The 230,686-nt window shown below is 48.5% G+C and carries 206 protein-coding genes, 2 tRNA genes, 1 pseudogene and 1 riboswitch (2 of these 210 only partly in view); of the genes and pseudogenes, 112 read left to right on the top strand and 97 right to left on the bottom strand.

Annotation, left to right across the window (positions count from 1 at the left end; translation table 11 throughout):
• The 15 genes from B067_RS19365 to B067_RS21115 form a co-directional block, all read left to right on the top strand.
• Positions 1-212, top strand: the final stretch of a protein-coding gene (locus B067_RS19365; protein WP_156820721.1) for a MaoC/PaaZ C-terminal domain-containing protein. The gene continues 274 nt to the left of window position 1, outside the view; 212 of the gene's 486 nt are visible here — the last part of the coding sequence; its start codon lies off the left edge, out of view; the stop codon is at positions 210-212.
• A gap of 224 nt (positions 213-436) precedes the next feature.
• A complete protein-coding gene (locus tag B067_RS0101535) occupies positions 437-1,579 on the top strand; it encodes an acyl-CoA dehydrogenase family protein (RefSeq protein ID WP_019528283.1) in 1,143 nt (380 codons plus the stop codon).
• A gap of 75 nt (positions 1,580-1,654) precedes the next feature.
• A complete protein-coding gene (locus tag B067_RS0101525) occupies positions 1,655-2,464 on the top strand; it encodes an enoyl-CoA hydratase/isomerase family protein (RefSeq protein WP_019528282.1) in 810 nt (269 codons plus the stop codon).
• Positions 2,451-3,209 (top strand): enoyl-CoA hydratase/isomerase family protein, encoded by a 759-nt coding sequence (locus tag B067_RS19360; protein ID WP_019528281.1) that lies wholly within the window; start codon positions 2,451-2,453, stop codon positions 3,207-3,209. Before B067_RS0101525 ends, B067_RS19360 begins: the two co-directional genes overlap by 14 nt.
• Positions 3,210-3,278: 69 nt before the next feature.
• Positions 3,279-3,746 (top strand): MaoC family dehydratase, encoded by a 468-nt coding sequence (locus B067_RS0101515; protein WP_019528280.1) that lies wholly within the window; start codon positions 3,279-3,281, stop codon positions 3,744-3,746.
• A 60-nt stretch (positions 3,747-3,806) separates the two neighbouring features.
• The gene (locus B067_RS0101510; RefSeq protein WP_019528279.1) at positions 3,807-4,280 is read left to right on the top strand and encodes a Zn-ribbon domain-containing OB-fold protein; all 474 of its coding nucleotides are present in this window, start codon (positions 3,807-3,809) and stop codon (positions 4,278-4,280) included.
• Positions 4,270-5,229: a VOC family protein gene (locus tag B067_RS0101505; RefSeq protein WP_019528278.1), complete on the top strand. Its 960-nt coding sequence runs from the start codon at positions 4,270-4,272 to the stop codon at positions 5,227-5,229. The genes B067_RS0101510 and B067_RS0101505 overlap by 11 nt, the downstream gene beginning before the upstream one ends.
• 74 nt (positions 5,230-5,303) lie before the next feature.
• Positions 5,304-8,858 (top strand): indolepyruvate ferredoxin oxidoreductase family protein, encoded by a 3,555-nt coding sequence (locus B067_RS19355; RefSeq protein ID WP_019528277.1) that lies wholly within the window; start codon positions 5,304-5,306, stop codon positions 8,856-8,858.
• Between the two features lie 284 nt (positions 8,859-9,142).
• Positions 9,143-10,039 carry an SDR family NAD(P)-dependent oxidoreductase gene (locus tag B067_RS0101495; RefSeq protein ID WP_019528276.1) on the top strand — a complete coding sequence of 299 codons (897 nt, stop codon included), beginning with the start codon at positions 9,143-9,145 and terminating at the stop codon, positions 10,037-10,039.
• Positions 10,039-11,205: a thiolase C-terminal domain-containing protein gene (locus tag B067_RS0101490; RefSeq protein ID WP_019528275.1), complete on the top strand. Its 1,167-nt coding sequence runs from the start codon at positions 10,039-10,041 to the stop codon at positions 11,203-11,205. Before B067_RS0101495 ends, B067_RS0101490 begins: the two co-directional genes overlap by 1 nt.
• 33 nt (positions 11,206-11,238) lie before the next feature.
• Positions 11,239-11,643, top strand: coding sequence for a VOC family protein (locus B067_RS0101485; protein WP_019528274.1), 405 nt, complete (start codon positions 11,239-11,241; stop codon positions 11,641-11,643).
• A gap of 45 nt (positions 11,644-11,688) precedes the next feature.
• Entirely contained in the window at positions 11,689-12,399 is a 711-nt protein-coding gene (locus B067_RS0101480; protein WP_019528273.1) for an SDR family NAD(P)-dependent oxidoreductase, read from the top strand.
• Between the two features lie 297 nt (positions 12,400-12,696).
• Positions 12,697-13,320 carry a TetR/AcrR family transcriptional regulator gene (locus tag B067_RS21120; RefSeq protein ID WP_019528272.1) on the top strand — a complete coding sequence of 208 codons (624 nt, stop codon included), beginning with the start codon at positions 12,697-12,699 and terminating at the stop codon, positions 13,318-13,320.
• A 75-nt stretch (positions 13,321-13,395) separates the two neighbouring features.
• Complete coding sequence (locus B067_RS0101470; RefSeq protein WP_019528271.1) at positions 13,396-14,586, top strand: acyl-CoA dehydrogenase family protein; 1,191 nt, start codon at positions 13,396-13,398, stop codon at positions 14,584-14,586.
• 60 nt (positions 14,587-14,646) lie between these two features.
• Positions 14,647-14,979 (top strand): carboxymuconolactone decarboxylase family protein, encoded by a 333-nt coding sequence (locus tag B067_RS21115; protein WP_019528270.1) that lies wholly within the window; start codon positions 14,647-14,649, stop codon positions 14,977-14,979.
• A 352-nt stretch (positions 14,980-15,331) separates the two neighbouring features.
• Here the strand turns inward: B067_RS21115 and B067_RS0101460 are convergent, their stop codons facing one another.
• From B067_RS0101460 to B067_RS0101420, 9 genes are all read right to left on the bottom strand, one after another.
• Complete coding sequence (locus B067_RS0101460; protein ID WP_019528269.1) at positions 15,332-16,531, bottom strand: cytochrome P450; 1,200 nt, start codon at positions 16,529-16,531, stop codon at positions 15,332-15,334.
• A gap of 30 nt (positions 16,532-16,561) precedes the next feature.
• The gene (locus B067_RS0101455) at positions 16,562-17,374 is read right to left on the bottom strand and encodes an enoyl-CoA hydratase-related protein (protein WP_019528268.1); all 813 of its coding nucleotides are present in this window, start codon (positions 17,372-17,374) and stop codon (positions 16,562-16,564) included.
• 25 nt (positions 17,375-17,399) lie between these two features.
• The gene (locus tag B067_RS19340) at positions 17,400-18,458 is read right to left on the bottom strand and encodes an acyl-CoA dehydrogenase family protein (protein WP_019528267.1); all 1,059 of its coding nucleotides are present in this window, start codon (positions 18,456-18,458) and stop codon (positions 17,400-17,402) included.
• Positions 18,459-18,498: 40 nt separating this feature from the next.
• A complete protein-coding gene (locus B067_RS0101445) occupies positions 18,499-19,641 on the bottom strand; it encodes an acyl-CoA dehydrogenase family protein (RefSeq protein WP_019528266.1) in 1,143 nt (380 codons plus the stop codon).
• A 141-nt stretch (positions 19,642-19,782) separates the two neighbouring features.
• The gene (locus B067_RS0101440; protein WP_019528265.1) at positions 19,783-21,048 is read right to left on the bottom strand and encodes an acetyl-CoA hydrolase/transferase family protein; all 1,266 of its coding nucleotides are present in this window, start codon (positions 21,046-21,048) and stop codon (positions 19,783-19,785) included.
• A 33-nt stretch (positions 21,049-21,081) separates the two neighbouring features.
• Positions 21,082-21,816, bottom strand: coding sequence for an enoyl-CoA hydratase-related protein (locus B067_RS19335; RefSeq protein WP_019528264.1), 735 nt, complete (start codon positions 21,814-21,816; stop codon positions 21,082-21,084).
• Between the two features lie 32 nt (positions 21,817-21,848).
• Entirely contained in the window at positions 21,849-22,637 is a 789-nt protein-coding gene (locus B067_RS0101430) for an SDR family NAD(P)-dependent oxidoreductase (protein ID WP_019528263.1), read from the bottom strand.
• A 29-nt stretch (positions 22,638-22,666) separates the two neighbouring features.
• The gene (locus B067_RS0101425) at positions 22,667-23,872 is read right to left on the bottom strand and encodes an acetyl-CoA acetyltransferase (protein WP_019528262.1); all 1,206 of its coding nucleotides are present in this window, start codon (positions 23,870-23,872) and stop codon (positions 22,667-22,669) included.
• A 71-nt stretch (positions 23,873-23,943) separates the two neighbouring features.
• Positions 23,944-25,428, bottom strand: a complete 1,485-nt coding sequence (locus B067_RS0101420) for a 3-oxoacyl-[acyl-carrier-protein] synthase III C-terminal domain-containing protein (RefSeq protein WP_051083800.1) — start codon at positions 25,426-25,428, stop codon at positions 23,944-23,946.
• Between the two features lie 336 nt (positions 25,429-25,764).
• On the opposite strand from B067_RS0101420, the gene B067_RS0101415 reads away from it, so the two are divergent.
• From B067_RS0101415 to B067_RS0101400, 4 genes are all read left to right on the top strand, one after another.
• On the top strand, positions 25,765-26,931 hold the full coding sequence (locus B067_RS0101415) for an acyl-CoA dehydrogenase family protein (protein WP_019528260.1): 1,167 nt from the start codon (positions 25,765-25,767) through the stop codon (positions 26,929-26,931).
• Positions 26,932-26,937: 6 nt separating this feature from the next.
• Positions 26,938-27,324 carry a PaaI family thioesterase gene (locus B067_RS0101410; protein ID WP_019528259.1) on the top strand — a complete coding sequence of 129 codons (387 nt, stop codon included), beginning with the start codon at positions 26,938-26,940 and terminating at the stop codon, positions 27,322-27,324.
• A 473-nt stretch (positions 27,325-27,797) separates the two neighbouring features.
• Positions 27,798-30,029 carry a TonB-dependent receptor gene (locus B067_RS0101405; protein ID WP_019528258.1) on the top strand — a complete coding sequence of 744 codons (2,232 nt, stop codon included), beginning with the start codon at positions 27,798-27,800 and terminating at the stop codon, positions 30,027-30,029.
• Between the two features lie 131 nt (positions 30,030-30,160).
• Positions 30,161-31,804: an arylsulfatase gene (locus B067_RS0101400; protein WP_019528257.1), complete on the top strand. Its 1,644-nt coding sequence runs from the start codon at positions 30,161-30,163 to the stop codon at positions 31,802-31,804.
• Between the two features lie 106 nt (positions 31,805-31,910).
• Here B067_RS0101400 and B067_RS0101395 read toward each other — a convergent pair whose 3' ends face one another.
• From B067_RS0101395 to B067_RS0101385, 3 genes are all read right to left on the bottom strand, one after another.
• On the bottom strand, positions 31,911-32,693 hold the full coding sequence (locus B067_RS0101395; RefSeq protein ID WP_156820720.1) for a hypothetical protein: 783 nt from the start codon (positions 32,691-32,693) through the stop codon (positions 31,911-31,913).
• Between the two features lie 94 nt (positions 32,694-32,787).
• Positions 32,788-34,029 (bottom strand): cytochrome P450, encoded by a 1,242-nt coding sequence (locus tag B067_RS0101390; RefSeq protein WP_019528255.1) that lies wholly within the window; start codon positions 34,027-34,029, stop codon positions 32,788-32,790.
• 49 nt (positions 34,030-34,078) lie between these two features.
• Complete coding sequence (locus B067_RS0101385; protein ID WP_019528254.1) at positions 34,079-34,399, bottom strand: 2Fe-2S iron-sulfur cluster-binding protein; 321 nt, start codon at positions 34,397-34,399, stop codon at positions 34,079-34,081.
• Between the two features lie 390 nt (positions 34,400-34,789).
• Between B067_RS0101385 and B067_RS0101380 the strand changes: the two genes are divergently transcribed.
• Complete coding sequence (locus B067_RS0101380) at positions 34,790-35,851, top strand: aromatic ring-hydroxylating oxygenase subunit alpha (protein WP_019528253.1); 1,062 nt, start codon at positions 34,790-34,792, stop codon at positions 35,849-35,851.
• Here the strand turns inward: B067_RS0101380 and B067_RS0101375 are convergent.
• Both B067_RS0101375 and B067_RS0101370 read right to left on the bottom strand, forming a co-directional pair.
• On the bottom strand, positions 35,840-37,123 hold the full coding sequence (locus B067_RS0101375; RefSeq protein WP_083921335.1) for a DUF1254 domain-containing protein: 1,284 nt from the start codon (positions 37,121-37,123) through the stop codon (positions 35,840-35,842). The genes B067_RS0101380 and B067_RS0101375 overlap by 12 nt on opposite strands.
• Before the next feature lie 38 nt (positions 37,124-37,161).
• A complete protein-coding gene (locus tag B067_RS0101370; RefSeq protein ID WP_019528251.1) occupies positions 37,162-38,412 on the bottom strand; it encodes a sulfotransferase family protein in 1,251 nt (416 codons plus the stop codon).
• Positions 38,413-38,937: 525 nt separating this feature from the next.
• On the opposite strand from B067_RS0101370, the gene B067_RS0101365 reads away from it, so the two are divergent.
• Together B067_RS0101365 and B067_RS19330 are read left to right on the top strand one after the other, a co-directional pair.
• On the top strand, positions 38,938-41,958 hold the full coding sequence (locus tag B067_RS0101365) for a YncE family protein (protein ID WP_019528250.1): 3,021 nt from the start codon (positions 38,938-38,940) through the stop codon (positions 41,956-41,958).
• Between the two features lie 9 nt (positions 41,959-41,967).
• On the top strand, positions 41,968-42,774 hold the full coding sequence (locus B067_RS19330; RefSeq protein ID WP_019528249.1) for a hypothetical protein: 807 nt from the start codon (positions 41,968-41,970) through the stop codon (positions 42,772-42,774).
• Between the two features lie 292 nt (positions 42,775-43,066).
• Here B067_RS19330 and B067_RS21555 read toward each other — a convergent pair.
• The 8 genes and pseudogenes from B067_RS21555 to rpsU form a co-directional block, all read right to left on the bottom strand.
• Positions 43,067-44,302, bottom strand: a pseudogene (locus tag B067_RS21555) (IS256 family transposase).
• 304 nt (positions 44,303-44,606) lie between these two features.
• The gene (locus B067_RS0101345) at positions 44,607-44,948 is read right to left on the bottom strand and encodes a PBPRA1643 family SWIM/SEC-C metal-binding motif protein (RefSeq protein WP_019528247.1); all 342 of its coding nucleotides are present in this window, start codon (positions 44,946-44,948) and stop codon (positions 44,607-44,609) included.
• A gap of 255 nt (positions 44,949-45,203) precedes the next feature.
• Positions 45,204-45,280: transfer RNA gene (locus B067_RS0101340), tRNA-Ile, on the bottom strand.
• Between the two features lie 178 nt (positions 45,281-45,458).
• Entirely contained in the window at positions 45,459-46,424 is a 966-nt protein-coding gene (gene cysK, locus B067_RS0101335; RefSeq protein ID WP_019528246.1) for a cysteine synthase A, read from the bottom strand.
• Positions 46,425-46,973: 549 nt separating this feature from the next.
• Positions 46,974-48,779, bottom strand: a complete 1,806-nt coding sequence (rpoD, locus tag B067_RS0101325) for an RNA polymerase sigma factor RpoD (RefSeq protein ID WP_019528244.1) — start codon at positions 48,777-48,779, stop codon at positions 46,974-46,976.
• A 141-nt stretch (positions 48,780-48,920) separates the two neighbouring features.
• On the bottom strand, positions 48,921-50,765 hold the full coding sequence (dnaG, locus tag B067_RS0101320; protein WP_019528243.1) for a DNA primase: 1,845 nt from the start codon (positions 50,763-50,765) through the stop codon (positions 48,921-48,923).
• 162 nt (positions 50,766-50,927) lie between these two features.
• Complete coding sequence (locus B067_RS0101315) at positions 50,928-51,377, bottom strand: GatB/YqeY domain-containing protein (protein ID WP_019528242.1); 450 nt, start codon at positions 51,375-51,377, stop codon at positions 50,928-50,930.
• A gap of 108 nt (positions 51,378-51,485) precedes the next feature.
• Positions 51,486-51,701, bottom strand: a complete 216-nt coding sequence (gene rpsU, locus B067_RS0101310) for a 30S ribosomal protein S21 (protein ID WP_019528241.1) — start codon at positions 51,699-51,701, stop codon at positions 51,486-51,488.
• Positions 51,702-52,017: 316 nt separating this feature from the next.
• Here rpsU and tsaD point away from each other — a divergent pair, with 316 nt between their 5' ends.
• The 3 genes from tsaD (at position 52,018) to folK (ending at position 53,967) form a co-directional block, all read left to right on the top strand.
• The gene (gene tsaD, locus B067_RS0101300; protein WP_019528239.1) at positions 52,018-53,046 is read left to right on the top strand and encodes a tRNA (adenosine(37)-N6)-threonylcarbamoyltransferase complex transferase subunit TsaD; all 1,029 of its coding nucleotides are present in this window, start codon (positions 52,018-52,020) and stop codon (positions 53,044-53,046) included.
• Positions 53,047-53,108: 62 nt separating this feature from the next.
• On the top strand, positions 53,109-53,462 hold the full coding sequence (gene folB, locus B067_RS0101295; RefSeq protein ID WP_019528238.1) for a dihydroneopterin aldolase: 354 nt from the start codon (positions 53,109-53,111) through the stop codon (positions 53,460-53,462).
• A 1-nt stretch (position 53,463) separates the two neighbouring features.
• Positions 53,464-53,967 (top strand): 2-amino-4-hydroxy-6-hydroxymethyldihydropteridine diphosphokinase, encoded by a 504-nt coding sequence (folK, locus tag B067_RS0101290; protein WP_019528237.1) that lies wholly within the window; start codon positions 53,464-53,466, stop codon positions 53,965-53,967.
• A 92-nt stretch (positions 53,968-54,059) separates the two neighbouring features.
• Here folK and B067_RS0101285 read toward each other — a convergent pair whose 3' ends face one another.
• From B067_RS0101285 to B067_RS0101275, 3 genes are all read right to left on the bottom strand, one after another.
• Positions 54,060-54,806 carry a pteridine reductase gene (locus B067_RS0101285; protein WP_019528236.1) on the bottom strand — a complete coding sequence of 249 codons (747 nt, stop codon included), beginning with the start codon at positions 54,804-54,806 and terminating at the stop codon, positions 54,060-54,062.
• Positions 54,803-55,897, bottom strand: coding sequence for a tRNA nucleotidyltransferase/poly(A) polymerase-related protein (locus B067_RS0101280; RefSeq protein ID WP_019528235.1), 1,095 nt, complete (start codon positions 55,895-55,897; stop codon positions 54,803-54,805). The genes B067_RS0101285 and B067_RS0101280 overlap by 4 nt, the downstream gene beginning before the upstream one ends.
• A 120-nt stretch (positions 55,898-56,017) precedes the next feature.
• Positions 56,018-58,405 (bottom strand): TonB-dependent receptor, encoded by a 2,388-nt coding sequence (locus B067_RS0101275; protein WP_019528234.1) that lies wholly within the window; start codon positions 58,403-58,405, stop codon positions 56,018-56,020.
• A 150-nt stretch (positions 58,406-58,555) separates the two neighbouring features.
• Here B067_RS0101275 and B067_RS0101270 point away from each other — a divergent pair, with 150 nt between their 5' ends.
• Positions 58,556-59,170 carry a LysE family translocator gene (locus B067_RS0101270; RefSeq protein ID WP_019528233.1) on the top strand — a complete coding sequence of 205 codons (615 nt, stop codon included), beginning with the start codon at positions 58,556-58,558 and terminating at the stop codon, positions 59,168-59,170.
• 119 nt (positions 59,171-59,289) lie between these two features.
• Here the strand turns inward: B067_RS0101270 and B067_RS0101265 are convergent, their stop codons facing one another.
• From B067_RS0101265 to B067_RS21930, 7 genes are all read right to left on the bottom strand, one after another.
• Positions 59,290-60,120 (bottom strand): symmetrical bis(5'-nucleosyl)-tetraphosphatase, encoded by an 831-nt coding sequence (locus tag B067_RS0101265; RefSeq protein WP_019528232.1) that lies wholly within the window; start codon positions 60,118-60,120, stop codon positions 59,290-59,292.
• Positions 60,121-60,153: 33 nt separating this feature from the next.
• Positions 60,154-60,540, bottom strand: a complete 387-nt coding sequence (gene apaG, locus B067_RS0101260) for a Co2+/Mg2+ efflux protein ApaG (RefSeq protein ID WP_019528231.1) — start codon at positions 60,538-60,540, stop codon at positions 60,154-60,156.
• 4 nt (positions 60,541-60,544) lie between these two features.
• A complete protein-coding gene (gene rsmA, locus B067_RS0101255; protein ID WP_019528230.1) occupies positions 60,545-61,324 on the bottom strand; it encodes a 16S rRNA (adenine(1518)-N(6)/adenine(1519)-N(6))-dimethyltransferase RsmA in 780 nt (259 codons plus the stop codon).
• A gap of 63 nt (positions 61,325-61,387) precedes the next feature.
• Positions 61,388-62,374, bottom strand: coding sequence for a 4-hydroxythreonine-4-phosphate dehydrogenase PdxA (gene pdxA / locus B067_RS0101250; protein ID WP_019528229.1), 987 nt, complete (start codon positions 62,372-62,374; stop codon positions 61,388-61,390).
• Between the two features lie 37 nt (positions 62,375-62,411).
• A complete protein-coding gene (locus B067_RS0101245; protein ID WP_035801142.1) occupies positions 62,412-63,734 on the bottom strand; it encodes a peptidylprolyl isomerase in 1,323 nt (440 codons plus the stop codon).
• On the bottom strand, positions 63,718-65,970 hold the full coding sequence (locus B067_RS0101240) for an LPS-assembly protein LptD (RefSeq protein ID WP_019528227.1): 2,253 nt from the start codon (positions 65,968-65,970) through the stop codon (positions 63,718-63,720). Before B067_RS0101240 ends, B067_RS0101245 begins: the two co-directional genes overlap by 17 nt.
• A complete protein-coding gene (locus B067_RS21930; protein ID WP_019528226.1) occupies positions 65,963-66,151 on the bottom strand; it encodes a hypothetical protein in 189 nt (62 codons plus the stop codon). Before B067_RS21930 ends, B067_RS0101240 begins: the two co-directional genes overlap by 8 nt.
• Positions 66,152-66,289: 138 nt before the next feature.
• Here B067_RS21930 and B067_RS0101230 point away from each other — a divergent pair, with 138 nt between their 5' ends.
• Entirely contained in the window at positions 66,290-67,321 is a 1,032-nt protein-coding gene (locus B067_RS0101230) for an aminoglycoside phosphotransferase family protein (protein WP_019528225.1), read from the top strand.
• Positions 67,318-68,028 (top strand): N-acetylmuramate alpha-1-phosphate uridylyltransferase MurU, encoded by a 711-nt coding sequence (gene murU / locus B067_RS0101225; protein WP_019528224.1) that lies wholly within the window; start codon positions 67,318-67,320, stop codon positions 68,026-68,028. The genes B067_RS0101230 and murU overlap by 4 nt, the downstream gene beginning before the upstream one ends.
• Positions 68,029-68,063: 35 nt before the next feature.
• Here the strand turns inward: murU and B067_RS0101220 are convergent, their stop codons facing one another.
• Positions 68,064-68,936 carry a DUF3530 family protein gene (locus tag B067_RS0101220; RefSeq protein WP_019528223.1) on the bottom strand — a complete coding sequence of 291 codons (873 nt, stop codon included), beginning with the start codon at positions 68,934-68,936 and terminating at the stop codon, positions 68,064-68,066.
• Between the two features lie 106 nt (positions 68,937-69,042).
• On the opposite strand from B067_RS0101220, the gene rpe reads away from it, so the two are divergent.
• Together rpe and B067_RS0101210 are read left to right on the top strand one after the other, a co-directional pair.
• A complete protein-coding gene (gene rpe / locus B067_RS0101215; RefSeq protein WP_019528222.1) occupies positions 69,043-69,711 on the top strand; it encodes a ribulose-phosphate 3-epimerase in 669 nt (222 codons plus the stop codon).
• 6 nt (positions 69,712-69,717) lie between these two features.
• On the top strand, positions 69,718-70,404 hold the full coding sequence (locus tag B067_RS0101210) for a phosphoglycolate phosphatase (RefSeq protein WP_019528221.1): 687 nt from the start codon (positions 69,718-69,720) through the stop codon (positions 70,402-70,404).
• A gap of 56 nt (positions 70,405-70,460) precedes the next feature.
• On the opposite strand, the gene B067_RS0101205 is transcribed toward B067_RS0101210, so the two are convergent.
• From B067_RS0101205 to B067_RS0101195, 3 genes are read right to left on the bottom strand one after another with little or no spacing between them, the layout of a single operon-like run.
• Positions 70,461-71,123 (bottom strand): anthranilate synthase component II, encoded by a 663-nt coding sequence (locus B067_RS0101205; RefSeq protein WP_019528220.1) that lies wholly within the window; start codon positions 71,121-71,123, stop codon positions 70,461-70,463.
• The gene (locus B067_RS0101200; protein ID WP_019528219.1) at positions 71,123-72,535 is read right to left on the bottom strand and encodes an anthranilate synthase component I family protein; all 1,413 of its coding nucleotides are present in this window, start codon (positions 72,533-72,535) and stop codon (positions 71,123-71,125) included. The genes B067_RS0101205 and B067_RS0101200 overlap by 1 nt, the downstream gene beginning before the upstream one ends.
• Before the next feature lie 49 nt (positions 72,536-72,584).
• Positions 72,585-72,827, bottom strand: coding sequence for a Trp family transcriptional regulator (locus B067_RS0101195; RefSeq protein ID WP_019528218.1), 243 nt, complete (start codon positions 72,825-72,827; stop codon positions 72,585-72,587).
• A 121-nt stretch (positions 72,828-72,948) separates the two neighbouring features.
• Between B067_RS0101195 and B067_RS0101190 the strand changes: the two genes are divergently transcribed.
• The 3 genes from B067_RS0101190 to trpC are packed head-to-tail and all read left to right on the top strand — an operon-like array spanning position 72,949 to position 75,449.
• Positions 72,949-73,527, top strand: a complete 579-nt coding sequence (locus B067_RS0101190) for an anthranilate synthase component II (protein WP_019528217.1) — start codon at positions 72,949-72,951, stop codon at positions 73,525-73,527.
• A gap of 58 nt (positions 73,528-73,585) precedes the next feature.
• Positions 73,586-74,614 (top strand): anthranilate phosphoribosyltransferase, encoded by a 1,029-nt coding sequence (gene trpD, locus B067_RS0101185; RefSeq protein WP_019528216.1) that lies wholly within the window; start codon positions 73,586-73,588, stop codon positions 74,612-74,614.
• Between the two features lie 7 nt (positions 74,615-74,621).
• On the top strand, positions 74,622-75,449 hold the full coding sequence (gene trpC / locus B067_RS0101180; RefSeq protein WP_019528215.1) for an indole-3-glycerol phosphate synthase TrpC: 828 nt from the start codon (positions 74,622-74,624) through the stop codon (positions 75,447-75,449).
• 128 nt (positions 75,450-75,577) lie between these two features.
• Here the strand turns inward: trpC and crp are convergent, their stop codons facing one another.
• On the bottom strand, positions 75,578-76,213 hold the full coding sequence (gene crp / locus B067_RS0101175; RefSeq protein WP_019528214.1) for a cAMP-activated global transcriptional regulator CRP: 636 nt from the start codon (positions 76,211-76,213) through the stop codon (positions 75,578-75,580).
• Positions 76,214-76,398: 185 nt separating this feature from the next.
• On the opposite strand from crp, the gene B067_RS0101170 reads away from it, so the two are divergent.
• Positions 76,399-76,821 (top strand): OsmC family protein, encoded by a 423-nt coding sequence (locus B067_RS0101170; protein WP_026244332.1) that lies wholly within the window; start codon positions 76,399-76,401, stop codon positions 76,819-76,821.
• A 97-nt stretch (positions 76,822-76,918) separates the two neighbouring features.
• On the opposite strand, the gene B067_RS21110 is transcribed toward B067_RS0101170, so the two are convergent.
• From B067_RS21110 to B067_RS0101105, 12 genes are all read right to left on the bottom strand, one after another.
• Positions 76,919-77,272: a hypothetical protein gene (locus tag B067_RS21110; protein ID WP_019528212.1), complete on the bottom strand. Its 354-nt coding sequence runs from the start codon at positions 77,270-77,272 to the stop codon at positions 76,919-76,921.
• Positions 77,273-77,363: 91 nt separating this feature from the next.
• Positions 77,364-78,005, bottom strand: a complete 642-nt coding sequence (gene coq7 / locus B067_RS0101160; protein ID WP_019528211.1) for a 2-polyprenyl-3-methyl-6-methoxy-1,4-benzoquinone monooxygenase — start codon at positions 78,003-78,005, stop codon at positions 77,364-77,366.
• A gap of 39 nt (positions 78,006-78,044) precedes the next feature.
• Positions 78,045-79,325, bottom strand: a complete 1,281-nt coding sequence (purD, locus tag B067_RS0101155; RefSeq protein WP_019528210.1) for a phosphoribosylamine--glycine ligase — start codon at positions 79,323-79,325, stop codon at positions 78,045-78,047.
• Positions 79,326-80,052: 727 nt separating this feature from the next.
• Positions 80,053-81,630 carry a bifunctional phosphoribosylaminoimidazolecarboxamide formyltransferase/IMP cyclohydrolase gene (gene purH / locus B067_RS0101145; RefSeq protein WP_019528208.1) on the bottom strand — a complete coding sequence of 526 codons (1,578 nt, stop codon included), beginning with the start codon at positions 81,628-81,630 and terminating at the stop codon, positions 80,053-80,055.
• Between the two features lie 112 nt (positions 81,631-81,742).
• Positions 81,743-82,081 (bottom strand): DNA-binding transcriptional regulator Fis, encoded by a 339-nt coding sequence (gene fis, locus B067_RS0101140; RefSeq protein WP_019528207.1) that lies wholly within the window; start codon positions 82,079-82,081, stop codon positions 81,743-81,745.
• Entirely contained in the window at positions 82,078-83,079 is a 1,002-nt protein-coding gene (gene dusB, locus B067_RS0101135; protein ID WP_019528206.1) for a tRNA dihydrouridine synthase DusB, read from the bottom strand. Before dusB ends, fis begins: the two co-directional genes overlap by 4 nt.
• 218 nt (positions 83,080-83,297) lie before the next feature.
• Complete coding sequence (locus B067_RS0101130; protein ID WP_083921333.1) at positions 83,298-84,656, bottom strand: DUF3426 domain-containing protein; 1,359 nt, start codon at positions 84,654-84,656, stop codon at positions 83,298-83,300.
• Between the two features lie 175 nt (positions 84,657-84,831).
• Positions 84,832-85,716, bottom strand: a complete 885-nt coding sequence (gene prmA, locus B067_RS0101125; RefSeq protein WP_019528204.1) for a 50S ribosomal protein L11 methyltransferase — start codon at positions 85,714-85,716, stop codon at positions 84,832-84,834.
• 153 nt (positions 85,717-85,869) lie between these two features.
• Positions 85,870-87,213: an acetyl-CoA carboxylase biotin carboxylase subunit gene (gene accC, locus B067_RS0101120; RefSeq protein WP_019528203.1), complete on the bottom strand. Its 1,344-nt coding sequence runs from the start codon at positions 87,211-87,213 to the stop codon at positions 85,870-85,872.
• A gap of 38 nt (positions 87,214-87,251) precedes the next feature.
• Positions 87,252-87,704, bottom strand: a complete 453-nt coding sequence (gene accB, locus B067_RS0101115; protein ID WP_019528202.1) for an acetyl-CoA carboxylase biotin carboxyl carrier protein — start codon at positions 87,702-87,704, stop codon at positions 87,252-87,254.
• Positions 87,705-87,760: 56 nt separating this feature from the next.
• Positions 87,761-88,195 carry a type II 3-dehydroquinate dehydratase gene (gene aroQ / locus B067_RS0101110; protein ID WP_019528201.1) on the bottom strand — a complete coding sequence of 145 codons (435 nt, stop codon included), beginning with the start codon at positions 88,193-88,195 and terminating at the stop codon, positions 87,761-87,763.
• Between the two features lie 354 nt (positions 88,196-88,549).
• Entirely contained in the window at positions 88,550-90,295 is a 1,746-nt protein-coding gene (locus B067_RS0101105; RefSeq protein ID WP_019528200.1) for a protein-disulfide reductase DsbD family protein, read from the bottom strand.
• A gap of 105 nt (positions 90,296-90,400) precedes the next feature.
• On the opposite strand from B067_RS0101105, the gene B067_RS0101100 reads away from it, so the two are divergent.
• From B067_RS0101100 to B067_RS21105, 4 genes are all read left to right on the top strand, one after another.
• Positions 90,401-91,111 (top strand): hypothetical protein, encoded by a 711-nt coding sequence (locus B067_RS0101100; RefSeq protein ID WP_020700262.1) that lies wholly within the window; start codon positions 90,401-90,403, stop codon positions 91,109-91,111.
• Positions 91,112-91,126: 15 nt separating this feature from the next.
• Positions 91,127-91,576 (top strand): copper chaperone PCu(A)C, encoded by a 450-nt coding sequence (locus B067_RS0101095; RefSeq protein ID WP_026244330.1) that lies wholly within the window; start codon positions 91,127-91,129, stop codon positions 91,574-91,576.
• A 73-nt stretch (positions 91,577-91,649) separates the two neighbouring features.
• Positions 91,650-92,612, top strand: coding sequence for a DUF2333 family protein (locus tag B067_RS0101090; protein ID WP_240472824.1), 963 nt, complete (start codon positions 91,650-91,652; stop codon positions 92,610-92,612).
• Positions 92,613-92,623: 11 nt separating this feature from the next.
• Positions 92,624-93,202 carry a YajG family lipoprotein gene (locus B067_RS21105; protein ID WP_019528196.1) on the top strand — a complete coding sequence of 193 codons (579 nt, stop codon included), beginning with the start codon at positions 92,624-92,626 and terminating at the stop codon, positions 93,200-93,202.
• A 1,055-nt stretch (positions 93,203-94,257) separates the two neighbouring features.
• Here B067_RS21105 and B067_RS0101080 read toward each other — a convergent pair.
• The gene (locus tag B067_RS0101080; RefSeq protein WP_019528195.1) at positions 94,258-96,603 is read right to left on the bottom strand and encodes a Tex family protein; all 2,346 of its coding nucleotides are present in this window, start codon (positions 96,601-96,603) and stop codon (positions 94,258-94,260) included.
• A gap of 202 nt (positions 96,604-96,805) precedes the next feature.
• Positions 96,806-98,008: a cyclic di-GMP phosphodiesterase gene (locus tag B067_RS0101075; RefSeq protein ID WP_240472817.1), complete on the bottom strand. Its 1,203-nt coding sequence runs from the start codon at positions 98,006-98,008 to the stop codon at positions 96,806-96,808.
• 125 nt (positions 98,009-98,133) lie between these two features.
• Positions 98,134-98,250, top strand: a riboswitch (TPP riboswitch).
• Positions 98,251-98,326: 76 nt separating this feature from the next.
• Between B067_RS0101075 and B067_RS0101065 the strand changes: the two genes are divergently transcribed.
• From B067_RS0101065 to B067_RS0100990, 16 genes are all read left to right on the top strand, one after another.
• A complete protein-coding gene (locus B067_RS0101065; RefSeq protein ID WP_019528192.1) occupies positions 98,327-100,390 on the top strand; it encodes a TonB-dependent receptor in 2,064 nt (687 codons plus the stop codon).
• Between the two features lie 72 nt (positions 100,391-100,462).
• Positions 100,463-100,711, top strand: coding sequence for a YkoF family thiamine/hydroxymethylpyrimidine-binding protein (locus B067_RS0101060; protein WP_019528191.1), 249 nt, complete (start codon positions 100,463-100,465; stop codon positions 100,709-100,711).
• Positions 100,711-101,337, top strand: coding sequence for a nicotinamide riboside transporter PnuC (pnuC, locus tag B067_RS0101055; RefSeq protein WP_019528190.1), 627 nt, complete (start codon positions 100,711-100,713; stop codon positions 101,335-101,337). Before B067_RS0101060 ends, pnuC begins: the two co-directional genes overlap by 1 nt.
• The gene (locus tag B067_RS0101050) at positions 101,319-102,176 is read left to right on the top strand and encodes a choline/ethanolamine kinase family protein (protein WP_019528189.1); all 858 of its coding nucleotides are present in this window, start codon (positions 101,319-101,321) and stop codon (positions 102,174-102,176) included. The genes pnuC and B067_RS0101050 overlap by 19 nt, the downstream gene beginning before the upstream one ends.
• Before the next feature lie 105 nt (positions 102,177-102,281).
• On the top strand, positions 102,282-102,896 hold the full coding sequence (locus B067_RS0101045; protein WP_019528188.1) for a cation efflux transmembrane domain-containing protein: 615 nt from the start codon (positions 102,282-102,284) through the stop codon (positions 102,894-102,896).
• A 148-nt stretch (positions 102,897-103,044) separates the two neighbouring features.
• Entirely contained in the window at positions 103,045-104,949 is a 1,905-nt protein-coding gene (locus B067_RS19305; protein ID WP_019528187.1) for a sulfatase-like hydrolase/transferase, read from the top strand.
• A gap of 126 nt (positions 104,950-105,075) precedes the next feature.
• On the top strand, positions 105,076-105,846 hold the full coding sequence (locus B067_RS21100; RefSeq protein ID WP_019528186.1) for a thermostable hemolysin: 771 nt from the start codon (positions 105,076-105,078) through the stop codon (positions 105,844-105,846).
• Positions 105,821-107,317 carry an AMP-binding protein gene (locus B067_RS0101030; protein WP_019528185.1) on the top strand — a complete coding sequence of 499 codons (1,497 nt, stop codon included), beginning with the start codon at positions 105,821-105,823 and terminating at the stop codon, positions 107,315-107,317. Before B067_RS21100 ends, B067_RS0101030 begins: the two co-directional genes overlap by 26 nt.
• A complete protein-coding gene (locus B067_RS0101025) occupies positions 107,314-107,985 on the top strand; it encodes an iron-containing redox enzyme family protein (protein WP_019528184.1) in 672 nt (223 codons plus the stop codon). The genes B067_RS0101030 and B067_RS0101025 overlap by 4 nt, the downstream gene beginning before the upstream one ends.
• Before the next feature lie 24 nt (positions 107,986-108,009).
• Positions 108,010-108,801: an SDR family oxidoreductase gene (locus B067_RS0101020; RefSeq protein ID WP_019528183.1), complete on the top strand. Its 792-nt coding sequence runs from the start codon at positions 108,010-108,012 to the stop codon at positions 108,799-108,801.
• Positions 108,802-108,867: 66 nt separating this feature from the next.
• The gene (locus B067_RS0101015; protein ID WP_019528182.1) at positions 108,868-109,527 is read left to right on the top strand and encodes a response regulator; all 660 of its coding nucleotides are present in this window, start codon (positions 108,868-108,870) and stop codon (positions 109,525-109,527) included.
• Positions 109,524-110,846, top strand: a complete 1,323-nt coding sequence (locus B067_RS0101010) for a sensor histidine kinase (RefSeq protein ID WP_019528181.1) — start codon at positions 109,524-109,526, stop codon at positions 110,844-110,846. Before B067_RS0101015 ends, B067_RS0101010 begins: the two co-directional genes overlap by 4 nt.
• On the top strand, positions 110,847-111,176 hold the full coding sequence (locus B067_RS21750; protein ID WP_019528180.1) for a cupredoxin domain-containing protein: 330 nt from the start codon (positions 110,847-110,849) through the stop codon (positions 111,174-111,176). It begins immediately after the preceding gene.
• Positions 111,177-111,202: 26 nt separating this feature from the next.
• Positions 111,203-111,988: an FTR1 family protein gene (locus tag B067_RS0101000; protein WP_019528179.1), complete on the top strand. Its 786-nt coding sequence runs from the start codon at positions 111,203-111,205 to the stop codon at positions 111,986-111,988.
• Positions 111,985-112,704, top strand: a complete 720-nt coding sequence (locus B067_RS0100995; RefSeq protein WP_019528178.1) for a hypothetical protein — start codon at positions 111,985-111,987, stop codon at positions 112,702-112,704. The genes B067_RS0101000 and B067_RS0100995 overlap by 4 nt, the downstream gene beginning before the upstream one ends.
• A 194-nt stretch (positions 112,705-112,898) precedes the next feature.
• Positions 112,899-113,570 carry a type 2 periplasmic-binding domain-containing protein gene (locus tag B067_RS0100990; RefSeq protein ID WP_169335532.1) on the top strand — a complete coding sequence of 224 codons (672 nt, stop codon included), beginning with the start codon at positions 112,899-112,901 and terminating at the stop codon, positions 113,568-113,570.
• A gap of 91 nt (positions 113,571-113,661) precedes the next feature.
• On the opposite strand, the gene B067_RS0100985 is transcribed toward B067_RS0100990, so the two are convergent.
• The 4 genes from B067_RS0100985 to yrfG form a co-directional block, all read right to left on the bottom strand.
• The gene (locus tag B067_RS0100985) at positions 113,662-115,209 is read right to left on the bottom strand and encodes a phosphoenolpyruvate carboxykinase (protein WP_019528176.1); all 1,548 of its coding nucleotides are present in this window, start codon (positions 115,207-115,209) and stop codon (positions 113,662-113,664) included.
• Between the two features lie 292 nt (positions 115,210-115,501).
• Positions 115,502-116,356, bottom strand: coding sequence for an Hsp33 family molecular chaperone HslO (gene hslO / locus B067_RS0100980; protein ID WP_019528175.1), 855 nt, complete (start codon positions 116,354-116,356; stop codon positions 115,502-115,504).
• 84 nt (positions 116,357-116,440) lie between these two features.
• Complete coding sequence (hslR, locus tag B067_RS0100975) at positions 116,441-116,875, bottom strand: ribosome-associated heat shock protein Hsp15 (protein ID WP_019528174.1); 435 nt, start codon at positions 116,873-116,875, stop codon at positions 116,441-116,443.
• A complete protein-coding gene (gene yrfG, locus B067_RS0100970; RefSeq protein WP_019528173.1) occupies positions 116,868-117,563 on the bottom strand; it encodes a GMP/IMP nucleotidase in 696 nt (231 codons plus the stop codon). Before yrfG ends, hslR begins: the two co-directional genes overlap by 8 nt.
• Before the next feature lie 144 nt (positions 117,564-117,707).
• On the opposite strand from yrfG, the gene ggt reads away from it, so the two are divergent.
• Together ggt and B067_RS19295 are read left to right on the top strand one after the other, a co-directional pair.
• Complete coding sequence (ggt, locus tag B067_RS0100965; RefSeq protein ID WP_019528172.1) at positions 117,708-119,405, top strand: gamma-glutamyltransferase; 1,698 nt, start codon at positions 117,708-117,710, stop codon at positions 119,403-119,405.
• Positions 119,406-119,573: 168 nt separating this feature from the next.
• Positions 119,574-119,816, top strand: a complete 243-nt coding sequence (locus tag B067_RS19295) for a hypothetical protein (protein WP_019528171.1) — start codon at positions 119,574-119,576, stop codon at positions 119,814-119,816.
• A gap of 91 nt (positions 119,817-119,907) precedes the next feature.
• Here B067_RS19295 and B067_RS0100955 read toward each other — a convergent pair whose 3' ends face one another.
• Positions 119,908-120,174 carry a hypothetical protein gene (locus B067_RS0100955; protein WP_156820719.1) on the bottom strand — a complete coding sequence of 89 codons (267 nt, stop codon included), beginning with the start codon at positions 120,172-120,174 and terminating at the stop codon, positions 119,908-119,910.
• Between the two features lie 224 nt (positions 120,175-120,398).
• Complete coding sequence (locus B067_RS0100950) at positions 120,399-120,626, bottom strand: hypothetical protein (RefSeq protein ID WP_019528169.1); 228 nt, start codon at positions 120,624-120,626, stop codon at positions 120,399-120,401.
• A 643-nt stretch (positions 120,627-121,269) separates the two neighbouring features.
• Here B067_RS0100950 and B067_RS0100945 point away from each other — a divergent pair.
• From B067_RS0100945 to B067_RS21995, 3 genes are all read left to right on the top strand, one after another.
• The gene (locus tag B067_RS0100945) at positions 121,270-124,152 is read left to right on the top strand and encodes a pyridoxal phosphate-dependent class III aminotransferase (protein WP_019528168.1); all 2,883 of its coding nucleotides are present in this window, start codon (positions 121,270-121,272) and stop codon (positions 124,150-124,152) included.
• A gap of 613 nt (positions 124,153-124,765) precedes the next feature.
• Entirely contained in the window at positions 124,766-125,503 is a 738-nt protein-coding gene (locus tag B067_RS0100940; RefSeq protein WP_019528167.1) for a class II aldolase/adducin family protein, read from the top strand.
• A 170-nt stretch (positions 125,504-125,673) separates the two neighbouring features.
• Positions 125,674-125,811: a hypothetical protein gene (locus B067_RS21995; RefSeq protein WP_205619930.1), complete on the top strand. Its 138-nt coding sequence runs from the start codon at positions 125,674-125,676 to the stop codon at positions 125,809-125,811.
• A gap of 117 nt (positions 125,812-125,928) precedes the next feature.
• On the opposite strand, the gene B067_RS0100930 is transcribed toward B067_RS21995, so the two are convergent.
• The 8 genes from B067_RS0100930 to mutY form a co-directional block, all read right to left on the bottom strand.
• Positions 125,929-126,864 carry an HPP family protein gene (locus tag B067_RS0100930; RefSeq protein ID WP_019528165.1) on the bottom strand — a complete coding sequence of 312 codons (936 nt, stop codon included), beginning with the start codon at positions 126,862-126,864 and terminating at the stop codon, positions 125,929-125,931.
• A 398-nt stretch (positions 126,865-127,262) separates the two neighbouring features.
• On the bottom strand, positions 127,263-127,913 hold the full coding sequence (locus B067_RS0100925) for a DUF799 domain-containing protein (RefSeq protein ID WP_019528164.1): 651 nt from the start codon (positions 127,911-127,913) through the stop codon (positions 127,263-127,265).
• A 1-nt stretch (position 127,914) separates the two neighbouring features.
• Positions 127,915-128,295 (bottom strand): DUF4810 domain-containing protein, encoded by a 381-nt coding sequence (locus B067_RS19290; protein WP_019528163.1) that lies wholly within the window; start codon positions 128,293-128,295, stop codon positions 127,915-127,917.
• A 1-nt stretch (position 128,296) separates the two neighbouring features.
• Complete coding sequence (locus B067_RS0100915) at positions 128,297-128,641, bottom strand: hypothetical protein (protein WP_019528162.1); 345 nt, start codon at positions 128,639-128,641, stop codon at positions 128,297-128,299.
• Complete coding sequence (locus B067_RS0100910; RefSeq protein ID WP_019528161.1) at positions 128,634-129,629, bottom strand: CsgG/HfaB family protein; 996 nt, start codon at positions 129,627-129,629, stop codon at positions 128,634-128,636. The genes B067_RS0100915 and B067_RS0100910 overlap by 8 nt, the downstream gene beginning before the upstream one ends.
• Positions 129,630-130,416: 787 nt before the next feature.
• Positions 130,417-130,492 (bottom strand) — tRNA-Phe (locus tag B067_RS0100905).
• Positions 130,493-130,578: 86 nt separating this feature from the next.
• Entirely contained in the window at positions 130,579-130,851 is a 273-nt protein-coding gene (locus tag B067_RS0100900; protein ID WP_019528160.1) for an oxidative damage protection protein, read from the bottom strand.
• Positions 130,852-130,867: 16 nt separating this feature from the next.
• Complete coding sequence (mutY, locus tag B067_RS0100895; protein ID WP_019528159.1) at positions 130,868-131,914, bottom strand: A/G-specific adenine glycosylase; 1,047 nt, start codon at positions 131,912-131,914, stop codon at positions 130,868-130,870.
• A 143-nt stretch (positions 131,915-132,057) separates the two neighbouring features.
• Here mutY and hisB point away from each other — a divergent pair, with 143 nt between their 5' ends.
• From hisB to hisF, 3 genes are all read left to right on the top strand, one after another.
• Positions 132,058-132,651, top strand: coding sequence for an imidazoleglycerol-phosphate dehydratase HisB (gene hisB / locus B067_RS0100890; RefSeq protein ID WP_019528158.1), 594 nt, complete (start codon positions 132,058-132,060; stop codon positions 132,649-132,651).
• 151 nt (positions 132,652-132,802) lie between these two features.
• Positions 132,803-133,453 (top strand): imidazole glycerol phosphate synthase subunit HisH, encoded by a 651-nt coding sequence (gene hisH, locus B067_RS0100885; RefSeq protein ID WP_019528157.1) that lies wholly within the window; start codon positions 132,803-132,805, stop codon positions 133,451-133,453.
• A 38-nt stretch (positions 133,454-133,491) separates the two neighbouring features.
• Positions 133,492-134,265: an imidazole glycerol phosphate synthase subunit HisF gene (gene hisF, locus B067_RS0100880; RefSeq protein ID WP_019528156.1), complete on the top strand. Its 774-nt coding sequence runs from the start codon at positions 133,492-133,494 to the stop codon at positions 134,263-134,265.
• A 64-nt stretch (positions 134,266-134,329) separates the two neighbouring features.
• On the opposite strand, the gene B067_RS0100875 is transcribed toward hisF, so the two are convergent.
• From B067_RS0100875 to gpmI, 5 genes are all read right to left on the bottom strand, one after another.
• Complete coding sequence (locus B067_RS0100875; RefSeq protein ID WP_240472816.1) at positions 134,330-134,554, bottom strand: DUF6316 family protein; 225 nt, start codon at positions 134,552-134,554, stop codon at positions 134,330-134,332.
• A gap of 166 nt (positions 134,555-134,720) precedes the next feature.
• Positions 134,721-135,545: a divergent polysaccharide deacetylase family protein gene (locus B067_RS19285; protein ID WP_019528154.1), complete on the bottom strand. Its 825-nt coding sequence runs from the start codon at positions 135,543-135,545 to the stop codon at positions 134,721-134,723.
• A gap of 9 nt (positions 135,546-135,554) precedes the next feature.
• Positions 135,555-136,925: a S41 family peptidase gene (locus B067_RS0100865; protein WP_019528153.1), complete on the bottom strand. Its 1,371-nt coding sequence runs from the start codon at positions 136,923-136,925 to the stop codon at positions 135,555-135,557.
• Between the two features lie 84 nt (positions 136,926-137,009).
• Positions 137,010-138,167, bottom strand: a complete 1,158-nt coding sequence (locus B067_RS0100860; RefSeq protein ID WP_240472815.1) for a murein hydrolase activator EnvC family protein — start codon at positions 138,165-138,167, stop codon at positions 137,010-137,012.
• Between the two features lie 118 nt (positions 138,168-138,285).
• On the bottom strand, positions 138,286-139,845 hold the full coding sequence (gene gpmI, locus B067_RS0100855) for a 2,3-bisphosphoglycerate-independent phosphoglycerate mutase (RefSeq protein ID WP_019528151.1): 1,560 nt from the start codon (positions 139,843-139,845) through the stop codon (positions 138,286-138,288).
• Between the two features lie 285 nt (positions 139,846-140,130).
• Between gpmI and B067_RS0100850 the strand changes: the two genes are divergently transcribed.
• The 4 genes from B067_RS0100850 to B067_RS0100835 all read left to right on the top strand — a co-directional run bounded on the left by B067_RS0100850 (position 140,131) and on the right by B067_RS0100835 (position 141,869).
• Entirely contained in the window at positions 140,131-140,544 is a 414-nt protein-coding gene (locus B067_RS0100850; protein WP_019528150.1) for a rhodanese-like domain-containing protein, read from the top strand.
• The gene (gene grxC / locus B067_RS0100845; protein ID WP_019528149.1) at positions 140,544-140,807 is read left to right on the top strand and encodes a glutaredoxin 3; all 264 of its coding nucleotides are present in this window, start codon (positions 140,544-140,546) and stop codon (positions 140,805-140,807) included. The genes B067_RS0100850 and grxC overlap by 1 nt, the downstream gene beginning before the upstream one ends.
• Before the next feature lie 30 nt (positions 140,808-140,837).
• Positions 140,838-141,314, top strand: a complete 477-nt coding sequence (gene secB, locus B067_RS0100840; protein ID WP_019528148.1) for a protein-export chaperone SecB — start codon at positions 140,838-140,840, stop codon at positions 141,312-141,314.
• A 90-nt stretch (positions 141,315-141,404) separates the two neighbouring features.
• The gene (locus B067_RS0100835; protein WP_019528147.1) at positions 141,405-141,869 is read left to right on the top strand and encodes a tRNA (cytidine(34)-2'-O)-methyltransferase; all 465 of its coding nucleotides are present in this window, start codon (positions 141,405-141,407) and stop codon (positions 141,867-141,869) included.
• A 995-nt stretch (positions 141,870-142,864) separates the two neighbouring features.
• On the opposite strand, the gene B067_RS19280 is transcribed toward B067_RS0100835, so the two are convergent.
• The 3 genes from B067_RS19280 to B067_RS0100820 form a co-directional block, all read right to left on the bottom strand.
• Positions 142,865-144,868 carry a tetratricopeptide repeat-containing sulfotransferase family protein gene (locus B067_RS19280; protein ID WP_019528146.1) on the bottom strand — a complete coding sequence of 668 codons (2,004 nt, stop codon included), beginning with the start codon at positions 144,866-144,868 and terminating at the stop codon, positions 142,865-142,867.
• Between the two features lie 122 nt (positions 144,869-144,990).
• Complete coding sequence (locus B067_RS0100825; protein WP_019528145.1) at positions 144,991-147,360, bottom strand: TonB-dependent receptor; 2,370 nt, start codon at positions 147,358-147,360, stop codon at positions 144,991-144,993.
• A 273-nt stretch (positions 147,361-147,633) separates the two neighbouring features.
• The gene (locus B067_RS0100820) at positions 147,634-148,248 is read right to left on the bottom strand and encodes a TetR/AcrR family transcriptional regulator (RefSeq protein WP_019528144.1); all 615 of its coding nucleotides are present in this window, start codon (positions 148,246-148,248) and stop codon (positions 147,634-147,636) included.
• 302 nt (positions 148,249-148,550) lie between these two features.
• Here B067_RS0100820 and B067_RS19275 point away from each other — a divergent pair, with 302 nt between their 5' ends.
• The 17 genes from B067_RS19275 (at position 148,551) to B067_RS21075 (ending at position 165,170) form a co-directional block, all read left to right on the top strand.
• Positions 148,551-149,540: a type IV pilus biogenesis protein PilM gene (locus B067_RS19275; protein ID WP_019528143.1), complete on the top strand. Its 990-nt coding sequence runs from the start codon at positions 148,551-148,553 to the stop codon at positions 149,538-149,540.
• Positions 149,527-150,132, top strand: coding sequence for a PilN domain-containing protein (locus B067_RS21095; protein ID WP_019528142.1), 606 nt, complete (start codon positions 149,527-149,529; stop codon positions 150,130-150,132). The genes B067_RS19275 and B067_RS21095 overlap by 14 nt, the downstream gene beginning before the upstream one ends.
• Positions 150,129-150,830, top strand: coding sequence for a hypothetical protein (locus B067_RS0100805; RefSeq protein WP_019528141.1), 702 nt, complete (start codon positions 150,129-150,131; stop codon positions 150,828-150,830). Before B067_RS21095 ends, B067_RS0100805 begins: the two co-directional genes overlap by 4 nt.
• 1 nt (position 150,831) lies before the next feature.
• Entirely contained in the window at positions 150,832-151,143 is a 312-nt protein-coding gene (locus tag B067_RS19265; protein WP_019528140.1) for a hypothetical protein, read from the top strand.
• 66 nt (positions 151,144-151,209) lie between these two features.
• Entirely contained in the window at positions 151,210-152,799 is a 1,590-nt protein-coding gene (gene mshL, locus B067_RS0100795; RefSeq protein ID WP_019528139.1) for a pilus (MSHA type) biogenesis protein MshL, read from the top strand.
• 28 nt (positions 152,800-152,827) lie between these two features.
• Positions 152,828-153,682 carry an ExeA family protein gene (locus B067_RS0100790; protein ID WP_019528138.1) on the top strand — a complete coding sequence of 285 codons (855 nt, stop codon included), beginning with the start codon at positions 152,828-152,830 and terminating at the stop codon, positions 153,680-153,682.
• Entirely contained in the window at positions 153,679-155,019 is a 1,341-nt protein-coding gene (locus B067_RS0100785; protein WP_019528137.1) for a tetratricopeptide repeat protein, read from the top strand. Before B067_RS0100790 ends, B067_RS0100785 begins: the two co-directional genes overlap by 4 nt.
• A complete protein-coding gene (locus B067_RS0100780; protein WP_019528136.1) occupies positions 155,009-156,769 on the top strand; it encodes a GspE/PulE family protein in 1,761 nt (586 codons plus the stop codon). The genes B067_RS0100785 and B067_RS0100780 overlap by 11 nt, the downstream gene beginning before the upstream one ends.
• A 3-nt stretch (positions 156,770-156,772) precedes the next feature.
• Positions 156,773-157,990 carry a type II secretion system F family protein gene (locus tag B067_RS0100775; protein WP_019528135.1) on the top strand — a complete coding sequence of 406 codons (1,218 nt, stop codon included), beginning with the start codon at positions 156,773-156,775 and terminating at the stop codon, positions 157,988-157,990.
• Between the two features lie 330 nt (positions 157,991-158,320).
• Positions 158,321-158,929, top strand: coding sequence for a type II secretion system protein (locus tag B067_RS22220; RefSeq protein WP_019528134.1), 609 nt, complete (start codon positions 158,321-158,323; stop codon positions 158,927-158,929).
• Between the two features lie 33 nt (positions 158,930-158,962).
• The gene (locus B067_RS22215; protein ID WP_019528133.1) at positions 158,963-159,466 is read left to right on the top strand and encodes a type II secretion system protein; all 504 of its coding nucleotides are present in this window, start codon (positions 158,963-158,965) and stop codon (positions 159,464-159,466) included.
• A gap of 37 nt (positions 159,467-159,503) precedes the next feature.
• Positions 159,504-159,989, top strand: a complete 486-nt coding sequence (locus B067_RS22210) for a type IV pilin protein (RefSeq protein ID WP_019528132.1) — start codon at positions 159,504-159,506, stop codon at positions 159,987-159,989.
• Entirely contained in the window at positions 159,979-160,554 is a 576-nt protein-coding gene (locus B067_RS21080; protein WP_019528131.1) for a type IV pilus modification PilV family protein, read from the top strand. The genes B067_RS22210 and B067_RS21080 overlap by 11 nt, the downstream gene beginning before the upstream one ends.
• Positions 160,555-161,370 (top strand): PilW family protein, encoded by an 816-nt coding sequence (locus B067_RS0100750; RefSeq protein WP_019528130.1) that lies wholly within the window; start codon positions 160,555-160,557, stop codon positions 161,368-161,370.
• Entirely contained in the window at positions 161,367-164,324 is a 2,958-nt protein-coding gene (locus B067_RS0100745; protein ID WP_019528129.1) for a DUF6701 domain-containing protein, read from the top strand. The genes B067_RS0100750 and B067_RS0100745 overlap by 4 nt, the downstream gene beginning before the upstream one ends.
• Positions 164,324-164,716: a pilus assembly PilX family protein gene (locus B067_RS0100740; protein WP_019528128.1), complete on the top strand. Its 393-nt coding sequence runs from the start codon at positions 164,324-164,326 to the stop codon at positions 164,714-164,716. Before B067_RS0100745 ends, B067_RS0100740 begins: the two co-directional genes overlap by 1 nt.
• 31 nt (positions 164,717-164,747) lie before the next feature.
• The gene (locus B067_RS21075; RefSeq protein WP_019528127.1) at positions 164,748-165,170 is read left to right on the top strand and encodes a hypothetical protein; all 423 of its coding nucleotides are present in this window, start codon (positions 164,748-164,750) and stop codon (positions 165,168-165,170) included.
• A gap of 9 nt (positions 165,171-165,179) precedes the next feature.
• Here the strand turns inward: B067_RS21075 and B067_RS0100730 are convergent, their stop codons facing one another.
• The 5 genes from B067_RS0100730 to glnA all read right to left on the bottom strand — a co-directional run bounded on the left by B067_RS0100730 (position 165,180) and on the right by glnA (position 170,895).
• Positions 165,180-165,824 carry an outer membrane beta-barrel protein gene (locus B067_RS0100730; RefSeq protein ID WP_019528126.1) on the bottom strand — a complete coding sequence of 215 codons (645 nt, stop codon included), beginning with the start codon at positions 165,822-165,824 and terminating at the stop codon, positions 165,180-165,182.
• Positions 165,825-165,891: 67 nt separating this feature from the next.
• Positions 165,892-167,304 carry a nitrogen regulation protein NR(I) gene (glnG, locus tag B067_RS0100725; protein WP_019528125.1) on the bottom strand — a complete coding sequence of 471 codons (1,413 nt, stop codon included), beginning with the start codon at positions 167,302-167,304 and terminating at the stop codon, positions 165,892-165,894.
• Entirely contained in the window at positions 167,301-168,452 is a 1,152-nt protein-coding gene (locus B067_RS0100720; protein ID WP_019528124.1) for a two-component system sensor histidine kinase NtrB, read from the bottom strand. Before B067_RS0100720 ends, glnG begins: the two co-directional genes overlap by 4 nt.
• Positions 168,453-168,683: 231 nt before the next feature.
• Entirely contained in the window at positions 168,684-169,241 is a 558-nt protein-coding gene (locus B067_RS0100715) for a DUF4124 domain-containing protein (protein ID WP_169335531.1), read from the bottom strand.
• A gap of 247 nt (positions 169,242-169,488) precedes the next feature.
• Complete coding sequence (glnA, locus tag B067_RS0100710) at positions 169,489-170,895, bottom strand: glutamate--ammonia ligase (RefSeq protein ID WP_019528122.1); 1,407 nt, start codon at positions 170,893-170,895, stop codon at positions 169,489-169,491.
• A gap of 399 nt (positions 170,896-171,294) precedes the next feature.
• On the opposite strand from glnA, the gene thiI reads away from it, so the two are divergent.
• Positions 171,295-172,749: a tRNA uracil 4-sulfurtransferase ThiI gene (gene thiI, locus B067_RS0100705; RefSeq protein WP_019528121.1), complete on the top strand. Its 1,455-nt coding sequence runs from the start codon at positions 171,295-171,297 to the stop codon at positions 172,747-172,749.
• 123 nt (positions 172,750-172,872) lie between these two features.
• On the opposite strand, the gene B067_RS0100700 is transcribed toward thiI, so the two are convergent.
• On the bottom strand, positions 172,873-173,334 hold the full coding sequence (locus B067_RS0100700; RefSeq protein WP_019528120.1) for a hypothetical protein: 462 nt from the start codon (positions 173,332-173,334) through the stop codon (positions 172,873-172,875).
• 201 nt (positions 173,335-173,535) lie between these two features.
• Here B067_RS0100700 and typA point away from each other — a divergent pair, with 201 nt between their 5' ends.
• The 7 genes from typA (at position 173,536) to B067_RS0100660 (ending at position 181,710) form a co-directional block, all read left to right on the top strand.
• The gene (gene typA, locus B067_RS0100695; RefSeq protein WP_019528119.1) at positions 173,536-175,341 is read left to right on the top strand and encodes a translational GTPase TypA; all 1,806 of its coding nucleotides are present in this window, start codon (positions 173,536-173,538) and stop codon (positions 175,339-175,341) included.
• A 227-nt stretch (positions 175,342-175,568) separates the two neighbouring features.
• The gene (locus B067_RS21070; protein ID WP_019528118.1) at positions 175,569-176,750 is read left to right on the top strand and encodes a GGDEF domain-containing protein; all 1,182 of its coding nucleotides are present in this window, start codon (positions 175,569-175,571) and stop codon (positions 176,748-176,750) included.
• Between the two features lie 77 nt (positions 176,751-176,827).
• The gene (pip, locus tag B067_RS0100685) at positions 176,828-177,793 is read left to right on the top strand and encodes a prolyl aminopeptidase (protein ID WP_019528117.1); all 966 of its coding nucleotides are present in this window, start codon (positions 176,828-176,830) and stop codon (positions 177,791-177,793) included.
• A gap of 20 nt (positions 177,794-177,813) precedes the next feature.
• Positions 177,814-178,251 (top strand): D-aminoacyl-tRNA deacylase, encoded by a 438-nt coding sequence (dtd, locus tag B067_RS0100680; protein ID WP_019528116.1) that lies wholly within the window; start codon positions 177,814-177,816, stop codon positions 178,249-178,251.
• A 134-nt stretch (positions 178,252-178,385) separates the two neighbouring features.
• Positions 178,386-178,868: a DUF3015 domain-containing protein gene (locus B067_RS0100670; protein ID WP_019528114.1), complete on the top strand. Its 483-nt coding sequence runs from the start codon at positions 178,386-178,388 to the stop codon at positions 178,866-178,868.
• A 69-nt stretch (positions 178,869-178,937) separates the two neighbouring features.
• A complete protein-coding gene (locus B067_RS19230) occupies positions 178,938-180,863 on the top strand; it encodes an Lnb N-terminal periplasmic domain-containing protein (protein ID WP_019528113.1) in 1,926 nt (641 codons plus the stop codon).
• Positions 180,838-181,710, top strand: coding sequence for an alpha/beta hydrolase (locus B067_RS0100660; protein WP_019528112.1), 873 nt, complete (start codon positions 180,838-180,840; stop codon positions 181,708-181,710). The genes B067_RS19230 and B067_RS0100660 overlap by 26 nt, the downstream gene beginning before the upstream one ends.
• A gap of 30 nt (positions 181,711-181,740) precedes the next feature.
• Here the strand turns inward: B067_RS0100660 and B067_RS0100655 are convergent, their stop codons facing one another.
• The gene (locus B067_RS0100655; RefSeq protein ID WP_019528111.1) at positions 181,741-182,223 is read right to left on the bottom strand and encodes an FKBP-type peptidyl-prolyl cis-trans isomerase; all 483 of its coding nucleotides are present in this window, start codon (positions 182,221-182,223) and stop codon (positions 181,741-181,743) included.
• Between the two features lie 113 nt (positions 182,224-182,336).
• On the opposite strand from B067_RS0100655, the gene B067_RS0100650 reads away from it, so the two are divergent.
• Both B067_RS0100650 and B067_RS19225 read left to right on the top strand, forming a co-directional pair.
• The gene (locus tag B067_RS0100650; RefSeq protein WP_026244324.1) at positions 182,337-182,522 is read left to right on the top strand and encodes a hypothetical protein; all 186 of its coding nucleotides are present in this window, start codon (positions 182,337-182,339) and stop codon (positions 182,520-182,522) included.
• A 51-nt stretch (positions 182,523-182,573) separates the two neighbouring features.
• Complete coding sequence (locus B067_RS19225; RefSeq protein WP_035801133.1) at positions 182,574-182,831, top strand: Kazal-type serine protease inhibitor family protein; 258 nt, start codon at positions 182,574-182,576, stop codon at positions 182,829-182,831.
• A 24-nt stretch (positions 182,832-182,855) separates the two neighbouring features.
• Here B067_RS19225 and B067_RS0100640 read toward each other — a convergent pair whose 3' ends face one another.
• Positions 182,856-183,113: a hypothetical protein gene (locus B067_RS0100640; RefSeq protein WP_019528108.1), complete on the bottom strand. Its 258-nt coding sequence runs from the start codon at positions 183,111-183,113 to the stop codon at positions 182,856-182,858.
• Between the two features lie 228 nt (positions 183,114-183,341).
• Between B067_RS0100640 and parC the strand changes: the two genes are divergently transcribed.
• The 5 genes from parC (at position 183,342) to B067_RS0100615 (ending at position 189,420) form a co-directional block, all read left to right on the top strand.
• The gene (gene parC / locus B067_RS0100635) at positions 183,342-185,591 is read left to right on the top strand and encodes a DNA topoisomerase IV subunit A (protein WP_019528107.1); all 2,250 of its coding nucleotides are present in this window, start codon (positions 183,342-183,344) and stop codon (positions 185,589-185,591) included.
• Positions 185,592-185,840: 249 nt separating this feature from the next.
• Complete coding sequence (locus tag B067_RS0100630) at positions 185,841-187,148, top strand: NAD(P)/FAD-dependent oxidoreductase (RefSeq protein ID WP_019528106.1); 1,308 nt, start codon at positions 185,841-185,843, stop codon at positions 187,146-187,148.
• A gap of 45 nt (positions 187,149-187,193) precedes the next feature.
• On the top strand, positions 187,194-187,985 hold the full coding sequence (locus B067_RS0100625) for an SIMPL domain-containing protein (RefSeq protein WP_026244322.1): 792 nt from the start codon (positions 187,194-187,196) through the stop codon (positions 187,983-187,985).
• 203 nt (positions 187,986-188,188) lie between these two features.
• On the top strand, positions 188,189-189,142 hold the full coding sequence (locus tag B067_RS0100620) for a DMT family transporter (protein WP_019528104.1): 954 nt from the start codon (positions 188,189-188,191) through the stop codon (positions 189,140-189,142).
• Between the two features lie 53 nt (positions 189,143-189,195).
• Positions 189,196-189,420, top strand: coding sequence for a DUF2798 domain-containing protein (locus tag B067_RS0100615; protein ID WP_026244321.1), 225 nt, complete (start codon positions 189,196-189,198; stop codon positions 189,418-189,420).
• A gap of 122 nt (positions 189,421-189,542) precedes the next feature.
• Here B067_RS0100615 and B067_RS0100610 read toward each other — a convergent pair whose 3' ends face one another.
• The 6 genes from B067_RS0100610 to B067_RS0100585 form a co-directional block, all read right to left on the bottom strand.
• Positions 189,543-190,970 (bottom strand): amidase, encoded by a 1,428-nt coding sequence (locus B067_RS0100610; RefSeq protein WP_019528102.1) that lies wholly within the window; start codon positions 190,968-190,970, stop codon positions 189,543-189,545.
• A 36-nt stretch (positions 190,971-191,006) separates the two neighbouring features.
• Positions 191,007-192,434 (bottom strand): amidase, encoded by a 1,428-nt coding sequence (locus tag B067_RS0100605; RefSeq protein ID WP_019528101.1) that lies wholly within the window; start codon positions 192,432-192,434, stop codon positions 191,007-191,009.
• Between the two features lie 53 nt (positions 192,435-192,487).
• Positions 192,488-193,690 carry an MFS transporter gene (locus B067_RS0100600; RefSeq protein WP_083921330.1) on the bottom strand — a complete coding sequence of 401 codons (1,203 nt, stop codon included), beginning with the start codon at positions 193,688-193,690 and terminating at the stop codon, positions 192,488-192,490.
• Positions 193,691-193,809: 119 nt separating this feature from the next.
• On the bottom strand, positions 193,810-196,098 hold the full coding sequence (locus B067_RS0100595; RefSeq protein WP_019528099.1) for a TonB-dependent receptor: 2,289 nt from the start codon (positions 196,096-196,098) through the stop codon (positions 193,810-193,812).
• 58 nt (positions 196,099-196,156) lie between these two features.
• Complete coding sequence (locus B067_RS0100590; RefSeq protein ID WP_205619929.1) at positions 196,157-197,620, bottom strand: aldehyde dehydrogenase family protein; 1,464 nt, start codon at positions 197,618-197,620, stop codon at positions 196,157-196,159.
• A gap of 172 nt (positions 197,621-197,792) precedes the next feature.
• On the bottom strand, positions 197,793-199,472 hold the full coding sequence (locus B067_RS0100585) for a flavin monoamine oxidase family protein (RefSeq protein ID WP_019528097.1): 1,680 nt from the start codon (positions 199,470-199,472) through the stop codon (positions 197,793-197,795).
• 371 nt (positions 199,473-199,843) lie between these two features.
• On the opposite strand from B067_RS0100585, the gene B067_RS0100580 reads away from it, so the two are divergent.
• Positions 199,844-200,509 (top strand): TetR/AcrR family transcriptional regulator, encoded by a 666-nt coding sequence (locus B067_RS0100580; RefSeq protein ID WP_020700261.1) that lies wholly within the window; start codon positions 199,844-199,846, stop codon positions 200,507-200,509.
• A 32-nt stretch (positions 200,510-200,541) separates the two neighbouring features.
• Here B067_RS0100580 and B067_RS0100575 read toward each other — a convergent pair whose 3' ends face one another.
• Entirely contained in the window at positions 200,542-201,723 is a 1,182-nt protein-coding gene (locus B067_RS0100575) for a hypothetical protein (protein ID WP_019528095.1), read from the bottom strand.
• A 168-nt stretch (positions 201,724-201,891) separates the two neighbouring features.
• Between B067_RS0100575 and serB the strand changes: the two genes are divergently transcribed.
• Positions 201,892-203,139: a phosphoserine phosphatase SerB gene (serB, locus tag B067_RS0100570; RefSeq protein ID WP_019528094.1), complete on the top strand. Its 1,248-nt coding sequence runs from the start codon at positions 201,892-201,894 to the stop codon at positions 203,137-203,139.
• Positions 203,140-203,212: 73 nt separating this feature from the next.
• Here serB and B067_RS0100565 read toward each other — a convergent pair whose 3' ends face one another.
• The 4 genes from B067_RS0100565 to qhpR form a co-directional block, all read right to left on the bottom strand.
• Positions 203,213-205,294 carry an EAL domain-containing protein gene (locus tag B067_RS0100565; protein WP_019528093.1) on the bottom strand — a complete coding sequence of 694 codons (2,082 nt, stop codon included), beginning with the start codon at positions 205,292-205,294 and terminating at the stop codon, positions 203,213-203,215.
• Positions 205,295-205,399: 105 nt separating this feature from the next.
• A complete protein-coding gene (locus B067_RS0100560) occupies positions 205,400-207,187 on the bottom strand; it encodes a hypothetical protein (RefSeq protein WP_019528092.1) in 1,788 nt (595 codons plus the stop codon).
• A 115-nt stretch (positions 207,188-207,302) separates the two neighbouring features.
• Positions 207,303-208,331: an EF-P beta-lysylation protein EpmB gene (epmB, locus tag B067_RS0100555; protein WP_019528091.1), complete on the bottom strand. Its 1,029-nt coding sequence runs from the start codon at positions 208,329-208,331 to the stop codon at positions 207,303-207,305.
• Between the two features lie 108 nt (positions 208,332-208,439).
• Positions 208,440-209,489: an AraC-like transcriptional regulator QhpR gene (gene qhpR, locus B067_RS0100550; RefSeq protein WP_019528090.1), complete on the bottom strand. Its 1,050-nt coding sequence runs from the start codon at positions 209,487-209,489 to the stop codon at positions 208,440-208,442.
• Between the two features lie 190 nt (positions 209,490-209,679).
• Here qhpR and B067_RS0100545 point away from each other — a divergent pair, with 190 nt between their 5' ends.
• From B067_RS0100545 to epmA, 5 genes are all read left to right on the top strand, one after another.
• Positions 209,680-210,816: a DmpA family aminopeptidase gene (locus B067_RS0100545; protein WP_035801207.1), complete on the top strand. Its 1,137-nt coding sequence runs from the start codon at positions 209,680-209,682 to the stop codon at positions 210,814-210,816.
• 222 nt (positions 210,817-211,038) lie between these two features.
• Entirely contained in the window at positions 211,039-213,210 is a 2,172-nt protein-coding gene (locus B067_RS0100540; protein WP_019528088.1) for a TonB-dependent receptor, read from the top strand.
• 56 nt (positions 213,211-213,266) lie between these two features.
• Positions 213,267-214,421 carry an MFS transporter gene (locus tag B067_RS0100535; protein ID WP_019528087.1) on the top strand — a complete coding sequence of 385 codons (1,155 nt, stop codon included), beginning with the start codon at positions 213,267-213,269 and terminating at the stop codon, positions 214,419-214,421.
• A gap of 592 nt (positions 214,422-215,013) precedes the next feature.
• Positions 215,014-215,583: an elongation factor P gene (gene efp / locus B067_RS0100530; RefSeq protein WP_020700260.1), complete on the top strand. Its 570-nt coding sequence runs from the start codon at positions 215,014-215,016 to the stop codon at positions 215,581-215,583.
• A 63-nt stretch (positions 215,584-215,646) separates the two neighbouring features.
• Entirely contained in the window at positions 215,647-216,606 is a 960-nt protein-coding gene (gene epmA / locus B067_RS0100525) for an EF-P lysine aminoacylase EpmA (protein WP_019528085.1), read from the top strand.
• Between the two features lie 37 nt (positions 216,607-216,643).
• Here epmA and B067_RS0100520 read toward each other — a convergent pair whose 3' ends face one another.
• Positions 216,644-217,420: a TSUP family transporter gene (locus B067_RS0100520; protein ID WP_019528084.1), complete on the bottom strand. Its 777-nt coding sequence runs from the start codon at positions 217,418-217,420 to the stop codon at positions 216,644-216,646.
• A 25-nt stretch (positions 217,421-217,445) separates the two neighbouring features.
• On the bottom strand, positions 217,446-218,309 hold the full coding sequence (gene asd, locus B067_RS0100515; protein ID WP_019528083.1) for an archaetidylserine decarboxylase: 864 nt from the start codon (positions 218,307-218,309) through the stop codon (positions 217,446-217,448).
• Positions 218,310-218,477: 168 nt separating this feature from the next.
• Between asd and B067_RS19220 the strand changes: the two genes are divergently transcribed.
• On the top strand, positions 218,478-218,972 hold the full coding sequence (locus B067_RS19220) for a GAF domain-containing protein (RefSeq protein ID WP_019528081.1): 495 nt from the start codon (positions 218,478-218,480) through the stop codon (positions 218,970-218,972).
• A gap of 93 nt (positions 218,973-219,065) precedes the next feature.
• Here the strand turns inward: B067_RS19220 and rsgA are convergent, their stop codons facing one another.
• On the bottom strand, positions 219,066-220,082 hold the full coding sequence (gene rsgA / locus B067_RS0100500; RefSeq protein ID WP_019528080.1) for a small ribosomal subunit biogenesis GTPase RsgA: 1,017 nt from the start codon (positions 220,080-220,082) through the stop codon (positions 219,066-219,068).
• 109 nt (positions 220,083-220,191) lie between these two features.
• Here rsgA and orn point away from each other — a divergent pair, with 109 nt between their 5' ends.
• Positions 220,192-220,734, top strand: a complete 543-nt coding sequence (gene orn, locus B067_RS0100495) for an oligoribonuclease (RefSeq protein WP_019528079.1) — start codon at positions 220,192-220,194, stop codon at positions 220,732-220,734.
• 94 nt (positions 220,735-220,828) lie between these two features.
• Here orn and B067_RS0100490 read toward each other — a convergent pair whose 3' ends face one another.
• Positions 220,829-222,028 (bottom strand): amino acid aminotransferase, encoded by a 1,200-nt coding sequence (locus tag B067_RS0100490; RefSeq protein WP_019528078.1) that lies wholly within the window; start codon positions 222,026-222,028, stop codon positions 220,829-220,831.
• 221 nt (positions 222,029-222,249) lie between these two features.
• Between B067_RS0100490 and B067_RS21065 the strand changes: the two genes are divergently transcribed.
• Positions 222,250-226,377: an EAL domain-containing protein gene (locus tag B067_RS21065; protein WP_019528077.1), complete on the top strand. Its 4,128-nt coding sequence runs from the start codon at positions 222,250-222,252 to the stop codon at positions 226,375-226,377.
• Between the two features lie 160 nt (positions 226,378-226,537).
• Entirely contained in the window at positions 226,538-226,963 is a 426-nt protein-coding gene (locus B067_RS0100480) for a GlcG/HbpS family heme-binding protein (RefSeq protein ID WP_019528076.1), read from the top strand.
• A gap of 196 nt (positions 226,964-227,159) precedes the next feature.
• Here the strand turns inward: B067_RS0100480 and queG are convergent, their stop codons facing one another.
• Entirely contained in the window at positions 227,160-228,206 is a 1,047-nt protein-coding gene (gene queG, locus B067_RS0100470) for a tRNA epoxyqueuosine(34) reductase QueG (RefSeq protein ID WP_026244318.1), read from the bottom strand.
• A 247-nt stretch (positions 228,207-228,453) separates the two neighbouring features.
• Here queG and B067_RS0100465 point away from each other — a divergent pair, with 247 nt between their 5' ends.
• The 3 genes from B067_RS0100465 to B067_RS0100455 all read left to right on the top strand — a co-directional run.
• Positions 228,454-230,001 carry an NAD(P)H-hydrate dehydratase gene (locus tag B067_RS0100465; RefSeq protein WP_019528073.1) on the top strand — a complete coding sequence of 516 codons (1,548 nt, stop codon included), beginning with the start codon at positions 228,454-228,456 and terminating at the stop codon, positions 229,999-230,001.
• A 3-nt stretch (positions 230,002-230,004) separates the two neighbouring features.
• A complete protein-coding gene (gene tsaE, locus B067_RS0100460) occupies positions 230,005-230,484 on the top strand; it encodes a tRNA (adenosine(37)-N6)-threonylcarbamoyltransferase complex ATPase subunit type 1 TsaE (protein ID WP_019528072.1) in 480 nt (159 codons plus the stop codon).
• 83 nt (positions 230,485-230,567) lie between these two features.
• Positions 230,568-230,686, top strand: the start of a protein-coding gene (locus tag B067_RS0100455; RefSeq protein ID WP_019528071.1) for an N-acetylmuramoyl-L-alanine amidase. 1,201 nt of this gene lie beyond the right edge of the window; the window shows 119 of its 1,320 coding nt (coding positions 1-119); it begins with the start codon at positions 230,568-230,570; its stop codon lies off the right edge, out of view.

Genomic DNA, 230,686 nt, shown 5'->3' with positions numbered 1-230,686 from the left:
TGCGCAGCCCGTTGTGCCCTGGCGACGAAGCGGTGTTCAGTGGTGTAGTCGAAAACCGCGAACAGCGCGCTGGTTTTGTTTGGCTGGATATCGCCGTGACGATTTATGTTGGTGAGCGTTTGGCAACCAAGGCGGCAATACGATTAGCTTTGCCTGCAGCGGAGGGTGGGGCTTCGCCTTGGCTGTGCTCCGGCGCGACTTGGTGCCCCTGATTGCAGTCAGTCAGCGCTAGCGCCTTTTTCCATGGCTGTGCACAGCTTGTCTCGCGCGACAGTACCGGCGCTTAAGCCACAATAGCGGTGTATGTTTTGAAAAATACAACTGAAAAAATATTGCTTATGCACAACTATATTAAAGCGAGTTTCAGGTGAGCATCTGCTCATATTAATATTTTTATATCGCCTGTTAACAGCAATCTGAAAAATAGAGAAGGTTTATGGATCTGAGCTTATCGGAAGAACAAACGATGTTGAGCGACATGGTGCAGAAACTCTGTGAGGAGTACGCGCCACTGACTGTACTACGGGAACTGGAAGGTACTGAGCCCGGCTTTAGTCTTCCATTTTGGCAGCAGATTGGCGAGCTGGGCTTGACCGGGATTAACGTTGACGAAGCCTATAGTGGCCTGGGCATGGGGGCGCTGGATGGCGCGCTGGTCGCTGAGCAATTTGGTCGTGCTTTGGCAGTTTCGCCACACCATATTTCATCGGTGTTGGCAGCAGATTTATTGGCGAACGCGGCTACGCCAGCACAAAAAGATCAGTGGTTGACGGCCATCGCCACGGGTTCTCAATTTGTCACCGTGGCCAGTTCTGAGCCGCAATCCAGCAGTCAGCGCGAGGGCATACGCTTACGGGCTGAGCGTAAAGGTGATGCGTTGCTGTTGACCGGGGAGAAAGTATTTGTACCTCATGCCGCTACCGCGGCTGCGGTTGTCGTGTTAGCGAGAGATGAGCAGGATCGCATCATCGCAGTGCTAATACCCAAACAATTAATGAACTCAAGCGATGAAACATTAAAGCTGAGATATCAGCTTAATCACGCTAGGGATCCGCTTTATAAAATGCAGTTTAACGGTTATTCAGTGCCAGCAGCGCAGCTGTTAAATGCGGGCGAGTGTATTTGGTCGCAGTGGCAGCAGAGTATGACCAGTGCGCTGATTCCGCTGGCTGCTTATGCCGTAGGTGCGGCAACCCGCGTGCAGGAAATTAGTTTGGACTATGCCAAGTATCGTAAAGCTTTTGGTCGGCCCATAGGTGGGTTTCAGGCAATAGCGCACTATTTGGCCGAAATTACCGTGGCTATAGATGGTGCTGGCACGCTGATGCATCAAGCTGCTTGGGCTCGCGATCAGGGGCGTGATTGGCAGCAGCTAGCGATGATGGCCAAGTTGCAGGCCTGTGAAACATTTCGTCGCGCCGCCGCGCTTTGCATACAAATCCATGGTGGTATTGGCTATACCACCGAAGCCGATCCGCAATTATTTTTTCGCCGGGCCAAGCAACTGCAAACCTTGCACTGGGATTCAGCAACACTAGAGCGGCGTATTGCCGATAACCTGTTTGCCGAGAGTGCTTAAGTCGATGCTTATCAAGATGAATAACAGGATGTTTATGGATCAAGTGCTGATTGCCGATGACGGAAGTGCTGAGCTATGAATACTACCCAGTCCGGTCAGTTTCAGACACTTAGCTATTGTGTTAGGAAAGGGGTGGCGTTAATCACACTCAATCGTGAGTCGCGCAATAATGCTATTAATGCCCAGATGAGTCGCGAATTACCCAAGCTTTGGCAGCACTTTAAACAGGATAGTGAGGCGGTGGTGGCGATTGTTACCGGTGCCGGTGACAAGGCTTTTTGCAGTGGTGCGGATATTGCGGATCTTCCCGAACTGGATATGTCTAGCCCCGAGGCAGCAACCAGTAGCATGGGGTGGACGCCGCTACAGAACGAGATTTTGAAGCCGGTTATCTGCGCTGTAAACGGTATGGTTATTGGCGGTGGCCTGCACTTTATTGCTGACAGCGACATAGTCTTAGCGGCAGATCATGCCACATTTTTTGATACCCACGTCAATGTTGGTCTGGTGTCCGGTCTCGAGCCGGTATCACTGTCTAGGCGCATGCCACTGGAGGCCGTTTTACGCATGGCCTTGGTTGGTGGCAAAGATCGGATGACGGCTGAGCGCGCCCTGCAATGTGGTTTGGTGGGGGAAGTACTGCCAAAAGAACAGCTGCTAAATCGTGCCTTTGAGTTGGCGAGTCTGATAACGGCGAATTGCCCCTCAGCGATGGCGCGCACAAAACAGGCTATCTGGGCTGCTAAGCAGCATTCACTTGATGACGCATTACTGAAAGCATGGCAGCAGATTATTGAACATAACAACACGGACGATTTTGCAGAGGGCGGTCGTGCATTTTTAGAAAAGCGCGCACCGAAATGGAAATCCTATGAACCGGGATAAGGGCATGGATTATTTAAACATTGAATACACGGAAGATCGCGGGGTGGCATTGATCACCTTGAGCCGGCCCAAAAGTCTTAATGCCTATACGCCGGATATGGGGGAAGAGTTAGTGCATGCCTTTCGGCGAGCTTTTGCCGAAGAGTCTGTTACCGCCATTGTGTTAACCGGCTCCGGTCGTGGTTTTTGTGCCGGTGCTGACCGCGATTATTTTCGGGGCAAGGTCGCCGACTGTGGTTACAAACTGGGAGAGGAGCCTTTTCTTACCAAATTCGTCTCAGAGTTAGCGTCGTCAACCAAATTATTAATTGCCGCTGTCAACGGTGTCGCTTCGGGTATTGGTAGCACCATGACCCTGCCTTTTGATATTAGGCTGGCATCTGAGCAAGCAAGTTTTGACTTTCCTTTTGTAAGGTTGGGTTTGGCGCCAGGTTTTGGTTGTAGTTATTTCCTACCGCAGCTGATTGGTGTGGGTAGTGCCGCTGATGTGCTGTTTAACAGCCGAAAATTAAGTGCGGAAACTGCCCATAGTTTTGGTTTGGTACAGCAGATTATTCCAGTAGCGCAGCTGCTACCTACGGCCGTTGCAATGGCAAGAACCATTAGTGCCGCACCAGATGGGATAGTGAGCCAATGCAAACAACTACTTGCTAATAGCGGTAGCCGAACACTGATTGAATGTATCCAGCGCGAGCAGCTGGCAAGCCGTGAAATGGCGGTGCGTATATCAACATTAACTCATTGATAGGTGGCGCTAGGTTTTTTACCCAGCTGCTTGGCCATCTAACAGAGATTTTCTAAGAAGGGTAACACTATGCAAGACGTACGTTTTGATGATCTCAACACCTTACATTCGATGATTACGGATGAATATGGTCCCTGGAGCGAGCCGGTCACCATCAACCAAAAGATGATAGATATATTTGCTGAAATGACCGGTGATCATCAATGGATACATACCGATGTAGAGCGAGCCAAACAAGAGAGTGAATTTGGCAATACCATTGCCCATGGTTTTCTGGTGTTGGGTATGTCCACCATTATTAAAAATTCAACCAGTTACCGAATTGTGGACCACGGCAATGTGCTGAACTACGGCCTAGACGGCGTGCGTTTTGTTAGCCCGGTTCCCGCGGGTTCATCGCTATACGGTCGTACTCGATTACGTCAGGTTGAGGAGGCCAAAGGCGGTGTTATGTTGACCGTTGGTGTTGCCATTCATGTGGTTGGTGCAGAGCGCCCGGCCGTTGTTTTTGATTGGAAATTACTTTATCGGGGCTGAAATAGTTAACTCTAATGTTAATTATTGTTAGTGCCTAACACTTTAAATAAGGTGGAAAACATGATTGAAAATATTCCCCTGCCGGCAACCGATGATCCTGTAGATTCTCCGTTTTGGGAGGGTACGCGCTGTTCAAAATTATTAATTCAAAGCTGCAGTCAATGCGGTGAGATGCGTTTTCCACCTAGGCCTATGTGTCCCTGCTGTCAAAGCCGTGAGTGCAACTGGCAAGCGGTTTCTGGTCGCGGTCGTATTTGGTCTTTTGCCGTGCCTGAGTCGCCTCTGTTGCCCGCCTTTGAGGCGCTGAAGCCCTATGTTACCGCGCTGGTGGAATTGGAAGAAAATCCGAAGTTACGGATTGTAGGGCCTTTGTTAACCAGCGTAGATGGCGACATTAAAGGGGTTAATGCCGCACAGGTTGCTATCGGCCAACAGGTGGCCGTTACGTTTAAATATTTTGCTGAAGATGTTGCGATGCCCTGTTGGGTAGCGCAACCCGAAAATTCCTTAGGAGAGTCTGATAATGAATATTAAATCCATAGGTTATATGGGTATTGGCGCCCCGGAACCGGAAGTGTGGTTAGAATATGCGGTGGATGTTATTGGCATGATGCCGGCACGGGCGATTCCCGGGCAAGGCTGGGGAGTGCCCCAAACAGGCGAGGCTAGAAATGACACCGGTATTGCCGAAGATGGCAGTGTCTACTTAAAAATGGACGATCACCAGTGGCGTATCGCCGTGCACCCTCATGCGACTAATCGCGGCATGCTTTATCTTGGCCTAGAAGTGGAGGATAAGTTGGCATTGGAGTCGGCGGTGATAGAGCTGGATAGCCTGGGCATACAAGTGCGAGTAGGCACAGAGGCGGAGGCTTATAACCGCGCGGTTTCCGGGATTGTTTTTTTACAAGATCCGGCCGGGAATGCGCTGGAATTGTTTTACGGCCCTACCAAGGATTACAACTTTTGTTCGCCTCATCATGGCCAGGAGTTTGTTGCCGGCCATTTGGGTATAGGTCATTTAAATATTTTCGTTGAAGAGATGGAACCTGTTTACGATTTTTATACCCGCAAGCTCGGATTTAAATTATCGGATTATATACGCATGGGCCCTGGTGCCGCGCTGAAATTTATGCGCTGTAACGAGCGGCATCACAGCCTTGCCATTATAGGTATGGGTGATTACAACGGTTTACAGCATGCGATGTTTGAAATGAAAACCATCGATGATGTTGGCAAGGCACTGGACCGCGCCATCGCCAAGGGGGTGAAAATTACCAGCACTCTGGGTCGCCATCGCAACGATGGCATGCTGTCTTTTTATATGAGCAGCCCCTTCGGTTTTGATGTGGAAATTGGCTGTGATTGCCTGTTGATCGATGACAGCTGGACGGTTAACGAGTTCTGCGAAGGCGATGTTTGGGGGCACCACGGTTTAGTCGAGGCAGTGATGGCCTCCAGTGAAGCTTCGCGTATTAAGTAGAGCATGGCGTTTTAAAAAAACACAATAGTTGAGGCGGTGTGCGTGCCGCGGTGATGTTACCACAAGGTGTATAGATGAATTCTGAGCAAAGAGACAATGGCGTAGCGGCAACTGATCTTCACCAATATGAACTGCAGGATCGTTATCGCCGACAGCAAGGCAGAGTGTATCTCAATGGTTCCCAAGCGTTGGTGCGCTTACCGTTGATGCAGCGTCAACTCGATGAGGCTCACGGTATTAATAGCGCCGGTTTTATTTCGGGTTACACCGGCTCGCCCTTAGGTGGCTACGACATCGCCTTAAAACAGGCCGGGGAAGAATTAAAGAATCACCAGATTCATTTTCAGCCGGGTATTAACGAAGATCTTGCTGCCACCTCGGTGTGGGGTTCCCAGCAAATCGATACCGTTGGCGACAATAAATACGACGGCGTTTTTTCACTGTGGTACGGCAAAGGGCCGGGGGTAGATCGCTCCGGCGATGCCCTCAAGCACGGTAGTTATGGTGGCGCTAGTGAGCACGGAGGGGTGATTGTGTTAGCGGGGGATGATCACGGAGCCAAATCCTCCACCACCGCGCATCAGAGCGACCACGCTTTTATACATTTTGCTATGCCTTATCTCAATCCGGCCAGCGTACAGGATTATTTGGATTTTGGTTTGTACGGCTTTGCCCTGTCGCGTTACTCCGGCTGCTGGGTAGGGATGAAGTGTGTCACCGATACTATAGAAAGCTCAGCTTCCGTGTCGGTGGATCTGGATGATTTTGACGTCGTGATACCCGACGATGTCGAGTTACCTGAAGGCGGTTTGAATGCCCGTGGTGGACTCACCGCGGTGATGGCGGAGCAGCGCCAGTACCAGCATCGGCTGCCTGCTGCCCAAGCCTTTGTTCGCGCTAACAAATTAGACAAAGTGGTGGTGGCGCCAAGCTCAGGCAAGGGCAAATTGGGCATAGTCACCAGCGGCAAATCCTATTTAGATGTGATGCAGGCCTTGGATGAGTTGGGTCTGGATCTGGCTCACTGCGCCCAGTTAGGTATTGGTATTTACAAAGTGGCGATGCCTTGGCCATTGGAGCCAGTAAATAGTTGTGAGTTTGTCAGCCACTATGACGAAGTGTTAGTGATTGAGGAAAAACGTCCGGTAATGGAAGAGCAACTGGCCAGCCTGTTGGTTAACCTTGCCCAGCGTCCGTTACTGACCGGTAAACGCGATGAAAGTGGCCAGCCGCTGTTAAGCAGTACCGGCGAACTGTCTCCCGCAGTTTTGGTGAACATTATTGCCCAGCGCCTACAGCGTCTTGATCCCGATTTCAAAACTCATCTGCAGTTACCCTCTGCCCAGGTTCAGGCTTTGCCCGTCAAGGGGCAGAGTTTGAACCGCGTGCCAAGTTTTTGTGCCGGTTGCCCGCACAACACCTCGACTAAAGTGCCGGAAGGCAGCATGGCTTTTGGCGGTATCGGTTGCCACGGTATGGCAACCTTCTTGCCAGAACGGCGTACGCCAACGTTGTTTCAGATGGGCGGCGAAGGAGCTTCGTGGATAGGCATTGCCCCGTTTACCGAGCGTAAACATATTTTTCAGAATCTGGGTGATGGCACTTACTACCATTCAGGTTTGTTGGCGATTCGAGCCGCTGTGGCGGCGGGGGTCAATATTACCTACAAAATTCTGGTCAACGATGCTATCGCCATGACTGGTGGCCAGAAAATCGAAGGGCAAATGCGTGTCGATATACTCAGCCGGCAATTGGAAGCTGAGGGCGTGCAACGGATTGCCGTGGTGGGCCGTGATCCAAAACAGTATCAACAGCACCGCAGCGGCTTTGCCGATAATGTCACGCTGCATCAACGCGATGATTTGGAAATCGTGCAAAAAGATCTGCGTGTAGTGCCGGGTGTTACTGCCATCATTTATGATCAGCACTGCGCTACCGAGCTGCGTCGTAGGCGTAAGCGTGGTACTGCGGAGGATCCTGATCAACGTATTTTTATCAACCCAAGGGTGTGTGAGGGTTGCGGAGATTGCAGTGTGCAATCCAACTGTATAGCCATAGAACCGGTCAATACCGAGTACGGTCGCAAACGCCGTATCAACCAATCGGCCTGTAACAAAGACTTCTCCTGCGTCAAAGGCTACTGCCCCAGTTTTATTTCAGTGTTGGGTGGCACGCCCAAGCAGCGGGGTGTTGCCAGCTCGGGTCAGGGCTTTGATATTGTTGAGCGCGTTGCCCAGTTGCCTGCGCCGGTATGCAGTGATACCGCCCGACCCTATAACGTCTTAATCACCGGCATCGGTGGCTCTGGTGTGGTGACCTTGGGGGCGTTGATTGGTATGGCGGCTTTTCTGGAAGGCAAGGGTTGTTCCGTGCTGGATGTGGCAGGGCTAGCCCAGCGCAATGGGCCAGTGACCAGCCATATTCGAGTTGCCAACGACCCAGCGGCCATTTATGCAACCCGTGTCAGTGATGCAGACCTAGTGTTGGGTTGCGATATTGTGGTTGCCGCCGGCGCTGAGGTGCTTAAAAAAATGCACAGCGGCCAGACTAAAGTGGTGATTAACAGCTGCGTTGCTCCTACCTCCGATTTTGCCAGCAACCCCGACCTCGACCTGTCAGCAGAAAACATGATGACGATAATTCGCCAGTTACTTGATGAGGGCGATGCTGACTTTATTGCGGCTGGCGAGCTGGCGACGGCTTTAATGGGCAATGAAGTGGCGGCCAATATGTTCATTATTGGCTACGCCCTGCAGAAGGGTTGGATGCCGGTGTCGCTAGCAGCCCTTGAACGCGCGATTGAACTCAATGGGGTTGCCGTTGCCATGAATCAGCGCAGCCTGGCTTGGGGAAGGCTGGCAGCGGTAGATCTCGATGCCGTGCAAAAAGTGGCGCGGCCCGCGGAAGGCGTGGTGAGCTATATGCCTGCTAGAGAAGAGCCTAAAACCCTGTCGGCGTTAGTCGATGCGCGCGTGGTCGATCTCACGGAATATCAGAATAGCGCCTATGCCGATAGTTATAGCCAGTTGGTAGCTGAGGTGAAAGCTGCCGAGCAAAAACTGGGGGCAGGCGAGCTGACCTTAACCTGGGCTGTTGCTCAATATTATTTCAAGCTTATGGCCTACAAGGATGAATATGAAGTGGCGCGGCTACACAGTGGCAAAGCCCTGCGGGAAGCGCTGGCGGAAACTTTCGATGGCAACTTTAAGCTTGCTTTCCATCTTGCCCCCCCGGTGTTGGGTGGCCGTGATCCTAACACGGGTCGTTATCCCAAGCGGGTCTTCGGAGGCTGGATGATGCATGCCTTTACCCTGCTGGCGAAGTTCAAATTTTTACGCGGCAGCGTTTTCGATCCCTTTGGCTATGCGAGCCATCGTCAACAGGAGCGTCAGCTGATTAAAGATTACGCGCAGACTATTCGCAAATTGCTGCCCGACTTGAAAGCCGACAACTACGCGACGGCGGTAGCGATTGCCGAGTTACCCGAAAAAATTCGCGGCTATGACACGGTTAAAGAAGCCAACATTGCGCAAGTTCAGTTGCAGCAAGAGCAGCTGCTGGACGAGTTTTATCAACCGCCCTCGGCGAATAACAGCGCAGTAAAAATAATGGCTGTGAATGTGAGTTAAGGGTGGGTCTAGGCTCAATAATGATTGTTGAAGCATAAGCTCGGTATTGATTGCTGTGACACGCCGTTAATACATCCATGTGCCCAAAGCACTCGTGATGCTCGCGGGGCAGGCTCTAGGCTCTGCGCCAGCATGACCTATAAGGATGTAGGAAATGCAGGCATTGCAGGAGCAAAAGCCTGTCCATGCTGGCGAAGGTCACAGCAATCAATACCGAGCTCATGTTTTGATAGTTTGTGTGACAGCACTGGGGTTTACCCGCTGCGCATTGAAAGGAGAATATTGTGAAAGTACTTGAGAACAAAGCCGCTGTGGTAACCGGTGCCGGTCGTGGCATAGGCAAGGGGCACTGCCTACACTTGGCGCGGGCAGGGGCTGCAGTAGTGGTCAATGACATTGATGCGGCTCAGGCCCAGCTTGTGGTTCAGCAAATTGAAGCAGAAGGTGGCCGCGCCATTACTTGTGATGCCAATATCGGCTCCCGGGAAGGTGCCCAGCGCTTGGTAGACGAATGCTGTGCAGCCTTTGGGGGCATCGATATTTTAGTCAACAATGCCGGCAATCTGCGTGACCGTAGTTTTTTGAAAATGAGCGATGACGAGTTTGATGCGGTCTGGTTGGTGCACGTAAAAGGAACGTTCTGGTGTACCCAGGCCGCGGCCACTGCCATGCGAGATCAGGGCAAGGGCGGCGCCATAGTCAACACCACCTCGGGTGCGCACTTTGGCAGCTTTGGCCAAACCAATTACGCCGCTGCTAAAGGGGCCATTGCGTCTATGACCTATACTTGGGCGTTGGAACTGGCGCGCTATGGTATACGCGTCAATGCCATAGGGCCTACCGGTACAACTCGCATGTCGGATACTTACAAGGATGCTGCGGGTAACGAAGTGAAGCTACCTTTTATAGACCCCGAACTGAATGGGCCGCTAGTGGCCTGGCTTTGCAGCGATAATGCAGCGGTGGTCAGTGGCCAGATTTTTGGCAGTGGCGGCGAGCGGATCGCCCATATGATACAGCCCCATTACGGTAAAACCCTGATTAAAGAGGGGGGCTGGGATATCGCAGCGATTGAACGTCAGTTAATCCCTCAGTTGCGCGGCGAGTTTGGCGCATTGGGTATGTTGGCTAATCCCTATCCCTTCCACGATGGTGTTGTTGCCAGCGGTGGGAAATCCTGATGGCTAAGCAGGGCCGCCAGATGTTGAAAGATCAAACCGCGATTGTGGGCATAGGTGAAACCGAGTTTGGTAAGCGCTTAGAGGATACTGAATGGGGCCTGGCGTGTACGGCTATCAAGGCGGCACTGGATGATGCCGGTATCCACCCTTCAGAAGTCGACGCCATGGGTTGCTTTAATCAGGAGGTGACGCCGGAGTTTGAAATAGCCCGCAGCTTGGGTTTTGAAAACGTCCATTTTTTTAATCAGGTTGCCCACGGCGGTGGTGCGGCCTGCGGGGTGCTGGGGCAAGTGGCCCTAGCCATTGCCAGCGGTGTGGCTAATGTCGGTGTGATCTGGCGTTCTCGCAAACGCGGTGACCCTAGCAAGCGGCAGTGGGCTGGGGTACAGCCCCGCGTAACAGACCACTGGAAATGGTCGCGCCCGCAAGGCCTGCTACGGCCCGTGGATGAAGTGGCGATGACGATGCGACGCTATATGCATGAATACAATATTAGCCGTGAGCAACTGGCAACGGTGGCGCTGTCGCAGCGCGGCTACGCTAACAGTAACCCTCGCGCAATCATGCGAGACAAGCCTATGAGCCTAGATGATTATATGGGCGCACGCATGATTTCAGACCCTTTGTGCCTGTTCGATAATTGCCTAGAGAGTGACGGTGCCATCGCCCTGGTCATTACCCGGGCCGCAGATGTAAACCCACAGAAACAGCAGCCGGTGTATATACACGCTTTTTCCCAGGGCATGTCGCCGCAGCATCAATTGATGACTGATTATCACGGCGTTGACCCCCTGCGTAGCTCTTCCTGGACCACGGCGGCGAACCTGTGGCGGCAGTCTGATATCCAGCCATCTGATATCAAGCTGGCGCAGTTTTACGATGCCTTCTCGCCAATGGTACTTTATTGCCTAGAAGCTTACGGTTTTTGCGGTAGGGGAGAAGCGGCTGATTTTATTGCTAATGGCGGTATGGCGCAAAATGGTAACTTGCCGATTAATACTTCGGGTGGCAGTTTGTCGGAGGTCTACCTGCACGGTATGAATTTGCTGACCGAAGCTGTACGTCAATTGCGGGGCCAGGCAGCCAATCAGGTTGAGCATGCTGACACTTGCTTAGTTGCTACCTGCGATAGTACGCCCAATGGCGCGTTGGTGTTGCGCCGTTGAACTAAAAGATAACAACGGATAGAGAGGCATAACATGACCCTGAAATTAAGTGATCCGGCCTTGCATGTTGGCATTGTTACGGAAAATGGTGAGCGAATGCTGGATTTTTATAACCGTGTGTTTGGGCTTGAGTCGGTTGGCGAAATACCGTTTCCGGGACTTGGTGTAGTTCATAAGCTACAGTGTGGTAACAGCCAGATTAAGTTGTTAGTGCTTGAGAGTCCGGCTCAGTCACACAACCCGGGAGGCGGTTTCAGTAGCGCCACCGGCTATCGCTATCTGAGTTTTAATATCGCTAACATCGATGCGGTAGTGGAAGCATGTGACAAAGACTGCTGCCAAATCGTGGTGGCTGTGAAGGAGCTGCGTCCTGGTGTGAAGGCTGCGATGGTACAGGACCCGGATGGCAATACTATCGAATTTATGCAAATGGATTAACTTTGTTCGAGTTAATTAATAATAAACCACAATAAGGCCGCCACTATGACAACTCAAGATCCAACGCCCTGCCTAGTGATTACCGGTGCCAGCCGCGGTATTGGTTTTGCAACCGCCGAACGTTTTCTTACTGCTGGCTATCGGGTAATTAATATTTCTCGCACAGCTGCACCCAACCCCGATATTGTGCAGCTTGAAGCCGATTTGTTTGATCCGGCTTGGGGTGAGGCGGTAGCAGCGGATCTCAATAGCTTGGTAGATGGTGCCTCGAAAATAGTGCTGGTGCACAACGCGGCCCTGCAAGCTCATGGCGGTGTCGATCAATTAGATGCGCAGACCTTACGTAAGGTGATGGAGTTAAATGTGATTGCGCCGACTATACTCAATCAACTTTTGTTGCCGGCGATGAAAGCCGGTTCAAGTATTATTTATATCGGCTCTACCCTCAGCCTTAAAGCCACCGCTAATGTCGCGGCCTATGTAACCAGTAAACACGCGCTGTTGGGTTTAATGCGCAGTACTTGTCAGGATTTAGGTGGCCGAGGGATACACACCGCCTGCGTATGCCCGGGCTTTACTGATACAGAAATGCTGCGCAGTTATGGAGGGGAGGTACTTGAACAGCTGGCTCAGGCTTCGACTATAGGGCGGCTAGTGCAACCACAAGAGATAGCAGAAAGTATCTGGTTTTGCGCCAGTAACCCTGCGGTTAATGGCACGTATCTGAGAGCCGATTTGGGGTTGATTGAGCATTAACGACTGACTAAATTAATAGCCAAATAAACAGAGTGCTCACATTTTTTTTATAAAGTAAAGAATGCGAGTAGTATGTGAGTAGTTAACCACATTTAATGGATAGTGAGTTCATGTTACATCTTGTTATTAATCGATAAAACAATTAATTATCAAGCTGTTACATAAAAAATAGAAATAGCTGTGCAAACTAATACTGGAACCGATATTTAAAAAAATAAGTGAGTTACAACTCGTTTTAATAGAACAGACCCCGCCTTATAAAGGTCGGATTAAGGTCGTGACAGAGAGGTCAAGTCTATGATTTCAGCGCAACAAAGAAACTATAAACCCCGCAAAATCCCGAAGCAGGGTAGGGCGTTGCACACTGTAGATAGTATTATTGAGGCTACTCAGAAAATACTGTCAAACCAAGGCTATGAGAGTGCTTCCACTAATTATATTGCCGAAGTGGCTGGGGTTAGTATTGGCTCCTTGTATCAGTATTTTCCCAGCAAAGAAGCCATTATGGCGTCCCTAGTAGAAAAAACCGTTGTTGAAGCCGCTGAACGAATTCGTGAAGAGCTACTTTCTTGTATGGGCCTGCCTTTGGAAGAGAGCACGCCGCGACTGGTTCGAGTGATCTTGGAAACACGTAAGGCAAATGCTTTTGTGTTTCTGAGCCTACCTAGGGAAATGCCATGTCACCGAGCAGTGTCTGGACAACTCACTACTGAAAAATATCTACATACCACTATCTACTCTTACTACATGCAGCATAGGGATAGGGTAGGTATCGAGGATTTAGACACAGCCATCTTTGTTACTGAGCATCTGGTAATAGGTTGCATTGATGCCTACATCGACAATAATTCACCAAAAATTGATGACGAAACTCTGGTAGATCATCTGTCCTTGGCCGTATTAAGTTATCTGGCAGTTTAGGTATTGCGAGGCGGACAAGAGGCATCACTGATGTCTATAGGCGGATAGTGTTGTCAATTAATAGGTATACAGATTATGAATTTTGATTTTGGGGTAGAAGAGCAGCAATTTATTGTTGACGTGCGACAGTTTATTGCTGAGCAGGCTTGTCATGATGACGCTGATGATGTGATGAATCCCAATCGGGAATCGGATTCCATTTTGTCCGATACACCAGCACGAAAACGTTTTAATAAAGCAATGGCCCAACGTGGCTATATGGGCATGTCCTGGCCCGAAGCTTATGGAGGCAAAGCCATGCCTGGAATTTATGAGTATCTGCTCAATGAGGAACTATCCCGTGTGGGAGCCCCACTTATTGGTAAGGGCGTTGGTTGTGTGGGTCAGACTCTTATTCGCCATGGATCGGAAAAACTTAAAGCCGAGTTTCTCCCCCAGATTCTCAAGGCTGAAGTAGAATTTGCATTAGGTTATACCGAGCCAAGTGCCGGCTCGGACCTCGCTTCTCTTAAGCTTAAGGCCGAACGTTCTGGTAATGGTTGGCTGCTTAATGGTCAGAAAATGTTTACCACTTCGGCCCATTTTGCCGATTGGTACTGGCTTGCCGCCCGAACCGATCCTCAAGCGAAAAAACATAAGGGCATCAGTTTATTTTTGCTGCCTATGAACCATCCTGGCATCACCATTACGCCAATTGAAACCTTGGGTGAGCATGTGACTAACCAGGTTTTTATCGATGATGTGTGGGTTTCTGACGATTATTTGGTGGGTGAGTGTAACAACGGTTGGCGGTATATTTGTGAAGCCTTAGATTATGAACGTTTTACTTTTTATACCTTTAGCCCGCTGGAAGAAAAATTTAATAAGCTGATGCAATTGATTAAAAACACTGACCGCGATGGCGTAAAGCTAGCCGAAGACCCTTGCATCCGTCGCGACATGGCGCGCCTGGCGACTGAACTAGAAACCGCTAAAATGCTACAGCGCCGAGTGATTTATGTGGCGTCTAAGGGCGAAGTGCCTTCTATAGAAGCTGCCGAGTGCAAGCTTTACAGTACTGAATTGCATCAACGCTTGTCGCAAGCGGCGATGAACTTTCTCGGTGAACAAGGCTTGCTGCACAAAGATGATGCCGATGCCCCCATGGGTGGCAAGTGGGAGTGGTCCTACCGCGCCACACCCTTGGATACCATTGGTGCCGGTACCACCGAAATTCAGAAAAATATTATTGCCCGTAAAAAACTGGAATTACCGCTGGAATATTAATCGTTCGTCTTTTGTTGGAGTCAATTTACTGCGGATTTATATCTATTAGAGAATCTGATTATGGCTCATATGCAGCCCCTGCCGCCCGAACAACTAGCACCCTTTCAAGAAGCCTTTGCGGCGATGTCTGAACGTATGGGGTTTGTGCCTAACAGTCTTAAAACTTTAGCTAGAAAACCAAAATTGCTGCAGCTATTTATGGCCTTTGCGTTGGAAACCAGTAAAGATGATACGCTGAGTATGCAGTTAAAATATCTCGCCGGTCTGATCGCCAGTGCCGCTTCTGGTTGCAGCTATTGCCAGGCCCATCTCAGTGTGACTGCTGCTAGAGAAGATATTACCGACGAAAAGATTGCCGCGGTGTGGGAGTTTGAAACCAGTGCGCATCTTTGATGCCCCTTAACGAGCCGCTTTAAGTTTTGCGCGCGATGCCGCGCAACAACCCAACCAGGTTAGATCAGAGCATAATCAAAACCTTTATCGTTGTTTTAGTGAAGAGCACGTGGTGGAGTTGTTAGCTATTGTATGTCTGTTTCGCTGGTTGAACTGTTGGAGCGATACTATGGCTACGGGATTAGAAGCAGAGCTATTGCAGAAGGCTACAGAAGTGTTTGCTGTTAATCGATAGCAAGTCGGCAAACATAAAGGATAAAAACGGCTGTCTATAACGTCGTGATTAATGGTTAACGTCACTTCGTTATAGACAGCAAGAGACACATAGGTGCCTCTTCACAATCTTATTTTGTTATTGTTCTGAACAAACCTGTGGCGCAAAGTAAATCGGTAAGTGATTAAAACCCTGTAAAAATTCGCCGAACGCTCTAGTACTTTTGGCACGGTCTACTTCAAAATCACCCAGTGAGGCGAAAATTTCTTCTAAAATAATTTGCCCTTCAAAACGTGCTAGGTGTTGTCCTAGACAAAAGTGTAAGCCTGCCCCAAATGATAAATTACGTTTTGATAATCTATGCAATTGATACTCATCTGGATTCTCAAATTCCCGGTCATCGCGGTTGGCTGAAGCGTATAGGAACAAAACAGGTTGGCCTTTTTTAAGCTGCTTGCCGTGCAGCTCGAAGTCTTCAGTAACGACTCGCCCCAGAATATTGGTAGGCTGATCAATTCTTGCTGCTTCCGCGAAAGCTTGGGGTATCAGCTCGGGGCTGGCTCGTACCTCGTTCATCACTGCGGGCTGTTGTGATAAGTAATAGAGTGTGGCGGCAACGGTCATTGGCAATGTATCGGAGCCGGTGATAACCAGTGCAAAGATGCTAAAAAATATCTCATCATCGCTCATGACTGTATCGTTGACATCAGCGTTTAGCCAGTTATAAATGTGAGTGTTTTCGGCGGGAGGAGTTTTCCGAAATGTTTTAATCAGTTCATGGATATAAAGATGAGCTTCAGCAAAGGCTTGCTGACCTTTTTCAGTGGTGCCCATTCTTCCCGGCTCTCTATGATAGAAAGCATCAATCAGTTTGCGAATGTGGAAGATTTGTTCGAAACTCAGGCCAATAAATTTGGCGATAGTATGTAGCGCCACATGACTGGATAAACGATAGACATCCAGCTCGCCTTTTTCTAGGCTGGGGGCCATCACTGCACGGGTGGTTTCGCGTATCTGTTGTTCCAGTGTGGCAATATTCATCGGTGTATAGGGGGCGGCAATAAGGTTGCGATGCTGGCGGTGCTCAGGTGGGTCCATAAACAGAAAAACTTTGGGCGGCAAATTTTTATCGAGTAATAAGACCTCCGGTGAGGTGCCATGGCTTGCCGTATAGTGGGTTTTGTCTAAGCTGGCTTGCCAAATATCGTCAAATCGTGTCAGCGCCCAAGCATCGAACTCTTCAATATAATAAACGGGGTCTTGATCACGCATGGCATGATAAGTAGGCCAGGGATCTTGCAACAGCTTTTCGTCGAAGGGGTTGTATTTTATGTTCATAGTGTCACCAGATGTATGGGTTGTTTGGTTTTAGAGTTGTTCCAGCATGGCTGCCAGTGCCTGCTGATGTTGGTCACTGTCGTGACAGAGACTTTGCTGACTGGCGCAGTAATCCAAAAAGTCGCGTAAAGGTAGACGATGCCCGGCCTGTAACAGGCGCTTACTAATACGCAAAGCCTGGCGTGGTTTATCGGCAAAACTGCGGGCTAGTTGTTGCGCTCGTTGCAATAGCTCGTCGGCGGGTACTATGTCCATCAGTAAACCGTAATCAAGGGCTTGCTCTGCCTTGATGATTCGACCGGAAAAGGTCAGTTCAGCAGCGCGTTGTGCCCCCACTAACCGGGGCAAAAACCAGGCGCCACCATCACCGGGAATAATCCCCAAGTTGACAAAGGTTTCGCCTAACTTGGTATATTCACAGCCCAGCCGAATATCACACATGCAGCATAGATCCATGCCAGCACCAATCGCGGCGCCATTGATGGCGGCAATGACCGGCACTTCCAGCTGGTAAATATTCATCGTCATGGTTTGGATGCCGTGGCGATAAGCGTCTTGCACGGAGAAGCCATCGCCGCCGAACATGCCCTGTTTTGACTGCATGTCTTTGATATTACCGCCCGCAGAAAAGGCTTTGCCGTTGGCGCTAATTACTAGGCAGGCAATCTCAGGGTTGTGGTTGATCCAGTGACAGACGCGGTTAATGTCATCGATTAAATGGGTGCCGGTCAGCACATTGCGTACATCGTCGCGATTAAAAATCAGCGTGGCGACCCCGTCATTGACTTCAAACAGGGCATCCGTTGTGTTTGGAGGTGAGCGTTGTTGCTTAGGGGCTGTCATAGTGTTGTTCCCAGTGAGTCATGCATCAGGATGGTTGCGATTCAGGGGTTTTCATCTGCCGGTCACTGCGTGCCGTCAGGCTGCTCCAGAAACCATCGGTGCGGGCGTCCAGGCACCATTGGCCGAGGATGTTGGCCCAGAACCGGTCGCTGCCATATTCACTGCGCCAAGCTAACAGGCGACGGGTAAAAAGATGCAGGCGATGTTCCTCAGTAAAACCAATCGCACCGTGTAGCTGGTGGGCAATGCTGGTTGCTTGGGGAATCGCCATATTGGCGCGCAGCTTGCTCGCCGCTATTTCAAATAAGGCGCCGTCGCTGCTGCCTTCGCAGTCCAGCGCTCTTGCCGCTGATTCGCTGGCACAAAGCACCGCAGCGGCTTGCTCAGCCAGTTGCGAGATATTGTGTTGGATGACTTGAAACTTGCTAAGCGGGCGGCCAAATTGTTCGCGTTCGCTGCTGTACTGCACCGACATATTAACCAGTTGATCTAGCGCGCCAGCTATTTGCGCGCTGCGCATCAGGGCCGCCAAATGATAGAGATTGATAGGCTGATCTAGCCAGTAGAACGCTTGCATAGCTGTATTCTCTAATAGCAATTCAGCCTGCGGCTCAGCTGCCAAGTTAGTAGAGCCTATCTGCTGGCTAGACGCTTCAGCCGGTAGCAAAGCCACAAACCCCCGTTGCTGATACTGGCCGCTGATAACAATGGGAGTGCTCTCTCCCCAAGGGATGTGGCGAAGTCTTGCGGTTAGTAAATGCTGTGAATTCTGTAGTTGGAGTTTTGCCGTGTCACAGTGGGCAATACTGAGTGGCCCCTCAAATTCACTGTGCCCGGCTTGCTGCAGGGCAAACCTAGCCAGTATGGTTTCGATCAGTGGTTGTGGTATAGCAAAGTAACCTAGCTGCCTGGCTACTAGCACTGCATCTTGCCACTGCCCATTGAAACCGCCGCTGTCTTCATCCAGCATCAGTGAGGGCAGCCCTAGGGCTTCCAATTGCTCCCAGTTACTCGACCCTGATTCACTGATATCACTGAATAGCCGCGTAACCGTGTCTGCCAATATGGTTCTTAATTCACTCATAGCCTAAATCCTTGTTCACTTTGCTGTTAGCACAGCCTTGTTAACGTAGCCCTAGGCCACGGGCGATGATGCCGCGCAGAATTTCTCGGGTGCCGCCGCGCAGAGAAAAGGACGGTGAGGCTAAGAGCAAATAATCCAGTACCTCGCGTAGTGCCGATGGTGTTGTTTGTGCTTCATCGTCGAGTAGGGCTTCGACTTGATGTGGCAACGACTGTTCGAATGTTGCCCCTAGGTCTTTAACCATGGCGGCCTCCAGGCTAGGCTCTTTGCCTTCTGAAATTTGCCCTGCCATCGACAGTGACATTTGCCGCAGGGTCCACAGTTCCGCTGCCCACTGGCCCAGGGCGCAGCGGTTGAGTTCATTCGAGGTTTCATCTTGGGCGCTGAGAAACTCTTCTATTAAACGGTAGCTGCTGAGATATCGTTCCGGCCCGCTACGTTCCAGCGCGAGTTCGGCGTTAACCTGTTGCCAACCTTCGCCCTCGACACCGATCAGGCAGTCCTCGGGTACTAACACATCATCAAAAAAGACTTCGCCAAAGTGTTCTTCGCCGGTTTGGTCGCTAATGCCTTTAATGGTGATGCCGGGTAATGAAAGGTCGATGAGAAATTGGCTCATGCCGCCGTGGCGCTGTTGGCTGCGGTCGGTGCGAACTAGGGCTATCATCATTTGGCTGCGCACTACGTGGGTGGTCCACAATTTTGCGCCATTGATTTTCCAACCGCCGTCGACGTGGCTGGCATGGGTGGCTATGGCTGCGAGATCGGAGCCGGCATTGGGTTCGCTCATGCCTATGCAGAAGTACAATTCCCCCGCCGCTATTTTGGGTAGATACTCTCGTTTGACCCGTTCACTGCCATAACGCAGCAAGTGGGTGCCGCTTTGGCGGTCGGCAATCCAGTGAGCGCCAACGGGGGCACCGGCGGCTAGCAGTTCTTCTATGACGACATAGCGTTCCAGTGGTGAGGCATCGCGGCCGCCATATTGTTCGGGCCACTGCATCCCAATCCAGCCCGCCTTGCCCATAGCCTCACTGATGTTGGCATTGAACCCCGTCCAGCTATAGGCGCGTTCGCGTGCCGAGACTTTTTGCAGGGCGGTAGCGAGAAAATCGCGGATCTTATTGCGTAGACCGGCGGCATCAATGCTGCTCTGGCTGGGCGTAAAATTAAAAGTAGACAAATATTGCTCCTTGATAAGTCTGGCTACTGTGGTTTGCTAGATACGCTGTTACTGACGTCATTCCCTGTAGCGAACACAGTATTTGCTATGTGGGAATCATAAACTGAGCATCTGCTCAGCTTAAACTCGCTTTGGGTTGGGTTAGGATATTGATGCTTCCCAGTCATGCCATAAGCGGTCACGATGTTCGGGGTCGGCGATGTCTACCAGTGCTTTGGCGCGTTGCTCTGTGCCGAGAGTAAACAGTGAGGCGTGACCGTATTGCGTGACCACGTAGTCAATGTCGGTGCGACAAAGAGTGGTGATGGCGTTCGTGTCTAGTTGGGTGACTATTCGGGATTGGCTGCCAGCTTTTGCCGTGGCGGGCATGGCGAGTATGGATTTGCCGCCACGGGAGGCGCGAGCACCGCGCACAAAATCAACCAGCCCACCGCTAGCGCTAACGGCGCGGCCGTTGATACGCTCGGCATTGGCCTGGCCCTGCAAATCAATTTCTAACACCGAATTAATAGACACAAATTGATTAATCGCCGCCAGGGTTTGCTGGTCGTGGGTGTAGTCTACGGGGCGAAACATGACTTGTGTTTGTTCAGCCATCCAGTGGTAAAACGCTGCGCTACCCAAGGCCATGCCAGTGACATGTTGGTGGCGGTCTATGGATTTTTTTTCGCCGGTGATAATGCCAGCTTCAATCAGTGCTTGGGCATCTTCGCTAATCAAGCCGCTGTGTAAGCCTAGCTGTTGATGATTTGTTAACGCGCGCAGAATGCTACCAGGCAATTTTCCTATGCCGATTTGAATGCAGCTGCCGTCATCGATTAACGCTGCCACCTGTTGGGCAATGGCGGTTTCTGTGTCGCCGCACATTGATAACGGACTGCTCGGTAATGCGTGATCGCTATCAATGACGATATCAATATCGTTGATGGCTATGGTGGGTGCGTTTTGTACTGCGGGTAACTGCCGGTTACATTCTGCGATGATGCAGCGGCTGTTATCCAATATGGCGGGGACAAAATCGACTGAGGGGCCCAGGCTGCAACGGCCTTTTGAATCCGGCGGACTTACTTGGATTATTGCGACATCAAAAGGTTTTTGTTGTTGTAAAAAGCGATAGATATCGCGGTAGTGCAGCGGGTGAAAAAATACTGAATCGTCGCTTGCTGAGGCAATATTTTGATGAAGAAAAAAACTATGGAAATTTGCGCCAGGATGAAAAGTGTGTGGCGAAAAGTGATTGATACCTGGAATCGATACGCCGTAATAATCAACGGCTTTGGCTGCTTGGTTTGCCGCTGCCAAAGCTTGCAGTATCGTGCTGGGTTCACCTATGCCACCTTGAATAAATACCCGGCTGTTATCGGGAATACACTGGGCAACGTCACTGGCTGTTATTTCCCTGGGCATGGGCTGTCCCTGATTGCGGTTAATAGTCAATGCTTATTGCTTAGTAGGTAGTTTGATATTGGCCAGCAGTTGATTAATGGCTAGGGTTTCCTGTTCAATCTTATCGATGATGGCTGGCAACTCAGGCTGTTTCATTAAGCGTTTGGTCTGTTGCAAGGCCGCGTTGGGTTGTTGGCTGAGTGCGTTACAGCTCTGCATGGCGACGTCAAATAATTGCTCGGCCGGTAACACTTTGTTAACCAAGCCTAATGCCAGCGCTTCAGTGGCATCTAAGTGTTGACGCAACATCAATAACTCGGCGGCGCGTTGATAGCCCAAGCGCTGGGTCAGTAGCGTGGTTGAAGCAAACTCTGGTACCAGCCCGATGCTGACAAAGGGCAGCTTCAGTTGACTGTTTTCGGTGAGGTAGACCAGGTCGCAATGCAACAGCATAGTGGCACCGATGCCGACGGCGTCCCCGGGCACAGCGGCGACCACGGGTTTGCCAAACCGGGCCAGGGTTTTCATAAAGTTGAAACCGGGGCGCTGTTGATAGGGGATATCGGCAATAGCTTTGAAACCGTGCACATCATTACCGGCGCAGAAAAAATTACCGGCCGCGGTGATTAACAGCACATGAATACTGTCGTCACTAGCTGCGGTTTCTAAGGCGCTAGTCATAGCTCTATACATGTCGCCGGTGATGGCGTTTTTTTTATCGGCTCGGTTGAGGCTAATAATCAGCACCTCATCTTCACGTCGGCAGTCTATATGTTCGCAGCTAATCATGACGTTATTAATCTCTTGATGCGTGGCAATCGTTAAGAGCTAATATAAAAGCCGCCGTCAATGCTCAGATGTTGGCCGGTGATATAAGCAGCGGCATCGGTGAGTAAAAAACAGGTGGCAGGCGCGACTTCTTCGGTACTGGAAAAACGCCCCAGTGGAATTTGTGATAAATATTTATCGCGAAATTTATCCTGCCGTATGGTTTCTGTCATGCTGGTTTCCACCATGCCATAGCACACCGAGTTGACGTTAATATTGAATTTGCCCCACTCGCGAGCGGAACACATGGTCATGCCCAGTACGCCCGACTTGGCTGCACCGTAGTTAATTTGGCCTATGGTGCCGCGTCTACCGGCATCGGATGAAATGTTCACAATGCTGCCGGGTTTGGTATCGCCATTTTTGGATTTTTCGATTAGGTATTTTCCTACGGCTTGTAAACAGACAAAGCTGCCGGTGAGGTTGACGTTGATGACCTGGTTCCACTGGTCGATGCTCATTTCGCTGGCCATGGCCGCGCGAATAATACCGGCATTATTGATCAGACCGTAGAGGTCGCCGAAATCACTAACAATTTGAGCGACGGTGTCAGTGACAAACTCAACATTGCTGACATCGCCACAGTAGGTGCGTATACGGTTTGCATGGATACCGGTTTGCACAATTTCTTGGCGAGTTTGTGCCAGTGTGTCGTGGTTAATATCCACCAGTGCCACTCGTGCATCTTGGGCCAGTAATTGTTCGCCCAGTGCGCGGCCGATACCTTGGCCGCCACCAGTAATCATGATCACCCGATCATGCATTGCCAACGGATTTTGCATAGTTTTGATTCCTTGTTAACAAAGTGGGGCTAAGCCGAGTAGTGGCCAAACAGCGACACGCTACAAACATTTTTATTAGGGAAGCCGCCCAGGTTATGAGTCAGGCCCAAACGCGGGTTGTTGAGCTGGCGCTCTCCCGCTCGGCCATGTAATTGTTGGTAGATTTCATAGGTCATACGCAGGCCGGTGGCACCGATAGGGTGGCCAAAACATTTCAAACCACCGTCGACATTGCAGGGTACTTCACCATCGCGGTCGAATTTACCGGCGAGTATATCTTCAGAGGCGTGGCCTACTTCTGACAGCCCGAGGTCTTCCATGGTGACCAGCTCGGTGATCGAGAAGCAGTCGTGAACTTCTATCAAATCGAGTTCACGCTGTGGATTGCTAACACCGGCTTCGGCATAGGCTTTTTGCGAGGCGACACGGGTGGTCAGGGCATAGCTGCCATCCCAGGAGTCGTGCGACATTTCCGAACCATTGCTGAGTGCCAGCTGCATGGATTTTACACTGACCAGGGTGCCGGTTTTGCCCATTTCTGCAGCCTTCTCAGGAGTGGTAACAATGGCGCAGGCTGAGCCATCGCTGACCCCGCAGCAGTCGTAAAGCCCCAGTGGATAAGAGATCATCGGTGCGTTGAGAATTTTTTCAATCGATACCCGTGATCGCAGATGGGCTTTTTCATTGAGTATGCCGTTTTCATGGCTTTTCCAAGAGACATGCGCCATCGCTTGTTTTAATTTATCCATGTTCATGCCATGGCGTGCCACATAGGCGCTGGCAAACTGGGCAAAGGAACCCGGTGCGGTGGCGCTGGGGAACCAAAGGTCATCGAAGGTGCCCTTGTTGCGTTCGGGTAGCCCACCGTAGCCAGTATCTTTGAGTTTTTCGACGCCAAGGGCTAAGGCGACATCATAGGCGCCTGCGGCCACGGCATAGACTGCACCGCGCAGCGCTTCGGTGCCGGTGGCACACATATTCTCCACTCTAGTGGCGGCGATGTTAGGCAGGCGCAGGGTTTCAGATAATGACAGTGCTGATTTCCCTAGGTTTTGTTCGTCGACCGAGAGGCCGAACCAGGCGGCCTCAATTTGATCGCGAGCTATGCCCGCGTCGGCCAAGCATTCGCTAAAGGACTCCACCATCAAGTCTTCGGCACTACAGTCCCAGCGCTCACCAAAATGAGTGCAACCCATGCCGATGATGACAACTTTATCTTTAATTCCAGTGGCCATGATTATTTCCTGTGTTGTTGAATGTTGCTATGTCATTAAGCTGCTATGCCATTAAAAAGTACTATGCCGCGTTAGCGTGGCAGCAGCGGCGTTGCTTTCCAGAAGTAGCGTTTGAAGTCGCGCTTGTTGTCTTGATCTTTGATGCGGAACTGCATACTAACTGGGGTTCCGACTTCCAATTCGCCAGGCTTGAAATCAGCAAACTCCATCATCACGATACCGCCGCCTTCAAAGCGCACGTTGCCATACTTAAAAGGTGGGTTGTAGGACAGAGCCAGCCAGTCTTCGGTAAAGGATTTAACCGCCGCTTTCTTGTCTTTAAAGGGTTCATCTATCTGGCCTTTATCACTGCGGCATTGCGGGTTGGCACAGAAGGGTTTACGAGGAAATTGTGGCGTGTCGCAAGCTATGCAGCGCCCGCCGATAAAACCCGTTACGGTTTTTCGGTGACGGTAGAACGCGGAGTGAGCGGTGCGATTATCGCGTTCAGCGCGCATACCCCAGTCCAGTTCCACTAGCCCGGCAAACGAAAGGTAACGTTGGTAGTTGTCGTCTTCGACACCATTGTCGATTAGTGTCTGCAGCGGTGCTTGTTTGTTTAATTCCAGGACTTTTTCGGTGGCTTCCAGTAACAGTACATCACAGCCCTGCCCGAAGCCTGCAACTAATAAACGGTCGCCTGGCTTGGCTTGCTCAAGGGCGTGGGCGAGCATCAGTAGAGGATGGGCAGCGCCGGTATTACCGCATTGCAAGCTCAAGTTGTCGCGCACGGCCTGCTCAGCTATGCCACATTGTTTGGCAATGGTGTCAATCGTACGTTGGTCGGGGCCAGTGACAATTAAGTGCTGAATACTGGCAGCATCTATGTCGGGCTGTTGCTTGAGTAGCTGCTGGATGGCTTGGGGAATGATTTTTAGATAGCCCTCATCTCTAATCCAGCGCTCCTCCAGTTGATAGTCAAAATCTGACTGCAGTGCCCGGTAGTGGTCGGTCAGATCAATTGAGAGAGAACAGGCGCCAATAAATTTGGCTAACAGATTTTCTGTGCCGGTAATGATGGCTGCTGCGCCGTCGCCTACGGTCATTTCCTGCAAGCTAGCGGGGCGGGTCTGGCGCTGGTCGGCGGCGACGACCAGGCTGCTGCGTGGCTGCTGCAGAGCTGTTATCAACGCCGAGCTGCCACAGCGCAGTGAGCCACTAAAGTCGCTGCTGTGCAGCTGTTCTGGTAGCGCAAGTGCCTCGCCAATGACGGTGGCATTTTGTCTGTCGGCAAAAGGCAGGGTGGTGGAGGCAAACAGTAACTGCTCAATAGCCGTAGCTGGTTGCTGTTTTGTTTGCGCTTGTCGTGCAGCAGCGACGGCCATGGTGAGGCTGTCCTCATCGTGTGCGCATATGGCGCGTACACCCTTGCCTCGCGATTTAAGGTTGGGGTTGGCCCAAAGATTGGCCGTAGCAATAGCACTACGAGAAAGTCGTGTGCGGGGAATATAGGCGCCTATAGAAACGATACCCGTAGTCTGGGCGGCAAGCGTTGAAGTACTTTCTGCTGCTGACACGATGGCTCTCCACTGTGATGATAGGTTGTTGGTTGGCTGTATAAGAATTGATAAGATTCTAATATGAACAAAAGCTCATATTGAACTCGTATGAAGCTAGCGTGATAGCGGCTCAGCTAGGCTAAAGGCTAGTGGGAAACTTATTTAACAACTAGCCACGAAGATTTTCAGATAAGTATTTCAACTTTGTTGTTAAAAAATACAAAGTGTATTGAGTGGATTTTGATGGTTTTAATTTAAAGCGAGTTTAATGTAAGCAATTGCCCAGAATATTATCCTTGTAGATATGAAGTCCCTATAAGGGGCGGAAATGACGTTAGCCTTAGGAGTGCGCGCATGAATCATCTACAGGATTCTGAACAGGTCACTATGATTCGCGATAGTGTGAAAAGCTTTGTGGCAAAGGAGATGCCTAGGGACAAGGTTAAGCAGTGGGATAAAAATAATGAGTTCCCCCGCGACGTTTTCGATAAGTTGGTCGAGATGGGTTGCATGGGCCTGACGGTACCAGAAGAGTATGGTGGCAGTGGTCGCGATATTACTTCCACCGTTGTGGTGATTGAGGAGTTATCTGCACGCAGTATGGCGGTGGCCTGTGCTTATATTCAGTCCAGCTGTTACGCGGGCCTTAATTTGGTTGAGGTTGCCAGCCCCGAGCAGAAAGATAGGCTGTTGCCTAGGGTGGCCAAGGAAGGGCTGATGTTTGCTTACGGTCTTTCTGAGCCAGATGTGGGTTCGGATGTTGCCAGTGTCCGCACATCGGCAGTGCGTCAGGGGGATACAGTTATTATTAACGGCGCCAAGCGATTTTGTTCTGGCGCCGCCATTTCTGAATACATTTATACCTTGGTTCGGACTGGTCCGGTGGAGGATCGTTACAAAAATCTATCACTGATTTTAATTCCACCTGATGCCCCTGGTGTATTGCTTGAGCCGCAAGAGACCTTGGGGCTAAAAGGCGGCGGCACCTACGATGTCAGTTTTAGTGATGTTGCAGTGCCTGTAGAAAATATTGTTGGCGGTGAGCAAGGGTGGAATGATGGCTGGAGTAAGTTGGTGGGCCCTGGTTTAGATATTGAGAAAGTTGAGGTGGCAGCAATGGCCTTGGGTATTGCTACCGCAGCGGTGGCAGATGCCTGGAACTATGCTCAGGAGCGCATCCAATTTGGCAAGGCTATCTGCACCATACAGTCCATACGCCATATGTTAGCCGATGCCAAAACCAAGCTGGAGGCTTGTCGGTTAATGACCTACAACGCCGCTTGGATGATAGATCAAAATCAGTCGGTGGCAGTAGAAGCGGCCATGGCTAAACTGTTTGTTTGTGATACCTGTCGCGACATTGTTTTGAGCTGCCAGCAGGTGATGGGCGCCTATGGCTATGTGCGTGATTTTGATATGGAGCGTTATGTACGCGATATTTTAGTGATGCCGATTCTTGGCGGTTCGTCAGCTATTCAGAAAAATAATATTTGTAATCGTTTAAAACTGCCGCGGAAATAACAGCTGATGGAGGCATCTATTGAGGGCTTTAATGAGTTGTTAGGTGTTCGTTTTAACGGCGGTGAAAAGGGCCTGTATCAGCTGGAATTAACCGTAGGCCCGCAACACCATCACGATGCCGGTTTGGTTCATGGTGGGGTTTATTTGAGTTTGCTAGACACGGTTATGTCCAGAGCTATTCGCACATTGACTGAAGAGGCCCACTACGCCCCAACCGTGGCGTTAAGTTGTAATTTTTTTCGGCCAATAAGCACGGGGCTGATTTATGCCGAAGCCAAGGTTGTTAACCAGTCGCGTCACCTGGCATTTGTTGAAGGCAGTTTGCGTGATGAGTTGGGGAGGTTACTGGCTGGCGGATCTGCAACTTTTTTCCTGGTTGAAAAGCCTGAATAATATTTTTTTTATTAGAAAAGGAAATTAGAACTGGTTACTTAACGTTTGGAGGTAGATAGAGCGAGATATGTGTTTTTTAATGTCAGATATTGTAAGTGTTTTTGTTTAATGAATGCGTTGCTACTACAAATGCAAACGGTTTGTAAGCGATTTGTAAATGTTTGAAAGTTAAAAAGGAAAATGCTAATAAAATGCGAGTACATTATAAGTTGTGACTCACGTTATAGTGTGAGAAGTGAATGCTCTAGGGGCGGTTTATATAGAGTTGTACTGAGTCAACCGTTTCCAACAGAATGTTACTGTTAAATTACAGGCAAATAATAACTAACAGGAAAAGTATTATGAATACAACAGTCTTGGATAGAAAGAGAGTTTGCAAAGAAGCCTTATTTGTAACTTCCTCTACATTGATGCGTGATTATATTCCATTTAGTAGTCGTTTTAAATCTCGAAAACTCGTGAGAGCAATGGCAATGCTAGGCTGTATTGCTACGCCATTGTCTGTGTTTTCTGCGCCGGTGTTAGAAGAAGTGCTTGTAACTGCTGAAAAGCGGCAGCAGTCGTTACAGGATATTCCTATCTCCATCGCGACGATGGGGGCGGACAAATTAGAAAGATTTAATATTGATGAGCTGGAAGATTTTAGCGCTAAGGTGCCTAACGTTGTTATTAATGAGTATTTTGGTATTGCCACTACTTTCCGGTCGTTTATACGAGGTGTCGGTGCGGTAACGGTTGAGGTTACCCAAGATCCAGCAGTTGCGCTTTATGTAGACGGTATTTATGTGGGCTCATCTTTTGGCGGTTCTTTTGAATCGGCCGACCTTGAGCGGGTTGAGATTCTGCGCGGCCCTCAGGGTGCGCTCTATGGCCGCAATGCAACCGGTGGTGCGATTAATTTAATTTCGAAAAAACCTCAGTTAGATAATTTCTCTTTCCATCAGACCTTGAGTGGCGGTAATTACAACCGATTAAAATCTCATACGGCGGTTAACATTCCGCTGGGTGATAAAGCCGCGATTAAACTCGGTTATTTGATGTCAGAGCGTGACGGGGTGGTTGAAAATACTGGCCTAGGTGAGGATTATGGGGTGGAAGATCGCACTGCCGCTAGACTGGCATTGCGGGTTGAGCCTAGCGATGACTTGGTGATCGATTTTTCTGCAGAGCGCAATACCATAGAAGATACTACCCGTTACTCACAGGTGCTGAGTGGCTATGCTGAGCCTCTGGCTGGAACGGGCGTGCCGATTAGCATTCCGTTGGCCCCTTTTGTGACGGCTGATATTCTCTACCCTGATCCAATTACGGGTGACCGGTTGGATAAAGGTTACTCGGCATTTCCAGTTGAAGCAGACGACAATGAAATTTTGGGCAGTTCGTTAACCCTGACTTGGGATATGTCTGAGAATACCACGTTTAAATCGATTACCGGTTACCGGGACGTTGATGCCACCCAATACACCCAAGTGACGGGCACCACCCAAGTGACAATCAATACCCCACTTGGTTCTCTTGGCCCATTAACTCTGGGTACCGGGGGGGTCTATGAACAAGAGTTCACTCAGGTTACCCAAGAGTTCCAGTTGATTGGTGATGTAAACTTTTCGGGTAGTTCTCTGCAGTATGTTTCAGGCCTGTATTACTACAGTGATGAAGGTGATAATAGTGATCTGAGTATGTCGATAGGCGGGCTTAAACTACCAGGAACTGATCGCACAGAAACTGAGAATAAGAGTGTCGCTATCTATGGCCAGGCCACCTATACGCCCTCGGGTAGCAACTTTCATTACACGTTAGGTGCTCGTTATTCCGATGACCAACGTGAGGCTATACGAACTAACCTGAATACTACGCCTGCTTTCCAGGCAACCAAATACGACAAAGATTTCAGTAACTTCAGCCCTTCGCTGACAGTGGCGTACGACTTGAGTGACGATGTCAATATTTACGCGAAAGCGGTTAGCGGTTACCGCTCTGGCGGCACCTCTACGTTGTCTTATCAGGCATCACTGTTTCAGGAAGGGGCCGATGATGAAACCATTGTTTCCTATGAAATTGGTATGAAAGGGGATTTTCTGGATAGCCGCTTGCGTGTCAACGGTGCGATCTTCAATATGAAGTATGACGATTATCAGGGCAGTATTCAGACGGGTCCGCAACCTGCCGAACGTGACAATCTAAATATTGGCGACAATACCATCACTGGTGCCGAATTGGATTTAACCGTGGTGGTCGCAGAAGGTATGACTTTTAATCTTGCGATGGGTTACCTGGATACCGAAATGGGTGAAGACAGTGTTGACCCTGGCACCGGCGCACCGCTAACGCCACTGATAGACACATTGCCATATGCCCCCGAGCTCAGTTATTCGGCGACGCTGGATTATCAGCGCCCAATTATGGGTGACATAGAGCTGGAGTGGCACATCAATTACTCCTATCAAGATGAATCAGAGTCAGGGATTATTGTGGGTACCTCACAGCTAAATGATGATTATGGCCTGTGGGATGCCAGTATTGCCTTAACCCAAATTCCATTTGCCAGTGGCAGGGCGAAAGTCAGCCTTTGGGGGCAGAACCTTACCGATGAGGAGTATGCGGTCAGTAATATTGGTCCTTTTGCACCGTTAGGTGCGAGTGAAATTTCTCCCTTTGGCGATCCAAGAACTTATGGCGTCACGTTTACCTATGAGTACGATTAAGTAGTGTAAGTAGCTTACTTACACGTTTTAATTTCGGTAATTGAAGGTCTCTTTTGGTCAGCTTAGGCTGACCTTTTTTCGTTGCATAAAAAAGTTTTATGGTATTTATCGCATGGAGGTAGGTTGTTAAGATGTTTTTATCTAAATCATTACTTAGCTTGTTTTGCTGTCTGTTTTTTTCTTTGTTTGCTCACGGCGTGACAGCAGAATCATCAGGGCGGCCGAATATTTTGTTGGTTGTCGCTGATGATCTTGCTTTTACTGATATCGGCAGCTTTGGTGGTGAAATAAATACGCCAACGTTGGATGCTTTGTCTGAGCAAGGGCTGCGTTTCAGCCAGTTCTATTCTGCCCCCAGTTGTTCACCTACTCGGGCAACCTTATTAACAGGGGTAGACTATCATTTGGCTGGTTTGGGTGCCATGCAACATACTCAGACGCCAGAGCAATTAGGCCGGCCTGGCTATGAAGGCTATCTCAACCAGCGAGTGGTGACCTTACCTGAACTACTTCGAGATGCCGGATATCACACTTTTATGGCAGGTAAGTGGCATTTGGGAATCAGTGAATCCAATAGCCCCGCTGCGAGAGGGTTTGAACAATCCTTTGCGCTGCTACAAGGGGGTGGTGGTCATTTTGATACGTTGGGGTTAACTGCCGATAGCCCTGCGCTGTATCGAGAGAATGGCCAACTAACATCACTGCCAGAAGATTTTTATTCCAGTCGTTTTTATAGTGACAAGATGATCGAATATATTCGTGGCCGTGAGAGTAAACGGCCGTTTTTTGGTTACCTGTCTTATACGGCGCCACATTGGCCGTTGCAAGCACCGGATGCTTCGATAGAGCGCTATAAAGATCGCTATGCCGCTGGCTATGAGCCGCTGCGACTGCAGCGTGTGGCGCGGGCAAAAGAGCTGGGCATAGTTCCAGAACATCAAAGTTTTGCCCAGCCAAACTATAAGCGTCCCTGGCAGTCACTGTCACCGCAAAGGCGCGATGTCGAAGCGCGAAAAATGGCAGTCTATGCGGCAATGATAGACGATATGGATTTACATTTAGGGCGGGTGTTGGACGCCTTAAAGCAAGATGGTGAGCTAGATAACACGGTAATAATCTTTATGTCTGACAATGGTGCTGAAGGCCATGACTTAGACTATGCCTTACCCCAACTGAAAAAATACATAGCAACATGCTGCGATAATCGGCTAGAAAATCTTGGTCGTGCCAACTCCTACTTTTCCTATGGTCATGATTGGGCGCAGGCAGGTATTGCTTTGTTTAGGGGCTTTAAGGCCCAACCTTTAGAAGGCGGTATCCGGGTGCCTTTAATTGTGAGTTTTCCAGGCTGGCCACTAAAGGGCGGTATTTATCAGGGCTTAAGCAGTGTTGAAGATATAGTACCAACGCTACTGGCGCTAATAAACCTTGAGCACCCAGCGCCTAGTTATCAAAAACGAGATGTCTATCCTATTACTGGCAGCTCATTATTGCCCTTGCTTGATGGGGAGCAGAGTACTTTAGTGACAAATAGACCGCTAGCAAGAGAATTGTTTGGACGTGCCGCAATACGGGTTGAAAACTGGAAGGCGGTAAAAATTCCACCGCCCTATGGGGATGATCAGTGGCAGTTATATGCTATAGATAAAGATCCTGGCGAGAGCCAGGACTTATCAACTGTAGAACCAGAAACATTAAAGCGCCTGATAAGTTTTTGGCAAGATTATGCAGCATCAACGGGGTTAATTCTTTCAAACAGGCCATCACGTTATTAATAATGTGAATAGTAGCGCAGGATAAAATTTGTAAATAATAAGCAGCGCTTTTGATGATTAATAGAATATTTTATTGGCTTAAAATTTGATCTGAAAGTTTTTCTGGTTAATGGCAAGTAGTTTGTTTGGGGTAAGCGACCATATAGGTGACGGGCATTGCACGGTGTTTGTATGCACCAATATGCCATTGATAATGTTCAGAGCCTGGGCACTGGGACATGGCTTGTAATTCATCAGTGGTATAGCAGCGTAGCTCGGAAACCAGCCCGTCCCAGGTAATCATTATTGGCGCAATAGGGATTACATAGGTAAAAAATAGTCGCCGAAAAGAAAAGGGTCGAATAAGAGGCGTTAACAACATCACCGCAAAAGGCGTGGTTAGCGCTAACAGCACTGCATACCATGTTCGCTGTAATAATTCGAACATGATGATTGCTTGATTATTTTTGACAACGTCTGCAATGATTATTTGAGCAATTTCAGGTTCAAAGTGATGTAGGGCATTGAATAAAGAGCGTGCTCCCTTAAGCTCTTCATGCATGGCAAGTACGTCCACCGGATCCGGGTGACAAGCAAGATCTTCAGTTGAAATAACTTTTTTTGATGTCATTTGATCAGGAAATTTGTCCGTTAATAAAACCTCAATAGGCTGGCCTATCTCACTTCGTAATTGTTCGGTTAAATGTAACCAGGGACCTGAACTACCAGAGCATAGATCAATCACGCGGCATCGATCGGTAGCTAAAACGGCCTGTGCCATAATGGTTATTTTCGACAAAAATGGATGATTTAATTCAATCAAAGTGTGAAGAAAGTCGGTCACCAGAGAGCGCAGTGATGGCGGTAGCCAAGGAATATCGGTAAATTCAAAAAGTTGCATACGCTGCACGATCATAATTCCTTATGGTTAAATTAACACTCCAGTAGTCGTGGCAAGCGACAAGGTAAAATAAACTATGAATAATGATACTTATTTTGTGTAGTTAAGGCTTGTCCCACTCCACCTGCAAACTGGTAATTGCCCGTGCTGGTAAACTTGGTGCATATTGAATGCTCTGGTCTGGGACAAGGCGCATGCTGGGAATTCGTTTTGCTAACTCTTCCAGCGCTATTTGTAGCTCAAGGCGTGCCAGCGCAGAGCCTGGGCAGGCGTGTCGCCCCTGAGAGAATGTCATAGGGCGTTTACGGTTAGGGCGAACAGGGCAAAAGGACTCGGAGTCTTCAAATTTATTCTCGTCACGATTCGCCGAGCCAAACGAGATAAAGACAAGGTCTCCTTTTGCAATATCCTTGCCTCCGAATGAAATATCATGCAATGCCACCCGGAACCAGCCAAGAATTGCCGGGTCGAAGCGAATAGACTCTTCAACAATCTCATCTATTTTATCAGGGTTATTTATCACATATTGCCAGCGTTCAGGGTCGTTCAGTAATTGATAGATCATATTAGTGATTTGGGCCAAAGTCGTAGAGTAACCTGCACCAATCAAGCCTAAAATGAATAGAAGAATTAACTCTTCATCGCTAAAGTTTGATTCCCCAGCATCCGCTGCAAGTATCAACTCCGTCATCAGGTCATCGCGTGGTTCGCGCCTGCGTTGATCAATTTTTTTCTGGAAATAGCGTTGGAAATCAACAGCATCTTTGGCGCAAATCGCTTCTTCATCTTCTTGCATCGGATTCAAGAACATCTTGAATGTATTGCCGCTCCAAAGTTGCAGCTGGGCTAGGTCTTCTTCGCTTTCATTAAAACCGATGATTTCAAAAATAGTCAGTATAGGCAACGGGTAGGCGAAAGAAGAGACGAACTCACAGCTGTTTTGTTCAAGCATTCTGTCAATAAGTTGGTTGGTTATTTGCCGTATTATGGGCTCCATTTTACGAACGCGTGAGGGAGGGATAATCGTTTTTAACAGGTCTCGAAGACGTTTGTGATCAGCACCTTCGGTGTTTTGTAGGTGGTGAACTATGCGCCAATCAATGCCTTTTTTGATTATTGCGTTGGCTTTTTCGCCGTAGTTTTTGTTTAAGCTGTCCAAAGAACCCTCTGCGGTAAAATGTTTTTCGTCCATTAAAACATTCACCAGATCATCGTAGCGGGTTACCACCCAGAAGTTATAGATTTCTGAGAAAAAAACAGGTTCGTTGGCTCTGGCTTCTTTAAGATGGCTGTATACATCCTTTGAGTTCATACCTATAGGTTTAAATTCAGAACTAATGCCCATGATGTCGCCTCGAATTTTAATATTTTATAAAACTTAATAGCGGAAGTTATTAAGTTTGAAACTCAGGTAATTTAACCACTAGCCCTTCCATTGCTTCAGTGACAATGACCTGGCAGCTAAGCCGGCTATTGGGTAGAGGGTTGTGTGTCATTTTAATAAGAAATTTTTCGGTGTTGTCAGGGGCAGGAAATTGGCTCAGTGCTTGAGCGTCAATATAACAGTGACAAGTGCCGCAGCTACAGACGCCTCCGCATTGGGCTAAAATTCCAGCAACACTGTTATCAACAGCGCCTTGCATTAGGGTGTTACCAGTTGGGACTTCAACGTTAACGCCTTCGCCATTCGCTTCTATGTAAGTTATTGTAGGCATGATTATCCTTGCTGGCTTATATTTGGAAATGGAGATTGTTGGGTTCTTGTTGTTGCCTTCTTATTTTTTACGTCTGCATTATTAAAAAATTATCGTGTGATTTGTATATGGGTAGTGCTAATGCCTAATTATTCTATTATACAAAATACTAATATGAATTTTGACTCATATTAAACTCGCATTTTGTTAATGAAGTTTTTCAATGTTTTAACGATGATTTATTTTATAATAATTATTAATAGTTGAATATAATCGTTTACTAGATAAAAATTTCAGTTAGTCTTTGTTGTTAGTTAGTTATTATATAAGTGGGCGCGTGTTCTTATAGTTTCATATGGGTTATGTTTTACCGGTCATACAAAGAAAAATAAATTCTGTGGGGAGTATAAAATGAAAAATAGCAGTGAGCAGTTTGTATATGATGCCTGGTATGTTGCTGGATGGGATTATGAATTTGGCAACGAAAAACCTGAGCAGAGACTGATACTAGAGCAGCCCATAGTGTTATACCGGAAAAGCAATGGCAAGTTGGTCGCTCTTACCGATCGTTGTGTGCATCGTCAAGCGCCTTTGTCTATGGGGCGTATAGAGGGCGATAGTATTAGGTGTATGTATCATGGTTTACGCTTTTCGGCTCAAGGGAAGTGTGTAGAAATACCGGGGCAATCACTTATACCCGAGAAAGCCTGCGTTAATAGATATCCTGTCGTAGAGCGTGGCAGTTGGGTGTGGGTGTGGATGGGGGATCCGGAAGAGGCGGACCCTGCCCTGATCCCGCCTGTTCGAGGTTTCGATGATCCGGAATGGGTATTGAGATCGGGGCAGTTAGATTACCACGCACCCTATCATCTGATAAACGATAATTTGCTAGACCTATCGCACCTTGCTTATGTGCATGCTAACTCTTTTGGTGCAACCGCCGGCTGGAGTAGTCGGCCACCAAAAACCAGTTTGGTGGATCGTGGTGTCAGGGTTGATCGCTGGATAGAGGGGGCGCCGCCGGTGCCGCCATTACCATCGCTTTCACAATATGATTCTGTTGATTTATGGGTTAGCTATGAGTTTTATGTGCCGGGTGTGTTTATTATGTATACCGCCATGTATAAGCCGGGCAGTGCCGAATTATTTGATCATGACGAGCCGCAAGGGGAGCGTTTATTTTCAAATTTTACTTGCCAGGCAGTCACCCCGGTTAAGGAAAATTATTCGTGTACCTTTTTCTCCTGGGGACCTGGCTCTGAATTTGGCGGCGAGGAAATTGCGGAGCAAATGATAGCGGTGGCAAAAATGGCATTCAAGGAAGATAAAGTCATTATTGAAGCCCAGGCCAAAAATATATCATTGGAACCTGACCTGCCGATGATGCCTACAGCGGCAGACAAGTCTATTGCACTATTTAATAAAGAAATGGAAAAAATAAAAAATAAGCGCTTAGCTTTTTTAACCCTCTAGTTTAAGTGGCGGCATGGCATAGCTGCCATTGCTTAAGTTTTGTTTTGGTTGATAGGTGCGCAAAAACAAATGGAACCATCCCTCTTTGGGAGTGGGTAGCCAATTAAAGGTGCCCTCTGTCGGTTGCTGGTGCTGGATGAATATTTTTAGTGAACCATCGGGTTCAAATTTTAACCCTTCGGTTCTATCACCAATAGCGTAGCGATCAATGGGATTGCTGGCTAAGGCCCAATCTTGGTTGTATAGCGTGAGCGACCAGAATGCGTCTACCGGCGGTAAGCCGCCGGCTGGAAATTCCAGTGTATAGTTTTTGTCGCCTGTTAATGGTTTGTTATCAGGGCCTTCAAGCATTGAGAAGTATAGGCCTTCTTCTGGCACTAGGCAGCCAGGGCCAAGCTTGGCGACGACGGCTCTATCTAAAGGGTCTTTAATAAAGCTGGTGATGCCGTAGCTGACCATCCAGCCATTGACATTTCTGGTGTCAATCAGCCAGCCGCCGCGACCATGAATGATTGCATGGGCGTCAATAGCGGCTTGTGCAAGTATTTGCTGGATTTTTGAGCTGGCTTCTTGGCTGGGCTTTTTACCTGCAGCAATCCCCAGCTGTTCTAGACTTGAAACGAAATTATGGTCGGATACTGGGGGCGGATTTTCAGCTAGACCTGCACAAAGTTCATCAAAAAAGTGAACGCCGAGTTTTGATGGTTGCAGTATTGGAAAATTATTGAAAGCATCATCAATGGGGCGAGCAGGGTTGGTGAATGTGGGGTAGCTGGATAAATCCGTTAGCGAAAATGCATTTTGCACCGCTTGCGCCAAGGGTAAATCATCAATAGTATTTACCAATACACGGGTAAGAACTAGTACGTGGTTGGTTGGTGCTGTGATAGGAATGACGTGCTCAGGAAGAGATCCGGTCCAGTTCGGCCCTACTATGGCGTATTCACAGGCATGGGTACCTGTTGTGCGGCGGCCAAGATAACAAAAACTGTTAAGGTATGCGTCGTTTAATTGAATTAAATAGTATCTATCATCGGTTTCAGGGACGCTAACAATAATCGGGTTGTTTGATAAATCTAGCCAGCCTAATCCATATAAAGTATCAACGTTAGGTAGTGGTACGTCGCTGTCTGGTGTGGAAAGATCAGAAGAAACAAAAAGTTGGTTAAAAGGAAGCTTAAGTTCCTTTGCTAGCTGAAGGTATAGCCTGGTTTGAACTAAGGGTATTCCCCAGATGTAGGCATCACGAGCCAAAACATTTAGATCATTCATAGTGTTAATTTCCCCTGTTATAGATATTTTTATCTTGTTTATTTCGCAATAAAGCGTTCGATATAGCCTTCAAATGCCTTGCTGATCATGGTTTCGGATAAGCCAAATTGTTGCAATGAATAGCTGTGCTTGCCATGCATATGCTGTTCATTGCTCCGGTCCCAGTCACGAAAAGTTTGAATATTTTCAGGCGATAATACTCTGTTGCTATTGCGGTACACTTCGGTCGCGACGTTTACGGCGTCATTTCTAATGCGATCATAGGGAATGTCTAAAATTCTGTGATCTAAGTGTAATTTGTCTCTGGTTAGTAAATATTTGTCCATGGCAGATTGCCACCAGTTTAGTAAAGTCTGGCCAGTAAAGACGGGATCTACCTCTTTAACAATGGAGCTCCACATTGCGATAGTTAATTTTACTAATGACGGTATGGATGAAACGGGTGTGCGATGGCAATGTACAAGAGTGGCCTTGGGGAAATAGCTTAATAACTCTTCTAAATAAGCAATGTGCTGAACGTTTTTAGTAACCCAGGGCCTGTTTTGTTTGCCGCCGTTTTGCCATTGGAGGTACTGATACATAGTGTGTAAGTGCTTATAATTATTAATATGAGGCCTTTCTATAACCCAGTCATAATAGCTAGTGGAGGGCAGCAGCACAGAGCTCCACACCCAATCATCAAAGGTGCCGTCGCACATCAGCCCATCTTCTTCGGGCTCCATTGCGGTGGCTATATGCGCTGCTTGGTAGTCAGGTCGGCCATCAGAAGTGATTCCGCCCTGACTGGCAGCGGCAATTCTAGGGTCCAAATAGTCTGACTCACTAGCTGCTGACCTGCTGAAAGGGGCCGGATTCATCATTTTCCAAAGGTAGGTTTTTTGTATTTCTGTTTCTGGTAAAGATGACAGGATGCGCTGTATCTTTGTTGTGCCAGTCCTAGGTAGGCCAATTACAACTATAGGGTCTGATACATCTTCATCTCGAATTTCAGGATGTAGCGTGAAGTCTCTGTGCATGCGCAGCCTGTTGATTAAGCAGCGAATAATATTGTGTCTGAAATTGATTAGCCCTGTGTCGCTGAAATCTACATCTATGGCGGCACAGTCCAAAAGTGTGTTTAGTGACTGAAAAAAGTGTTCACTGCCAAATTCATTAAGGCCGGATTGTCTTCTGGCTTCTCTAATAAGTTTTTGTGGGTCTAGTGTTTTTTTTAACTCAGCATAGCGAGGCTGAAATTCTTTACCGCAACTCTCAGAAACGTTAGTGGGTGTTGATAGTATGCTATGCATGGGTAGTCCTTAGGATAGGGTTTTCTTATTTTCTTACCAATATAGCCATTTTGTTGATTGTAAGTTGATTTGATCTTATAGGATAAATGTTGCCTATATCAAGCAATAAGTTGTCGATTTATTGGGAAAAGATTTATTGTTTTAAGTTTGTTTTATACATTTTAAAGTGAGCAAAATGCGAGTTGCTAGGGAAATATAATTTGTGGTTATGTTAGTGCATTATCGCTGAATATTGTTTGTGTTGTACGGTTTTATTGTATTGTAATAGCTTGTCGAATAAAAAATAAAGTTTTTGTCTTTGTTAATGTGATGTTTATAGTTTTTTATTGAAGTTGAGCAGAATATTTTATGCGAGTCAGTATGTGAGTACTTGGTTCGTTGTTTTGTGGTTATACGTATAAATGGTTTCAAAAAAACATCGGTTTTGTTTTCTGTTTTTGTATTAATGGGTGTTTAAGATGAGAGAAGTGCAGGCAGGATTTGGTTGGTTTTTGGAGTTATTTAAAAACAATTAGGATTATTGGTATGGGATTGCAATCGAAAAAAGCATCAGGTTTTGTTGTTTGGTCTTGTTCTTTGTTAAAGTTTGGTATCTTTATATTGATGTCTAGCTTAACGATTGCTAAGACATCCTATGAGCTGATAGATAAACCAGTTTTTATGTGTGGATCTGGTCTTGAAGACAAATCGGAAACTAAAGATGTTATTTTTGAGAGTGTTCCGTCAAGGCCATTGGCATTATCAGATGATGGTTCTTTGCTTTACGTAATTAATGCACATGATAACTGCTTGGAAATATATGTTCAGGAAGATGATGGGCTAAATTTGGTCAGTTCTGTTGCCGTGGGCATTGGTCCCGTGTCAGTAGCAGAGAGAACCAAAAGTGAAATATGGGTGGTAAATCATATTTCAGATTCGGTTAGTGTCATCAGTATCGATGGGCGGCCGCATATCAAAAACACCTTGCAGGTTGGTGATGAGCCTTGGGACATAGTATTTACCAACGCTAAGAATCATGATCTGCCTATAACAAAAAACACAAAAAGACGCGCTTTTGTTTCTGCCACCTATAGGGGCCAAAGTCACCCTCAGTTTAAAACTGAATTTCTATTACTGAATCGTTTGGATGCCGATAAAGGTGGGCAAAAGGGAGAGTTGATCGGGCGGGCTGACTTGTGGGTTTTCGATATGGAGTCTGATGGTGCTGTCAATCTTGCGGGCATTATTAATACTTTTACCACATCGATTCGCTCGTTGGCTGTTGATCAGCTTGGCACAAAAGTCTTTGCTACTGCATTTAAATCGGGTAACCGTACCGCAATAACACCTGTGCCACTTGACGGTTTACTGGGCGATAAATGGTCTGCCGATGGCGTAGGGCACTTGGAGCCTTTTGCCATTGTACAACAGCAAGGAGGAAAATGGCTGGATGCCAGCGGCGCTAACTGGCCAGATTACATGAACTTTGATGTTGCTGATAATGATGTTTTTGTTATCAATGCATTGGCATCGCTGGAGCTAGGTACACCTGACACTCCAAAATATAATAGACAGGCGATATTAGAAACAGTCGAGTCGGTAGGTAGCGTACTGTTTAATAGTTTTTATGATGAAGCTAGTAATAGCTTATTTGTCAGCACCGTTGATGCGATTAACACAGTGCCTATGGAGCATAATGTAAAGGGTATATTTACCAGTAATCATATTAAAGTTGTTGACTTTAATGAGTCGCCTGCGAAGGTCTCCAGTATAAATTTAGATAGTATTTACCAGGGGGTTGGAGAGAAAGCTGGCTATGCATTACCCAGTGGTTTGATAGTTACTCCTTCTACAGGGGATGTGTATGTTACATCGATGGGGACCAATCAAATTAGCTCGTTTAATGTTGATGCTGTGTTAAAAGGTGGCCCAGTACAAAGCTTAAATCTTAACTCTGTGGTAGTTGAAAAAGGCCCAATTGCGATAGTTGCTGGCAGAGATGCTAAGGAGTTTTATAGCTATAGCTATATTAGTAACAGTGTTACTCAGCTTTTTAAGACCAAGCAAGGGGTGAAGCAGCAAAGTAAAGCGATTCTTTTTAATCCAGAGTTGGAGGATATTCAAAAGGGTCGATTGGCGTTGTATGACGCTACAATCACCTCAAATAATAACCGGGTTGCCTGTGCTTCGTGCCATATTTTTGGTGGTGAGGATCACTTGCAGTGGAATTTAAGCACAACAGGGAAAAATGTTTTAATTAACAAGCTGTCTTTTATTGAGCATGAAGGCAGGCAAACTGCGCCTAGGTCTATACGCTTAAAAATTAAAGGCAGTGATACCAAGGTTGGCGATTTGATTCCAATAGGTGACATGGGTGTAGAGGTTAAGTATATAGGTGATCAAGCAGGCTTTGCTGAAAGCATTGAAAGTGGTGACATTGCAATTGATAAACCGGGTCTTGTCTATCTAGAAGAGAGCCAGCATGACCCTAGATTGACCCGATACAAGGTTTTAACAGGTAAGCCAACATGGGTAATTATTGAGACGCCATTTTTACATCCATTAAAGGGGCCAATGCGTACGACGCCATTGCACGGTATAGCTGACTCAGGGCCTATGCATTTTCTTGGTGACAAGTTTGGTTTAGTAAGTAACTTGGACGGCCCTTGTTCAGATGTAAATGGCACTCAGGCAGAGCGAGCATTTAAAGAGTTTAATTCTCCCTGTGATGGCTCTCCAGGCCCATTTGAAACATTACTGGGCGGGCCTCATCTCGATGATAAGTTGATGAATCAGTTAACCAAGTTCTCGTTGGCGCTTACTTTCCCCCCTAATCCAATACGCCCACTTAATAATCAAGTAAATGAAAAAGGCGAGAAAATTTTTAATTCTAAGATTGGTGTGGATCTAGCTAACTGGGATCATGTGCGACAAAAAAGCCCTTTGGTTTTTAGTTGTAGTGATTGCCATACCACAAACAAATATTCGAAATTATTTGGTACCTCGCAACAGATGTATTCTGCCCCGCCACTGTCACTTCAAGATGCAAAAGTACCACACTTAAGATACTTGTATGATAGGGCTGGCTTCCTGCGAGGGGATTATCGGAGACAAAGTAGCGATTTTCTGAATATGAGAAAAAACGATAAGTACTTCGATACTGTGGTTCATGCGCAGGGGCTTAATCATGGAGGTTGGTTTGATTTTTCGATGTTTTTTGCTGATATGGTTTGGATAGTTGATGAGAGCCAGCCGGTAGCATGGAGTCCATCGTCAAAAGAAAAATATGGAAATTTATTTAGGTTTTTAATGGAGTTCGATACTAATTATCTGCCTATGTATGGTCGCCAGATTACAATTTCTAAAGATTTTTTATCTGATAATAACTTTAAGAAAAAGCTATCCGTCTATATTGATGATGCTTTGCGCCCAGAAAGCAATCAAGGTAATAGTCAGTGTGACGTGGTAGTCGCTGGTGAAAATAATCGCAATAACATAAAGCATGTCAACGATGTTATTGCAATTAGTAAGTCATCAGATTTTCCTTTAACATTAATGTGCATATAGGAGATAAAAGTGAAAAAGATACTTAATTATATTGAAGAAAAAAACAAAGGCTTTGAAACTAGAGATATTTTTAATTGGCTCAATGACTCTAGTATACCTCCCAGGGAGAGATTAGGATTTGCACCCTATATGGCCCATTTCGTTTTTTCGTTTATGGATGTTAATCGATTTTTATTGCGAGATTTGGCTAATGAAGATGAACTCCAGCAATTAGTAAATATCCATACCAATGAAGACAGTCATCATTGGCCATGGTATTTGCAAGATTTGAAGTTGATGAACTTTGATAAAATGCAAAAATTTTCAGACACCTTGCTTTTTTTGTGGGGCGATCATGGCATTAAGTCAAGAATGATTACCTATGAAATGGCAGCAATTATTAAAAGATTGAGCCCAAAAGAAAAGGTGGTTCTTGTTGAAGTTATAGAAAAAACCGGAAATGTCTTTTTGGGGTTGACAGCCAAGGTATGCAGAGAAGGTGGTGATGCTGAAAAGTCGCTATATTACGGTGATAATCATTTGGCATGCGAAACTGGTCACACTATGGGAACTAAAGATATTGAAGATATTTTGTGTGCGATAGAGTTGACCGAAGAGGAAGAGTTATCGTCGATATCTATGATTGATGAGGTTTATGAGTTGTATAATGATTTTGTCGATGAGATGTATACCTTTGTTACCAGCAACGATTATAGGAAATTAACCAGTAATGAAGCTTATGGGTCAAGCATTGATGTGAAAATGAAATCAACCCCATTTTCTATAAATGGTGTCAATGTGGTTAGTAATCTTGAGACTGAGCCTGTTGTCGTTTAACTTAGATTGAAATTAGCTGTTTGTGAATTACAGGTGTAACCTAAATTATAATTTCGGATCATTCTATGCAAGGGGCTGTTGAGTGCGTAATGCCGGCATGGGGGGATGTTGTAAAATTTATAACTAATATAGGTATGGGTAGTGTCAAAATGGTTTAGCCTAAATATATTATTTAGGCTAAACTGTAAACCTTAATTAAGAAAACAGCTAAGAGCATTCGTTAGGAAAATTAACTAAGAAAGATAACTGCCGGTGCCACGAGCCTGTAAATATTTCTGTGTAACTGTCGGGGTTAAATATAATCCGTTAAACGGCCTTCGAATTCAATGATAAATCGGTTCAAGGCCGGCTTCCAATTCCTTATCGGTATTGTACCCAAGGCACTTCGCGGGGCAGGCTCTCCATTTTTTTGAAGCTTCCTGTATCGCCAAGTAAACAACTTTTTTGGCCGAGTCGTCACTGGGGAATAGCTTACGCTTTTTCACAGCCTTACGAATGACGCTATTGAGTGATTCGATAGCGTTGGTCGTATAGATCGCTTTGCGTATGTCCTGAGGATACGCAAACAGGGTGTTGAGGTTATGCCAGTGGGCATGCCATGATTTCTTATCTGCGGAGACTTATCGTCCCAGCGCTCGGCAAATTGCGCTAACGCTTGTAGGGCTTCTTCTTCGGTTGCTGACTTATAAATTAATTTTAAATCTGCCGCTACGGCCTTATAATCTTTCCAAGGCACAAACTTCATGGCATTACGCACCATGTGCACAATGCAGAGCTGTATTTGGGTATCAGGGTAGACAGCATTAATGGCATCGGGAAANCCTTTGAGGCCGTCAACNCAGGCNATTAAAATNTCTTTTACGCCGCGATTTTGCAGTTCAGTCAGCACGTTAAGCCAAAACTTAGCGCCTTCATTCTCTGATATCCACAAGCCTAATAGCTCTTTATGGCCTTCTATATTTACGCCTAACGCCAAGTATATCGCTTTATTGATAACCTGTTTATCCTGCCTAATTTTAAGCACAATGCAGTCGAGATAGACGATGGGATAGATGGCATCCAGCGGCCGCGCTTGCCACTCTACAACTTGATCGATAACAGCGTTAGTCACTTTGGAGATTAATGTGGGCGAAATATCCGCGCCGTACATTTCTTTAAAGGTGGTGACGGTTTCCCGTGTGCTCATGCCCTAGGCGTAGAGGAAGAGGATTTTATCGTCCATGGAGGTAAAGCGGCGCTGATGCTTTTTAACCAGCTGGGGCTCAAAGCTACCCGCTCGATCGCGTGGGGTATCAACTTGAAATTGGCCACCTTCGGTCTGCAAGGTCTTACTGGTAATGCCATTGCGGCTATTACTCGCTTCCGATGACTCGTGCCTTGCGTAGCCTAAATGATCGTCTAATTCAGCGTTAAGGGCCGTTTCAACGGTGATTTTGGTGAGCATATGCCTGAATTCATTAAGATCAGCTTCCGTCTTAATGTTCTTGGCTGCGGCTTGAGCTATTGCTTTTAGTTCGTCGTGGTTCATGGCTGTCTACCCTTACCCTTTTTGGGGTTTAATGATAGATAGTTACACAGATTTAGTTACAGTCTCATGAGGCATGTTCAGCCAAAATCGGTGGTATAAAGAGGTATAGAATTTAAAGCTTGTTTATGCTCGTTGATTGCCGGGGAATGCTTTATTTAAAATCATATCCTTCAGTGCGGTATCTTTCCAATGACCAGGCGACGTAAAAATCCTTTTGTTTCGATCGCTTTGGTTCTAGCCCGGTTATTATTGGAGTTGCCATTGTTAAGCCTTGGCTGAGCCAATTAAAGCTCCTTACTTACCCCTAGCCACAACACTTCTTATATTTCTTACCACTGCCACAGCTGCAAGGGTCATTGCGGGTAGGCGTCTTAGCAACTTTGACTACGCTGGCCTTGTTCAGCTCTAGGGTCAGTTCGGCAATGGACTCAACGGCTTCCTCACTACTATCTACAGTAATGTTTGCGTGCAGCTCGAGCTCGGCTAACTGCGCTTCAATTTCTTGTTTACGCGCCTCGCTGGTAACCACTAATGTCATGGGGTGTTTTTTACTGCCGGGCCTATGCTTGGCCTTGGTTTGATAGCCTGAATTGCCGTTGTCTTGGCGAGCATCTTGGCGGCCTTTGAAGAAAAATTTATCTGACATAGTGTGTTATCTGCTGGTTAAACAATCTGAATATAGAAAGTAAGGTTTCTACTGAAAAGCTCATGGGTTAAGTTCGGGGTAAAGCATGTGCCTGCAGGTGATTTATCTGGATTACGGCCTTCGTAGAGGTAACGAGAGGCTGAGGAAAAGTGCTGCGTCTGCTCTGAGCAGAGGGCCTGCCTAGGTTTATCAAGAGCTGTGTCGGATGACTTAAGCTTCTAGTTAGGCAGTGGGGTAAAGCGTGTTAAGAAAAAATGGTGGGCCCGCCCTGACTTGAACAGGGGACCTGCCGATTATGAGTCGGATGCTCTAACCAACTGAGCTACGGGCCCTTAACTTGTGCTTTTGTGGCTATGCTGCGCGGCCCCAAAATTACGACGTTAAGATAGTACTTAACTTACTCTCTACACGGGCTAACAAACGACCCCGTAAAAAGAGCTGTGCATTATACCTAAAAACGCCGAGCATGAAAGAGCTTGCGGGCTCGGCGTTTTAGTTTTTTCGGTTTATTTACTGGTTGGTTTCGTTTTCGCTAAACATACCGGCAAATAAAGCGGTGCTTAGGTAGCGCTCTGCCGAGTCTGGCAGGATGACCACGATGGTTTTGCCCTTATGCTCAGGCTGTTGTGATACCCGGTGGGCGACGGCCATGGCGGCACCGCTGGAGATGCCCGCTAAGATGCCTTCTTGTTGCATCAGCTTGTGGGCCCATTCCATGGCTTCTTCGTTACTTACTTGCTCCACTTGGTCAACCTGGGTTAAGTCTAGGTTGCCCGGTAGAAATCCCGCGCCTATGCCTTGAACTTTGTGGGGGCCGTGGGTGGCTTCGGTGCCGGCTTTAGCGGCGGCGATGACGGTGGACGAGCTGGGCTCTATGGCCACGGAGGTAATGGCTTTGCCTTGGGTGTTTTTGATATAGCGCGAGATGCCGGTGAGGGTGCCGCCGGTGCCTACGCCGCTGATGACGACGTCTACTTCACCGTTGGTATCTTGCCAAATTTCTGGGCCGGTGGTTTTTTCATGTATTTCGGGGTTGGCGGGGTTGTTGAACTGGCCTGGCATAAAGTATTTGCTGGGGTCGCTGGCCACTATTTCTTCGGCCTTGGCGATGGCGGCAGGCATGCCTTTACTGCCGTCAGTAAGCACCACGTTGGCACCGAAGGCTTTCATCATTTGGCGACGCTCTAGGCTCATGGTGTTGGGCATGGTGAGGGTGATGGGGTAACCCCGCGAGGCGGCGACAAAGCACAGGGCTATGCCAGTGTTGCCGCTGGTGGGCTCAACAATCTCCATGCCGGGCTTGAGGCTGCCGTCTTTTTCGGCGGCCCATATCATATTGGCGCCTATGCGGCATTTCACCGAGCTGGCGGGGTTGCGTGATTCTATCTTCGCTAAAATATTGCCATCAGATATGCGCTGGATTTTTACCAGTGGGGTGTTACCTATGGAAAGACTGTTGTCATTATATACGGCCATGTCTGGTCTCCTTGGTGGGCGGAATACGGGGTATATGCTCTATGCGTGAGCTAGACTATACACGCAGTTAGGCGCGGCCGGAACCGCTACGCAGGCTAGCTACTTGAATTTGCGTGCTGTTTTTAATTGGCTGGGCATGTGGCCAGATAGTGGTTTTCACCCACAAGTTTCCGGTTAATATTGAAAGGCTGTCTTACCGGGCCCCAACCCGGTATCCAGAGGCGTTAAGGTCCAGTAAGCCTCATCTAGCATGTTAACAATACTGAAGCAGCGGTGTTTTTTTGGTTGTACTACGTGAGTCACTTTATGTCGCTTTATAAAGTTGTGGGTACCGGCTCAAGGCTGGCAGAGCCTACCTCGCGAGCATTGCGAGTGCTTTGGTTACGACAGTTTGAGGTGAGTAAAAAAATCATAGGTATTAACTGTTGTGGTCACGGGGTTTCGGATAAGTAAAAAACACTTTCTGGAATGACATTATGTTTTTTGGCTTTGTGGCAGGCATAAAAAAGGCCGGTAAAAACCGGCCTTTTCTGTTGCTGCTATAAAGGATTATTCATCCAAGAAGCTGCGCAGGTGATCCGAACGCGAAGGATGGCGTAGCTTGCGCAAGGCCTTGGCTTCGATTTGGCGTATACGTTCACGGGTTACGTCAAACTGCTTGCCCACTTCTTCTAAGGTGTGGTCGGTGTTCATGCCTATGCCAAAGCGCATGCGTAGCACTTTTGCTTCACGGGCAGTTAGGCCAGACAGCACATCTTTGGTGGCTTCTTTTAAGCCTTCACCGGTAGCCGAGTCTATGGGCTGATCTATGGTGGTGTCTTCGATAAAGTCACCTAAGTGCGAATCTTCATCATCACCAATAGGGGTTTCCATAGAGATAGGTTCTTTGGCTATTTTTAACACCTTGCGAACTTTATCTTCGGGTAAGTCCATGCGCTCGCCTAATTCTTCAGGCGTAGGCTCACGGCCCATCTCTTGTAGCATTTGCCTAGAGATACGGTTCAGCTTGTTGATCGTCTCTATCATGTGCACCGGTATGCGTATGGTGCGCGCTTGGTCGGCAATAGAGCGAGTAATGGCTTGGCGTATCCACCAGGTGGCGTAGGTAGAGAATTTATAACCGCGACGGTATTCAAATTTATCTACCGCTTTCATTAAGCCTATGTTGCCTTCTTGGATTAGATCCAGGAATTGTAAGCCGCGGTTGGTATATTTTTTGGCGATAGAAATTACCAAGCGCAGGTTGGCTTCAACCATTTCTTTTTTGGCGCGACGGGCGCGGGCTTCGCCCATAGACATGCGGCGATTGATTTCGCGTATGTCAGGTATGGTGAGCTCGGTTTGCTCTTCGACTTGGGCAATTTTACGCTGTTGGCGTAAAACTTCATGCCTGACTTCGGCGAGCTTCTCAGCAAGATCTGGCTGCGCAGCCATTTGTGAATCTAACCATTCAAAGTTGGTTTCGTTACCTTGAAAAGATTTGATAAAAGTACGTCTTTCCATTTTGGATTGTTTAACACATAGGCGGGCGATTTCTTTTTCGCTGCTGCGTATAACATTAAATTTAGAGCGTACGCGTATGGTCAGTGGGTCAAAAGTACGCGGCGTCAGTTTTAAAAACTTGAATAGCTCGGCGACTTTTTGCAGCTCTTTGGCTGACTCTTTGCTGTAGCGGCCATGTTTTTCTATGGCTTTTTCTAATTTGTTATGGGCTTTGCGTATAGCCTTAAAACGTCTTTCGGCCTCGACGGGGTCGGGACCCGAGGGCTCGTCGTCGTCATCGCTGGTGGTAGTGCTGGCTGCGGCTGCGGCTTGCGCGTTAGCGGGGGCAACAACGTCGGCGGGCTCTAGGTAACCGGTAAGTATATCGGCTAAGCGGCGCTCTTCGGTGGCAACCCTGTCGTAATCATTGATGATGTCTTGCACCGAACCTGGGTAGTAGGTCAGTGCTGCCATGATGTCGCGTATGCCTTCTTCGATGCGTTTGGCTATAGCAATTTCGCCTTCGCGGGTCAGCAACTCAACGGTGCCCATCTCGCGCATATACATGCGTACGGGGTCGGTGGTGCGGCCAGCTTCGGTTTCTACGGCAGCTAAGGCCGCCGCTGCTTCAGCAGAGGCAATGTCATCAGGCGAGTCACCTTCGGCCAGAATTAAGTCATCGGCATCAGGCGCGTTTTCAAACACTTGTATGCCCATGTCGTTGATCATCTGGATGATGTCTTCGACCTGATCTGGGTCAGAGATGTCTTCAGGAAGGTGGTCGTTAACCTCAGCGTAAGTCAGGTAGCCCTGCTCTTTACCTTTGGCAATAAGGTCCTTCAGGCGAGACTGTTTGTTAGCGGTTCCGCTCATAGTTGATCTTTCACTTGTGATTCGTGGACGAAAGGAAGCCCGGTATTATAGTGGCAAACCCTGCTCTATGCCAGCGAGAATGCAGGCTAGAAGCGGTTTACACAAGTTTTTCTAGTGGATTAAGTGCTGATTGCTTGATTATTAACTGTGCTTTTGCGCGAGTAATTGCTTTAGCTGCTCTTTATCCTCTGTACTCAGATCAGCGTAGTTGGTGGCTAGTAATTTGTCGACCTGTTGGTCTAGGTGAATATGGCTATTGTTTCGCAATATATGCTTAATGGTGTCACTGAGCTCTTGTTCGGGGTTTTCGGCGCTGCCTTGGTTGCCAAAAATTTGTGCTTGGTTTAGCGCCTCTTCAATCAAACCTTTCCAGGGCTGCTGTTGCCAGTTGGCCAAAATCATATAGGTGGTGGAGTCGGGGCGTTTTTGGGTGAGGGTAATAATATCACGCAGCAGTTGCAGCTCTAGCTGCTCGCAGTCGATGGTAAACTCAGGTAATTGCGCGCCCACCTTGGGGTAAAGAATCAGTAAGCCTATGGCATAGAGTACCGGTGCGCGGTGTATGTTGGCCTTGGGTGGTAGCGGTGTGCGTTGTTTGGGGTGGCTGCCTTGCGGCTGTTTTTTATCGCCTTCATGGTTGCGCTCGCCGTTGGGTTGAGGGGAGGCATCTCTAACTTTAGGTTTAGGTTGCTGGGCGATAATTTCTAGCAGTTTGTCTTCGGNCAGGCCTGTGCGCTGGGCGAGGGAGCCCATCATTAGGCTTTTGAATACGCCTTGTGGCAGTTGCGCGATTAGCGGCGCCGCCAGTTTGCTCATGCGGGCGCGGCCCTCTAGTGAGCTGATGTCTATATCCTGCGCTAAGTGGTCGAACAGGTAGTTTTCCAGTGGGTCGGCTTTGTCGATAAGGCGCTTAAATTCATTGCAGCCCACCTTGCGCACCAAGCTGTCGGGGTCTTCGCCCTGTGGCAAAAATAAAAACTTGGCTTGGCGGCCGTCTTCCATCACCGGCAGGGCCGACTCTAGGGCGCGGATGGCGGCCTTGCGGCCAGCCTCGTCACCGTCAAAGCAAAACACCACTTCCGGGCACTGTCTAAAAATGCGCTTGATGTGGTCGGTGCTGGTGGCGGTGCCTAGGGTGGCCACAGCATAGCCTATGCCGTGCTGGGCGAGTGCCACCACATCCATATAGCCTTCAACGACTATCAGTTGCTGTAGTTGGCGGTTGTTTTTACGCGCTTGGTAAAGGCCGTAGAGTTCGCGGCCCTTATGGAATACGGGGGTTTCTGGGGAGTTGAGGTATTTGGGTTTGTCGTCGCCTAATACCCGGCCGCCAAAGGCTATGACGCGGCCGCGGTTGTCGTGTATGGGGAACATAATGCGGTCGCGGAAACGGTCGTAGCATTTGTTCTCTTCGGGTTTTTCTATCAGCATGCCGCCGTCTATGAGCAGCTGTTTGTCGTCGTCTTTGCTGCCTAGGGTGGTGAGCAGGTTGTCCCAGCCGGGGGCGGCGTAGCCTATGCCAAAGTCGCGGGCTATTTCGCCGCTGAGGCCGCGACTTTTTAGGTAGTCCACTACGCGGGAGCGGTTGGGATGCTCTTTGAGCAGGCGCTGGTAATGGCTGGCGGCTTTTTCCAGCAGGGTGTAAATATTGCGTTTGAGTTGTGGTTCTTCTTGAAATACCGAGGCTTCGCGGGGGATTTCTAGCCCGGCCATGTCGGCTAGGGTTTCTATGCAGCGCGGAAATTCCAGGCGCTCATAATCCATCAAAAAACCGATCATGTTGCCGCCGGCGCCACAGCCAAAGCAGTGGTAAAACTGCTTTTCTTGGTTGACGCTAAACGAGGGGGTTTTCTCGTCGTGGAAGGGGCAGCAGGCCATGTAATTGCGGCCGCTTTTTTTCAGTTTTACGCGCCGGTCTATCACCTCAACAATGTCGAGGCGATCCAGTAAATCGTCGATAAAACTTTCGGGTATGCGTCCGGCCATGGTGGGGAAGTCTACAGAGGATAGTCGCTAGTTCCTAGATGTCAGTCGCTAGAATTCTAGATTCTATTGCGGGCTTCTAGGGGGCAGGGTGTCGTGATGTGAAATTATTTTGGGGTGGTAGCCTTTTCTAGAGACTAGAGACTACGTACTAGCGACTGCTAGCTAAAAGCTAGCTTTGATTAGCTTACTCACAGCACCCATATCAGCACGGCCTTGTAGCTTGGGCTTTAGCACGCCCATCACTTTGCCCATGTCTTGCATGCCGGCGGCGCCCGTGCTGGCAATAGCGTCGGTGATGAGGATTTTTATCTCGTCTTCACTGAGTTGCGCGGGCAGAAACTCTTGGATGATCAGCATTTCCGCTTGTTCAATCTCTGCGAGATCGATGCGGTCACCATCGGTGAACTGCTGTATAGAGTCACGGCGTTGCTTGCACATTTTATCTAGCACGGCCAATAGGCGTGCGTCGTCGACGTCTATGCGCTCATCAACTTCTATGCGTTTGACCTCGGCCTGTATAGACCGAATAGTTGTCAGGCGCTGTTTAGCCTTGGCCCTCATGGCCGCTTTCATTTCGTCTTTAATACGAGCTTTAAGCGTTTGCTCAGTCATCGTATGGCCAGCCTTTTTAAAAGTGTGGGCGGTACAGTGCTAAAAAACCTACCCCAAACCAAGTGGCCTAGGGGTGTTTACAACTATCAACGATAGTTAAGCAGTTGCTTAATATAAACGCTGGTGCTTTTTGCTTTCGCGAGAAACTTTTTTAGCGTGACGCTTAACAGCAGCGGCAGCTTTACGCTTACGTACTGATGTAGGCTTCTCGTAAAATTCACGACGACGTACTTCGGCTAAAACGCCGGCTTTTTCACAAGAGCGCTTGAAGCGACGTAGAGCGATATCGAATGGCTCGTTTTCTTTTAACTTAACTGAAGGCATTTGGCCTACCTATGTCTGTGTTGATATGAAATTCGTATTGCACGCGGTTAGTGCTTAACCACCCAATGCAAGGGGGCGGCATTATATTCGGAAGGTGAATAAAATGCAAAGCCTAATGATCTACTAACGCTGAGCTAGGCGCCGCGGGCAGTGAAAAGGGCCTTTGGCCTAGGAAATAGGCATTTGGGCCGGGAAAATAGCCTTTTCCCTGAAGGTGCTGGCTTGGGGGCAGTATAGCCAGTATCATTCGCGGCACTAGCGTTTTAGCGTATTAAGGCGCTATTCCGTCATATTAAACACGGTATTGAGGCCTGTAATGCGTGTATTGGGTATAGAAACCTCCTGTGATGAAACCGGCATAGCCTTGTACGACAGCGAGCAGGGCCTGTTGGCAGAAGCCTTGTACAGCCAAATTGAAATACATGCCGAATACGGTGGCGTGGTGCCAGAGCTGGCTTCGCGTGATCATATACGCAAAACCTTACCGTTAATTGAGCAGGTGTTAGTCGAAGCCGGGCTAGGCCGTAGCGACATCGATGCCGTGGCTTATACCTCAGGCCCCGGATTGGTGGGCGCTTTAATGGTAGGGGCCATGATAGGCCGAGGCTTAGCCTATGCCTTGCAGGTGCCTGCCATAGGCGTGCACCACATGGAGGGCCACTTGCTAGCCCCCATGTTGGAAGATCACCCCCCCGAGTTCCCGTTTATTGCCTTATTAGTGTCCGGCGGCCACACCCAATTAGTGCGGGTGGACGGTATCGGCCAATATAAATTATTGGGTGAATCTCTCGATGACGCTGCCGGTGAAGCCTTTGATAAAGCGGCCAAAATGTTGGGCTTAACCTACCCCGGTGGCCCTATGGTGGCTAAGTTGGCAGAGCAGGGTGATAACAGCCGTTTTGAGTTCCCCCGCCCCATGGTGAAGCATCCAGGGTTGGATTTCAGTTTTAGTGGCTTAAAAACATTTACCCTAAACACGGTGAACAAACATAAAAATGAACAGGGCGAGCTGGATGCACAAACTCAGGCAGATATCGCCTGTGCCTTTCAGCAGGCGGTGGTCAGCACCTTGGTCATTAAGTGTAAGCGTGCACTGCAGCAAGAAGACTTAAAGCGATTGGTGATAGCCGGTGGCGTCAGTGCCAATAAAAAACTGCGTGCCGATTTAGCCACTGCGCTGGCAAAAATTAAAGCGCAGGTGTTTTATGCGCGGCCAGAGTTTTGTACCGATAACGGCGCCATGATTGCCTACGCCGGTTGCCAGCGTTTGGTGGCTGGGCAACAAGATGGTTTGGCGGTAAAAACACGACCACGCTGGCCTATGGACCAACTCAGCGCTATTTAATTACCTAGCTATTTACCTATTTATTAAACTACCAACCTACAGTGCAAGTAACAGGATTCAATATGGATATCATTTATATACGCGACTTATGTATAGAAACCACCATCGGTATTTATGATTGGGAACGTGAAATTAAACAAACCGTTAGCTTGAATGTAGAAATGGGCCACGACATACGTCAAGCGGCGGCCACTGACGACATTGCGCACACCTTAAACTACAAGGCAGTGGCCAAGCGCTTAATTGCATTTATTGAGGCCAGCGAATTTTTATTGGTAGAAACCATGGCCGAGCAGTGCGCACAAATTATACGCGAAGAGTTTAAAGTGCCTTGGCTTAAGCTGCAGGTTAGCAAGCCCGGCGCGGTGCGTGGCTCCAGAGATGTGGGTGTCATTATCGAGCGAGGCGAACGCTAACATGTCACAAGTATTTGTGAGCATAGGCAGCAACACTCATCGCTACCACCACATAGCTTCTTCGTTAGATGCGCTGCAGCACTACTTTGGTGAGCTGATCATTTCACCCGTGTATGAAAGCGTAGCGGTAGGTTTTGAGGGTGATAATTTTCTCAACCTAGTGGTCGGTTTTGAAAGTGTTTACTCGGTGGGTGAGTTGCAGGCCTTGCTCAAACAAATAGAAGATGATTATGGCCGCAAGCGCGGCGGCCCTAAATTTAGCTCGCGTACGCTGGATATCGATATACTCACCGTCGATGATATGGTGGGCGACGTTGATGGTGTGCTACTGCCTCGCACTGAAATTTTAGACAATGCCTTTGTGCTATTACCGCTATACAACATAGCCCCGAATCAGCTACACCCCACGACGCATAAAAGCTATCAGCAACTGTGGCAGCAATATGATCAGGCTAGCCAAAAATTATGGCCGGTAGATTTTGAATGGAATGAAACGAAGCTGTAAGCCATAAGCTGCAAGCTATAAGAGTGTTTTTTCTTGATGCTTGCCTCTTGCGGCTTACCTCTTGTAGTTATCAGCGCCAAAGGCGCTGATAACTACATTCCCAAACTACGCCCGCCATCTACGCTAATAATTTGCCCGGTAATATAGGGCGCGTCTTTGATTAAAAACAACACCGTATTAGCGATATCTTCTGGGCAGCCGCTGCGGCCCAAGGGGATTTTTTGGGTGATTTGTTGTTTTTCTTTATCGCTGAGTACGCTTGCGCCCTGTTGCTCTGGCCAGAGTATGGCACCGGGGGCGACGCCGTTGACGCGTACGGGGGGTAGGTCTTTGGCTAGAGTTTGCGTCATCATGGCCAGCGCTGCTTTTGCCATGCAATACAGGCTGTGTTCTTTTAAGGGTTTTTGTGCGTGTATGTCGACGATGTTGACGATACAGCCTTTATTTTTTTGTAGGTACGGTGCCGCGGCCTGACTAAAAAAAAATGCACCTTTCACATTACTGTTGAATAAATCATCCCATTGTTGCTCACTAGCATTGGCTATGGGCGTGGGGTAAAAACTAGAGGCATTGTTAACCAGTGCGTCTAAGCGGCCCCATTGTAAGGCGGCCTGTTCGATTACGTTTTTAATAGCGTTGTGGTTATCTAAAGATGCGGCAAGGCTAATGGCTGAGTTACGGCGGCCTGTATTTAACTCATTACAAAGGTCTGTGGCCTGCTGTTTTGAGCTTTTGTAATGAACAACAATATTAAAACCTTGTGCGTGCAAGGCTTTGCATATTACTGCGCCTATGCGCTGGGCGCCGCCGGTGATAAGGGCTACGGGAGGGTTGTTCATGGCGCTGTCTCGCTAAGCATATTGCTAACTATGGCTAATCGTTGTTGCTGTATAGCTTGGGCTATATCTTTACCGCTGAGGCCCTGCGCCGCTAGCGCTTTGGCATCAACCGATAGGCATAGTGTTAAAGCCTGCTTGAGTTTATAGGCTTGGTTATGGCTGTTTATTTGTTGGCAGCAATGTAAAAAATCAGCAAAGCGTTGTCCGCGTCTATAGCCATCGCAGTGTTGTAGTAACAGTAATATTTGCTCGGCGCTGAGTTGTTCGGCAAGTACTAAGTCGGCGTGTTGTTGTAGTAATTGGCAAAGCTCAGAAACTTCGTTAGGTACTTTTATACTTTTAAGTTGCTTGAGTAAGTTGGTGCTTTCAGCTTGATAAAACAGCAAGGCAAACAGCTGGCTGCTATTGCAGGTTTTACGTGCCTGTTGCAGGCGCTGCACACTTTGCGGCGTTAGCGCGGGCATAGTGGGGTAGAGTTGCTGCAGGGCACCGCAGTGTTGCAGGCATAAAAAATATTGCTCTGGCGACTGCTCGTGCAAGGCTTTCTCGGTTTCTACCCAAATACGTTCGCGGCTAAGCTGGGTTAATTCACCGCTATCACTAAGCTGCTGCATGAGTTGCAGGGTTTCATCGGCAACCGTAAAACCTAGGTGATAGTAGCGCGCTAAAAATCGGGCGGTGCGTAAAACGCGCAAAGGGTCTTCGGCAAAGGCGGTCGACACGTGGCGCAGTTTTTTAGCGGCTATATCTTGCTGGCCATTGTAAGGGTCTATGATGTTGCCTTGCTCATCTTGAGCGATGGCATTTATGCTTAGATCGCGTCGCAGCAGGTCGTCTTCCAAGCTAACATCGGGGGCGCTGTAGCAGGCAAAGCCGGTATAGCCCTGGCCGTTTTTGCGCTCAGTGCGCGCCAGCGCATATTCCTCTTTTGTTTTCGGGTGTAAAAAAACCGGAAAGTCTTTGCCCACCTGTTGGTAGCCTTGGGCTAGTAGTTGTTGTGGGGTGCCACCGACGACCACCCAATCACGTTCGTGAAAGGGATAACCCAATAAAGTATCGCGTACGGCGCCGCCGACTAAGTAAATTTTCATGGGGGATAGTTTACAGTCGCTGGTCTATAGTCGCTAGCTTTATGCTTGGCTTATTCCTTGAGGATAAAAAACTGGCAATAAAAAAGGGCGCCGTAGCGCCCTTTGAATGCTGTTTTAAGTTTAGAAGCTCTTACGTACGGTTACACCAACGGTGCGGGGTTGATTAGTACGGAAGCCTAAACGTGCTTTACCGCCACGTTCTCTATCAAAAGATTGATTTACATTTTCATCGGCGACGTTATTAACGTAAACAACGGTTTCCCATTCACCATTAATTAATCCAGCGCTTACGTTAAGCAGTTCGTAGGATTCAAGCTCTAGATCTACAGACGTTGTTTCATCACCTACTGCGCCGCCGAAAGTATAGCCGTGGGTAAAATTACCTGCACCAGCGACTTGATCGCTAGGTTGGGTGTAGCGTTCACCCACATGCTGAATCGTTGCTGAGACAAAGGCTTCTGCGCCAGAAACTAAGGCATCGGCAGCAAAGTAATAACTTGCTGTTGCGGCAATTTGAAACTCTGGAACAGAGGCTAAGCTGTTACCGTCTTTAACGCCACCAAGAACATTGCCGTCACCATCCTTAACCGTAGAGTCGAATTCTGATTCAATGTAGCTTGTAGCGACCGTGAGCTCTAAGCCTTCCATGGGCTGAGCTTTTAATTCAAGCTCTATACCCACAGTATGTGCATCGGGTACGTTGAATGAAATACGTGAAGAGCAAGATCCTGCATCGAGGGTAACTTGAAGATCTTCAATGTCGGCATAAAATGCAGCGGCATTGAAGGTCATTGAACTACCAACTTTAGATTTAACACCGACTTCATAGTTGGTCAGTGTTTCATCGTCATAGGCTTGGAATCCACCAAAAGTGGCTAAGTCGTTTCCTTCGCAAAGACTTTCATTAAGTGGGTCGTTGACACCGCCAAGGCGGAAGCCTTGAGATATTTGGGTGTTGAAGGTGGTGTCGTCATTAAGGTCGTAGCTGGCCATTATGCGTGAGGTAAAACCATCGGAAGCTGTTTTTTCACTGCTTACAGGGTCGGCGTTAGAAAAGATGCCGCCAGTAGAGTGTTTACGTGACTCTTCGTAGTCATAAAAGCGTGTGCCCAATGTTAGTTGTAGCTGATCGCTAATCTCGTATGAGGCTTCACCAAAAATTGCGGTTTGTTCCAGCGTGTAAGATAGATCGGCACTATAGGGGGAGTTGGCAGGGAAGCCGTTTGCTACTGCCAAGTAAGTACCCGTGGGTAATGGTAGATTTGCCTCGATGAGGCTGCCGTAAGCATCATAGCCTGGAGTGGGTAGCCTTTGGGTGTATGAGCGGTCAGTGTCGGCATAAAAGACACCAGCAACCCACTGTAGCGGGCTATCATTGGTAGAGCTCAAGCGCAGCTCTTGGGTTGTTTGCTCTACATCCGTTGTGTCACGAAGGTTGGATGGTAGCAAAATGCCTGCGTCTGGCAGGCCAAAATCGGCCGAAACACTGCCGGTTAAGGCGCTAGCATCACGACTTACTAAAATGTCGCGTTCGGTATAACTGGTTATGGATGTTAGATCGAAGTTTTCAAAGCTGTAATTAACGACTAAATCGGTAACTAGGGTCTCATCAGAAAAACTTTCGTCTAGGAGTAAATACTGCTCTCGCTCATCTAACTGAATAGCTGGTCGAGTTGTGGTGTATGGATTGGCATAGAGGTTATAAACTTCTTGGCGGTTGTTGCCGTCGGCTTCTATTTCTTGGTAAACAACCCGAGGTGTTATCGCTAATTTCTCAGAAGGTTGAAACTTAACGGTGATACGCGTACCGCTACGCGTACCGGAGTTAACGTCTTCTTTTTTGCTGCCACCTTCACCTAGGGCGTCAATGTAACCCGCGTATTCGGTGTGGTAGCCTACAGCGCGAACGGCAACAGTGTCTGATAAGGGAACATTAATGGCGCCTTTTAAATGGCCGCCTTCTTCACCGTCAGTTACCGTATGTAAGTCCGCCTCGAGCAGGCCTTCTACGTCATCGAAGTTTGGCTGGTTAGTAATGTAGCGTAGTGTGCCGCCAACTGAGCCTGAACCAAACAAGGTTCCCTGGGGGCCGCGCAGTGTCTCTACTCGATTCAGGTCGAATAGGTCAAAGTCTGGCGTGAACAGTGAAAGTGATATAACTGACTCGTCAAGATAGACGCCTACCTGTTCTTTAACACCTGGCTGGTCACGAACGATTTGACCTGCTGAAACACCTCGTATCGCCACTTGGCTTTGGCCGGGGCCTAAATTTTGGATGCTTAGGCCTGCAATATTTCTAGATAAGTCTTCTAGGCCTCCAGCGCCAGAGCGTTGTATATCTGCCTGCGATTGCGCGTTAATTGAGAAAGGTATGTCTTGGATGGACACGCTGCGCTTAGTGGCCGTGACCATCACCTCTTCCAGTGCTGGTGCCGCATAGCTTACACTGCTGACGGCGGTGGCAATTAAGGTGGGGAGTAGTGCTTTGTTGATATTGAGTTTTCGCATGATGCTGTCTCCGGGCTATAGAGCTTATTATGATTGTTATGGCTAAAAGCGGTGTTTATTGTTGTTTTGTGGTGCAATCACTCAGCTAAGATTAGTAGTGGCTAACTTAGCCTGCAAGTTTGTGTGCATATATTTATTTAGAGGTGCTAAATGACGTTAACGCAGTGGTCATCTTTGCTGTTGGTGTGTGCTTTAGGGGCGGCTATGCCTGGTCCCAGCTTGGCGGTGGTGGTGCAAAACACGCTGCGCGGTGGTTTTTCTCAGGGGGCGGTGACGGCGCTATTTCATGCCTTGGGGGTGGGGGTTTATGCGCTGCTGACGGTGACCGGGCTGGCGGTATTGATGTTGGCTATGCCTACGGTGTTTTGGCTGATTAAAATAGCCGGGGCCTTATATCTAATCTATCTAGGCTTCAATGTGTTGCGGGCTGCCAATAGCCCTCAATCCGGTGAGCAGCCGCGCCAGCAGGCAACTGTTAGTAGCGCTAGGGAAGGTTTTTTTATCGCCTTTTTAAACCCCAAGCTGCTGATATTTTTTACCGCCTTATTTAGCCAGTTTTTACATGCTGATTTAACTTGGCTGCACAAAGGCATCTTAGTGGCTACGGTTACAGTAGTGGATGGCCTGTGGTATTGCCTAGTGGCGTTATTATCAAGCCAAGGGTTTATGCAGCAGCGTTTTGCTGAGCATACGGTTTGGCTGCAGCGCTTATTTGCTGCGGTGTTAGTGTTGGTGGGGTTGAGGTTGATTTTTTTCAGTCTCTAGTTAGAAAAGTCACTAGTTGATAGTCTCTAGTCGCTAGATGAACGGCAGAAAGCAGTTGACAGCGGCTAGTCGCTAGTAAAGATTTTAGGAACTAGGAACTAGGAACTAGGAACTAGGAACTAGGAACTAGGAACTAGAGACTGGTCTTCCCCACAATCACAGATTTCTATTTGTTGTGTTTCTAAGTTCATTAATGACATATGCCCTTTCCAGGCGCAGCCGGTGTCTAGGGCAAAAATATTATCGCTGTTGGTTTTTCCTTGTAGCGCTGCCCAGTGGCCAAAGATGATTTGTTGTTGCTGAGTGCTGCGCAGTGGGTGGCTAAACCACGGGTGAAAGTTTGCCGGGGCGATATTGCTTTTGTTGTTTAAATCTAACTCGCCTTGAGGGCCGCAGTAGCGCATGCGGGTAAAATAATTGGTGATGGTGCGGTAGCGCGGCCAGCCCTGTAAATCCTGTTGCCAGCCCGCTGGGTTGTTGCCATACATATGCTTAAAAAATTCGATGGCCTTATCGCTTTGTAAAATCTGCTCTACTTCGCGTGCGTAGCCTTCGGCCTCGGCTATAGACCACTGCGGTGCAATGCCGGCGTGGCTCATGCAGTAATCGCCGCAGGGGTCGCGGTGCATTAACGGCTGCTGAATTAACCAAGCCACTAACGCATCCCGGTCGGGGGCCTGTAATAATTCATCCAGAGTATCGTGAGGTCTAGGGGTAGAAGTACCATAGGCGATGGCTAAAAAATGTAAGTCGTGGTTGCCCAAGACTATGCGGGTGCAGTCGCCCAAAGATTTTAAAAAACGTAGCGTCGCTAAAGATTCGGGGCCGCGGTTGATTAAGTCACCCACCAGCCAGAGTTGATCCTGTTGCGGCTTAAAATCCACCCTTTGCAGCAAACACTGCAGAGGTTTTAAACAGCCTTGTAGATCGCCTACAGCGTAGCGGGTCATAGTGTGCTCATCTGTTTTACAGTTTTGGGCTATTTAATGTAGCGCCGAGGGGTGTATCAGTGAAAAGGTGGCGACAGGGGCCTCAAATAATTCTCCGCTGGCGCTAATCATTTGGTAGCTGCCTTCCATCGTGCCGGCTGCGGTTTCTAAAAGAGCACCGCTGGTGTACTGGTAGCTCTCGCCGGGGGCGATGGTGGGCTGTTGCCCGACTACGCCTTCGCCGCGCACTTCCTGCACGCGGTTGTCGCTGTCGGTAATCAACCAGTGGCGGCTTAATAGCTGTACGTTTTCATCGCCATCATTTTTAATGGTGATGGTATAAGAGAAGGCATAGCGTTGGTGTTTAGGGGCTGATTGCTCCGCTAAAAAGGCCGTGGCTACGTCTATAACAATAGGGTGTGAACTGGGGGTGGCGGTCATAGTATTAACTTATTGCGTTGCTGAGCCGAACAAATTCTTCCAGGCTGAGAGTTTCAGGCCTGGCGCTGGGGTCTATACCTAAAGCCTCTATATCGGCCTCGCTAAACAATTGTTTAAGCGAGTTGCGTAAAGTTTTACGTCGCATATTAAACGTGGTGCGTAGTACGCTATCGAGTTTGCTTAGGTCCTTGGCGACATGGGGCAGTTCTTGGTGCGGCGTGAGCCGCACTATCGCCGACTGCACCTTGGGCTTGGGGTCAAAGGATTCAGGCGGTACTTCAAACAGCATTTCTACCTTGCAATAGTATTGGCACATGATGCCTAGGCGGCCGTAGTTTTTAGTACTGGGTTGTGCCGACATACGCTGTACCACTTCCAGCTGCAGCATAAAATGCATGTCTTTAATCAGGTGCTGATGAGTTAGCAGGTGAAAGATTAACGGTGTAGAAATATTATAGGGCAGGTTGCCTACTATGCGCAGTTGCTCATCGTTTTTTTGCAGTGAGGCAAAATCAAAGGCCAGTGCGTCACCTTGGTGCAGAGTGAAGTGCGCCTCGTCGGCAAAGCGCTGCTGCAGTATGGGCACTAAGTCGCGATCTAGCTCTATGGCATCCAGCGGTGCGCCGGCGGCTAATAGCTCGTCGGTTAAGGCGCCTTGGCCGGGGCCTATTTCTACCAGGTGATCATTAGGTCCAGCTTTAATAGAGCGCGCTATACGATGAATAATCCCATGGTCGGTTAAAAAGTTTTGGCCGAAGCGTTTTCTGGCGCGATGCTCTGTCATATAAAGGTATCAGTGTTAGGTGTAGTTGTAAGGTATTAGGCTTTAGCTTTTAATGGCGCAGGCTTAGCGCTTAGCATTGGTGGCCATGCTAATGGCATAGTTAAGCGCAGTTTGTAAGCTGCCGCCATCGGCTTTGCCGGTGCCGGCTAAATCTAAGGCGGTGCCGTGGTCTACCGAGGTACGAATTATCGGCAGCCCTAGGGTGATATTTACCGCTTGGCCAAAGCCCTTGTATTTAAGTACGGGCAGGCCTTGGTCGTGATACATCGCTAGCACGGCGTCGCAGTGCTGCAGGTATTTTTCGTTAAAGGCGGTGTCGGCGGGCAGTGGCCCCTGTAAGTTTATGCCCTCTGCGCGCAGCTGTTGCAGGCAGGGTTCTATGATGTCTATTTCTTCACGGCCCATGTGGCCGCTTTCGCCCGCGTGGGGATTAAGCCCCAGCACGATAATGCGCGGCTGGTCGATGCCAAATTGCTGCTGTAAGTCGCGGTGCAAGATACGGGTAACGCTGCTCACTAGCTCGCCGGTGATGGCAGCAGGTACGGCGCTGAGCGGTAAATGGGTGGTGACTAGGGCGACTCGTAGCCCTTCGGTGGCCAGCATCATCACCACTTGTGGTGTATTGGTCTGCTGGGCTAAAAATTCGGTGTGGCCGCTAAAGGCGATGCCGGCATCGTTAATCACGCCCTTATGCACGGGGGCGGTGACCATAGCGGCAAAGTCTTTGTTTACGCAGCCATCGATAGCGGCTTGTAAAGTGTCTAACACATAGCTGGCATTGGCCGGGTTGAGTTGCTGCGCCTGACAGGGCTGGCGCAGTGCTATGGGCATAACACACAGTTCTCCGGCTACACTGCACTGTACTGGCGCATCGGCATCGAACAGCCGTATGCGCAGCGGCAGTTGTAATTGCTGGGCGCGTTGCTGCAGCAGCTCGGGGTCGGCAATGACCACTAACTCTATATTTAGCGTTTGCTGTGCGAGTTGCACGCAGAGGTCGGGGCCTATGCCGGCAGGTTCGCCGGCGGTTAATGCTATGCGTAGAGTCATGGTGGGCTGCGGTTTATCTGTTTAGATGTTTATTTGCTTACTTGTAGTCAACGTAGGCTTCGTCGCGAATTTGTTGTAGCCAAATTTGTAGTTCGTCTTTAAATTTACGATCGTGCAAGTGGTTACCTGCAATACGGCGACGCATGTCCTCGGTAACGTCTTTGTCGCGACGCCCTAATACTTGCAGTATATGCCAGCCGTATTGGCTGCGAAAAGCGGGGCTGACACCGTCAATTTTGGTGCTGTCCATGGCCTTTTGAAACTCGGGTACTAACTGGCCGGGGTTGGTCCACGACAGGTCACCGCCTTCGCTGGCTGAGCCTATGTCTTCAGAAAATTCACGGGCCAGTTCGGCAAAATCTTCACCGTTGAGTATGCGTTGGCGCAGGGCTTTGACTTCGGCTTCGGTAGCTTTGTCGTCACGTATGGCTGAAGGTTTTAATAAAATGTGTCTGGCCTGGGTTTGCGGAATAATTTCGCCGTCGCCGCGCTTGCTAAGCAGTTGCACGATGTGAAAGCCACTGGCGTTGCGTATGGGGTCGGCAACTTGGCCTTGATCTAAGGTGGTAGCCGACTCGGTTAAAAAATCGGGTAAGTCATCCAGTTTGCGCCAGCCTAAGTCGCTGCTATTAATATTGTAAGGGCCGCCATCACCTACCACTTTGTTAAATTCAGCGCCCTTGCGGACTTTTTGAGTCAGCGTATAGGCATATTCTTGGGCTTTAATTTCTTGTGCTTGGCCGGCGTCGCTGGCCAGTGGAATTAGCGCATGTAAAAAGCGGTACTCGGGGGCGGTGAGTTTTCTGCCTTCTTCTGAGCTTAGGTAGTTTTCGATTTCCTGATCGCTAATTTGGATGCGACGGCTGACGTTGCCGCTTTGCACGCGTTGTATTAATAGATCTTTACGAATTTGTTCTCGCACCGCGATATAAGAGCGGCCTTCTTTTTCTAGCATGGTTTTAAACTGCGCCACAGTTACGCGGTTTTGTTGCGCGATGCGGCCCAGTGTTTCGTTGAGTTGTTCGTCGCTAATACGCACGCCGGCGCGGTAGGCCATTTGCAGTTGTATGCTTTCTAAAACCAACTGATCCAGTATTTGCCGCTGCAGTTCTTTATCGTCGGGCAGGGCTTGCTGGGTGCCGTCAAAGTTAGCCTTGACCGATTCGTAACGCTCGCGGTATTCGCTGGCTAAAATAACATCGTCATCAACGATGGCGATAATGCGGTCCAATGTTATGGGGGTGCTGATAACGGCCTCTGAGCCTTGGCTATAACTCAGGCTTGCTAGGCTGAATAAACCGCCTAGTAACAAAGGGCGCAAGAGGGTACTGGCTAATGTTTTTTTATTCACGTTCTTCATATCCTAAAATGCTTTCCTGTAGTAGACGTATGGCCTTGTTGCCTATGCCACCCAAGCCTTTTAATTGAAACTGTAAAACTATTTTATGATCGCGGTCGGTATCCAGAGTGTTGCTGGCGTTGGATTTTTTGACCGCGCGCTGGTAAACAATGCGGGTTAGCCAGCAGCAGTCTTGATATTCTATGCCGATGAGGTCCTCTAGTGAACGGTCTTCGGCGACATCGTATTGAAATCTAGCCATGGCCTGCCATCTATCGTTAAGGGCTATGACTGTGGATATGTCGGCTTGTTCCAGTGCTTCTATGCTGCTGGTGGCTGGATCTTCGCGGCGAAAACGGTAGCCCACATTTAATAGTGTCTTGTCATTGTTGTATTGGCTGCTAACCGCAAACTCATCCATTTTGTCTTGGCGTGTGTCCCACAGGCTGGTGCTATTTAACCAGAAATTGGTGTGGGGTTGGTAACGTATCTCGGTGGCGAGCTGCGAGTTGTCTTGGCTGAGGGGGCTGTTGCTGAGGTCTTCCTGTATGCGCCTGTCCTGCCAGTAAAAGGTTTGCCCCACGCTTAGGGTGAGAGTTTCCAAGCCACTTTTTTGATCGATATAGCGGCTGGTGACGCCCACTGAGGTTTGGTTGGCGTCGTCTAAACGGTCGTGGCCGATAAAGCGGCTGTCTCTGAATAATTGGTTGTAGCTAAAGCTTAGCGCCTTGCTATCAAAGTCAGGTTGCTGGCTTTGCTCTTCGTAGTCGCTGTATAAATGGTAAAGGCGAGGCTCTAGAGTTTGCTTGTAGCTGCTATCACTGAGGCTGAAGGGGCGTTCAAAAATCAGGCCCATGTCCAGCGAGCCTGAGGCTACGGTGGCTTCGGGGCTATCCTCTTCGCTAGCTTGCAATCCGTCTAGTTGGTAACTGACGTGTCGTATTTTGGTGCTGGGGATAATAAAGCCCGGCGCCCAACGCATAGGGAAGCTAACCCCGGCTTCGGCGTAACGGCGCTGGCCGCTGTCAAAGCTGCCGCCTTTTTCTTTCGATTCTTCATGATCAAATTCGGTGAATTGTAGCGACAGCGAGTAATCGGGGCTGAAGTTTACGCCCTGGCTTTGATTGCTCAGGCTGATTTGCGGCAGGCGCTTATAGGGTGCGTTATAAACAGCGTCTAAGCTTTGATGCTCTTGCACCAGCACTTGCCCGCGCCAGTATTGCGAGTGGAAGTTGACGGTGCCGGTTTGGGCTAAATGGTTTTGCCTTTGGGTGTTAATGCTGTCGAAGCTAAAATCGCGTAAATAGTCGCTGTCGCTGGCCTTGCTGTAGTCTATGCGGTGGCTCCAGTACTCGCCTATGCGGCCGCGTTCCTGAATATTACCCAGCCAGCGCTTGTCGCCGTCTAGTTCATCGTCATTGAGCTGTGCCCCGGCTAAGGTCCAGAAGCTGTATTCATTTAAATAGCGGGTTTCAGCTTCCAGCATATTACCGTGTGAGCCTACCTTACGCGGGGTAAGAGTGGCGTCAACGTTGGGGGCAATATTGAGATAATAGGGCAGGGATAAATCCAAGCTGCCATTGTTGCTGGCGATGGTGGGCCATAAAAAGCCGGTTTTTCTGCGCTTATCTATGGGGAAGCTGAGGTAGGGGCTGTAAAACACCGGTATATCTTTTACTCGCAGTACTACATCTTCGGCGCTGCCCCAGCCGGTGGCCTGATCTAGCTCTAATTGCCCTGCGCTAATCACCCACACTTCATCGTCAGGGGTGCATTGGGTGTAGCGTGCGCCGCTAAAGGTAAAACTGAATTCGCTGGGGTGCTCGGCTTGGTCGGCGCTAATACGCAAGCCGGTATCGTGATTGAGTATATGGGCGTTGCTAAAAGACCCTAGGCCGTTATTGGTATTAATTTGGCCGGCATCACAGCGTAGCAATACCCCGGGCTCGCGCACTTCTACATGGCCTTTGAGGTTGAGTATGTTGCTAAGACGATTAAGGGTAGCGCTGTCGGCGCTAATTCGACGTTGGCCTTTGCTTATTATCACTTCACCATTGAGCTCTACCAAGTCGTCAGTCATCAATGACTGGTTGGCGCCCGCGTGTAAGGAGGCCTCTTCAGGCGGTAGCTGGGCATCGGGCCAATCGGCTATAGGCTCTACGTAAGCGCCTTTACAACCGGTGCCCATCTGGCAGCGTTGTTGGTCGTTGAGCTCTTGTTCGGGTAGCCAGTCCCAGGCTGAATAATCGTTAGCCATGGCGGGGTTGATGCTGGCGCATAGGGTAAGGGCGGTCGCTAAAGTGGTTGGGCGAAAAAGCGACGTAGTTGTGGGATTTACTGCGGCCATAGAGTGTATTTAATTTACCGGCGATAACAGCACGGGCTGGGTTGGCAATAACAAGCTCGGCAATAACAAGCTCTGTGATGGAAGTGGGCATAATAAAGCATTCCGTTATAAATTGCCTGCTTGCTGCCGGCTTCTATTAGCTTGGAGGATTTATCTTGCGGTGGTTTCAGTTATAGTGACGCCATTAGCGTCAGTAAGGTTCTATTAATCAGCAGCGTGTGGTGAGTGAGTGTCAGTAAAAGATCAGCGACAGCAAGCTTTAGAGCAGTGGGCCAGTAGCCAATTAGGGGAGTCAGTAACAGGCCTGCCTGCCTCTGGCGATGCTAGTTTTCGGCGTTATTTTCGTTATCAATTAGCTGATCAGCGCAGCATTATTGGTATGGATGCCCCCCCCGGTACCGAGAACAACCCCGCTTTTATCGATGTGGCTCAGCGTTTAGCACAGGCCGGGCTGACCGTGCCCGACATCATTGCCTATGATGAGGCTCAAGGTTTTTTACTGCTTAGCGATTTAGGCTTACACACCTATTTGCAGGCTATCAATGAGCATAATGCCGAGCCGCTAATGGCTGCGGCGGTTACTGCCTTAGTCCGCATGCAGGCCCATACTCGCAGCGACGGTTTGCCGCTTTATGATGAAGCCTTATTACGCAGAGAGTTGGCGCTATTCCCACAGTGGTATATTGAGCGCCACTTAGGCCAGCAGTTAGATGCGAACCAGCGGGAGGAAATAAGCAGTTTATTGGCGTCTTTAACCGAGCAGCTGCTGACTAACATCACGGCTCAAGGCCAGGTATTTGTACACCGCGATTATATGCCCCGCAATCTGATGTGCAGTAGTGATGACTGTAGTAATGTCGCCAGTCCCGCCATTATAGACTTTCAAGACGCGGTCTATGGCCCGGTAAGTTACGACCCCATCTGCCTGTTTAAGGATGCCTTTATTAGCTGGCCGGAAGCACAGTTAGAGGCTTGGTTACAGCAATACTGGCAACAGGCCGTGGCTGCGCAATTGCCGGTGCCGCCTCTGTTTGCCGATTTCTTGACAGACTGTGACTATATGGCGGTGCAGCGCCATCTTAAGGTGCTAGGGGTTTTTGCCCGCATCCATTACCGCGATGGCAAGCCCCAATATTTACAAGACGCCCCCCGATTCATCCAATATTTACTCACCATCAGTGCGCGCAGGCCAGAGCTGGCAGGCTTAGCTCGTTTGTTAGCACTGTTAGCGCCTGTGCACAGCAAGGAGCACAGTGCATGAAGGCGATGATTTTAGCGGCAGGTTTGGGCAAGCGCATGCGGCCGCTCACCAATCATGTGCCTAAGCCTTTATTGTTAGTTGCCGGCAAGCCGCTGATTGAATATCACATAGAGCGTTTAGTGGCCGCAGGCATACAGGACATAGTCATCAACCACGCCTATTTGGGCGAGCAAATTGAACAATGCTTAGGTGATGGCTCGCGTTGGGGCGCGAATATTAGCTACTCCCGCGAGGGAGAGCCTTTAGAAACCGGCGGCGGTATATTCAAAGCCTTACCGCTTTTGGGTGATCAACCCTTCTTGGTGGTGAATAGCGATGTGTGGACCTATTATCCCTTGCAACAGATATTTCTACGCCAAGCTGCCGGCAGAATGAAGCTGGCGCATTTAGTGCTAAGCCCTAACCCCGTGCACAATCCCGAGGGTGACTTTATATTATTGCCCAGCGAGCATGTGGTGGAGCAGGGCGAGGGCCAGGATAAAGGTCAGGCGCTGACCTTTACGGGCCTAAGTTTATTACACCCCAATCTATTTAATGGTTGCGAGCCGGGTAGCTTCCCCTTGCGTGGTCTGTTGACCGAAGCCATGCAAGCGGGGCAGGTGAGTGGTGAGTGCTATAGCGGCCAGTGGGTGGATGTAGGCACGCCGCAGCGTTTGCTGGAACTGGATCAGCAGCTGCGGGCAGAGGGTGCTTGCTCTAACTTATAATAGCGTGGCTTTAGCGGGTCCTTCCTTTAACTTTTTTATTTAACGCCCACCGAAAATCCCGCTGCGGTTTTATTGAGCCAGCCTCGTATGCGCTTACTGAGTTTGTTTTCATCTTGTTGCCGGTTAAAGGCCATTCTGGGCATGCGTACCTGTTGATACTGGCCACGCGGCAAGGGCTTGCTGGCGCGCATGCGCTGTTGCGCATAGGCTGACGCCTGTCGGCCATCGGTGAAATAAAGATCTAATATAGGGAACGTCAGCTTGGCCAGCAGGCTGTTGATTTGTTGCCCGGCAATATTGTTTTCGGCATTGACCAAGGCCAAGCCGCGTATTTGTTTTAATTGATTTTTATCGCTAATTTGGCTGGCGTAGGCAATCAGCCGATTGGCACTGCTACCCTCACCCAAGAGCACCATATTGTATATGCCCTTGCTGTTTAAAAAGCTAATGGCGGCGGCAATATGCTGCTGCGCCGTCGTGTCCGCCGCTGCACCACTATCATCGGCTGCAGGCAGCGGTGGCATGCTTAACATTAGCGTGTGCCAGCGGTTGTTAGCCAAGGTTTGTTGCAGGTTGTAGAGCCGATTACGGCGGGTGATAGCCTGATCGTGGCGGGGTAATAAAATAACCCCGCCGCGGGCTTCGCCAGAGTAATCTGGGCTGTATAGGCTAAGCACTTTTTGGCCGGCAACCTCCAGCCACAGCACCTGCTCGGGGGGTAAGTCTTTGGCTAGTAAGCTGGGATTATTGTGGCTGCTAAATTGTGCCTTTGGCTGAGTCTGCGTTTGAGACTGTCCTGTTTCGCTATCGTCTTCTGTGGCGGCTGGCTCATCTTGGCTATAGGCCGCGCCGCTGAGCAGCCATAGGCTCAGGGCAAGTACTATCGATGTGGTGCTTCGTTGCGTCATCTATGGGGCATTTATTTTGTTGAATTCAGCCTAGCCTGCTGAATCGCAGCTAGTATTTCAGTAAGATAGCGGCCAAAGTGCCTAAACCTAGAGTTCGGATTGTATTATGAGAGATTATCAAATAGCACCCTCTATTCTTGCCGCAGACTTTGCCCGCCTAGGGGAAGAGGTCGACAACGTTATTGCCGCTGGAGCCGATATCGTACATTTTGACGTGATGGATAACCACTACGTACCCAATCTCACCATAGGCCCCATGGTGTGCGAGGCTCTGCGCAAACACGGCGTTACCGCACCTATAGACGTACATTTAATGGTAAGCCCAGTGGATAGCTTAATCGCCAGCTTTGCCAAGGCCGGTGCCAGCTATATTACCTTTCACCCCGATGCCTCCACCCATGTAGATCGCTCTTTGCAAATGATACGCGAAGCCGGTTGCAAGGCAGGTTTGGTATTAAACCCAGCTATGGGTTTAGAGCCACTTAAATATGTGATGGATAAACTGGATATGATTTTGCTGATGTCGGTGAACCCCGGTTTTGGCGGCCAGAAGTTTATCCCCTCCACTATCGATAAAGTGCGAGAAGTGCGCGCCTTAATTGATGCCAGTGGTTTTGATATACGCTTAGAAGTCGACGGTGGAATTTCTGCCAGCAACATCGCTGAAATCGCCGCCGCCGGTGCCGACACTTTTGTGGCCGGCTCAGCCATTTTTAATCAGCCCGATTATAAAAAAGTCATAGACGAGATGCGCGCCCAGTTAGCCACTGTGTAGCGCGTTATGACTCAAAAACTCAGCGCATTATTAGAGCAGCCGCTGCAAGGTTTGCTGTTTGATTTAGACGGCACGTTGTTAGATAGCGTGCCCGACTTATCGGTGGCGGTAGATGCTATGTTAGCGGCAGCCGCTTTACCGCTAGCTGGTGAGCAGCGAGTACGCACATGGGTGGGCAATGGCGCGAAAGTGTTAGTACAAAAAGCGCTGGCCTATGCCCACAACACGGATGTGTTAGCTGAAGCTGAATTACTGCATTATCAACAACAGTTTTTGCGTTTCTACCGCCAGTGCAGCGGCCAGCACAGCGCTTTATACCCAGATGTATTAGCCGCTTTACAATACTGGCAACGTCAAGGCATAGCCATGGCGGTAGTCACCAATAAGCCGGCTGAATTTATTCCCCATTTACTACAGCAGTTTCAACTACAAGAATTTTTTAGCAGCTGCGTAGGCGGCGATAGTTTAGCGCAACGCAAACCTCATCCCGCTCCCTTACTCCATGCCTGCGAAGCGCTAGGCTTAGCCGCGTCGCGTTGTGTAATGATAGGGGATTCATCTGTTGATGTGGCTGCTGCCAGAGCTGCGGCTATGCCGGTGGCTGGTGTTAGCTATGGCTATAATCAGGGCCAGCCTATAAGTGCTGCTAACCCTGATATAGTGGTGGACTCTTTGTTGGCGTTGTGTGGCTAGCTCGTGCGTCAGCTTTTATGCTCAGCTCTCTACTTTTGATTAACCATAATCTCTTGTTAACGGCAAAACAAAAAGTTTTTAATCAGTTCTTTACCGCCTTCGGTAGCAAAGGACTCGGGGTGAAACTGTATGCCGTAGATGGGGTGTTCGCGATGCTGTATGCCCATGATCTCAAAATCACCACCGGCGTGTATTAATGTCCGGTTTTCAAATTCATTGGCGGCTACGTTGCCGACTACAGCGGTAATTTGTAGGCAGTCGGGGATGCTTTCGGCTTCGGCCATTAGTGAGTGGTAACGCATCACTTCTAACTGGTCAGGTATATTGTAAAACATGCCTTTACCGTTGTGGGTGATGGGGCTAATTTTACCGTGCATAGGCACATGCGCTTTTACCACTTTACCGCCGAATACGTGGGTAATCCCCTGCATGCCTAGGCATACACCTAATAATGGGGTGTGTTGCCCCAGTTCGGTAATAACCTGTGCGCAAATGCCAAAGTAGGCCTCGTCGTCTGGCGAGCCTGGCCCCGGTGAAATAATAATGCGGTCGGGGTTGATTTTGCGTATTTCTTCTAAGCTAATTTGATCGTTACGCTTAACTATAATTTCAAAGTCGTCGATGTGGCCGCGATTTTTTTCGGAGCTGAGTATCTCGCCTATGTATTGATAGAGGTTGTAAGTAAAGGAGTCATAATTGTCGAGTATAAAAACTTTCATTATTTGGCCTCCTTTTGCGGCGTGGCAATAAATTTATCTAATACTTTTTTGGTGCCAGCGAACTTGCGGCGTATTTCTTCGTATTCATCTTCGGGGTTAGAATCGTATACATTGCCGCCGCAGGTTTGCACATAGGCTTGCTCGCCGTTGGCAAACACGGTGCGTATGGGTATGGCAAAGGTGCAGTCGCCGTTAAAGGAGAAGTGACCCACCGCACCACCGTAGGGGCCGCGCCCTTCGTTTTCTAGGTCGTTAATGATTTTCATGGCTTCAATTTTGGGTGCGCCGGTTAAGGTGCCCGCGGGGAAGTTGCTAGCCAGTGCGGAAAACATGTCTTCGCCTTCGGCAATAATGCCAACGATTTCGCTGGAGATATGCTGCACGTGGCTAAAGCGTTTGATGTCCATGAGGCTGCGTACTTTGACCGTACCGAACTGGGCGACCTTGCCTATATCGTTGCGGTGCAAGTCCACTATCATATTGTGCTCGGCGATTTCTTTGGGGTCGTTGAGCATGGCGCGGGCTAAGGCGGTATCTTCTTTTTCGGTGGCGCCGCGGGTGGTGGTGCCAGCCAAAGGGAAGGTTTCCATCTCACCCTGACGTAGGCGGAATAATAGCTCTGGGCTGGCGCCGATTAATTTTTGCTCGCCAAATTTTACATAGTACATTTGCGGTGAGGGGTTTTCTTCGCGCAGTTGCTCGTAAATGTTGATGGTGTCGCCTTCTAGGCGAAAGCGTTTTTTAAAGCCCACTTCGGTTTGAAATATTTTACCGTCGACTATATCTTGCTTAACTTTTAATACCGCGGCCTTGTGCTGCTCCTGGCTCATGGTCTCGTCTAAGGCGGTGATTTTTAATTCACCATTAATAACATCAGGCTCGGCGATTAAGGATTTAACCAGCGCTTCGCGGTTGCCGGTATCACTGCCTTGGTAATAAAAGTAAATCAGCTCGCCGGTCATTTTGTCTAAGATGAGGCCGTCTTTAAATACGCCAAAGCGGAAGGCGTCAAACAGTTCGCTGTCTTGAAGTTGCAGGCTGGGCTCAAAATAATTCATGCAGTGGTAGCTGAGGTAACCAGTAAGGCCGCCGGCATATTTACGGGATAAAATATTTTGCGGCACGATATCGCGCAGCAATTGGTAGGGGTTGTCGCTTTGGTAGTGCTCACTGCTGCCGTCGCGCTGCTCTATGCTTAGGGTGTTGCCGTTGGCATAAATGAGCTGCTCGGGGTCGAAGCCTATAATAGAGTGGCGCGCCATGTGGCTGTCTTCACCCAGTGACTCTAAGTAAAAACAGTGTTGATAGCGGCGCTCTATTTTTTTGAATAGGGCAAAAAAATCACAGTCCGCGGTAATGGTGATATAGCGGGGCTTTCTGGGCAGTGTGATGCTGTTGGGCTTGTTGGCCATAATCCTAACTCTAAATCTATAATGGTGTCGGTGGATACGGTGCTAGTGCTTAATCGCCTTTAAGGGCGCGAGAGCCTCGGGTGACAGTGGCTATGCCCACGCCTAGTTTCTCGGCGATTTGCCGCTGTGGCATACCTTGCTCCAGCAGCTTGAAAATTTGCAAGCGTTTGCTGATTTCACTGAGTTCCGAGGGGGTGAGAAGGCTGCGCAGGATTTGTTCCATGCGCGGGCTGTCGTCCGCGGTTAGCAGGTGAGCGATTAGTTCTTCTGTGTAGTTGCATTCTGTATCCATGTACTAGTACAATACCACAAATGCCTGAAAGATCAATAGCCGTCTACCTTTGATTAACGCTATGGTTGCAGGCCTACCCACTAACGTAAGGCTATAGGTGCCAGCAGATGGTAAATCGTTCATGTTGTTAATGATTGATAACTATGACTCCTTCACTTATAACGTGGTGCAGTACTTGGCCGAGTTAAAGGCTGAAGTGTATGTGGTGCATAACGACCAGATTACGGTGGCCGAGATAGCCGCGCTGCAGCCAGAAAAAATAGTGATATCCCCCGGCCCCTGCACCCCTAACGAGGCAGGTGTATCGCTGGCGGTGATAGAGGCCTTTGCAGGTAAAATCCCGCTGATGGGTATTTGCCTAGGGCATCAGGCTATAGGCCAAGTGTTTGGTGGTAATGTGGTGCCGGCCGCTGAGTTAATGCATGGCAAGACTTCTGCTATTTATCACAATGATAAGGGCGTGTTTGCCGGCTTGAGTAATCCCTTTCAGGCGACGCGCTATCACTCCCTAGTGCTGGATAAAAATAGCCTGCCCGATTGCTTAGAGGTCACCGCTTGGACGCAACATGCCGATGGCAGCCTCGCTGAAATTATGGGGCTTAGGCATAAAACCTTGGCGGTGCAGGGGGTGCAATTTCACCCCGAGTCTATATTGACGGAACACGGCCATCATTTATTAGCTAATTTTTTAGCAGGTTAACTTTTTAGAAAGTCGGCTTTCTAGAAAACCAATACCGATTGATTAACAGGAAATAACAATGGATATCAAGGCTGCTATAGGCGAAGTGATAGAAGGCCGTTCATTAACCACCGAGCAAATGACCACAGTCATGCGCCAAATCATGACTGGCCAGGCCACCGATGCGCAGATAGCCGCTTTACTGGTGAGCTTACGGGTGAAGGGCGAAACCGTTGAAGAAATTTGTGGCGCCGCTCAGGTTATGCGCGAGCTGGCTACGCCGGTGAGTGTTAGCGGTGATTACTTGGTGGATATCGTCGGCACCGGTGGCGACGGTTCCAGCCTATTTAATGTCTCTACCGCCAGCAGCTTTGTGGTGGCGGCAGCCGGTGGTCGAGTGGCCAAACACGGCAGCCGCTCGGTAAGCTCTAAAAGCGGTGCAGCCGATTTGTTAGAGGCGGCTGGCGTGCGACTAGATTTAAATGCTGAGCAAGTAGCTGAATGTGTTGCCCGTGCCAGCATAGGTTTTATGTTTGCGGTTAATCACCATGCAGCGATGAAATACGCGGTAGGCCCACGCAAAGAATTGGCCTTGCGTACGGTATTTAATTTACTGGGGCCGGTGACTAACCCCGCCGGTGTCCCCAATCAATTATTAGGCGTGTATAGCAAGGATTGGGTACGCCCCATGGCTGAGGTATTAAAAAATCTGGGCAGCCAGCATGTGTTGGTCGTCCACTCGGCTGATGGCTTGGATGAAATTAGCATCGCCGATGAAACCTATGTGGCAGAGTTACGCGATGGCGAAATTACCGAATACATCATTACCCCTGAGCAATTTGGCATAACCCGCGCCAGTTTAGATAGCTTAAAAGTAAGCGGCTCGGCAGAAAGCCTAGTGATAGTAAATGCCTTGTTGGCCGGTGAGCAAAGTGCTGCTGCCGACATAGTTGCCTTAAATGCCGGTGCCGCCTTGTATGCGGCCAATGTGGCAGACAACTTGGCGCAGGGAATAAAAGCCGCACAAGATGTTTTAAGTAGCGGTAAAGGTTTAGAGAAATTACATGAACTCGTGGCTCTAACTCGCGCCATGAAAGAAGGCGAGTAATTATATTATGAGTACAGGGATAAATACTCCAACCATCTTAAGAAAAATTGTTGCCCGCAAACGCGAAGAAATTGCTGAGCGTTCGCCTAAGACTACCATGGCGCAGTTGCAGGCCTTAGCTGCCGGGCAAGCACCTTGCCGCGGCTTTGTGAAGGCTATCGCTGCCAAGTTGGATGCAGGTTTATCGGGGGTGATCGCCGAGGCTAAAAAAGCCTCGCCTAGTAAAGGCGTGATACGGCCAAACTTTGACCCTGCGGCGATAGCTAAGAGCTACGAGCATGGCGGCGCGGCTTGTCTGTCGGTATTAACCGATGCCGATTTTTTCCAAGGTAGTGAAGAATACTTAATGCAGGCACGAGCCGCTTGTAGCCTGCCAGTAATACGCAAAGACTTTATTGTCGATCCCTACCAAGTGGTGGAGGCGCGCGCCATAGGTGCCGATTGCATTTTATTAATCGCCGCCTGCTTAGACGATATACAAATTGCCGAGCTTAATGCCGCAGCCCTAGAGCTGGGTATGGATGTATTAATCGAGGTGCATAATCGTGCAGAGCTAGATCGCACACTACCCGTAGGCAATACCTTAGTGGGTATTAACAACCGCGATTTAAATACTTTTGAAACGACTCTAGATACCACCTTCAACATGCTGCCGCATATCCCCGATGATCGCATAGTGATAACCGAAAGCAGCATACACACCGCTGCCGATGTAGCAGCCATGCGCGAGCATAAGGTGAATGCGTTTTTAGTGGGGGAGGCCTTTATGCGGGCGGATGACCCCGGCGCGAAACTAAAAGAGCTATTCTTCGAAGCGGAAAGCGGCAAGCTATAAGCTGCAAGCAAACAAAAAAGGCCAGCGTTTCACTAAACGCTGGCCTTTTTTGTTTTATATATTCAAAATTTCTTACAGCTTACAGCTTACAGCTTACAGCTTACAGCTTACAGCTTACAGCTTGGTTTTTAACGCGTCCCAAACACTACCATAGTCTTGCCCTTCACATTAACCAAACCCTGCTCTTCCAGCGTTTTTAATACTCGGCCAACCATTTCCCGTGAGCAGCCTACGATGCGACCTATCTCTTGGCGGGTGATTTTAATTTGCATGCCGTCGGGGTGGGTCATGGCGTCGGGTTGTTTGCATAGGTCTAGCAGGGTGCGCGCTACGCGGCCGGTAACATCTAAAAAGGCTAGGTCGCCGACCTTACGGGTGGTTTCCCGCAGGCGCTTGGCCATCTGCGTGCCTACCGCCAATAAAAATTCAGGGTTTTGCTCGCTGAGTTCGTGAAACTTGGCGTAGCTGATTTCCCCTACTTCACATTCGGTTTTGGCTCTTACCCAAGCACTGCGTGATTCTTGGTTATCAAACAGGCCCATCTCACCAAAGAAGTCACCCTTGTTGAGGTAGGCGACTATCATCTCTTTGCCTTCGTCATCTTCAATTAAGACGGTAACGGAGCCATCGATAATATAGTAAAGCGAATCGCTAGAATCGCCCGCATAGATAATTGTGCTTTTAGCGGGGTAGCGGCGTTTATGGCAATGGTTGAGAAAAAAATCAACATTTTCAATATGAGGAGTTAGGGCAACGCTGACCACGGGGGCACCTTCTTTCTTGCTGTAGTGACATTATTGTGGGCCTAAGTATGGCCGTAAATGGCTAGAATCGCTACAGTCTAAGGCAAAATGTGGCTGGCTACGGGCTATTTTTTATAAGAATGCAAGAATATGCTGTGCTAAACTCGCCATTTTTCGAATTTGATGAATCAGGTTGTGTAAATACTATGAAAGCAACAGTGAGCTGGGATGAGGGCGTTAGCTTTATCGCCGAGTCTGGGACTGGCCATAAGGTCACTATGGATGGCCCGCCAGATTTAGGCGGCCAAAACAAAGGTCCAAGGCCCATGGAAATGCTGATTATGGGCATGGGCGGCTGCGCCTCTTTTGATGTGCTCAGTATGCTTAAGAAATCGCGGCAAGACGTGCAGAGCTGCGTGGCTGAGTTGGAGGCCGAGAGGGCCGATGCCGTGCCTGCGGTATTCACCAAAATTCATATGAATTTTGTAGTGACGGGCCACAATTTAAAAGAAGCCCAGATCAAACGGGCGGTATCGCTATCGGCAGAAAAATACTGCTCGGCCTCTATTATGATGGAAGCGGCTGGGGTGGAAGTGACCCACAGCTATGAAGTTAAAGAAAGTTCCTAGTTGACAGTCGCTAGTCGCTAGGAAAAACTTTTAGAGACTAGAGACTAGAGACTAGAGACTAGAGACTAGAGACTAGAGACTAGAGACTAGAGACTAGCTACTTCTCTAGCCCTAGATAGCTGGCGATTTCGCCTATATCTGGCGCGCCTTCTTCGCTGCCGAAATAGCATACGTCTTCATGTTGCTCGTTTTCTATTAGGCCTACTACGCATTCAAACTTATGTTCTTGGCTTAGGCTGTAGAGAAAGTCTATGGGCTTTTTTAGGGTGAGCTTGCGATTAGTGTTTATGCGCAAACCTATAAAAGGCTGTTCGCCCTCTATATCTTTATAAACGGTTGCACTGCTGCGACTCTCTGTTAGCCATTCAGTGATAGCCGTTTCTATTGCCGCTAGCTGGGGGGCTATTTCCTCAGCAAAATCATGGCTATCTATTAAACAATATATTTCCATAGTCTTATCTATTCGCTTTTGCTTTTTAACTTTTAGTTATTGATCGCGCTTATAACTTGCAGCTTGCCGCTATCTAAACGGGCAAACCCGTTTAGATATAATAAGTCGTTTTAGTCATCAGTGATGAGGTGGCCGACATAAGGTTTTTTAGGGTATCGCTAAAATCCACACCGCCGGCGGCTAGCGCATTACTGCCGTGCAGCCTTTCGTCGATTAGCATGGCCTCTAAAATAGCGCGGCTGGCTTTGTCGTCGTCAGGCAGTAGCTGTAAATGGCTTTCTAAGTGATGGCATACCCGTTCTTCGGTGGCGGCGACAAACCCTAGGCTCCACTTATCCCCCGCTAAACCGGCTAATGCGCCTAGGCTAAAAGAGATGGCGTAAAATGCAGGGTTTAACAAGCTGGTATGGCTGCCTAGTTGTTGCAAACGCTGCTCGCACCACACCAAGTGGTCTATTTCTTCTTCAGCGGCGTGTTCCATTTCGGCCCGCACGTGTTCTAGCTTGGCGGTTAGTGCTTGGCCTTGGTATAGCGCTTGCGCGCATACTTCGCCGGTATGATTGATGCGCATTAGCCCGGCAATATGTTTGCGGGTGCTGGCATCAAAAGAATTAGGTTCGCATTTGTCTGCGGGATTTTTGCGTGTGGCGGTTGCCGCCGTAGGGATTAGCGTACGCAGCGCCTGATCGGCGTTAACAATCAATTTATCTAGGGGCGATAAAAGGCGCTGCATATTATTTCCTTGTTGTTATGGTTTAGCTATTTTCGCGGGCTATTTTTCACGAGCAATAGCTCGGTAGGCTATATCGTCGCGGTAAAAAACACCATCCCATTGGATTTGTTTAACTTGAGCATAGGCGGCAGCCTGTGCTTCGGTAACCGTATTGCCCAAAGCTGTAGCGCAAAGTACGCGGCCGCCGCTGGTAACGACTTGGCCGTTGTCTAACTTGGTGCCTGCGTGAAAAACTTTTTCGCTGTTGTTGCCTGCAGGTATGCCGCTAATGGCTTTGCCTTTTTGGTAGTCGGCGGGGTAGCCGCCAGCGGCTAGCACCACACCCACCGCAGCGCGGTTATCCCACTCGGCGGTGGTGTTATCCAATTGCTTATCTAGGGCAGCGTTACACAGTGCTACTAAGTCGCTTTGTAGGCGCAGCATAATGGGTTGCGTTTCTGGGTCGCCAAAGCGGCAGTTGTATTCAATCACTTTGGGTGTGCCATCGGCGGCTATCATTAAGCCTGCATATAAAAAGCCCGTGTAGTCGTTACCTTCGGCGGCCATGCCGGCGACGGTAGGTTCTATCACTTCTTTCATGATGCGGTTGTGTATCTCTGGTGTAACCACCGGTGCTGGTGAATAAGCACCCATGCCGCCAGTGTTAGGCCCGGTGTCGCCATTACCTACCCGCTTGTGATCTTGGCTAGTGGCCATGGCTAATACATTTTTACCATCTACTATCACGATAAAGCTAGCCTCTTCGCCTTCGAGAAACTCTTCAATCACCACGCGGTGGCCAGCTTCGCCAAAGGCGTTGCCCGCTAACATATCGCGTACAGCTTCTTCGGCTTCGTCTGTAGTCATGGCGACGATAACGCCTTTACCTGCGGCTAGGCCGTCGGCTTTGATGACTATGGGGGCGCCGTTTTTGTTGATGTAGGCTAGCGCCTCATCGATATCGGTAAAGGTTTGGTAGTAACCGGTGGGGATGTTGTGGCGCGCTAAAAAATCTTTAGTGAAGGCTTTAGAACCTTCTAATTGCGCCGCACCTTTGGAAGGGCCAAAACAGCGTAAGCCGCGATCTTGAAAATAATTCACCACGCCTTCTACTAATGGCGCTTCTGGGCCGACTATGGTTAAGCCGACCTTGTTTTGTTCGGCAAAGGTAGCTAGGCCAGCAAAGTCCATGGTGTCTATAGCGATGTTAGCGCATTTGGCTTCGGTGGCGGTACCGGCATTGCCGGGTGCTACGTATACAGTTTTTACGTCTGCTGATTGGGCTGCTTTCCACGCTAGGGCGTGCTCGCGGCCGCCGGAACCAATGATTAACACATTCATGTTTTGTCTCTACTGTTGTATGTCTTTTGTCATTCCCGCCGGGCGGGAGCCCAGTGTATGGTAACGGGTATGTTCTTGTCATGCCGGTGTAAGCCGGTAGCTATACTTTGCTGTCATTCTCACGCAGGCGGGAATAGCATGCTTAATTTTTTGTGTTCTTTACTATTAATGTGTAAATACTTTAGTAAAGGTTTCGCCCTTTTGGGCGAGTTCATTTTCTTTGATTCAAAAATGCTCTTCGCATTTTTTCACCCTTCGGGCGCCTTTGCAAAGCAGGCGTCCAAATTGCTTTGCAATTTGTGTCTTGCCCAAAGAAAGCAGAACCAAAAGAAAGGGCACCCCTAGTCCGTCGTCGGCTACGCCGATGCCCTGTGCTACTCAATTTTTAACGGTCGTTCCGGAACTCGCATTTTTTGATACTTAATCAAAAAATACTCAGACATCCGTCACTACTTCGTCCCGTTAAAAATCTCCGTTGCTCGGCGACTCCCAAGGGGAGTTTGGGTGCTCCGTCGATAGCTTGGTTGGGTGCCCAGTTAAAGTAAAGCTTTGCCAAAATTGGGGCTTTATTTTAAAAAATTTAAATGTCTGATTGATGCGACAAGCGTAATGAGCGAAGGCGGGGCTAGGCAAAAATTAGCGCAAGACCGGAGTTTGCTTTTGCAAATGAGGATCTTAAGCTGATTTTTAACGACGCCCTGCCGAGCGCAATAGCTTGTCGTATTAATCAGTGGCGGAAATGGCGCATACCGGTAAACACCATGGCCATGCCGGCTTCGTCAGCCGCCGCTATCACTTCGTCATCACGCATAGAGCCGCCGGGCTGTATTACTGCCGCTATTCCTGCTGCAGCGGCGTTGTCTATGCCGTCGCGGAAGGGGAAGAAGGCGTCGCTGGCCATAACTGAACCTTTAACGGTTAAGCCTGCGTGTTCGGCTTTGATGCCGGCAATGCGTGCGGAGTTAATGCGGCTCATTTGGCCTGCGCCTACACCTATGGTGCGGCCGCCGCTGCCGTAGATGATGGCGTTGGATTTAACAAACTTGGCCACTTTCCAGGCGAATAATAGGTCGCGGATTTCTTCTTTGCTAGGCTGGCGCTTGCTCACTACTTTTAAGTCGCCTTCGGTAATAGCACCTAGGTCGCGATCTTGAATTAATAAACCACCATTCACGCGTTTGTAGTCTAGGTCGGCTACCGGTGCTGACCACTCACCGCAGGCTAATAGGCGTACGTTTTTCTTTTCGGCAACAGCGGCTTCAGCTTCGGCGCTAATGCTAGGGGCGATAATCACTTCTACAAATTGACGCTCGCAAATAGCGGTGGCGGTGGCTGCATCTAACTCGCGGTTGAAGGCGATGATGCCGCCAAAAGCCGATTCGGTATCGGTAGCAAAAGCTAAGTCGTAGGCGGATAAAATGTCGTCGGCTACGGCAACACCACAGGGGTTAGCGTGTTTAACAATAACGCAGGCGGGCTGGTCAAATTGTTTAACACACTCAAGTGCGGCATCGGTGTCGGCGATGTTGTTGTAGGACAGCTCTTTACCTTGCAATTGGGTAGCGGTAGCAATGCATCCAGCTTGTGGATTCTTCTCTACATAAAAAGCGGATTTTTGATGCGAGTTTTCACCGTAGCGCAAGTCTTGTACTTTGTTGAACTGGCTGTTGTAAGTGCGCGGGAAGTCTTTGCTGCCACCGGGAACCAAGCGGCCAAAGTAGTTGGCGATAGCGCCGTCGTAAGCAGCGGTGTGCTCGTAGGCTTTAATGGCCAAGTCGAAGCGAGTAGCTTGCGAGGTGCAGCCGTTGTTGGCTTCCATCTCGGTAATAATGCTGGCGTAATCACCGGCGTTAACGACGATGTTTACAAAAGCATTATTTTTAGCTGCCGCACGCACCATGGTGGGGCCGCCTATATCGATGTTTTCTATGGCGTCTTCTAAAGAACAATCAGGATTGGCAACGGTTTGCTCGAAAGGGTAGAGGTTAACGATGACCATATCGATGGCGTTAATACCGTGCTCGGCCATGACGCTGTCGTCTTGGCCTCTACGGCCTAAGATGCCACCGTGGACTTTTGGATGTAGGGTTTTTACGCGGCCATCCATCATTTCGGGGAAGCCGGTGTAATCAGAAACTTCTATTGCCGGGATATTATTGGCGCATAGTAATTTGTAGGTGCCGCCGGTGGATAAAATCTCTACGCCTTGCTGGCTTAAGGATTGGGCAAATTCTACGATGCCTGACTTATCGGAGACGCTAATTAAAGCGCGTTTGATCGGAAGTAATGTTTGCTCGTTGCTCATATCGCTAGTCAAAACTCTTAGAGGTTAAAGGTTAGGGCGTGTAGAACTAAGGGGCTGCAATAAAAAAGGCCAGAGCATATGACCGATAAGCTCTGGCCTTGATTAGCAGGGCTTATAGTAAGCCGTACTGCTTTAACTTTTTGCGTAAAGTGCCGCGGTTTAAACCTAACAATTGTGATGTTTTGGTTTGGTTGTTGCGGGTGTACTTCATTACTTCTTCTAATAATGGGGCTTCAACTTCTGACAGTACCATGTCGTATACGTCGGTAACGTCTTGGCCATCTAGATGTGAAAAATAATTATTTAAAGCAATGGCTACGCTGTCGCGTAACGTTTGAGCCTGCGCAACAGGTGCGTGGGTCAAGTGTTGCTTTTGTTGATCTATGCTTGAGACTGCCTCGGCCGCAGGTGCTGGAGTAATGTTGCCGAAAGTTGAGTCACTTGGGTTCATGCTGCTTTTTCCTTTGTGTTCAACGACACTATCAAATCGCTACTTAGCAAGTCAGTAATAGCCAGACGCTGGTCATGGGCGCTGTCTAACTGATTGAAGAGCTTTTTGAAACTGCCGTTATTGGTGTGTTCTTTTAAGTACCAGCCCACATGTTTGCGGGCTATTTTAACTCCCATAAATTCGCCGTAAAAGGCGTATAGCGCGTCCATATGTTGTAGTAGAGTTAGTCGCACTTGCTGCTGGTTGGGAGCGGCTACTATAACATCGTTGCACAAATATTGATCTATCTGATGACAAATCCACGGCCTTCCTTGGGCTGCGCGGCCTACCATAACGGCATCTGCGCCGGTGTGTGCTATGACTTGCTTGGCCTTGGCGGGCGTATCTATGTCGCCATTAGCAATAATCGGTATATTTACCGCCGCTTTAATAGCCGCGATGGTGTCGTACTCGGCTTCGCCGTTAAAGGCGCAGGCGCGGGTGCGGCCGTGCACGGCTAGGGCCGCAATGCCGTGATCTTCGGCTATGCGGGCGATACTGACGCCATTGCGTTGTTCTGGCGACCAGCCTGTGCGTATTTTTAGGGTCACCGGTATATCTACGGCGGCGACCACGGCCTGTAAAATCTCACTAACCAGGGCCTCGTCTTTCATCAATGCCGAGCCCGCGGCTTTTTTGCAGACTTTTTTAGCGGGGCAGCCCATATTGATGTCTATGATCTGGGCGCCCATGGCGGCATTGAGTTTGGCTGCCTGTGCCATCATGGCGGCATCGCCACCGGCTATTTGTATTGAACGTAACCCTTGCTCGCCTTCGTGGTTGAGCCGATGTTGTGATTTGCGGCTATGCCATAGCGAGCTATCACTGGTAACCATCTCGGACACGGCCAAACCCACGCCATACTGCTTACACATTTGGCGAAAGGGTCTGTCGGTTACGCCAGCCATAGGGGCTAACACAACGCGGCTGTCCAATTGATAGTGGCCGATTTGCAACATGGGTTTAGGGGCTGTTCCGAGCTAGTGTTGCGGCGCTGTATTGTGGCGTTGTTAGGGGCCAGAGTCGCGTCGCGCTAATCATTTGCGGCCGGTTAGGGCCTGCCAAAAAGAGGGCGCTATGATAATGCTAAGCAGCGTGAGGTTAAAGCTTTATAGTGCAACTTTTATACAATTTTTTTGCGGTAATTTGCCCAATAGTATGGTATTGGGCGGAGGGCTTATTGCGGTAAAAAGCGTAATTGGTAGTTCACCGCAGCCGAGCCGGGGTCGATAATCGCCAAAGAGATGTGTATGGGTTGCTTGGCGGGCATGCGGGTGCTGCCGGTAAGCTCGCCGGCGAGGTAGTCGCTGGGGGTAAAGCGGCGGCCGGCAATAATCTGGCCGTCTATGTCGGTAAACTGTAGCTCTAACAGGGGGAAGGGTTGCTGAAAGTTGGCCAAGTTGGTCATCATGGCGTCTACCACTAAGGCGTTTTCAGCGCTGGGATGACTGCGTACCATCAGATTGCTGGAGCGTATTAGTCCTATGTCATACAGCGTGGGTAGTTTGCATCCGCTGAGCTGGCACAGGGATTTAAACAAGGGTCGGTATTGGCTGTCGCGTGACAGGCTGTCAAAGTTGTAGTGTATATATTGTGCGGGTAAGCCCAGTGCGGCCAGCAGTATGGCCGCTCGCCATAGCCAGCGGTAACCACTTTTGCTGGTAGTGCCGCCAGCCATTTCTACTGGCTCGGGCTCTATGTTGGATAGTAAGGGCTTGTTGTAGGCATTGGCTGTGCCTATGCGGTCACCGGCGTTAAAGTCATGCTCGGAGGCTAAAACTTGTTGGCTGATGGCGCTGTGTTCGCCAGTGAGTGACTGCGAGTGTAGGTCGTAGTCGTTTTCTGGCGCCTCATTAAGCAGGGCTACTAGATCGGGATCTAGTTCTGGGCCATCCACTGATGCGATGCTTTCTTCTAGCATATCGGGGTGTAGGTCAAAGGCGGGCTTGGGTTCTGGGGCGGGCTCGTTTTCAGCCTCTTCTAGTAGTTTTTCGGCCCAGTCGTCGCCATCGTCTTCGTCTTCATCGCCATCATTTAGATCTTTAAAAACCGCGGAGGGGCTGGACTCCCAGCTATCCATGTCGAGAAAGCTGTCACTGAGGTTGGTCTCTAGGTCAAAAGTTTGTTCGCTAAAAAGCTCGTCATCGTTGGTTTCCAGCAGGTTTTGTTGGCTGGTGTCGTCAAAGATAAGTTCGTCGCCGTCATCCTCTTCTTTAGCTTCGGCTGCTTCAGCTAGGTTTTCTGCCTCGTCGTCATCGGCGAAGAGTTGGTCTGTGTCTAGGTCGTCGCCAATTAAAAAATCATCATCGTCGTCTAGGTCGTCAAAGCTATCGTCGGGTGAGGGTGGTGGTTCCTGTGGGCTGTGTTGGTAGCTTGCAGCTAGCGGGGCGCTGGTTTCGCCCAGCCAATGATCAGGGGCATTAAAAATATGTAAGCAGGAGCCACAGCGCACGGCGCCGTTGGCAATGTCGAGTTGGGCGTCAGTCACTCGAAACGAGGTCTGACATTTAGGGCATTGTGTAACCCTACTGGACATATGGGCTTCCTTACTATGGCTTGGCTAGGGGGGCTGGTTGGCCAGCACCTTGGGTTTACGGCTGTTATTGTAGCCAATAACAGCCGTAGGATTATGGTTAATAACTGCCAATAAGTGTATCTGTTTTTTCAGAAAAAACGAGGACTTATGCTGTGTTTGTGAAGTGAATCCAAGCTTATGTGGCTTTGCGTTTGCCGCTTAGTCGCATCCAGCCTTCTTGGTTGACGGCCGGTTGCATGACGAACCATTGCTGGTAGTGCTGGCTGAGGTCCTCGGCTTGTACATCCAATAAGCCCGACAGCACGATGTCGCCACCGGCTAGGCAGTGTTGGCTGAGGGTTGCCGCCAGTTCGGTTAAGGGGCCGGCTAAGATATTGGCTAGTACTATGTCGGCTTTGATATTGGGGGTGTCTTCGGGTAAGTAAGTGCTTATGCGCTTGGGTTTGATGTGGTTGTTCTGGGCATTGTCCAGGGTGGCGATCAAGGCCTGCGGATCGTTATCCACAGCGATGACTTTTTTAGCGCCTAGTAATAGGGCAGCTATGCCTAATATGCCAGAGCCGCAGCCGTAATCTATAATCACCTTGTCTTTGACGTCGGCGCTATCTAGCCATTCTAGGCACAGGGCGGTGGTGGGGTGGGTGCCGGTGCCAAAGGCTAGTCCTGGGTCTAGCATAATATTGGTGGCTTCGGGCTCAGGGGGTTCTAGCCAGCTGGGGCATATCCACAGGTTTTCGCCAAAGCGCATGGGGTGGTAGGTATCCATCCAGGCGCGTTCCCAGTCTTTGTCTTCCAGAATTTCCCAGCGGTAAGGCGGTAGCGAGTTACCCAGCGCGGCGGTGGCAATCAGTGTGGCTTGGGTGGTGTCGGTGTCGGCGCTAAATAGCCCGGTGACTTTGATGTTATCCCACAATGGGGTCTCGCCTACGCCGGGCTCTAGTATAGGTTGGTCGGCATCGTCTTCCATAGTGACCGAGGCGGCACCGGCTGCCAGTATAGCGTCTTCTATCTTTTCGGCCTGTGAGCGTTGGCACTGTACGCGAATTTGTAGCCAAGACATGAGCGTTCCTTAATACGGTGGGTTCGCCGCTCTTTGCAAAGCTGGCGCCATGAGTGAAACGAGTGCTTTGGGTCGCCATGCGACCGTGGCATACCGTTCATCCTGAACATAAAAAACGCCTCAATAGAGGCGTTTTTAAACAAGAGCTGGTCGTTAGAGGCCTAGCTTCTTCTCTAAATAGTGGATATTAACACCACCTTTGATAAAGGCCGAGTCCCGCACTAAATCTTGTTGCAAGGCAATGTTGGTACGTATGCCTTCAATCACCATTTCATCCAGCGCGCTGCGCATGCGAGCAAGGGCTGCTTCCCTATCTTCCCCCCAGGTAATCACCTTGGCGATCATAGAGTCATAGGTGGGGGGGACTGTGTAGCCAGAGTACAAGTGTGAGTCTACTCTTACGCCTAGGCCGCCAGGTGGGTGGTACATGGTGACGGTGCCAGGGCAGGGCATAAAGGTTTTCGGGTCTTCAGCGTTGATGCGGCATTCAAAGGAGTGGCCGCGTAGGGGCACATCCGCTTGCTTAATAGCTAAAGGGATGCCTGCGCAAACTTTGATTTGCTCTTTGATTAAGTCTATGCCGGTAATCATTTCTGATACGGGGTGCTCAACCTGTATGCGGGTGTTCATTTCTATAAAGTAGAAGCGGCCATCTTCATATAAAAACTCGAAGGTGCCGGCGCCGCGATATTTAATGTCTATACAGGCTTTGATACAAGCTGCATAAGTGGCTTGTCTGGCCTCTTCATTAATGCCGGGGGCGGGAGCTTCTTCTAGCACTTTTTGATGGCGACGCTGTAAAGAGCAGTCGCGATCATATAAGTGTATGGCGTTGCCTTGGCCGTCAGAGAGTATTTGTACTTCTACGTGGCGAGGGTTTTGTAAAAACTTCTCCATGTAAACCGTGGCGTCGCCAAAGGCCGCGCCAGCTTCTGAGCGGGTTACGTGTATGGAATTCATTAAAGCGGCTTCGGTATGCACTACGCGCATACCGCGGCCACCACCACCGGCGGCAGCTTTAATGATAATGGGGTAGCCGATGTCACGGGCTATGGCCATGCAGCGCTCGCTGTCGTCCTGGGGTAGAGGACCGTTAGAGCCTGGCACGGTGGGTACACCGGCTTTTTGCATGGCTTTGATAGCGGCGACTTTATCGCCCATCTCGCGTATGACATCGGGATCTGGACCGATAAAAGTGAAGCCACTTTTTTGAACTTGTTCGGCAAAATCAGCGTTTTCAGCTAAAAACCCATAGCCGGGGTGTATGGCGTTGGCGTCAGTGACTTCGGCGGCGCTGATGATAGCCGGTATGTTTAAGTAGCTTAATGCCGACGGTGCCGGGCCTATGCAGACAGACTCATCGGCTAGGCGTACGTGTTTTAAATCTTTGTCGGCCTGTGAGTGTACAGCGACGGTTTTAATACCCATCTCTTTACAGGCGCGCAATATGCGTAGCGCAATTTCGCCGCGGTTGGCGATGACTATTTTTTCAAACATGGGATGTACCTAATTTAGTTGAAGCGGTTGCATGGTGGCTAGACGATGGTAACCAGCGGTTGATCAAACTCAACGGGCTGACCGTCTTCAACCAGAACGGCTTCAATAATACCGGCCTTATCGGCTTCGATTTGGTTCATCATCTTCATTGCTTCGATAATGCATATGACATCGCCCACTTTCACTGACTTACCTACTTCCACAAAGTTAGGTGAGCCGGGTGAGGCGGCGGCGTAAAACGTGCCTACCATAGGTGATTTTACCAAGTGGCCTGCGGGTGCTGGCGCGGCGGCGGGTTCAGCGATGGGGGCTGCCGCTACGGGTGCCGGGGCAACTGGGGCTGGCATGGGGGCGTGAGCGTACGCCATAGGTGCAGACGCGGCGCCATTGCGGCTGATACGTACCGACTCTTCGCCTTCTTTTATTTCTATTTCATCGATATTGGATTCTTCTAATAATTCGATCAGTTTCTTAACTTTGCGTATATCCATGGGGGGCTCTCTATTCGCTGTGTTGTTAGTGTGGAGGGCTTAAGGTGACGTGAGCGTTACAGTTTGCTCAGTGCCGCCTGGAAGGCCAGTAAATAGCTATGTGTGCCTAGGCCGCAAATCACGCCCTCGGCTATATCTGAAAAATACGAGTGATGCCTAAAAGCCTCACGCTTATAAATATTGGAGAGATGTACTTCAATAAACGGGATATCCACAGCCAGTAAAGCGTCGCGCAGGGCTACGCTGGTATGGGTGAAGGCGCCGGGGTTAAAAATAATGAAGTTAATCCCTTCTTGCTTGGCGGTATGTATGCGATCAATGAGTTCGTATTCGGCATTGCTCTGCATGGCTAGCAGGTGATGGCCGCTAGCCAGTGCCGCATCCGTGAGTTCGCGGTTGATGTCGTCTAGCGTGGCTGAGCCATAAACCTCGGGCTCGCGGCTGCCTAGCAGATTAAGATTGGGGCCGTGTAAAACTAATAGTGATGCCATACGGTTCTCGATATTTTTCTCTGTGCTTGCTGAGCGGGTCTGGGCCGGCTTTGGGCAAGCGGGGCTTAAATGTTAAGAGTGCTTAAATTTAAGACAGTGGGGATTCTGCCTTAAAAGAATAATGTAGTCCAACATTTGTTAACTTCAATGCATTTAGCGACAATTTTGCAGATTTTAACTGCAAGATCGACTATTTTTGGCCTTTTGGCCTTATTTTTTCTGGACACGTTCGCGGCAAATGTCGTCACAATAACGGGTCATTAATGGGATATCAGGCTATTTCGCGAACTTTGTTGCTATAATCTAGAAAAGTGACGCTAACTTGCAGGAACTTTTGTTTTTTTCGTGTATTGGTTAGTTTTTGTTACTAAATTGGGCGATTTTTTCCAGTAGCATCGACTTGCTCAATATTTGCGGCAGAACAATGGCCGAGCTATCAGCCGTGGCTGGGTACAGCAAATACAGCGGTATCCCCGTGCGGCCGTGCTGTTGTAGCAGTGCGCTGATGGCGGGGTCGTGGTTGGTCCAGTCGCCTTTGAGGTAGCGCACCTTATGGGCGAGAAAGCCTGCTTTTACTTCGTCGGTGTCTAGGGTGATCTTCTCGTTGGCTAGGCAGGTAATGCACCAGTCGGCGGTGAGGTTGACGAAAATCAGCTGCTGTTGTTGGCGCAGTGTGCTCAGCAGCTCGGGGCTGTAAGCTTGCCACGCTTTATCGCTGGTTTGTTCGCTGCTGGGGGTTAGTAGCGGATTGCTAATTAACCATAGGGCGGTGGCCAAGCAGGCTAGGCTCAGTGTTTTGCGTAGCCAGTGCTGTTGCCATAGCCACAAAGCTAGGGCGATAAGTAGGCAGCCGATTAAAATCAGCAGCATGCCATTAACGCCGGTTTGTTTGCCTATTACCCAGCATAGCCACAGGGTAGTCGCATATAGTGGGAAGGCTAAAAACTGCTTTAGCTGTTCCATCCAAGGGCCGGGTTTGGGTAGTTTGTTAAGCAGCCGTGGGCTGTGGGCCATAATGAGTACCGGCAGTGCCATGCCTAGGCCTAGGGCGGCAAACACCAGTAGAGCCGTTGCGGCATCTTGGGTGATGGCGTAACCCAGTGCGGTGCCCATAAAAGGGGCGGTGCAGGGGCTGGCGACCACGGTGGCCAGTACGCCGGTAAAAAAGCTGCCGCTATAACCTTGCTTAGCCGCCAGTTTGTTGCCTAGGCCCATCCAGCTTTGGCCCAGCTCTATGGCGCCCGAAAGGCTTAGGCCCATGACAAAAAATAGATAGGCCAGGGCGGCGACAAACCAGGGACTTTGTAATTGAAAGCCCCAGCCTATGGCCTGGCCGGCGGCTTGCAGGCCAATTAATGTAGCGGCGACAGCGACGAAGCTGACCACCACCCCGACGCTGTAGCTAATGCCGTGCAGAGAGTGATTGTGATCTTTATCTTGGGTAAAGCTCAAAATTTTCAAGCTCAGCACCGGAAAGACGCAGGGCATTAAGTTCAAAATGGCGCCGCCCATTATGGCTAGCAGCAAGGCGTAAAGCAGCGAGCTGGGTGCAGGATTATTACCGTCGGCAACGTTGTTGTTGCTGGTGGCACTGTTAGCGGCGCTGCTGATATCTGCCGCAATTATTTCAGTCAGGCTTTGTTGGTCGGCATTAATGGCAAACAGTTGTTTGCGCGGTGGGTAGCATAGGCCGGCATCGGCGCAACCTTGGCTGGTGACGGTGAGTTGGTACTCGCCCGTTTTGGGTATATCGGTAAGTGTGACCGCGCTGCTATGGTAGTACACCTCTACGTCACCAAAATACTCGTCCTGTTTGGCTAGGCCAGCCTCTATATCGGCTTTAATGGGGAGTGTGTTTTGGCTGCCCTCTTTAGTTAACGGGCTTGCGTTTAAGGTGAATGTAAAGCTGTGCTTATAAAGGTAGTAGTTGGGCGCAATTTGCCAGTGTAGCTCCAAGCTGTGATCTTGATTAAAAAAGCCACTGAGCTGGTAGGCTTCTTCTACCGGTAGGAAGGTGGGAGCTTCATCGAATTGGCTAAAGCACTGGCTGATTAAGCCGAAAAGACTAAGGCTAAAGGCAAAGAAAAGTTTAAAAAGCATGAAACACCCGCTGCGCTGTTTTATGATGGTGGCTTACCCGTTATGGTGACAAGCCTTATCTATTAAGGGTTTATTGTATAGTAATTTTTATTGAGGCAGGCTATCGTGCTCAAAGTTTCACCCCGGCAGGCCAAAAACAGTGCGCTAGTCGTACTTATGCTTGCTCAGCTGTTAGTCGTGGCGGCTGGATTTCCAAACAAGGCAGTCGCGCAATCCTCAGCCACCAGCGCATTACCTGAGTCGGACCAGCGACGCTTGCGCTACTATTTATTGCAGGGCCAGCAGGCCGTAGCTGCCCAGCGTTTATTATGGCCTAAGGATGATAACGCCTATCAGTGGTTTCAGCAGGCGTTGGCTTTAGATAGTCAGCACCCGCAAGCGCATCAAGGTATGCGGCAAATTGGCCAGGCTTATGTGGCCTTGGCGCAAGAGGCTTATATAGAAGGGGATAGGGCGAAGGCGGAGTTAATGCTGGAGCGGGCGCAGCAGGTGTCGGTATCGCCGGCAGAGGCGGCAGCGATTAAGCAGCGTTACCCTGCCCCTAAGGCGGCGAAGAATGAATTTACCCTGTCGCCGCATGATCTATCGCAACAAAATACCCAGGTGAAGGCGCAGCTAACGGAATTGGCCTTACGCGCAAAAAAACTGTCTTCGCGCTTATTGATTGTAGCTAGGTCCGATAGGGAAGGGCGCTGGATTTATAAACACATGCGCGAGTCGGTAGCCGGTTACCGCTTGCGGGGCAATATTCAGTTGGGCAGCGTGCCTAAAATTGTGCTGATTGATATGACGTTATCGGCGGCGGCTGATGGTTAAACTATGGAATGTAATATGCGCATAATAATGAGTGCCTGCCTGTGTTTGTTGACGACTTGGGCGCAGGCGGAATTAATCATAGAGCAAGGCTATGTGCGCGGTTTGCCTCCCGGCCAGCCTAATACCGCAGCGTTTATGACCTTACACAATACCGGTAGGTTGCCGCTAACCATTGTAGCGATTAGCTCAGAAGCCGCCGATAAAGTAGAGCTACATACCAGTCGCCAGCACAACGGCATGGTGCACATGGAGCAACTAGAACGTTTGCCTATAGCCGCGGCAGAGCGTGTACAACTGCAGCCCGGTGGCCATCATCTAATGTTATTAGGTTTGCGCCGGCCGTTGCCTGAGGGCGAGTCTGTGGCCTTGCGCTTTAGTCTCAGTGACGGCACGCAAGCTACCGCCACACTCAGTGTGCGCAGTGTGCTCAATGAGCCGGAACAAACGCATCAGCATCACCATTAAGTTAGGGTAAATTATGAATTGGCAGGGTGTTAAAGAGTATTATCAAGAACAAAAAGAGCGGGCGCTGGAGGGTATGGGCGAAGGCCTGTGGCGTTTTGCGCCGCTACTGTTGGCGCTTTATTTATTGGCTGCGCTAGTGATGGGCTTTTTTTGGTCATCAGAGCCTGAGGGTTTACCTAGCCAGAGAGCGGCCAGTGCCGTAGTGGGTACGGCCACTACCGAAAGTTTAATTCGTGTTGCTGATACCTTGCTGTCTAAGCCCGGTGGCTTTATTTCTAATGACATTCTGCCGCCTGGTGTATGGTTGGATAATATTCCCAACTGGGAATATGGGGTGTTGATACAGGTGCGCGATTTAGCCAAGGCTATGCGTGAAAGTTTCAGTCGTTCGCAAACCCAGTCGACTGAAAATAGGTCTTTGGCTAAGGCTGAGCCCAGTTTGAATTTCTCCAATAATAGTTGGGCGGTGCCCGCTTCGGAATCCGAGTATCGCAACGGCATCAAACAGTTAGAAAAATATTTGGCCAGTTTACAAAGCCAAAGTCAGTCCGCGGCAAAGTTTTATGCCCGCACTGATAACTTGAATTATTGGCTGCAAACCGTAGAGTCACGTTTGGGTAGTTTGTCGCAGCGCTTAAGTGCCAGTGTCGGCAAGCGCCGGTTAAATACCGATTTGGCGGGTTCCACAGATGCTAAGCAATATCTCGTTGGCCCAGAAGAGATGGAAATTAAAACCCCTTGGCTAAAAATTGATGATGTGTTTTACGAGGCGCGTGGTACCAGCTGGGCATTAATTCAATTTTTAAAAGCGGTAGAAATAGATTTTGCTGATGTGTTAGCGAAGAAGAATGCACGAGTGAGCTTGCAGCAAATTATACGCGAGCTAGAGAGTACCCAAGACGCTGTGTATAGCCCCATGATATTAAATGGTGATGGCTTTGGTTTATTAGCCAACCACTCCTTGGTAATGGCCTCGTATATTTCACGGGCCAATGCTTCTATTATTGAATTGCGTGAATTATTAACCAACGGTTAAAAGGTATAACAATGTTAAGTGTAAAAAAATTACTACTAGTCATCGCTGCAGCCGCTATGGCAGCTTGTGCTTATAGCCCACAACAAGTAATGATACAGCCTGAGCTAGAGGTGGCTGATGATATTTATGGCCAGGGTCGCATTGTGGCAGTGTTGGCTGAAGATCAGCGTAGCAATAAAGCTATAGGTAGTCGTGGTGGTGCTTACCCCGGTACTAGTTTAATTACCCCGGCTAATGATGTTGGCGAAGCGATGGTAAAGGCGGCGAAAGCGGGTTTGCGCCAGCAAGGTTTTTCGGTGGATAGTGATCAGCCGCCAGCGGCCACAGTTAAGGTTATCGTTGATACGCTAACGTATGAAAACGATAAAGATACTGTGACTGCAAAAGTGAATTTATTAGCGGTGTTACGTGTTGAAATTAACGTAGCTGAAAAAAACCATAGCGGTGTTTATAAAAGCGCGATTAGCCAACAGTTAGTGATTAAGCCTACCGCGGCGACTAATGAAAAATTAATTAATAAGGTGTTGTCGCAAACGTTGCAACGTGCCTTGAATGACCCTAAAGTGAAGGCGTTTTTGAGTAACAGCTAACAGTCGCTAGTTGGAAGTCGCTAGTCGCTAGTCGCTAGATGGTTTGTTTTTAAGTTAAAAGTTTTTACTCGGTAATGGCGCAAGGCTATTACTTCATGATGGCGGCGCTGTCCTGCAGGGGGGGGAGGGCTGCCTTCACTCTCGCCTAAGCCAGTCTTCCCCTGCGGGGAAAGCAAGGCGGTCTCAGGCGTTCCCTCAGCGCTCATCTTTTATATTCCGCAATAACCTTGCGCCATTACCTGCCTATCGCAGTGGCGTCACAGTGCATATTCTTTGTGTGAAAATAAAACACGCACGATGCTAGAGGGGTGGGTCGGATGCTGTCGCGGAATATAAAAGGGCTGGCCGTGGTAGCGGATGAGACAGCGCAGCGGTTTAAGGCTCAGTAGCGGACGCGGGCGTCTTTTTAGGTAAAGGGGGGGAGGGGCCAGACCATGTAGCGGCAGTATCCGGCTCGGCCCTCGGTGTTAGTAAACCATTGTATTGGCCCAAGTCGTCCCTCGTCGTTAAAAACCGAAAACAAGAGGTTATCTGTTGGTCTGGGTATGGTTTTTTAACCCGGTAATGGCCCAAGGTCATTGCTGCATGATGGCGGCCCTCCGGGCTGCCTTCACTCTCGCCTGAGCCCGGCACCCCTGCGGGGAAAGCTGCCGGTCTCATTCGTTCCTTCAGCGCTCATCTTTTATATTCCGCAATAACCTTGCGTCATTACCTGCCTATCGCAGTGACATCACGGTGCATATTCTTTGTGTGAAAATAAAACACGCACGATGCTAGAGGGGTGGGTCGGATGCTGTCGCGGAATATAAAAGGGCTGGCCGTGGTAGCGGATGAGACAGCGCAGCGCCTTAAGGCTCAGTAGCGGACGCGGGCGTTTTTTAGGTAAAGGGGGGAGGGGCCAGACCATGTAGCGGCGGTATCCGGCTCAGTCATCGATGCAAGTAAACTGTAAAGTTCAAACCAAATTTCTTAGGCAATAAAAAAGCCCTTACCTAAGTAAGAGCTTGATCATCGTTAAGCTATCCAGTTTGTTGCTGCAGTTTTTGACGATTATATTATAAACGCTTGCCCTGTTTCACTTTGGCGTTTTTAAATAGGTCGGCCAAGGTGCTGTTGCTGGGGGCTTGCTGTTGTTTTTGTTGCTGCTGGCGCTGGGCTTTCACGTTGGCGCCGCTGCGATCTTGCTGGCTACCTCTATCGGCGCGGTTATCTTCACCGGCCTTGTCGGTTAGGCGCATGCTCATGGCTATGCGTTTGCGCTGTACGTCCACTTCCATCACTTTTACTTTAACTATGTCGCCGGCTTTCACCACTTCGCGCGGGTCTTTAATAAAGGTGTCAGACAGTGCCGAAATATGCACTAGGCCATCTTGGTGTACGCCTACATCCACAAAGGCGCCAAAGTTGGTGACGTTGGTGATGGTGCCTTCCAAAATCATATCGGGCTTGAGGTCAGAGATTTTTTCTATGCCGGCTTTGAGTTCGGCGGTTTTAAATTCAGGGCGCGGGTCGCGACCGGGCTTAGCTAACTCGCTGATAATATCGGTGACTGTGGGTAGGCCAAATGTTTCGTCGGTAAATTGGCTTGGATCTAGGCTTTTTAAGAATTGGTTGTCACCCATAATGTTTTTAACGGGCATATTATGTTGCGACACAATTTTTTCAACCACGCTGTATGACTCGGGGTGTACCGCTGAGGCATCTAGTGGGTTGTCGCCGTTCATAATACGTAAAAACCCGGCGGCTTGTTCAAAGGCCTTGTCACCAAAGCCTTTAATATTTTTTAAATCTTCCCGCTTGGTAAACGCGCCGTGGGCGTCGCGGTAATCAACTATTTTATTGGCCTGGCTACTGCTTAAGCCGGATACTCTGCTTAGCAGTGGGCTGGAGGCGGTGTTAATATCTACCCCTACCGCGTTTACACAATCTTCTATTACCACGTCCAGTGAGCGGGCCAGTTGGGTTTGTGAAACATCGTGTTGGTATTGGCCTACACCTATGGCTTTAGGCTCGATTTTTACCAATTCGGCTAGAGGGTCTTGTAGGCGTCTAGCAATAGAAATGGCGCCGCGTATGGTCACGTCTAGGTCGGGGAATTCTTTAGAGGCAAATTCAGAGGCGGAATAAATGGAGGCACCCGCTTCATTGACGATGACTTTTTTCAGGCCCAAATCGGGGCGCGCTTTAATAATATCACCGACAAAGGCATCGGTTTCGCGGCTGGCGGTGCCGTTGCCTATGGCGATTAATTCCACGTTGTACTTTTCGGCAAATTTAATCAGCACGGCGGCGGATGCGGCAATTTTATTTTGTGGCGGGGTGGGGTAGATGGCGGTGTGGTCTAGCACTTTGCCGGTGGCGTCGACTACGGCCACCTTAACGCCGGTGCGCAGGCCAGGGTCTAGGCCTATAGTGGCTTTAGCGCCAGCCGGTGCTGCCAGTAATAAGTCTTTTAGGTTGTTGGCAAATACTTTGATGGCCTCTTCTTCGGCACTCTCACGAACCTGCCCCATTAAATCGGTTTCTAAATGGGTGTAGAGCTTAATGCGCCACGTCCAGCGCACCACTTCGCGCAGCCATTTGTCGGCGGCGCGATCGTGATCTTCTATGGTCCAGTGTTTGGCGACCATGACTTCACAGGGGTGGGTGGCGGTTTTTGCATTAGCGGCCTCTTTAGGGTCGCCCACCACGATGTTTAAATTCAGCATGCCTTCATTGCGGCCGCGGAACATAGCTAGGGCGCGATGCGAGGGTACTTGTTTGATGGGCTCGTCGTGCTCAAAGTAATCGCGGAATTTCTCGCCTTCCTGCTCCTTACCTTCGTTCATGCGGCTGCTCATGGTGCCGAATTCCCACAGGTAGCTACGCAATTGGCTGATGAGGTTGGCGTCTTCGCTGAAGCGTTCCATTAATATGTACTTGGCGCCATCTAAAGCGGATTTAATATCGGCTACGCCTTTATCGGCGTCTATATAGTTAGCGGCTTCCACTTCGGGAGCTAGGGTGGGATTGGCTAGCAGTGCCTCGGCTAGCGGCTCTAGGCCCGACTCTATGGCGATTTGGCCTTTGGTGCGGCGCTTCTTTTTATAGGGTAGGTATAAATCTTCTAAGCGGTTTTTGGTGTCGGCAGCATGAATGTCGCTGGCTAACTCAGGGCTGAGCTTGCCCTGTTCCTCTATGCTTTTCAATATGGCTGCGCGCCGGTCTTCCATTTCGCGCAGGTAGCGCAGGCGCTCTTCCAGGTTACGCATTTGGCTATCATCTAGGCCTCCGGTAACTTCTTTACGGTAACGGGAGATAAAAGGCACCGTGGCACCTTCATCTAACAGGCCTACGGCGGCGCTAACTTGCTGGGGCTGTATGGATAGTTCTGCAGAGATACGTTGAAAAATACTGCTCATGAGGATACTGACGCTCTGTTATTAGGCATGGAGAATAAAGGCGCATTATGCAGAATTCATAGGGCGCTGGGCAGCTTGTTGCGGTAAAAAAAAAGTGCTAGGGGGAAGGGGCAGCTATAAGTGGCAAGCTGCAAGCTTCAAGCTTCAAGAGGGTTGGCTTATAGCTTGAGGCTTGCTGCTTGTAGCTGCTGACAAGGTCAGCTTATTCCGTAATCTTGTCGTGATAATGCGCCAAGTCTATGCCAAATGAGCCGTTGGAGAGTAGGTGCCTAATGGTAATGACCTCGCCGTTATCGTCTTTGGGGTTTTGGCTTAGGTCTAGCTGGCGCTTGGGGCAGGGTTGCTTGTCGCTGTCGCGTATCACTAATACGCGTGGTTTGTCATTGTTGGCTTGAGGTGTGGGCATGACCAAGGCGGCTTCGCCAGTGCTGAGTTCAGCTACGCTGCCGGCGGGGTATATGCCCAGAGTGGCGATAAATTTGTTGACTAAGTTGGCATCAAAATGACTGCCCTGTGCGCCTAATAATATGCGCAGGCCCTCTAGGGCGGTTTTGGCGGGGCTGTATATGCGTTTGCTGGTAATGGCATCGTAGGCGTCGGCGATAGCGACGATGCGGCTGAAATAGGAGATTTTATCGCCGTGCAGCTGCCGTGGGTAGCCGCGGCCGTTGAGGCGCTCGTGATGGCTGTGGGCAACCTCGGCGGCAATTTCCGGTATGTCATGTTTGCTCATTAACATGTCATGGCCATGGCTGGTGTGTTTTTTGAGTAGGGCAAATTCGGTGTCGCTAAGTGCGCCCTCTTTATTTAATACATCCAGTGGCACCTTGGCCTTGCCTATATCGTGCAGCATGCCGCACAGCCCCAATATTTCTAAATCGGCAGGTGATAAGCCTTCGGCCCTGCCTAGGGTAATGGCGTATACGGCGACATTGAGGCTGTGCTCGGCGGTGTATTCATCCACCTCTTTTAATAGCCCCAGCCAAATCATGGCCTCTTGGTTGGCAATAACCGCAGCCACACATTGCTGCACCGCTTTTTTGGCGACGGTGGCGTCAAAGCTGCGGCCCGCGCGCATATTTTTAAAAAACCCTTTAATAATACTTTTGGCTTGCCGGTGCGCGCTTTTGGCTTGGGGCAGGGCGTGTTCAAAGGTGAGGGTGTTACGGTATTTATGGCGTACCAGCTGCTTGCCTACCGGATCTATAGGCCTAGGCTTTTTATTGACCACATAAACGTAGCGACACAGCGCTTGCAGTTGGCTGAGCTCGCGTTGGGTTTTGATTTTAAAACCGTGTACGGTAAAGGGCGACTCTAGCCAAGGCCGGTCTAGCTCCACGACGCTCATGCCCATTTGTAAATCGCGTACATTTAAGCGTTGTATTTGGCTGGGTCTAACAGACAATCTGTATCTCCGTAGGTGCAAGGGGGTGAATTATGTATCGGCAAGCAGCGGTAAATCTTTGCTTTTAAAACTATTAGGCTATAATAGCTCGCGCTGCGGCTGGTACCAACTGTTACTTGCTCAGCACTACACCCTGGGGGTGGCCTTTTTTGATCACGAGTTAAAAGTTGGCCTGAGACGTTTACGAACCCCTTGAACCTGATCCGGTTAATACCGGCGTAGGGATGGGAAGTAAGCAGTGGCTATGGCCATTGTTTGCACACGTTACCCTTCTGCACGTCCGTTTCCGGGTCTCTTATGTTTTTTTAGAGACCAATTATGAAAACTCTTTGTAAATCTTTATTGGCGCTGTCTATCAGTGCTACCGCTCACGCTAATACGTCAATAGAAACCGTGGTTGTTAGCTCGGATTTTCGCGACACCACTCTGCAACAAGCGCCTGTAAGCGCCAGTGTTTTTTCGGCAGAGCTTATACAGCAGCGCCATGCTCAGCACTTAGAACAATTGTTGGCTATGGCTCCCAATGTTAATTTTGCTAGCGGTAGCTCGCGTGCGCGTTATTTTCAAATACGTGGTATCGGTGAGCGCTCGCAATTTATCGAGCCTATCAATCCATCGGTGGGCGTTATTATCGACGGTGTCGATTTTACGGGTATAGGTACTGTCGGCACCCTGTTTGATGTTGAGCAGGTAGAAATTTTGCGCGGCCCACAGGGTACACGCTATGGCGCTAATGCCTTGGCTGGCATGATTGCTATTCAGTCGCAAGCTCCCAGTGAAACATTAAACGGCTACATAGAAGCAACCGTGGCGGAGTACGATACTTACTCACTAGGTGCTGCCGTTGGTGGCCCTATCAGCGATGAGCTGTTATATCGTGTGGCGGTGCAACAACATCAATCCGATGGTTACATGGATAATGTGTATTTAAATAAAAAAGACACTAATAATTTTGATGAGTTAACCGCCAGAGCCAAGTTGCGTTGGATAGCCAGTAGTGATCTCAGTATAGATGTGAGCTTGTTCAGGGCCGATATCGATAATGGCTACGATGTATTTACCTTTGATAATTCTCGCAACAGTATTGCCGATCAGCCTGGTCACGATAAGCAGGAAACTAACGCTATCGCTATCAATGCTGACTGGGTTATTTCTAGCGCGTTAAAGTCAGAAATTATCGCTAGTTATTCAAACAGCGATATAGAATATGGCTATGACGAAGACTGGAGCTATGTAGGTTTATGTGATGGCACGCCCTGCGCTGGCTGGGAATACTCCTCATTTGATAATTACCTGCGTGATCGTGACTCGGGTAGCCTAGAGTTTCGTTTATTGTCTGGCGAGACCGGCAAAATTTTTAATAACAGTACCGAGTGGTTGCTAGGGGTTTATGTACGAGATCAAAGTGAAACGCTGGATAGAGCTTACACCTATTTAAGCAGTAACTTTACCAGCGACTTTGATACCACTAGCCAGGCTATTTTTGCAGAAACAGCTACAGCGCTAACACAACAGTTAACGTTAACTGTCGGTTTGCGTGTTGAAGATTGGCAGGCTGAGTATAAAGATGTCTATGCTTTAGATATTGATAGTGATGAAACCTTATATGGCGGTAGGGTGGTTATGGATTATGCCTATAGTGATAACGCCATGGTTTACGCCAGCATAGCCAGAGGTTATAAGGCGGGTGGTGTGAATACTGATGGCACGCTAACCGCCCAAGATAGAGATTTTGATACCGAGTATCAATGGGCTTATGAGCTGGGTGCCAAGCACTCGTTATTGAATAATCGTTTGCAAACTCGGCTGGCCTTATTTTACACCGAGCGTAAAGACCAACAAGTCAAAGCCTCATTTTCAGCGCCTCGCAACGATGGCAGCACAGAGTTTACCGACTTTATAGCGAATGCCGGTGAGGGTAATAACTACGGATTGGAGTTCGAGGCGGTTTACCAGGCTACAGAGCAGTTACAGTTATCAACGGCGCTGGGCTGGTTGGAAACGAATATTGAGGACGATACTTTGTCTGTTTCTGGGCGAGATCAGGCCCATGCGCCTAACTACCAGTATTCAGTGGCGGCTCAGTATGAGATCACTAATGCGTTAAGTATTCGAGTTGAAGCCGAGGGTAAAGATGCCTTTTATTTTTCTGATAGCCATAATGCCCGTTCAGGTAATTACGATTTGATTAATGCCAGGCTTAACTACGCTGTAGATAGTTGGAGTCTTTCGTTGTGGGCGCGTAATTTAACCGATGAAGATTACGCTGTTCGCGGCTTTAGTGGCTTTGGTAACGATCCGCAAAATTTCTATGCTAGCGATACCTATACGCAATTAAGCGAACCCAGAATAATAGGCGTTTCTGGTCGCTATAACTTTTAATCACTGATTACTTTATTTTTTAAATAGATGCCGGCTTTAGGCCGGCATGACTCACTACTAAGGTACATGTCCATGATGCTTACAGCAGAAATTAGTCTTTACCCCAACAACGAAAATTTTATTCCTCCCATCGATAGTTTTATCGCCCGCCTCAATCAACACGGTGACGTGCAGGTGCAAACCTTTCCCACTGCGACCATAGTGATGGGCGAGTACGACAGAGTGATGGATATTTTAAAGGTCGTTATGAAGGCCCACCGTGAGGAGTTTGGCATGGGGGTGTTTGTCGCTAAATTTATTCCTGGCTATGAGGCCTTGTAATGGACTTTAGTGATGCAATATTAGCTGCCTGGCAGGCTATGTCGCTATGGGAGTTGGCGGGGGTGTTGCTGGGCGTGGCCTATTTGTTGTTGGCGATGAAAGAAAAAATCAGTTGTTGGTATGCCGCTCTAGGCAGCACGGCGATTTACACCGTGCTGTTTTGGGATGTTAGCCTGCTGATGGATTCGGCACTGCAAGTCTATTATATGGCCATGGCAGTATATGGTTGGTATCAGTGGCAGCGCAAAACGGGAAGCGGTAAGGCTGAGTTACCTATCAGTTGCTGGAGCTGGCAAACCCATAGTGCGGTGATTGCTAGCACGGTGTGGTTATCTGTTATGTCGGGTTGGTTATTGCAAGAGAATACCGATGCGGCCTGGCCTTTCTTAGACTCTTTTACCACCTGGGGTGCCGTCGTTACCACCTATATGGTGGCAAAAAAAGTATTGGAAAACTGGTTGTATTGGATAGTCATAGACAGTGTCGCTGCCTATTTATATGTGGATAGGGGTCTCTACCTTACCGCTTTATTAATGGCAATCTATGTGGTGATAGTGGTAATAGGTTATGTACAATGGCGGGCCATATACCGCGATGAGCAAGACCTGTGCCCAGCAACTGCATAAATCATCTATTACAACAATACCGCAACTGGGGTTTGGCTACATCGGCTAAGCCGCAGTTGCTGCGTCAGTTAGAGGGCGGTTTAACCAATCAATCCTTTCTGCTGGAGCTAGCTGGCCAGCGCTATGTATTGAGGTTGTTCTCGGCGCAAACTCAACAGCTCAATATTAATCGTGAGGCAGAATATACCATTGCCTGCCTAGCGGCTCAGCACGGGCTATCGCCAGCACCGGTTTATTTATGCCCCGATAAAAATTATTCTATAACGCACTATGTGGAAGCGGATTTATTTTACTATTCGACAAAGTCTCGAGCCGATAAATTACAGCAATTAGCGCAGAACTTACAAACGTTGCACGCTATTTCTGTAACTGGAGATCTGCCCAGCTTGATTGTTGCCGATAAGGCCGAGCGCTATTGGCAGTCGGCAGAGCAGTTAGCGGTATCTAATGACTTGCTAAGCCATCAGCAGTGCTTGCAAGACTACTTTAGACAATTACCCTCAATAACGGTGCCAGTGCTTTGCCATAATGATTTGGTGGCAGAGAATGTACTATTGAGCGACAGCGGCCTGCATTTAATTGATTGGGAGTATTCAGCTTTAGGTGATCCCTATTTTGACTTGGCAACGGTAATACTTAACCAGCAGCTTAGCCAGCAAGATGAGCAGTGGTTTCTCCATAGTTATAGTGGCAACATTAACGAACAGAAGTTACAGCAAGCAAAGCAACAGGTTCGTTATATGGAATGGCTGTGGTGGTTGTTACAAAAACAAGCCAAACAAGAGTTTGTAAATACATTATTACAAAAATTAATGTCGTCCATAGAGTTCGCTGGCTAGCATATACTAGCCGTTTGCAGATTATAAATATGGCCTCTATCGTGTGTTTATAAAGACGCGTTTATAAATTACGTTTTAATTGGCCTTGGCGGCTAGGAGTAGGTAATGGGTTCATGTTGCGAAAATAGCTGCGTAGCCGAAGGCTTACTGGCGCAGCAGCGCGGCACTTTAGTCAAAGTGTTGTGGATAAACGCCTTAATGTTTGTCGCTATAGTCGCTGCTGCATTTTATGGCCAGTCTACGGCTTTGCTGTCCGACAGCTTAGATAGCTTTGGTGATGCTCTCACTTACGGCATTAGTCTTTATGTGATTAGCCGTGGCACCAAGGCCAAGGCGAAAGCGGCTTTGTTTAAAGGGGGGTTAATTTTTCTCGCGGCCTGTTTTGTGCTGGCCCAAGTGGTGTATAAAACCTTTAACCCGGTACTGCCCTCTTATGAGGTGATGGGTTTATTTAGTGTGGCCGGTTTACTGGCTAATGGTTTCTGCCTGTTCTTACTGTGGCGGCACCGTCATGAAGATATCAATATGAGCTCGGTATTTGAATGCTCGCGCAATGACATAGCCTCTAATTTATCAGTGCTGTTTGCAGCAGCGGCGGTGTGGTTTTTTGATTCCGGTTATCCTGATAGCATAATCGCAGTTTTATTGGCGTTGATGTTACTCAAGTCGGCTTACCGGGTGATTAGTGGTGCATTGCTAGCGTTAAAGCTAGAAAAGTAGTGTTTTAAAGCGATATAGCCAATGTCAAACTTAGCGCGTTGTTTATTAGAGTGAGGTAATTAAAGATTATCCACAGCCTTAAGTTTTCCTTAAGGCTGCTAGCCCATACTGGTACTACATTTACTATCAGTGTTGGGTGATATGATTTATGCATGAAACATATGTAGGCCGTTCTATTGCTTTAGTCTGGGTAGTGTCTTTTCTATTTATTGTAAGTTATGCCGTAGGGGCAGTGAGTGGCTTAGGCCCGATGCTGTACATGTTAGTTGCTGCCTGTTGGCAGGCGGTGGTTTTTATACTGCCGTTATTGTTACTGCGGTATGCTTATATGCGCTACCGATCTGTAAGTATAGCCTATATGCTTCATGTGACAGCGCTGTTAATAATCATGCTGTTAATTTCAAATTATAAGTTACATGCCATGTATAATTTTTACATAGGTGGCTTTGTGATTAACTTATTAACCACCCCTGGCGGTATAGATGCGCTAGGGTTGTCGGCATCTTTTTATCGATCAGCATGCTTACTGTTTGTTTTCTTAATGGTTTTTTATATCGTTGCTGTGCGATTTTTACCTGTGGAGAGGCTTAAGTCAATACTTTCTAGGAAGGGCTTGTTAGCCGTTATGGTGACGGCTATTTTTGCCGTTGAAGCGTCAGTTTATGCTTGGGCGGCATTTGCTTCTGGCGCTGAATATTTGGCGGTTGCTTCACGTGTTGCTTGGCATATTCCGGTGACTTCTAGGCATTTGTTAGAGCGTTTAGGCTTTAGCCGACGCAACGATCAGCTAGGGGTAAAAGCCGATTATGCTGGCAGTGTTGATTATCCAGGCTTGGTGGCAGAAGAGTTAGGGCCGGTTAAAAACCCTATGAATATCGTGTGGTTAACTGCTGAGTCTTTACGTTCCGATATGCTGGATAGCCGGGTTATGCCCAATACTTATGCTTTTGCTGCACATAATAGCAATTTCATTTCACATTATAGCGGCGGTAATGGCACGCGTTTAGGCATGTTTAGCCAGTTTTATGGTTTGTATGGCTCTTATTGGTTTGATATTTTGCATGGGCGACAATCACCCTTATTATTGGATGTGTTGATCAATAATAACTATCGCTTAAAAGCATTTACCAGTGCGCGGTTTACTTACCCCGAGTTTGATAAAACGATATTTACGCGCTTTAAGCCCGAGCAATTACAAGAGCATTATAGCCCTGGCTTTGGTTGGCAGCGGGATAAGAAAAATACCACAGATCTGATTCACTATATCAAGCAGTCGAATGCCAAAAATAAGCCATTTTTTGCCTTTATGTTTTTTGAGTCAGCTCATGCCAATTATTATTTCCCCGATCAAGATATTGTCGAAAAAGATTATCTCGATGATTTTGATTATTTATCGGTGAATATCGCCAAGAATATCACGCAAATAAAAAACCGTTATATTAATTCTAGCCATTATTTAGATAGTCGTTTGGGGCTGGTATTCGATGCCTTAAAAGAGCAGGGTTTATATGAGACTACTATAGTGATTGTTACCGGCGATCATGGTGAAGAGTTTATGGAGAAGGGGCGCTGGGGGCATAACTCTACTTTTGTGCAAGAGCAAATACGAGTCCCCATGGTTATACATATGCCTGGGAAAGCAGCGCAAGTAGTTGATTACATGACTAGCCATTTAGATGTGCCTGCAACCTTGTTAACGGCTTTAGGCTATGAGCAGCCAGCGAGTACCTATAGTTTTGGTCAGAATTTGTTTGCTGACGACTATCAGCGTGATTATACCGTGGTGGGCGATTGGCACGGCAATGCGTTAATAACACCCCATGCCAAATTTATTTTATCTTTAAAAAGTTCGCTTAATAGCACTACGCTATCAACCTTAAATGATGGGCCTCTAGAGGGTAGTGGTTTAACGGCCAATGATAAGCGTTTGTTAACCGATTTTGTTGCTGAGCTGCCGAGATTTTATAAGGGCTCAAAAGAGCATGAAAATAGTGCCGATCAATTGTCGCAGTTTAATCGTTCGGTTAACAAAATAGCCCTGTCAACCCAATAGCCCGGCTGATTAATATCCTCGAATTGTTGTGGGATGCGTTAAGGTTAATTATTTTATAGACTTAATACTCCCTTAAGGTTGATACCTTATTCTAAGCCCAAGTCATACTATTATGGGATTTGGGCTATGAATACCAACGTTACCCTGCAGCAACCCTCCTGTCATGACAGCTCCCGCAAGGCGGCCTTGTTACAGCGTTTATTAAGGCTGAGGCCTGAGCTGGCTCTAGTTTGTCAAAGTTCAAACAGTCGCCAGCAAGTAGAGGCGTATATCGCACAGCAATTTACTACGGTTTATGGCGCGACTATCAGCGAGTTTATGCCGCAGCTACTAACCCTATGTTGTGAAGATAATGTGAGCTCTGTAGTGGGTATACGTATAGCCGCTAGCCGCGAATTGTTTTTAGAGCAATATCTAGACCGGCCGATAGAGCAGCAGCTAGCCGAGACAATCAATAAAGGTGTTAGCCGCGGCACAGTGGCCGAAATTGGTAATTTAGCCGCCACACATAGAGGCTCCAGCCAGCTTATTTTTTTATATCTCACTTTGGTGTTAAGTCTAAGCCCTTTGCAGTGGGTGGTTTTTACGGCCACCAAACAAGTACAGACGATAATGGCGCGATGTGGTTTCGACTTACATATTATTGGCGCAGCGCAACCAGAGAAGCTCACTAACGGTGTTGCTGGTTGGGGTAGTTACTATGCCGGGCAGCCTAATATTGCCGCGGTAAATATACGCCAGGCCTTAGCTGCGATAGAGAGCAATGAACTATTAGCCAATTACTTTTATAGCTATCAATCGTCTATACAGGCTTGCGCTAAACAGTTAGTCGCGGATGATTTACCACCCCGTGTAGTCAGGAGTGCTCAGCATGCAAACTATACTGACGCTGCTTAATGCTAATGCGGTACTAAGCAGCACAACACGCTCGCTTAACAGCAAGCAGTTAAGCGACCAGTGTCATGCTTATGCTGCGCAGTTGCAGGCGCAAAATATTCAAGTGCTGGCCTTGTGTTGCGATAACAGCATAGCCTGGGTGCTGATGGATTTAGCCTGCCAACTCGCGGGTATCTGTATTATTCCACTGCCTACGTTTTTTTCGCAGTCTCAACTTAGCCATATAGTGCAGAGCAATAATATTGATGCCATAGCCTGTGAACGCAGTGATTTTTTTATGGCTGTATTATCTGCGTTGGCTATGCCTGCCAGCGTCAAACCACAAACCTATGGTGATTTGGCCTTAATCATATTAACCAATAGCCGTAAGCCGCCGGCGTTAATTCGTTACCCCAATAATACGGGTAAGGTGACGTTTACTTCTGGCTCTACCGGTAACCCTAAAGGGGTGTGTTTAAGCCATGAGCAATTAATGACTCAGGCTAAAGTGCTAAATCAGCGCACCGGACTCAGCCAGCACAAGCATCTTTGTGTCTTGCCGTTAAGCACGCTGTTAGAAAATGTGGCGGGGGTTTATACCACCTTATTGGCGGGTGGCGAACTTATAGTGCCCAGTTTAAAAGAGTTGGGCTTTGAAGGTAGTTCGTCCATCAATATTGAAAAGCTGTGCGGCCTTATTAGTCGCTATCAAGTGCATAGCTTGATTGTTACCCCACAGTTATTACAGTTGTTATTGCTGGCTGCTGAAAAAAATTGGCAACCGCCCAGCTCATTACAATTTGTTGCGGTAGGTGGGGGTAAAGTGGCGCAGCCTTTATTAAACAAAGCGCTAGCTTTGGGTATACCCGTTTTTGAGGGCTATGGCTTGTCGGAGTGTGCTTCGGTAGTTAGCTTAAATACGTCGCAGCAGCATCAGCCTGCCAGCGTCGGCCAGCCTTTGGCGCAGCTGCAGCTGAGTATAGAGCAGGGCGAGGTAGTGGTGGCAGGTAACTGTATGCTGGGCTATGCCAATGAGCCGACTAGTTGGTACCCCCAAAAAATATATACAGGTGATTTAGGCAGTATTGATGCAGAAGGTTTTTTACATATTCATGGTCGCAAAAAAAACCTATTAATATCTAGCTATGGTCGCAATATTAACCCTGAGTGGGTAGAGAGCGAATTGTTAGCTAACACCAGCATCGCCGAGTGTGTGGTGTTTGGCGATGCCCAGCCTTATTGCGTAGCCTTAATTACGCCGCGTATGGCAGCAACATCTGAGGCCGCCATTCAACAGTGTATTGATAAGCTTAATCAGCAGTTACCTGATTATGCGCGCCTGCAGGCATGGCAGTTATTACCGCAACCCTTATCCCATTGCCCGGATTTAATCACGGCAAATGGCCGCCCTAAACGCGACGCTATAGCCAATCATTATGCCGAGCTTATTGAATCCTTATACCAACCCGTTGTAGAGGACTGTGTCTTATGAACTTTTTTGAGAGCTTACAATTGCAAACCCAGGGTGAGCGCGAGCAACTATTACAGGCGCCCATAATCATGAACGCGTTAGCCGGCGGCATGAGTTTAGATGAGTACGTGGCATTTTTAACCCAAGCCTATCACCATGTAAAACATACCGTGCCCTTATTAATGGCAGTAGGTGCGCGCTTGCCGGAAAGCAAAGAGTGGTTGCGTAATGCGGTGGCTGAATATATAGAGGAGGAGCTGGGTCATCAAGAGTGGATACTCAATGATATAGCGGCCTGTGGTTATGACAAGGAAACCGCAAGAAATAGCCGGCCCAATATTGCCACCGAGCTGATGGTGAGTTATGCCTACGACAAAATTCAGCGGGTCAATCCGCTAGGCTTTTTTGGCATGGTACATGTGTTGGAGGGCACCAGTATTAGCACCGCCGATAACGCTGCCGATACGATACGCAACAATTTGTCACTGCCTAAAAAAGCTTTTTCCTATCTTTACTCCCACGGTTCTTTGGATATAGAGCATGTAAAGTTTTTTGAGGACTTAATGAACAAAATTACCTGCCCGCAAGAGCAGGAAGAAATTATTCACTCTGCAAAAGTATTCTACCAATTGTATGGCAATATTTTTCGCACGCTAACAGCGCAGCATGGTTTAGCATTAGCCGCCTAATATTTTAACCCGCTGGAGAGCAAGATGGATGTAAGCAATAAAACAGTTTTGTTGGTAGGTGCCACGGGAGGCATAGGCGCCGCTATTGCTAAGCAATTAGACCAACGTAATGCCTACGTATTATTAGTGGGGCGCAGTGAGCAGGCACTGCATGCGCTAGGCGCCAGTTTGCAGCACCAGCATAGCTTGATACAGGCGGATATCAACAGTGTAGAGGGTAGGCAGCAGATTGTTGAGCAGTGTCAGCGGCAAGCTATAGACATCTATATTAATGCGGCAGGGGTGATGGATTTTCAGCTTTTTTCCCAGCAAGATAGTGACCGGCTGCAGCAGATGATCAATACCAATTTGTTATCACCGATGTTGTTATGCCAATTACTGCTGCCCTTATTAACCCAAAAAAGCAGCGCCGCTATTGTCAATATAGGTTCTACTTTTGGCAGCATAGGCCATCCCGGATTTGCCGTGTATTGTGCCAGTAAATTTGGTTTGCGGGGCTTTACCGAGGCCTTACAGCGTGAGTTGGCCAGTACTGGGGTGCAGGTGTTGTATTTGGCACCTAGGGCAACCCGTACTGATTTAAATTCCAGCGCGGTTAATCAGCTTAATGAAGCTTTGGGCAATAGCAGTGATAGCCCAGAGCACGTTGCACTAGCAGTGATATCGGCCTTAAAGGGCAATAGGCGTCAGCAATTTATGGGCTGGCCAGAAAAACTATTTGTGCGCTTAAATGGCTTATGTCCTAATCTAGTGCATGGGGCGCTAGTAAAAAAACTGCCTATTATTTTTCGCTATGCCAATAAAAATAGCGAATAGCGGTGTATGATAACGCCGTTTATACACTTATTTATGCGGCACGCGTTATAGCGTAAAAGGATTAGCATGCAGCTGTTGTTGGTTGAGGATGATCACTTACTGGCTAAAGGTTTGCAGCAGGCGTTGGCTAAGCAGGGTCATACGGTTAATGCCGTAGCTACCGGTGAGGCGGCCTTGCATGTGGTGAGCACCGAGCCACCTGATATTGTGATTTTGGACTTGGGTCTGCCCGACATGGACGGTATCAGTGTGCTAAAGCGGCTACGTAAAAAACAAGCTGATTTACCGGTATTAATACTCACCGCTAGAAATGAGATGGATGATAAAATCCATGGCCTAGATAGTGGTGCTGATGATTATTTAGCGAAGCCCTTTGATATGAGCGAGCTATTCGCTAGGCTGAGAGTATTAGAGCGCCGTTTGACTACCCATAAAACCTCGGTAATCACCGTCGGCGACGTAAGCCTAGATATACAAAAAAAGACCGTTAACTTTCACGCCGCTGAAATTGAATTGTCTAGGCGCGAATATATGCTGTTAAAAAGCCTAATGGAAAATGCCGGCAGGGTACAGACGCGCGACACCTTAGAGGCCCGCTTATATAGTTGGGGTGAGGAGGTGGCCAGTAATGCCTTGGAAGTACATATACATCACTTGCGTAAAAAGTTTGGTGCAGATTTCATCAAGACGATGCGCGGTGTGGGTTACAAGGTTAATCTTTCGTGAGATCGATACGCGTATTTTTAGTGAGCATTATTTTAGCCTTGGTGATGCTATTCAGTTTTGTGGCGGCACTGCGCGGCTATCAATCTAGTATGGTGGCGGCCGACAAACTATTTGATAAGCAGTTGTTGGATACCGCTAAGCTTATGGGCGGCATACAAAGCCAGCAGGCCTTAGCCGCAGTGACAGTCGATAATGATTTTACCTTTCAGGTGTGGCGCGACCAGCAGTTGCTAGCCGCCGCTACGAATGCGCCCACTACGGCCATACAGGCACGGGAACAGGGCTTTAATTATAGTAATTTTAACGGCTACCGCTGGCGTACAGCAGCTTATTATCAGCCTGAAAAAAACATTTGGGTGATGGCGGCAGAGCGTACCGATGCGCGGTTTATCTTGGCCGAAAATGTTATTTTGCAGTCGATAATGCCTATAGTGATAGGTTTGCCGGTATTGGCCTTGCTGATATGGTTTATTGTTACTAAAGGCTTAAGCCCACTGCGGGAGTTGGCTACAGAGCTGGCGGATAAACAGCCCGATGATTTAAGTAGCTTGCGTTTTCAAAGCTCGCGTACAGAGTTGGTGCAAATTGTGAGCTCTTTAAATGGCCTGCTGGGGCGTTTAGAAACTTCCCTTTTGCGTGAGCGACAGTTTTCCTCTGATGCCGCGCATGAGTTGCGCACGCCTATTAGCACCTTAAAAGTGCAGCTATATAATATTGCTGAGTTGCTGCCTAAGCACCAAGATGAGTTGGCTAATATCAATATTACGGTAGAGCGGCTGGTGCATATAGTTGATCAAATTCTTAATTTACACCGTATATCCCCAGATCAATACAACGCCAAAATGAAAAAAATTAATCTTTATTCACTGGTGCAGCAGGTGCTCGCTGATGAAAGTGATCAGTTTGACAAAAAGCAGCAGAAATTATCTTTCTCAGGTGAGGTGGCCTACATACGGGGCGATGAGTTTGCAGTCAAAACGCTGCTGCAAAATGTGTTAAGTAATGCCCACAAATACACCCCTGTGCAGGGGGTTATTCATGTCAGTGTTAAGCGGCAGGCTAAGAATGTCCAGCTATGCGTTGCAGATTCAGGGGTTGGTATCGCTCCGTCTATGCGCAGTAGGGTGTTTGAACGCTTCTACAGAGTCGGCGGCGACCGTCATAGTTCTGGTGAGGCCGGTTGTGGCTTAGGGCTGGCCATTGTTAAAAATATTGCTGAGTCACATAAGTCCTATATAGAACTGGCCGATTCAAGTTTAGGAGCCGGGACGGATTTTTATATTTACTTTCCTAATATTGATAGTTTGAACGAGGTTTAAATGCAGAGTAAAAATATCGTTTTTGCTATTTTATTATTGCTGCCGCTAACAGTTGCGTATGCAGAGACTCCGATTTTTCATTTGGTGATTAAAGATCATTTATTTTTCCCCTCAGATTTCGAGGTGCCAGCTAATACTAAGGTGAAGCTATTACTGCACAACCAAGACACTAGTGCTGAAGAGTTTGAAAGTTATGAGCTAAACCGTGAGAAAGTGATAGAGGGGGGGCGTAAAGCGGTTATTTTTATAGGTCCTTTGCCGCCTGGCGACTATCCGTTTTTTGGTGAGTTTTATCCTAAAACCGCACAGGGAATTATTCGTGTTAAGTAAGATCAGCTTAATCAAAGGCCAAGCAAATGCTTATTAACTCTGTTGCATTAATCCTAGAAGAAACCTTAGAGGCGGCCTTGCTAATTAGTATGCTGTTGGCCATGACCGGGCCATGGCTAAAATCTAAAGCGTGGTTGCTCTATAGTTTTTTATTGGGATTTTTTGTTGCCTATTGCTATGCCCGCGCTATGGCGGATATTTCAGAGTGGTTTAATTATGCTGGCCAAGAAGTGTTGAATGCTTTTTTACAGGCTATGATTGCCCTGTTGTTAATGCTGTTGTCTTGGCAACTGTATTCGGCCGCCACCGCGATAAACCCGGGCGCTTTAATGGTGTGCTGCGCTAGCGCTGTGGTGTTTTCTATTTGTAGAGAGGGCGCGGAAATTATTTTATATCTAAAAGGATTTTCTAGTAATCATGAGGCTTATCCCGCGGTGATGATAGGCAGTGGCTTGGGCTTTGGTATAGGTATTAGTGTAGGGGTGTTGCTGTACTACGGCCTTATTAATGTGTCTGCACATTATAGGTCGCGAGTTTACGGGGTTTTGCTGGCGATTTTCAGTGGCAATATGTTGTCGCAGGCCACGCTACAATTAACACAGGCCGATTGGTTACCCGCGGCCCATCCGATGTGGGATAGCTCATACTGGGTTGCTGAGCATTCTATTACGGGCCATATTTTATATTCATTAATAGGCTATGAAGCTACCCCTAGTGGCTTGCAAATTGTGGCCTATGCCAGCGGTATGCTCAGTGTCTTTTTAATAACTATGCTTGCTAGGCGTCGGGCACAGGGAATGGTGTGTTTATGAATAGATTCTTAGCTTATCAGTTTATTGTATTGTCCGTATGGTTCGGTGGTTTTACGCAAGGGAGTTGGGCAGATGGTTTAGGTGTGGATAAGATTTATCACCCTTATGTGCAGCCCTTAGAAAAAGAAATAGAATTGCGTTTTATTACTGCCGACCCTGAAGGCGAGTCTAAAAGTGTACAGCAGTATTTATTAGCTTATGGCCAGTCGATTAATGATCGCTGGTTTGCAGAAATTTATGTGGTAGCCGAGAAGTTGGGCGGCGGGCAAATAGAATTAGCGGCTTATGAGCTGGAAGCTAAATGGCAGCTTACCGAGCAGGGCGAATACAGTGCCGATTTTGCGCTGCTGTTTGAGCTGGAGCAGCGACAAGATATAGATATATGGGAGTTTGCCACGGCGCTTATTGTTGAGAAAGAATGGGGCAGGTGGAGCGGTACAGCCAATGCGTTTGTGATTTCTGAATGGGGCGACGATATAGATAATGAGCTGGAAACTAAGTTAAACCTGCAAGCCCGTTACCGCTATAGCGCGTCTTTGGAGCCCGCGCTGGAGTTGTACATGAGCCAAGATACCAAGGGCATAGGGCCGGCATTTTTGGGCCAATTGCATTTGGCGGGGCGTCAGCAAATAAAATGGGAAGCTGGGCTTATCATGGGTCTAGATGCTAAAACCCCTGATGCCACACTTAGGTTACTTATGGAGTATGAATTTTAACCTTAGTGTTGCAACACTAAATAAAGGCGGTACGGTGGTTTTGACCTATACTTAGCGCACGTCTATGGCTATAGGTTTTTATTTTTATGTTGCGCTTGCGCTGTTTATTGATAGTTTGTTTGTGGCAGTTCGCTGTGCTCCCTGCGTGGGCATCTACCCCTGCTCAACCAGTAGTGGTGTCGGCGGGCATTTTTATGGGGGTTGTTAGTCCGCGGGGGGATGGGCCTTACCAGCTGATTTTACAAGAGGCAGCCAGCCGTGCTGGCATCACTATAAATGAAAATGTAGCGCCCCTAAAAAATGCTGTGGCTGACCTGGTTAATAAAAAATCACTGGCTATTTACGGCATGACAGACACGCTAATTGCTCAGTTGGGCCAAGACAATATTATTACCAGCTACCCTTTGGGTCTGTATAAGCTGCACCTATTTACTCGTAAAGGGGAACCGGCTATTAGCGGCTATCAGCAGTTGGCGAGTAAGCAGGTAGTCGGGGTGTTAGGTTATGAGGTCTATTATAGTGAGCTAGTAGCACGGGGCGTAGCGCTTAGCTATGTCTCCAATGAGCTTAGCCAAATGAAACAATTTATAGCCCACGATGCAGATGTTATCGTGGGTTTTTTACCGGACTGGTTGCCCCATATTAAACAATTAAATTACGCTGCCAGTTTTCCTGTGCGAGTAGGTTACGACATGATGACGGCAAGGAATACGCCAGAAGGTAGGCGATTTATTAATAAAATTTCGGTAGCGTTACAGGCTATGCACAGAGATGGCACGATAAAGGCCTTAATGGGTCAGCGCTATGACCCTTTTGTATATCGCCCCAATCAGCCTTATCAGTGGCGAGCTGAGCAGCCTTTTTAGTACGCTGTTATTAAGCGTGAAGCATAAAAAAAGCCGTTAACTCTTGCGAATTTACGGCTTTTTTTATTGGGTTTGCCCGGTACTGAAATGTTTAAGAGGCTTTAGGGCCCGCATTAACAACGGCATCAGCAATATCAAACTTCTTGATATTTTCTTGGAACAAGTTGGCCAACTTAGCCGCTTGTTCGTCGTAGGCTGCTTTATCTTCCCAAGCTTCGCGTGGGTTGATGTATTTAGCATCGACACCGGCAATCGCTTTAGGAATGGTTAAGTTTAAGGCTTCTAAGGTTTCGGTTTCGCAATCAACCAGTGAGCCGTTTTGCGCTGCCGCAACAACCGCACGGGTTACTGGGATAGGGAAGCGTGAGCCTTGGCCGTTTTCGCCACCGGAACCGCCAGTCCAGCCGGTGTTGATTAAGTAAACCCGCGAGCCGAAGTCTTCAATGCGCTTCATTAATAGCTCAGCGTACTCGCCCGCAGGGCGAGGCATGAAAGGCGCGCCAAAACAGGCTGAGAAGGCCGGGTGTATACCGGCTTCTGCGCCCATCTCTGTAGAGCCAACGCGTGCTGTGTAGCCACTTAAGAAGTGGAAGGCCGCCGCTTCTTTAGACAGGATAGAGATCGGGGGGATAACGCCCGATACATCACAGGTTAAAAAGATAACAGTTTTAGGTTCGCCAGCGGCATTTTCGATAATGCGTTTTTCTACGTGCTCTAGTGGGTAAGAGCAGCGGCCATTTTCAGACAATGAAACGTCGTCGTAGTCAGCGAGGCCTTTATCGTCTATCACGACGTTCTCAACGATGGCGCCAAAGCGTATCGCATCCCAAATAATGGGCTCGTTCTTTTGGCTTAGGTTGATGGTTTTTGCATAGCAGCCGCCTTCGATGTTGAATACGCCACCTTTGGCCCAGCCGTGCTCGTCATCACCAATAAGGAAGCAAGCAGGGTCAGCTGAAAGAGTGGTTTTACCGGTGCCCGATAAGCCGAAGAATAAGGTGGTTTCGCCGTCTTCGTCTACGTTAGCCGAGCAGTGCATAGGCATAACGTCTTTCTCTGGCAACAAGAAATTTTGCACAGAGAACATGGCTTTTTTCATTTCACCGGCGTAGCGCATGCCGGCCAATAATACTTTGCGTTGGGCAAAGTTAAGAATAACTGTGCCTTCAGAGTTGGTACCGTCGCGTTCGGGGTCACATTCAAAGCTGGCAACGTTTAAAATAGTCCACTCTTCTTTGCCTCTAGGGTTGTACTTGCCTTCGGCAGGGCGAACAAACATGTTATGGCCGAACAAACCTTGCCAGGCTGTTTCGGTATTAACTACAACGGGTAGGTAGTGCTCGTCGTGAGCAGCGACGTGCAACTGAGAAACAAAACGATCTTTTTGAGAGAGGTAATCTTCAACGCGGTTCCAGAGAGCATCAAACTTGTCGGCGTCGAAGGGGCGGTTAACTGAGCCCCAATCTATGGCGTCAGCGGTGGATGGTTCTTTAACGACAAAGCGGTCGGCGGGTGAACGGCCAGTACGCTTGCCGGTAGTAATCGATAAAGCGCCGGTGTCAGTTAGGGTACCTTCACCGCGTTTCAGCGACTCCTCAATGAATTGGGCGTGGGTTAAATTGGTGTATGTCGTGCTCATGCTCTCAGTTCCTGGTTGTATACCATTTACATTAGTCATCGGATTTATCGGCCGTGCTTTTTGAGCGTAGGCTGGTCCGACCTTCAAAGGGGGCGCAATTATGGCAAAAATCACCCATTGAGGCCAGCGTGTTGACTATAGAATACCGGTAATTCTTGGCTTTTTTAATTATGTAAAACTACTACAAAACCCTTGTTTTATTTGGAGTTTTTTTTCAGGTTTATGTCCCGTAACGGCCTGCTTATAAAGGGTTTTACCCTGTTGCGAGCCGGCGCGGGTCGTTGTTATCCCCTTAATGCAAGGGCGTTTTAAAAATACGGCTAAGGTCTTTACTGCCAAATCGATAGTCATGGTGGCAAAACTCACAGCGTATGGCTATCTCGCCGGCCTCTGCTATGAGTGCTTCGGATTCGCTGCGGCCCAAGGCATAAATGGCTTTTTCGGTGCGCTGTTCGGAGCAGCTGCATTGAAATTTTAGTGTGCTGGGGTCGAATACGCGCACCTGCTCTTGGTGATAGAGGCGGTGTAGCAGGGTATTAAAGTCAAGGTTTAGCAGCTCTTGTGGCTTGAGGGTGTTAGCTAGCTGGGTGACATGTTGCCATTGCTGGCTGCGATCTTGGGCGCCGTGCGCCGCGCTCACGGGCAGCTCTTGAAGCAGCATGCCGGCCGACTTGCTGCCGTCAGCGGCAAGGATTATATGGGTGGAGAGCTGCTCACTTTGGGCAAAATAATGCTCTAGGCAGGCCGCTAAATTGCGGCCATCCAAGGGCACTATGCCTTGGTAGCGCTGGCCCTTGGCGGGGTCTATGGTAATACTGAGCTGGCCGTTTTTTAATAGTGTTTGAAAATCCTCGCTGACCGCCGCGTCAGCCTCCTTCGCTATGCCGCGCACATGCCCTTGCGAGGTGGCCTCGGCCATAATTAGAGGGACTTCGCCTTCGCTGCGGGCCTGCAAGATGAGGCAGCCATCAAACTTAATCGTTTGGCTAAGCAGGGCGGCGGCACTTAAAAAATCACCCAGTAACCGCGCCACAGGGGCCGGGTAGTGATGTTTGCTCAGCGTGGTTTGATAGCTCTGTTCTAATTGAACCAGCTCACCGCGTATATCGGCGTCATCAAAAATAAAGCGTTGAATATGGTCGGGCATGGGAGGCTCTGGTAGTAAGGATTGGGGGGATTATAAGGGCAGTCGCTAGTTGGTAGTCAATAGTCGCTAGCTAGAGACTAGGGACTATTCGCTAGCGTCCTCTTTAAACCTATGTATTTGCCTGCGTTGTTTTTTGGTGGGCCGCACGCTGGGTAGGCCCGAGCCGTGAAAGGCTTTGCGTTGGCTGGCGCTGGCTTCGCGTTTAGTGATGCTTTGCTCGGTTTCTTGATACAGGGCTTGTGCTTCGGGTGCGCCGCGGCGTTGGTTGGATAGCGCTAGCACTTCGACTTCTTTTTCATCTAGGCCCTGACGCAGGGTGATCATGGCGGCTACTTCTACCTCTTTGCTAACCTTGGCGCGCTGGCCGTTGTAATGCACTTTGCCGCCCTCTATGGCCTGCTTGGCGATACTGCGGGTTTTGTAAAAACGCGCCGCCCACAGCCATTTGTCTAAGCGAATTTTAGCGCTGTTATCGGCTTTGCTGCTGTTGATATTGTTGCTGCTGGACTTGTTACTCATGCTGGCTCGATGGTGTGTTGTTCTTGTTCTTGCTAGTTAGCGGCATAATTTCATCAAAGTGCAGAATGCTGGGAAAGTCGCTTTTAGTTTGAGCGGCCTTCTTGCTATCCGGCTGTAGCAGGGTAAGTAAGTGCTTAATACCATACTGCTGAGCTGACTCTAATACGCTGATGGAGTCGTCTATAAATAGGGTTTTGGCCGGGTCAAAGGGGTGTTGCTGCTGTAGCTGCTGCCAAAATTGCTGTTGCTCTTTGGGTGCTTGATAATCGTGGCTGGCGACTATCTCATCAAACCAAGGCTCTAGGCCAGTTTGCTCCAGCTTGAGTACTAGGCCATCGCGGTGGGCGTTGGTGACCAAGATAACTTGATGATGGGAGTGCCTGAGCTGACGCAAAAATTCTTCCACATGTGGCCGTATAACTATCATATGTTTGATTTCACGCTTGAGCTCGATGATGTCCATCTCCAGGCGCTGGCTCCAGTAATCTAGGCAATACCAGTTTAGGTGGCCTTTTTGCGACATGATTTGGCTGAATAGTTCGGCTTTTACTTCGTCTATAGGGCGCTGGTGTTTGTCGGCATAGCGGCGTGGCAGGTACTCTAGCCAGAAATGGTTGTCGTAGTGCAAGTCCAGCAGGGTGCCGTCCATATCTAACAAAACAGTGTCTATCGTGTGCCAGTTAATCATGTATAGGCTTAAGCGTAATGAGGGAGGCGTATTATCCCCGTGCAGCCTCGGATTGTTAAGAAAAACAGTAATTTTTGTATGAACTACACAAAACGGGTAGTCTCTCGGGATGATACTCAGCACCCTACCTTAACAGGAGTTCCCATGCGTTTGCTCACTCGTATATTTAAGCCCGCTATCGCTATCACCGCTTTGTCTATGGCTATGCTGGCGCAGGCGGCTTCTTATTCCGCTGTTGCCGAAGATGACAGCGGCGCGGTGGCCACGGTGAATGCGCTGGCCACGCAGGCAGGCATGAATGCCTTGGCCAAGGGCGGGAATGCCATAGATGCCGCGGTGGCGGCGGCTTTAACCTTAGGGGTGGTGGATAGCCATAACTCCGGCATAGGTGGTGGCCTGTTTGCGGTGGTGCATTGGGCCGATGGCCGTATCGAGGCTATCGATGGTCGCGAAATGGCACCCGCTGCCGCCCACCGCGATATGTATTTGCGCAACGGCGAGGCCGATGGTGAGTTAAGCGTGACCGGGCCTTTGGCGATAGGCGTGCCGGGCTCTGTCGCCGTGTTTGAATATATGCTCAAACAGGGTGGCAAGCTCAGCTATGCCGATGCGCTGTTGCCTGCGGCTGATATCGCCGAGCAGGGTTTTGCCATCGATAATATTTATGCACGCCGCTTAACAAGCAAACAAAAAACAATCAGTCAGTTCCCTGCGTCGGCCCAGGTATTGTTAGCTGCCGATGGCGAGCCTTGGCCAGTGGGCCATAAGTTGGTGCAAAAAGACTTGGCACAAACCTATAGGGCGATTGCGAAAGAGGGCTCGGCCCATTTTTATAAAGGGGATTTTGCCAAAAAGCTCGCCGCGTGGATGAAAATCAGTGGTGGTTTAATCACCGAGCAAGATATGGCGAATTATCAGATGAAGCTGCGCCAGCCGGTAGTCAGCCAGTACCGCGATTACACCGTGGTTGGTTTTCCGCCACCCAGTTCTGGCGGTGTCCATGTGGCGCAAATCTTAAATACTTTAGAGCGCTTTGATTTGGCGGCGCTGTCAGATACTGACCGTTACCATGTGATAGCCGAAGCAATGAAACTGGCTTTTGCTGACCGCGCCTATTGGTTGGGTGACCCGGATTTTGTCAACGTGCCCAAGGGCTTAATCGATAAGGCCTATGGCAAAACCCTCTCCAGCAAAATCAGCTTAGACAAAGCACTGGCGGTAACAACGCACGGCACCCCGCCCCGTGCCGAGTATGATTTATTTGGTAAGCACACCACCCACATTGCCACTGCCGATAAGGCTGGTAACTGGGTGGCGATTACCACCACGGTGAATACCACCTTTGGCAGCAAGGTGATTATCCCGGGCACCGGGGTGGTGATGAATAATCAAATGGATGATTTTTCGGCGCAGCCCGGCGTGCCTAATATTTATGGTCTGGTCGGCACCGAAGCCAACAGCATACAGCCCGGTAAGCGGCCGCTGTCCAGCATGAGCCCCACTATCGTGTTAAAAGGCGAGAAGCCGATTATGACCATAGGTGCGGCGGGTGGCCCCACCATTATTACTCAGGTGGTGCTGGGCTTAATTAATCATTTGGATTTGAACAAGCCCTTATACGAAGCGATAGCCATGCCGCGTATTCATCACCAGTGGCAGCCCGAAAACCTGTATGTTGAAAAAACCATGCCGCCGGCTATACGCAGTGGCCTAGAGGCCAAAGGCCATAGCACCAAAACCTTGTGGCCCTATGGCTCTACCCAAACCATAGCAGTGGATAGCAAAGGCCAGTTTACCAGCGTGGCAGAGCCACGTTTAAAAGAGCGCAATAAGGCGCAGTAACAGCCAGCTAGCAGTAGTGCTTTATCGAAATAGGATGTAATAAAAACGCTGCTTAGACTATTTTGAGAAATGGTGGCTTATTTTGGGGCCTGATTGTGTGTTCGGGCTTGGCCTTGTCTACAGTGAGTTGTACCTCTTCAAAAAAACCAACAAGCCGAGGTACAAGGTATGAGCAAAGCAATTGGATCGCTGAAGCTGGGGAAGCCTTCCTTAAAACAAGAAACCCTAGGTGGCGTGGGGCTACAAAATACAGCCTTAGTCAAAGCCAAGTTACTGGAAGAACTGGTCGAGCTGGAGGCGCAAATGGAGCGTCTTAAGGCCGCAGGTAATGCCGTGGATTTCTCTATGATGCAAACCTATAAAGAAATGATACACAGCCGTAAAACCTTTTATAAGGAGTTGGATAACTGACGGCGGTTTTATAGAGAGCTGTTGTTAGCTGAGGTGGGGTTTTTGAGTGCCTGATAAGCAAGGCGCTTATCAGTGTGTTGAGAATAAGCCCCTAATCGTTATGGTTCTTTTTATAGTTGGGGTTATTGCGAACCCGGATATTTTCACGATTGAGTACTTCGCTAGCTTTAAGACTAACCAGCTCTTCGGCATAGTCCACATTGAGCCACCAAGGCTTGTGCTGGAAGGCTTTTTCGCGACGCGAGCCTGCGCGCCGATCTAGACCGGCTGGCATAGGCAATTTTTGGCGACGGCGGTCATTGTCTAGGCGTCTATCGCCAAACATATTTCCTGTGACGTTTCTTGTAACAGTGTTCAAGCTAAGCTCCGTTATTGTTAGCTAGGTTTCGCTTGGCTTTTTAATGGAAGCCGAATGGGCAATTCTAGCAGAAATGTGCAGCTAACGTAGCCCTAAGAGCGGCTAATTTTGGGGGGAGATAGCGCCGAGTTTGGAAAAACCTAAGAAAACTAGGCGTTTAATACCCTTAGTTAAAGTTATATCAATGTAGCGGCGGCCATAGTGTAAATTTGTCACAAAAATAATTAATGCTTATTGTTACTGCTGCTGTCGTTCCTCTCCTCGCTGGCGCCCTCTAATACTCTGACGCTGGCCTGTTGGGTGGCATAAGTGGTTTTTAGCCACCAGGGGCGTGAATCCATGGTGCTATGGCGGCTTCTACGGCAGGGTTGTTGGTGGGCCTGCTGGCTGCTGCGCCTATCAACAAAAATATCACGGGGCTTAGCGGTTTCAGGAGGTATAGTGGGTGACATAGTGGGGTTGTTTGCTCGACTTTTTTGCCGTGTATCATAAAGCATCGCTAGGAGTGTAAGTGAGAGCGGGGTCACATTTGCTATGGCTGGTAGCGGGTTAATTTAACGCTCAAAAACGCTCCATCTGTGGTTAATTGTGGCGATATGCAGGCTTCAGTTAGGAATGACGAGAATGTTGCCGAGCCCACCCCGCAGAGGCTAGCCAAAAAGGCTAAAAATAGTTTGAAAAATGCTTGCAAAAAAACAGTAAGTTGAGTATTTTGCCCGCCGATTTCAGTGTGTGTTCGTTCCTTGAGCGACGCTGAAAGGTATTGCGCCAGACAACCAAAAGTTGTGCTGTTGCGCGTTGTAGGTATTAGTTAAGCCTTTAGCTAATAGACGGGATACTTAAGCCGTAAAGTCGGCATACATATGGGACCCAACATTGAACACACTTATTCTACGCATCCGCTTTGCTCTTCCTAACTGCAGTATTATCACTGAGCCTTGAGCCCAGTCGATCTTCCTGATCACAGATTTTTCTTTAGCTGTTAAATTTTTGTATGCCGTATTAGCTCATCGCTAAGCGGGTTTGTTGATCTGTATCTGCTGACCATCTGGTGATGTGCGGCGGCTACGCTATACCTAACTTTAGGGTAATTAAATGACCACTACGCTTGAGTTTGGCGAATCTAATATCGCTACTGCTTTCTCTGTACAAATTCCATATGTTGATGGCGTTTATGATTTGACGCCTGATCAAATACTATTGGACCAGGCTGAGCACGAGTCAGAAGTACGCTCTTATCCGCGCCGTTTGCCTATAGCCATTAAGCGTGCTTATGGTGCTTTGGTAGAAGATACCCGTGGCCAAATCTTTTTGGATTGCTTGGCTGGTGCCGGTACCTTGGCTTTGGGTTATAACCATCCCGAAATTAACCAAGCTTTAAAAGACCAATTAGATTCAGGTTTGCCCTACCAAACCCTAGATATCACCACGCAGGTTAAAAGTAACTTTATCCAGCAAGTTAAAAACTTTTTACCCCAAGAGTTTGCCGCTACCGCTGCTATACAATTTTGTGGGCCATCGGGTGCCGATGCGGTAGAGGCTGCGATTAAGCTAGCCAAACAAACCACTGGCCGCAACACCATGTTTGCCTTCCGCGGTGCTTACCACGGCATGACCAATGGCACCATGGGTATGATGGGTAACCTCAACACCAAAGCTAGACGCACCGGCCTAATGTCGGACGTGCATTTTATGCCTTTCCCTTACAGCTTACGCTGCCCCTTTGGTGCTGGCGGTGATGAAGGTGCCAGGCAGGGTATACGTTATATAGAGCGTCTGTTAAATGATGATGAAGCGGGCATTATGAAACCGGCTGCCATTATTGTTGAGCCAGTACAAGGCGAAGGCGGTGTTATACCCGCGCCCGATTTTTGGTTGCGCGAGTTGCGTAGAATTACCAGCGAGCACGGTATCTTATTAATTTTTGATGAGATCCAATGCGGCATAGGTAAATCCGGATCGCGTTTTGCTTTTGAAGATTCAGGCGTTATGCCCGATATTTTGTGCATGTCAAAAGCCATAGGTGGCGGCTTGCCCATGTCTATATTGGCCTTTAATAAAGCTATAGATACTTGGCGGCCTGGCGAGCATAGCGGTACCTTCCGCGGCAACCAATTGGCTATGGTTTCTGGTGCTAAGGCGCTAGAAATTATTGTGCGCGATAAGTTAGTCGAGCACGCCCGTGATGCCGGTCAGTATTTACGTGTAGGCTTAGAAAAAATTCAAAGCCGGGTCAACTGCGTGGCGGAAGTGCGTGGTAAAGGTTTAATGCTGGGTATGGAAATAGTTAAGCCCTCAGGTGAGATCAATAAATTTGGCGAACCTGTATCTGATCCAAAACTTACCTTAGGCATACAGCGCGCAGCACTAGAGCGGGGCCTGATTGTAGAAAAAGGCGGCCGTGACGGTTCGGTGATTCGTTTTCTATCGCCCCTAATTATTAGCTACGAGCAAATCGATTTTGCCTTGAAGGTAATGGAAGCCGCTATCTTGGCTGCCGGTGGCGGTTTACGCCCCGAACCTAGCGAGCAGCAAGCGTGGCGCAAACACTTTATACATACTGGCCCCGAAGGCAGCAATGAATTTGCCAAGGTGATGAATCACACCACCCAGGTTATGAAAAAAGTCTTTGAGCAAGTTGCCGGCCCTTACTCCGGTATGTCTCCCGCTTTATTAGAGCAGGCGATACAACAGGTAAATCTAAATCAAAGCAATGCTAGCTTGTCACAAGTCATCGATGACACCGCTGAATTAGTGGTGAAAAACTCTATCTTTGTGCAGCACCCTGATTGCATAGCGCATTTGCATACCTTGCCGTTAATGCCTGCCATTGCCGCGGAAGCTATCATTGCAGCCTTAAACCAGTCTATGGATTCCTGGGATCAATCCTCGTCGGCTACCTATGTAGAGCAAAAGGTGATTGACTGGGCTTGTGAAACCTATGAGTTAGGCGCAGACGCGGATGGTGTTTTTACCAGCGGCGGCACCCAGAGTAATTTAATGGGCATTATGCTGGCGCGTGATTGGATGGCCGATAAAACCAGCCAGCACAGCATTCAAAAATTAGGTTTGCCTGAGTACGCATCCAAGTTACGCATTGTGTGTTCGAAAAAATCACACTTCACCGTGCAGAAATCAGCCTCGCTTTTAGGCTTGGGTGAAAGTGCGGTATGTGGCGTGGATACTAATCCCGACGGCAGCATGAAAACAGAATTGCTAGCCAGCACCGTTGCCGAATTAAGAGCGCAGGGCTTATTGCCTTTTGCTTTGATAGGCACGGCGGGCACTACCGATCACGGTGCCATAGATGATTTGGCGGCGATGGCAGACTTTGCTCAACAAGAGTCGTTGTGGTTGCATGTAGATGGCGCCTATGGCGGTGCTTTAATTTTAAGTAGCCACAAACATCGTTTGGCGGGTATAGAGCGCGCTGACTCGGTGAGTGTAGATTTTCACAAGTTGTTTTATCAAACCATTAGCTGCGGCGCGCTGTTGCTAAAAGATAAGCACAACTTCAAATACCTGCTACATCACGCTGATTACTTAAATCGCGAGCACGACAACTTACCCAACTTGGTGGATAAGTCTACTGCAACCACTAAACGCTTTGATGCCTTAAAAGTATTTATGACCATGCAAAATGTTGGCCCACAAGCGTTGGGTGGGATGTACGATCACCTATTAGCGCAAACCTTAGAGGTGGCCGCGTTAATAAAAAGTCAGGATAACTTTGAGTTGTTAGCAGAGCCTTCTTTATCAACGGTACTGTTCCGTTGCGTGCATGGCGGTGGTGATGTCGATGAGCTTAACCGTAAGCTGAGGTTAGAGGCATTAGTGCAAGGTGTGGCGGTATTAGGTGAAACTCGTGTTGATGATAAGTCGGCGTTGAAACTCACTATACTCAACCCTTGCTTAACCATGGCTGACTTTGAGGCTTTGCTCATTAAGCTTAATACTCTGGTATTAAGCTTGGTGTAAGTGTCTTATTGCTAGTCAATATACAACGGCCATAGTTATATTAACTGTGGCCGTTGTTGTTTTTGTTGTTCTTACGTATGAAGCTCTGATTCTGATTCTGATTCTGATTCTGAATTCATGAGTGCATACTTGATGTAAGGCAGCCTTAGCATAAGCAATGGCATCATCCCTATCGATCCGCCAGGCCGGGTCATCAGTAAAAATAATCACGTGGCCCCGCGGTCAAATAACTCTGCAGGCCTATCATAGGTGGGTATGAAATTTCGTAAAGCCTTACCTCTGGTCTGTATGGCTATTAAGTAGCGTGTGCGGGCTAGCACTGTGTTGCTGGCTGTTTCCTTGTTGTTGTTATTGTTGTTGTCCAGAAAAAATAGTCCAGAAAAAAACAACCCAGAAAAAACATCGACGGACGTTTTGAGGGATTATTACCTGTTTTTATTTAGGTGAAGTAACCTCAGTTCAGCTGTGTGCAATCGTTTGTTGTGATTTTTATGCATGATGTCATGAGTATAAATAGCTTTATGTAGTTGCTAATGGGGTTTAGTCTTTATAATGAAGGTGTTATGACAATAACCCTAATTTACAAGTAAACCAGACTACCTGGAGATAGAGTATGAGTAACCCCATTAACTGCAGCGCAGCCGAATGGCAACAGCGTGTTAACTTGGCAGCGGCTTTTCAGTTATGTCACTTTTATGGTTTCAGTGACCTTATTTGGACGCACCTATCGGCGCGAGTTCCTGATGAAGAGGGGCTATTTTTATTGAATCCATCGGCCTATATGTTCGATGAGATCACGGCATCTAATTTAGTAAAAGTTGATATCGACGGCAATGCGGTAAATGGTGGGCATGTTAATCCAGCCGCCTTTACTATTCATAGTGCAGTTTACAGGGCGGATAATGCCCACAATTGTGCAATTCATTTACACGCTAGAGCAGGGTGTGCAGTAGCGACTTTAAAAGAAGGGTTGTTGCCGGTTAATCAGTTTTATTTTGATATAGGTAAAGTTGCTTATCATGATTACGAAGGCTTTGCTCTGGACCATAGTGAGCGAGAGCGGCTTGTTCGCGACCTTGGCGATTGCAAGGCGATGATTTTACGCAACCATGGCACTTTCTCTGTAGGCAATACCGTTGCCGATGCATTTACATCAATCTATTACTTAGAAAAAACCTGTGAAGTGCAAATCGATGCTATGGCTATGGGACGCGAGTTAGTGTTGCCCTCTCAAGAAATTTGCGAAAAAGCTGAAAGCCAAATTAGTAGGTTTGGTGACAGCGAGAAAACAACGTGGCCGGCACTGTTAAGATTGCTAGAACGCAATGGTATTGGTAAGCATTTAGAGTGATTAAACTTCTTACAATCTCAAAAATAAAGTCCGCGCAGGTTGCCAAATATGAACTTGTTTAAAGTGGTGATGTGGGCGGCGGATTAAAGGCAGTGCTGTTCCGTTGTGTGCATGGTGACGGCGATATTAATGAACTCAACCACAAGCTCTAAGATGCCTTAGTGCAAGGTGTGGCGGTATTAGGTGAAGCTCGTGATGATAAGTCGGCGCTAAAACTAACCATACTCAACCCTTGCTTAACTATGGCTGACTTTGAGGCTTTATTTAATTATGGCCAGTGCTTATTGTTGGCGAGCCAGTTGTTTTAGTTTATAGGCTGCCGGTGTTAGCAGTATAAAGCTAGCTATGCAGCCTATAGCCCCTATCGCGCAAACTACGGCATAACCATTACCATTGAGTAACCATGCCGCAATGGCTGGGCGAGCTTATTTAGGGATGGCCTTAGACCAGCGCCCTAACTCTAAAACCACTTCAAAACTGGCCCATTGGGCAAACTCTTCGGCGGTGCAGATGCCCGAATTATGGACATCGGCTCCCGCAAGATTTTTATAAAGTAAACGGGCGTTTTTGTCATTGCTGTTGCTGGGCATTTCTAGCACCTGCCTTATGCACCATTCATTGCCTATGCCAGCATTGCTGTAGCAGCCCAACACGCCTATATCTATAGGCTTGCTGCGGCTGAGCCGCGAATGAGCCCAGGCTTTTTCAAATAACAGCGCCAGCTCTTCTGAACTGACGTCTATATACGTGTCCATAGCATGCATGGCGGCCGATAAATCTTCATGGTTTAAATGCAGGGGTTGGCTAGTGGTGCTAGCTTTGGCTGGGGTGGCCATTAGGGCGTGAGGGTAGCGCCGCCAATAAAAACAATTATTAAAGATAAGGGCGATGGCCATAATCGCCAGCACATTTAAGGCGATAGGGTTGAGTAAATAGCCGTAACCCAGATCCGCGATTTCTGGCCCGCCTATTACTGCGGTGAGTGCGGTGGCACCACCGGGTGGATGTATGCAGCGTAAATAACTCATCGCACCTACGGCCAAGCCTACCGCCAAGGCCGGTGCAATGGCGTATTGCCCTAAATATTTTTGGCAGCTAATGCCGATTAGGGCTGATACCGCATGCCCCATCACCACCGCCCAGGGTTGCGATAAGGTACCGTGGGGTACCGCAAACAAGAGCACAGCTGTAGCGCCCATAGAGGCTACGATTAAGGTAGCGGCCCAGCCCGAAAAGAATAGGCTCGAGAGGCCATAAATAGCAGCGATACCTAGCAGTGCGCCTAAGGCGGAGATAAATTTTTCTTTATGGCTGGTAGTGCTATGTTCCAAGCCTATAAATTGGGTGAGTGTTTTAAACACGGGCTTACCTTAATGCATCAAGTCTAACCACAGGGGTAGTGGTTTTTGGCTGGTGGCTAAGTGAAAACGAATGAGGCGGCATGGTAAAGGGCACGGAGGCGCTGTGCAAATGTTATTCATGAGCCCGCATGCGTTGCCAAATATAAGGGTGTTTAAAGTGGTGATGTAGGTGGTGGATTAAACAGCAGGAAAGTCGTTTAACACAGCCGCTAGGCTGCCTATGCCGCTTCAATGGGGATGTTGTTCGTCAAGGTTATAGGGGGAGGTTAAAAGATAGGTGGCAAGGTGCAGGCTTTTGATGATAGATCAATGCAAATTTTGATTAGTCCGAGGTGGGCAGAATAAATATGCAGTTAACCATAACTAGAGTAGTGTCTAGTTATGGTTTTCAAAGTTGCTTACTTCTTATCAACTCTAGCATATGGTCCTGGTGGTAATGCGCTATGGCCTGTTATAAATGCTCGATTGTTGGCTTGAATCATTAGCGGTATATAATTCGGGTCCGCACGAGTTATAGCTGCCGATATGGCGGATGCAATTAGGTTTGCTAAAGGATCACCTCCCGAATTGTTGTTTTGCGGTGAGTAGGCCGTGGTAACGCTTTCAGACCAAATTTTATTCCCTTGACTATCCTCAAGAAGGTAGTCTACTGAGACTGTAACCGTTGTGCTGAGAATTGCGTAGTTAGCTTCCCATTTTTGAATTTCAACATAAAGAACGGCGTCAGCACCAAACATATTTACGAGAGTTGGAGTGCCTAGTTGTTTTATTGCCTCACCTTCATATAGCCCTTCTTGTTCTAGCGTAGTTTTAACTGTATTAACCGGAAATACATAATAGCCTTTCTCCCCTAAAGGAATGGAAAGTGTGCTCAATGCATACAAAGGAGCATCTACATCGATAGTTTTATTGAGTACAGGGACTATCAATATAGAGCTAGGGCTTGCGGTTTGGAATGCAGACCAATCATAAGGCGTTGGTTTTTGTGTTGCACACCCGCTAATAGCTGCCGCAAGTAATATGATAAGTGAAGTAATTAACTTTTTCATATTATGAGTTTTCCTTATTATTATTTTGCATTTGGCTTGAGAGTGCATTTATAAGAGCATTCATATAGTGGGTGCTATCTGGCCAAGAGTTTTTTTCTTTAGTGTAGTAGTTAATGGCTCCCGGATAATCACCTCGTTCATATAGAAATGTCCCATATTCTGCATAGAGGCCAGGAGGAGGAGAGGCTCCATTTTTCTCTGCGGTTTTAAATATTTTCACTAATTCTGCTAATAATTCATTCTTTTCTTCGTCGGTAGGACTTTTGTAATATGTATAGAGCTCATTAGAATAGTTCCCCCATCTTCCCTGGTTGTTTGCACAGCCAAATAAAAGTAGCGTAATGCTGATTATTATTAGTTTTTTATAGCTGCTAGTAATCATTTTATCCTCCTTGGTTTAGATTTATATTTATAGTCCTGGTCGAGCCTTGGCCAACATAGATTTTATCTTCCAAGATTATTCTGCCTTTGTACTCGAGCTTAATAATATGAGTGCCACTAATAATTTTTAGACCTTGTTTGCCATTTTGAAAGTCAATCGCGTCTCCCATTGCTAAGTTATCGATTAGAATTGTAACTGGACTGGATGGTTTTCCTGATTCAAAGTTAAAAACTAGAACGGGTCTGTCATCAATGATAGCGGATGTGTGTGTGGCTGTTGTTCCGGAGCAGCCATAAGTCAAGGCTAGTAAAATAGAGGTAAAGACTATAGTGAATAACTTAATCATTGTTGATGCTCTCCATTACTTTTAAGTCATTAATGTTTTTGTTGCCTATAGATCCCGAAACGATTTTCGTAATAGAACCTTGGCTGGATTCAGAATCACCAAAAGAGGACAGAACTCTAATCTTGGCTATTTTTTCTCCAGGAAGAGTAATGAAAAAACCTGTTTGAGGTGACTTGATTTTTTTCCCTTTTGTTACGAGGTCAAAAATCATGTCTTTTTTGATGCCTTGAAGTTCACCGCCGCTTATATAGATGTTGCCGTTATTATTACTTAATATGTAGGTGCTCCAAGGTCTGTTGTTCAAATTGCGTATAATATCATCCACAACATCAGATATGGCATTAGAGATGGCTTTGTCATTTAATGCGCCGTCATAAGAGGCCGTGGAACCAGAAAAAGCACTTTCCCCTGATTCCGTTGATGCTTCTCCAGCGCCAGTGGCGCTAAAGTAAGCTAAGCCATTACTTGTATCAACCAGCCGCATTGCAACTTTTGCTGTTGCGGTTTGTTTCTTGGACTTAGACCAAAAACCTGTGGAGCCTGTGGTTGTTCTACCAAATTCTGTCAGAGAGCCCATGATTAAGCTGTCAACGCCCACAATATTTAGCTCTGAGCCAGAAAGTTCTGATTCAGATTTGAGGCGTGAGATGTCAGGGCGCTCAATAATTAAGAATTGGCCGCTTTCTATCAGCCGCTGGCTTAGCATGTCAGAGACTTGCTTGCCTAGTGGGTCGTTATGAGAGTCTCTTAGCATGCTTTTCCCATGCATGGTCTCATTAGTTATTCTGCCTAAAGCTACCTTTCTTTTGAGCGTTAGCTTTTTAATAGTGGAAGATTGTATTGCTTGTTGTTGAGCGGCTTTTTGCTCTTCTATACTGACTGGAGCTGCTGTTTTAATGGGTGGTTTAGGTTGAATTGCGCAAGCTTGAAGAAGAATGCATGCGGTAATTATCAAGCTGACGTTACTGCTGGGAAGCAATGCTTTCATATCCGTTCCTTTGTTGGGTATGTTTGAGTGCGGTTAAGATTGTTATTACTTTCACTAATCCATGAAAAGTTTAATTTATTATTCGTATTTTAATGGTCGTAGGTTGCCTGATGGTACTTGTGCTGGTCAAGGGTGAGTGTTGTTATAAATAATATTTATGTGCTTTTTTGTTAGATGGGTGGATGGGTAGGCTTGTGTTCGGGGGATTAATGGCCAATTAATGTGTGATATGTGACAAATATATCAAGGTGTCCTTGATGATAATTAAAATAGCATGCTTAGGTCTTTAGATGGGTCGGCTAGGTTAGCTTATGAATCACCATGCCTTATGAGGGTATTAGCTAGTCTTTCTAAAGGCGTGGTTCTCTGATTGCGTCACCCTATTATGTTGATTAATGAGTATATTGATGTGTGATTGGGTCGAGTAAAAGGGTTGGTTCTCTGGGCTGGGGTGGCGAATTAAACAGCAGGAAAGTCGTTTAACACAGCCGCTAGGCTGCCCGTAGGGTGAATGCCGAGGATGGCATTCATGCATTGAACCACTGTGGTTTGCTCCCTAATATCTAAAAAAAGAAAGCCCGTACTCGTTGCTAAATATGAGTTTGTTTCAAGTGATGATGTGGGTGGCGGATTAAACGGCAGGAAAGCCGTTTAACACAGCCGCTAGGCTGCCCGTAGGGTGAATGCCAAGGATGGCATTCATGCATCGAACCACGTGGTTCGATTCCTACGATCTAAAAAAAGAAAACCCACATTCGTTGCCAAATGTGGGTCTACTTATAAATAATGGTGCCCGGTGGCGGAATCGAACCACCGACACGGGGATTTTCAATCCCCTGCTCTACCGACTGAGCTAACCGGGCCTGCTGTACAACCAGTGATCAAGTCAGCTGGGCTACAGGAGGCGCGTATTAAACAGGCTCTTTGGCTATGAGTCAAGTCCTTGTGATTATTTGTTTTCGGGCACGTAACCCTCGGCTAGTTCGTAGTCTTGGCCGCTGAGAAACTTGTCCATTTGCTCCTGTAAAAATGTGCGGTCTTTGGCGTCCATCATGCTGAGGTGGCGCTCGTTAATTAGCATGGTTTGGTGCTTTTGCCATTCCTGCCAAGCTTTTTGTGAAACCTGCTCGAAAATGTCTTGGCCTTTGGGGCCGGGGTATGGCGGGGCGTTGAGGCCGGGTAATTGTTGCTGATATTTTTTGCAAAAGACGGTGCGTGCCATGAAGGGCTCCAAAAGATTAGTTTAGCTTGGCGAGTAATTTTTTAATGGGCGCGGCTAGCCCGATATTGGCCGGTTGCGCCCTGTTATACCAGAGCTGCTGGCGTTCGGCTACTTGCTGGCCGGGATCGCGCACCTTGATATGCACGGGGGTGATGTCTAGGTGGTAGTGGCTAAAGCTGTGGCGGTAGCTGGGCCACTGTTGTTGAGTTCCCAAGCTGTGTAGTTGCTGCTGCTCTAGATGCTGGTCTATGTCTAGAGGGCTTTCCAACTGCGGGAATATCCACAGCCCGCCCCAAATACCGCTGCTGGGCCGCTTTTCTAGTAATAGTTCGCCTTGTTCGTTTTCCAGTATGAGTAAACAGGTGGCTTTTACCGGCAAGTTTTTTTTCGGCTTTTTACCGGGGTAGTCGGTTTGGCTGTCGTTGGCATAGGCCTGACAGTGTTGTTGCAAGGGGCAGCGCTGGCACTGAGGTTTGCTGCGGCTGCAGAGGGTGGCCCCTAAATCCATCATCGCTTGGGTGTAGTCGGCTATGCGCTTATTGGGTTTCAGCTGCTCGGCCTGTGCCCACAGAGCTTTTAATACATCACCTTTACCGGGCCAGCCGGCTATGGCATAGCAGCGGGCCAGCACGCGTTTGACGTTGCCATCTAAAATGGCGGCCACTTGCTGAAAGGCTATGGCGCTAATGGCGCCGGCGGTGGAGCGGCCTATGCCGGGCAGCTCGCAAAGGGCCTCGACCTCGCTGGGAAACTTCCCCGCTAAGTCGTGGCAGACGACTTGTGCGGTTTTGTGCAGGTTGCGGGCGCGACTGTAGTAACCCAGCCCTGTCCATAAGTGCAGCACCTCGTCTTCGCTAGCTTTAGCTAGGTCTTGCACGGTGGGCAGCTGCGCCATAAAGCGTTCAAAATAGGGGATAACCGTTGCTACTTGGGTTTGCTGTAGCATGATTTCCGACACCCAAACTCGGTAGGGGGTGATGTTATGTTGCCAGGGTAGGTCTTTGCGGCCGTGTTGATCAAACCATTTGAGTACGGCGGCACTGAAGTTAAACGCTTTGGACATAAGGTATTTAGGATATAGTCAGGTACAGGTGAAAAGAGATGGTGTAATCATGCTGGGGTTTTTTTATAATAACCAGCTTTACAGCTAAATACTTGGATGCTGATGTTTTATCACTCCGAGGCTACAGTCGATTGGAGACTATTATGGCGGACCGCAAGGCCACTGTTTCACGGGATACCCTAGAAACCCAAATTACGGTATCGGTTAATCTCGATGGCAAAGGCGAAGGCAAGTTTGAAACAGGCGTGCCTTTTCTAGATCATATGATGGATCAAATTGCCCGCCACGGTATGATAGATATAGATGTTTGCGCTAAAGGCGATTTACATATAGATGATCACCACACCGTTGAAGACATAGGTATTACCCTAGGTCAGGCTTTTGCAAAGGCTATGGGTGATAAAAAAGGCATGACCCGTTACGGCCATGCCTATGTGCCTTTAGACGAGGCATTGTCGCGCGTGGTTATCGATTTCTCTGGTCGCCCCAGCATGGAGTATCACGTGCCTTATACGCGCGGCAGTGTAGGAGGCTTTGATGTAGATTTATTTGCCGAGTTTTTTCACGGTTTTGTCAATCACGCGCAAGTCACCTTGCACATAGATAACCTGCGTGGCAAAAACACTCACCACCAGGCCGAAACTGTGTTTAAAGCTTTTGGCCGCGCCCTGCGTATGGCTTTAACGCCTGATGCACGTATGGCTGGCATTATGCCTTCTACCAAAGGCACGTTGTAGAAAGGCACGTTGTAGAAAGTTACGCTGTAGAAAGGCGTCTTGTAGTAGGGGGTGTTGTAGCAGGGTATGTTGTAAGCTCTAGTAACGTCAGGCCTTAATAGCTTGGCGTTATTCTTTTACCTCTTTTATTTTTATTTAGGTTGGCTAATTCATGGCAAAATCTACTATTGCAGTCATAGACTATGGCATGGGTAACTTGCACTCGGTGGCCAGTGCGCTTGAGCATGTGGGCGATAATGTTGAAGTGTTGGTGAGTGGCGACCCCGAAACAATTCTAGCGGCTGACCGCGTATTATTTCCCGGTGTGGGCGCGATACGCGATTGTATGGCGGAAATTTTACGGCTGGGTATAGATCAGGTGGTAGCCGAGGCGATGAAGACTAAGCCTTTGCTCGCTATCTGTGTGGGCATGCAGGCCTTGATGCAGCGCAGCGAAGAAAATGGTGGCGTAGACTGTTTAGGTTTTTACCCCGGCGAGGTCAAATTTTTTGGCGAGCATTTGCAAGGCGCCCGCGGTGAAAAATTAAAAGTGCCGCACATGGGCTGGAATAATGTACATCAGCAAAAACCGCATCCGCTGTGGGCTAAAATTCCGCAAGACGAACGCTTTTATTTTGTGCACAGCTTTTATGTGCAGGCGCAAGATGCGAGCTTAGTGGCAGGTAGCACCGATTACGGTGTAAGCATAAATGCCGCTATCAGCCGCGACAATGTGTTTGCCGCGCAGTTTCACCCTGAAAAAAGCAGCACCGCAGGCTTGCAGTTGCTGCAAAACTTTTTAGCCTGGGATGGCCAGAGTTAATTTTTTATAGGCGCGTATGGCGCAGTTGAGTAACGACTATGGCTTTAGCAAAACGCATAATCCCCTGTTTAGATGTAGAGAACGGCCGTGTGGTTAAGGGCGTTAACTTTGTTGATATACGCGATGCCGGCGATCCGGTAGAAGTGGCCAAACGTTACAACGAGCAGGGCGCTGATGAAATCACCTTTTTAGATATCACCGCCACTCACGAAGGCCGCGCCACTACCATACACACGGTAGAAAAAATTGCCGAGCAGGTTTTTATTCCGTTAACCGTAGGTGGCGGCATACGCACGGTGGAAGATATACGCGCCATGTTAAATGCCGGTGCCGATAAAGTGGGGATTAACTCGGCGGCTATTTATAACCCTGATTTTGTCAAACAAGCCTCCGATAGATTTGGTGCACAATGCATAGTGGTAGCCATAGATGCTAAAAGGGTTAGTGCTCAAGGCCAACCGCTGCGCTGGGAGATTTTTACCCACGGTGGCCGCAAAGCTACCGGTATAGATGCGGTAGAGTGGGCAAAAAAAATGACAGCCTACGGTGCCGGTGAGATTTTATTAACCAGCATGGATGGCGACGGCACTAAGCAAGGTTTTGATTTGGCGTTAACCCGGGCGATTAGTGATGCGGTGTGCGTGCCTGTTATAGCCTCAGGTGGCGTCGGTAATTTGCAGCACTTGGTAGATGGTGTAAAAGAAGGCGGTGCTGATGCGGTATTGGCCGCGAGTATTTTTCACTTTGGTGAATACACCGTGCCTGAGGCTAAACGTTATATGGCTGAGCAAGGCGTGGAAGTGCGTTTGTAAGCTAAAGTGCAAAACGTAAAAAGCCCAGCATAGACTGGGCTTTTTTGTATAAAATTTTTGAGCGTTAGCTGGCGAGTGCGTTGTGCAGCTTGTCTAATGTCCTGGGCTCGGCCAAGGTCATAAACTCGATAAAATCATTAAGGCCGCGTCTGGCCTCATTTTTATCGTCAAAGGGACCTATAGAAGAGCCCTCTCTAGTGGAAAAATACCAAGCTCCCTGCGCTGCGAAAAAACGATCAGTTCTGACCGGGACTGGTGCGCCGTACACATCTTCGGATCTATGCATCATATCGCTCATGGCTAGATTCAATCTCAGCTCTTGTTAAGTTGCTAATAGTTTAGCGCGATTTCCATTTTATGGAACCGTTTTTTTGGCCGTTTATCCCTGTTTTTCTGTATTTGTCGAATTAAAAGTAGGTCGGGTGTTTTTTTTGGCGCAAGGCTGTGTTTTGGTGCTATTTAATTGTCGCCACGGCGGCGGTGTTAGGGGTGGGGCCTTCGTCGCGGCAAGGTTTATTGAGTAGATAATCTAGGCTGTTATGCGCTGGGCAGGGGGTGCTGGGCGGTGTTAAAAAGCGAGAGACCAGTTGCTGTTTGTAACCGCGTAGGGCTAGGCTGGGCAGCGCCTGTTTTAACACCGCAATTGTTTCTGGGTAGGGGTGGCCTATGGCTACGGCATAGCCTTGCTTGTTAGCTAGGCGTAATAGTTTTTCAAACTGCTTAGTAATGGCGGCGTGGCTGCGCTGGTTATCCAAAAAGACATCGCGTTTTAAATGAGGGATGTGATAGCGCTGGGCAGTTTGTTCGGCCACGGTTAACGGGCTGGTTCGGCTATCCAAAAAATATATCTGTTGGCGTTTAAGTTCGGCCATCAGCCAAGCCATAGGCTTGGGCATTTGCGTGAGCTGGCTGCCCATGTGGTTGTTGAGGCCGACCACATAGGGGATGTTGTTGAGGTTTTGTTGCAGGCGATAAATAAATTGTTGCTGGTTAAGTTGCGGGCCTAACTCGCCTGGCCCTGCAGGGGTGCCGTCTACGGTGCTCATGGGGGCGTGTAGTAATACTTCTTTGCCCTGCTGGTGGGCCAGCTCTGCCAGCCTTTGGCCATTGGGGCTGTGAGGCAACACGGCGTAGTTGATCGGGCCGGGCAGCTGTATAGCCTGCTGCCCTAATTCATAGCTGTGGCCTATATCGTCGATGACGATAATAATGCTGGGCAGCTCGGCGTGGCTGGCCAAGCTTAGCCAGCTCAATAGTAGTAGCGGTAACAGCTTTTTCATCACGGCCGGTTATAGCGCTGCGCTAGCAGGCTTAGTGTCAGCCTGGGCTTTGCCGGCACTAAGAATGTTTAAGCCTTTAAGTAAGTTGAGAGCTTCATACAATTGATTGTCGCGGTTGAATAGCGCGGTGTTAGTTTTTTTGCGACGCTCTTTGCTGTCACTCTCGCTGCCGTCCCCGCTTTTTAAATGACCTTTGAGGTCTGCCTCAGTAATGCCGCCACGGGTTTTAATGGTTTCAATTTTGGCGTGCTCAACTTCTATATCGGGGGCTATGCCCTGGGCCTGTATAGAGCGGCCGCTGGGGGTGTAGTAACGGGCGGTGGTGAGTTTGATGGCGCGGTCTTCGGAGATGGGCACTACGCTTTGCACCGAGCCTTTACCAAAGCTGTTGGTGCCCATGATGACGGCGCGGTGATGATCTTGCAGGGCGCCAGCCACTATTTCTGAAGCCGAGGCTGAGCCGCCATTAATCAGTACTACCACGGGGGCACCGTCTATGAGGTCGCTACCGGTGGCGGAGTGGCGAAAGTCGGCATGTTCTATGCGGCCCAAGGTGTAAACGATTAGGCCTTCTTTGACTAGCGCGTCTACCACTTCTACCGAGCTTTGCAGTACGCCGCCGGGGTTGTTGCGTAAATCTAGGATCAGGCCTTTAAGGGGCTCTTGGCTGCTGTGAATTTTTTTCAGTATGGCCGCAAATTCGGTGCCGGTATTGGCTTGAAACTGCGCTATGCGCACATAGTGGTAGCCGGGGTCCAGCTCTTTGCTTTTGACGCTGGCTACTTTAATGGTGTCGCGTTTAAGAGTGAGTTCAAAGGGTTGCGCAGCACCTTCGCGAACCACGGTAATAACAATTTTGCTGCCCTTGGGGCCGCGCATGAGTTTTACTGCTTCGTTGAGGTTTAGGCCTTTTACCGGTTGGTCGCCCAGCTTAATAATGAGGTCGCCGGATTCTATGCCGGCTTTATCGGCGGGGGTGTCGTCTATGGGAGAGATGACTTTAACAAAGCCGTTTTCCATACCTACTTCCATACCTAGGCCGCCAAACTCACCGGAGGTGTTGACTTGTAGGTCGTCGTAGGACTCTTCATTTAAATAGCTGGAGTGTGGGTCTAGGCCTTCTAGCATGCCTTGGATGGCGTATTCCAATAAGGTTTCGTCGTCTACTTCTTCGACATAGCTCAGGCGTATGTGGTTAAACACATCAGCAAAGGTGCGTAGTTCATCTAGCGGCAAAACGGCTTTTGGCTCGTCGTCGGCACTGGCTGCGTTGCTGTGGGCTGTGCTCTCGCTGTCTTGGGCGTGGCTGTTGAGTGAAAGTAGCGCTGCGCATAGCGCTAAGCTGGGCAGGGTGGCCCGTGAAAAAGGCGATAGCGTCATGGAAAGTCCTTATTGATTGGGCTGAGGCTAACCGTGTTTTAGCCCGGCGGGTTGATTGTAACCGGCTTCTCGCCCAGTGTCAGTTTAGCTGCGTTTACACCATAGCGCCGGGTTGCTGGGCTTGCCGCTGTGGCGAATCTCAAAGTACACGCCGTTTTGTTGTTGGCCGCCACTGTTGCCTATGGTAGCTATGGTTTCACCGGCACTAACCCAGTCGCCGGTTTCGCGCAGTAGGCTTTGGCTGTGGCCGTATAGGCTCATATAGTCATCGCCGTGATCAATAATTATTAGCAGGCCGTAGCCGCGCAGCCAATCGGAAAACACCACTCGGCCATGGTGTATGGCTTTAATGCTGCTGCCGGCCTGGGCGGGGATATTAATGCCCTGCCAGCGCAGCTCGCTGCCGCCGCGGGCGCTGCCAAAGCTATTGCTGGGCTTGCCTGCCAGTGGCCAAGGTAGTTTGCCCTTGAGCTGTGCAAAGGGGCGATAGTCGCTGGGTATGCTGATGTTGGCAATGGTTTGCTCTACCGCTTCGATTAAGCGCTCTAGTTCGCTTCTATCTTGATTGAGTTTAGTTAGGTGCTGGTGCTTGTTTTTAATGCTGCTGTTAATTTTGGCTAGGCTTTGTTCTCGATTGGTTTTGTTGCTGAGCAGGGCTTGGTGCTCTTGTTGCAGCTGCGCTTTAGCGCGCTGCAAATTATCGGTTTTTTGTTGTATGGCGGGCTCTAGTTTATTGATGTTGGTGATGGTGTCGGCATAGGCGGCCACTTGCTCAGCGCGGGCGCGATTAAAATAATCGTAATAGGCCAGCGCTCGGCTGAGCTTTTCTGGGTCTTCCTGATTGAGTAACACTTTTAGTTTTTTCTGCTGGCCGATTTGAAAGGCCGAGCGTATCTGCTGTTCGATTTGCTGCTGCTGCTGCCGCTTTTGGCCTTGTAGCGCCTGGCGTTGGCTTTGCAATTGTTGCAGTGCCTTTTGTTCGCTATCGAGTTGTTGTTGGGTTTTGCGGATTTGCGTTTGCAGCTGACCTATATTGACCTCAGATTGCCGCAGGGTGTTTTCCAGTTCAGAGCGCTGTGACTGAAAGCCCGAGAGTAATTTTTTTAATTGTGCCACTTCACTGTTGAGCTGTTGCAGTTGCGCTTTATTGGCGCGGCTGTCGTCGGCCTGTGCATAAGCGCTCAGGCATAGGCTTATGCTAAGGGTGAAGCGTAAAATCCAGCTTGCGGATTTGCTAAGCATACGGGCCATTAGGCAGCCTTATTATTATCGATGGGGTGTTGGGTTGTCTTGGCTTATGTTGGCTAGTCGAGATGGTTTGCATAACAGGCGTCGATAAACGACGCCTGTTATGGCTTGCTTAGTCATCAATGCTAAGCAGCGATACGCCAGTCATCTCCACCGGTTGCGCCAGCCCCATCAGGGCCAACATGGTGGGGGCGACATCTGCTAGGCGACCGTCTTGCTTGGCAACGCTGACTTTGCGTTTACCCACATACACAAAGGGCACGTGCTCGGTAGTGTGTTGGGTGTGCGCTTGGCCCGACACATGGTCGTGCATTTGCTCGCAATTGCCGTGGTCGGCGGTGATTAGGCAATCAAAGCCGTTAGCTAGGGCGGACTCAGTTACAGCCTTAACGCTGACGTCTATCGCTTCGGCGGCTTTAACCGCAGCGCTGAACACACCTGTATGGCCTACCATATCGCCGTTGGCGTAATTGCAGATGATAGCATCGTACTTGCCGCTGGCCATGGCGGCGCAGAGTTTTTCGGTTACCTCAGGCGCGCTCATTTCTGGCTGTAAGTCGTAGGTGGCAACATCGGGTGAAGGTATCAGTTCGCGATCCTCACCGTCATATAAGGCTTCGCGGCCACCGCTAAAGAAGAAGGTGACGTGAGCGTATTTTTCAGTTTCCGCTATGCGCAGTTGTTTTTTGCCCATCTTCGCCATCAGTTCGCCAAAGCTATTGCTGAGCTTTTCGGGGGGAAAGGCGCAATCGGCTTTAATGTCGGCGGCGTATTGGGTGGTCATGACAAAGTTGGCCAGGGCCGGGGTTTTGGCGCGTTCAAAGCCGGCAAAATCGCTATCGACAAAAGCGCGGGTAATTTCGCGGGCGCGGTCGGCTCTAAAGTTCATAAAGATCACGCTGTCGCCATCGTTGATGGCGGCGCTGTCTTCACCGTCGGCTTGGATGACGCTGGGGGCAACAAACTCATCGTTTTCATCGCGGGCGTAGGCCGCGGCCAAGGCATCGCTGGCGTTGTCAAAGCTATAGGCGGCTTTGGCTTGGGTTAGCAGTTCATAGGCGGGGCGTACGCGCTCCCAGCGGTTGTCTCTGTCCATTACATGGTAGCGGCCCACCACGCTGGCGATACGGCCGCAGCCTAGCTGGTCAAATTGCTGAGTCAGTGCCTGTAGTGAAGGTAGGGCGCTGCGTGGTGGTGTGTCACGGCCATCTAAAAAGGCGTGTACATAGACTTTTTCGGCACCGCGCTGGGCGGCCATAGTAACCATGGCGGCGATATGTTTTTCGTGGCTGTGTACACCGCCGGCAGAGAGTAGGCCAAAAATGTGTACAGCCTTACCGTTGGCTTGTGCTTGATCAATGGCCTTGCTGTAAACCGGGTTTTGAAAAAAGTCGCCATCGGTAATGGCCTTATCAATGCGGCTAATGCTTTGGTACACCACTCTACCGGCGCCCAAACTCATATGGCCCACTTCAGAGTTACCCATTTGCCCCTCGGGCAGGCCGACATCAGGGCCTGAGCCTGAAAGCAAGGTATTGGGGTATTGCTTAAGCAAGTTGTCCCAGTTGGGGGTGTTGGCGTGGAAGATGGCGTTGTCTTCAGGGTCCTCACGGTGACCCCAGCCATCAAGAATGACTAAAACTACAGGCTTTTTTGGGCTTTCAGTATTCATAACATCTCTATAGTGGCGATAAACAGTGGCGATAATTCGCAAACGTGGCGTTATGGCGAGCTAGGGCTTGAAGACTGACTTTTTGCCCTTATCTCTAAGGGGGCGAATTTTACCGGTATTGCTAGAGTTTGGCTAATGGCAGCGCAGTTAATTCGCCGCTAGTGATTTAGCCGTGAGAAAACTGCCTAGGCTGTGTATAATCGCCAGCTTTGCTAGGCAGCCTGCAGCAGTATCAGGCTGTAGAAAGTGCTAGCGACTTATTACTGAATTGGGTAAATATTAGACATGGCATTGTTTATAGAGTTTTTAGGGCAGCAGTGGATGCTCGCTAGCGCGGTATTGGTGTGCTTTATTGTGTTGATGAAGTACGAGTCGCAGAAGGGTGGCGCTAGCTTGTCACCACAGCAAATGATTAACAAGGTTAATAAAGAAGAGGCGGTAGTCATTGATGTGCGTGATAAGGCTGAATTTAAAGCTGGGCATATAGTAGACGCCATTAACATGCCGTCTAGCAGCTTTGCTACCCGCCTAGGTGAGTTAGAGCCTTACCGCGATCGTCCTATAGTGATGGTGTGCAAAATGGGCCAGCATTCTGGCGCTGCCGGTAAGCAGTTAACTGCGGCGGGTTTTGAGCAGGTGTTTCGCCTCAGTGGCGGCATGATGGAATGGAAAAGTATGCAGTTGCCTGAGGTATCGTAATGTCTATAGACGTATTAATGTATAGCTCCAATTACTGCCCTTTTTGCACGCGCGCCAAGCAGTTATTGCAAAGCAAAGGTGTAGTAGTAAAAGAATTAATTGTGGATGGTAACCCTGAGCTGCGACAAGAAATGATGCAGAAAGGTGGCCGCCACACGGTGCCACAGATTTGGGTAGGTGATACTCATGTCGGTGGTTGTGATGATTTGTTTGCGTTGGAACGCGCAGGGAAATTCGATGCATTAGTGCAATGTGCTGGCTAGTGTGACAATACAATAAAGAGAGGTGTCAGCATGGCTGAGAATGAACAACAATTTGCAGTACAGCGTTTATACATTAAAGACGTATCGTTTGAAGCGCCTTTAGGGGCGGAAGTCTTTACCAAACAATGGGCGCCTGAAATTCAGGTAGACCTAGGTAGCAAAAACAACAAGCTGTCTGACGATCAATACGAAGTGACCTTGTCTGTGACTATTACGGGTAAGTTAGAGGATAACGTGGCCTTTTTAATTGAAGTGCACCAAGCGGGTATCTTCTTAATTAAAGGATTGGAAGATGAGCAGCTGCGTCGTGCGGTTAGCATCATGTGCCCTAACCTATTATTCCCTTATGTGCGTGAAGCGGTAGATAGCTTGGCGATTAAAGGTGGTTTCCCGGCCATAGGTTTACAGCCAGTTAACTTTGAAGCGCTATACGTGCAGGCCATGCAAAAAGCCGCCGCTGAACAGCAGCAACAAGCTGAAGCAGCGCCAGCGCCAGAAGCACACTAAGCTTTAGAGCGTGATTAAAAAAACCGCAGTGCGATTAGCGCCTGCGGTTTTTTAGTTTAGGCTGAGCAAAAAGTACATTGAGAGTGCGTCATGTTTCATATTGCCTTATTCGAACCCCGTATAGCCCCTAATACGGGGAATATTATTCGGCTGATAGCCAACAATGGTTGTGAGCTACATATTATTGAGCCTATGGGTTTTGATTTTGAAGAAAAAAAGCTGCGCCGCGCCGGCTTGGATTACCACGATTTAAACCGAGTAACGCGCTACCCTAATTACGCCGCTTTTAAAGAGGCGATGGGGGATAGGCGTATATTGGCTTGCACCACTAAAGGCAGTAGGCCCCACGATCAGCTGCAATACCAAGCTGATGATGTGTTGTTATTTGGCTCAGAAACCAGCGGCTTACCTGATGAGGTGATGAATAGCATCGCCTTGGAAAACCGGCTGCGCATCCCCATGCAACCCACTAGTCGCAGTTTAAACTTATCAAATTCGGTGGCGATTATTAGCTATGAAGCTTGGCGGCAACAGGGCTTTATCGGTGGCGAATGAGTGTCGCCGTGAACGGCGAGCTTTAAGCGGCAAGCTGTAAGTTGTAAGAAAAAACAAACCTTATGAAAAGTTTGCTGATTGTTACAGTTGAAAAGTTTTAGCTCGGCAATGGCCCAGGGTCATTGCTACATGATGGCGGCCCTCCGGGCTGCCTTCACTCCCGCCTGAGCCCGTCACCCCTGCGGGGAAAGCAGCCGGTCTCATTCGCTCGTTCAGCGGTCATCTTTGATATTCCGCAATAACCTCGGGCCATTGCCTGCCTATCGCAGTAATATCACAGTGCATATTTATTACCGACAATATTAAAAGTTAGCCCTCGGTTTTAGAAAACCAGTTGTACTGGCCTAAGTATTTACAGTAATGAAAAAAATGCTGTGAAATTTTCTGATAGAGTAAATGTTTTAATCTGACAATGGCCCAAGGTTATTGCTGCATGATGGCGGCCCTCCGGGCTGCCTTCACTCCCGCCTGAGCCCGTCACCCCTGCGGGGAAAGCAGCCGGTCTCATTCGCTCGTTCAGCGCTCATCTTTGATATTCCGCAATAACCTTGGGCTATTGCCTACACAAATCGTAGTGGCATTACGGTACATATTCCTTGTCGACAATACTGAAATACGCTTGATGGTAGAGGGGTGAGCTGGGTGCTGTCGCGAAATATAAAGGGGCTGGCCGCGGTAGCGGATGAGACAGCGCAGCGCCTTAAGGCTCAGTAGCGGACGCGGGCGTCTTTTAGATAAAGGGGGGAGGGGCCTGCCCATGTAGCGACAGTATCCGGCTCAGCCATCGGTGGCGAATGAGTCTCGCCGCGAGCGGCGAGCTTTAAGCTGCAAGTATTTATCAGCCTTTCAGGCTGAGATGTAAGCTACAAGAGGTAAGCTTTAAGAAAAAGATAAAAAAGACTTGATTTAGTAATGCGCAGGTCCAAAGTTTCTTGCCTCTTGCCTCTTGCCTCTTGCCTCTTGCCTCTTGCCTCTTGCCTCTTGCCTCTTGCCTCTTATTTTTTTAACACGTCCCCTAGTGCTGTTTGTAGTGGATCTAATAAGTCGCCAAAATTTTGCCAGTAGGCCAGCGCTGAGCGGTAGATGGGTTTGCGCACTTGTTCCGAGCTGGAGGTTTTTACCGCGCGCTCGGTTTGGTGGAAGTTGATGCAGTTTTCCTCAAAGGGTAATTCGCAGTAATCTAACAGGCGCGTTACGTGGCTGGGCAGGTCATCCACCACTTCTTCATATTGCACATCTAAAATTTTACCCGGTAATACCTTATGCCAGTGTTGCATAAGCCTGTCGTAATCGTGGTAGTACAAACCTAAATCAGTGAGGTCGTAAGTAAAGTGCTGGCCCATTGCCCATAGTTGTTTGTAGCAGCCTAGGCAGCTGTCCATAGGGTGGCGACGGGCGTTTATGATCTTAGCGTTGGGGAAGCAGGATAAAATCAAACCTATATGAGCAAAGTTATTGGGGAGCTTGTCGATAAAAAACGGTGCTTTTTGTTGGCGGTGAAATTCTGCTTGTTTTAAATAATGGGCTGCTGCTTTTTGAATGTTACTGGTTGTTAAGTGGCTGGCGGGGTTGCTGGTAGGGCTGTTAGGAGAGCTGCTTTTGGGATAAAGAGTGGCCATGCGGGCAGCGATACGCGGCATATAGGGTAATTCTTGGGTGCCTTCTATCTGTGAGTGGCTAGCGAGTATTTGCTCTTGCAGGGTAGAGCCAGAACGAGGTAGGCCGACAATAAAAATAGGTGTTACTTCTTGGTTTGCTTTATCAAGGCTAGGGTTGTTTTCTAGCTGGGCAAAAAAAGCAGCGTTATAGGTGGCGATAATAGTATCTATTTGCTGGCTATTGCTTGCAGCACTGTAATCCACCAGGGTTTTTTGTACGCGGTTGGCTTGTTGGTAGTGGCCGAAAGCGTTGCGGTAATCTTTTTTGTGCTCTAGGGCTTTACCCAGCGCGTAGCCGAAATAGACTTGGTCTTTTTCTGGTAGCTCTTTATTATTGAGTGCTTGTTGCATGGTGGCGATTTGCGGGTCGCTGAAGGAAAAAGTTTTCATGTCAGAAAGCGCCCAGTAGGCTTCGCCATAATTTTCATTGTTACCGATACAGGTTTGCAATTCTATGATGGCTTGTTCTTGTTCGCCTATGGTTTTTAAGGCTAGGCCTAGTTGTGACCGGGCACCGTTTAAGTCTGGGGATTTTTCTAAAATGTTGTTAAGTAGGCTGATACCTTGGTGGTAATCGTAGTTTTTGATATAGGCGTCAGCTTTGATGATTAAGGTTTCGTCGGCATTAGGGTTAATTTCTAAGCTGCGTTTTAGGCTGGTATCCGCTTCATTCACCTTGTCTTGCATGAGCTGGGCACGACTTAGGCCGTTCCATATACGCCAATTTTCGGGGGCTTTGCTGAGTACTTTTTGGTATAGCTGTTCGGCCCGTTGTGGGTTGAGCTTAGAGCTGGCGTAGTCGCCCAGTATTAGCAAAATAGCCATATTGCTTGGGTCCACATCTAGCACCGCTTGGCCGGTTTTTTCTAAGGCCTCATGTTGATTGTCGCGTAATTGCTGCTGCGCCACGGCTATCAGTTCGGTAATTTTTTCGCGTTGTTGAAAATGCCCGCTCATGGCTTGGGCTTGTTCTGTTTTGCCCTGTTCCAGCAGTACTTCATGTAGCAACTTGCTGGCTTGGTGTAGTTTGCTGTCTATGTGCAGTGCTTGTTGCAGGCGCTGTTCAGCGCTGGCGTAATCCTGTTGCTCTTTTTTGACTAGGGCTAAATCTATATAGGCATGGGCGTAGTCGCCGGCTAAGCTAATAACAGCGTTAAAGGCTTTTTCGGCTTCGCCTAGCCTACCTTTTTTGTGTTGGGTTTGGCCGTATAGCCTTAGGGTGTTTACTTCTTTGGCGTTGATTTGTAGTAATTTTTTGCACAATGCTTCGGCCTCATCAATGTTGCCGGTTTTGTAGGCATTTAAGGCTTGGAAAAAAGTTTCTCTAGGATTGTTTGTCATAGTTACTTTACTTGGCAGAAGGTTTTTCTAGGGACTATAGCCACTGTACTTGTTATTAGTGTTAAAGCAAAAAAAAGGGCCGGCCAATGGCCAGCCCTTTTAATGGTGCTAGTAAGCGTTAATTAAAAGCGGTAGCTTACGTTGGCGCCTACAGTACGAGGCTTAGCTGGTGAGATCTGGTGTGAACCTATGCTGAAACTATCATAGGCAGCGCCTTTATAGTATTCCTCATCGGTTAAGTTCTCAATATAGCCTTCTACTGTCCAGCCATTGTCGTGGGCATAGATAACGCGGAAGTTAAACTTGCTATAGTCATCGCCACGAATTTCTTTGCGGTCGTCAAAGTCTACCGAGGCTTCGTCTTGGTAGAAGTTTTCTAGCGCGAAGCGCATTTCGGATTCAGGAAACGGCATGATGTAAGTTGCAACTAAAGCGTAGCTAGTTTTTATGGTGCCGGGCAAAGTATTACCTTTACAGTCGGTACAAATAGCTGCCGTTTTAACTTTGGTCAGCTCAGTGTCCAGGAAAGCTACACCTAAGTAGATGTCGATATTTTGTGTAGGCAGTATACGCAAGTCGGCTTCTAAGCCGCGGCCTTGTGCATCACCAGCGTTTACAACGCGGGTAGCAACTATGTCTGCGTCAAAGTAGTTAACTTGGTAGTCGTCAAAGTCGTATTGAAAAATACTGGCTTTGGCTTCTATGCGGTTATCCCACCATTTCGATTTAACACCTATTTCATAGTTGGTGACTTCTTCTTGATCGAAAGATTCAATCAAGGCGTTGTCAGTGGCGTCACCTGAACGACCATTAAGAATTTCATTGGCGTAGTAGGCACCGTTTTTAGCAGGGTCTTTATAGCCTAGGCTGTTGGTGTTGTAGCCGCCAGCTTTATAGCCTTGTGAAATGGTAGCGTAAACAGAAACATCGTAGTTGATGTAGTAGTTCACCGCCAGGCGAGGGGAGAAGTTGCTCCAGTCATCGTCTTGGTAAACATAACCATCGGTATATGCGGCACCGTTAAAGATAGAGGGGTTAGCTAGCTCAGTGTCTTCTAGCATCCATAGCCCTAGGTCGCGTTTGTCTTGGGTATAACGTGCACCCAAGGTGAACTCTAAGTCTTCGGTAGCGGCCCAGGTGATATCACCGTAAACGCCCCAACCTTCATATTCAGCATCGACGGCGCGACGTTCGGTGACCATGCCGTTGCCGGCTACGCCAGTTTGGAATCCATAGGTGTCGGCGTTGTAAAAGTAGTAGGCGCTACAGTCGGGAGTATAAGCGCTTTCGTCGACTAGGCCTAAGCCATATGTTGCGGCGGCATAAGCTGTAGCTGAGAATGAGCACTGTGTGTCTTCGTCATAGCTGTCGCTGACTTGCGCCGATAAGCGTTCTTTGTAGACCGATACGCCAGCAAACCACGTAATGTCGCCTTCACCTTCGTAGTTAATGCGTAGCTCTTGGCTAAAGTATTCCTGTTCTTGGTTTTGGGAATAGTGGTCTATAGCTTCAGCTGAGCCGTCAAAGTCTTCTAAGTAGTAGTAGTTGTGGCCGCGGTAGGCGCTAATAGAGGTTAGCGCGTATTCGTCGCTAAGATCGTATTCTAAGGTTAGGGTTGCACCCCAGACTTCACCTTCGTCGCTGCTGTCGTCACCTAGGTCGCTGGCAACTTCGCCGTATTTTTCGCTAGGACGTTCCCAGCCTGTTAGGCGAGGGTCAGTGTCGCGGTTTAATACGTTGTAAGTGCTGCCATTAGCTTCGTGATCTTCGTATTCGAAGCTTAGCGTGGCGGATAGTGCTTCGCCCATATAGGCAAACGATAAACGGCCAGCATCGACATTGTTAAAGCCTAAATCCTTGCCGCCTGCTATGTTTTTGATCCAGCCATCTTGCTCTTCGTGAAAGTAAGCCATACGCATAGCGAAAGTGTCGCTAAGTGGCGTATTAAAAACACCGGTATAGGTGCTATAGCCATCTTCGGCGGCACCTATGGTTAACGAGCCTTCTAATTCTTCATGGGGCTTTTTGGTGGCGATGCTGATGGCACCTGCAGAGGAGTTACGGCCAAACAATGTGCCTTGCGGACCTTTAACCACTTCTATCATTTCTAAGTCGAAGAAGCTGGTAACGGCACCACCGGTGCGGCCTAGATAAACGCCGTCTTGGTATAGGCCTATGGAAGGCTCGGCACCTACGCCAAAGTCGTTAGTGACTACGCCGCGTATGTTTAAGGTGTCTAGAAAACTGTCGTCAGAGTCGCCAGTAACGCCAGGCGTTAAGGTGGTTAATGCTTTGACGTCGGTGATGTGGGCATCGGCGATAAAGTCACCGGTGAAGGCGCTTACCGCAATAGGTATATCTTGCAGCGTTTGCATACGCTTTTGTGAGGTAACGATCACTTCTTCTATGGCCCAAGATTGTGTTTCTTGTGCGGTTAAGAAGGGGGCGGTAAGGGTGGCGCTAATGGCTAATGCCAAGCTGCTTTTTTTCATTAGTAGTGTCTCCAAAATACATCTTGAGGCGGGCTGCTATCGTTGTCGTTATGAGGCTCGCCGGTATCTGACCTGTTCTATAAAGCAAGCCTTTACTAATATTTAGTGAAAGCTTGGCGGGGAGTCTGTCATAAAGTCTGAATCATTACCAATATATTTGGTTGCGGGCCAAAAAAGGCTCTGATGAACCGAAGGTAAAGGGGTTGACGGTTTCTAGAAAGGGGTTGGAGCTGAGGTCAGGCGCCGCCAAACGGCGGCACTGAGGCTGGCGGCTTAGGCTTGTTTGGCTATCATTAGAGCGCTTTGGTGGGTGGCTTCTATAAGCTTCTCTGAGCTGCTGAGCTGCAGATCGGTGTCGACCACCACCCCTAAGCCTTCATATAGCGACACGATAATGGTGGCTTTGGCGCGGCACTCTTCAATACTGATGTAGGGGTTGAGTAAGGTGATAAGGCGGGTGAGGTCATCGATATAGGCTTTATACAACTGTTTGACGTCGTCAGCTATTTTATCGTCGTAAGTGGCCAGCCAGAATAGGTTGCGGAAGAAGTTGCGGTCTGAGGATTTAAATAGGCTGCCCACGCAGTCGCTAACATAGCGCATAAAGGTTTTTTCCGGGTCTATGTCGAGGTCGGCCTCGCCGCGGAACAGGTCTTTATCGGTATAGTTTCTGGCCTCATCAATTAGCGCGTTCATTAATGACTGCTTAGAGGGGAAGTAATACTGTACATTAGACTTCCTGACTTCCAGCTGGCTGGCAATGTGATTAAAACTCAGCTCTTGGTAGCCCTGTTCGTCAATAATTTTTCTGGCGATCACCAGTATTTGCTGGCGTTTACTATTGCCTTTAATGGTTTTACCGACGTTATCCGGCGTGTTTGCCGTCATGATATTCTCCCTAGGCTGGCTGGTAATGGGGTTGGCTTGTGATGCGGGCGGGGTAAATTTTGGCTGATTTTTGGCCGTATGTATAATTTTTTATTGCAGCGGGTAAACTCGCCACCTAAAAGTATTTTTATTAAATGCTGGATAGTGGCCCTAAATACTCGAATTCTGACAAGAATTTGCTATAAAAAGCAGGGGCTTACAAAAAAAACAACAAGTAAACTGTGAAGTTATAAGCAAATCTGCAACAATGCTCAAGCATATAGAGTCGGTATTTTAATGGCTGAGGGAGAAACTCAGGGCGAATGAAAATAACAATACCCTGGTTGAAAAATAAAAAAGCTACGACAGGGCGAGTAGCGGTGGCCATGGGGCCAGACGGCCTACGCGTGGTTAATATTAATGCCGCAGGCGCGGTAGATTTTTGCTGTAGCTACCCTCAGGCTGGCGAGGCCGAGCAGATATTGTGCGGCTTGGTCGATGAGCACGATTGGCAGGATAAACCTTGCAGCTTGGTATTGCACCCCCTGTATTATCAGCTCACCCTCGCCGAGTCGCCCGAAGTGCAAGCCGGTGAAATGGCTGAAGCGGTGCGCTGGCGTTTGAAAGATCTAGTCGATTACCCTCTTAGCGATGCCGCTGTTGATTATTTTAGCCTGCCTAAAGATGCCTATCGTGGTCGTAAGTCTATGCTCTATGTGGCGGTGATGCGTAAAAATAGTTTACAGAGCTTAGTTCAGCCTATAGAAGCGGCAGGCTTGGCCTTGGACTGTATAGAGGTCTCAGAATTAGCCCTACATAATTTATCGGCTGCCCTGCCGGAAGTGCGCGGCGGCACCGCCATACTGCATTTATTAGAAGGCGAAGGTTTTATTAATCTAATAGAGGATGGCCAGATTTATCTGAGCCGTAAAATGGATATAGGGTATTCCTCCTTTGCCGGTGAGGGCGATCATTTACAGCAGTTTGAGGCTCTGTTGCTAGAAATACAGCGCTCCTTAGATTTTTATGAGAGCCAGCTGGGCAAGGGCATTATCTCCAACCTTTATTATTCACCAGCGATTAGCGCTACTGCAGCCTTGGGCGATTTTCTGTCTATGCAGCTAGGGGTTAATGTCGCGCCGTTAAATGTTAGCGCTCTAGTACAAAGTGATTTGCCGGCAGAAGAGCTGGCCTTGGCCGTTACCGCCCTAGGTGCCGCCACTGGTCCGGGCAAGCAGGCTAGCAGTCAGTCTAATAATCAGTCTAGCAATCAATCTAACCATGCTAAGGGGGCCGTTAATGCAACACATTAACCTAGTCTCCCAGCTAGATAGGGTTGTAGAGCCACCGTTTTCGGCGCGCCAACAGGCGTGGCTGTTAGGCGGTGTTATGTTGGTACTGGTGCTGGTTTATGTTATCGCGCTGTGGCAGCAGACTGGCCTTAATCAAGCGTTACAGCAGGGGCGTGCACAACAGGCCGAGCTCGCTAAACAGGTAGAGGGCTTAAGTGCAAAAAAACAAGCACAAGAAAATAACTCCACACTGGTGAATGAGCTAGCAGTATTAGAATCAGCTATACGCTTTAGGCGGCAATTGCTGGCCAGCATAGACCCCAGCGACCAATACCAGCAAAAAGGTTTCTCTGAGCATCTTAGTGGCTTGGCGCGCCAGCAATTGCAGGGCTTATGGTTTACCGAAATTATTTTAGGCAAGCAAGGCGGTCAAATGGCCTTGATGGGCTACACCTTAAAGCCCGAGTATTTACCACAATATATGCAACGCCTATCACAGGAGTCGGTGTTTAGTGGCCAGCAGTTTAATGTATTGCGCATGGCGCAAGCCGAAAAGCAGCGCAATGCCTTACGTTTTGAAATACGTGCCGCGGCGAAGGATAACAAACTATGAGAGAAACCTTTAAAGCGCGCATTATTGGTTGGCGGCAGCAGATAGATGCTCTGCAAACCCGCGAGCGGGTGATGGTGTTTGTAATGGTGGCTGCGGTATTGTTTTTTGCCTTGCAGTGGTTGTTGCTAGAGCCGGTGCTAAAAAGTAATGCGCAAATGACGCGCCAGCAACAGCAGTTGCAGGATCAACAACAGCAAAAAAAATCAGAAAAACAGCAGTTAGAAATGATACTGGCGGTGGGGGTTAATAAAGCCAAGTTGGTTCAACGCGATAAGCTAAATACGGACTTACTACGCTTAGATAAAAGCATACAGGCTTCACTATTAACCTTAATTCCGCCCAAGCTTATGCCGCAGGTATTAGAAAAAGTCTTGGCTGAAAATACCCAGTTAAAACTGCTGTCCTTAGAAAATAAACCGGTAGTGATTCTTATTGACGAACAGCAAGCCTCAAAGCAAGGCCCGCAACGTTCGGCCAATAGCGAATCCGATAACAAGCAGGGCTTGTATAAACACGGTTTTATTTTGCGTTTAGAGGGTAGCTATCCGGCGGCCATAGACTATTTTGAAGCACTGTCACAATTACCTTGGCGTTTTAATTGGGATGCTATGCATTACGAAGTAACGAGCTACCCCAAGGCAAATATCACTCTAGAGGTGCATACCGTGAGCTTGTCACCCGATTGGATAGGTGTTTAGCATGCGCTTAGATAAAGCTATTTTATTGCTAGTTGCGGTGTGGGCGCTAAGCGCACAGGCGTTGGCCTCTGACCCCACTAAGCCGCCGGGTTTTGGCGCGGAGCGAGCGGCTAAAATACAATATTATTTAAACAGTGTATTAATATCAGATACACGTAAGGTCGCTATTATTAATGGCAAAGCTCTCTCGGCGGGCGAAAGCATTAACGGCGCAACAGTACTTTCAATTAGCCATAAGCTAGTGCGCTTAGATAAAAACGGGCGTGTTATAGAATTAAAGCCAAAACGAGTCGCAATAAGGCGGGAACAATAAATGGTCGGTCGGCAAATAATAAGCTCTAGTGTACTTGTGCTATTAGCCTCCTGTGCGTGGACTCCCATGGAAACTCGGGATGCCAGTACGGTTGATAATGCAAGGCAAATTCTCACTGATGCAGCGCAGCCTAAAGCTACCGCTGGCGAGCCGCCAGCGGCGATTAGCGATGCCCTATTGCCCAGCGTGGGCTCGCAGTTGAGCGCCGCGAGTAATGAAGAAGAGCGCTTTGAGATTTATGTCGATGATGTTGATGCGCGCAGCTTTTTTATGGGGCTGGTAAAAGATACGTCTTACAATATGGTGGTGCACCCAGGCGTTACCGGCACTATTAGCTTGGAATTACGCAATGTCAGCGTAGAAGAGGTGATGGACGTGGTGCGTGAAGTTTACGGCTATCCCTATAAAAAGCGTGGCAATCTGTATCAGGTGTTACCCGATGGCCTGCAGTCAGAAATGTTTAAAATTGATTACTTAAGTTTGAAACGTCGCGGCCTTTCCGAAACCAAAGTTAGTGCCGGTCAGGTGACTAGTGCCGGTAGCAGCAATAGTGGCGGCAACAATAATAGCAACAGCTCCAGCAAAAAGAATAATAGCGGGGGCGGCCGCAATGGTGGTGCTACCTCTGTCGGCACTTTAATAGAAACTACTACCGAGTCAGATTTTTGGGGGGAGCTAAGGCGAACTCTAGGCATGTTAATTGGTAGCGGTGATGGCCGCAGTGTGGTGGTGACACCGCAAGCGGGTGTGATTGTAGTCAAAGCCGATGCCGGTGAATTAGAGGTGGTGCGAGAATATTTACGCAGCACCGAATTAATCATGCGCAGGCAGGTGGTGTTAGAGGCAAAAATTTTAGAAGTGCAATTATCCGATGGCTATCAAAGCGGCATTAACTGGACCGCCTTGGCTGACCCCGGCAGCAATAATAGCTTAGCCTTTGGCCTTAGTGGCTCGTCACCTGCCACGGCTGCCGGTGGCGTATTTGGCTTGGCTTTTGATACTGGCGACTTCTTCGGGGTAATTCAATTACTGGAAACCCAGGGCAATGTGCAGGTGTTATCCAGTCCAAGAATATCAACGGTTAATAATCAGCAGGCGGTGATTAAAGTGGGCCGGGATGAGTTTTTTGTCACCCAGGTGTCTAATACTACAACGACCTCTTCCGGCGGGACTACTAGTAGCCCCGAAGTGGAATTGACGCCGTTCTTCTCAGGCATAGCCTTAGATGTTACCCCGCAAATCAGTGGGGATAATGAAATTATTCTGCATATACACCCGTCAATTAGCGAAGTATCTGATCAAGTTAAGATAGTGAGTTTAGGTGACTCAGTGTTGGAGTTACCTTTAGCGCTAAGCACCATACGTGAAACTGATAGCATCGTGTATGCTCGCAGCGGTGATGTGGTGGTGTTGGGCGGCCTGATGCAAGACACTGCGGTAGAAGATAACTCCGGTATGCCGGGTTTATCGGATATCCCTTTACTAGGGCATTTATTTACCCAAGAGCGCAATAAAACCGTTAAAAGCGAATTGGTGATTTTGCTTAAGCCCGTTATCGTCGGTGCCGATGGTATGACGGAGTCGCTGAATGAATCAGCGCGACGCTTCGACCAGTTTCGCGATGCCATGGAGCCCATGTACTTTGGGCGACAATAGATTAGCGTTTTGCTAAGCGGCAACAATTATGTATAACGAATACTTTGGGTTAAAAGAACAGCCATTTGGTTTAACACCCAATACCTCGTACTTTTTTAATGTCAGGGCCTATCGCGAAGCCTTTAATATGTTGCGCGTAGCGCTAAGTAATGGCGAGGGTTTTATTAAGGTAGTTGGTGAGGTTGGTACCGGTAAAACCTTATTATGTCGTAAGTTATTAAACAGTTTAGGCGATGACTATTACAGCGCTTACATCCCCAATCCATTTTTAAACCCCGCGGCTTTATATAAGGCCCTGGCGGAAGAGTTGGGGGTGAAATGTAAAACCCGCGATGGCATCAATGAATTTCAAAAAGCGATTAATGAACGTTTAATTGAGTTAGTGGCTGAAGGTAAGCGGGTAGTGTTGATAATTGATGAAGCGCAAACCATGCCCGAAAAAACCTTAGAGGCGCTGCGTTTAATTTCCAACTTAGAAACCGAAACCAGTAAATTAATCCATATCGTTTTATTTGGCCAGCCTGAGTTAGATAGATTGCTAGCCTTGCACGAATTGCGGCAATTAAAACAGCGCATCACTTTTTCCTGTCAATTGACGCCCATGGATACCGATGGTGTGGGCAGCTATATACAGCATCGATTAAACACCGCTGGCTATCATGGTGAGCAATTGTTTCACAGTAGTGCTGTGGTTTTGGTTGCTAAGGCCAGCAGAGGGGTGCCTAGGCTGATTAATATGTTGTGCCATAAATCTTTAATGTGCGCCTATGGTAAAGGGGTAAAACAAATCGAGAGGCGGCATGTGTTGGCGGCAATTAATGATACCGAGGATGCGGTATTACCTAATGTATTGATGCGTTGGTTTTGGAGTGTGTGCTCGTGAGTTTAGTGAATGACATGCTCAATGATCTAGAAAAACGTCGCGTAGATCAGCCTGCCCAAAGTGAAAATTTAGAATGGTTAACCGCGCAGGCACCTACACGCAAAACCCCCAAACGGCCTTGGTATGCGCTGTTGTTGGTGCTGACTTTAGCCGCAGTGGCAATCGTGTTGTGGCAACAGTACCGAGCGCCATCTAGTCTCGTTGAGGCACAGAAAATACTCGTACAGGCTGAGCAAGCTAAGCCTAGAGATGCCTCCGCGCTTAACAACAAGTCCATGGAAAATACTAGCCCTACGCAAGCGCCGGCACAGCCTACTATAAGCGCGATAAACTTTGAACCAACTGCCGAGGGTTTGCAGGTACATATTGTGGCCACGCAGCCACTGGATTATCAGCTGACTAATAATCAGCGCCAGTTAGCGATAACTTTTAATCAGGTGCTTGCGCAATTACCACCGCACTTGGCGTCGGCGCAAGCACCGGTGAGTGCCGTTTCATTTCGCCCGTATAAAGAAGGCATGGTGCTGCTGTTTGATTTACAGCAGGCGGTATTGGTAAAGCGCGAGCGTCAGAACGGTGAGCAGTTAAGTTTATTGTTAGTGGCTAAGCCCACTCCCGTGGTTAGCGGCCCGAAGCCTGCCGCCGTAGCAGCCAAACCCGTGGCCATACAAAACATCGCGCCTGCCCAGCGTGTAAAAACCAGTACGCCTTTAACTGTGGGCCAACAAGATACGCTAACGGTTAAGGAGGCCAATAGTGCCATACGTAGTGGCGATGAAGCCGCCGCCGAAGTGCTGCTGCGAAGATTTATCCAGCGCTACCCGCAGGCGCTAGCTAGCCAGGTACTATTGGTTGAACTGTTAATAAAACAAAATCGTCACGCCGATGCTCAGGCTGCCTTAGATACGCAGCCCAGCCTTGTTGCCAAGGCTAGTGCATTGCGTCGTTTGCAGGCGCATTTGTTGGTGCTTAACCAGCAGCCTGAAAAAGCGGTGCAGTTATTATTAAGCAAGCAGCCTGATCTTAAATCGGAAACCCCTTACTACGAACTGTTGGCTATGGCGGCGCAGCGCGCTAAGCAATATCCCTTGTCCATACAAGTGTATAAAAGCTTGTTGCGCTTTGATTCCGGGCAGGGTTCATGGTGGGTGGGCTTGGCTATATCACAAGAGTTAGCGGGCTTAAAAGCCGATGCGCGAGCCGATTTTTTACAGGCTATGCGCGCAGGCCGTATTAATCAATCGCTGCGTGACTATGCCCGCAGCCGCTACGAGGCCTTAGCTGGCGCTGTAAACGTTTACCCATCATCGACAGTAGAGGGTGCCAATGGCGAATAATAAAGAAGTGAAAAAAATTCGTTTAGGTGATTTGCTGATTAGCAAAGGTTTAATTAGCGATCAGCAGCTGGGCGATGCCTTAGCGTCGCAAAAAACCAGTGGCAAAAAATTGGGCAGGGCGTTAATCGATTTAGGTTTTATCGAAGAAGACGCCATGCTCAACCTGTTGTCACAGCAATTGGCCGTGCCTTTTATACAGCTGCGTAACTACGATTTTAACTTTGACTTAACCGCACGTCTGCCGGAAACCTATGCTCGCCGCTATAGGGCGGTGGTGTTAAAAGAGCAAGACGGAAACATACTGATTGGTATGGCCGACCCCACCGATATTTTTGGCTTTGATGAGCTGTCGCGCATTGTTCAGCAGCCTTTGGATTTGGCGGTAGTACGTGAGTCTGAGCTATTGGATTCGCTGGACATATTGTATAGACGCACCGATGAAATCTCGTCGCTGGCTGAAGAGCTGGGCGATGAGATGGGCGACGACGAGGGCGATATAGATTATCTAGAAGCCACCGGCGCCGAAGATGCGCCAGTGGTTAAATTACTGCGCTCTATCTTTGAAGATGCGGTGCAGGTTAAAGCCTCCGATATACATATAGAGCCCGATGAAACCGTATTACGTATACGTCAGCGGGTAGATGGTGTGTTACAAGAACATGTCATGAACGAAAAGCGCATCGCCCCGGCGCTAGTGCTGCGTTTAAAGCTGATGTCAGGTTTAAATATTTCCGAAAAACGCCTGCCCCAAGATGGCCGTTTTAATATATCGGTAAAAGGCCGCAGCATCGATGTGCGTATATCCACCTTGCCGGCCCAGTTTGGTGAGTCGGTGGTGATGCGTTTGCTGGATCAGGGCGACGGTGCCATAGATTTAAATCACGTGGGCATGCCCAAAGATTTACTGGCAAGATTCCGCCGCCAAGTGACCAGACCCCATGGTTTGATTTTGGTTACCGGGCCTACCGGTAGCGGTAAAACCACCACGCTCTATGGCGCACTACAAGAGCTAAACAAAGCCGAAAAGAAAATCATTACCGTAGAAGATCCGGTGGAATACACCTTGCCGCGTATTACTCAGGTGCAGGTAAATGAAAAAATTGGCCTAGGCTTTGGCCAAGTGCTGCGCTCCACCTTACGGCAAGATCCCGATATATTGTTAATCGGTGAGATTCGTGACCAAGAGACGGCAGAAATCGCCGTGCGTGCCTCGCTTACTGGTCACTTAGTGTTATCTACTTTACATACCAATGACGCTATTACCTCCGCCATGCGCTTAATTGATGTTGGCTTGGAAGGCTATTTGGTGGCTAGTTCGCTACGGGCGGTAGTGGCTCAGCGTTTGGTGCGCCGCATCTGTGAAAGTTGCCGCCAATCCTATCAGCCCTCAGCGCAAGAGCAGCAATGGTTACGGGCTTTAGTCAGTGATGTTGAAAACATGACCTTTAGTACTGGCCGTGGTTGTTCCCATTGTAATCACACCGGTTACCGCGGTCGTATAGGTATTTTTGAATTACTGGAAATTGACAATGAAATGGCCGATGCCCTGCGGGTATCTGACCCCATCGCTTTTGCCAGTGCCGCGAGAAAGCAGCCTGGCTTTAAGCCGCTAACCCTTTGCGCCTTGGATTTTGCCGTGCAGGGGGTTACCTCTATAGAGGAGGTGCTACGGGTATCTGAGCAAATAGCGGAAGAGGGTGAGGTTAAAGTCGTAGCGCAGGTGCCGCAACAGCCCGAGGCAGAGGCTTAAGCCATGGCGCAGTTTAAATACAGAGGCAGGGACCGCGGCGGCGAGCTAGTCTCCGGTACCTTAGAGGGCTTGTCGGTGGATGCGGTGGCCAGCCAGCTACAGGGGCGCGGGGTAACCCCCATAGCTATAGCCGAAACCGTAGAAAAAACGGCTTTAGAACTGCCTAGGCTGTTTAAGCAAAAAGTCGCCCTGGAAGAACTGATTATGTTCAGCCGCCAAATGTATAGCTTAAATCGGGCAGGGGTGGCGATTAACCAGTCCATACGCGGTATGGCGGCATCGGTTAGCAACGAAACCTTAGCCAAGGTGTTGCTTGATGTGGGTAATACCCTCAACACGGGTGTGGCCTTATCCAGTGCCCTGCGGCGCCACGGAGATGTATTTGACGATCTGTACGTCAATATTGTGCAGGTGGGTGAAAACACCGGTAGATTAGATTTAGCCTTTCAGCAGCTGGCGCAATATTTGGCCTTAGAAAAAGACACTAGGCGGCGTATTAAAACCGCCGTGCGCTACCCCATGTTTGTGCTTATCGCTATTAGCATCGCGATAGTGATATTAAACTTATTCGTGATACCTGTGTTTGCCGATATGTTTGCCAAGTTTGGTGCCGACCTGCCTTGGGCCACTAAGGTGCTAATAGGCACCTCTTGGTTTTTTGTCAATTACTGGCATCTATTGGCAGTGGGCATAGTATTAGTGGTTTTTGGGGTACGTTATTACTTACAAACCGATGACGGTGAGCGTTGGTGGGATAGAAGCAAGCTGCGCGTACCCTTAATCGGCAGCATCTTAGAGCGTTCTATGCTGGCGCGTTTTAGCCGCTGCTTTGCCATGATGTTGGGTTCGGGGGTGCCGCTAATACAGGCGCTGGATTTAACCGCCAAGGCGGTGGGCAATCGCCATATAGGCGAAAAAATTAGTGGCATGCGCGATGGCATACAACGGGGCGAGAGCTTGCTACGCACCTCCACCCAATCACAGATGTTTACCCCGCTAGTGTTGCAAATGCTACAAGTGGGCGAAGAAACTGGCCAGATTGACGAGCTATTGGCTGAAGTAGCGCTGTATTACGAAGAAGAGGTGGATTACGACCTGCAAAACCTCAGCAGCATGATAGAGCCCATATTAATCGTGTGTATAGCCGGTATAGTGATGGTCTTGGCGCTGGGTATCTTCCTGCCTATGTGGGACATGATGAGTGTGATGCAGGGAAAATAAGGTGAGTCGCTAGTTGATAGTCACTAGATGAACGGCAGAAAGTAGTTGACAGGCGCTAGCCACGAGCAAAAATTTTCTAGAGACTAGAGACTAGAGACTAGAGACTAGAGACTAGAGACTAGAGACTAGAGACTAGAGACTAGAGACTAGAGACTAGAGACTAGAGACTAGAGACTAGAGACTAGAGACTAGAGACTAGAGACTAGAGACTAGAGACTAGAGACTAGAGACTAGAGACTAGAGACTGAATTACAAATTAATGTAAAGTATTAGAAGTAAACCCTAAATTATTGTCTATACTTGCAATATTGCGATGAGTACAATGAAAAAATGAATAAAAACAAGATTACAGCAGGCCGAAAGCAAGCGGGTTTTACCCTTATCGAAATGGTAGTGGTGATCGTGCTTATTGGTTTATTGGCGGCTCAGGCGCTACCGCGGTTTTTAGATGTCACCGAACAGGCCGAAATTGCCAGTTTAGAGGGCATGACGGGAGGCTTTGTCACCGGCATCAATATTGCCCGCGCCAAGTGGTTGGTGGATGGTTTTAAAGGCGGCAGCAATACCTCGCCCAGCAATAAAGTAGCTATTAACCTGGATGGCAAAATTATTTATATGAATGAGTCGGGCTGGCCTGCCAATACTGATCCCGCCAGCGACGCCTCGGAAGATAGCCAAACCGCCACCGAGTGTGTAGAGGTGTGGTTAAGCGTGATGCAAACCGCACCAGCTATCACCACCAACCCTAACGACAGGGTGAATGCCAAATATTTTGCTTCGGTAATCGATCAAGCGGGCGGTGATGACACCGGCAATACCGCCGATATATGCCGATACGAATTAATCGTTAATGGTAAGCCCAGTGCCGTGGCCACCCATTACTTTGATTATGATTTAGCAGACGGCGAGGTGATTATCACCAAGCCCAACCTTAACTAGTATTATAATTTTTATAAGAAAGAGAGGAACACCATGAAACAACAACAATCGGGTTTTACCCTAATCGAATTGGTAGCCGTTATTGTGTTACTAGGTATATTGGCTGTGACGGCTTTGCCGCGTTTTATTAACTTGCAGGCGGATGCGAAGGAAGCAACTTTGCAGGGTATTAAAGGCGCTATTCAAGGAGCCGATACGCAAATTTTTGCTAGAGCATTATTGGATTCTAAGACAAGCGGTGTTGCCCAAATTGATAGCGATGCAGATGGTACCCTCGATATTTATGTTACTAATGGCCACATCAATGCTTACTCTTTAGGTTTAGGTACCCCGACGGCTGTTGATATAGATGGAGAAGGCTTTCTACTTGGTGGCGCGTGGACTACAGATACAACAATGGCTGCTGCGCCTCCAACTACAGCTGGTGGTGTAACAGTTTACATGGGATATTCAGCAACTTGCCGTCTAGAGTTTACTGAGGCAACAGCTGCAACAGATATTCCCGATGTAGTAGTGACAAAATCGAATTGTAATTAATTCAGAGCAAATTTTTGCTCTTTTTTGTTGGCCGCCTATGAAAAACCCAAAAGCAGCCAGCCAATCTGGCTTCACCCTCATCGAGCTCGTTTCGGTGATGGTGTTGCTAGGTGTTTTAGCCGTTGCGGCTATTCCCTCCTTTACTGGCACTAACGATTTCTCGGCTTACTCCGCGCAAGATCAAATTATTGCCGCTGCTCGCATGGCGCAACAGCGTGCCATGTACGATAGAAACCCCAGCTCTTGTTACTTTCTCGATATCACCAGCAACGTCATTTCTGTGGTGCGTTTAGCGGGCCCTATTTTTGAAAAAATTGGCCCCACTGAAGAATGGCGCAATGGCATAGTGGTTGATGCCGATGTAGCCATAGTGGATACGCGAATATTTTTTGATGGCTTGGGCAATGCTCTTGATGGCTGCCCTTCGGTCGGTACGCAATTTTCCCTTGAACAAAAAATAAACATAGCAGCTATGGGCTTAGCGGTTTGTGTCAATCCGGTAGGGTATGTACATGCCTGTTAATGCGCGCCGCGCTAAGCGCGAGAGAGGTTTTACCCTTATCGAGGTGATTGCTTCTATGGTCGTTACCGCTTTAGCATTTACTGCCTTGGCTAACTTCTTCTTTAATCAAGCCCCGCGTGCCATAGAGCCTATATTTCAAACCCGCGCTGCCAAATTAGGCGAGGCTTTGGTTGATGAAATTTTGGGCCGTCCCTTTGATGAAAATACCCCCGTGGGTGGTGTACCCGCCTGCGATGCTGTAGGCGCACCACCTTGCACCATCACTATGGGCCCAGAAGGTGAATCCAACCGAGCTGCCTATGACGATGTTGATGATTACAATGATTATTGCAGCGGCCTTTTTGATATTGAAGATGCCTTAGGAAATAAAACTGCCGATGCCGGTAACGCCTTGGAAGATTTTGGTCGCTTTCAAATGAATATCTGTGTTGTATATGATGGCAACTATGACGGCACAGCAGATACTAATCACAGCGCCAAATTAATTATCGTTAAGGTATTCCCCCCCGGCGTATCTGGCGCAGGCACGGCCATCACCTTTAAGGTGTATAAGGGGAATTTTTAAATGATCCCCACTATAAAAAAAGCGCAGGGCTTTACCTTAGTCGAATTAGTCTCAGTGATTGTATTGCTAGGCTTACTCTCGGCCGGGGCGACTATATTTATAGGCGATAGTGTACGTATTTATAACGACAGCACGCGCCGCGCCGAATTAACCCAGCAGGGTCGCTTTGCGGTAGAGCGGGTGAGCCGTGAACTACGCAGCGCCTTGCCCGGTAGCATAAGGGTAAAGGATGAGTGCATAGAGTTTGCCCCTATCGCTGCCGCCTCCTCTTATCTGAATTTTGTGGCCGATGGTCACTATGCCCAGCTACAGGCTGCGGGTTTTAACTATACTGCAGACACTGATCAGCGAGTGGCGGTGCATAGCATAGAAAACAAAGATGTTTATCAATATAACCGCAAAGCGGTAGTGGATTTGGGTTCAGTGGCGGGTGCTTATACCGATCTACAGCGGCAAGTTAACTTTACTAATTTCACTCCGCCCGGCCATAAGTTTCGCAGTGAATCCAGTTCTAAGCGTTTTTATATAATCAACGAACCGGTAAGTTTTTGTGTGCGCAATAAGGAACTGGTTCGTCACGATGGCTATGGCTGGCTACAAAACCAAGCCACTGATGTTGCCACGCTAGGCGTGGGGTTCCCTTTGGCGGTGGATATACAGCTCGTTGATATCAGTGCGGTTACGCCGTTTACTTACACGCCAGGGGTGTTGGCTAGAAGCGCTGTTGTACATGTGGACTTTCGGTTTAGCAATGCCCAAGCCAGTAATGAATGGGTACGCTTTAGCCACGAAGTGTTTGTGAGGAATGTGCCGTGAGAAATGCTCAGCGCTTAAATAAATATACCGCTGTCATTAGTTTGATGTTGTTATTTATTTCGCAGCAATTATTTGCGGCCTGCTCTTCTTATGTAGGCTTAGCTAGCATTAATGAAGTTAGTAAATATAGATCAAATGGCCGTAATCATGCCAATGACTTAGTCGAGCTTAAATTACTAGACACCAATATACCTTACAGCGTGTATTCAAATTGGCGTATACGAATTTGCGAAAATAGTGGCTCAGGCTGTACCAGCCAAATTAGTGTAAGCAGTTTTTCCGATACCACACCTCCTTGGTTAGTGTTGAAAGGTGCAACCTTACCCGGTGACTATATAAGCTTTGATGACGGCTTTGATATTTTATTCACCGATGCCAGTGGTAATACCATTGACTACTTAACCTATGATAGTTATCAGCCGCAAAAAGACAGTAGCTGTTTTGCCACTTTGCCTTACGATACGGCCAGTGGTAAATCCGGTGGCGGTGAAAAGCGTATACGCCGCAAACCCGATGGTACTGGCGATTGGGATTTTGTAACGGCGCAGTCTACCGGTGATACCGAAGACGATACCAATGATGACGTACCTTCAAATGCACCTAGTTTAACTGTCGCCGATATTACCGTGGCCGCTGGTGATACGGCCGTATTTACCTTAACGCTGGATGCTAGCTACGGCAGTAATATTACCGTTGACTATGAAACGGTAGATGGCACGGCAATATCGGGTGTGGACTATACCGGCACTACGACTACTCAAACCGTTACCATACCGGCAGGCAGCACTACGACAACAATTTCTATTCCTACAGCAAGCGCGGGCAGCGGTGTATTTCGCTTATTAATCAGCAATGCCAGCGCGGCGGTGATTACCGATCAAATAGCAGAGGCGACTATAGATGTCCCTTCCGGTCCCGATCACTTTGATATAGATCACAACACTAATGCTATTTATTGCCTCAACACTCCGGTAACGGTTACTGCTGAGAATGCAGATAATACAACTTACGAAGATTATAACGGGACGATCACATTAGATACCAATAGTGGCATAGGTACTTGGACGTTGTTAACAGGTGAGGGCAGCTTTAACGATGCTACAGCTAACGATGGCATAGCGACCTACACTTATAGCAATGTCATAGGCGCTGATGATAATGGCGTCGCGGTGTTTAATTTAGATCACGGCGACACCGATACTACGGTACCTTTAAGTATTAATATTTCAGCGGACGATGGCAGTGCCAGTGATGATGACCTAGAGGGCAACCTTAACTTTTCTGAAAGTGGTTTTACTATTACCGGCAGTGCTTTGGTGAATAACCCACCTAATACCATAGATACAAATCTTTCTGTGGTTGCTCAAACGGCGGGCAGTGATTTTGCTATTCACATTGCCGCCTTTGGCACTACTCCTTCAGATCCAAGCTGTGGTGTGATTGAGTCTTACCAAGGTGTTAAAAGTTTAAACTTTGCCCATAGCTACGCCGACCCTACTACCGGTAGCTTATTGCCGACTATTAATGGCAATGCTATTAGCTCAGCTATAGATGTAACTTTTGTAAGTGGTCAGGCTTCTATTACCGAAAAATATAAAGATGTAGGTCAAATACTATTAACTGTTACTGATGGCAGTACCGCGGGTAGCAGCAATCCGTTTGTTGTTAAACCAGCAAGTTTTGAAATACAAATAGCAGGTAATCCAGCGGCCACCGATGCATCAGGTAACGCGTTTATAACCGCAGGCACTGATTTTCCAGTAACGGTATTAGTGTTGGACGCGGAGGGTGATATTACTCCTAATTACGGTAACGAGAGTGCGCCAGAATCAGTTAGCCTCAGTCACGCCTTGGTGGGACCGGGGCCGATAGCTGCCGAGGCGGGTATTTTAAGCGGCTCTTTAACAAAAACAGCTGACGGTACTTACACCGGTAATTACAGTTGGGATGAGGTCGGTATTATTGCGCTTACTGCGGGTGTGGCCAGTAGTGATTATTTGGGCGCTGGTAATGTTACCACCACCTTAGATTATGTCGGCCGCTTCACCCCTCATCACTTTATCGTGGATACAGACGCCATATTGCCAGGCGGCAGTGGTTACTCCTATTTAGGCCAAGAGTTTATCGCCCAGTATGAAATTCATGCGGTGAATGCCAATGGCGTACGCACCAAAAACTATACCGGCCTTTACAATAAACTCGATATTAATAGCCAGATTAGTTATGGCGCAGTAGATGATGTAGGCGTCTCTTTAAACTCACGGTTAACACCGTCAGCGATTATTGCCACCATGGCTGACGGTAAATCGGGTGTGATTAGTGTGCCCCTAACCATTGCGCGCAATGCCAGTGCCGTTGATGACCCTTTCAATGATGTGGTAGTGGGTTTGCTGATTACCGATAGCGATGGCATTAGCCAGCTGGCTACGGCTTTAGATATAGATACAGTTGCTCCAACCGGGGATGACCACCAGCAATTGGGTAGTACACCCATGGATTTATACTACGGCCGTGTGTATATACCGCCCGCCTACGGCCCCGAAACGCCTGCAGGTAGCTTGGACCTACCTTTTGAGCTGCAGTATTGGGATGGCACGGCCTTTGTGACTAACACTAATGATAGTGACAGCCGGTACGATGCTTGGACTTATACTTGTGATGACCCTGACCCGCCTACTGCGGATACCTTAGAATGTTATGTTGATGCGCCGCTCATTATTCCCGGTGCGCCCGCTACGGTGAGTGGAGGCCTGCCTGACAGCGCCAAGCACATCACTATTACTAGGCCGGGTGCAGGTAATACCGGCAGTTTAGAGTTTACTCTCACAGTCGATAGTTGGTTGCAATACGACTGGGATGCCGACGGTACTTTTTCCGATAACCCTAGCGCCCGCGTTACTTTTGGTTCTTATCGTGGCCATGACAAAATTATTTATTGGCGCGAGACTGAGTGATGAGTAACAAAAAAGCACAACAGGGTATATCTCTTATTATTGTGGTGTTTATTTTAGTGGCACTTAGCATTTTAGCGGCGGCCATGGTGCAGGTGCTTACCGCCAGTAGTGCGTCGGTGGCGCGTGAGGTATTATCGGCACGCGCTTTTATGGCTGCTGAAAGTGGTGCTCAGCGGATGTTAAATGATATTAGCACTACGGGTAAGAATGCCTGTGCAGCTCCTTTTAGTTTTACATTCTTGGCTCTAGAAGGTTGCGGTGTAGTTGAGGGTGAATGCATTTTTAGAGAGATTGCTGGCGATATTTATTATACGATTACCAGCGAGGGCGTTTGCGGCCCGGCGACTGAGCAGGCATTTCGCAGCATAGAAGTACAAGCTAAAAACCTATAAAAACAATAAACAATAAAAATGAGGATGTATTATGTGGTGGTTGTTATGTGCAGTATTGGCCGCAGCAGTATTTTTTACCCTTAATAATAAAAAAAACCTTAAAGCTCCCGTTACAAGAAGTCAAAAATCACCCAAGCGTGCAGCGGGGCGTGTAGGAGTGCGTGCAGGAATTAGCCCCGCCGAAAAAGCACCAGCTAATCCATATCATGCCATTAGTGTCTGTTGCGAGGAGCATGCCTGTGCGGCGGCAATGGCTAATCAGAGTAAGCGTTACTTGGTGGGGGATGTGCCCTCGCTGCCTTTGGCGGGTTGTTCGGTTGCGCGTTGTGCATGCCGTTATCAACATCACGATGACAGGCGCGAGCAGGAGTTGGATAGGCGTTTAAACTTTGGCCTTAGCCAGCAAATGCATGATGATGATCGCCGTGAGCGCTGCGAACGTCGCAAAAAATAACGCTAGCCGTTAAAAGCGATAGCTAACGCCTAAGTAGTACACATCAATTTTTTGTTGTTGGCTATCTCTAAAGATATAGCCATTTTTGGCGGTGATAATATCGGTGTCGTGGTAATAGCGCTCCCAGCCTAAACGAAAGCGCAGTTTTTCAAGTTGTGGCGCGCTATAGCTAAGCCCAGCCCCAGTCAGCCAAGCGCCATCGCTTTCGTCATCATCACCTTCTATTAAGTTGGTGTTAGGGTTGATGTAGTGATACTCCTGATAAACACTCACCAAGCCCAGCCCTAGTTGGCCATAAACCGCTAAGCCAAAATCGCTGGGGTACTGGGCGATCACAGAAAACATTAACGCGCTAAAGGTGGTGTCTATATCGACTTGGGTATTTTTGGCTTCATGTTCACCTAAGCTGGTCAGTGCGGCTTCGGCCATGAAGTAGCGGTTAAATTGATAGCCGCCGTATAAGCGTGTGAGGTTGTGGCTTTTACTCACTCGCAGCTGCTCGAATAACTCGCCATCATCATAGTCGCTAGCGCCAAAAGCCAAACCTGCATAAGCCCCTTTGTGGGTGTTAGTGCGGGAATTTCCTGGCTCGGCAGCTAGGGTGACGTTAGTTAAGGCTGAGCAAAGCAGAAGGGGCAGTAGGGCCTTTTTCATGTAACCACCTATGGGCAATAGGGTGAAGTGATGCCTGTAGTATAGCTATAGTTAGCTTGCTTGCCGGTTAGCTCATGTTTAATTCCTGCATTTTTCGGGTAAGGGTGTTACGCCCCCAGCCTAGTAGTTTTGCTGCTTCTTGTTTTTTGCCCTTGCTGTGGTTTAGCGCTGCAGTAATCATTAAGGTTTCAAATTCGGGCAGTGCCAGTTTGAGTATATCCTGCTGGCCCGAGCTTAGCGCTTGCTGTGCCCATAGACTAAGGCTTTGCTGCCAGCTACTAGTAGTAGCTGCCGTGTGGCTGTTTAGGCGGTTGGGGCTGGTTAGCTCGGGGGGCAGGTCGCTAAGATATATTTCATTACTGGCGGCCATTACCGTAATCCAGCGGCAGGTGTTTTCTAGTTGTCGCACATTGCCCGGCCAATCCAGTGAACATAAAAACTGTTCGGCTTCCGGGCTGAGTGTTTTGGTTTCACTGTTTAGTTCTTTGGCGGCCTGTTGTAAAAAATGTGTGATCAGTTGCGGTAAGTCTTCACGTCTTTCACTGAGGCGCGGCAGGTGTATACGTATCACGTTAAGGCGGTGAAATAAGTCTTCGCGAAATTTTCCTGCGGCGACTAGCTGCTCCAAGTTTTGGTGGGTGGCGGCAATAATACGTACATCCACTTGTATAGGAATGTGGCCACCTACCCGGTAAAAAATCCCATCGGCTAATACCCGCAATAAACGGGTTTGGGTATCGGCGGGCATGTCGCCTATTTCATCTAAAAATAAGGTGCCGTTATTGGCTTGCTCAAAGCGCCCCTGCCGCACGGCATTGGCGCCGGTAAACGCGCCTTTTTCGTGGCCGAATAATTCCGACTCCATTAAGTCTTTGGGTATGGCGGCCATGTTGAGGGCGATAAAGTTTTTTTGCGTGCGCGGGCTGTGGGTGTGCAAGGCGTGGGCCACCAGTTCTTTACCGGTGCCCGACTCGCCGTTAATGAGAACGGTGATATTAGATTGTGACAAGCGCCCTATGGCTCTAAATACTTCTTGCATGGCGGGGGCTGCGCCGATAATTTTACTGCTGCCACTGTTCTTGGCGACTGCCGGTGGCTGGCTGTGTTGCTGGGCGTGAATAAGAGCACGTTGAGTGACGGCCACGGCATCGTCTACATCAAAGGGTTTGGGTAGGTATTCAAAGGCACCGCTTTGGTAAGAGCTAACTGCGCTGTCTAGATCGGAATGGGCGGTAGTGATAATCACCGGTAAGTGAGGGTGGCTACTGCTGAGTTGATCCAGCAGGGCTATGCCGTCTAAGCCGGGCATGCGTATGTCGCTAATAATGGCTTGGGGTTGTTGCTGTTTGAGTTGCTGTAGTAAATCTTCTGCGCAGCTAAAACATTGGGTGCTGATGTCAGCTTGGTTAAGGGCTTTTTCTAATACCCAGCGTATAGAGCGGTCGTCATCCACTACCCAAACGGTGCTGGCGTCATTCATGCGTAGTCCTTGTTGTTGTTATTGCTATTGCGGCTCTGGGTTATGGGGATGTATAAAGAAAAAAGTGTTTCACCGGCTCGGCTATGGCATTCAATTAAGCCTTTGTGTTGGTTGATAATATTTTGCGCCAGCGATAAACCTAAGCCTGTGCCGTTAGCTTGGCCGCTGACCATGGGCAAAAAGATGCGGCTGAGTAGTGGCTCCTCTATGCCGGGGCCGTTATCACTAATTTCTACATGGCAGACCAGGCGATGGCGATGGCTGCCTATCGTAAATTGGCGCAGCACCCGTGTTTTAAAAATAATTTGCGGCTGTGGTTTTTGATCTGCTTGTAGTTCTGGATCTGGTTGCGGCTCTGCTGGTGTTATGGCTTGGCGTTGCAGGGCTTGCATGGCGTTGCGGGCGACATTTAGCACGGCTTGGATGAGCTGTTCTTTGTCGCCGGTAATGTCGGGGGTGCTGGGGTCGTAGTCGCGCAGTAGGGTGATTTGTTGATTGGTTTCAGCATCGATTAACTGCTTTACGTGCTCTAAAATCTCGTGAATATTAATGGCCTGTAAATTGGGCAGGGCGTTGGAGCCCAGCATGCGATCTACCAAATTGCTGAGTCGGTCGGCCTCATCAATAATAATATTGGTGTAATCCTGTAGCTCATTATTGGGTAATTGCTTGGCCAGTAGTTGTGCCGCGCCACGCAGGCCACCTAGAGGATTTTTGATTTCGTGGGCCATGCCTTTCACTAAGGTGTGGGCGTTTTCCTGCGCTGCCAGCAAGGCCTCTTCGCGGTTGATGCGCAGCACTAAATCCAGCGGTTGTAGCTCGACGATAAGTGCGCTGACTTGATCTTGTTTGTAAGTGGGGGTGACTACGCAGTCCACCGTAATCAGGCTGCGGTTATTGAGCTGTAGTTTGGCTTCGCGCTTGGTAAAGGTGTTGTAGCTGCGCATGGCATGCAGCAGGCCATTATCGCTGGGGTCCAGTTCGGTAAATAAGCTATCGATGGCCTCACCTATCACTCGGCGGCCGCTAATCTCCAGCAGCGCTTCGGCGGCGGTATTAATATAATTGACGGACAAATCGGGGCGCACCACCACGATGGCGGTTTTGAGATTATCGAGAATATTAATATTTAGCTGCGATGCCGACATAGTCTTGGATACTTGTAGGGGTGACAGGTGGTTGTGGTAATACCTAACGCTATTTTGAAATAGACAACCTTGCAATATTCAATCCAGCTTGTTGCCAGCGGCGCAGGGCACGGGTTTAGTGCTGCTCTGTGCTATGCGGGGCAGATGCTAATGGGCAGTATAAATCATAACGCACTAAAGTGGTGCGTTATGATTGGGTTGCGCATGGAGCTGGGTGTGTGGAGGGGCGACTCAGGGTGCAGAGCGGCTATTTCTACCGGGGTTGAGTAGGCTGGGGCGCTGGGCGGTAAGGTTTACCGGGGCACTGCTGATCAGCACATTCCCTTTTTGGTCGACTATGGTGGCGCTAAGGCTGTGCTCGCCGCGCTCTATGCTAGCGACTTGGCGGCTTAAGCCGCGGCCAGCGCTATGCAGTTGGCCGTTTATAAATAGCTGAATTTTGTGGCCTTGCAGCAGCTTGGGTTGCACGCTAAGGCTAACGTTAAAGGGGGCCAAGCCGTTACCTATATGGCTGCCATCGCGGGGGCTGGTAATGGCAAAGTTGCGGTAGATCGCATCGGGTTTTTGCGGCTTAGTGCTGGGTCGAACAGGGGATACGGTTACGGGCTTAACAGTGTTAGTTTGTTTTATCTCCACCGGCTGGGCGTCAGGTTGGGGTTGATCGCTAAACTGGGGGTTACCGTGTTCGTCTATGGTTTTATACACCTCGGCATAGCCTTGGCTGCACAGTGCTAGGCTGGTAAGCAACAAGCCGGCGGTCAATAGGTGGTGGCGTAGGTTGCTGTGCATGGCGGCTCTCTTCATAAGTTGGGTAATTAACACTTACTTGTAGCATAGCGTTATAGACTCGCTAGTGCTGTATTTGTTCATAGTGCTTATGGCTCGCTGTGGCGGTTGTTGTGGTGTAGTTGTGGTGTAGCTGCGAGTAAAGCATAAGCCTGTGTCAGGGCGGGCGTCATTAGGGTGAAATACAAGGCAAAAAAAAGCCCGCACCATGAGATGGTGCGGGCTTTAGCTTAGCACTTAACAGCCGTGATTAGCAGCTGTAGTACATGGCGAACTCAACAGGGTGAGTCGTCATGTTTAAGCGCTGTATCTCTTCTTTCTTCAGCTTTATGTAAGCGTCGATCATGTCGTTGTCCATAACGCCGCCAGCGGTTAAGAATTCACGGTCTACATCTAAGGCTTCTAGCGCTTGCTCTAGGCTAGAGGCAACCGTTGGGATTTCAGCGGCTTCTTCTGGCGGTAGGTCGTATAAGTCTTTATCGGCTGCATCGCCAGGGTGTATTTTGTTTTGGATGCCGTCTAGCGCCGCCATTAACAATGCGGTGAAGCATAAGTAAGGGTTGGCCGCGGGGTCGGGGAAGCGCGCTTCTATACGACGGGCCTTAGGATTGGGTACATAAGGAATGCGTATAGAGGCCGAGCGGTTACGTGCCGAATAGGCCAGCATAACAGGGGCTTCAAAACCGGGAACCAAACGCTTGTAAGAGTTGGTTGCTGGGTTGGCAAAGGCGTTAATGGCGCGGGCGTGCTTGATAATGCCGCCTATGCAGAATAAAGCTTCTTCTGACATACCTGCGTAGGCATCACCAGACATTAGGTTTTTACCGTCTTTGGATAAAGACATGTGTACGTGCATGCCAGAGCCGTTATCGCCCACTACTGGCTTAGGCATAAAGGTAGCCGTTTTGCCGTAGGCGTGCGCCACATTGTGTACACAGTATTTTAAAATTTGAACTTCATCGGCTTTAGGTACGATGCTGTTAGGGCCTACGCCTATCTCACATTGGCCAGCGGTGCCGACTTCGTGGTGATGTACTTCTATGGTTAGGCCCATGGCCTCCATAGCGTTACACATGGCGCCACGTAGGTCGTGTAAAGAATCGACCGGAGGCACTGGGAAATAGCCGCCTTTAACACCCGGGCGGTGGCCAGTGTTGCCATCGGTGAAGGTTTTGTTAGAGGACCAAGCCGCTTCTTCAGAGTTGATTTCAAAGCCTACGCCAGACATTTCGGTATGCCATTTAACGTCGTCAAAAACGAAAAACTCAGGCTCTGGGCCAAATAGGGCTGCATCGGCGATGCCGGTGGCACGCATATAGGATTCGGCACGCTCCGCTATAGAGCGAGGGTCGCGGCTATAGCCTTGACCGGTAGTGGGCTCAACAATATTGCAACGCAAGTTTAGGGTGACGTCGTCGGTGAAGGGGTCGATAACGGCGGTAGAGTCGTCAGGCATTAAAATCATGTCTGAGTCGTTAATACCTTTCCAGCCGCCTATAGAGGATCCGTCAAACATTTTGCCTTCTTCGAAAAAGCCTTCGTCTACTTCTGAAGCTGGTATGGTGACGTGATGCTCTTTACCGTTGGTGTCGGTAAAGCGCAGGTCTACCCAGCGTACATCGTTGTCTTTAATTAGGTTCAGAGTGTTCTCTGACATGTTGAGCTTCCTCTCTATAAGGTTGTTAATTAACTATGGTTTACAACTATAGCTGTAGTCGTTTCGATTGCGAGTGAGTATATAGGGTTTTGCCTTGGCTTACCTCAGCTCCCTCGCCATCGAGCTAAGTTCAGGCTATAGCTTGCTATTAGCAATCGCTATGCCAGCTTGTGCGGCCTGCTAACCAACTGATTAATAAGGAGATTATTTTACCTCCACATTTCGTGATAGTTGCATGCGCACCATCATGGTGCGGTTGTGCCTGATATTGGTGCGCTTTGTGTGAAGAGGTTTTGGGATCTTTCTAGCAAGGGTCTAGGCCGCTAAGCGTTTTGTTGTGGGCTAAACTGGGTATAATTGCCGGCCATTTTTTATCCCCCTGACAGGGCTAGTGACATTATGAAGTTTATCGTTAAGTTTTTCCCCGAGATTACGATTAAGAGCAAGCCGGTGCGCAAGCAGTTTGTGAAGAACCTTAGCGATAACCTTAAAAAGTTACTAGGCCCGTTGCATGAGTCGGTGCGTATACAAAAAGACTGGGATAAGCTGGTGGTGCACTGCAGCTCTAATGATGAGCAGCTGCGCGGGCAGATGATAGATACCTTGGCTTGCACCCCCGGCATTGCCTACTTCTTGGATGTGGTGGAATTCCCCTTGGGGGATATGCAGGATGTGTATGAAAAAACGCAGCAGATTTGGGGTGAGCGGCTAACGGGCAAGACTTTTGTGGTGCGCTGTAAGCGGGCGGGCAAGCACGATTTTAACTCCACTGATTTAGAGCGTTATGTGGGCGGCGGCTTGTTGCAGCACACTGCGGCGGCAGGGGTAAGGCTGCGCGACCCCGATGTAACGGTAAACTTAGAGGTGCGCGACGATAAGCTCTATGTGGTCAACGACAAGCACGCCGGTCTGGGAGGCTTTCCACTAGGCAGCATAGACCCGGTACTGAGTTTGATTTCTGGCGGTTTCGACTCTACGGTTTCAACCTACCTCACCATGAAGCGCGGTATGCGTACCCATTTTTGTTTTTTCAATTTAGGTGGTCGCGATCACGAAATAGGAGTGAAAGAAGTCGCCCTGTATTTGTGGCTGAAGTATGGCTCCACTTCGCGGGTGCGTTTTGTAACCGTGCCTTTTGAGGGGGTGGTATCAGAAATTTTACAAAACATAGATGATTCGCAAATGGGCGTGGTGTTAAAGCGCATGATGCTGCGTGCGGGCACCAAAGTGGCTGAGTCTTTAAACGTGCAGGCTCTCGTTACTGGCGACAGTGTTGCGCAGGTGTCCAGCCAAACCCTGACCAACCTAACAGTGGTGGATGCTGCTACCGATATGCTGGTGCTGCGGCCGCTAATTACCATGGATAAGGGCGATATTATCGATCTCTCTAGAAAAATTGGCACTGAGCCTTTTGCTGCTGTGATGCCCGAGTACTGCGGCGTGATTTCGGTAAAGCCTACCACTAGAGCCAAGATGGATAGGATAGTTAATCAGGAAGAAAAGTTTAACTTTGATTTAATTGATGAGGCTGTGGCCAATGCCCAGTTCGTCAATATCGATAAAATTGACTTAGCTGAAATGGCTAGTACTGAGGTAGAGGTACTAAACGTACCTATACAAGACGGCATTATTATTGATGTGCGTCACCCCAGCGAAGAAGAGCGCAAGCCTTTAAAAATTAACAATGTGACAGTAGAAAAAATACCTTTCTATGAATTGCACGGCAAGTTTGCCGAGCTGGATAAAAACAAAGTGTATTTATTGTATTGCGATAAAGGTGTGATGAGCCGCCTGCATGCCTCACACTTAGTGGAGCAAGGCTATAGCAATGTTAAGGTGTATCGCCCGCTGTAGTTTCTAGCTGCCGGTTATAGCAAACAAATAAATCGTTAAACTCTCTCAGCCTGATGGGGCTGAGGGAGTTTTTTTATGGGTAGTTGTTTTACGCTATGGGCGTTGGCTATTGTCGACCAACCCCTAAAGCCCAAGGGCGGGGCTGCTCATATTGATATTGGATATTTTTAGCTTATCGCTGTCAGGGGCGGTTTCATCGTGCACTAGGGTGATGGTTAGCTCGGCGTGGCCGCGGCTGTATTGAACTATGCCGCTATAACTGATGTAGCGGGTGCCTAGCAGGCTTAAAGCGCTGGCTAGGCGTGAAAAATGCAGCTCTTCTATGCGCTCAAATTGGCCTAGCGGGCGGTAAAGGTCTAGCACATTGCTAAGCTGCTGAGGGCTAACCACACTTTTGGCGGCGCTGGAAAGATGTTGGCTAAGGTCGGCCGCCTGCCAGCTGTCTATATCCTGCAGCATGGCGCTGATTTGATCAGGGGCCGTGGCCTGATAGTGGGCCTCTTGTCTATCAGTGTAAACAAATAGCCCAGCCACTATGGCTAAAAAGCTAATAATTACTAGGCGTATAAGTACGGGCTTAGACATGTTGAGCTCTGCTTTATAAAGAGTAATAAAAAGGGGTTGTGCGCTATTCTAACGGCAATTGTAGCGCTGCAGAAGTGCTGCGCGGAGGCTAATCCCTATAAATTAATGCGTTGCCGGCAGCGATTGGTGAATAAATACTATCTGTTAACCGGCTTTCGTGTATAATTTGCGCCCTTTTTGACCAGCTTTAGGTACCCTCTTGTGATTGAGAATCTACGTAATATCGCCATTATTGCCCACGTTGACCACGGTAAGACTACCTTGGTTGATAAGTTATTAAGCCAATCGGGCACAGTGGCTCGCCGTGATGAAGGCACTGAACGCCTCATGGACTCAAACGATCAGGAGAAAGAGCGTGGTATCACCATCCTGGCTAAGAACACCGCCATTGAGTGGAAAGACTACCGCATCAACATCGTCGACACCCCCGGGCACGCCGACTTTGGTGGCGAAGTAGAGCGCGTACTCTCTATGGTCGATTCGGTATTACTATTGGTAGACGCGGTAGATGGCCCCATGCCACAAACCCGCTTTGTTACCTCTAAGGCTTTCGAGCAAGGCCTGCGTCCCATTGTTGTTATCAACAAGATCGATAGGCCCGGTGCTCGCCCTGATTGGGTTATGGATCAAGTATTTGATTTGTTTGACTCTTTAGGCGCCACCGATGAACAGTTAGATTTCCCTGTTATTTACACTTCAGCCATTAATGGTATTGCCGGTACCGACCCGGAAGCTATGGCTGAAGATATGACACCTTTATATGAAATGATTGCCGAGCAAGTGCCTGCGCCACAGGTAGACCCTGACGGTGCATTTCAAATGCAGATATCTGCTCTAGCGTATGACAGCTATTTAGGCGTTATCGGTGTAGGCCGTATTACCCGCGGTAAGTTAAAGCCTAACCAGCAAGTGACTGTTAAGAGCGCCAATGGCGACGAGCGTAGAGGTAAAGTTTTAAACGTAAAAGGTTACTTAGGCCTTGAGCAAGTAGAAACCCAAGAAGCCACCGCTGGCGATATCGTTTGTATTAACGGTATCGATGGCTTGAGTATTTCAGACACCTTGTGTGACCCCGATCTGGTTGAGGCATTACCTGCATTAAGCGTGGATGAGCCTACCGTTAGCATGAACTTTATTGTTAACAACTCACCTTTCGCCGGTAAAGAAGGTAAGTTTGTTACTACCCGTAATATTAAAGACAGACTAGACCAAGAGTTAATTCATAACGTAGCCCTGCGGGTATCGGCTGGCGACACCCCTGATAAGTTTGTGGTATCGGGTCGTGGTGAATTGCACTTGTCGGTATTAATAGAAACCATGCGCCGCGAAGGTTTTGAGTTTGCTGTGTCTCGCCCTGAAGTTGTGCAAAAAGAAGTGGATGGCGAAATCTTAGAGCCTTACGAGCAAGTGGTTATCGATGTTGAAGAACAGCATCAAGGTGCCATCATGGAAGAGCTGGGCTTGCGTAAAGCCGAGATGACTAACATGGAGCCCGACGGCAAAGGTCGCGTACGCTTAGAATTTATTATGCCTTCGCGTGGCTTAATTGGTTTCCGTGGTGCGTTTTTAACCATGACATCGGGTTCAGGCATCATGACCGGTATCTTCGATCATTACGGCCCGGTTAAAATTGGTGATGTAGGTAAGCGTCAAAATGGCGTACTAGTCAGCATGGTTAAAGGTAAAACAGCGGCTTTTGCCTTGTTTAACCTACAGAGCCGTGGGCGTTTATTCTTAGGGCATGCGGTAGAAGTTTATGAAGGCCAAATTGTCGGCATTCATTCTCGCGACAACGATTTAGCGGTTAACCCCATAAAAGGTAAGCAGCTGACTAACGTACGTGCCTCAGGTACTGACGAAGCCTTAACGCTAGTGCCGCCCATTAAGCACACCTTAGAGCAGGCTCTAGAATTCATCGAGGATGATGAGTTGGTAGAAGTTACCCCTAAAAGCATACGCATACGCAAAAAGTTATTGACGGAAAATGAGCGTAAGCGCTCCAAATAACCAAAAGGGCAATTTGCTTATTTGATAGTGCAATTGGTGCTAAGTTAACGCTTGCTTGGCACCAGCGCAGTCTCTATGCTTCCTGCAGTGTGATGCTCGTCACACTTTGTGAAAGTGTTAGAGCACAGAAGTGTTAGAGCAAAGCAGCCATCAGGAGATGGCCAATAAAAATTATAAATGGACGCCTGTTAGCGGTAAAAGGCCCCCCAGAACATAGAGGTTTTGAGGTGACAGTACATAAATTTAGCCCCCTATCGACAGCCGATGAGGACAAGCAGCGCACTGCTACCAGTCCTTATCACTTATCCCGTTATCTGCGGCGCCCTAGTGCTAGCTCTGGCTATGGTTCTGAGCCCGGTTTTAGCAACTGGAGCCTCAAGGTAGATCAGCAGCGCCATCTAGCCGTTATCTTATTGACTGGCATGGCCATTTACTGTGGTTTTTTATCCTTCGAGTTATTAATGGCTGGCCGTACCTTGGCCGGTGTCGGCTTATTAGTATTAATGGCTTTGCATGTCGTGGTAGTCCGTAGGTATGCGGATTCCGTATTGAACTGGCCTTCGCAATTGATAGTGGCTATAGCCATACTCAGTTTATATGTCTATTTGCTGCTGAAGGGCGGCGACTTGCAGGGCGATGTGCTGTGGGCTTTAACCATGGCCCCCACCTTTTTCTTTTTATTAGGGCATTTTTGGGGCGGGCTGTGCTTTGCTGTGGCGTTAGCCGCGAGCATAGTGGTGTTTTTTGCACCCTCCACTGTCTCTATGTTTATTGCTGCGCCTTTGATAGCCGGCGAGTATATTGCCAAGGAGCGTTTCTTAGGTATTTTTATGCTGTTGGGTATGTATAGTTTTTTGCTGGAGTACGATCGCAGCCGAGTTATAGGCTCGCTATTATCCAGTCGCGACCGCCTGCGTATACAGGCCAGCACCGATGAGCTAACGGGCCTAGCCAATCGCCACCATATGCGTGAGTGTCTGTCGCAACAAGAGCGTCGCAGCCAGCAGCGGCAAGAGCGCTACGGTTTAATACTGGCTGATATCGATCGCTTTAAGCAGATTAATGACCAGTTTGGCCACGACTGTGGTGACTGTGTCATTGCCGCAGTGGCCGATGCTCTGCGCAGCGCCCTGCGTGACGAAGACGTAGTTGCACGCTGGGGTGGTGAGGAGTTTTTGGTGGTGCTGCCCGATACCGACAGCGAGAGCGCTAGGTTAGTGGCCCAAAAGCTGCGCGAGGCTGTGGCAGATTTGAGCTTGCAGTATGAGGGTCATCAGGTTCATCCCACTTTGAGTTTTGGCGTGGTGTCTGGAGATCAACACCAAAAAGTTCAAGACTTAATATGTCAGGCAGATCACTGCTTATACCAAGCCAAACACAAAGGGCGCGACTGTATCGTTTACGCCTAGCGCTAAGCGACTTAGTTATGGGCAATGCAGCTAATATGGGTGATACTTAGCCGGTTCGTTCTAATAAGGATATAGCTGTGCTGCCTCTTTACCCTGAAATCAAACCCTATGCTCGCCACCAGCTCGCAGTTGATGAGCCCCATCTACTTTATATCGATGAAAGCGGTAGCCCCGATGGTATACCGGTGTTGTTTGTGCACGGTGGCCCGGGTGGTGGTTGCGATGGCAATAGTCGTCGTTTTTACGACCCCGAAAAATACCGCATTATTACCTTTGATCAGCGCGGCGCAGGGCGCTCTACGCCTCATGCCGAGCTGAGTCTTAATACCACGCCACACTTAATCGCCGATATAGAAGCGATACGCGTGTTTTTAAAAATCGAACAGTGGGTATTGTTTGGCGGATCCTGGGGCTCTACCCTGAGCTTACTGTATGCACAAGCTTACCCTGAGCGTGTGTTGGGTTTAGTGTTGCGCGGTATCTTTTTGTGCCGGCCGCAAGAGTTGCAGTGGTTTTATCAAGGCGGTGCTCATCACGTATTCCCCGATTACTGGAAAGACTATATCAAGCCTATTGCCGAGGATAAGCGCGAGGATTTTATTAGCGCTTACTATGAATTATTAACCGGCAGTAATGAAATTAAACGTATGGAGGCCGCTAAAGCTTGGTCGGTTTGGGAGGGGCGTTGCTCCACCTTGCGGCCCAACCCCGATTTAGCTGAGAGCTTTGGCGAGCCACACAAGGCCTTAGCCATGGCACGTATAGAGGCACATTATTTTATAAATGGCGCTTTTATTGGTGACAATCAAATTCTTGAGAATATCGATAAGTTAAACGGCATCCCCGGTATTATTGTGCACGGCCGCTACGATATGGTGTGTCCGCTAGATAGCGCGGTGGCTTTAAACGCGGCCTGGCAGGATAGCGAGCTGCATATTATTCGTGATGCCGGTCATTCAGCTGGCGAGCCCAGTATTGCCGATGCGCTAGTGCGCGCCACTGAAGATATGGCGATAAGGCTACGCCCTGAAGATAATCCATAACACTATTACGAGCATACGCATTGAAAGCATTACTACAGCGGGTGACGCAGGCGCGCGTTACTGTGGCGGGTGAAACCGTAGGCGAAATTCAACAAGGTTTATTGGTGTTATTGGGGGTGGAGCGCGACGACGACACCGCCAAAGCCGATAAGCTGGTAAATAAATTAATTGCCTATAGAATTTTTTCGGATGAGGCTGGCAAAATGAATTGCAGCCTTAAAGATATTAATGGCGAATTATTATTAGTGTCGCAATTCACCTTGGCGGCGGAAACTAATAAGGGCTTGCGGCCGGGCTTTTCTACTGCCGCACCACCCGACTTAGCTCAAGAATTATACCAGTATATGATTGCGGCCTTAAAAGCTAAATCGATTAAAATACAAACGGGTCAGTTTGGCGCCAACATGCAAGTGAGCTTAACCAATGACGGCCCCGTCACATTTTTATTAGAGGCTTAACATTAACGCTCTTATTGATTGATCTTTGCTAAAGCTGTGATAGTCTTTTTGGGTAGCGGCAATGGGGCATTTTACTTCATGTTTAAAAACCGCAATTAATACACTTATAAACACTATCCCATTAGGGGGCAATTATGAAACGGATTATAGTAAGCGCAATATTATTAGCAGGCTCAACAGTAGCCATGGCCGAGGCACCCGGCGGTCCAAACTGCGGTTGGGGTAATATGTTGTTTGACGGTCAGTCAGGTTTACCTTCGCATATAGTGGCTTCTATTACTAACGGCACTAGCGGTAACGCCACCTTTGGTATGACTTCAGGCACCAATGGTTGTAACACCTCCGGCACGCTGACCTATGGCGGTAAAGAGATGATTAATGTTGGCGCTTTGCTGGATGAATTTAGCGAAGATGTTGCTCGCGGTGACGGCGAAGTTTTAAATGCTGTGGCGGTTTCTTTAGGTGTTAACGCTGAAGATCGCGTGGCCTTTAAATTAGCCATGCACAATAACTTTGATAAAATTTTCCCCGCAGAAGATGTGACCACTGAGCATGTTTTAGCCTCTATGTGGTCAGTGATGCAAAGTGATGCACAATTAGCTAAATACGTATCATAAGCACTTCGTGACGGCCGTTCTGGCCGTCACTACTTTCTAATATTTCACCCCTTTTAGGATCGTTGCTGTATGAGCTTTGCCAAATTGCTCGTCGTTGTCGGCTTATGCTGTGCTTATTCTGCAACCATGGCTGGGCAGCCTTTATTGTCGAATGAACAGCCGAATGAGCAGTCGAATGAATTGCCAGCTGAGTTAACCCATCAGTTATCAGAACAAGAGCTTGCACACGCGGCGCATGACGGCCAGTGGTTAAATTTACTGCATTATAAAAGTAAGCAGCCCACCAACGTTTGGCATAATCAATTTCACAGCTATGTGGATGACAAAACATTTTTTATTAGCGATAGCGGCCATAGTGATCCTAAGTCAGAGTTAGCTGCGACACTGAAGGCTTTTGTTGCAAACCCACAAAGCCAATGTAAATACCCCGCCAGAAAGCTGTGGCTGTTAAAACATTACCCGCAGTTGAAACAACAGTTACCAGCGATAGCGTGTGATGAATACGAACAATGGCGCAGCAATATAGATGCAACGCAGTTGGTGTTAGTGTTTGCCTCTAGTTATATCAACAGCCCTTCATCCATGTACGGCCATACTTTTTTACGGGTAGATCCCGGCAATATAGAACAGGGCACCACCTTGCTGTCTTACGCGCTGAGTTTTGGCGCCAATATTCCCGATAATGAAAACGGCTTGCTCTACGCCTACCGCGGTTTATTTGGCGGCTACCCTGGTACCTTTGATGCCAAGCCCTATTACGAAAAAGTAAAAGAATACTCGCGCATGGATAACCGCGACCTGTGGGAATATCGCCTAGATTTTACCGAGCCAGAGCTGGCTATGTTTATGGCTCACGCTTGGGAATTAAACTTAGTTAATTTTGATTATTATTTTTTTGATGAAAACTGCGCGCTGCGGTTAATGGAGCTACTCGATATTGCCCGCCCCGGTTTAGAGCTCACCGCGCAATTTACTGATGTCGCCATACCCATAGATACCGTGCGGGTGGTTAGCGAAGCGGGTTTAATCAGTGACGTGCATTATCGCCCCTCCAACCAAGTAAAATTGCAACATGCGCTAGCGGCGTTAAGTGATGAGGAGCAAAACTTAGCAGCGACCTTAGCTGAAGATGAAGCCTTATTGCAAGGCTTGGATTATCTTGCATTGCCAGAGGGGCGTCAGCAATTAGTAGCACACACCGCTTACAGTTACCTGCGTTATAAAACCAATAGCTTGCCGCGCGATGAGCATGTAAGCCGTAGAAACTTAGCCTTATTGCGCGCGATAAAACAGGGCGATGCGCCTATAAAATTACCGCCCATTGTTACGCCGGTGGCGCCCGAGCTGGGCCACAAAACAAAAATGTGGGCAGTCGCGGTGGGTGAAGAGGAGAGCAAGACCTATACCGATATAGAATTTCACATGAGTTACCACGACCTGTTGGATAATCAAGATGGCTATCCCGCCAAAGCCTCATTAAATATGGGCCGCATAGTATTACGGGCTAAGGAAGATGAATCTGTGCAGTTGCAGCGTTTGGATATCATAGAAATCGCATCGCTGGCGCCCAGAGATCAATTTTTCAAACCCTTGTCGTGGCGGGTCAACGCCGGTTTAGAGCGGCAGTGGGTGGGGGGGAAAGATGAGTTGGCCAGCCAAGTGAATGGCGGCGCGGGTTTGTCCTATACGATTTATGGCGATCTCTCGGCTTATACCTTGGCCACCTTGCGTTTGGAATATAATAATGGCTTGGAGAGAAAGCTGGATCTTGCCCCCGGCGCAGCACTAGGTTTATTGTGGGGGAATGGTAAGCACCAAGCCTTATTGGCTGCAGAGCATTACCGTTTTCTCGATGGCGTAGAGCGCAATAGCGTGAGCTTGGGCTATAACTGGTCACTCGATGTAAACAATGCCGTGCGCTTTATGTTTAATCGTCGTCTGCAATCCTCGCAACAGGTAAACGAAGCCAGTGTTTCTTTTAGACATTATTTTTAAACCTAGGCGCTTGCTATGTTTGCTAGCTTTAAGCCTGTGCTTGGCAGGCTGCGAGAGCCTGTTTTTTTATCCTATGAAAGAGCATGTGCGCAGCCCGGACGATATCGATTTGGCTTATACGGATGTGCGTATAAACAGCAGCGATGGGGCGAGTTTACACGGCTGGTTTTTACCGGCAGTAGGCCCCGCCAAAGGCACGGTGTATTTCTTACACGGCAATGCCGAAAACATTAGTACCCACATCGCCAGCGTTTATTGGCTGCCCCAGCGTGGCTATCAAGTGTTTATGTTGGACTACCGCGGCTATGGCCTGTCCACGGGTGTGCCTACTTTGCCAGCGGTATTGGTGGATATTAAAAAGGGCTGGCAGTGGTTGCTACAGCAGCCGCAAACGCAGCAGCGGCCAGTTTATATTTTGGGCCAGAGCTTGGGGGCCGCCATGGCGGGTTATGTGGTGGCTACTGAGCCTGAGCTAAAGCAATCCTTAAGTGCGGTAGTGCTGGATGCCGGCTTTGCCAGTTATCCGCAGATGGCGAAAGAGACGGCTGCCAAGCACTGGCTAACCTGGCCTTGGCAGTGGGTGGCGGCGGGTTTGCTGGGGGATGAATACGATTTAGAGAAGGTGGTGGCGCAGATACAGCCCACCCCTTTATTGTTGATTCACGGCAAACAGGATGCGATTGTTGCGGCAGGGCAAATACAGCGGTTGTATGAGTTGGCGGGGCAGCCCAAGCGCTTATTACAATACGAGGGCCCGCATATTGCCACCTTTCAGCAGCCCGCCAACCGCGAGTATGTACTGCGATTTTTTGAGCAAGCTGCGGCGGGTGAAGTTACTGGTCTTTAGCGTTCTGGGTCTTAGTGCCAGTAGCTGAGTTTAGTGATCGTGACCACCTTTGCCGTGGGCATGGCCATGGGTGATTTCGTCTTCGGTGGCGGCGCGCACGTCCATCACTTCTATTTCAAAGCGTACGGCCTGGTCGACCAGTGGGTGGTTTAAGTCTACGTCGACATTAAATTTACCCACCTTTACTACAGTGCCTACCTGCATACCTTGCTCGGTATTAATGCGCACGGTTTGGCCGGGTTTCATTTTGCCTTCGTGTTTGAGGTATTTTGAAGGCACCCGCTGCTGCATGTCTGCTTTGCGTGCGCCAAAGGCATCTTCAGGGGCTAACTCTATCTCTAGCTTGTCGCCTGTCGACTTGCCCTCTATGGCGTTCTCAACACCGGCTAAAACATTGTTATAGCCAAATAAAAATAGATTGGGTTCCGCGTCCAAGCTGCTTTCAATTTTTTCGCCTTGGGCGTCGAATAAGCTGTAGTGAAAGCTAACAACAGTGTCTTTAGTGGCTTGCATGATTAAACTCAACAATTAAGTAGGTGACAGTGGGTAATAGTAGGTGATTTACGTGTAAAGGGGCGCTATGGTACGTGTTTTTAATCAGCCTGAATAGCTATCCGGGGGCTTCTGTGGCCGACATTTTACCCTTTAAAAAAGTGCCGCTAAAACAAAAATTTAAGGGCCATACCCTGTGTAAGCAGGGCCACCACAAGTGGCGCATAGTCACCGAGCGCAAATTCGATGTGCAGCAGGGCAAACTGGTGACGGCCTATGAGTGTGAGCGTTGCCACAAGCATAAAACCAAGCTGCTGTAGTAGGGTTAGCAAGGTGCTGAGGTTTAATAGTAGTAAACAAGGGGTAGGGAAATGATAAAAAGGATAATGTTGCATATAGCCTGCGCTGCGGCGCTATTGGGCTGTGCCTCGGCTGAGCGCAGTGTGCCCGATAGCGCTGGCGGCTGTGCTGAGCCACGGCCACAAATCTGTACCCGCGAATATCGCCCGGTATGCGGGGTGCAGCAGAATAGCTTGGCGAAGAGTTATGGCAATGCCTGCACGGCTTGTGCCGATGCGCAGGTGGTTTATTACTTGGAGGGGGCGTGTAAGGGGCGTGCGCCTCGTTAAGCGGCTGAAAGTGCTGGTGTTAGCTTAGCTGCTAAGTTTGCTCTCTATATCGGCCAGTAGTCGACGTACTTCCTCGCCACCTTCCACCGATTCTATAACCATGGCTAGGCCTAGGATATGCTCGGCTATCACTTGTTTAACCGACAGCCTTTGGGCTTCAGCCCGATCGCGCAGTAATAAAAAGGCACTGGCGCCTATGTCGTCTATTTGCTCTTGCTCGGTCATGGTGGCATCAGAATGACGAAAATGCTCTATTTCAACAACATTGCTAATCGGTGGCATGGGGTTGTTCCTAAAGGTTGGCGGTGATGCTGGTCAATTGCTGTGCAGTATAGGTTTTTGTGACAGCCTTGAAACTAGGTAATTACCCCTCCCCGCTTGCGTAAAACACTTATGATGGCTGGTAACTGGCTGATTTCTCAGAGATAATCGGGGCTAATTTTTTGCTGTGTAATCCATCTTATGCCGCAGCAGCTACATACTTAGAACTACGCAAGTCAGGAACCGCCTATGTCACAGGTTATTATTGGTGAAGATGGGGTAGAGCAATTCTCCCTAAAGAGCTACACCGAAAAAGCATACCTCGATTATTCCATGTACGTTATTCTCGACCGGGCGCTGCCAAACATAGCTGATGGCCTCAAGCCGGTGCAGCGCCGTATTATTTATGCCATGAGCGAGTTGGGCCTAAAAGCCGGCGCTAAATACAAAAAGTCTGCTCGTACTGTGGGTGACGTCATCGGTAAGTTTCACCCGCACGGTGATAGCGCCGCCTATGAAGCCATGGTGTTGATGGCGCAGCCTTTTTCCTATCGCTACCCGTTGATAGACGGCCAGGGTAACTGGGGCTCGCAGGATGATCCTAAGTCTTTCGCCGCTATGCGTTACACCGAGTCTAAGCTACACGGCTTTGCCGATGTGCTGTTGTCCGAGTTGGCCCAGGGCACGGTAGATTGGCAGCCTAACTTTGATGGCACTATGGATGAGCCTAAGGTGCTGCCTTCTCGGGCGCCCTCGGTATTGCTAAACGGCGTAACCGGTATCGCGGTAGGCATGGCCACCGACATCCCCCCGCACAATGTGCGTGAGGTGATAGGCGCCACTATTCATATGTTAGAAAATCCTAAGGCCACCGTGACGGATTTAATGGCATTCGTACAAGGCCCTGATTACCCCACCGAAGCTGAAATTATTACCGCTCCCGCCGACATACAGAAAATGTATGAGACCGGCAAAGGCAGCATGCGGATGCGGGCAATTTGGCAAAAAGAAGGCCCCGATGTGGTGATTACTGCTTTACCGCATCAGGTGTCGGGTTCAAAAATATTAGAACAAATTGCCGGCCAAATGCAGGCGAAAAAACTGCCCATGGTGGCGGATTTACGGGATGAGTCGGATCACGAAAATCCTACGCGCCTAGTGATAGTGCCGCGTTCTAATCGCGTAGACCTAGAGCCCATGATGAACCACCTATTTGCCTCTACTGATTTAGAGCGCAGCTATCGTATTAATATGAATATGATAGGCATAGATGGTCGCCCGCAAGTAAAAGCCCTTAATCGTATCATCTCGGAGTGGCTGGAATTCAGGTTGGAAACCACCACCCGCCGTTTGCAGTATCGCTTAGATAAAGTGTCAGAGCGCTTGCACAAATTAGACGGTTTATTAATCGCCTTCTTAAATATAGATGAAGTTATCCATATTATTCGCACCGAAGACGAGCCTAAAAAAGTGTTAATGGCGCGTTTTGAATTAAGTGAAATTCAAGCAGAATATGTACTTGATACCAAGCTGCGCCAATTAGCGCGCTTAGAAGAAGTCAAAATTCGTGCCGAGCAAGATGAGCTAAACAAAGAGCGTGAAAACCTAGAGGCTACCTTAGGCTCACCGCGCCGTTTAAAAACCTTAATTAAAAAAGAGCTGCAAGCGGTGGTGGATGAATATGGCGATGATAGGCGCTCGCCTATTGTTAGCCGTGTGGAAGCCAAGGCTTATAGCGAAGAAGATTTAATGACTACCGAGCCGGTTACGGTAGTGCTCTCCGAAAAAGGCTGGATACGCTCAGGCAAGGGCCACGAGCTAGACCCGGCCACGCTAAGCTATAAGTCGGGGGATAACCTGCACTTGGCCGCCAGAGGTAAGTCTAATCAAGCGGTGGTGATACTGGACTCCAGTGGTCGCTCCTATACCGTGGCGGCCCACAGCCTACCCTCGGCCCGCGGCCAAGGTGAGCCCTTAACGGGACGCATTAACCCAGCTTCAGGCGTGCGCTTTGAAGGTTTGTTGATGGGTAAGGCCGACGATATATACTTGGTCGCCTCTGACGCCGGTTATGGTTTTGTGGTTAAGTTTGAAGACTTACAAAGCAAAAACAAAGCCGGTAAAGCAGCCTTAAGCCTACCCAAAGGTGGCCGAGTGTTACAGCCCTCAGCCGTAGGTGAGGTAGCAGGGGCTAGCGTGGTAGCAGTGAGCAATGAAGGCCGCATGCTATTATTCCCCATCGCCGATTTGCCGGTGATGGCGCGCGGTAAGGGTAATAAAATTATTGGTATACCCTCGGCGCGTTTGCAGGCCCGCGAAGAATTTATGGTAGGGGTGCAGGTGATACGCGCAGGCCAAAGCTTACGGGTACATGCCGGTAAGCGCTACCTCAATATGAAGTTTAACGAGCTGGATCACTACGCTGGTGAACGCGGTCGTCGCGGTAATAAATTACCTAGAGGCTTCCAAAAAGTGGATCGCATAGAAGTGCTGGATTAATCCAGCACCACTATTTAAACGGTTTTTATGACTAGACCTGCACCTCTACATTATCTAGGTTTTGTTTTCGTCAAAGCCTACCTCAATATGACGGCCGCACTGTAGTTCACTCTGTGGCCTATCATGTTTTCTATTCTTTGGTGGCGGCTGCTTAGCTACAAGATATAATATTTTTAATATCACCACTCTCTTACGCTATGCTCAAACATAGCGTTGAGTGGCTGTGCAGCAAAAAATTGAGGTAAATTCATGAGCGTTTTTGAGCAGGCCCGAGGCCAACACATTAATTCCTATTACGCCGCCAGTGCCAATGGCGCGACAGACTTTCCCACACTTAATGATAATGTCGAAGCCGATGTCTGCGTGGTGGGCGGTGGCTATGCCGGTATGTCAGCGGCGATAGAATTGGCCGAGCAGGGCTACAGCGTGGTGTTGTTAGAGGCGGTTAAAATGGGCTGGGCGGCCTCGGGGCGCAACGGCGGCCAGATTATTGGCGGCTGGAATGCAGGCTACGATGGCCTAGCCAATAGCTTTGGCTACGAGACCGCTAAATTATTTGCCGACTTGAGCGAGGAAGGTAAACGGATAATTTATCAGCGCGCCGAAAAATACGGTATTAACGCGGATATTAAAAAGGGTTACGTTACCGCCGCTATGTACCAGCCGCACTTGGCCGATGTGCAGCATTATGCGGAGGAACTGAGCCAATGGCATTACCCTCATGCAGTAACCGTGCTATCACAGCAGGATATGCAACAGCATGTTGCCAGCGATCGCTACATAGGCGGCTTATATGATGAGGGCAGTGGCCACTTTCATCCTTTAAATTACGCCATAGGCGAGGCTAAAGCGGCGGCCAGCATAGGTGTACGCATTTTTGAAAACTCAGCGGTGCTAAAGATAGAATCTGGCGACGAACCTACTGTTTACACAGCTAAGGGCAGAGTTAAAGCCAAGCAAATTATTTTGGCGGGCAATTGTTATTTGGGTAAAACCGCGGCCAAGCTACAAAAGAAAATTATGCCCTCCAGCACCCTTGTTATCGCCACTGAGCCTTTAGGCGCCGAGCGCGCAAAGCAACTCATGCCCAGTGATGCGGCGGTGTGTGATTTACGCCATATATTGGATTATTTTCGCCTATCGGTGGATGGCCGTTTATTATTTGGTGGCAAAACTATTTATAGAGGCGTAGACCCCAAAGATATCGCCAAGGTGATGCGCAAGGATATGCTGAAAGTGTTTCCGCAGCTGGCGGATGTAAATGTTGATTACGCCTGGGGCGGCCATATCGATTTATCGGTAAACCGCATGCCTTCTGTGGGTGAGTATGAGGCCAATGTTTATTTTGCCCAGGGCTTTTCTGGCCACGGTGTAGTGCCTGCTCATATTGCCGGCAGAGTGCTGGCTGAAAAGGTGATGGGCAACACAGAACGCTACGATGTATGGCAGCAAATCAAACACTACAGCTTTCCCGGCGGAACTTTATTGCGCAAACCGGGTTTTCTATTAGGGTCTAGCTTTTTTTACTTACAAGATTTATGGGCCTCCTTGCGTTAAGCCTAGGCCTGGTTTTTCACCGTTATTCAATCAAAGGAAACAACTATGAAAACAATAGCAATGAGTTTGCTGGCAGTCATGTTTAGCGTGGCGGCCAGCGCCGAGCCCGAAGTAAAAGGTGGGCCAGAAGAACTGCGCCGTTTTTTACACCCTAAAGATAGCGTGGTCAGTATCTATGCTAGCGCCGAGCAAACCGCCTATTCCGATATGGCGATAGTTAATCTGGTGTTCACTACTGAAGAAAAATCACTGTCACAGGCATTGGCCAATAACAGCGCATTGCGGGCGCAGGTCAGCCAACAGTTACTGGCCGCCGGTATAGCGGCCGATAAGATCAATAGCGCCAAGTTTTCCACCTCGCCGCAGTTTGGCTGGTTTGGCAGCAAGCCCAGTAGCTATAAAGTGATTAACCGCATGGCGGTGGAAATCTCTGAGGAGTCACATTTAAAAACCTTAGCGACGGTGGCTGATGAAAACGCGGCTATAGATTTATCGGATACCAGCTTTAAGCACAGCCAAAAAGATGAATTCAATAACAAAGTGAAGCAGCTAGCGCTAAAAAAAGTAATGCAGCAAAAAGCCTTTTATGAAAGCTCCTTAGGGGTGATCTTAACCCCTGTTAATTTCCGAGAAGGGGGTATGGTACGCGCAGCTACTCGGGGGGCGGCGATGATGGAAGGGGTGGTGCTTAGCGCACAAAAAGCCAAGCGCACGGTGCAAGATGCCGCTATGAGCTATATGGGGCAGCCCAAAGAAGAAGCTTCTTTTGATGAGGTGGAATACCGGGCAGACTTAACCGTGGACTTTAAAATAGAGCCCAAAGCGGCTAAAAATTAATGTTAACCTTGTGTTGAGTAAGGCGGGGCTTGCTGGCAAGTCTCGCCTTTTTTATGAATTGAGTTTATGTCTTAGATGACAACGCCATAGTTCGATGCAGGGCTTTATTGCGCTGTCACCCTATTGTTTCTCAAATCGGCGTTGTGTAAATAATAGGCACTGTTAAACTGCGCGCTCTTTTTAATGTATTTAGTGGTAGTTGTATGCAGTCAAAGGCGCATTTTTGGGGTTGGGTTTTACTCTTTATTAGTTTTGTCTGGGGTATAGAGTTTTCGTTAGTGCATATGTCGCTAGATACCTTAGGCCCCCATACCTTTAACACCTTACGTTTTGCGATTGCAGTGCTTAGCTTGTCGCTTTACTTCGTGCTAGCCCGGAAAAAACTGTGGGCCAAGTTGACGAAAAACGTGTTACATCATGGCATTGTTTTAGGGGCTATGTTGTTTATCGGCTTCGCCGGACAAACGATAGGCCTGCAATACACCACGGCCAGTAATGCCGGCTTTATTACCGGGTTAAATGTGCTTTTGGTGCCCATCATTGCCTTGTTGTGGTTAAAGCAGCCGCAGCAGTGGTTTGTTTGGATGGGGGTGGCTTTAGCTATTGTCGGTACCTTGTTGTTAACCGGCGGGGTATCTGGCTTTGGTGTTGGCGAGCTGCTGGTATTACTGTGTGCCCTGATGTTTGCTGTGCATATTGTTTACACCGGTGTTTATGCACGGGAGGTCGATGCTCTGGCGCTAACCCAAGTGCAATTAATCACCGTAACCGTGTTGAGTTTATTAGCTGCCATTTACTACGAGCAAAGCTCCTTGCTTGCTCTGCCCGAACATTTAATTTACCAAGCGGGTACTGAGGTGGGGCAGACTTTGTGGCTGGCGCTGTTGTTAGGCGGCACGGTCGGGACCAGTTTGGCCTATGTGGCACAAACTATAGGCCAGCAATATTTGGATGCTTGGCGGGTAGGGGTGATTTATGCCACCGAACCTTTGTTTGCCGCATTAGGTGGTTTTTGGATATTGTCGGAAACTCTAAGCAACTATGCTTGGTTGGGAGCAGGTTTTATTATCGCGGGCATGTTAGTGGCAGAGCTGATGGAGGGCGATAAGTTGGACGATAACGGCAGTGCTTTAGTGCCGGAGAAAGTGCAAGGATAAAGAATGTGTTACCGTGGGCAGTGATGTTATTGCTTATATTGGGGGAGTGGTGAGTGATAGCTAAAAAATACACGAGCTATGTGTTTTCGTTTTTTATGTCATTATTAATGTCATCGATTATGTCTATGGTGGTGACTTTGATCAATATGGGCTTGGTCGATAATCTTCTTACTATCTGGTTGCGGGCGTGGAGCATTTCTTTTGTGATTGCTTTCCCGACGATTATTGTTGTTGCGCCGCTAGTTAAAAAGCTAGTTGATGTAGTGATTGAACAATAGTGAGCTGTGATTTAAATAAACGTGCTGCTAGCTTTACATTGCTGTCACAGGTTTAGCAATGAAGGGTTTAGCGATGATGATTCAGCGCTAAACCTACTTATATCTTATTGCCCCAACGGTATTTAAAATCTAGGATAATCCCCGCATTCAAAAAACGGCTTTTGCAGCGTTTCATAAGCGCTAGCCGCTTTAAGCACACTGTGCTCGTCGTAGGCCTTGCCCACAATTTGTATGCCGGTAGGCACCTTATTACTATCTTTACCGGAGGGCATGCTCAGCACTGGGCAGCGGCTTAGGCTATTAAAATAATAAGTCATAGAGTCGGAGCCAAAATTGGGACTAATCAACTTGCCGTTGATGCATAGCGAGTTAACACTGTAGTCCCAGTCGGCGGGCACTTTTGCGGTAGCTGCGGTGGGGCATATCAGCACGTCATAAGATGCCATAGCGCGGGTAAAGGCCTGATACATTTCAGCCTCATGCGCTTTGGCGTTGAGTAGGTCATCTATACTAATCACTTTGCTGTCGGCAAACAGTGATTGCACATAAGGCGTTAACTGTTCTAACTGTGCGGGCGAACCAAACTGTTGTTTTAAAACAGTGATAGCATAAAAATAGATGTGGGTGAAAAATGTCTCTATGCATTGTTCAGTCCAGTCTATAGTCACTTCTTCTACGATGGCGCCTAAGTCCTGAAATTTTTTGACGGCGGCCAAGGTGTTCTGTTGTACGTCTACATCCACTTCCCTATGGCCTAAGTTCAAGCTATAAGCTATGCGCATGCCGACGATATTGTCATAGCTGTTGGGCAGAATAAGCTTGGGGCTGAGGCTGGTAATATCGCTGGGGTGAGGGCCGGCGATTTGATTTTGAAATGAAATAATATCAGCTACCGATCTCGCCATAGGTCCTTCGTGGCAGTAAGTATCGAAATTCCATGGCGGTGATTGCGGCACACGACCATAGGGCGGTTTATAACCGACTATGCCATTGTGTGAAGCGGGTATACGAATAGAGCCGCCTATGTCACTGCCGGTAGCTAGGGTGGCTGTGCCAGAAGCTAGGGCAGCGCCTGAGCCGCCCGATGAGCCGCCAGCACTGTAGGCACTATTCCAAGGATTGCGGGTAACGCCCCATAGTTTAGAGAGGGTGTTGGAGTGCATGCAAAATTCAGGGGTGGTGGTGCGTACGTGGGCAATAGCGCCAGCGTTTAGCAAGCGCTGTAACATCGGTGAAGTGTGGTCAGCGATAGCATCTTTTAATAATAGCGAGCCCTGGGTGCAAGGCTTGCCCTGTTGCGCAGTTTCATCTTTTACCCCTAGGGTGATACCTTCTAAGGGTTTGGCGCGGCCTTGCCTATAAGCGAGCTCGGCCGCTTGCGCGGCCTGTAAGGCTTCTTCATAAAACTGAAAAGCTAAAGCGTTAACGGTAGGTTCCACTTTTTCTGCCCGGGCAATTTGTGCTTGCAGAATATCTACGGGCGATAGCTCGCCCGATGAAAAGTGTTTGATTGCCGTTGTTGCCGATAAATAGCAAAGTTGTTCAGACATTATTGAGTAGCCTTACGCTCACTATTATCCCAAGCTTTAAAGCTTGGGATAATCACCGGTAGCAAAAAATGGTTTATTGACGGATTCATAGGCGCTAGCCGCTTTAAACACACTGTGTTCGTCGTAAGCCTTGCCTACAATTTGTATGCCGGTGGGCACATTATTTCTATCTTTACCCGCTGGCATGTTTAATACCGGGCAGCGGCTGAGTATATTGAAGTAATAGGTCAGCATTTCCGTTACAAAATTAACATTTAATGTTTTGCCATTTATTTCTAGTGGGGTAGTACTAAAATCCCAATCGGCGGCAAAGCTAGCGGTTGCCATGGTGGGGCAGATAAATAAATCATAGTCTGCGGTTGCGTGAGTAAACTGTTGGTACATTTCACCTTCATGTTGCTTAGAATCAATAATGTCGGGAATGCTAACACCGTTAGACTGCTCTAATAAAAAGCGTACATAGGTGGTGAGTTGTTCGTGCTCGGCAGGGTCGGTAAGGGATTTTTTTAGTATACCCATGGCATAAAAATATAAGTGGGTTAAATAGGTTTGGCGGCAGCGTGAAGTCCAGCCTATAGAGACTTCTTCAACGATAGCGCCTAGATCGCGAAATTTCTGTAGCGCAACTAAGGTGTTTTCACGTATATCATTATCCACTACACGATGCTCAAAATCTAAGCTGTAGGCTATGCGCATACCGGCGATATTGTCGTAGCTGTTAGGCAGAATAAGTTTGGGGCTTAAGCTGGCAATGTCACTGGGGTGGGGGCCGTTAATTTGGTTTTGAAATAAGATGGTGTCGGCAACAGTTCTAGCCATGGGGCCTTCGTGGCAGTAAGTGTCAAAGCTCCAGGGTGGCGACTGCGGTACGCGGCCAAAAGGCGGTTTGTAACCAACTATGCCATTTTGCGACGCGGGTATGCGTATAGATCCTGCAATATCGCTGCCGGTGGCTAGGGTGGTGGTGCCTGAGGCTAATGCCGCACCAGAACCGCCCGATGAACCGCCGGGGCTATAGGCCAAGTTCCATGGGTTGCGAGTAACGCCCCATAATTTCGACATGGTGCAGGAGTGCATACAAAATTCAGGGGTGGCGGTGCGGGCATGGGGTATGGCGCCAGCATCGAGTAAGCGTTGCATCATTGGAGCATTGTTATCGGCTATATGATCTTTCAATAATAACGAGCCATGGGTGCTAGGTTTACCCTTGTGGGCTAGCTCATCTTTTATGGCCACGGTGATACCTTCTAAGGGCCTAGCCGTGCCATTTCGATAGGCTTTTTCGGCAGCTTTAGCCATGTCCATAGCTTCGTCGTAAAAGGTAAACACTAAGGCATTTACCTCGGGCTCCACTTGCTGGGCGCGGTCGATTTGCGCCTGTAATACTTCTACTGGCGATAGTTCTCCAGAGCTAAATAATTGTATGGCGTCTACCGCCGATAAATAACACAATTCATTAGACATAATACTTTCCTTCAATACATAAATGTTAATACATAGGGTTTTGCTGATTAAAATTAAGCGGTTTGTTTAGCGTTTTTTAAGGCAAAAGCAAACAGGCATAAGCTCAGTACTACGCCGGCTGTGGCTAAATGCCCTACCGCAATAAAATCGCTGTTAGAAATTAATAAGCCTGCGACGGCTGGGCCTAACGCGCCGCCCAGAGTTTGAAAGGCCGGTGTTAGTGCTACTGCTTTACCTGAGGGGTCGCATTGATTAACCGCCGCATATTGGTAAGGCATGGAGAAGTTCCACATGGCGGCGTATAGCAGTGCGGAAACAAAATAAAACTCTGCGGAGATGGTAAAAGACAAGCCATAAACCGCTAACACTATGCCTGCGGTTGCTAAACATAAAGGCTTAAGCCTGCCGTAGCGATCGCCTAAAAAGGATGCTGCCAAAGAGCCTATGATGGCTATCATGGCAGCTATAGCGAGTAAGGTGCTGGCGCTTTCAGTGGTTAAGTCTGAGGCCACGCCCATTCTTTCTATATAGGTCCACACACAACCTATATTGAAGAAAAACAAAAAGCAGCCGGCAACAGAGAGCAAGGCTTTGGGGTTAGTTAATACGCTTAGTGCGTTAGGGCTAAGATTCTCAACGTTTCTACCGGCGCATGGCAACCAGTAAATAACAGCCAGCCCCGATAGCGCCATACCTGCCATTAGGCTGTAAATACTGTCAAAGCCCCACAGGTTAACAGCTTGCGGAATGAGAAAAATAAGTAGACTAGAACCCACAACCTGCATAGATATGGCGTAAGCAAAAGCACGATCAGGGTTGGGAGCGTCAGATAAAATAATTAGGGTCAGCGAATATAAGGCGCCGCTGCCCAAACTAATAAAGCCAAAGGCAATGAATTTAATGAGATATTGCTCGGATGACATGGCAATAAAAAAACCGCTAATAAATAGCGCTAAGCTAATCGCCGCGCTGTACTGCCAGTTATAGCGTCGTACCCAAAATAAAGCAGAGGTAGAGCTTAGGCTATACAGTAATAATAAAGCGGCAGAAAAATAACCCAGCTGTTGATTGTTAAGGCTGAATTGGTTGGCGGTAGCGCCAATAATGACGGGCTGTATTAGCACCATTAGTGAGGCTACAAGATTAAGCCACAGCGCTGCTGCAATCGATTTTGGACGAAAAATACTAGTAGCATTAGGGTTGTGAGTAGGCGCTATAGTTTCTGCAAGCGTTTCTTCAACATAAGATGTGTTCATAACTTTGCCGTAGGAGGCGATGCAGCGACAAGCTGCAGGCCGTTGTTAAAAAGAAGGTGCATTTATATCAGTGGTTATTGCCGATAATAAATGCACCTAGGTTTTTCTATAAAGGCGTACTACCAGTTATACAGCGCTTCTATAGACCAGCTACGGGGTTGCCCAGGTACTAGCGGGTAGGTAACAACATCGTCGGTGGTAACACGGGCGGCATACTCTTCGTTGGCTAAGTTTTTGCCAGCTAGAGCAAGCTCCCAACGTCCCTCTACATCAGCGATAGATAAGCGCGCGTTTAGCAGGCCGTACCCATCTTGGCCTTTTGTTGCGTGATCTAATGGGCTGATAGTTGAGTCTTTAGAGACGATATCATCGCGCCAGTTGTAACCTAGCTCGGCCTCGGCCTCGTAAGCGTCGTTAAGCATCCAGCTGTAATTGGCTTGCAAGGTATAGCTAAAGTCAGGGGCAAAGGTTCTGTCTAAGCCGTCTAGGGTTTGGGTATTACCAGCGGGGTCGAATACCGGAGTTTTATCGGCTTCGGTAAATTTGGCGTTCAACCACGTAAAGCTGCCGGCTAGTTTTAAGCCCTCTACCGCTTGTGGCAACCAAATAATATCTAGCTCATAGCCTAAGTGTTCGGCATCGCCCATATTATCCAGCTTCGACAGCTGGGTGTTGGTGACATCACTTTCGATTATTATAAATCCTTGTACTTCCTGATAATCGTAAAAGAAGATATCACCGTTAACCCGTAGGGTGTTGTCTAGCCAATTGCTTTTAAAGCCTACTTCATAGGAGAGCACGCGCTCTTCTTTATAAGGTTGTACATCGCTTTCATAAAAGGCGAAGCCGCCAAAGAAACCACCGGATTTAAAGCCTTGAGTTATTTTACCGTACACCAGTACATCTTCATTGGGGGTCCAATCTAAGCCTAAGTGGCCAGAATAATTATTATCCAGTTCATAGTCGGTTTTTACATTATTAATAAAATAGCTAGGGCCGCCGAAGTTGTTGAGTGGATCTACGTTGTAATGGAAGACGTTAAAGATCTCTTTTTCTTCGTCAGTGTAGCGCAGCGAGCCATTGGCGGCCAAGTAGTCGTTAAGTTGGTATTTCAACTGCACATAGGTAGACCAGGATTTATTTTCCTGCTCAAAGCCTCTTTCGCTAGAGGTTTGGAAAAAAGGAAAGTCGGTTAAATCGCCTTTACGGTTATCGGATATCTCATCTTCGGCATAGGTGAAGCCCACTAACCATTCCAACTTGTTACTGCTGTTAGAGGTGAGCCTAAATTCTTGTGACCAAGATTTAATTTCGGCATCACCCTCTCTTTCATTTAAAAAGTTGGGCGCTTCGGCATCAAAATCAAACTCTTGTTTATTCTCGTAATCGATATAGCCAGTGATGGCGGTAAAGGTGGCAAAATCCATATCCCAGTTAATACGCATAGAGAGCGCCTGCCATGCGTTATCTAACTCATTAGTCGGTGGCGCTAACACTTTGGTGCCATCTTTGTTTTGCTCTGAGGGTAGCGGTAGGCTGGGATCTAGTACATTACCAAAGGTAAAGCAGCTATCCTCATCGGCCTTGCCATTAATGGCGGCCTGACAAAAATCACCGACCGCGTCGTATACCGGTTGGTTGTATAGCAGGGTGGTTTCGGAACGGTCGTAGCCGCCATCGATTTTAAATAGCACATCCACATTTTCGTTGGCTTGAAATAATAATTGTGCGCGGTAGGCACTAAAATCACTGTCGCCCCATTCGTCATCTTTAGCGGTGGCTAAAGAGTCCTGCCAGCCGCCGCCCTGGTGGGTGGTGGCCGCTAAACGTATGGCTACTTTATCGCTAAGGGCTGTGCCTACAGCGCCTTCCAGTGTGCTGCTATTCCATTTGCCGTAAGAGGCTTTCAGGTAACCGTTATTGCCATCTTGTAGTGAGGGGGCTTGTGAATGTATGAGTATTGCACCGCCGCTGGTGTTTTTACCGTAGAGGCCGCCTTGCGGGCCTTTAAGAATTTCTACCCGCTCTATATCAAATAAGCCTATACCGCCCATTACATTGGAACTTAGGTAAAAATCATCGTAATAAATGGCAGAGGCGGGGGTGTTGTTGGAGTTGAAATCCGCCAGGCCTACGCCACGTATAACCCAAGTGGGTTGGCCGGCACCGCGATCATCAAATAATTCTACGCCGGGTACAAATTCGATTAAATCTTGCACCGCATTGGCGCCGGATTTTTTTAATTCCTCCTGCGAAAAAGCGGCTACCGCAATCGGCACATCCTGTAGGCTTTCATTACGTTTTTGCGCACTGACTATGACTTCTTCTAACACGGCAGCGTGGCTTATGGGGCAGTTGATTGCGACCGCGGCGGTGATGGCGGCGGCTAAGCGTTTTTTATAGTGCATGGCTGTTCTCCATTATTATTGTGGTGTAGGTTTGCGTAAGGTTACTGCTTAGTTGGTTTTATTCGCCATAAAACCAATTTTCTTGCCGTTGCCTAGGGTCAAATTCCCAGTGCACGTGTTTGCTTTCTTGAAAGCTTTCTAAGCCTTCAGGGCCTAGCTCTCTGCTAGCTGTGCCGCTTTTTTTCATGCCGCCAAAAGGGGCCGCGACATTGTCGGGTAGAGTGTCGTTAATCCAAATGGTGCCGGCCTTAACCTCTTGGTAAAACTGACGAATAAGGTGCATGTCGTTACTCATTAGGCAGGCGCCTAGGCCGTAGTCTGTGGCATTGACATAGGCGATGGCCTCAGCAAAATCGTCATAGGGCATCACTGCCACTAGGGGGCCAAAGGATTCTTCGTTCATGCATTTCATGCTGTGGTTGGCGTTGCTAATAATGGTGGGCTGATAAAAAAATCCTTGCTCAAATTGCGGGCATTTTTGACCGCCTATTAGTAATGTCCCGCCCTTGGCGATGGCGTCTGCTACGTGGGCGTTGATTTTATGTATGCTATTTTCATCGCATAGCGGCCCCATTTGGGTGCTGTCATCATTGCCGTGGCCTACTTGTATATTTGTGTATACCGCAAGCAGGGCTTTGATAAATTGTGGGTAGGCTTGCCGCGGCACGTAGATGCGTTCCGTTGAGGTGCAGATTTGTCCGGCATTCCACAGTGATGAGCTGGCGAAGGCTCTGGCGGCCAACTGGATATCGGCATCGGGGGCCACCACGGCGGCGTCTTTACCGCCTAGTTCCAAGTGTAGGTTTTTAACCATGCCCGCGGTTTTTTGCGCGATTCTTGCGCCGGTTGCGGTAGAGCCGGTGAAGGCTATGGTGGGTACGTCGGGGTGGCAGGTGAGGGCGTCCCCCATTTTTTCACCTAGGCCGGTAATAATGTTGATCACCCCTTTGGGGAAATCACTAAACACCATTTTGGCCAGCATTAAGGTGGCCAGTGGTGTTTTTTCTGAAGGTTTAATGATTACGGTATTGCCTGCGGCGAGTGCCGGGGCAATCTTCCAGAACATTAACAGAAAAGGATAATTAAACGGAATAATGCAGGCGGTGACGCCATAGGGTTCTTTAATTACAAAATTAAACGCTGAGTCGTAAATGGGGGGTACCACACGGCCTATGCCGTTTTTTATCAGCTGCGCATAATACTCTATACATTCTATAGACCAGTCGATTTCGCAGCGGGACTCGAATAGGGTTTTACCTTGTTCTAGGGTTATTTGCTGAGCTAATGCTTCTTTATGCTGGGCAAGTTTTTGCGCCATGCCCTGTAAAAATTGACTTCTAACAGGCACAACGGTTTTTTTCCAAAGCTGAAAGGCCTGTGCTGAGGATTGCACCGCGAGTTCCACATCGCTGGGGCCGGCATTGGGTACCGTGTCTATAAGGGATTCGGTGGCAGGGTTGATAACAGGTATTTGTTCGCCGTCCTGAGCGTCTAGCCATTCGCCGTTGAGATACATTTGCATAAAATAATTAACTTGTATTGGTAGTAATGATTTAAAAAAGAGCCGCGCTAAAAGACTATTTGTTAGGCTGTAAAAACTATGCCGAGGAGCTGGGCCGCTTAGCGGCATAGTTTTTTTGCTGTCACTACTATTTTGAAAGAGCAAATAGTCTATTTAGCGAGGCTCAAAGGCCTTAATAGAAGGTGTGTAGTACTTCTATCGCGGCGCGCTCCCCCGAGCGTACGGCACCGTTAAGGTAACCATGGTCTTTGCTGTCGGTATGTTCACCGGCAAAGAATATATTGCCTTCCGGTTTGGCTGGCGCACCACCAAAGCTGGTGTACTGGCCCTGCCAAAAGCTAGAGTAAGAGCCTTTAGACCAAGGGTTAATCGTCCAGTCTGAGGTTAACGCTTTGCCATTAAAGGCGGCAGCAGTACCCGGGAAAACATTGTTTACGCTATTTAAAAAGTTACTGACATCATTGGCGTGTGAAACTTGGAATGGCTGGGTGCTGCTAAGGTTTAAGCCTTTGCTGCCCCCTAAGTAATTAGCCAGTACGCCTTTGCTGCCCGCTTGGTTGGAGGTTGGATCCCAGCTAACGATATGGCTGTCGGGGTCGGTTAGGGTGCTGCCATTACAGCTGATAATTTCACCGCCTACATTGATGGGGTTGTGCCAAGTGCGGCTGTTACATTGCACCTGTACTTTGGCGTTGTGACCCATGCCTAGCTCGTTGATGGCCTGACGTTTTTGCGGGCGGAAGGCATTCCAAATAGCGGGGGCTATATCGACATCGCGCAAGGTGGTGAAGGGCAGTGCCAATACTAGGGCGTCGCACACGGCGGAGCTGCCATCGTTAAAGCTGAGGGTGTAAGGGCCGTTGGAGTCACCTTGTATGGCGGTAAGGGCTTTATCGGTAACCACCGTGCCGCTGGGTAGTTCTTGTTCCATGCCGGTGATGAGTTGATCGGCGCCGCCGCGTATGCGGAAGCGTTCAGCGGCAGGCTGTGGCCTAGTGCCCATAATGCCCAGCATATTGAGAGCTGATTGCTCATTGGGGTCTACGCCTAATTCGCTTACCCCTAGGCCTAGCATTAGCCTGCCTATAGAGCTGTTGCGGCCTAGGCCTATTTCATCCATCCAGTCGGCGGCTAGCATATTGTCTAAGCGCAGGTGCTCTGCATTGTAGTTTTCGTAGGTGACTTGGCCAGGGTTGGGGGCGGCCTGTAGGGCGTTGTTAAGGGTTAGGATTAGCTCTATATCCCAGTCGCTGCCGATTTGGCTTTCGGTGTAGTACTGGCCATCCACATAGCCCATCCATTGCTTGCCGTCTGGGGGGGAGGCATGTTCGTCATCCAGTGTTAGCCCCAGTTTGTGGGCGAGGTTGCGGATTTCGGTTTGTGAGGTGTTGATAAACTCGCCACCCCATTCGGTGATCTGGCCGTCATCAAAATAACCTCTGGCGGTATAACAGCGGCCGCCTAAGCGGGTAGAGGCCTCGTATACGCTGATATTAAAACCGCTGCCTAGCTTATTGAGCCTGTGGGCGCAGCGTAAGCCGGCCAGCCCTGCACCTATTACGGCCACGCGCGGGTCAGATGACGAAGGTGGGCCGCCCTGGGCCTTAGCTGAAAGTGGCGATAATATACCGCCTGCAGCTACCGTTGCCACGGCCGCTGCTACGCCGGTTTTTTGCAAAAAGTTTCTGCGGTCCTGGTTTTCTAACTGCTGTTGTTTTTGTTGTTTTGCCAGAATTAAGGCTTGCTCGTCATGTATTTCTAAGGCTTCTTTGAGGGGAATGCCTTGCTGCTGGCCGCTCTCGCCTACATGGATGATCTTGCTAATAATCTTGCTAATGGGTGAATACGCCATACGTGTCTCCTGCTACTTGCTATCGTTATTGGTGTAAAGCAAAACGCTTATGGCGAGACAGCTATTAACACACCACAAACCCGACCCTTTAGTCGGGCAGTATTTATACTATCTGGATTATTGTGTGTCAATACGCTTTTTAAAGATCATTGTTTAGCCGTTTTTAATGTTTTCTGGGCTATTGTAAGCTCTTATTTTCTTGCTTATGACTTGTAAGTCGGCTTTGTGCGTGTTTATTGCTGCCTAATTTCTGTGTGCTCAGGGTCGGATTATACGGCTGAGTGTATATCTGCTTGGCTTTAGCAGAGCTTATGGGGCAGTATTGGCCTGCATTACAGAGTGGTCAGTTAGCTTGGCGGTGACAGGAGTTTATGAGTGAAGGAGGTAGCAGTTTGACTAAGATGGTGTCTGAGGACTCTTCGAAAGAGATAAAAGTGAGAAAAAAGCCTTCGCAGCCGCGGGGGATTAAAACCGTTGAGCGCATCTTGGCGGCCACTAGGGAGATATTGCAAAGCGAAGGAGTGGATGGCTTTACCATGCAAAAGGTAGCCGAGCGCTTAGGTATGTCTAAGGGCTCGCTCTATGAGTACTTCCCCAATAAAGAGTCGATCATTTATCTGATTGCCGACCAGTGGCTGGATTCTCATAAAGACAATTTTCTGAGTAACTCGCCCCATGAAAAACACTACGATAACTGCATGGCTTGGTTGGAGCAGGTGGGGCGAGGCACGGTTGCGCTCTACGCCAACCAGCCTGGCTTACCTGAAGTGCTGCACGTATTGCGCACTAGCCCGGAGCTGCATCAGCATGACTTGAAGCATGATCAGTTTGTTGTTGAACAGTCGGCGGAGGGGTTTAAATATTTTTACCCGGATGTTGATGAGGTGGAGTTACAGGCTTTGGCGCAAACCTTGTTTACTATGTCGCATTACGTGCTGATAGATGTCTATGTTAGGCATGTGGCTAATAGCGAGCAGGTGATTAAAAATCTCAAGTTTGCAGTTTCTGCCTTGTTGTTGCGGTTGATAGATCGTTAGAGGGGCGTTGCTTTTTTTGTGATACGCGCTAACTAGTTGCGCTGAAACTGTAATTGCAGGGCGCTAAATTGGCGCTCTATCAGCTCATTATAGGGCGGGCTAAATTCTATGCCGCTACCGTCGCGGCCTTCGGCGGTTTCTATGCGGCCATTGACGCTGGCATGTTCTAGTATGCTTTGATCTATGCTTAGGCGCTGCTCGCCTATTTGTTGTTCACAAGCCTGGGCAATTAATTGCTGTTTGCTAAAGTCGTCGCTGTGTTCGGCCATGCTGACGCTGGCATAAAATACAGGCTTGTTGTTGTCGCTGGAAAATAATTGTTCAATAATTTTTCCGCAGCACAGGGCTTTAAAGGGATGATCGTTTTCGTCTTTGTTCTGATAAAAGCTGGCGCTAAAACTATAGGGTCTGGTGATTTCAACGCGGCCGTCGTAGAGCTTGCCTATGGTGTTGAGTTGTTGCTGATAGTGTTTTAGTTGCTGCTGGCTGAGTGTCGTTTCGTGGCTTTCAAATTGTATGTGTAGTAGGGCTAGCTCGTTGCTGCAATTTTGCAGTGGCGCCGGGTTGGGGCCTTTTAAGGTTTGCTGTATCAGTTGCTGTAGTTCGTCTTCGCCGCTGTAGGGTAGGTTTTTTCGGCGGGTATTAGCGGGATAGTTAGCTGCGGCGATAAGTGTCTGTAGTTCATTAAAGAGTTGGCTGAGTTTGCCGCCTAACCACAGGCATAATGCATAGCAGCAGGCGCTGAGTAACAGGCTTAGCAAGAGTAGCTGTAGCAATAAACCATTGGCGCGGGCGTCAAAGGGATGGTTGTTAATTACCACTAAGCTGTGGCCGGCAATGCTGTCTTGGTAGTGTATGGGGGCCATATAGGCTTTGCCGTCTATGCGTTCCCCCGCTTCGGCTATGGGTTTGTTTTCTACATTGTAAATAGCGGCTTGGTGTATGGCTTCGCTGTTGGCTAACTCGACTAATAGTGACTGTAGGCTGAGGGTGTCGCCCTGCACTAACGCTGGCCTGGCGCTGATCGCCAGTTGTTGGCTGAGCTGGTTACCCAGTTGCTCTAGGTTGGCGTTGTTAAGCGCCTGTATAGATTGTTGGCTAATAGCAATCAGCGCTAGGCAGCTGCCTAGGCAAAGCGCTGCACCGCAGGCGGCCAACTTGTTGGCAAAAGGTAGTTTGCGTATAAAGGGTTGTTGAAGTAGTGAGCTAATCAAAATAATGCGACAACCGGTTGCTGCGGGGGTTTATTGTTATATGGCGAGTATAAACTATGCCTTGTGGCAGGGCAGCCATTTTTTGGCGCAGCCGAATATTTAGCGTGGATAGCGTTTGTTTCCTCCGCTACAATGGCGACATTCTCTGTGTTGTGTGGATACCCCTCTGTGAAAGAAATCATTCTGATTAATATTGCCGGCGATGATAAGCCCGGCTTAACCGCCTCTATTACCGGCATACTCTCGACCTATGACGTTAATGTCTTGGATATAGGTCAGTCGGTTATACACGACACGCTGTCCTTGGGGATATTGGTGGAGGTGCCTGCCGCGGCTGAATCCTCGCCTATATTAAAAGATATTTTATTTAAGGTGCACGAACTGGGTTTTTCGGTGCGTTTTTCGCCTATAGATATAGAAGATTACGAGCACTGGGTGCAGGGGCAAGGTAAGGCGCGTCATATTATTACCTTGTTGTCGCGGCAAATTACCGCGCTGCATATCTCGGCCTTAACCGACATTGTCGCTAAGCACGATTTAAACATCGATCGCATAGAGCGCTTGTCGGGCCGGGTATCGCTAACCCATGAAAACAGCGAAAAGAGCAAAGCCTGTGTGGAATTTTCGGTGCGGGGCAGCCTGGCCGATATGGCGAGTTTTCGCGGCGAGCTGATGCAGTTAGCGAATAAGTATGATGTGGATGTGGCGATACAAGAGGACAATATGTTCCGTCGCAACCGTCGTCTAGTAGTGTTTGATATGGACTCCACCTTGATAGAAGCTGAGGTGATAGACGAGCTAGCCAAGGCCGCCGGGGTGGGCGAGCAAGTGGCAGCGATTACCGAGCGGGCCATGCTAGGTGAGCTAGATTTTATCGCCAGTTTTAAAGAGCGGGTGGCGCTATTAAAAGGTTTGGACGAAAGTGTATTAGCAGGCATAGCCCAAAATCTGCCGATTACCGAAGGTGCCGAAAAGCTAGTCAGCACCTTAAAGCAGTTGGGCTATAAAACCGCTATTTTAAGCGGCGGTTTCAACTATTTTGGTCGTCACTTGCAGCAAAAATTAGGCATAGATTATGTCTACGCCAATGACCTAGAAATTGTTGATGGCAAGGTAACCGGTAATGTAACCGGCACGGTAGTGGACGGTGCGCGCAAGGCCGAGCTATTACGCGAGATCGCTCAGCGCGAAGGTATTAGCCTAGATCAATCAATAGCGGTGGGTGACGGTGCTAATGATTTACCTATGTTAAGCATAGCCGGTTTGGGTATCGCTTTTAGAGCCAAGCCCTTAGTAAAAGAATCGGCCAAGCAATCTATCTCAACCTTGGGCTTAGATGGTATTTTATATTTGCTGGGGATAGGGGATCGCTACGCTATAAAAGAGCAGCCGCAAGCGGCAAGTGACAAGCTGTAAGAAAAAACAAAAAAAGCTTGCTGGCTGTGAGGTCGTCTCCAGAATTTTGCAGCTTGCAGCGCCCTGCGGGCGCTTAAGCTATATCCGTAAACTCGTGGTCCATTTCTGAGCTGGGTCCAGCCAAGTAATCCCCTTGGATAAAATCTGCGCCTATTTGCCATAGCACTGCTAGGGCTGAGGCGTTTTGTATATCGGGGATAATGGCTTTGCAGTTATTTTCGTTAATGCTGCTCACCATGGCTTTGAGTGCTTCGGTGTCATTACTGCTTTGCAGCTGTTCGGCGTAAGCGTTGCTGAGGCGCACATAGTTGGCGTTGGTGTGTTTTAGTAATTTGATGGGCTCGTCACTGCTGCCAAAGTCATTAACCGATAAGCGGCAGCCGGATTTTTGTAAGGCTTCAGCAAAACTAATGGCGGCGCTTAAGTTATTGTTTAAATCTTGCTCGTCAAATTGAAAGGCTATAGCTTCGGCGGGTAGGTCGCCGGCTTTTAAGGCCACGCTCAGCCAGGGGATTAAACCGTCATCGTGCAAGGCGTGGGCACTTAAATTAATTAACATGCATATGTTTTGGCCTTTGTCGCGCTCTGCGGAAAGCAACTTGGTGGCCTCTAAAATAATCCAGCGATCCACCCGTGTGTTGGTGGCTTGAAAATTAAGCTGGTTTAAAAATTTATTAGCGGGCAATAGCTGCTCGTTCTCATCTTTGTAGTTGACCAGTACTTCGTAGTGGTCGCCACTGCTGCCCCGCAAGCTGACTATAGGGTGGAATAGTAGTGAGAAGAGGTTGTCTTCCAAGGCCTCTTCTAGCATTTGATCCAGTTCGATATCGCCGCTGGCGTCGCCCACTGACTTACGTTCTCGTTCAGGGATATGGATTTTTGCGCTATTGCCTATGTGTTTGTTATTAGCCTCGCTGCGAATTTGCTCGCAGGTTTCAAAGGCACCATCGATAATACGATAAGGGTCTGAGGCTTTACCGTCTAAAGCGACTACGCCTATGCTTACGGTGCACTGCAGTGATTGCCCGCGCACTTCAATAATATGCGCCTCTATGCTTTTGCATAGCGCTTCGGCTAGTTCTAGAGCTTTTTGTATGCCGGTATCTGATAACAGTATGGTGTAGCCGTCATCGCAATAGTGGGCTAGGCAATTTTCTTGCTGGGTGTGGCTTTGTATATGTTGGGCTATATCGATAATCACCGTCTCTATACTGCTAATGCCTATGCGACGGCGCAGCGAGCCAAATTGGTCAATGCTGATAAACATGGCAGTGCTGATAGTGGTGCCAGCAGCAGCTTGTTTAATATGGGAATCTAGCTGAGCAATAAAATAGTCGTGGCTATAGAGGCCGGTAGCGGGGTCGTGATCCATGCTGACGGCATTTTCACCGCCATTACTTTGTTGCCCTATGGTGAGCTGTACGCATTGTTCGTCGTCGTAAGCTGCACGGCTGAGTTGCACATGGCTGTCAAAGTGTTCGCCATTTTCTTTGCAGCCAGAAAAATTAAACTGGGTGCTGTCATCGCTTTTTAATTGGTTTTTTAATAAGCCCTTAAACTTGTCTTGATCGCCGTCGGCAATCATGTCGACTATAGGCAGGCAATCCAATTCCTCGGGTGAACTGTAACCAAATATTTCTGCAAACAATTGATTGCTGCCGATGATCATGCCATCAGAGATATAGGCAATGGCGTCCTGAGATTGGTCCAGCAGCATTTCGCAGCGCTGTTCGGCTTCGGCCAAGTGTTCGCTTAAGCTGTGATTTTTGCGAACAATATTGTGCCTAGAGACTTCCCTGAAGGTGGCGTGGCACAGCCTGGCATGGTCGCTGGGGTCTATTACATCGCTGGCGCCAGCCTCAAATAACTCGGCGAGGTTGCCGCTGTTCTCGCGCAGAATAATCACCGGCAGGCTGAGCTTGGCTTTTTTACACTGCTCTAGGCATTGCTCGGGTTTTATTTCGGGATGGTAGTCATCGGCGATCAATAAATCCCAGTCATCCTTGTCTTTGAGGGCGGTAAAAAGCTCTTCTGCAGATGCAGCTCTATGAGCTCTGGCTACGCGGCCGGCATTGCGAAAAATGCTAATGAGTTGTTCGCCGGCATTATCTGATTCATTAACCAGTAGCAGCTTGATGGTGCTTTTTCTTGCCATAATTTCTAATAATCACCGTTTTAAAAACTATTATCTTTGAAGCTAAAGTTAATCACAAAGGGCGTTTATTATTTTTGTGAACGACTTAAAGCTTGCTTATTGTGTTTATAAATTATTCCACAAAGAGTCTAGATCTCCGTCATGCGTAGTGCCGGGTGCAGCTTTTTTACTGTTGCTAGCTACCGAGCTAATTTTTCTAAATTCAAAGCGGTTATAGGCGCCGGTTTCATTGAGTTTTTTGGTAAGTTGAATTTGCACTTCTTTACCCTGCTGGTTGAGGGTAACTTTTTGACCTTCTTTAAAAGGTACTCTGGGCGTGATAAGCGTAACGGGTATGTTGAGGCTGGCCATTTCAGGCAGTACTAGCACGCGTAAATATTCATTTTGTGGCCCGGTTTTTTGTACTATGCGCGCGCCATAAGGCGAGGCGGTGGGGCTGATTAATTCTAGCCCTAGCTGGGTGCTCTTATCGTGTTGGTGATCTATCCAACGGATGACCCCTACGCTCCAGTTGTGGCCGTGGGGTTCTTGTATGCCGACGATTTCGCCGGCCTTAATCGATATGGGGTTGTCATCGGGCCATTCTATACAATAGCCTTTAGGGCTGGAGTTGAGTGCGCTAACCTGGTGGTCTTTATACTTGGACGTTTCTTTATCGTCTTGCAGGCTTTTGTTGATATGAAAATCTATAGACTCCATGGCGACATTGGTTTGGCCTACATTAGATTCGTAGGGGCTATCCCATACATCTTTATGCCGGGCTTCTATGGTTGGTGGGCGCATAAAGCGGTTGGTTTTTTCCATCACGATAGAGCCGGAGTTGCTATCTGACAGCAGGGCCTCAAAACTCATTTCACCAGAGGAGAAGTGATGGGTAGAGCTTAAGCCCACGCTGATATTCAGTTCGTCATTGCTCTCTAGGCGCATAAAGGTGCGCTTGCTCATTTCGCTCCAGGCTAATAGCAAATGACCCAGTAAATCGTTGGAAATAATAAAGGCGCCGTCAGTGATCATAAGCCCGCTTTGTTGCTGCCTTAGGTTTTCAATGTGCTGAGTAAGGCGGCGGGTATCTAGGCTTAGCCAGTTGCTATCGATAGCAGACTCGTAGGCTTCCCTATACAGCGGTGAGGAATCCGACAAGGGGTTAATTACAAACAGGCTGTCCTGACTGGCATGCTCTATTTGGCAGAGTTCCCCCCAGCGAGTAAGCGGTGCTAGTAAGTGCTTGAAATCTTCCTGCCGTAGCTGTTTGGGTTTGGCTGCGCCTAGTAATAAAGCGCGTATATAGCCATTAAGCACGCTGCCGTCGTTAACTTCTTTGTCGCTAACAGGGGTGTTAAGCGCATTGTGCTGTTTGGCGAGTAGATAAAATTGATGTAGTTGCTGCCACAGTTGTTTTTCTGCCGACTCATACAGTTGGTAGTGGCGTACTAAGTTGAGCGTGCTTTCAGTAATGGCGCGGTATAGCGATTTGGCGATCAGCTGTTCGGGCTTGCCGCCGACGATGCGCTTGCCCAGTGCTGACGCATGGCTGGCGACTATGGTATAGCCTATGACCATTTGCTGGTGCAAGGTATGGCTGAGGTTGGCGACCTGTTTGGACTGTTTGGGTAGTATAATAGGTTGATTTAAATAGTGCTTGCTTAGCGAGCGGCTAACAAAATGTATTTGCGCGCGCAATTGTTCCAGTATTTTAAAGCGTTCTTCGGGCAGCAATCGCACACGATTAAGTTCGCTAATGGCTTGAAATAATTGCCTAGTTGTTTGCCCTATATTGGCTTTAGGGAGTTGCGCTACCCACTCTATAACGGCGGTTTCTTTGCATGTAAAAAAACTAGAATTTTCCAAGTCTTGTCGAGGAACTCTAATTCTTATTTGATCATCACTGCTCATAAGGCGCTATTACAATTTTAAATGGGTCATTAGGCTAAGCATCAAGTGTAGCAGAGTTCGCTAACTTGTTGATATTTCGATAGAAGAATCCGCTTTTTTGACCTTATAAACAAGCTTAATGTGCAGGGATGGGGGTTTTTGAAGCTTGTTGGGGTAATTCCCTTACCAATTTAGGCACTAAGTAGCCGGGCAGCTTGGCCCGCAGTGACTCAATCAGGTCTATGGCGTGGCTTTCGGCTACATCAAAATGGGCCGCCCCTTGCACCTTATCAAGCACATGTAAGTAATAGGGTAGTACGCCCATAGCGAAGAGTTTTTCGTTTAGTGCCTGCAGCGCTGCGCTGTTGTCATTGACCTGCGCTAGTAATACCGACTGGTTGAGTAAAGTAACGCCTGCCGCCTTGAGCTTGGCCATGGCTTGCTGTACGCGGCTGTCTAATTCGTTGGCGTGGTTGCAGTGAATCACAAACACGGTTTGTAAGCGGCTGCTGGTGAGCAGGGTGACGAATTCATCGCTAATCCGTTCGGGGATGACCAGTGGCAGGCGGCTGTGAACCCGCAGGGTGTGCACATGGGGGATGGCGGCTATATTTTCGACTAGCTCGGCCAATTGCTTGTCACTGGCGACCAGCGGATCGCCGCCGCTAAGTATCACCTCAGTTATGCTGCTGTCGGCGGCGATATAGTCCAGTGCGGTTTGCCACTCCTTGCGGCTGGGGTTGTTATCCTCATAGGGAAAGTGACGTCTAAAGCAGTAGCGGCAGTTGATGGCGCAGCCGCCGCTCACCACCAATAGCACCCGGCCATGGTATTTGTGTATCAAGCCGGGGTGGGGGTTGTTGCTCTGCTCTTGCAGGGGGTCGGCGATAAAGCCCGGTTGCGCTAGCAGTTCGGCCCCTTGTGGCAGCACTTGCAGCAATAAAGGGTCGTTCCAGTCGCCGGGCTGCATTTTATCGACAAAAGCCATGGGCACGCGCAGGGAAAAGTCCTGGCAGGCCGCTAGGTGTGCGGGCATATCCTCGGCTTGTAGGCCCAGCAGGGCAAATAGCTGGGCAGGCTCGCGTATCAGTGTTTTCAGCTGTTGTTGCCAGTTAGCGGTTGCTGGTTTTTTGCTCTGCCAAATTAAGTCGGTAGGGGCTGTCATAGATGTACTGCTCATAGCCAGCTGTGGCCAAGGTTAGGGCTTAAACGCTTAGCATTATACCAAGATAAGCATGGAGGCTAGTAGTCGTTGTGGTGGGCTGGGTGTGGATTAGCCGTTATCTGACGGTTGGGCGCGGTGTAGCAGGCGAAATTCTAAGGGGGGGTGATTGGTCCAGCGGCGAAAGGCGCGGGTAAAGGAGCTGAGTTCGGAGTAACCGAGCATAAATGCGATATCCAGCAATGATAAGTCTGTTGCCTCTAGGAAATTGGTGGCAATTTGTAGGCGTATTTGCTCTAGCATTTCCTTAAAGCTAAGGTCGTATTTTTCCAATCGTCTTTGCAGGGTTCGGCCACTCATATGAAACTTCTCGGCGATTTCATTGATATTAGGTGGGCCATTGCTCAGCGATTCGATAATGGCGTCCTGTACCTCATGTAGCCATTGGTCGTTAGGGGCAGGAATTTTAAAACTGAGCAATTGCTCTAAGGCGTCTTCTAAAGAACTACTAAGTTTTAAGTCGGCACCAGCGATGGCTGTGTCTAATAGCGATGAGTCAAAAACGATTTTATTGGTTGGGCTACTGAAGAAGATTTTATTGCATAGCAATCGTTGATGTTCGCTTATATCTGTGGGCTGGGGGTGTTGCAGGTGTACTTCTATAGGCCGCCAAGGCTTACCTAATAGTGCGGAAATAGTCGCAACAAAAGCCATGATTGTCATTTCAGAGTCTTGTCGACTGGGAATGATTTTTTTAGATAATATTCTATAAGATAAATGAATATTGCCGTTATTTTCGCTGAGCAGCATTTCGTTGTCACTTTGAAAAAGTTTGTAGTAGCGTGTAATTATATTCAAAGCATCACGAATACTTTTGCTATTCATTTGTGCGTAACCTAAAACGCCTAAATCTTGTAGTTCGATATTTTCATAATAATGTAAGCCAATATTTTCGTCGCCGGTAAAGCGTGCAGCTTCTTCCATCATCATTTGAAACGTGGCCATGGGTAAGATGGTGTCGGGCTGTGTTAGTGAGTATTTTTGTAGCGAAAGCTGTGTTAAAAACTGATCCACATCAACGCCTTTCCCGCTTAAAAAATCGATTAATATTTTGGAATAAACGGTACTGATAATAGGCTGGTTTAAGTTGGCTTGGGGCATGGTATGTAAGCGCTTTGCGCAAAATGCGTCATAAGTTGTCGTGGGGCGTCAATGTCACCGTTAGATTATTCTTTCATAATTCAACCTTACTAAATAGTAGTGCTGATAACCAACGATTATTTGGTAACTATAGCAGAGAGCTACAGCATGTGATTAATAAACAGTGCCCCGCTTTTATGAGGATGTTGAAATGAAAAAAGTTGCCCCCCCAAGAGCTAGAGATTTGGGCTTGCCATTAGAGGGGACGCCGGGAAAATGGAATGCCATTACTGACGTGTCTGGCGTAGAGGTGGGGTATTGCACTTTGAATAGCGGGGATGGCCCACTAAAGGTAGGTAGTGGGCCGGTCTATACCGGCGTGACAGCAATATTGCCTAGGGGCCGACAAGAGCTGCCTCGGCCGGTATGGGCAGGGCTTTATGATTTGAACGGCAATGGTGAGCTGACGGGCTCACACTGGATAGAGGACGCAGGCTATTTTATCAGCCCTATTTGCATAACCAATACGCATTCCGTAGGTATGGCTCATCACGCTACCGTCGGCTGGATGTTGGAACAGCATAAGGACTATTTTGAGCAGTATCACTCTTGGGCCATGCCGGTGATTGCCGAGACTTACGATGGCTTATTAAACGATATTTGCGGCCGACATATTAAAGAAGAACATGTTTTGGCAGCGCTAGATTCCGCAACTACTGGCCCTGTGGCTGAGGGGAACGTGGGCGGCGGTGCTGGTATGCAAAGCTATGAGTTTAAAGGTGGCACGGGTACCAGTTCGCGTGTGGTAGAGGTGCAGGGCACACAATATACGGTGGCGGCTTTGGTGCAATCAAACTTTGGTTTGCGGCCGGAATTTTCCGTATGTGGTGTGCCGGTGGGCCAGCATATTACTGAAAACGCCATTATTACTGAAAGCAGTGGCCATGAGCAGGGATCTATAGTGGTTATTATAGCTACCGATGCGCCATTACTGCCCGCTCAGCTTAAGCGTTTAGCTAAACGTGGGGCCTTGGGTATAGGGCGTACTGGCACCTATGGTGGCCATTTTTCTGGCGATATTATGATGGCTTTTTCTACCGCTAACGACATCATTATGCCGCCATTGGGGGCAGAGCAGCCCACCAGCTTTAATCTTGAGTGTTTGAACGATGCTCACTGCGACACGCTTTACTTGGCGACCGTGCAGGCGGTAGAGGAATCAGTGTTAAATGCCATGATAGCGGCAGAGTCAGTGGCAACTATAAAACCTGCTGGTCGTGTTTTAGAGGCTATAGACCACGATGCCTTGTGTCGTGTAATGGCTAGTTATTCTAGATTGCGTGAGTAGTAATACTTTTTTCTGGTCTCCTTGGCAGCTTCGGCTGCCTTTTTTCCATCTGCGTCAACAATTGTCATTCAGTGTCAATGCAAACGCTGTAAGGAAACGTCATTATTGACGGCGCTGCTTAATGAATACTGAAGCTTATTAAGTCAGCCAGTACATTTTTCTGAGTAAAACAAAAATAAATAATGTAAGTATTTTAGTCTCAAAACTAGTGGGGAAAGTATTATGAAAACAATATCGTCTAGGTTTAAAACTACCGCAATCTGTGCCGCTATTGCCGGTGCGGGTATGGGCGCTGTGGCCACGCCGGCTTTAGGCCAGAACGCCACTATTGAAGAGTTAATTGTAACCTCACGAAAGCGTCAGGAAAATGTACAGGATATACCTGTAGCTATTACCGCCTTAGGAGAGACCACAATAGAGAATTTAGGTGCTACATCGGTTAGTGACTTAGTCACTAACGTGCCTAACCTGGCGATGGACCCCAATGGCAACTCGCTTAACTCATGGGGCTTACGCGGCATCGTCAGTGTGTCCAGAAATGCAGGCCAGGAAAGTGGCTTGGGGGTATATATAGACGGTGTTTATGCGGGTCGTCCGGCTTCGTTTAATTTCCCGCTCAGTGATATACAGCAGGTTGAAGTGCTGCGTGGTCCACAGGGGTCTTTATTTGGCCGCAATACTATTGCCGGGGCTATTAATATTACAACGAAAATGCCCTATGACGAATTTCAAGGCCAGATTAAAACCACTTTAGGTAACTACTCGAAAGTTAATGTTGAGGCTGGTGTTTCAGGCGCAATAGTCGAAGGCACGCTTAACGGTAAAATTAGTGGCTTTTCTTTTCAGCGTGATGGTTATGTTAAAAACATTAGCGATGGTAAAGATCAGATGAGTGAAGATCGTGTAGGTGGGCGCATGGGCTTGTATTGGACGCCTAACGACCGCACAGAAATTATTTTTTCTGGCGATTATTTAGAGCAGGATAATAGACAGATTTTTGGTGCTACTAGAGAGCCAGGGCTAAACGATATTGCTGCCGGATGGTATCAAAGTAGCTCGCATAAAATTAACAGCAACGATCCAAATAGCGAAAAGATAAAAAGTGGCGGTAGCAGCCTAACAGTAAATTTTGAAACGGAGTCGGAATTTATCTTAAGCTCTATTACCGCCAAGCGTTTTGCAGACTTTGAGTTGTTGGCCGATGATGATGCTGGGCCATTAACGTTAACCTATTCAGAGTTTCAAGATGACTCCGACACCTTTAGTCAGGAGTTTAAAATAGTTTCGCCATCTTATGACAGCTACGACTATGTGGCAGGGCTTTACTATTTAGACCAATCGATAGAGGCTGCTAGGGTAACATCGGTTTTACCTTACCCTGAAAATACTATTGGTATTCTTAGCGAAAGCGAAGTCGATACCAAAGCTTGGGCTGCGTTTGGTACTTTAAATGTGTACCCCACTGAAGATTTAACCTTAACCCTAGGGCTGCGTTACACCGATGAAGATAAAAGCAGTCAGTTTAGCCAGCTAGAAAATGCGGGTATAGGTTTCCCTACGGTATCTTTCTCACCTGATATCAGTGACCAATCATGGTCTGGTGATGTTAGCGCTAGCTATGCCATTGATGAAAACATCAAGGTTTACAGCTCTATACGTAGGGGGACGAAAAGTGGTGGTTTTCAAACTGATGTGATTGATTTTACCAGTCCCGAGCTATTTGAATTTGGCGCTGAAACCGCTACCTCCTATGAGTTGGGCTTGAAAGGTTCCTTCTTTGAAAGAAGCATGGAGGTTAATGCCTCTATCTTCCGCACCGATTATGAAGATATGCAAGTCGGCCAGCTATTAGGCATAGGGTTTACCACTACTAATGCCGGTGAGTCAGAAATTAACGGTATAGAGTTGGAGCTGCGCTGGGTGGCTACCGATAATTTATCCTTTGGCTTTAGCGCTGGCGTGTTGGATCACGAATACACCTCTTACGATGATTGCAATGGTGTAGGTGTGGACTGCGATGGTAACAAGCTGCAATTAGTGTCTGACTGGACTGCCGCGGCCAATATGGATTACTGGTACCCATTAAATTCTGGTGCGGTGTTGGAACTTCATGTTGATGGTTCTACCAAAGATGACTCCTATACCGATGCGGTTAATGATAAAGACTTGTTAGTGGAAGGCTTAACTTTAGTTAACGCGCGTATAGGTTATGTATCTGCCGATGAAAGTTATAGTGTGTATTTGTGGGGTAAAAACCTAGCAGATAAAAAAAGTGACTCGGTATTGTGGAAGTACCCCATTACTGGCCTGTTCTTTGGTTCTGAGTTCAGTGGCCTGCAGGGAATACCTTCTATGCCACGTACTTATGGCATAGAGGCTACCTACAGGTTTTAAAGTATAGTGGCGGTTTGTGGTGTTTATTTGAAAATTAACAGAGGTCAACCCTAAGCATGACTACCGTCAATGATCGCTCAGCCGTCGCAGCCGCCGTTGCTATAAGTTTTATTTCGATGGCACCGTTTTTAGTTCTTCCCTTGTTTGTTGGTGCCGTCGCTAGTGACAGGGGATTAAACAGCCCGCAGATAGCTTGGCTGGCTTCTACGCTTATGTTGGGGTCAGCGATTAGCTCAGTGCTGGCGATGTTTTGGGTGCGTAAAGTTGATTGGCATAAAGCGGCTTATATAGCGCTGAGTGTGGTTGCGGTGATTTTCTTTGGCGCTATATTTGCTGATGGCTTACTGGTTTTTTTTCTTTTAGTGTTTCTAGGAGGCTTAGGTGGGGGGTCAGCTTATTCATTAGTGCTAACCGCGCTATCGGATAATCGCAATTCAGAGCGTTGCTTTGGGTTCTCGCTAGCGGCCCAAGTTCTTTTTCAGGTTATAGGTTTGTTTTTTTTACCGACACTAACGGCGGTAGCTGGTGCCAAGGCTGGGCTTATTTTGTTTAGTGTGTTGGCTGTTGTGGGCCTATGTTTGGTTTCGGCTTTGCCGCAAGCGGGTATGGCAGTGACTCAGCCGCCGGTTAAAAAAATATTACCAACATCCGCAGCGCTATGGGCTTTGGGCGGATGTTTGCTGTTCTTTTTTAATGTGGGGGTGGTGTGGACCTTTATAGAAAGAATGGCCTATGCCAATGGCTTTTCCGCCAAATTTATTGGTATGGCTCTCTCGGCAGGTGTTTCTTTAGGCGTGCTGGGGGCGCTAGCTGCAGCATGGTGTGGGGATAGATGGGGTTATGTGCGGCCTTTGACTATAGGGGCGGTTATTACCTTGTTATCACTATGTTTATTATTAGCGGGAATGAGCCTGTTGCAGTTTGTGCTTGCGCTTGCGCTATACAATTTTGCGTGGAACTTTTCTTTAGCTTTTCAATACGCGGCAGTTAATGCGGTAGACAAAGGGGGGCGTGCGGTAGCTATTGCTCCGGCATTTCATGCCACTGGCGCGGCTATAGGGCCTAGCCTTGCGGCGTTATTTATTACCGCTAATGACTATATTGCTGTGAATATACTGGCTGCTGTTGCGGTATTACTGAGCCTGTTATTTTTTGTTCTTGCGATCGGCAAGCGTAAACATGGATGCGTTATGGCCCAGCAGGAGGGCTAAGCAGCGCATTAATGTTTAGTTGAATGGTGTTGATTCAGCGCTTATTTATCAATGCGCTAGGTCTGTGAAAAACACTGGCCAGTGTCGCTATTTCGGCGAGATGTTAGTCGCTGCACTCCATGATTTTAGTCAGCACCACTCCTGCCGATTTTAACGGCTACCTTGAGTCTACTCAGCAAGATTACCTTACTTGGCTGAGGTGCTATGTGCCCCCTTAGATATCTACCATCGTAACTTGTTATTGACCGTTGGCTCGTTAAGTTTCAGCTAAAGGCGGGCCTAAAATGGCCCGCCTTTAGCCTGCGCCTCTGCCCTTTCTGCCCCTCCTTCCTGTAAATAAGTATTTGCTAGTGTGGCCTTGGTTAAACTTGAGGCAAGACTACGGTATAATTGCCCGCAATTGGATAACCCCAAAGGTTGTTAACGCTCTGTAATTCCAGCCCTGTATGTCTAGGCCCACAAGTGCAAAGAGGCGTTATCGCCCAGCTTATCGCAATCTTGAGCGCAGGGCTGGCATCAAAAATACCAGTAAGTTGTTGAAAATCAACACCTTACATAAACTATAAATATATATGTAAAGGCAGTGTGCAAAATGGCTACGTACTCAACCAACGAATTCAAAAATGGTCTGAAACTAATGTTAGAGGGCGACCCCTGTACCATTCTTGAGAACGAATTTGTACGCCCGGGCAAGGGTCAAGCCTTTAGCCGCGTTAAGTTTCGCAACTTAAAAACCGGCCGTGTCTGGGAGCGTTCATTAAAGTCTGGCGAGAAGCTGGAAGGCGCCGATGTACTGGATGTCGATGCCGAGTACCTTTATAGCGACGGTGAGTTTTGGCATTTCATGGAGCCCGATACGTTTGAGCAGTATCAGGCCGACGCCAATGCTGTTGCTGATGTTAAAGATTGGTTAAAAGAACAAGATAAGTGTGTGGTGACCTTGTTTAACGGCGCGCCTTTAGTAGTACAGGTGCCTAACTTTGTGGACTTGGAAGTGGCCGACACCGACCCAGGTGAAAAAGGCGACACCGCCCAAGGTGGTAGCAAGCCTGCAACCCTCACCACCGGTGCGGTTGTACGTGTGCCCTTGTTTATCAATATAGGTGAAGTGTTGCGCATAGATACCCGCACCGGCGAATACGTTAGCCGTGCAAAAAGCTAAGCCCTTCCTCTATGGCTCTGCTGATTGCAGCGGAGCCGTTATTCTTTTTTGTTAGTAACGTTTATGTCAGTTTGGCAGCCCTCCGCAAGTATTCAGCAATTAACCCAACGTGCACAATTATTGACGCAGGTGCGGCAGTTTTTTGCTCAGCGCAATGTGCTGGAAGTGGAAACGCCTTTGTTGTGTAGCCACGCGGTTACCGACCCGCATATGCCTATTTTAACGGCGGATAATCCGCTATTAGGCGAGCAGCCTTACTACCTACAAAGCTCTCCCGAATATGCCATGAAGCGTTTGCTGGCAGCGGGCAGCGGTCCTATTTACCAGCTGTGCAAAGCGTTTCGAGGGGGCGAGCAAAGTCGTAGGCACAACCCTGAATTTACTATGCTGGAATGGTATAGGCCCGGCTTTGACCATTTTCAGTTGATGGCTGAAATCTCTGATTTATTGGTAGCGGTAATGGCTGCCCCTGCCGCGCAGCAGATTGCTTATGGTGAGTTATTTCAACAGTATTTGGCGATTAACCCGCACACCGCAACGGCTAAAGAACTGGAGCAAGTTGCGCGCCAGCACATCGATATACAAATGCACAGCGATCAGTGCGACGATTGGTTAAACCTATTAATTGCCGAGGTGATAGAGCCCAAGCTGGGCTTTGCTGCGCCGCTATTTATTTATGATTACCCCGCTAGCCAAGCTGCCTTGGCCAAGGTGGCGATGGATGCTAACGGCCACGCCGTGGCGCAGCGCTTTGAGTTATATGTGCAGGGTATAGAGTTGGCGAATGGCTATTTTGAGCTAACCGACAGTGCCGAGCAGGCTAGGCGTTTTCAGCAAGAGCAGCAACAACGCCAGCAATTAGCTAGGCCCGTCATGGCCAGCGATAGCTATTTATTAGCGGCGCTAGAGTCGGGCTTGCCTGAGTGTGCTGGGGTGGCTTTAGGTTTTGACCGCTTGGTGATGTTGGCTTTGCAGCAAAATAATATCAGTGATGTATTGAGTTTTACTAGTGATAGGGCTTAGGCTTTTTAGCTACAAGCTACAAGCTACAAGCTACAAATTAAGCAAACATCTGCCATAAGCCTATAAGGCTAACCAGCAATAGGGCGCAGCCCACCACCCGAAAAAAAACCTGGGTTTCGGCCTGTAATAATTTTTTGTGCAATAGCAAACCCAGCCAGTGGCCCAAACCTGCGCAAGGCAGTAGCCACAGGTGGTGAATTAATTGCAGGTCCACGTCCGCAACAATAAACGCCGCCAGTTTAATCGCCACTAAAATAAACCACAGCATAAACAGCGTATTGCGCAGCTGCTCTTTGGCGACGTGATTGACAAAGGCGACAATAATTAAGGGCGCGCCTATTAGCGAGGTGCCACTAACGTAAGCGCCCAGGCACAAGAAGAAAATATCCAACCATTTATTATTGCTGCTAAAGGGTTTGTTAATAATATAGGTAATGGCATAGCTGGCGACGATTATAAAAATAATGCCGCTGAGTATATTGCTAGGCAGGGTGATTAAGCCAAACACGCCAATTAACTTGGGCACTATCATTATCGACAGGGATTTTTTTAAATAGGCCCAATCGATAGTGCTGCTGTGGGTGGCAACGACTGATTTATTGAGTTGGCGTTGATCCTGCCAAATACTTAAGGCCGAAAAAAACAATAAATGCACGGAAATTAACGGCAGAAAAATCAGCGGGTCATTGTGTATAAACAACATAAAAGGCAGTGATAGCACTGCCCCACCAAAGCCTAAGCCGGAGCGTACAAAGCCGCTCCAAATAAAGCTAAGGGCAATAAGCCCGTATTGCAGGTCGCTGAGTTCAGCCAAGATAACTACCTAAATTGCGTAGCTTTTACGCTGGGGTGATTTCGCCGAACAGCTCGCCCATCACGGTAGGGTATTCCGCTGAGAATTTATCATCCCACTCCATCACACCTTTCGGGAAGATAACAATCGCGGTAGAGCCTAGCTTAAAGCGGCCCATCTCTTGGCCTTTTTCTAGACGTATGCTCTGTTGCTGGCTGTCTTGTTGATAGTTATGGGTTTGAATTTGGCGCTTAAGCGGTGCAACTTGGCCGGCCCAAGTTGTTTCTATACCAGCCACTATCATGGCGCCCACTAACACAACGGCCATGGGGCCTATTTCGGTGTCGAAGATGCATACAGCACGTTCGTTGCGGGCAAATAGGCGCGGAACGTTATCGGCGGTGGTGCCGTTAACCGAGAATAAATCACCGGGTACGTAAGTCATGGACCTAAGCGTGCCGGCCATGGGCATATGCACGCGGTGGTAATCCTTGGGGGATAGGTAAACCGTAGCGAATTTACCGCCCTCAAAGGGCTGGGCCGTTTCTACATCACCGCCTAATAGCTCTAGCAAGCTATAGCTTTGACCCTTGGCCTGAAAAATACGGCCATTTTCAATATCGCCTAGCTGGCTAATGGAGCCATCGGCTGGGCAGGCGATGCTGTTGTCACCGGCAACGATGGGGCGGGCATCAGGGGCTAGGGCGCGGGTAAAAAAAGCATTAAAGTTTTTGTAATTGAGCGGCTCGGGGTCGGCGGCCTCACTCATATTCACTCCGTAATGGCTGATAAAGCGAGTAATAAAGGTGTTTTTTACCCAAGGCCATTCGCAGTCGGCGATATTACCTACCAAGCGAGACAGTAAATGTTGGGGGGTAAGATATTGAGCGATAATGAAAAGTACGTTCACAAAGCATCCTTAGTGATGGCTGTTGATAACAAGGGCGGTGATTGTACTAAATGTAGCTTTAAAAGCACATGCAAGGCGGTGGCGAATACGGGCTTATAGTTTATAGTTATTGGACGTTGATTGTGTCTCAAGGCCACCAGGGCCATTATTGATAAATAGGGATAGCCCATGAAAACGCCAGATTCTCCTGACAACGAAGCGCAGCGCTTACTGGATTTAGTTGCGCATAATATACTCGACACTAAGGCTGACGAGCGCTTTGATCGTATTGCCCGCTTAGCGCAGCGTACTTTTAACGTGCCTATCGCTTTAGTCAGTATTGTTGATAAGGATAGGCAGTGGTTTAAATCACGCTGTGGCTTAGACGCTGAGCAAACCTCTAGGGATATCTCTTTTTGTGGCCATGCCATTTTGGGCGACGCTGTTTTTGTGGTTGAGAATGCGCTGGAAGATGAGCGTTTTAGCGACAACCCTTTAGTCACGGGTCCGCCCAATATACGTTTTTATGCGGGTTGCCCATTAAGCTCTAGCCAAGGGCATAAGCTGGGTACCCTGTGTATTATTGATGATAAGCCGCGCAGCTTTGACAGTGAAAGCAGAGAGTTGCTAGCCAGCTTTGCCGAAATGGTGGAGTGTGAATTGAAAGAGTTATGCCATGTGTAGTGGTCTGTAGTTTTTGTAAGTGTTCCTGATACCGATTTTCGATGGTTAGAGCGCATGTGGTTCAGGTTTTATTTTTTTCAGTTAGTTCGATGTTTACAGCTGCTCTAAAGAATTGGCAATAGATATATAGCTGTCGATTCTTTTTTTGCTGATCTTGCCCTCATCTATAGCTGCTTGCAACGAGCAGCCTGGCTCCCCTTCATGTTTGCAGTCTCTAAACTTGCAGATGTTTAAGTGGGGGCGAAATTCTATAAAACCGTCGGCCACTTGCTCTCGGCTCATATGCCATAGGCCAAACTCGCGTATACCCGGTGAATCGATTAAGTCGCCGCCTTCGGGGAAGTGAAATAACTTAGCGGTAGTGGTGGTGTGCACGCCTTTGTTGCGAGACGGTGACAGTTCACCCACTTTTATATCCACGCCCGGCAGTAGGGCGTTAATCAACGATGATTTACCGACACCCGATTGCCCAACAAACACGCTGGTGCGATCTTTGAGTGTGGCTTTTAACGCGCTGAGGCCATCCTGATTTTTAGTAGACGCTTCTAAAATTTTGTAACCTATGTGTGGATAAATATGCAGCAGCTCATCCATTTGCTGGCGGCCGGTTTCATCTAACAGATCAACTTTGTTGAGCAAGATTAACGGCTCTATATTGACTGCCTCGGCAGCTACCAAGTAGCGGTTGATTAAGTTGGCGTGGGGCTCGGGGTGTAGGGCCAGCACGATGACAATATAATCGATGTTGGCGGCGATGGGGCGCAGGTTGCCGTGGCTATCGGGGCGTGACAGTTCGCTGTTGCGATCAGTGGTGGCGACGACTACACCGGTGGGTTTGCCCTCGCGCCAGATAATCTTATCGCCGGTCACCAAAGAGCCTAGGTTGGCGCGCAGGTGGCAGCGTTGTACCACTCCGGGTTGACCTATCAATTCTACGTCCACTTGCTGGCCGTAATGGGCGATGATTAGGCCATTTTGCTCTGGCCCCAGCTCGCCTTCATTAATTTGTTCATCTATGCGTAGGCTGCGTTTGTTGGCGCGCTCGCTGCGTTCATTTTGGATTTTCTGTATGCGCCAGTTTTGACGGCGATTGAGTTTGCGCTTGGACATTAAGTGCTCATTGCAAAAATAGATGGGCGTATTATTAATCCTTAGGCTGTGCTTTGCTACACTTAACCCTGATTTAATGGCCTAAGCGCACAAATACTTGGAATTATACATGTCTAACAACCTCAATTTAATTTGGATAGACCTAGAAATGACGGGCCTAGAGCCCGAAACTGATCGTATTATTGAGATCGCCACCATCGTCACCGACAGTGATTTAAACATCCTCGCCGAAGGTCCGGTGATGGCCATACACCAGCCCGATGATGTGTTGGCGGCAATGGATGAGTGGAATACCAGCCATCACGGCGCTTCTGGCTTAGTTGAGCGGGTGCGCAAAAGCACCATTAGCGCTGCCGAAGCCGAGCAACAAACCATAGAGTTCTTAAAGCCCTATGTAGAGTCAGGGGTGTCGCCTATGTGTGGTAATAGCGTGGGCCAAGATAGGCGCTTTATGGTGCGTGAAATGAAAGCGCTGGAGGCCTACTTTCACTATCGCAATTTAGATGTCAGCACCCCTAAAGAACTGATGCGGCGCTGGCGCCCAGATTTGGAGGCGGGTTTCACTAAAAAAGGTGCTCACCTAGCCTTGGACGATATACGTGAGTCTATCGCCGAGTTGCAATACTATCGTGAACATTTCTTTAAGCTTTAAGCCTCAAGCTGTAAGAGGTAAGAGGTAAGCTACAAGATATAAGGCTCACGTGTTGTGGGTTTGCTCTTGTAGCTTGAAACTTGTGGCTTGCAGCTTATTGCATCACTGCCGCCGCAATAGCGTCGGCGGTGTAGCCTATATTGGCCGTTGTTAGGCCTGTAAAACTGATTCTACCCGATACCAACATATAGATACCGTGCTGTTCGCGCAGCGCGGTAATTTGTGGTGTGCTCAAGGGCAAAAATGAAAACATGCCCTGTTGTTTTAGCAAATAGCTAAAGTCTACCCGCTGTTGTTTTTGCTGCAGTTGTGCCGCTAACTGGGTACGCATGGCTAATAGGCGTAAGCGCATCGTCTCTACTTCATCCTGCCAAGCCTGTGTTGAGCTGCTATCCATCAAAATGGTTTTGACGATGGCCGCGCCGTTGGCGGGGGGGATGGAGTAGCAGGATCTGGCTATGGCTTGCAGTTGGCTGACGATCTGTAGCTTTTGGCTGCTATTGCTACTGAGAACGCTAATACAGCCAGTGCGCTCACGGTAAAGGGTAAAGTTTTTCGAGCAGGAGGCGCTGATAATTAATTCGGGCAAGTGTTCCGCCATATAGCGTATGCCGTAGGCGTCTTCTTGTAGGCCCTGACCAAAGCCTTGGTAGGCTTGATCGATTACCGGTACTAAGCCTTTTGCTAGTACTAGTGTGGTTAGCTCGCGCCATTGCTGCGCCGATAAGTCGGAACCCGAAGGGTTATGGCAGCAGCCGTGTAATAACACCACATCGCCCGCCTGGGCTTGGCTGTTTAGTGTTTCTAGCATTTCTGCAAAGTCCACTGCTTGCTGCCCTATACGATAGTATGGGTAGGCTGCGGTGCGTAAACCGGCGGCTGCAAAAATAGCATAGTGATTATCCCAGGTGGGGTTGCTCATCCATACCGTAGTTTTAGGGTTGCTGCGGGCTATCAGTTGCGCGGCCAAATATAAGCCGCCGCTACTGCCAGGCGTTTGCAGGGTGCTGAGGCGCTGCGCTTGCTGGGCGGGGTGTTGATTGCCGAATAACAGATTTTCCATGCAGCGATTAAAATCGGGATCACCGGCTATACCGGTGTAGTTCTTGGTTTTTTGCACGCTTAAATAACGGTTCTCGGCGTCTTTTACGCTGTTTAGTATAGGCGCTGTGCCGGTTTCATCCTTGTAGACACCCGCTCCTAGGTCGATTTTGTGACGGTTATTATCCTGCTGAAAAGCGGTGACTAAGCTTAATATAGGGTCGTCAGGTAAAAGAGAGAGAGTTTCAAACATAGCTAGGCCCGCGCTGGTGAAGATGATAAAACCGTATTATAGGCTAAGGGTTAATCGAAGATAGAACAAAAATAGAGTTATTCTGTGATGCGATATGAGATGAAGCAGAAGAAAACTATTTTTACGTGTTTAAATAAAACCAAAGCTATTCAATAGCAATTACCCCGTCTAAACTGTCAACTTTAGTATTTGTCATTTAGGTGTATTGTGCTTTTTATTTTATGACTATAACAACACCCTCCGCGCTGGAAAATTTATTCGACCCCCGTTATTTGGCGGCTGCGATTAAAACCTGTCGCCAGAATAAAAGTCTAACCGAGGTTGAGCTGGCCAGCTTAGCCAATATTCCTGTGGATTTGGTTTATGGCCTAGAGGCTGGCCAAGCCATGGCAATAGATGCGGCCAATGTTTTGCGCTTGCTGGAGTTGATGTTTCCCGAGCAATTTTATAAGCACAATATAGACGAATACAGCCAGCGTATTACCCGCATAAACCAACAGCAATTAACTATTAATCACTTGGTCGATCAAAGTGTTATATATGATAGTGATTTCACTGTGGCTGCACGAGTTATTGTTACCAACGTGGCCAAAACCTTGGCGACTGAGTATGTGGGTATATGGTTGTTTGCTGAACACGAAGCTTTAAGTTGCTTTACTGTATACGCTAGCGCAGCGAATGAGACTCAATTAGCGCGTTACAGGAAAAAAATTCTACCTGATTATTTCGCCTGTAGCCGTAGTATGCGTACGCGCGTAACCGACTTTACTCGTCCCAGCCCCGATATTGACGCCTTTGCCAAGCAACAAATAGTTGATTGGGGCGTGACCGTCGCACTGAGCACCACTATTTATCTTAACGACGAGCCTCTGGGATTACTTTTTACTGAGCATGTAGGTGATAAACGGTTATGGCATAGCGATGAAGTAGCCTTTCACGGCGAGGTCGCCAGCCTTGTTACCTTGGCCTATATGAATGCTGAAAGTAAAAGTGACCGTGATTTGCTGTTAGAAAAACAGCGTCTATATCACGGCGCTATTTTTGAATTGTCTAGAGTGGATGCCATTATTACAGGGGATATAGCGGTAGCGGTGCCGATAATATTAGAAAAAGTGACCCAAGTGCTAAACGTTGAAGTCGCGGGCATTTGGCTGATGAGTGATGGCCAGGATGTTTTGCTGGGCTTAGATGAATATGAGAGTGGCACTAAACAGCATCAGCGCCCTAATAATTACCCGCGCAAAGATTATCCTCGTTTTTTTCAGGCTATAGAGCAAGAGCGGGTGGTTGTGGTAAATGATGTCTGTAATGATCCCCGTGTAAATGAAGATTTAGCATTATTTATCAGTGAAGGCATCTCTTCCTTATTGTGTGTGGCTGTGCGGGCGCAGGGAAAGATTGTGGCGGTGCTGTCTATAGAGCATATAGGAACCGCTAAATCATGGTTGCCAGACGAAATAGCCTTTTCTGGTGAGGTGTCTGAGCAGGTCGCACAGTTGGTTATTAATTATAAAAATGTGCAGAAAAAGAAAAACACAGATCGTCGTTACCGAGTAGAAAAAAATTGTCAGCAAGCGCATAAGAATTTATTGGAAAGTAGTCAGTTCGAGCAAGACGATCACAAAAAAAGTATAGAAGAAATTTGCCGATTGCTTTCGGAAGTGCTGGAGGTTGAGTATGTAGGGGTGCATTTATTGGATGCCGATAAGCGTAGTTTTAACGGTGTCGCCCTCTATCAGATGTCAAAGAAAGATTTTACTTATTCGGGTGATTATACCTGGGCGGAGGGTTGCCAATATTACCAGTTATTAGCCAATCAAAAATATTTTGTTTGCAATGATAGTCAAGCGGATGAGCGATTAGCTGAATTTGATTATTTACATACAAAGTTTGATATATGTGCACTTATTGATGTGGCTATTTGTAGCGGCACTGAGATGCTAGGCATGTTAAGCGTAGAAAATGTAAATGATAAGAGGCAGTGGCTGGATGAAGAGGTTGCACTTTGTTTGAGCGCGGCTGAAAAGATAAATGCTATTTTAGATAGAAATGTAAAACATAAGGCGGAACAGGCCTATCAGCAGCAGTTGCAGCGCGAAAAAATACAAAATCAAGCTGTATTAAGTCTGCTAAAAGGCAAAGCTTCTATAGATAACGATAGGCATAAAACCATAGAGGATGTGTGCAGATTAACGGCAGAAGTATTAAGGGTCGAATATGCAGGGGTGTATTTATTTGATGACAAAAAAGAATTCTTATTTGCGGAGTCCTTGTATCAATTATCAGCACAATCTTTTTGGCAGGATAACGATAGTTACAGTATTAGTTCGGCTAATAGTTATTATAAAGAATTAGAGGCGTATCGAACGCTTACTGCTAGCGATTGTAGAAATGATGGCAGGCTTAAGGGTTTCACTTACTTAGCAGAGGACGGGATAAAATCGGTAGCCGATACCGTAATTAGAGTGAATGGTGTATCGGTGGGAGTGTTGAATATTGAACACACCGAGCTGCGGGAATGGCATAAAGATGAAGTAGCCTACATGGGTACTGTAGCGGATCATGTGGCGCAGGTTATGCTGGCGGATAAGATGCGGCAAGAGAGTGATGCCTACGCCAGCGTTGCTAAGCGTCGTGAAGAGCTTGAACATATGATTAACCATGGCCAGTTTGTGTTAATTGACTGGGTGGGTGAAAGCTGGAAGGTAAGGTTTGTATCAGAGAGTGTCAGCCAGTTTGGTTACTCAGCCAGTGATTTTTATAGTGGCAAAGTGAGTTTTTTTGACCGTATACATGCTGATGATGCTAATGATATAGATCGCAGACTAAAAGAATTTGAAGTCGATAAAAATGTCGATAAATTAAGCTTTGAATATCGCTTGTTGACAGTGGATGGAGAGGTACGCTGGATAGAGGAGTTGGCGCAAGTTGTACGCAACAATGAAAATGGGATAGATAGATATTATTCGGTAATACACGATGTTACCTCACGTAAAGTAATAGAGCGTTCGCTGCTGGAGTCTAAAGAGAAGATGCAGCGTATGGCATTTTATGATGCTTTAACTGGCTTAGAGAATAGAGCGTTATTTAAGCAGCAGTTAGAGCATGCGATAAAAGCCTCACACCGGCAAAAAAAACCGGTTGCATTGTTATATCTAGATATTGATAACTTCAAAATGGTTAATGATACTTTGGGACATGATGCTGGCGACACACTATTAAAAATAGTAGCTGATAGATTACTGGCCTGTGTGCGTGAAGATGATACGGTGGCGCGTATAGGGGGCGATGAATTTACCGTGCTATTAACCGAGGTAAAGGGCAGGGCGGGTACCAAGCGCGCAGCAGAAAAAATAATAGAAATGTTTACCAAGCCCATTAAGCTTAACGATAAAGAGTTAATTATCAGTCCTAGTATAGGTATTACCTTGTGCCCTGAAGATGGGGTGGACAGTACTCTGTTAATGAAAAATTCTGATTTGGCCATGTACAGAGCTAAATCCTTAGGGCGCAATAATTTTCAATTCTATACTGATGATATGAACTCGGAAGTTACCAAACGTGTGCAGTTAGAGGCCGAGTTGCGACAGGCGCTTAGCAGTAAACAGTTTGAATTGTACTTTCAGCCTATTATCGATTTAAGTAGCTTACGCTGTGTCGGTGTTGAGGCTTTAGTGCGCTGGCACCACCCCGAGCGTGGGTTGGTACCGCCGGATGAGTTTATCCCCGTGGCTGAAGATACCGGTTTGATTATCCCTCTAGGTGAGCAGATTTTCACTATGGCGTGTGAGCAGGCTGTAGTGTTAAAACAGGCGGGGTTAAGCACCATTAAAATTGCCGTCAATCTCTCGGCTAGGCAGTTTCACGACCCAAATCTCATTACCATGGTTAAGCAATATATAGATGACTTCGGTTTAGAGGCTAGGCAATTGGGTTTAGAGGTGACTGAAAGCCTGTTAATGGATAAGGTAGAAAACGCCATAGTGACGTTGAAAGAGCTAAAGGCTTTGGGTTTTTCCTTATCCATAGATGACTTTGGTACTGGTTATTCATCGCTAAGTTATTTAAAGCGCTTGCCTATAGACACGGTGAAGGTGGATCGCTCATTTGTGCGCGATATCCCGCAAGATAGAAACGACATGGAGATTACCGCTGCGGTAATAGCCATGGCGCACAAACTAAACCTCAATGTTATAGCCGAAGGGGTGGAAGAGTTAGAGCAGCAACGCTTTTTAATTGAAAATGATTGTAATTTCGCTCAAGGTTATTACTACAGCAGGCCTGTGCCGGGTTCTGAGCTGGTGGCCGTTGTTGAGAAAATATTAGGGGAGGGTGGGGCGTTTTCGTAATTGTTCTTCAATGGAGATACTCTGTTTTTTGCATTCCCTTAGTCGAAACCGTACATTGTGCTAGGTTAAAATCCTCGTTTATTTTGTGTGAGGAATAATTTTCCTGTAACCCTATTTAAGCATCACTAATAATATTTTTAATAAGCTTAGGAGTTAATCAATGAAAACCGTTGCAAAGTTAACCTTGGACGATGCCCGTATTATGATGGCGGCCGCTGAACAAAAAGCACAAGAGATAGGCGTGGATATGGATATAGCCATTGTTGACGACGGCGGTAACTTATTGATGTTTCAGCGTATGGATGGCGCGCGTATTACCAGTATACAAATAGCGATAGATAAGGCCTTTACCGCTGCCGCTGCGCGCAAATCTACCCGTGCCTATGGTGAAACCAGCGGCCCTGGCCAGCCCACTTTTGGTTTGAACGTCTCCCATCAGGGGCGTTTTATGATAGTGGCAGGAGGCCTGCCGGTTTTTATTAACAGCGATATTGTGGCGGGTATAGGTTGTAGCTCGGGCAGCCCCGATCAAGATGAAGATGTGGCGCAGGCCGGTATAGATGCCTTGGATGCCAGCCTTGTTTAGTTATATATATTTAACGACAGCTTAATCGTATAAAAAGCCCAGCATTGCTGGGTTTTTTTATGCACAGGATGTGTGGGCAGGCTCTGCCCGCAAAGTGTATTTTACTGGGTGTTGTGGGTATGGGGCCCAGGGCATTCGCGCTGCCAGCTTTGCGCAAGAGCGACGGTGCTTGGGTGTTTATGTTGGGAATAGCTAATTATGATGTGGCCTGATGCTGTTGTAAGGCCCACTGCACATGCTCTTGCACCACGGGTGAAGGGTATGACAGGCGACTTTTTAAACCTTCTATAGTAGGTATGCTGCTGGGGGCATTGCCCAAGGCCACGGCAATATTACGCAGCCAGCGCTCGTAGCCTATACGGCGTATGGCCGAGCCTTCGGTGCGTTGCAAAAACTCTTGTTCAGTCCACATAAATAATTCAAGCAGGCTGGCGCTATCCAAATTATGGCGCGGTTGAAAATCATCTTGCTGGCTATGTTGGGCAAATTTATTCCAAGGGCATACTAGCTGGCAGTCATCACAGCCATATATGCGGTTGCCCATTAGCGGGCGCAGGTCTTGGGGGATGCTGCCTTTTAACTCTATGGTTAAATAGGAGATGCAGCGCCGCGCGTCCACTTGATGCGGTGCCACTATCGCGCCGGTGGGGCAGTCATCTAGGCAGGCGGTGCAGCTGCCGCAGTGCATGGTTTCTTGTTCGGGGTCGGTGGCCAGTGGCAGGTTGGTGTATATCTCGCCTAAAAAAAACCAGGAGCCGGCGCTGGCGTTAATCAGCATGGTGTTTTTGCCTATCCAGCCCAAGCCGGCTTTTTCAGCCAAACCGCGTTCCAGCACCGGCGCGCTATCGACAAAGGCGCGGCATTGATGTTGTTCGGCCACGGTAGATATTTTGTCGGCCAGTTTGGCCAGTTTTTTGCGCATCAGCTTGTGGTAGTCACGGCCCAGCGCGTAGCGCGAGATATAGGCCTGATCGGGGTTATCTAATTGCGCTTGTAGTTGCTGCTCGTTGGGTAGGTAGTCTAGGCGTACGCTAATCACTCTTAAGGTGCCGGGCAGTAATTGCTCGGGGTGGTAGCGCTTACTGCCGTGCTTGGCCATAAAATCCATTTCGCCGTGGAAGTTTTTGGCCAGCCAGTCGTCTAAGTGTTTGCCGTGCTGGCTTAAATTCACATCACTAATGCCGGTTTGTTCAAAACCTAACTCACGGCTCCATAGCCGAATTTGCTCCGGTAGTTGCTGCATAGTGGCTAGTTGATTGTCGCTGTCGCTCACGTTATGGCTCGTTATTGATAGATGAAGAGGTAGATGTTGAGTCAGAGGGTGAAATGCACTCTTGTTAATTCATGGTAGCGCAGTGCCAGCCAGCCTATAATTGCTTTTAAGCCGCTATACCCCTAGTTAGGTAATAGGGTGCGTATAATAGCACGGACAGCCTAATACGAATGGCTGTTGTTATCATCATAAAGCAGGGCCCCTAGAGTAATCAGCTATGAATACAAAAAGACGTTTACGTTGTGGCGACGATTTACCCACCGCTTTATACACTGCGGCACAGGTGCGTGAGCTGGATAGCGTCGCTATAGCGCAGCAGGGCATGGCTGGTTTTACCCTAATGCGTCGCGCTGGGCGAGCCGCCTTCGAATTATTATTACAGTGCTGGCCAGCAGTGGCAGAAGGGCTGCCCATTATTATCGTCTGCGGCGGTGGCAATAATGCCGGTGATGGCTATGTGATGGCCAGCATAGCCAAGCAGCATGGCTATGCGGTACAGGTGATACAGGTGGGAGATGCCAGTCGCTTTGAGGGCGACGCCCTGTCAGCGCGCCAGCGGGCTTTGCAAGATGGCGTGTTGGTGCAAACCTTTAGCACCGCCATAGTTTTAGAGGAAGGGGTGCTAGTTGATGCCTTGTTAGGCACTGGCCTAAGCGGCGAGGTGCGCGCGACACATTGCGAGGCCATACATTGGCTTAACCAATTGGATCTACCGGTGTTGGCGGTGGATATACCCTCGGGCCTGTGCAGCGATACTGGCCGAGTATTAGGCGCGGCGGTTTATGCCGATGTCAGCATCAGCTTTATAGGCTTAAAGCAGGGCTTATTAACCGGCGTCGGCCCTGATGTGGCCGGTGATGTATATTTTGATGATCTTGCAGTGCCCTCGGCAGTTTATGCTGAGGTCGATTTTTGTTGTGAGCGCTTACTACTATCCAAGTCCTTAGCTAACCTGCCTGCGCGTTTAGCCACAGATCATAAAGGGCGGCATGGCCATGTCATGGTGATAGGGGGTGATACCGGCATGGGAGGAGCGGCATTAATGGCTGCCCAAGCCGCCGCTCGTTGCGGTGCGGGCTTGGTTTCCTGCGCTACCCAGCCAGCCCACATCGCCGCGTTTATTAGCCGCTGCCCAGAGCTTATGGCCACCGGTGTGGTGTCGGGGCAGGAGTTAGAACCTTTATTGCAGCGGCCTACAGTTTTGGTGCTAGGCCCGGGTTTAGGCCAGCGCCCTTGGGGTGAGCAACTACTGCAGCAGGCCTATAAAACCGAAAAACCCATGGTGCTGGATGCCGATGCGCTGAATATGATTAGTGAGGGCCGGGTGGTTAAATCGCCCTTGCGTAGTAATTGCATACTAACCCCGCATCCCAAAGAAGCAGCGAGGTTGTTAGGCTGTAGCCTCAATGAGGTGCAGGCCAACCGCTTTGCCGCGGTGGCTGAAATACAACAACGCTACGGTGCTACGGTGATATTAAAAGGGGCGGGCTCGCTGGTTGCCAACGGCCCAGATGCCCTGAATAGCGATAGGCTGGGCCTGTGCAGTTATGGTAATCCCGGCATGGCCACGGCAGGTATGGGTGATGTACTCAGCGGTGTACTGGGCGCTTTATTGGCGCAGGGCTTGAGCGCAAATGAGGCTGCTCGCCTAGGCGTATGCCTACATGCCTATGCAGGTGATATTGCCGCACAACAGGGCATGTGTGGCACAATGGCCAGTGATTTAATACCGGTGCTTAGGCGCATCATTAATGGAGGCAGATAGTTAATGGCAGTCGATAGCTTGCAGCAAACCCTAGTGGGCGAACAGGCCATGGTGGCTTTTGGTAAGCAGTTGGCTCAGGCTTGCGATAGTGGCGCCGTCATTTTTTTAGAGGGTGACTTGGGTATGGGTAAAACCACCTTTAGCCGTGGCGTATTGCAGGGCTTGGGCCATCAAGGTGCGGTTAAAAGCCCCACCTATACTTTGGTGGAACCTTATCAATTAGGCGAGCGCGAAGCTTACCATTTTGATCTCTACCGTTTGGGTGACCCTGAAGAGTTGGAATACATGGGCATACGCGATTACTTTGGCGCTGAAAAATTGTGCTTAATCGAATGGCCAGAAAAAGGCCGAGGTGTTTTGCCCCCGGCAGATTTAATCGTTAGGATAGCGCTTAATCAAGGTAGCCAGGATGGTCGCGTAGTACAGCTTAACGCGCAGTCAGCCATAGGCCGAAGCATTATTGCCAAACTGGTCGCGCTATAAGCTATTGCGAATAACAATAAATACGGGCTGTTGCTATCATGCACTCGCCACCCGAATCCGCCATTACGTAGGCCTGTTATAAAATGTTGTACCGCTTACTACTACAGATTGTTATTAACGCCAGCTTGTTGCTCTCGCTAGCGGTGCAAGCCGCTAACGTTAACGATGTGCGCGTGTGGCGCGCGCCTGATCACACCCGGGT

It is taken from the genome of Dasania marina DSM 21967 (genome assembly GCF_000373485.1).
GTDB lineage: Bacteria > Pseudomonadota > Gammaproteobacteria > Pseudomonadales > Dasaniaceae > Dasania > Dasania marina.
The sequence above is the reverse complement of the archived record's forward strand: the minus strand, read 5'-3'. Positions and strand labels throughout refer to the sequence as shown.

Bases quoted from the DNA above. Each gene is read 5' to 3' on its own strand.
- B067_RS21105 (WP_019528196.1), top strand. From the start codon at position 92,624: ATGTTAAGTGTAAAAAAATTACTACTAGTCATCGCTGCAGCCGCTATG.
- B067_RS0100580 (WP_020700261.1), top strand. From the start codon at position 199,844: ATGAGTGAAGGAGGTAGCAGTTTGACTAAGATGGTGTCTGAGGACTCT.
- B067_RS0101410 (WP_019528259.1), top strand. From the start codon at position 26,938: ATGGAGGCATCTATTGAGGGCTTTAATGAGTTGTTAGGTGTTCGTTTT.
- B067_RS0101245 (WP_035801142.1), bottom strand. From the start codon at position 63,734: ATGAAGAACGTGAATAAAAAAACATTAGCCAGTACCCTCTTGCGCCCT.
- B067_RS19225 (WP_035801133.1), top strand. From the start codon at position 182,574: ATGATAAAAAGGATAATGTTGCATATAGCCTGCGCTGCGGCGCTATTG.
- coq7 (WP_019528211.1), bottom strand. From the start codon at position 78,005: ATGCAGCGCCTTTTATCGCCCCTAGATAAATTGATTGTTAACGCCGAT.
- B067_RS21120 (WP_019528272.1), top strand. From the start codon at position 12,697: ATGATTTCAGCGCAACAAAGAAACTATAAACCCCGCAAAATCCCGAAG.
- B067_RS0100565 (WP_019528093.1), bottom strand. From the start codon at position 205,294: ATGGCAAGAAAAAGCACCATCAAGCTGCTACTGGTTAATGAATCAGAT.
- B067_RS0101105 (WP_019528200.1), bottom strand. From the start codon at position 90,295: ATGCTTTTTAAACTTTTCTTTGCCTTTAGCCTTAGTCTTTTCGGCTTA.
- B067_RS0101000 (WP_019528179.1), top strand. From the start codon at position 111,203: ATGCTTATTAACTCTGTTGCATTAATCCTAGAAGAAACCTTAGAGGCG.
- B067_RS0100805 (WP_019528141.1), top strand. From the start codon at position 150,129: ATGAGAGAAACCTTTAAAGCGCGCATTATTGGTTGGCGGCAGCAGATA.
- hisF (WP_019528156.1), top strand. From the start codon at position 133,492: ATGGCTTTAGCAAAACGCATAATCCCCTGTTTAGATGTAGAGAACGGC.
- B067_RS0101415 (WP_019528260.1), top strand. From the start codon at position 25,765: ATGAATCATCTACAGGATTCTGAACAGGTCACTATGATTCGCGATAGT.
- B067_RS21750 (WP_019528180.1), top strand. From the start codon at position 110,847: ATGCAGAGTAAAAATATCGTTTTTGCTATTTTATTATTGCTGCCGCTA.
- B067_RS0100990 (WP_169335532.1), top strand. From the start codon at position 112,899: ATGGGGGTTGTTAGTCCGCGGGGGGATGGGCCTTACCAGCTGATTTTA.
- B067_RS0101280 (WP_019528235.1), bottom strand. From the start codon at position 55,897: ATGAAAATTTACTTAGTCGGCGGCGCCGTACGCGATACTTTATTGGGT.
- B067_RS21095 (WP_019528142.1), top strand. From the start codon at position 149,527: ATGCAACACATTAACCTAGTCTCCCAGCTAGATAGGGTTGTAGAGCCA.
- epmA (WP_019528085.1), top strand. From the start codon at position 215,647: ATGTCAGTTTGGCAGCCCTCCGCAAGTATTCAGCAATTAACCCAACGT.
- B067_RS0100835 (WP_019528147.1), top strand. From the start codon at position 141,405: ATGTTTCATATTGCCTTATTCGAACCCCGTATAGCCCCTAATACGGGG.
- B067_RS0100605 (WP_019528101.1), bottom strand. From the start codon at position 192,434: ATGTCTAATGAATTGTGTTATTTATCGGCGGTAGACGCCATACAATTA.
- B067_RS0100995 (WP_019528178.1), top strand. From the start codon at position 111,985: ATGAATAGATTCTTAGCTTATCAGTTTATTGTATTGTCCGTATGGTTC.
- B067_RS0101455 (WP_019528268.1), bottom strand. From the start codon at position 17,374: ATGACAGCCCCTAAGCAACAACGCTCACCTCCAAACACAACGGATGCC.
- B067_RS0100860 (WP_240472815.1), bottom strand. From the start codon at position 138,167: ATGCTTAGCAAATCCGCAAGCTGGATTTTACGCTTCACCCTTAGCATA.
- B067_RS0101020 (WP_019528183.1), top strand. From the start codon at position 108,010: ATGGATGTAAGCAATAAAACAGTTTTGTTGGTAGGTGCCACGGGAGGC.
- B067_RS0100585 (WP_019528097.1), bottom strand. From the start codon at position 199,472: ATGGCGTATTCACCCATTAGCAAGATTATTAGCAAGATCATCCATGTA.
- B067_RS0101505 (WP_019528278.1), top strand. From the start codon at position 4,270: ATGAATATTAAATCCATAGGTTATATGGGTATTGGCGCCCCGGAACCG.
- B067_RS0101015 (WP_019528182.1), top strand. From the start codon at position 108,868: ATGCAGCTGTTGTTGGTTGAGGATGATCACTTACTGGCTAAAGGTTTG.
- B067_RS0101375 (WP_083921335.1), bottom strand. From the start codon at position 37,123: ATGAATGATCTAAATGTTTTGGCTCGTGATGCCTACATCTGGGGAATA.
- thiI (WP_019528121.1), top strand. From the start codon at position 171,295: ATGAAGTTTATCGTTAAGTTTTTCCCCGAGATTACGATTAAGAGCAAG.
- B067_RS0100865 (WP_019528153.1), bottom strand. From the start codon at position 136,925: ATGACGCTATCGCCTTTTTCACGGGCCACCCTGCCCAGCTTAGCGCTA.
- accB (WP_019528202.1), bottom strand. From the start codon at position 87,704: ATGGATATACGCAAAGTTAAGAAACTGATCGAATTATTAGAAGAATCC.
- B067_RS0101380 (WP_019528253.1), top strand. From the start codon at position 34,790: ATGAAAAATAGCAGTGAGCAGTTTGTATATGATGCCTGGTATGTTGCT.
- B067_RS0101210 (WP_019528221.1), top strand. From the start codon at position 69,718: ATGACTCAAAAACTCAGCGCATTATTAGAGCAGCCGCTGCAAGGTTTG.
- murU (WP_019528224.1), top strand. From the start codon at position 67,318: ATGAAGGCGATGATTTTAGCGGCAGGTTTGGGCAAGCGCATGCGGCCG.
- B067_RS0100560 (WP_019528092.1), bottom strand. From the start codon at position 207,187: ATGAGCAGTGATGATCAAATAAGAATTAGAGTTCCTCGACAAGACTTG.
- B067_RS0101025 (WP_019528184.1), top strand. From the start codon at position 107,314: ATGAACTTTTTTGAGAGCTTACAATTGCAAACCCAGGGTGAGCGCGAG.
- B067_RS0100915 (WP_019528162.1), bottom strand. From the start codon at position 128,641: ATGATTAAGTTATTCACTATAGTCTTTACCTCTATTTTACTAGCCTTG.
- glnA (WP_019528122.1), bottom strand. From the start codon at position 170,895: ATGTCAGAGAACACTCTGAACCTAATTAAAGACAACGATGTACGCTGG.
- B067_RS0100940 (WP_019528167.1), top strand. From the start codon at position 124,766: ATGAGTAACCCCATTAACTGCAGCGCAGCCGAATGGCAACAGCGTGTT.
- B067_RS0101405 (WP_019528258.1), top strand. From the start codon at position 27,798: ATGCTAGGCTGTATTGCTACGCCATTGTCTGTGTTTTCTGCGCCGGTG.
- rsgA (WP_019528080.1), bottom strand. From the start codon at position 220,082: ATGTCCAAGCGCAAACTCAATCGCCGTCAAAACTGGCGCATACAGAAA.
- B067_RS0101345 (WP_019528247.1), bottom strand. From the start codon at position 44,948: ATGTCAGATAAATTTTTCTTCAAAGGCCGCCAAGATGCTCGCCAAGAC.
- B067_RS0100750 (WP_019528130.1), top strand. From the start codon at position 160,555: ATGATCCCCACTATAAAAAAAGCGCAGGGCTTTACCTTAGTCGAATTA.
- B067_RS0101275 (WP_019528234.1), bottom strand. From the start codon at position 58,405: ATGCGAAAACTCAATATCAACAAAGCACTACTCCCCACCTTAATTGCC.
- B067_RS0101390 (WP_019528255.1), bottom strand. From the start codon at position 34,029: ATGGGCATTAGTTCTGAATTTAAACCTATAGGTATGAACTCAAAGGAT.
- yrfG (WP_019528173.1), bottom strand. From the start codon at position 117,563: ATGATTAACTGGCACACGATAGACACTGTTTTGTTAGATATGGACGGC.
- B067_RS0101315 (WP_019528242.1), bottom strand. From the start codon at position 51,377: ATGACTGAGCAAACGCTTAAAGCTCGTATTAAAGACGAAATGAAAGCG.
- B067_RS0100610 (WP_019528102.1), bottom strand. From the start codon at position 190,970: ATGTCTGAACAACTTTGCTATTTATCGGCAACAACGGCAATCAAACAC.
- B067_RS0100945 (WP_019528168.1), top strand. From the start codon at position 121,270: ATGACCACTACGCTTGAGTTTGGCGAATCTAATATCGCTACTGCTTTC.
- B067_RS0101045 (WP_019528188.1), top strand. From the start codon at position 102,282: ATGGGTTCATGTTGCGAAAATAGCTGCGTAGCCGAAGGCTTACTGGCG.
- B067_RS22215 (WP_019528133.1), top strand. From the start codon at position 158,963: ATGAAACAACAACAATCGGGTTTTACCCTAATCGAATTGGTAGCCGTT.
- hisH (WP_019528157.1), top strand. From the start codon at position 132,803: ATGGCAAAATCTACTATTGCAGTCATAGACTATGGCATGGGTAACTTG.
- B067_RS19305 (WP_019528187.1), top strand. From the start codon at position 103,045: ATGCATGAAACATATGTAGGCCGTTCTATTGCTTTAGTCTGGGTAGTG.
- B067_RS0101190 (WP_019528217.1), top strand. From the start codon at position 72,949: ATGTTGTTAATGATTGATAACTATGACTCCTTCACTTATAACGTGGTG.
- folB (WP_019528238.1), top strand. From the start codon at position 53,109: ATGGATATCATTTATATACGCGACTTATGTATAGAAACCACCATCGGT.
- B067_RS0101130 (WP_083921333.1), bottom strand. From the start codon at position 84,656: ATGTCCAGTAGGGTTACACAATGCCCTAAATGTCAGACCTCGTTTCGA.
- B067_RS0101205 (WP_019528220.1), bottom strand. From the start codon at position 71,123: ATGAAAGTTTTTATACTCGACAATTATGACTCCTTTACTTACAACCTC.
- B067_RS0100740 (WP_019528128.1), top strand. From the start codon at position 164,324: ATGAGTAACAAAAAAGCACAACAGGGTATATCTCTTATTATTGTGGTG.
- B067_RS0100480 (WP_019528076.1), top strand. From the start codon at position 226,538: ATGAAAACCGTTGCAAAGTTAACCTTGGACGATGCCCGTATTATGATG.
- B067_RS19340 (WP_019528267.1), bottom strand. From the start codon at position 18,458: ATGAGTGAATTAAGAACCATATTGGCAGACACGGTTACGCGGCTATTC.
- pnuC (WP_019528190.1), top strand. From the start codon at position 100,711: ATGGACTTTAGTGATGCAATATTAGCTGCCTGGCAGGCTATGTCGCTA.
- accC (WP_019528203.1), bottom strand. From the start codon at position 87,213: ATGTTTGAAAAAATAGTCATCGCCAACCGCGGCGAAATTGCGCTACGC.
- rpsU (WP_019528241.1), bottom strand. From the start codon at position 51,701: ATGCCTTCAGTTAAGTTAAAAGAAAACGAGCCATTCGATATCGCTCTA.
- aroQ (WP_019528201.1), bottom strand. From the start codon at position 88,195: ATGGCATCACTATTAGTTTTACACGGCCCCAATCTTAATCTGCTAGGC.
- B067_RS0100700 (WP_019528120.1), bottom strand. From the start codon at position 173,334: ATGTCTAAGCCCGTACTTATACGCCTAGTAATTATTAGCTTTTTAGCC.
- B067_RS0100620 (WP_019528104.1), top strand. From the start codon at position 188,189: ATGCAGTCAAAGGCGCATTTTTGGGGTTGGGTTTTACTCTTTATTAGT.
- grxC (WP_019528149.1), top strand. From the start codon at position 140,544: ATGTCTATAGACGTATTAATGTATAGCTCCAATTACTGCCCTTTTTGC.
- B067_RS0101515 (WP_019528280.1), top strand. From the start codon at position 3,279: ATGCAAGACGTACGTTTTGATGATCTCAACACCTTACATTCGATGATT.
- mutY (WP_019528159.1), bottom strand. From the start codon at position 131,914: ATGTCCAAAGCGTTTAACTTCAGTGCCGCCGTACTCAAATGGTTTGAT.
- B067_RS0100850 (WP_019528150.1), top strand. From the start codon at position 140,131: ATGGCATTGTTTATAGAGTTTTTAGGGCAGCAGTGGATGCTCGCTAGC.
- B067_RS0100600 (WP_083921330.1), bottom strand. From the start codon at position 193,690: ATGAACACATCTTATGTTGAAGAAACGCTTGCAGAAACTATAGCGCCT.
- B067_RS19275 (WP_019528143.1), top strand. From the start codon at position 148,551: ATGAAAATAACAATACCCTGGTTGAAAAATAAAAAAGCTACGACAGGG.
- B067_RS0100540 (WP_019528088.1), top strand. From the start codon at position 211,039: ATGAAAACAATATCGTCTAGGTTTAAAACTACCGCAATCTGTGCCGCT.
- B067_RS0100625 (WP_026244322.1), top strand. From the start codon at position 187,194: ATGAAAACAATAGCAATGAGTTTGCTGGCAGTCATGTTTAGCGTGGCG.
- ggt (WP_019528172.1), top strand. From the start codon at position 117,708: ATGCGTTTGCTCACTCGTATATTTAAGCCCGCTATCGCTATCACCGCT.
- gpmI (WP_019528151.1), bottom strand. From the start codon at position 139,845: ATGAATACTGAAAGCCCAAAAAAGCCTGTAGTTTTAGTCATTCTTGAT.
- B067_RS19295 (WP_019528171.1), top strand. From the start codon at position 119,574: ATGAGCAAAGCAATTGGATCGCTGAAGCTGGGGAAGCCTTCCTTAAAA.
- purD (WP_019528210.1), bottom strand. From the start codon at position 79,325: ATGAATGTGTTAATCATTGGTTCCGGCGGCCGCGAGCACGCCCTAGCG.
- B067_RS0101470 (WP_019528271.1), top strand. From the start codon at position 13,396: ATGAATTTTGATTTTGGGGTAGAAGAGCAGCAATTTATTGTTGACGTG.
- B067_RS21080 (WP_019528131.1), top strand. From the start codon at position 159,979: ATGCCTGTTAATGCGCGCCGCGCTAAGCGCGAGAGAGGTTTTACCCTT.
- tsaD (WP_019528239.1), top strand. From the start codon at position 52,018: ATGCGTGTATTGGGTATAGAAACCTCCTGTGATGAAACCGGCATAGCC.
- B067_RS0100900 (WP_019528160.1), bottom strand. From the start codon at position 130,851: ATGGCACGCACCGTCTTTTGCAAAAAATATCAGCAACAATTACCCGGC.
- B067_RS0100595 (WP_019528099.1), bottom strand. From the start codon at position 196,098: ATGCACTATAAAAAACGCTTAGCCGCCGCCATCACCGCCGCGGTCGCA.
- B067_RS0100730 (WP_019528126.1), bottom strand. From the start codon at position 165,824: ATGAAAAAGGCCCTACTGCCCCTTCTGCTTTGCTCAGCCTTAACTAAC.
- B067_RS21110 (WP_019528212.1), bottom strand. From the start codon at position 77,272: ATGGAAATATATTGTTTAATAGATAGCCATGATTTTGCTGAGGAAATA.
- orn (WP_019528079.1), top strand. From the start codon at position 220,192: ATGTCTAACAACCTCAATTTAATTTGGATAGACCTAGAAATGACGGGC.
- B067_RS0100820 (WP_019528144.1), bottom strand. From the start codon at position 148,248: ATGACGGCAAACACGCCGGATAACGTCGGTAAAACCATTAAAGGCAAT.
- B067_RS0101535 (WP_019528283.1), top strand. From the start codon at position 437: ATGGATCTGAGCTTATCGGAAGAACAAACGATGTTGAGCGACATGGTG.
- glnG (WP_019528125.1), bottom strand. From the start codon at position 167,304: ATGAATGACGCCAGCACCGTTTGGGTAGTGGATGACGACCGCTCTATA.
- B067_RS0100775 (WP_019528135.1), top strand. From the start codon at position 156,773: ATGGCGCAGTTTAAATACAGAGGCAGGGACCGCGGCGGCGAGCTAGTC.
- B067_RS19290 (WP_019528163.1), bottom strand. From the start codon at position 128,295: ATGATTACTAGCAGCTATAAAAAACTAATAATAATCAGCATTACGCTA.
- qhpR (WP_019528090.1), bottom strand. From the start codon at position 209,489: ATGCCCCAAGCCAACTTAAACCAGCCTATTATCAGTACCGTTTATTCC.
- queG (WP_026244318.1), bottom strand. From the start codon at position 228,206: ATGCAGCAACTACCGGAGCAAATTCGGCTATGGAGCCGTGAGTTAGGT.
- B067_RS0100790 (WP_019528138.1), top strand. From the start codon at position 152,828: ATGTATAACGAATACTTTGGGTTAAAAGAACAGCCATTTGGTTTAACA.
- B067_RS19360 (WP_019528281.1), top strand. From the start codon at position 2,451: ATGAACCGGGATAAGGGCATGGATTATTTAAACATTGAATACACGGAA.
- prmA (WP_019528204.1), bottom strand. From the start codon at position 85,716: ATGTCTTGGCTACAAATTCGCGTACAGTGCCAACGCTCACAGGCCGAA.
- B067_RS0100720 (WP_019528124.1), bottom strand. From the start codon at position 168,452: ATGTCGGCATCGCAGCTAAATATTAATATTCTCGATAATCTCAAAACC.
- hisB (WP_019528158.1), top strand. From the start codon at position 132,058: ATGGCGGACCGCAAGGCCACTGTTTCACGGGATACCCTAGAAACCCAA.
- B067_RS21075 (WP_019528127.1), top strand. From the start codon at position 164,748: ATGTGGTGGTTGTTATGTGCAGTATTGGCCGCAGCAGTATTTTTTACC.
- B067_RS0101370 (WP_019528251.1), bottom strand. From the start codon at position 38,412: ATGCATAGCATACTATCAACACCCACTAACGTTTCTGAGAGTTGCGGT.
- B067_RS0101240 (WP_019528227.1), bottom strand. From the start codon at position 65,970: ATGGCTAACGATTATTCAGCCTGGGACTGGCTACCCGAACAAGAGCTC.
- B067_RS19230 (WP_019528113.1), top strand. From the start codon at position 178,938: ATGAGCTTTGCCAAATTGCTCGTCGTTGTCGGCTTATGCTGTGCTTAT.
- B067_RS0100490 (WP_019528078.1), bottom strand. From the start codon at position 222,028: ATGTTTGAAACTCTCTCTCTTTTACCTGACGACCCTATATTAAGCTTA.
- B067_RS0100985 (WP_019528176.1), bottom strand. From the start codon at position 115,209: ATGAGCACGACATACACCAATTTAACCCACGCCCAATTCATTGAGGAG.
- B067_RS0101080 (WP_019528195.1), bottom strand. From the start codon at position 96,603: ATGAGCAGTATTTTTCAACGTATCTCTGCAGAACTATCCATACAGCCC.
- B067_RS0100715 (WP_169335531.1), bottom strand. From the start codon at position 169,241: ATGCACAGCAACCTACGCCACCACCTATTGACCGCCGGCTTGTTGCTT.
- B067_RS0100875 (WP_240472816.1), bottom strand. From the start codon at position 134,554: ATGATGCATAGATCCGAAGATGTGTACGGCGCACCAGTCCCGGTCAGA.
- B067_RS0101065 (WP_019528192.1), top strand. From the start codon at position 98,327: ATGAAAACTCTTTGTAAATCTTTATTGGCGCTGTCTATCAGTGCTACC.
- rsmA (WP_019528230.1), bottom strand. From the start codon at position 61,324: ATGACAGAGCATCGCGCCAGAAAACGCTTCGGCCAAAACTTTTTAACC.
- B067_RS19335 (WP_019528264.1), bottom strand. From the start codon at position 21,816: ATGATTAGCTGCGAACATATAGACTGCCGACGTGAAGATGAGGTGCTG.
- trpD (WP_019528216.1), top strand. From the start codon at position 73,586: ATGGATATCAAGGCTGCTATAGGCGAAGTGATAGAAGGCCGTTCATTA.
- apaG (WP_019528231.1), bottom strand. From the start codon at position 60,540: ATGACCGCCACCCCCAGTTCACACCCTATTGTTATAGACGTAGCCACG.
- B067_RS0101270 (WP_019528233.1), top strand. From the start codon at position 58,556: ATGACGTTAACGCAGTGGTCATCTTTGCTGTTGGTGTGTGCTTTAGGG.
- B067_RS0101365 (WP_019528250.1), top strand. From the start codon at position 38,938: ATGGGATTGCAATCGAAAAAAGCATCAGGTTTTGTTGTTTGGTCTTGT.
- B067_RS0101490 (WP_019528275.1), top strand. From the start codon at position 10,039: ATGGCTAAGCAGGGCCGCCAGATGTTGAAAGATCAAACCGCGATTGTG.
- B067_RS0101485 (WP_019528274.1), top strand. From the start codon at position 11,239: ATGACCCTGAAATTAAGTGATCCGGCCTTGCATGTTGGCATTGTTACG.
- B067_RS0101400 (WP_019528257.1), top strand. From the start codon at position 30,161: ATGTTTTTATCTAAATCATTACTTAGCTTGTTTTGCTGTCTGTTTTTT.
- B067_RS19280 (WP_019528146.1), bottom strand. From the start codon at position 144,868: ATGACAAACAATCCTAGAGAAACTTTTTTCCAAGCCTTAAATGCCTAC.
- B067_RS0101285 (WP_019528236.1), bottom strand. From the start codon at position 54,806: ATGAACAACCCTCCCGTAGCCCTTATCACCGGCGGCGCCCAGCGCATA.
- B067_RS21930 (WP_019528226.1), bottom strand. From the start codon at position 66,151: ATGCCCACTTCCATCACAGAGCTTGTTATTGCCGAGCTTGTTATTGCC.
- B067_RS21065 (WP_019528077.1), top strand. From the start codon at position 222,250: ATGACTATAACAACACCCTCCGCGCTGGAAAATTTATTCGACCCCCGT.
- B067_RS0101510 (WP_019528279.1), top strand. From the start codon at position 3,807: ATGATTGAAAATATTCCCCTGCCGGCAACCGATGATCCTGTAGATTCT.
- B067_RS0101385 (WP_019528254.1), bottom strand. From the start codon at position 34,399: ATGCCTACAATAACTTACATAGAAGCGAATGGCGAAGGCGTTAACGTT.
- B067_RS0101480 (WP_019528273.1), top strand. From the start codon at position 11,689: ATGACAACTCAAGATCCAACGCCCTGCCTAGTGATTACCGGTGCCAGC.
- B067_RS0101440 (WP_019528265.1), bottom strand. From the start codon at position 21,048: ATGCCCAGGGAAATAACAGCCAGTGACGTTGCCCAGTGTATTCCCGAT.
- efp (WP_020700260.1), top strand. From the start codon at position 215,014: ATGGCTACGTACTCAACCAACGAATTCAAAAATGGTCTGAAACTAATG.
- B067_RS0100825 (WP_019528145.1), bottom strand. From the start codon at position 147,360: ATGAAAAAAAGCAGCTTGGCATTAGCCATTAGCGCCACCCTTACCGCC.
- mshL (WP_019528139.1), top strand. From the start codon at position 151,210: ATGGAAACTCGGGATGCCAGTACGGTTGATAATGCAAGGCAAATTCTC.
- B067_RS19285 (WP_019528154.1), bottom strand. From the start codon at position 135,545: ATGAAAAAGCTGTTACCGCTACTACTATTGAGCTGGCTAAGCTTGGCC.
- B067_RS22220 (WP_019528134.1), top strand. From the start codon at position 158,321: ATGAATAAAAACAAGATTACAGCAGGCCGAAAGCAAGCGGGTTTTACC.
- B067_RS0101265 (WP_019528232.1), bottom strand. From the start codon at position 60,120: ATGACCCGCTACGCTGTAGGCGATCTACAAGGCTGTTTAAAACCTCTG.
- folK (WP_019528237.1), top strand. From the start codon at position 53,464: ATGTCACAAGTATTTGTGAGCATAGGCAGCAACACTCATCGCTACCAC.
- B067_RS0101195 (WP_019528218.1), bottom strand. From the start codon at position 72,827: ATGGATACAGAATGCAACTACACAGAAGAACTAATCGCTCACCTGCTA.
- B067_RS0100640 (WP_019528108.1), bottom strand. From the start codon at position 183,113: ATGCCACCGATTAGCAATGTTGTTGAAATAGAGCATTTTCGTCATTCT.
- B067_RS0101525 (WP_019528282.1), top strand. From the start codon at position 1,655: ATGAATACTACCCAGTCCGGTCAGTTTCAGACACTTAGCTATTGTGTT.
- hslO (WP_019528175.1), bottom strand. From the start codon at position 116,356: ATGCCCGACCATATTCAACGCTTTATTTTTGATGACGCCGATATACGC.
- parC (WP_019528107.1), top strand. From the start codon at position 183,342: ATGTCACAGGTTATTATTGGTGAAGATGGGGTAGAGCAATTCTCCCTA.
- B067_RS0101430 (WP_019528263.1), bottom strand. From the start codon at position 22,637: ATGCAAAATCCGTTGGCAATGCATGATCGGGTGATCATGATTACTGGT.
- B067_RS22210 (WP_019528132.1), top strand. From the start codon at position 159,504: ATGAAAAACCCAAAAGCAGCCAGCCAATCTGGCTTCACCCTCATCGAG.
- B067_RS0101095 (WP_026244330.1), top strand. From the start codon at position 91,127: ATGCGCATAATAATGAGTGCCTGCCTGTGTTTGTTGACGACTTGGGCG.
- B067_RS0100590 (WP_205619929.1), bottom strand. From the start codon at position 197,620: ATGCAAATGTATCTCAACGGCGAATGGCTAGACGCTCAGGACGGCGAA.
- B067_RS0100950 (WP_019528169.1), bottom strand. From the start codon at position 120,626: ATGTCACCCACTATACCTCCTGAAACCGCTAAGCCCCGTGATATTTTT.
- B067_RS0101090 (WP_240472824.1), top strand. From the start codon at position 91,650: ATGGGCGAAGGCCTGTGGCGTTTTGCGCCGCTACTGTTGGCGCTTTAT.
- dusB (WP_019528206.1), bottom strand. From the start codon at position 83,079: ATGTTGCAAATCGGCCACTATCAATTGGACAGCCGCGTTGTGTTAGCC.
- B067_RS0100465 (WP_019528073.1), top strand. From the start codon at position 228,454: ATGAATACAAAAAGACGTTTACGTTGTGGCGACGATTTACCCACCGCT.
- fis (WP_019528207.1), bottom strand. From the start codon at position 82,081: ATGAACCCAAGTGACTCAACTTTCGGCAACATTACTCCAGCACCTGCG.
- secB (WP_019528148.1), top strand. From the start codon at position 140,838: ATGGCTGAGAATGAACAACAATTTGCAGTACAGCGTTTATACATTAAA.
- B067_RS0100670 (WP_019528114.1), top strand. From the start codon at position 178,386: ATGAAACGGATTATAGTAAGCGCAATATTATTAGCAGGCTCAACAGTA.
- hslR (WP_019528174.1), bottom strand. From the start codon at position 116,875: ATGAGTAACAAGTCCAGCAGCAACAATATCAACAGCAGCAAAGCCGAT.
- trpC (WP_019528215.1), top strand. From the start codon at position 74,622: ATGAGTACAGGGATAAATACTCCAACCATCTTAAGAAAAATTGTTGCC.
- rpoD (WP_019528244.1), bottom strand. From the start codon at position 48,779: ATGAGCGGAACCGCTAACAAACAGTCTCGCCTGAAGGACCTTATTGCC.
- B067_RS0100910 (WP_019528161.1), bottom strand. From the start codon at position 129,629: ATGAAAGCATTGCTTCCCAGCAGTAACGTCAGCTTGATAATTACCGCA.
- tsaE (WP_019528072.1), top strand. From the start codon at position 230,005: ATGGCAGTCGATAGCTTGCAGCAAACCCTAGTGGGCGAACAGGCCATG.
- B067_RS0101060 (WP_019528191.1), top strand. From the start codon at position 100,463: ATGATGCTTACAGCAGAAATTAGTCTTTACCCCAACAACGAAAATTTT.
- B067_RS0100630 (WP_019528106.1), top strand. From the start codon at position 185,841: ATGAGCGTTTTTGAGCAGGCCCGAGGCCAACACATTAATTCCTATTAC.
- B067_RS0101030 (WP_019528185.1), top strand. From the start codon at position 105,821: ATGCAAACTATACTGACGCTGCTTAATGCTAATGCGGTACTAAGCAGC.
- rpe (WP_019528222.1), top strand. From the start codon at position 69,043: ATGAGAGATTATCAAATAGCACCCTCTATTCTTGCCGCAGACTTTGCC.
- B067_RS0101425 (WP_019528262.1), bottom strand. From the start codon at position 23,872: ATGGCCACTGGAATTAAAGATAAAGTTGTCATCATCGGCATGGGTTGC.
- B067_RS0100780 (WP_019528136.1), top strand. From the start codon at position 155,009: ATGGCGAATAATAAAGAAGTGAAAAAAATTCGTTTAGGTGATTTGCTG.
- B067_RS19220 (WP_019528081.1), top strand. From the start codon at position 218,478: ATGAAAACGCCAGATTCTCCTGACAACGAAGCGCAGCGCTTACTGGAT.
- B067_RS0101170 (WP_026244332.1), top strand. From the start codon at position 76,399: ATGAAAGCAACAGTGAGCTGGGATGAGGGCGTTAGCTTTATCGCCGAG.
- B067_RS0101460 (WP_019528269.1), bottom strand. From the start codon at position 16,531: ATGAACATAAAATACAACCCCTTCGACGAAAAGCTGTTGCAAGATCCC.
- B067_RS0100535 (WP_019528087.1), top strand. From the start codon at position 213,267: ATGACTACCGTCAATGATCGCTCAGCCGTCGCAGCCGCCGTTGCTATA.
- B067_RS0100655 (WP_019528111.1), bottom strand. From the start codon at position 182,223: ATGCAAGCCACTAAAGACACTGTTGTTAGCTTTCACTACAGCTTATTC.
- B067_RS19265 (WP_019528140.1), top strand. From the start codon at position 150,832: ATGCGCTTAGATAAAGCTATTTTATTGCTAGTTGCGGTGTGGGCGCTA.
- purH (WP_019528208.1), bottom strand. From the start codon at position 81,630: ATGAGCAACGAGCAAACATTACTTCCGATCAAACGCGCTTTAATTAGC.
- B067_RS0101200 (WP_019528219.1), bottom strand. From the start codon at position 72,535: ATGGCCAACAAGCCCAACAGCATCACACTGCCCAGAAAGCCCCGCTAT.
- epmB (WP_019528091.1), bottom strand. From the start codon at position 208,331: ATGACAGCCCCTACCGACTTAATTTGGCAGAGCAAAAAACCAGCAACC.
- B067_RS21100 (WP_019528186.1), top strand. From the start codon at position 105,076: ATGAATACCAACGTTACCCTGCAGCAACCCTCCTGTCATGACAGCTCC.
- B067_RS0101220 (WP_019528223.1), bottom strand. From the start codon at position 68,936: ATGACGCAACGAAGCACCACATCGATAGTACTTGCCCTGAGCCTATGG.
- B067_RS21115 (WP_019528270.1), top strand. From the start codon at position 14,647: ATGGCTCATATGCAGCCCCTGCCGCCCGAACAACTAGCACCCTTTCAA.
- B067_RS0100545 (WP_035801207.1), top strand. From the start codon at position 209,680: ATGAAAAAAGTTGCCCCCCCAAGAGCTAGAGATTTGGGCTTGCCATTA.
- B067_RS19355 (WP_019528277.1), top strand. From the start codon at position 5,304: ATGAATTCTGAGCAAAGAGACAATGGCGTAGCGGCAACTGATCTTCAC.
- B067_RS0100925 (WP_019528164.1), bottom strand. From the start codon at position 127,913: ATGAAAAAGTTAATTACTTCACTTATCATATTACTTGCGGCAGCTATT.
- cysK (WP_019528246.1), bottom strand. From the start codon at position 46,424: ATGGCCGTATATAATGACAACAGTCTTTCCATAGGTAACACCCCACTG.
- pdxA (WP_019528229.1), bottom strand. From the start codon at position 62,374: ATGACTCTACGCATAGCATTAACCGCCGGCGAACCTGCCGGCATAGGC.